Origin of the sequence: Sideroxydans lithotrophicus ES-1, from assembly GCF_000025705.1 — a bacterium.
Classification (GTDB): Bacteria; Pseudomonadota; Gammaproteobacteria; order Burkholderiales; family Gallionellaceae; genus Sideroxyarcus; species Sideroxyarcus lithotrophicus.
Map to the genome: position 1 here is coordinate 2,834,699 of NC_013959.1, position 168,958 is coordinate 3,003,656.

The 168,958-nt window shown below is 56.6% G+C and carries 184 protein-coding genes and 2 riboswitches (1 of these 186 only partly in view); of the genes, 76 read left to right on the forward strand and 108 right to left on the reverse strand.

Annotated features, from left to right (window positions below; all coding sequences use genetic code 11):
* Together SLIT_RS14045 and SLIT_RS14050 are read left to right on the forward strand one after the other, a co-directional pair.
* Positions 1-174, forward strand: the 3' portion of a protein-coding gene (locus SLIT_RS14045; RefSeq protein ID WP_013030933.1) for a hypothetical protein. It extends 30 nt beyond the left edge of the window; only the last 174 of its 204 coding nucleotides appear in the window; the start codon falls outside the window, past its left edge; the stop codon is at positions 172-174.
* Positions 175-297: 123 nt separating this feature from the next.
* The gene (locus tag SLIT_RS14050; protein WP_013030934.1) at positions 298-564 is read left to right on the forward strand and encodes a hypothetical protein; all 267 of its coding nucleotides are present in this window, start codon (positions 298-300) and stop codon (positions 562-564) included.
* Between the two features lie 12 nt (positions 565-576).
* Here the strand turns inward: SLIT_RS14050 and SLIT_RS14055 are convergent, their stop codons facing one another.
* The 8 genes from SLIT_RS14055 to SLIT_RS14090 all read right to left on the reverse strand — a co-directional run bounded on the left by SLIT_RS14055 (position 577) and on the right by SLIT_RS14090 (position 6,505).
* Positions 577-1,722, reverse strand: coding sequence for a THUMP domain-containing class I SAM-dependent RNA methyltransferase (locus tag SLIT_RS14055; RefSeq protein ID WP_013030935.1), 1,146 nt, complete (start codon positions 1,720-1,722; stop codon positions 577-579).
* A gap of 90 nt (positions 1,723-1,812) precedes the next feature.
* Positions 1,813-2,223: a CopD family protein gene (locus tag SLIT_RS14060; protein WP_013030936.1), complete on the reverse strand. Its 411-nt coding sequence runs from the start codon at positions 2,221-2,223 to the stop codon at positions 1,813-1,815.
* Between the two features lie 5 nt (positions 2,224-2,228).
* Complete coding sequence (locus SLIT_RS14065) at positions 2,229-3,014, reverse strand: ABC transporter permease (RefSeq protein ID WP_013030937.1); 786 nt, start codon at positions 3,012-3,014, stop codon at positions 2,229-2,231.
* Positions 3,011-3,478 (reverse strand): thioesterase family protein, encoded by a 468-nt coding sequence (locus tag SLIT_RS14070; protein ID WP_013030938.1) that lies wholly within the window; start codon positions 3,476-3,478, stop codon positions 3,011-3,013. The genes SLIT_RS14065 and SLIT_RS14070 overlap by 4 nt, the downstream gene beginning before the upstream one ends.
* The gene (locus SLIT_RS14075) at positions 3,475-4,389 is read right to left on the reverse strand and encodes an ATP-binding cassette domain-containing protein (RefSeq protein ID WP_013030939.1); all 915 of its coding nucleotides are present in this window, start codon (positions 4,387-4,389) and stop codon (positions 3,475-3,477) included. The genes SLIT_RS14070 and SLIT_RS14075 overlap by 4 nt, the downstream gene beginning before the upstream one ends.
* A 102-nt stretch (positions 4,390-4,491) precedes the next feature.
* Entirely contained in the window at positions 4,492-5,112 is a 621-nt protein-coding gene (locus SLIT_RS14080) for an alpha/beta hydrolase (protein ID WP_013030940.1), read from the reverse strand.
* Positions 5,112-5,423, reverse strand: coding sequence for a (2Fe-2S) ferredoxin domain-containing protein (locus tag SLIT_RS14085; protein WP_013030941.1), 312 nt, complete (start codon positions 5,421-5,423; stop codon positions 5,112-5,114). Before SLIT_RS14085 ends, SLIT_RS14080 begins: the two co-directional genes overlap by 1 nt.
* Complete coding sequence (locus SLIT_RS14090; RefSeq protein ID WP_013030942.1) at positions 5,420-6,505, reverse strand: VanZ family protein; 1,086 nt, start codon at positions 6,503-6,505, stop codon at positions 5,420-5,422. The genes SLIT_RS14085 and SLIT_RS14090 overlap by 4 nt, the downstream gene beginning before the upstream one ends.
* Positions 6,506-6,624: 119 nt before the next feature.
* On the opposite strand from SLIT_RS14090, the gene SLIT_RS14095 reads away from it, so the two are divergent.
* On the forward strand, positions 6,625-7,089 hold the full coding sequence (locus tag SLIT_RS14095; RefSeq protein ID WP_013030943.1) for a bacteriohemerythrin: 465 nt from the start codon (positions 6,625-6,627) through the stop codon (positions 7,087-7,089).
* On the opposite strand, the gene SLIT_RS14100 is transcribed toward SLIT_RS14095, so the two are convergent.
* Positions 7,090-7,398, reverse strand: a complete 309-nt coding sequence (locus SLIT_RS14100; protein ID WP_013030944.1) for a DUF167 domain-containing protein — start codon at positions 7,396-7,398, stop codon at positions 7,090-7,092.
* Positions 7,399-7,411: 13 nt separating this feature from the next.
* Positions 7,412-8,230, reverse strand: coding sequence for an rRNA pseudouridine synthase (locus SLIT_RS14105; protein WP_013030945.1), 819 nt, complete (start codon positions 8,228-8,230; stop codon positions 7,412-7,414).
* A gap of 73 nt (positions 8,231-8,303) precedes the next feature.
* Between SLIT_RS14105 and SLIT_RS14110 the strand changes: the two genes are divergently transcribed.
* Positions 8,304-8,534 (forward strand): VF530 family protein, encoded by a 231-nt coding sequence (locus SLIT_RS14110; protein ID WP_013030946.1) that lies wholly within the window; start codon positions 8,304-8,306, stop codon positions 8,532-8,534.
* 35 nt (positions 8,535-8,569) lie between these two features.
* Here SLIT_RS14110 and SLIT_RS15440 read toward each other — a convergent pair whose 3' ends face one another.
* The 5 genes from SLIT_RS15440 to SLIT_RS14135 form a co-directional block, all read right to left on the reverse strand.
* Positions 8,570-9,907 (reverse strand): PAS domain-containing response regulator, encoded by a 1,338-nt coding sequence (locus tag SLIT_RS15440; protein WP_013030947.1) that lies wholly within the window; start codon positions 9,905-9,907, stop codon positions 8,570-8,572.
* The gene (locus tag SLIT_RS14120) at positions 9,904-10,320 is read right to left on the reverse strand and encodes a response regulator (RefSeq protein ID WP_013030948.1); all 417 of its coding nucleotides are present in this window, start codon (positions 10,318-10,320) and stop codon (positions 9,904-9,906) included. The genes SLIT_RS15440 and SLIT_RS14120 overlap by 4 nt, the downstream gene beginning before the upstream one ends.
* On the reverse strand, positions 10,317-11,669 hold the full coding sequence (locus SLIT_RS15445; RefSeq protein ID WP_013030949.1) for a sensor histidine kinase: 1,353 nt from the start codon (positions 11,667-11,669) through the stop codon (positions 10,317-10,319). The genes SLIT_RS14120 and SLIT_RS15445 overlap by 4 nt, the downstream gene beginning before the upstream one ends.
* A gap of 302 nt (positions 11,670-11,971) precedes the next feature.
* Positions 11,972-12,172, reverse strand: a complete 201-nt coding sequence (locus SLIT_RS14130) for a hypothetical protein (RefSeq protein ID WP_013030950.1) — start codon at positions 12,170-12,172, stop codon at positions 11,972-11,974.
* A 193-nt stretch (positions 12,173-12,365) separates the two neighbouring features.
* A complete protein-coding gene (locus SLIT_RS14135; protein WP_013030951.1) occupies positions 12,366-12,821 on the reverse strand; it encodes a group I truncated hemoglobin in 456 nt (151 codons plus the stop codon).
* A 205-nt stretch (positions 12,822-13,026) separates the two neighbouring features.
* On the opposite strand from SLIT_RS14135, the gene SLIT_RS14140 reads away from it, so the two are divergent.
* Positions 13,027-13,341, forward strand: coding sequence for a TusE/DsrC/DsvC family sulfur relay protein (locus SLIT_RS14140; protein ID WP_013030952.1), 315 nt, complete (start codon positions 13,027-13,029; stop codon positions 13,339-13,341).
* A 359-nt stretch (positions 13,342-13,700) separates the two neighbouring features.
* On the opposite strand, the gene SLIT_RS14145 is transcribed toward SLIT_RS14140, so the two are convergent.
* Together SLIT_RS14145 and polA are read right to left on the reverse strand one after the other, a co-directional pair.
* Positions 13,701-14,189, reverse strand: coding sequence for a hypothetical protein (locus SLIT_RS14145; protein ID WP_013030953.1), 489 nt, complete (start codon positions 14,187-14,189; stop codon positions 13,701-13,703).
* Between the two features lie 523 nt (positions 14,190-14,712).
* Positions 14,713-17,502, reverse strand: coding sequence for a DNA polymerase I (gene polA, locus SLIT_RS14150; RefSeq protein WP_013030954.1), 2,790 nt, complete (start codon positions 17,500-17,502; stop codon positions 14,713-14,715).
* A 166-nt stretch (positions 17,503-17,668) separates the two neighbouring features.
* Between polA and SLIT_RS14155 the strand changes: the two genes are divergently transcribed.
* The 5 genes from SLIT_RS14155 to SLIT_RS14175 are packed head-to-tail and all read left to right on the forward strand — an operon-like array spanning position 17,669 to position 20,992.
* Entirely contained in the window at positions 17,669-18,385 is a 717-nt protein-coding gene (locus tag SLIT_RS14155) for an LOG family protein (protein ID WP_013030955.1), read from the forward strand.
* A gap of 37 nt (positions 18,386-18,422) precedes the next feature.
* Positions 18,423-18,752 (forward strand): DUF2782 domain-containing protein, encoded by a 330-nt coding sequence (locus tag SLIT_RS14160; protein ID WP_013030956.1) that lies wholly within the window; start codon positions 18,423-18,425, stop codon positions 18,750-18,752.
* 15 nt (positions 18,753-18,767) lie between these two features.
* Positions 18,768-19,709 (forward strand): homoserine kinase, encoded by a 942-nt coding sequence (locus SLIT_RS14165; RefSeq protein ID WP_013030957.1) that lies wholly within the window; start codon positions 18,768-18,770, stop codon positions 19,707-19,709.
* Between the two features lie 12 nt (positions 19,710-19,721).
* Positions 19,722-20,498 carry a BPSS1780 family membrane protein gene (locus SLIT_RS14170; protein ID WP_013030958.1) on the forward strand — a complete coding sequence of 259 codons (777 nt, stop codon included), beginning with the start codon at positions 19,722-19,724 and terminating at the stop codon, positions 20,496-20,498.
* A gap of 2 nt (positions 20,499-20,500) precedes the next feature.
* Positions 20,501-20,992, forward strand: coding sequence for a hypothetical protein (locus tag SLIT_RS14175; protein WP_013030959.1), 492 nt, complete (start codon positions 20,501-20,503; stop codon positions 20,990-20,992).
* A 227-nt stretch (positions 20,993-21,219) separates the two neighbouring features.
* Here SLIT_RS14175 and SLIT_RS16005 read toward each other — a convergent pair whose 3' ends face one another.
* The 8 genes from SLIT_RS16005 to SLIT_RS14210 all read right to left on the reverse strand — a co-directional run bounded on the left by SLIT_RS16005 (position 21,220) and on the right by SLIT_RS14210 (position 27,838).
* Complete coding sequence (locus SLIT_RS16005) at positions 21,220-21,762, reverse strand: CC0125/CC1285 family lipoprotein (RefSeq protein ID WP_013030960.1); 543 nt, start codon at positions 21,760-21,762, stop codon at positions 21,220-21,222.
* 125 nt (positions 21,763-21,887) lie between these two features.
* Positions 21,888-22,565 (reverse strand): hypothetical protein, encoded by a 678-nt coding sequence (locus tag SLIT_RS14180; protein ID WP_013030961.1) that lies wholly within the window; start codon positions 22,563-22,565, stop codon positions 21,888-21,890.
* A 137-nt stretch (positions 22,566-22,702) separates the two neighbouring features.
* Positions 22,703-23,122, reverse strand: a complete 420-nt coding sequence (locus SLIT_RS14185) for a rhodanese-like domain-containing protein (RefSeq protein ID WP_013030962.1) — start codon at positions 23,120-23,122, stop codon at positions 22,703-22,705.
* A 124-nt stretch (positions 23,123-23,246) separates the two neighbouring features.
* Positions 23,247-23,591 (reverse strand): carboxymuconolactone decarboxylase family protein, encoded by a 345-nt coding sequence (locus SLIT_RS14190; RefSeq protein WP_013030963.1) that lies wholly within the window; start codon positions 23,589-23,591, stop codon positions 23,247-23,249.
* Positions 23,592-23,627: 36 nt separating this feature from the next.
* Positions 23,628-24,092 (reverse strand): MEKHLA domain-containing protein, encoded by a 465-nt coding sequence (locus SLIT_RS14195; protein ID WP_013030964.1) that lies wholly within the window; start codon positions 24,090-24,092, stop codon positions 23,628-23,630.
* On the reverse strand, positions 24,070-26,238 hold the full coding sequence (locus SLIT_RS14200) for a UvrD-helicase domain-containing protein (protein WP_013030965.1): 2,169 nt from the start codon (positions 26,236-26,238) through the stop codon (positions 24,070-24,072). Before SLIT_RS14200 ends, SLIT_RS14195 begins: the two co-directional genes overlap by 23 nt.
* Positions 26,239-26,427: 189 nt before the next feature.
* Positions 26,428-26,790 (reverse strand): nucleotide pyrophosphohydrolase, encoded by a 363-nt coding sequence (locus tag SLIT_RS14205; RefSeq protein ID WP_013030966.1) that lies wholly within the window; start codon positions 26,788-26,790, stop codon positions 26,428-26,430.
* Between the two features lie 151 nt (positions 26,791-26,941).
* Positions 26,942-27,838, reverse strand: coding sequence for a phosphoribulokinase (locus tag SLIT_RS14210; protein ID WP_013030967.1), 897 nt, complete (start codon positions 27,836-27,838; stop codon positions 26,942-26,944).
* A 160-nt stretch (positions 27,839-27,998) separates the two neighbouring features.
* On the opposite strand from SLIT_RS14210, the gene leuS reads away from it, so the two are divergent.
* The 24 genes from leuS (at position 27,999) to infA (ending at position 52,323) form a co-directional block, all read left to right on the forward strand.
* Positions 27,999-30,605, forward strand: coding sequence for a leucine--tRNA ligase (gene leuS, locus SLIT_RS14215; protein ID WP_013030968.1), 2,607 nt, complete (start codon positions 27,999-28,001; stop codon positions 30,603-30,605).
* Complete coding sequence (locus tag SLIT_RS14220; protein ID WP_013030969.1) at positions 30,605-31,117, forward strand: LPS-assembly lipoprotein LptE; 513 nt, start codon at positions 30,605-30,607, stop codon at positions 31,115-31,117. Before leuS ends, SLIT_RS14220 begins: the two co-directional genes overlap by 1 nt.
* Positions 31,114-32,127, forward strand: coding sequence for a DNA polymerase III subunit delta (holA, locus tag SLIT_RS14225; protein ID WP_013030970.1), 1,014 nt, complete (start codon positions 31,114-31,116; stop codon positions 32,125-32,127). The genes SLIT_RS14220 and holA overlap by 4 nt, the downstream gene beginning before the upstream one ends.
* Entirely contained in the window at positions 32,124-32,462 is a 339-nt protein-coding gene (gene cutA / locus SLIT_RS14230; protein WP_013030971.1) for a divalent-cation tolerance protein CutA, read from the forward strand. The genes holA and cutA overlap by 4 nt, the downstream gene beginning before the upstream one ends.
* Positions 32,459-34,243, forward strand: coding sequence for a protein-disulfide reductase DsbD (gene dsbD, locus SLIT_RS14235; protein WP_013030972.1), 1,785 nt, complete (start codon positions 32,459-32,461; stop codon positions 34,241-34,243). The genes cutA and dsbD overlap by 4 nt, the downstream gene beginning before the upstream one ends.
* A gap of 27 nt (positions 34,244-34,270) precedes the next feature.
* The gene (locus tag SLIT_RS14240) at positions 34,271-34,639 is read left to right on the forward strand and encodes a YidH family protein (RefSeq protein WP_013030973.1); all 369 of its coding nucleotides are present in this window, start codon (positions 34,271-34,273) and stop codon (positions 34,637-34,639) included.
* An 81-nt stretch (positions 34,640-34,720) separates the two neighbouring features.
* A complete protein-coding gene (aroQ, locus tag SLIT_RS14245) occupies positions 34,721-35,164 on the forward strand; it encodes a type II 3-dehydroquinate dehydratase (RefSeq protein WP_013030974.1) in 444 nt (147 codons plus the stop codon).
* 2 nt (positions 35,165-35,166) lie between these two features.
* Complete coding sequence (gene accB / locus SLIT_RS14250; protein ID WP_013030975.1) at positions 35,167-35,610, forward strand: acetyl-CoA carboxylase biotin carboxyl carrier protein; 444 nt, start codon at positions 35,167-35,169, stop codon at positions 35,608-35,610.
* A 4-nt stretch (positions 35,611-35,614) separates the two neighbouring features.
* The gene (locus tag SLIT_RS16160) at positions 35,615-35,755 is read left to right on the forward strand and encodes a hypothetical protein (RefSeq protein ID WP_013030976.1); all 141 of its coding nucleotides are present in this window, start codon (positions 35,615-35,617) and stop codon (positions 35,753-35,755) included.
* Between the two features lie 60 nt (positions 35,756-35,815).
* On the forward strand, positions 35,816-37,171 hold the full coding sequence (gene accC, locus SLIT_RS14255) for an acetyl-CoA carboxylase biotin carboxylase subunit (RefSeq protein WP_013030977.1): 1,356 nt from the start codon (positions 35,816-35,818) through the stop codon (positions 37,169-37,171).
* A 2-nt stretch (positions 37,172-37,173) separates the two neighbouring features.
* Complete coding sequence (gene prmA / locus SLIT_RS14260) at positions 37,174-38,064, forward strand: 50S ribosomal protein L11 methyltransferase (protein WP_013030978.1); 891 nt, start codon at positions 37,174-37,176, stop codon at positions 38,062-38,064.
* On the forward strand, positions 38,061-38,849 hold the full coding sequence (locus SLIT_RS14265; RefSeq protein ID WP_013030979.1) for a DUF3426 domain-containing protein: 789 nt from the start codon (positions 38,061-38,063) through the stop codon (positions 38,847-38,849). Before prmA ends, SLIT_RS14265 begins: the two co-directional genes overlap by 4 nt.
* Positions 38,850-38,975: 126 nt before the next feature.
* Positions 38,976-39,070, forward strand: a riboswitch (glycine riboswitch).
* Between the two features lie 89 nt (positions 39,071-39,159).
* Complete coding sequence (gene gcvT / locus SLIT_RS14270) at positions 39,160-40,245, forward strand: glycine cleavage system aminomethyltransferase GcvT (RefSeq protein ID WP_013030980.1); 1,086 nt, start codon at positions 39,160-39,162, stop codon at positions 40,243-40,245.
* Between the two features lie 19 nt (positions 40,246-40,264).
* Positions 40,265-40,654: a glycine cleavage system protein GcvH gene (gcvH, locus tag SLIT_RS14275; protein WP_013030981.1), complete on the forward strand. Its 390-nt coding sequence runs from the start codon at positions 40,265-40,267 to the stop codon at positions 40,652-40,654.
* Between the two features lie 107 nt (positions 40,655-40,761).
* Positions 40,762-43,611 carry an aminomethyl-transferring glycine dehydrogenase gene (gene gcvP / locus SLIT_RS14280; RefSeq protein ID WP_013030982.1) on the forward strand — a complete coding sequence of 950 codons (2,850 nt, stop codon included), beginning with the start codon at positions 40,762-40,764 and terminating at the stop codon, positions 43,609-43,611.
* Positions 43,612-43,713: 102 nt separating this feature from the next.
* Entirely contained in the window at positions 43,714-44,259 is a 546-nt protein-coding gene (gene tpx / locus SLIT_RS14285) for a thiol peroxidase (protein WP_013030983.1), read from the forward strand.
* Between the two features lie 120 nt (positions 44,260-44,379).
* The gene (locus SLIT_RS14290) at positions 44,380-44,562 is read left to right on the forward strand and encodes a hypothetical protein (RefSeq protein WP_013030984.1); all 183 of its coding nucleotides are present in this window, start codon (positions 44,380-44,382) and stop codon (positions 44,560-44,562) included.
* Between the two features lie 65 nt (positions 44,563-44,627).
* Positions 44,628-47,336, forward strand: a complete 2,709-nt coding sequence (locus SLIT_RS14295; RefSeq protein ID WP_013030985.1) for a cation-transporting P-type ATPase — start codon at positions 44,628-44,630, stop codon at positions 47,334-47,336.
* A 367-nt stretch (positions 47,337-47,703) separates the two neighbouring features.
* A complete protein-coding gene (locus tag SLIT_RS14300; RefSeq protein ID WP_013030986.1) occupies positions 47,704-48,927 on the forward strand; it encodes a cation:proton antiporter in 1,224 nt (407 codons plus the stop codon).
* Positions 48,928-49,141: 214 nt separating this feature from the next.
* Positions 49,142-50,080: a carbohydrate kinase family protein gene (locus SLIT_RS14305; RefSeq protein WP_013030987.1), complete on the forward strand. Its 939-nt coding sequence runs from the start codon at positions 49,142-49,144 to the stop codon at positions 50,078-50,080.
* 54 nt (positions 50,081-50,134) lie between these two features.
* Positions 50,135-50,683: a VOC family protein gene (locus tag SLIT_RS14310; RefSeq protein ID WP_013030988.1), complete on the forward strand. Its 549-nt coding sequence runs from the start codon at positions 50,135-50,137 to the stop codon at positions 50,681-50,683.
* On the forward strand, positions 50,680-51,573 hold the full coding sequence (locus SLIT_RS14315) for a fructosamine kinase family protein (RefSeq protein WP_013030989.1): 894 nt from the start codon (positions 50,680-50,682) through the stop codon (positions 51,571-51,573). The genes SLIT_RS14310 and SLIT_RS14315 overlap by 4 nt, the downstream gene beginning before the upstream one ends.
* A gap of 183 nt (positions 51,574-51,756) precedes the next feature.
* Positions 51,757-51,963 carry a cold-shock protein gene (locus tag SLIT_RS14320; RefSeq protein ID WP_013030990.1) on the forward strand — a complete coding sequence of 69 codons (207 nt, stop codon included), beginning with the start codon at positions 51,757-51,759 and terminating at the stop codon, positions 51,961-51,963.
* A gap of 99 nt (positions 51,964-52,062) precedes the next feature.
* On the forward strand, positions 52,063-52,323 hold the full coding sequence (infA, locus tag SLIT_RS14325; RefSeq protein WP_013030991.1) for a translation initiation factor IF-1: 261 nt from the start codon (positions 52,063-52,065) through the stop codon (positions 52,321-52,323).
* A gap of 7 nt (positions 52,324-52,330) precedes the next feature.
* Here infA and SLIT_RS14330 read toward each other — a convergent pair whose 3' ends face one another.
* On the reverse strand, positions 52,331-53,152 hold the full coding sequence (locus tag SLIT_RS14330; RefSeq protein WP_013030992.1) for a symmetrical bis(5'-nucleosyl)-tetraphosphatase: 822 nt from the start codon (positions 53,150-53,152) through the stop codon (positions 52,331-52,333).
* A gap of 114 nt (positions 53,153-53,266) precedes the next feature.
* Between SLIT_RS14330 and SLIT_RS14335 the strand changes: the two genes are divergently transcribed.
* Together SLIT_RS14335 and SLIT_RS14340 are read left to right on the forward strand one after the other, a co-directional pair.
* Positions 53,267-54,754, forward strand: coding sequence for an MBOAT family O-acyltransferase (locus SLIT_RS14335; RefSeq protein WP_013030993.1), 1,488 nt, complete (start codon positions 53,267-53,269; stop codon positions 54,752-54,754).
* A 1-nt stretch (position 54,755) separates the two neighbouring features.
* On the forward strand, positions 54,756-55,766 hold the full coding sequence (locus tag SLIT_RS14340) for an alginate O-acetyltransferase AlgX-related protein (protein ID WP_013030994.1): 1,011 nt from the start codon (positions 54,756-54,758) through the stop codon (positions 55,764-55,766).
* On the opposite strand, the gene SLIT_RS14345 is transcribed toward SLIT_RS14340, so the two are convergent.
* From SLIT_RS14345 to SLIT_RS14355, 3 genes are read right to left on the reverse strand one after another with little or no spacing between them, the layout of a single operon-like run.
* Positions 55,763-56,677 carry a glycosyltransferase family 2 protein gene (locus SLIT_RS14345; RefSeq protein ID WP_013030995.1) on the reverse strand — a complete coding sequence of 305 codons (915 nt, stop codon included), beginning with the start codon at positions 56,675-56,677 and terminating at the stop codon, positions 55,763-55,765. The genes SLIT_RS14340 and SLIT_RS14345 overlap by 4 nt on opposite strands.
* A 10-nt stretch (positions 56,678-56,687) precedes the next feature.
* Positions 56,688-57,965 (reverse strand): O-antigen ligase family protein, encoded by a 1,278-nt coding sequence (locus SLIT_RS14350; protein ID WP_013030996.1) that lies wholly within the window; start codon positions 57,963-57,965, stop codon positions 56,688-56,690.
* Entirely contained in the window at positions 57,962-59,014 is a 1,053-nt protein-coding gene (locus tag SLIT_RS14355) for a glycosyltransferase family 4 protein (RefSeq protein ID WP_013030997.1), read from the reverse strand. Before SLIT_RS14355 ends, SLIT_RS14350 begins: the two co-directional genes overlap by 4 nt.
* Before the next feature lie 64 nt (positions 59,015-59,078).
* Between SLIT_RS14355 and SLIT_RS14360 the strand changes: the two genes are divergently transcribed.
* Both SLIT_RS14360 and SLIT_RS14365 read left to right on the forward strand, forming a co-directional pair.
* A complete protein-coding gene (locus SLIT_RS14360; RefSeq protein WP_013030998.1) occupies positions 59,079-60,065 on the forward strand; it encodes a class I SAM-dependent methyltransferase in 987 nt (328 codons plus the stop codon).
* 10 nt (positions 60,066-60,075) lie between these two features.
* On the forward strand, positions 60,076-60,915 hold the full coding sequence (locus SLIT_RS14365) for a glycosyltransferase family 2 protein (protein ID WP_013030999.1): 840 nt from the start codon (positions 60,076-60,078) through the stop codon (positions 60,913-60,915).
* Between the two features lie 143 nt (positions 60,916-61,058).
* On the opposite strand, the gene SLIT_RS14370 is transcribed toward SLIT_RS14365, so the two are convergent.
* Genes SLIT_RS14370 through SLIT_RS14495 form a run of 26 tightly spaced genes read right to left on the reverse strand, consistent with a single transcriptional unit; the run spans position 61,059 to position 87,061 of the window.
* The gene (locus SLIT_RS14370) at positions 61,059-61,817 is read right to left on the reverse strand and encodes a glycosyltransferase family 2 protein (protein ID WP_013031000.1); all 759 of its coding nucleotides are present in this window, start codon (positions 61,815-61,817) and stop codon (positions 61,059-61,061) included.
* A 2-nt stretch (positions 61,818-61,819) separates the two neighbouring features.
* Positions 61,820-63,655, reverse strand: coding sequence for a polysaccharide biosynthesis protein (locus SLIT_RS14375; RefSeq protein ID WP_013031001.1), 1,836 nt, complete (start codon positions 63,653-63,655; stop codon positions 61,820-61,822).
* A complete protein-coding gene (locus SLIT_RS14380; RefSeq protein WP_013031002.1) occupies positions 63,642-64,625 on the reverse strand; it encodes an MraY family glycosyltransferase in 984 nt (327 codons plus the stop codon). The genes SLIT_RS14375 and SLIT_RS14380 overlap by 14 nt, the downstream gene beginning before the upstream one ends.
* Positions 64,622-65,575 (reverse strand): UDP-glucose 4-epimerase family protein, encoded by a 954-nt coding sequence (locus SLIT_RS14385; protein WP_013031003.1) that lies wholly within the window; start codon positions 65,573-65,575, stop codon positions 64,622-64,624. Before SLIT_RS14385 ends, SLIT_RS14380 begins: the two co-directional genes overlap by 4 nt.
* Positions 65,576-65,581: 6 nt before the next feature.
* Positions 65,582-66,649 carry an acyltransferase family protein gene (locus tag SLIT_RS14390; protein ID WP_013031004.1) on the reverse strand — a complete coding sequence of 356 codons (1,068 nt, stop codon included), beginning with the start codon at positions 66,647-66,649 and terminating at the stop codon, positions 65,582-65,584.
* A gap of 2 nt (positions 66,650-66,651) precedes the next feature.
* A complete protein-coding gene (locus tag SLIT_RS14395; protein ID WP_013031005.1) occupies positions 66,652-67,632 on the reverse strand; it encodes a class I SAM-dependent methyltransferase in 981 nt (326 codons plus the stop codon).
* Between the two features lie 17 nt (positions 67,633-67,649).
* Entirely contained in the window at positions 67,650-68,423 is a 774-nt protein-coding gene (locus SLIT_RS14400; protein WP_013031006.1) for a glycosyltransferase family 2 protein, read from the reverse strand.
* The gene (locus tag SLIT_RS14405) at positions 68,411-69,253 is read right to left on the reverse strand and encodes a glycosyltransferase family 2 protein (protein WP_013031007.1); all 843 of its coding nucleotides are present in this window, start codon (positions 69,251-69,253) and stop codon (positions 68,411-68,413) included. The genes SLIT_RS14400 and SLIT_RS14405 overlap by 13 nt, the downstream gene beginning before the upstream one ends.
* A complete protein-coding gene (locus SLIT_RS15450; RefSeq protein WP_013031008.1) occupies positions 69,250-70,329 on the reverse strand; it encodes a glycosyltransferase family 2 protein in 1,080 nt (359 codons plus the stop codon). The genes SLIT_RS14405 and SLIT_RS15450 overlap by 4 nt, the downstream gene beginning before the upstream one ends.
* 2 nt (positions 70,330-70,331) lie before the next feature.
* On the reverse strand, positions 70,332-71,276 hold the full coding sequence (locus SLIT_RS14415; protein WP_013031009.1) for an NAD-dependent epimerase/dehydratase family protein: 945 nt from the start codon (positions 71,274-71,276) through the stop codon (positions 70,332-70,334).
* Entirely contained in the window at positions 71,273-72,151 is an 879-nt protein-coding gene (locus tag SLIT_RS14420; RefSeq protein ID WP_013031010.1) for an alpha-1,2-fucosyltransferase, read from the reverse strand. The genes SLIT_RS14415 and SLIT_RS14420 overlap by 4 nt, the downstream gene beginning before the upstream one ends.
* 17 nt (positions 72,152-72,168) lie before the next feature.
* Positions 72,169-73,230, reverse strand: a complete 1,062-nt coding sequence (locus SLIT_RS14425) for a glycosyltransferase family 10 domain-containing protein (RefSeq protein WP_013031011.1) — start codon at positions 73,228-73,230, stop codon at positions 72,169-72,171.
* 5 nt (positions 73,231-73,235) lie between these two features.
* The gene (locus tag SLIT_RS15455) at positions 73,236-74,150 is read right to left on the reverse strand and encodes a glycosyltransferase family 2 protein (protein WP_013031012.1); all 915 of its coding nucleotides are present in this window, start codon (positions 74,148-74,150) and stop codon (positions 73,236-73,238) included.
* A gap of 32 nt (positions 74,151-74,182) precedes the next feature.
* Positions 74,183-75,691, reverse strand: coding sequence for a lipopolysaccharide biosynthesis protein (locus tag SLIT_RS14435; protein ID WP_013031013.1), 1,509 nt, complete (start codon positions 75,689-75,691; stop codon positions 74,183-74,185).
* Between the two features lie 24 nt (positions 75,692-75,715).
* Positions 75,716-76,462: a cephalosporin hydroxylase family protein gene (locus tag SLIT_RS14440; protein ID WP_013031014.1), complete on the reverse strand. Its 747-nt coding sequence runs from the start codon at positions 76,460-76,462 to the stop codon at positions 75,716-75,718.
* Between the two features lie 30 nt (positions 76,463-76,492).
* A complete protein-coding gene (locus SLIT_RS14445) occupies positions 76,493-77,149 on the reverse strand; it encodes an acetyltransferase (protein ID WP_013031015.1) in 657 nt (218 codons plus the stop codon).
* The gene (locus SLIT_RS14450) at positions 77,149-78,258 is read right to left on the reverse strand and encodes a DegT/DnrJ/EryC1/StrS family aminotransferase (protein WP_013031016.1); all 1,110 of its coding nucleotides are present in this window, start codon (positions 78,256-78,258) and stop codon (positions 77,149-77,151) included. Before SLIT_RS14450 ends, SLIT_RS14445 begins: the two co-directional genes overlap by 1 nt.
* Positions 78,255-79,481: a class I SAM-dependent methyltransferase gene (locus tag SLIT_RS14455; RefSeq protein ID WP_013031017.1), complete on the reverse strand. Its 1,227-nt coding sequence runs from the start codon at positions 79,479-79,481 to the stop codon at positions 78,255-78,257. The genes SLIT_RS14450 and SLIT_RS14455 overlap by 4 nt, the downstream gene beginning before the upstream one ends.
* Positions 79,478-80,038: a dTDP-4-dehydrorhamnose 3,5-epimerase gene (gene rfbC / locus SLIT_RS14460; RefSeq protein WP_013031018.1), complete on the reverse strand. Its 561-nt coding sequence runs from the start codon at positions 80,036-80,038 to the stop codon at positions 79,478-79,480. Before rfbC (SLIT_RS14460) ends, SLIT_RS14455 begins: the two co-directional genes overlap by 4 nt.
* A gap of 2 nt (positions 80,039-80,040) precedes the next feature.
* Positions 80,041-81,141, reverse strand: coding sequence for a CDP-glucose 4,6-dehydratase (gene rfbG, locus SLIT_RS14465; RefSeq protein ID WP_223293805.1), 1,101 nt, complete (start codon positions 81,139-81,141; stop codon positions 80,041-80,043).
* Complete coding sequence (rfbF, locus tag SLIT_RS14470) at positions 81,102-81,875, reverse strand: glucose-1-phosphate cytidylyltransferase (protein WP_013031020.1); 774 nt, start codon at positions 81,873-81,875, stop codon at positions 81,102-81,104. The genes rfbG and rfbF overlap by 40 nt, the downstream gene beginning before the upstream one ends.
* A 9-nt stretch (positions 81,876-81,884) precedes the next feature.
* The gene (locus SLIT_RS14475; RefSeq protein WP_013031021.1) at positions 81,885-83,051 is read right to left on the reverse strand and encodes a DegT/DnrJ/EryC1/StrS family aminotransferase; all 1,167 of its coding nucleotides are present in this window, start codon (positions 83,049-83,051) and stop codon (positions 81,885-81,887) included.
* Entirely contained in the window at positions 83,048-83,980 is a 933-nt protein-coding gene (locus SLIT_RS14480) for a GDP-L-fucose synthase family protein (protein ID WP_013031022.1), read from the reverse strand. Before SLIT_RS14480 ends, SLIT_RS14475 begins: the two co-directional genes overlap by 4 nt.
* Before the next feature lie 14 nt (positions 83,981-83,994).
* Positions 83,995-85,116 (reverse strand): GDP-mannose 4,6-dehydratase, encoded by a 1,122-nt coding sequence (gene gmd / locus SLIT_RS14485; RefSeq protein WP_013031023.1) that lies wholly within the window; start codon positions 85,114-85,116, stop codon positions 83,995-83,997.
* A gap of 21 nt (positions 85,117-85,137) precedes the next feature.
* The gene (locus tag SLIT_RS14490) at positions 85,138-86,721 is read right to left on the reverse strand and encodes a mannose-1-phosphate guanylyltransferase/mannose-6-phosphate isomerase (RefSeq protein ID WP_013031024.1); all 1,584 of its coding nucleotides are present in this window, start codon (positions 86,719-86,721) and stop codon (positions 85,138-85,140) included.
* On the reverse strand, positions 86,714-87,061 hold the full coding sequence (locus SLIT_RS14495) for a MarR family EPS-associated transcriptional regulator (protein ID WP_013031025.1): 348 nt from the start codon (positions 87,059-87,061) through the stop codon (positions 86,714-86,716). The genes SLIT_RS14490 and SLIT_RS14495 overlap by 8 nt, the downstream gene beginning before the upstream one ends.
* Before the next feature lie 54 nt (positions 87,062-87,115).
* Between SLIT_RS14495 and SLIT_RS14500 the strand changes: the two genes are divergently transcribed.
* The 7 genes from SLIT_RS14500 (at position 87,116) to rfbD (ending at position 93,577) form a co-directional block, all read left to right on the forward strand.
* Positions 87,116-88,231, forward strand: coding sequence for a glycosyltransferase family 9 protein (locus SLIT_RS14500; RefSeq protein ID WP_150103022.1), 1,116 nt, complete (start codon positions 87,116-87,118; stop codon positions 88,229-88,231).
* Positions 88,232-88,339: 108 nt separating this feature from the next.
* Positions 88,340-89,659 (forward strand): lipid IV(A) 3-deoxy-D-manno-octulosonic acid transferase, encoded by a 1,320-nt coding sequence (waaA, locus tag SLIT_RS14505; RefSeq protein WP_013031027.1) that lies wholly within the window; start codon positions 88,340-88,342, stop codon positions 89,657-89,659.
* Entirely contained in the window at positions 89,652-90,719 is a 1,068-nt protein-coding gene (rfbB, locus tag SLIT_RS14510; RefSeq protein WP_013031028.1) for a dTDP-glucose 4,6-dehydratase, read from the forward strand. Before waaA ends, rfbB begins: the two co-directional genes overlap by 8 nt.
* 119 nt (positions 90,720-90,838) lie before the next feature.
* Positions 90,839-91,213, forward strand: a complete 375-nt coding sequence (locus SLIT_RS14515) for a four helix bundle protein (protein ID WP_013031029.1) — start codon at positions 90,839-90,841, stop codon at positions 91,211-91,213.
* A gap of 44 nt (positions 91,214-91,257) precedes the next feature.
* Positions 91,258-92,133 (forward strand): glucose-1-phosphate thymidylyltransferase RfbA, encoded by an 876-nt coding sequence (gene rfbA, locus SLIT_RS14520; RefSeq protein WP_041420907.1) that lies wholly within the window; start codon positions 91,258-91,260, stop codon positions 92,131-92,133.
* The gene (gene rfbC, locus SLIT_RS14525) at positions 92,133-92,681 is read left to right on the forward strand and encodes a dTDP-4-dehydrorhamnose 3,5-epimerase (RefSeq protein ID WP_013031031.1); all 549 of its coding nucleotides are present in this window, start codon (positions 92,133-92,135) and stop codon (positions 92,679-92,681) included. Before rfbA ends, rfbC (SLIT_RS14525) begins: the two co-directional genes overlap by 1 nt.
* A complete protein-coding gene (rfbD, locus tag SLIT_RS14530; protein WP_013031032.1) occupies positions 92,678-93,577 on the forward strand; it encodes a dTDP-4-dehydrorhamnose reductase in 900 nt (299 codons plus the stop codon). Before rfbC (SLIT_RS14525) ends, rfbD begins: the two co-directional genes overlap by 4 nt.
* Before the next feature lie 182 nt (positions 93,578-93,759).
* On the opposite strand, the gene SLIT_RS14535 is transcribed toward rfbD, so the two are convergent.
* On the reverse strand, positions 93,760-95,091 hold the full coding sequence (locus tag SLIT_RS14535; protein ID WP_013031034.1) for a TolC family outer membrane protein: 1,332 nt from the start codon (positions 95,089-95,091) through the stop codon (positions 93,760-93,762).
* 85 nt (positions 95,092-95,176) lie between these two features.
* Complete coding sequence (locus tag SLIT_RS14540) at positions 95,177-95,830, reverse strand: protein-L-isoaspartate O-methyltransferase family protein (protein WP_041420908.1); 654 nt, start codon at positions 95,828-95,830, stop codon at positions 95,177-95,179.
* A gap of 110 nt (positions 95,831-95,940) precedes the next feature.
* Positions 95,941-96,031: riboswitch (TPP riboswitch) on the forward strand.
* Positions 96,032-96,057: 26 nt separating this feature from the next.
* Here SLIT_RS14540 and thiC point away from each other — a divergent pair.
* On the forward strand, positions 96,058-97,929 hold the full coding sequence (gene thiC, locus SLIT_RS14545; protein ID WP_013031036.1) for a phosphomethylpyrimidine synthase ThiC: 1,872 nt from the start codon (positions 96,058-96,060) through the stop codon (positions 97,927-97,929).
* 28 nt (positions 97,930-97,957) lie between these two features.
* Here the strand turns inward: thiC and SLIT_RS14550 are convergent, their stop codons facing one another.
* Both SLIT_RS14550 and SLIT_RS14555 read right to left on the reverse strand, forming a co-directional pair.
* Positions 97,958-98,347, reverse strand: a complete 390-nt coding sequence (locus SLIT_RS14550; RefSeq protein ID WP_013031037.1) for a hypothetical protein — start codon at positions 98,345-98,347, stop codon at positions 97,958-97,960.
* A gap of 5 nt (positions 98,348-98,352) precedes the next feature.
* Positions 98,353-99,132 carry an HNH endonuclease gene (locus SLIT_RS14555; protein ID WP_190272140.1) on the reverse strand — a complete coding sequence of 260 codons (780 nt, stop codon included), beginning with the start codon at positions 99,130-99,132 and terminating at the stop codon, positions 98,353-98,355.
* A gap of 155 nt (positions 99,133-99,287) precedes the next feature.
* Between SLIT_RS14555 and SLIT_RS14560 the strand changes: the two genes are divergently transcribed.
* Genes SLIT_RS14560 through SLIT_RS14570 form a run of 3 tightly spaced genes read left to right on the forward strand, consistent with a single transcriptional unit; the run spans position 99,288 to position 100,591 of the window.
* Positions 99,288-99,548, forward strand: coding sequence for a YkgJ family cysteine cluster protein (locus tag SLIT_RS14560; protein WP_049871022.1), 261 nt, complete (start codon positions 99,288-99,290; stop codon positions 99,546-99,548).
* An 8-nt stretch (positions 99,549-99,556) separates the two neighbouring features.
* Positions 99,557-99,760, forward strand: a complete 204-nt coding sequence (locus SLIT_RS14565) for a DUF1289 domain-containing protein (protein ID WP_013031040.1) — start codon at positions 99,557-99,559, stop codon at positions 99,758-99,760.
* 6 nt (positions 99,761-99,766) lie between these two features.
* Entirely contained in the window at positions 99,767-100,591 is an 825-nt protein-coding gene (locus SLIT_RS14570; RefSeq protein ID WP_013031041.1) for an undecaprenyl-diphosphate phosphatase, read from the forward strand.
* A 47-nt stretch (positions 100,592-100,638) separates the two neighbouring features.
* Here the strand turns inward: SLIT_RS14570 and SLIT_RS14575 are convergent, their stop codons facing one another.
* Entirely contained in the window at positions 100,639-101,091 is a 453-nt protein-coding gene (locus SLIT_RS14575; RefSeq protein ID WP_013031042.1) for a rhodanese-like domain-containing protein, read from the reverse strand.
* A 75-nt stretch (positions 101,092-101,166) separates the two neighbouring features.
* On the opposite strand from SLIT_RS14575, the gene SLIT_RS14580 reads away from it, so the two are divergent.
* The 5 genes from SLIT_RS14580 to ntrC all read left to right on the forward strand — a co-directional run bounded on the left by SLIT_RS14580 (position 101,167) and on the right by ntrC (position 107,035).
* A complete protein-coding gene (locus tag SLIT_RS14580) occupies positions 101,167-102,342 on the forward strand; it encodes a cation diffusion facilitator family transporter (RefSeq protein WP_013031043.1) in 1,176 nt (391 codons plus the stop codon).
* Between the two features lie 190 nt (positions 102,343-102,532).
* On the forward strand, positions 102,533-103,948 hold the full coding sequence (gene glnA / locus SLIT_RS14585; RefSeq protein WP_013031044.1) for a type I glutamate--ammonia ligase: 1,416 nt from the start codon (positions 102,533-102,535) through the stop codon (positions 103,946-103,948).
* Between the two features lie 114 nt (positions 103,949-104,062).
* A complete protein-coding gene (locus tag SLIT_RS14590) occupies positions 104,063-104,539 on the forward strand; it encodes a DUF4124 domain-containing protein (protein ID WP_013031045.1) in 477 nt (158 codons plus the stop codon).
* Between the two features lie 37 nt (positions 104,540-104,576).
* On the forward strand, positions 104,577-105,638 hold the full coding sequence (gene glnL, locus SLIT_RS14595) for a nitrogen regulation protein NR(II) (RefSeq protein WP_013031046.1): 1,062 nt from the start codon (positions 104,577-104,579) through the stop codon (positions 105,636-105,638).
* Positions 105,635-107,035: a nitrogen regulation protein NR(I) gene (gene ntrC, locus SLIT_RS14600; protein ID WP_013031047.1), complete on the forward strand. Its 1,401-nt coding sequence runs from the start codon at positions 105,635-105,637 to the stop codon at positions 107,033-107,035. Before glnL ends, ntrC begins: the two co-directional genes overlap by 4 nt.
* Before the next feature lie 14 nt (positions 107,036-107,049).
* Here ntrC and SLIT_RS14605 read toward each other — a convergent pair whose 3' ends face one another.
* The 16 genes from SLIT_RS14605 to SLIT_RS14680 form a co-directional block, all read right to left on the reverse strand.
* Positions 107,050-107,856 carry an alkaline phosphatase family protein gene (locus SLIT_RS14605; RefSeq protein ID WP_013031048.1) on the reverse strand — a complete coding sequence of 269 codons (807 nt, stop codon included), beginning with the start codon at positions 107,854-107,856 and terminating at the stop codon, positions 107,050-107,052.
* Positions 107,853-108,611, reverse strand: coding sequence for an exodeoxyribonuclease III (gene xth, locus SLIT_RS14610; protein WP_013031049.1), 759 nt, complete (start codon positions 108,609-108,611; stop codon positions 107,853-107,855). Before xth ends, SLIT_RS14605 begins: the two co-directional genes overlap by 4 nt.
* A complete protein-coding gene (locus SLIT_RS14615) occupies positions 108,608-109,123 on the reverse strand; it encodes a glutaredoxin family protein (RefSeq protein ID WP_041421428.1) in 516 nt (171 codons plus the stop codon). The genes xth and SLIT_RS14615 overlap by 4 nt, the downstream gene beginning before the upstream one ends.
* 10 nt (positions 109,124-109,133) lie before the next feature.
* Entirely contained in the window at positions 109,134-111,176 is a 2,043-nt protein-coding gene (locus SLIT_RS14620) for a M3 family metallopeptidase (protein WP_013031051.1), read from the reverse strand.
* Positions 111,177-111,185: 9 nt separating this feature from the next.
* Complete coding sequence (locus SLIT_RS14625; protein ID WP_013031052.1) at positions 111,186-112,460, reverse strand: dihydroorotase; 1,275 nt, start codon at positions 112,458-112,460, stop codon at positions 111,186-111,188.
* A 191-nt stretch (positions 112,461-112,651) separates the two neighbouring features.
* Positions 112,652-113,605 (reverse strand): aspartate carbamoyltransferase catalytic subunit, encoded by a 954-nt coding sequence (locus tag SLIT_RS14630; protein WP_013031053.1) that lies wholly within the window; start codon positions 113,603-113,605, stop codon positions 112,652-112,654.
* Complete coding sequence (gene ruvX / locus SLIT_RS14635) at positions 113,602-114,048, reverse strand: Holliday junction resolvase RuvX (protein WP_013031054.1); 447 nt, start codon at positions 114,046-114,048, stop codon at positions 113,602-113,604. The genes SLIT_RS14630 and ruvX overlap by 4 nt, the downstream gene beginning before the upstream one ends.
* Positions 114,049-114,168: 120 nt before the next feature.
* The gene (locus SLIT_RS14640) at positions 114,169-114,729 is read right to left on the reverse strand and encodes a YqgE/AlgH family protein (RefSeq protein WP_013031056.1); all 561 of its coding nucleotides are present in this window, start codon (positions 114,727-114,729) and stop codon (positions 114,169-114,171) included.
* Between the two features lie 48 nt (positions 114,730-114,777).
* Entirely contained in the window at positions 114,778-119,997 is a 5,220-nt protein-coding gene (locus tag SLIT_RS14645; protein ID WP_013031057.1) for an Hpt domain-containing protein, read from the reverse strand.
* Between the two features lie 9 nt (positions 119,998-120,006).
* Positions 120,007-122,028: a methyl-accepting chemotaxis protein gene (locus SLIT_RS14650; RefSeq protein ID WP_013031058.1), complete on the reverse strand. Its 2,022-nt coding sequence runs from the start codon at positions 122,026-122,028 to the stop codon at positions 120,007-120,009.
* Positions 122,029-122,048: 20 nt separating this feature from the next.
* Complete coding sequence (locus SLIT_RS14655) at positions 122,049-122,543, reverse strand: chemotaxis protein CheW (RefSeq protein ID WP_013031059.1); 495 nt, start codon at positions 122,541-122,543, stop codon at positions 122,049-122,051.
* A 13-nt stretch (positions 122,544-122,556) separates the two neighbouring features.
* Entirely contained in the window at positions 122,557-122,922 is a 366-nt protein-coding gene (locus tag SLIT_RS14660) for a response regulator transcription factor (RefSeq protein WP_013031060.1), read from the reverse strand.
* Entirely contained in the window at positions 122,912-123,322 is a 411-nt protein-coding gene (locus SLIT_RS14665) for a response regulator (protein WP_013031061.1), read from the reverse strand. Before SLIT_RS14665 ends, SLIT_RS14660 begins: the two co-directional genes overlap by 11 nt.
* A 115-nt stretch (positions 123,323-123,437) precedes the next feature.
* Positions 123,438-124,895, reverse strand: a complete 1,458-nt coding sequence (locus tag SLIT_RS14670) for a TrkH family potassium uptake protein (protein WP_013031062.1) — start codon at positions 124,893-124,895, stop codon at positions 123,438-123,440.
* Positions 124,895-126,268: a Trk system potassium transporter TrkA gene (gene trkA, locus SLIT_RS14675; RefSeq protein WP_013031063.1), complete on the reverse strand. Its 1,374-nt coding sequence runs from the start codon at positions 126,266-126,268 to the stop codon at positions 124,895-124,897. Before trkA ends, SLIT_RS14670 begins: the two co-directional genes overlap by 1 nt.
* 45 nt (positions 126,269-126,313) lie before the next feature.
* A complete protein-coding gene (locus SLIT_RS14680; RefSeq protein WP_013031064.1) occupies positions 126,314-126,865 on the reverse strand; it encodes a thioredoxin family protein in 552 nt (183 codons plus the stop codon).
* Positions 126,866-126,943: 78 nt separating this feature from the next.
* On the opposite strand from SLIT_RS14680, the gene SLIT_RS14685 reads away from it, so the two are divergent.
* Positions 126,944-127,681 carry a 16S rRNA (uracil(1498)-N(3))-methyltransferase gene (locus SLIT_RS14685; RefSeq protein ID WP_013031065.1) on the forward strand — a complete coding sequence of 246 codons (738 nt, stop codon included), beginning with the start codon at positions 126,944-126,946 and terminating at the stop codon, positions 127,679-127,681.
* A gap of 7 nt (positions 127,682-127,688) precedes the next feature.
* Here the strand turns inward: SLIT_RS14685 and SLIT_RS14690 are convergent, their stop codons facing one another.
* Positions 127,689-128,303, reverse strand: coding sequence for an OmpA family protein (locus tag SLIT_RS14690; RefSeq protein WP_013031066.1), 615 nt, complete (start codon positions 128,301-128,303; stop codon positions 127,689-127,691).
* A 3-nt stretch (positions 128,304-128,306) separates the two neighbouring features.
* Positions 128,307-128,759 carry a FecR family protein gene (locus SLIT_RS14695; RefSeq protein WP_013031067.1) on the reverse strand — a complete coding sequence of 151 codons (453 nt, stop codon included), beginning with the start codon at positions 128,757-128,759 and terminating at the stop codon, positions 128,307-128,309.
* Between the two features lie 95 nt (positions 128,760-128,854).
* Between SLIT_RS14695 and SLIT_RS14700 the strand changes: the two genes are divergently transcribed.
* The 5 genes from SLIT_RS14700 (at position 128,855) to ppk1 (ending at position 133,267) form a co-directional block, all read left to right on the forward strand.
* Positions 128,855-129,040: a tautomerase family protein gene (locus SLIT_RS14700; RefSeq protein WP_013031068.1), complete on the forward strand. Its 186-nt coding sequence runs from the start codon at positions 128,855-128,857 to the stop codon at positions 129,038-129,040.
* A 1-nt stretch (position 129,041) separates the two neighbouring features.
* Positions 129,042-129,167 carry a tautomerase family protein gene (locus SLIT_RS16315; protein WP_263053159.1) on the forward strand — a complete coding sequence of 42 codons (126 nt, stop codon included), beginning with the start codon at positions 129,042-129,044 and terminating at the stop codon, positions 129,165-129,167.
* A 240-nt stretch (positions 129,168-129,407) separates the two neighbouring features.
* Complete coding sequence (argA, locus tag SLIT_RS14710) at positions 129,408-130,739, forward strand: amino-acid N-acetyltransferase (protein ID WP_013031069.1); 1,332 nt, start codon at positions 129,408-129,410, stop codon at positions 130,737-130,739.
* A gap of 126 nt (positions 130,740-130,865) precedes the next feature.
* Positions 130,866-131,138 (forward strand): oxidative damage protection protein, encoded by a 273-nt coding sequence (locus SLIT_RS14715; RefSeq protein WP_013031070.1) that lies wholly within the window; start codon positions 130,866-130,868, stop codon positions 131,136-131,138.
* A gap of 38 nt (positions 131,139-131,176) precedes the next feature.
* The gene (gene ppk1, locus SLIT_RS14720) at positions 131,177-133,267 is read left to right on the forward strand and encodes a polyphosphate kinase 1 (RefSeq protein WP_013031071.1); all 2,091 of its coding nucleotides are present in this window, start codon (positions 131,177-131,179) and stop codon (positions 133,265-133,267) included.
* Here the strand turns inward: ppk1 and SLIT_RS14725 are convergent.
* The gene (locus SLIT_RS14725; protein ID WP_013031072.1) at positions 133,264-133,599 is read right to left on the reverse strand and encodes a hypothetical protein; all 336 of its coding nucleotides are present in this window, start codon (positions 133,597-133,599) and stop codon (positions 133,264-133,266) included. The genes ppk1 and SLIT_RS14725 overlap by 4 nt on opposite strands.
* 87 nt (positions 133,600-133,686) lie before the next feature.
* Between SLIT_RS14725 and SLIT_RS14730 the strand changes: the two genes are divergently transcribed.
* Positions 133,687-134,139 carry a SixA phosphatase family protein gene (locus SLIT_RS14730; protein ID WP_013031073.1) on the forward strand — a complete coding sequence of 151 codons (453 nt, stop codon included), beginning with the start codon at positions 133,687-133,689 and terminating at the stop codon, positions 134,137-134,139.
* A 17-nt stretch (positions 134,140-134,156) separates the two neighbouring features.
* Entirely contained in the window at positions 134,157-135,650 is a 1,494-nt protein-coding gene (gene pap / locus SLIT_RS14735; protein WP_013031074.1) for a polyphosphate:AMP phosphotransferase, read from the forward strand.
* A 9-nt stretch (positions 135,651-135,659) separates the two neighbouring features.
* Here the strand turns inward: pap and SLIT_RS14740 are convergent, their stop codons facing one another.
* The 8 genes from SLIT_RS14740 to rsmI form a co-directional block, all read right to left on the reverse strand.
* Entirely contained in the window at positions 135,660-136,118 is a 459-nt protein-coding gene (locus SLIT_RS14740; protein ID WP_013031075.1) for a hypothetical protein, read from the reverse strand.
* A gap of 28 nt (positions 136,119-136,146) precedes the next feature.
* Positions 136,147-136,449: a DUF2288 domain-containing protein gene (locus tag SLIT_RS14745; RefSeq protein ID WP_013031076.1), complete on the reverse strand. Its 303-nt coding sequence runs from the start codon at positions 136,447-136,449 to the stop codon at positions 136,147-136,149.
* Positions 136,450-136,464: 15 nt separating this feature from the next.
* Complete coding sequence (locus SLIT_RS14750; RefSeq protein WP_013031077.1) at positions 136,465-137,004, reverse strand: gamma carbonic anhydrase family protein; 540 nt, start codon at positions 137,002-137,004, stop codon at positions 136,465-136,467.
* Between the two features lie 5 nt (positions 137,005-137,009).
* Complete coding sequence (locus SLIT_RS15715) at positions 137,010-137,294, reverse strand: type II toxin-antitoxin system RelE/ParE family toxin (protein ID WP_013031078.1); 285 nt, start codon at positions 137,292-137,294, stop codon at positions 137,010-137,012.
* Positions 137,291-137,530, reverse strand: coding sequence for a CopG family ribbon-helix-helix protein (locus SLIT_RS14760; protein WP_013031079.1), 240 nt, complete (start codon positions 137,528-137,530; stop codon positions 137,291-137,293). Before SLIT_RS14760 ends, SLIT_RS15715 begins: the two co-directional genes overlap by 4 nt.
* 604 nt (positions 137,531-138,134) lie before the next feature.
* On the reverse strand, positions 138,135-139,169 hold the full coding sequence (gene pyrC, locus SLIT_RS14765; RefSeq protein WP_041421435.1) for a dihydroorotase: 1,035 nt from the start codon (positions 139,167-139,169) through the stop codon (positions 138,135-138,137).
* 46 nt (positions 139,170-139,215) lie between these two features.
* Positions 139,216-139,779: a flavodoxin family protein gene (locus SLIT_RS14770; protein ID WP_013031082.1), complete on the reverse strand. Its 564-nt coding sequence runs from the start codon at positions 139,777-139,779 to the stop codon at positions 139,216-139,218.
* A 77-nt stretch (positions 139,780-139,856) separates the two neighbouring features.
* Complete coding sequence (gene rsmI, locus SLIT_RS14775) at positions 139,857-140,726, reverse strand: 16S rRNA (cytidine(1402)-2'-O)-methyltransferase (protein WP_013031083.1); 870 nt, start codon at positions 140,724-140,726, stop codon at positions 139,857-139,859.
* A gap of 54 nt (positions 140,727-140,780) precedes the next feature.
* Between rsmI and SLIT_RS14780 the strand changes: the two genes are divergently transcribed.
* From SLIT_RS14780 to ubiB, 14 genes are all read left to right on the forward strand, one after another.
* On the forward strand, positions 140,781-141,926 hold the full coding sequence (locus SLIT_RS14780) for a penicillin-binding protein activator (protein WP_190272141.1): 1,146 nt from the start codon (positions 140,781-140,783) through the stop codon (positions 141,924-141,926).
* Positions 141,926-142,261, forward strand: a complete 336-nt coding sequence (locus SLIT_RS14785; RefSeq protein ID WP_013031085.1) for a YraN family protein — start codon at positions 141,926-141,928, stop codon at positions 142,259-142,261. Before SLIT_RS14780 ends, SLIT_RS14785 begins: the two co-directional genes overlap by 1 nt.
* 39 nt (positions 142,262-142,300) lie before the next feature.
* Entirely contained in the window at positions 142,301-142,891 is a 591-nt protein-coding gene (locus tag SLIT_RS14790) for a phosphoheptose isomerase (protein WP_013031086.1), read from the forward strand.
* The gene (locus SLIT_RS14795) at positions 142,891-143,460 is read left to right on the forward strand and encodes a BON domain-containing protein (RefSeq protein WP_013031087.1); all 570 of its coding nucleotides are present in this window, start codon (positions 142,891-142,893) and stop codon (positions 143,458-143,460) included. Before SLIT_RS14790 ends, SLIT_RS14795 begins: the two co-directional genes overlap by 1 nt.
* The gene (rfaE2, locus tag SLIT_RS14800) at positions 143,460-143,948 is read left to right on the forward strand and encodes a D-glycero-beta-D-manno-heptose 1-phosphate adenylyltransferase (RefSeq protein ID WP_013031088.1); all 489 of its coding nucleotides are present in this window, start codon (positions 143,460-143,462) and stop codon (positions 143,946-143,948) included. The genes SLIT_RS14795 and rfaE2 overlap by 1 nt, the downstream gene beginning before the upstream one ends.
* Complete coding sequence (locus SLIT_RS14805; RefSeq protein WP_013031089.1) at positions 143,945-144,295, forward strand: gamma-butyrobetaine hydroxylase family protein; 351 nt, start codon at positions 143,945-143,947, stop codon at positions 144,293-144,295. Before rfaE2 ends, SLIT_RS14805 begins: the two co-directional genes overlap by 4 nt.
* A gap of 116 nt (positions 144,296-144,411) precedes the next feature.
* Positions 144,412-145,146, forward strand: coding sequence for a bifunctional demethylmenaquinone methyltransferase/2-methoxy-6-polyprenyl-1,4-benzoquinol methylase UbiE (gene ubiE / locus SLIT_RS14810; protein WP_150103023.1), 735 nt, complete (start codon positions 144,412-144,414; stop codon positions 145,144-145,146).
* 122 nt (positions 145,147-145,268) lie between these two features.
* On the forward strand, positions 145,269-145,541 hold the full coding sequence (locus SLIT_RS14815; RefSeq protein WP_013031091.1) for a YlcI/YnfO family protein: 273 nt from the start codon (positions 145,269-145,271) through the stop codon (positions 145,539-145,541).
* Positions 145,538-145,837 carry a type II toxin-antitoxin system RelE/ParE family toxin gene (locus SLIT_RS14820; RefSeq protein WP_013031092.1) on the forward strand — a complete coding sequence of 100 codons (300 nt, stop codon included), beginning with the start codon at positions 145,538-145,540 and terminating at the stop codon, positions 145,835-145,837. Before SLIT_RS14815 ends, SLIT_RS14820 begins: the two co-directional genes overlap by 4 nt.
* A gap of 18 nt (positions 145,838-145,855) precedes the next feature.
* The gene (locus SLIT_RS14825) at positions 145,856-146,197 is read left to right on the forward strand and encodes a zinc ribbon domain-containing protein YjdM (protein ID WP_013031093.1); all 342 of its coding nucleotides are present in this window, start codon (positions 145,856-145,858) and stop codon (positions 146,195-146,197) included.
* A gap of 63 nt (positions 146,198-146,260) precedes the next feature.
* Positions 146,261-146,455 (forward strand): hypothetical protein, encoded by a 195-nt coding sequence (locus SLIT_RS14830; protein ID WP_013031094.1) that lies wholly within the window; start codon positions 146,261-146,263, stop codon positions 146,453-146,455.
* Positions 146,442-147,068 carry an RluA family pseudouridine synthase gene (locus SLIT_RS14835; RefSeq protein WP_013031095.1) on the forward strand — a complete coding sequence of 209 codons (627 nt, stop codon included), beginning with the start codon at positions 146,442-146,444 and terminating at the stop codon, positions 147,066-147,068. Before SLIT_RS14830 ends, SLIT_RS14835 begins: the two co-directional genes overlap by 14 nt.
* Before the next feature lie 104 nt (positions 147,069-147,172).
* On the forward strand, positions 147,173-148,000 hold the full coding sequence (locus SLIT_RS14840) for a Tim44 domain-containing protein (protein ID WP_013031096.1): 828 nt from the start codon (positions 147,173-147,175) through the stop codon (positions 147,998-148,000).
* Positions 148,001-148,068: 68 nt separating this feature from the next.
* Positions 148,069-149,592: a ubiquinone biosynthesis regulatory protein kinase UbiB gene (gene ubiB, locus SLIT_RS14845; protein WP_013031097.1), complete on the forward strand. Its 1,524-nt coding sequence runs from the start codon at positions 148,069-148,071 to the stop codon at positions 149,590-149,592.
* Here the strand turns inward: ubiB and SLIT_RS14850 are convergent.
* The 21 genes from SLIT_RS14850 to rpmH all read right to left on the reverse strand — a co-directional run bounded on the left by SLIT_RS14850 (position 149,589) and on the right by rpmH (position 168,886).
* Positions 149,589-150,353: a ParA family protein gene (locus tag SLIT_RS14850; RefSeq protein WP_013031098.1), complete on the reverse strand. Its 765-nt coding sequence runs from the start codon at positions 150,351-150,353 to the stop codon at positions 149,589-149,591. The two genes, ubiB and SLIT_RS14850, sit on opposite strands and share 4 nt — an antisense overlap.
* Positions 150,354-150,500: 147 nt before the next feature.
* A complete protein-coding gene (gene glmS, locus SLIT_RS14855) occupies positions 150,501-152,324 on the reverse strand; it encodes a glutamine--fructose-6-phosphate transaminase (isomerizing) (protein ID WP_013031099.1) in 1,824 nt (607 codons plus the stop codon).
* 1 nt (position 152,325) lies between these two features.
* Positions 152,326-153,690, reverse strand: a complete 1,365-nt coding sequence (glmU, locus tag SLIT_RS14860; RefSeq protein WP_013031100.1) for a bifunctional UDP-N-acetylglucosamine diphosphorylase/glucosamine-1-phosphate N-acetyltransferase GlmU — start codon at positions 153,688-153,690, stop codon at positions 152,326-152,328.
* A 92-nt stretch (positions 153,691-153,782) separates the two neighbouring features.
* Entirely contained in the window at positions 153,783-154,208 is a 426-nt protein-coding gene (locus SLIT_RS14865; protein ID WP_013031101.1) for a F0F1 ATP synthase subunit epsilon, read from the reverse strand.
* Positions 154,209-154,223: 15 nt separating this feature from the next.
* Positions 154,224-155,645 carry a F0F1 ATP synthase subunit beta gene (gene atpD / locus SLIT_RS14870; RefSeq protein WP_013031102.1) on the reverse strand — a complete coding sequence of 474 codons (1,422 nt, stop codon included), beginning with the start codon at positions 155,643-155,645 and terminating at the stop codon, positions 154,224-154,226.
* 136 nt (positions 155,646-155,781) lie between these two features.
* On the reverse strand, positions 155,782-156,648 hold the full coding sequence (gene atpG / locus SLIT_RS14875) for a F0F1 ATP synthase subunit gamma (RefSeq protein ID WP_013031103.1): 867 nt from the start codon (positions 156,646-156,648) through the stop codon (positions 155,782-155,784).
* A gap of 13 nt (positions 156,649-156,661) precedes the next feature.
* Entirely contained in the window at positions 156,662-158,203 is a 1,542-nt protein-coding gene (gene atpA, locus SLIT_RS14880; RefSeq protein ID WP_013031104.1) for a F0F1 ATP synthase subunit alpha, read from the reverse strand.
* A gap of 30 nt (positions 158,204-158,233) precedes the next feature.
* Positions 158,234-158,767 carry a F0F1 ATP synthase subunit delta gene (locus SLIT_RS14885; RefSeq protein ID WP_013031105.1) on the reverse strand — a complete coding sequence of 178 codons (534 nt, stop codon included), beginning with the start codon at positions 158,765-158,767 and terminating at the stop codon, positions 158,234-158,236.
* 5 nt (positions 158,768-158,772) lie between these two features.
* Positions 158,773-159,243 carry a F0F1 ATP synthase subunit B gene (locus SLIT_RS14890; RefSeq protein WP_013031106.1) on the reverse strand — a complete coding sequence of 157 codons (471 nt, stop codon included), beginning with the start codon at positions 159,241-159,243 and terminating at the stop codon, positions 158,773-158,775.
* A gap of 42 nt (positions 159,244-159,285) precedes the next feature.
* The gene (gene atpE, locus SLIT_RS14895; RefSeq protein WP_013031107.1) at positions 159,286-159,525 is read right to left on the reverse strand and encodes a F0F1 ATP synthase subunit C; all 240 of its coding nucleotides are present in this window, start codon (positions 159,523-159,525) and stop codon (positions 159,286-159,288) included.
* A 57-nt stretch (positions 159,526-159,582) separates the two neighbouring features.
* Positions 159,583-160,446: a F0F1 ATP synthase subunit A gene (gene atpB, locus SLIT_RS14900; protein WP_013031108.1), complete on the reverse strand. Its 864-nt coding sequence runs from the start codon at positions 160,444-160,446 to the stop codon at positions 159,583-159,585.
* 3 nt (positions 160,447-160,449) lie between these two features.
* On the reverse strand, positions 160,450-160,977 hold the full coding sequence (locus SLIT_RS15465) for an ATP synthase subunit I (protein WP_049871026.1): 528 nt from the start codon (positions 160,975-160,977) through the stop codon (positions 160,450-160,452).
* Positions 160,931-161,797: a ParB/RepB/Spo0J family partition protein gene (locus tag SLIT_RS14910; protein WP_013031110.1), complete on the reverse strand. Its 867-nt coding sequence runs from the start codon at positions 161,795-161,797 to the stop codon at positions 160,931-160,933. The genes SLIT_RS15465 and SLIT_RS14910 overlap by 47 nt, the downstream gene beginning before the upstream one ends.
* A 23-nt stretch (positions 161,798-161,820) precedes the next feature.
* Positions 161,821-162,600 (reverse strand): ParA family protein, encoded by a 780-nt coding sequence (locus SLIT_RS14915; RefSeq protein ID WP_013031111.1) that lies wholly within the window; start codon positions 162,598-162,600, stop codon positions 161,821-161,823.
* Positions 162,597-163,220 carry a 16S rRNA (guanine(527)-N(7))-methyltransferase RsmG gene (gene rsmG, locus SLIT_RS14920; protein WP_013031112.1) on the reverse strand — a complete coding sequence of 208 codons (624 nt, stop codon included), beginning with the start codon at positions 163,218-163,220 and terminating at the stop codon, positions 162,597-162,599. The genes SLIT_RS14915 and rsmG overlap by 4 nt, the downstream gene beginning before the upstream one ends.
* Positions 163,217-165,103, reverse strand: coding sequence for a tRNA uridine-5-carboxymethylaminomethyl(34) synthesis enzyme MnmG (gene mnmG / locus SLIT_RS14925; protein WP_013031113.1), 1,887 nt, complete (start codon positions 165,101-165,103; stop codon positions 163,217-163,219). The genes rsmG and mnmG overlap by 4 nt, the downstream gene beginning before the upstream one ends.
* Before the next feature lie 98 nt (positions 165,104-165,201).
* A complete protein-coding gene (mnmE, locus tag SLIT_RS14930) occupies positions 165,202-166,545 on the reverse strand; it encodes a tRNA uridine-5-carboxymethylaminomethyl(34) synthesis GTPase MnmE (RefSeq protein ID WP_013031114.1) in 1,344 nt (447 codons plus the stop codon).
* Complete coding sequence (yidC, locus tag SLIT_RS14935; RefSeq protein WP_013031115.1) at positions 166,529-168,166, reverse strand: membrane protein insertase YidC; 1,638 nt, start codon at positions 168,164-168,166, stop codon at positions 166,529-166,531. The genes mnmE and yidC overlap by 17 nt, the downstream gene beginning before the upstream one ends.
* 24 nt (positions 168,167-168,190) lie before the next feature.
* Positions 168,191-168,400 carry a membrane protein insertion efficiency factor YidD gene (yidD, locus tag SLIT_RS15720; protein ID WP_013031116.1) on the reverse strand — a complete coding sequence of 70 codons (210 nt, stop codon included), beginning with the start codon at positions 168,398-168,400 and terminating at the stop codon, positions 168,191-168,193.
* Positions 168,397-168,771, reverse strand: a complete 375-nt coding sequence (gene rnpA / locus SLIT_RS16415; RefSeq protein ID WP_223293871.1) for a ribonuclease P protein component — start codon at positions 168,769-168,771, stop codon at positions 168,397-168,399. Before rnpA ends, yidD begins: the two co-directional genes overlap by 4 nt.
* A complete protein-coding gene (gene rpmH, locus SLIT_RS15730; protein WP_013031118.1) occupies positions 168,752-168,886 on the reverse strand; it encodes a 50S ribosomal protein L34 in 135 nt (44 codons plus the stop codon). Before rpmH ends, rnpA begins: the two co-directional genes overlap by 20 nt.
* Positions 168,887-168,958: the final 72 nt, after the last annotated feature.

Sequence of the window (168,958 nt, forward strand, 5' to 3'; positions counted from 1 at the left end):
TGCATTTCCGTTCCGGTATCGATCGTGTTCGGCCTCTATTTCTGGAGCAACCGCAACGACAGGCGGGACGGCACGCGTTTTCTGGGCACGCAGATGGACATCGCCATCCTTGTCTTCGGGATATTCATATTGCTGCTGATGGTCGGCTGGATACGCAAGGCATTCTTTGGATGAGACGGGCTGGTCAATAAGGGGTATTGACGCATCCAGCGGCTGGGTCTTACGCTGTGAACAGGAGCATGGCTGGGCTCTATGCAAGCACTGCCATGGAAGTGATCAGATAACAAAGGGGAAGCAATGATCAGCAGGGAAGTCGTTTTGCAAACGCTCAAATGCAGTCCGAAGGAATATCCGAAAACGCTCAGCGAGAAATTCCCGCACATCCTGGAAAAGATCGTCCAGCTGTGGAACTCGCCGGAAGCGGAACCCTACTTCGCCGACCTGTTGCAGCCCAACGGCCGCGGCGGCGGCAGGATGGATCGCGATGGCTTCCCGGAGCAGGCATGGCAGGAGATATTCGAATTGAAACTGCTCTATGCCAAACCGCGCGTCAAAGGCAGGTAGGCCGGGCAGCCGTCACTTCGGGCGGTTGCTTCCCGCCACGATCTTATACTCGAACAATCTGCATTCGATCGCGCCGTTGTAGAGCGGCGTGCGTCTGGATGGGGTCAGGCGCATCAGCTTGGCGATGCGCAGATCGGCAGTGAACAGGTAGGCGCTCCAGCCGCCGAATCTTTTCTTCAGCACATCGCCGAGTTGCGGATACAGCTCGGCCAATTCGTCTTCGTCGCCCATGCGTTCGCCATAGGGCAGGTTCGCCACGAGAACGCCTTCCTTTTCCGGCGGCGAGACTTCCAGCGCGTTGCATTGCTTCAGATCGACCGTTTCACGGATACCCGCCTCTTCCAGGTTCTGGTGCGCAGCCTTGAGTGCATCGCCATAGAGGTCGCTGCCGTAGATGGGCAGTTCGCTCACCGGCAGTTGCGCGGCGATGGCGCTTTCGCGCATCGCGTTCCACGTCCTGGCATCGAAGTTCTTCAGTTTCTCGAACGCGAAATTGCGCGCGATACCGGGCTGGATGTTGAGCGAGATCTGCGCCGCCTCGATGAGGAACGTACCGCTGCCGCACATCGGGTCGAGCAGCGGGATGCCGGGCTTCCAGCCGGTCATCTTGAGGATGCCCGCAGCCAGGTTCTCGCGCAGCGGTGCGATGTTGGTGTGGATGCGCACGCCGCGCTTATACAGCGCATCGCCGGAGGTATCCAGATACAGCGTGAACTTCTCGCCTTCGAAGAATGCATGGATGCGCATGTCCGGATCGAGCTTGGCCACGCTGGGACGCGCATCCTTCTCAGCGCGGAACTTGTCGCACACCGCGTCCTTGATCTTCAGCGTGATGAACTCCAGGCTCTTCAATGGACATTTGATCGCGGTGACCTTGACCAGGATGGTGCAGCTCACATCGAACCACTTCGTCCACGGCAGATCGTAAACAGCTTTATACACATCCTGCTCGTCGCGGAAATAAGTGGCGTCTTTTACACGCCAAAGGATGCGCGAAGCGAGTCGGCTTTGCAGGTTGACGCGGTAGCAAGTCGGCCAGTCGCCGGCGAAGGAGATACCGCCGGCGCTGATGCGCACATCGGTGGCACCGAAAGAAATCAGTTCGTCGGCGAGGAGTTTTTCCAGTCCGCGTGGGCAAGTAGCAAAAAAGTCAGGCATCTAATGAACCTTGAGAACTATTGCCACAGAGACCACAGAGTACACAGAGATGAACGGCGGTTTTCTCTGTGGTCTCTGTGTACTCTGTGGCTAAAATGGTTTTACAACAACCAGAATAACCACGGCCAGCAGCACCAGCACCGGCACTTCATTGAAGAAGCGGAACCAGACATGGCTGCGGGTGTTGCGGTCTGCGGCGAACACCTTCACCAGATGGCCGCAATACAGGTGGTAGGCGACCAGCCCGGCAACCAGCGTGGTCTTCGCATGCAACCAGCCGCCGCTGAAGCCGAAGCCGAACCACAGCCACAGTCCGGTGATGACGGCCAGCAGGCCGATGGGGGTGACGAACTTGTACAGTTTGCGTTCCATCAGCTTCAGTCGTTCGCGCACCGCCTGCTCTTCCGCCATCGCATGATTGACGAAGATGCGCGGCAGGTAGAACAGGCCGGCGAACCAGCTGACGACGAAAAAGATATGGAAAGCTTTCAGCCACAACATGATGATCACCTCGATAGACGACGACGGAACAACACCAGCGAAATATAAAAAGCGCTCAGGGTATACGCCAGCAACACCCCGATATGCAATCCCGCTTGCGGCGGCACGTTGCCGCTCATCAACGGCCTGGCCAGGTCGACCGCGTGCGTCAGCGGCAGCATGCCGGCGACCATTTGCATGCTTTCCGGCAGCTGGGTGACCGGAAAAAAGACGCCGCATAGTAGCATCATCGGCGTGATCACCAGCGTGAAGTAGTACATGAAGAAGTCATAGGCGGGTGCCAGCGCAGTCATGATCAACCCGATGGCGGCAAAGGCCAAACCGATCAGCAAGGCCAGCGGGATCATCCACAGCGACATCAGCGAATGCGACAGCCCCAGCAGCCAGATCACCGCCAGCACCGCCGCACCGGACATCAGGCTCTTGGTGGCCGCCCACAATATCTCGGACAGCACCACGTCATCCAGCGAGACCGGCGTGTTGAGGATGGCCTCCCAGGTACGCTGTTCGTGCATGCGCGCGAAGCCGGAATACAACGCCTCGAAGCTGGCGCTGTTCATGGTGCTGTAGCACACCGTGCCGGCGGCAAGGAACGCCATGTACGGCAAACCGCCCATGCTCGGCAGCAGGCTGCCCAGGCCGTAGCCGAGGCCCAGCATGTAGATCACCGGGTCGGCCAGATGGCCGAGGATGGAAGGTGCCGCGATCTTTTTCCATACCAGCCAATGACGCTGCCAGATGGGAAAGAAACGCAGGCTCAGGCGCGGCAATGCATAGTCGCTGTTGCTCATTTCGATCTGTCCTGTTCCACTGCGGCGATGGCGTCGGCCGGACTGACCACACCGATGCCGCGTGCATACACGCAACCCTTCGATGTGCCTTCCGCCGCGATGCGCTCGTCCTTGCTGAAGTTGTGTTTCATGTAGAAATATTTCTCGTCCCAGTGCGTCACTTCGGTCTTCACCCTGTAACGCTCGAAGATGCCCAGCGGTTTCTTGTAAGTCATGGTGTGCTCGGCGATGACCGGTATCCAGTTGCGCCTGAACATGGCTTTCAGCAAGCCGCTGCGCGCGAAGATGTCCACCCGGTTGAGATCGCAGATGGTCAGGTAGCGTCCGTTGTTCATGTGGAAATTGATGTCGATATCGTTGGGCAATACATGCAGGCTGAATTCGCTGACGAAACGGTTGTCTTCGATGCGCGCACAGAACAGCGAACGGATGAGCACCCACAGCATGCGGAAGATCAGGTTCATTCGCGCATCTCCCGGCCTGTTAGCTTGAGAAACACGTCTTCCAGGTTCGCCGGGCGATGCAGGTAGCGCAATTCGCTTTGCTTTTGCAGGTGTTCCACCAGCGGTTGCGCATCCTTCACGTAGCAGAACACCGACTCGCCACTGACCTCGAAGCGGTGCGAGAATCCGGCAGCACATTCGCCGGCCCATTGCGCGGCCGTTTCGCCGAACACCTCTACCACCTGCGGCTCGATATTGCCCTCGATCAGTTCGCGCGGCGTGCCCTGGCTGATGAGCCTGCCGTTATCCATCACCGCAAGGCGGTGGCACAGGCGCTCGGCCTCGTCCATGAAGTGCGTGGTGAGCAGCAGCGTCTTGCCCTGCTGCGTGAGTTCGCGCAGGCGCTGCCAGATCAGGTGGCGCGCCTGCGGATCGAGCCCGGTGGTCGGCTCGTCGAGGAAGATCACATCGGGATCGTTCACCAGCGCCCGCGCCAGCGTGAGGCGGCGCTTCATGCCACCGGACAGCGTCGGCACCTTGGCATCGCGCTTGTGGGTGAGGCTGGCGAATTCCAGCAGCGACGGGATGCGCGCCTCGATCTCGCTGTCGTGCAGACCAAAGTAGCGCCCGTACACCAGCAGGTTCTCGGCCACGCTGAAGTCGGGATCGAGGTTGTCCATCTGCGGCACCACACCGACGCGAATGCGCGCCTCGCGCGCCGCCTGCGGCACCGGCAGGTCGAGCAGCATGGCTTTGCCTGCATCAGGCGTGATCAGCCCCAGCAGCATGCGCAGCGTGGTGGTCTTGCCCGCGCCGTTCGGGCCGAGCAGGCCGAAGCATTCGCCCTTGTGGATGGACAGGTCGAGACCGTCCACCACGCGCTGCCCGCCGTAGGATTTTTGCAGCCCGATAGCTTTGATCACTGCATTCATTCTGCTAAACCTTTTCAGCCACAGAGAACACAGCGCTCACAGAGAAAATCCCGTTCTGCCCTCTCTGTGTTCTCTGTGGCTGATTGCTCTTGTGTTTTTGCTTCACAGTTCCACCCCGTTGAAATGCCGCTTCACGATGTCGCGCAACTGCGTCAGCCGCCCGTGGAAGAAATGCTCCGCCTGCGGCAGCACCACGATGGGCAGGTGTTGCGGGCGCGCCCATTCCAGTGCGTCGGCCAGCGGCACCACATCGTCATGCTCGCCGTGGATGACCAGCGTGTCGGGCGCGACCGCGGGCATGGCGAAGCGGCCCACCGCGGGAGCAGCCAGGATCAAGTGCTGCGGATGCACTTGCTGTGCGGTGCGTGCGGCGACATAACCGCCGAAGGAGAAACCGGACAGGATCAGCGACAGTTCCTGGCCGAACTGTTCCTGCGCATAGCGCACGACGGCGACCATGTCCTGCTCTTCGCCGTCGCCGCCGGTGAATTCGCCTGCGCTCGCGCCGACGCCGCGAAAATTGAATCGCAGTGCCACGCAGCCGAGTTCGGTGAACGTCTTGGCCAGCATGACGGCCACCTTGTTCTCCATGGTGCCGCCCATGGTCGGCAGCGGATGCGCCACCACGGCGATGCCGCAGGTGATCTCATCCGGCATGTGCACGATGCCCTCGATATCGCCTGCCGTGCCGCTGGTGGTGAATTTTTCCAGTACTGTCGCCATCAGATCTTCAAGCGCTCGACGACTCGCCCGTTCCTGATATGTTCCTCGATGATCTCGTCGAGGTCGCTGCGGTCGACGTAGGTGTACCAGACTGCATCGGGATAGACGACCAGTACCGGTCCCAGCTCGCAACGCCCCAGGCAGCCTGCCGAATTGATGCGAACCTGGTGCTTTTCGGTGGAGATACCGAGCTGCTTGACCTTGTCCTTGACATAATCGCGCGCCGCCTGCGCATCATGGTTGTTGCAGCAATCCTCTCCCGCCGGACGCTGGTTCACGCAAAAAAACACATGTTTGTCGTAATGACTCATTCTCGTTCCTGTTTGTATGATGCCCGCGCCCACCACAGGTAACCGCCCAACAGCAGCGGGAACACCAGCGACACGGTATGCGACAGGCCGTTGTAATTGCGCAGATGACCGAAATGCCAATGGTACAGTCTCATTGCGGCAGACGGGGTGCCGCTGTCCAGCACCCAGTTCGCCAGTATCACATAACTCAGCGCCGCCAGTGCAGTCGCCCAGATCAGCCGCGGCGGCGGCAACCATGCGGCACCGGTGATCAGCAGCAAGCCGATCACGATACCCAGTATCGCCTCGCTGTTCAGCCACAGCAGCAACGCCCACGATTTAAGCAGCAATGCCGCCGCGATGAACTTCACCAATGCCACGATGCCCAGCATGAGCATCAGGCCAACGGCCACATGCCGGCGGGTGCGCAGCAAGGTCAGCAGCAAGGTGCCCACCATCAGCAGGTTCAATGCGACGGCCAGGCTTTCCCACGGGCTGAACGGTTCCGGCGGGCTCGCAATGAACATGCGATAGGCCGGCTCGGTGATGAACACATTGCCCAGCATCGGCAATGACGGGTTGATCTGCGCGAACATCCATAGCATCACCAGTGCCAGGCCGAAGTCCACTCCATTGCCTTGCCGAAACAGCCCGATGCGCCACTGGGTCACCCGTACGAACCACGCGCGCCGCTTGATGGACACCGCCAGCAGCCCTCCGCACAAGGAGCCACAGGAGTTGCTCAATATGTCTGCATTGGAGCTGGTGCGCATGGGCAGGTACATCTGCAGGTACTCCATGGCCACCGACAGCGACACGGCGGCAAGGGTGGCCAGCAGCACGCTGGCCGCGTTGCCGAAATACGTGCGGAAAGTGAGTGCCAGCAGCAGACCGAAAGGGAAATAGGCCAACAGATTGCTCAGTGCGTCGAAACCGGTGTAAGTGAGGCCCAATGGCGAAGTGAGCACCGCCCAGAACTCCAGCCCCTGCTCCTCCCATCCGGTGAATGGCGTCAGGCTGGCGTATATGATGAACACGGCATAACCCGCCACCAGGTAGCGGCGCAACAGGCTGCGTGGCTTGTCAGGTAAGGAAGTGCTCATGCATGGAGCCCGGCAGGGCTTAATATACTGTTTATGATTGACGCCAAAGTGCGGGTGATAAACAATGCCCCCGCTTCAGAAATCAGACCAATATAAATTGGCTTTTACTAGGAGGAATTATGGCATACCTGCACTGGTCCAACGATTTGGATACCGGTATCGAGGTCATCGACAAGCAGCACCAGCGCATCGTCGATTACCTGAACGAGCTCAATAATGCCAATGACACCGGCGACCAAACCGCAACCAATCATGTTCTGAACGAACTGGTCGATTACACCTTGACTCATTTTGCCTTTGAAGAAGAACTGCAGGAAAAGGCCCAATATCCATTCCTGAAGGCGCACAAGCGCGTGCATGAGATCTTCACCAAGCGCGTCGCGGAATTCCAGCAACGCGCTGCCGCCGGCGAGAATGTCGCTCCCGAGCTGCTCTCGATGCTGAAGATCTGGCTGGTCAACCACATCAAGGGCGACGACGCGGACTACGTGGAAAGCGTCAAGAAGATGCTGGGGTTCGAAGGCACCGGCAACAAGGTGGACGGCGGCTGGCTGGGCACGGCACTGAAGAAGTTCTTCGGCTGATCATATTCGCGAAGCGGCGCCCTGCTGCTTCGCGATCGCCGCAGGCAACCGTTTCGGCGCAACGATGCGCAGTTGCTTGTTGACGTTGTACACGCCGAACACCACCGTGATCGAACTTTCAGTCACATCGAACTCCCCTGCCAGGAATTTGACCAGATGCGCCGTCGCGCGTCCGCGCACCGGGTTTTCGGCGACATGCACTTCCAGCTGATTTCCGATGACCTTGCCGATCTTCGTTTTCTTCGCGCGCGGGCGGCCAAGGATGTTCAGCACCAGCGTGTCGCCTTCCCACTGGCAGAACGAAGACATTTCCAGGCCTGACTTAGAACTTTTCATACGGCATCAAATAGCGCCATTGCCCGAGCGGCAATTTGCACATCGACATGCGCCCGATACGCAAGCGCTTCATCGCTTGCACCTGCAGCCCGACTGCCAGGCACATATGGGCGACCTGGCCTGGTTGCGCGCCTTTGAGGGCGAAACGCAAATGTGTTTCGTTCTGCCAGCTCACCTTGACCGGAGGCAACGGCTTGCCGTTGAAACTGAGCCCGTGGTTGAGCAGCTTGAACCCATCGGGCACCAGCTCGCCGGCAACCTCGACGACATACTCCTGTTCGATCGTGGCAGCATCCTCGGTCAACTTGCGGATGACACGATAATCCTGGGTAAATACGGTCAGGCCGCTCGCGTGCAATTGCAGCGGCAAGCATTGCGTCAGTCGCACAAAATGCTGCTTGAGCAAGCGGATACCGGAACGGTCGTCCGCTGCGCGCGTATCGGCACTGGGCAATTGCCTGATCGAGTCGGCAAGGATTAAAGATTGCCCTTCACGATCGCTCCCTCTCCCGCTGGGATAACCAGCGACTTGGTCGCCGTTTTTTGGCGGCCTAGTCGAATGGCTAGTAGTTCCATCAGAGGGTTGGGGTGAGGGTTGATGAAATAAAATGGTCACCGACTCAACCGGAACCAGCGTGGCATCGGGGTGCAGCTCGACCTTCTGCTGCGACACCATGAACTGCGGTTCTTCCACCACCTGTCCGTCCACGCTCACCCAGCCACCGGCAATATACAGCTCCGCCTCGCGGCGCGAGCAGTGAACCAGTTCGGCCAGACGCCTGGCGAGACGGACGGGGACGGTCATGTGAGGTATGTCCTGGAAGCGAAGGCTCGCATTGTAAACGCTCAGTTCCGGCGTTCACCTGTAAAATCCGGACATGAATTCCAATACGAAACCTCAAAGCCGCCCCAACCTCGACGGCATCACCCTGGAGATGATCGTCACGCAGCTTTCCGAAAGCATGGGATGGGCAGCGATGGGAGAGGCGGTACCGATCCGCTGCTTCACGCACGACCCCAGCATCAAATCCAGCCTGAAGTTCCTGCGCAGGACGCCGTGGGCGAGAAAGAGGGTGGAGGAGCTGTATCTGCAACGCGCACAAAGATAGGCGTCCTGCGGCGACCCATCTTTGGTTGCAGACAATTATTGCCCGGTGCGCTTGAAGCCGGTGATATCGAAGACCACCGACCGGCTCATCACGAAGCGGCCCTTATCCTTGACCGCATTGGCGTTCAGCAATACCGGCAACCTGGCGCCATCCTTGCGCACGATCTCCAGCTCGAGATTGCGCACCCAGCCGTGCTCCTTGAAGTGCCGGTAGCTGTCCTGGAATTTCTTCACGCTGGCTGGCGTCAATATATCGGTCAGCCTGATCTTCCCCACCACTTCCTCCCGGGCGAGGCCCAGCCATGCGAGTTCGGTGTCGTTGACCTGGACGAACACCCCGTCCAGGTCGAGCGAATGACAACCGCAGGGAGCGTTGTGATAGAGATCCGCAAACTGGTCGGCGCATTTCTTTTGCGCGCTCCCGGCCTGCGTGCACTCGCCCAGCTTGCTGACAAGGTTGGCGTTGGCCGACTCCAGGATCGCGATTCTTCTCTCGAACTGTACCGTGCGGCTTTCCACCAGCTCTTCGAGCCGTCGGCGATGCTGCTGCAGTTCCTCTTCGACTTCCTTGTCCTTGGTGATGTCGATCAGGATACCCTGCAGGAATAACGGCTCCTCCGATTCATGGCGTACCAGCACCGCTTCGTTCAGGAACCAGCGCACTTTGCCTTCGCGGGTGAGCAGACGGCATTCACATCGCAACGGCTCGCCGCTCTCGTAACAGTGCGAGATCTGGGTGTAGGCACCGGTCCGGTCTTCCGGATGCAGCAGCTTGAGAATACCTTCCGGGTCGGCCAGCAATTCTTCGGGAGCGTAACCGAGCTGGCGTATCTGCGGGCTTATATAGATCAGTTTGCCGGTCACATTCAGCGCGGTCGAGTAAGTGATCGCAGGGATCTGCTCTACCAGTGAACGGTACTTCGCCTCGGCCCGGGCCAGGGATGATTCCATCAGCTGCTTTTCTTTCAATGCCAGCTGCTCGCGAAGCACCCTCTCGATGACTGCGGGCAGCAGTTCCAGGTATTGAAGGTTGGGGTCCTTGACCACGTAGTCCTGGGCACCGAGCTTGATCGCTTCCACGGCTACCGCGGCATTGTCGGCGCCGGTCAGCATGATGACCGGCAGCGGGATCGCCCCAAGGTCGTCTTTCAGTTCGGCCAGGAATTCCAGGCCATTCAGGTCGGGCAGGTTGTAGTCGAGCAGCACGCAGTCCAGTTTCTCCGTATGCACCAGTTGCAGGCCGTCACGCGCGGTTTCAGCCTCGACCAGAACGAATTCGAAATCATGCGTGTCTTGCGCAAAAGAGCGGCGGCAGGCCATGCGGTCCACAACGTCGTCTTCGACTATGAGCACGTGTATCTGTGGTTTTGTCATTGTGGCACCTCGCTGATCGTCCAATAAGCGTCGAGAGTGCGCATGACTTCGACGAATTGACGGTAATCCACCGGTTTTGCCATATAGCCGGCCACGCCGAGGTCGAAACTCCTGATCTTGTCCTGTTGCTCCTCGGATGTGGTCAGCACGACCACCGGGATGCGCTTCAGATTTTCGTCCTGCTTCACGATCTGCAGGAACTCGATTCCGTTCATGATGGGCATGTTGAGATCGAGCAGGATGATGCACGGCCTCTCGCTGCCGGGATCGCGCAGGTACTTCAGGGCTTCCTCGCCATTTTCCCGATTCACTATCGGGTTGGTGACGCGAATCTCCCCCAGGGCGCGGATGACCGTCATGACATCCACCTGGTCGTCTTCCACCAGCAGTATCGGCTTGTCTGCAGTTCTCATGTTTTCTCCCCCTTGTCCTGATTCGGGGGCGCGGGCTTGCGCGGAAGCGTGAAGAAGAATGTGCTCCCTTCCCCGACGACAGATTCCACCCAGATGGTCCCGCCGTACATCTCGACGATCTTCTTCACCAGCGCCAGGCCGACACCCGAACTTTCCACGCGATCGCGCGGTGCCAGCGTCTGGAACAGCTGGAAGATCTTTTCGAAATGCTGCTGCTTGATGCCGGGGCCATTGTCCGAGACGCTGAATTTCCACTGCTTCCCTTCGGCGCAGCAGTTGATGCGTATCCTGCCCTCGGGTTTGTCCATGTACTTGATGGCGTTCGAGAGCAGGTTCTGGAACAGCTGCTGGATACGCGTGGGCTCTGCCATGACGGTCGGCAAGGGATCTTCGATGGTGACGGCGATGTTTGCCGGCGGGGCCAGCAAGTCGATCACCTCCGGCACCAGCCTGCCGATATCCACTGCTGTCATCGTCTCCTTGACCCTGCCCACGCGCGAATACAGCAGGATCCCGTCTATCAATCCATCCATGCGGTGCACCCGGTTGATCAGCAGACGCATCTGCTCCTTGCCGTCTTCGTCGAACTTGTCGGCATAGTCCGTGGACAGCCAATCTGCCAGGGAGCTGATGCCGCGCAGCGGGGCCTTGAGGTCATGCGAGACGACGTAGGCAAAATTGTTGAGCTCTTCGTTGGCGCTTCCCAGTTCCTGCAGCAACTGGGCACGATGTGCCTCGACCTGTTTGCGCTCGGTTATATCGCGCAGGAAACAATAGACTCGCCCGCCATGCAGATCGCTGTAATTCGAGCTTTCCTCGACGATCTGTATCTGTCCGTCTTTGCGGCGCAAGCGGGATTCGAATCGGTCGCTGCCCTTCTGCATCAGGGTGCCGATGTGCCGCACCACCCCATCCTCCGTTTCGGCCGCCTCCACATCGGCTATGTTCATGCCTATCAATTCTGCGCGGCTGTAGCCCAGCATATTGCAATAGGCATCGTTCACTTCCAGGATGCGGCCCTGCATATCCATGATCAAGAAGGCATCCAGCGAGGTCCTGATCATGACCTTGAATTGTTCTTCCTCGTTCTTGCGCAACATATCCTCGATCCGCTTGCGCTCGCGAATCTGGATGACCAGCGGTCGGAACAGGAAGAAATACAGGGACGGCGAGATCAGCGCGACCAGCAGCGATGCGTCGAGGATCGCTTCATCGATCAAGGATTCCCGCGGCAGGAAGTAGAGCAGCAGCATCACCGACGCTTCCGAGACAAAGACCGACACTGCGACTATCAGGAAGATTAAAGCCGGTGATTTCGTAAGACGCGATTGTTTTTGTGGGGTATCCATCTCTCACGACCGCCTATCTGTCTGATGCGTGTTACTAAAGCATCCCAACGGGGATATATCGGAGCGAGCGTCGTACCTTCTTTTGCAATCTGCCGGGACGTTCGAGAATGAACCATGTTCAGGCAGGCAACTGCCCTCGGTTTTGATTCTGCATCTTTGACAAGACGATGTCCACTCTTGCCTGAGAAACCCTGAGCCAGGCTTCCAGTGATCGTTGCGCTACCGTCCAATCTTGCGACATGACAGGCGTGTCATGAATCCATACGGGAGGAAACACCCCCGCTTACAACCTCGTTTCCTGGTCACTTGTCCGCGATTTTGTCCTGCTGCTGCGCAGGAGCCTGGTCTGATTTCAGCGCGTCGTCCGTAGCCCCTTCCTGGTCCGCGAATGAACCGGGACGCAGACCCGAGAATGCCGTGCTGAACACGCGTACGGCAATCACCGCCGGCACGACCAGAGTGAGAACCAGGAATACAGTTATCAATAGCCAATGATGTCCCATGATCATGTTCTCCTTGCAGATTGAAAATGTCGGTCCGGATCATATGCAGACATCCGGATATCTTTCTTGACTGGGGAATCCCGGTTAAGTTTCAAAACTGATCAATTCCCAATGGCCATGCTGCTGAAATATATTTGGGGCAAGGCAGAACAAAGGAAAAAGATCGGGGAGTTGTGCCTGCGACTAACCGCGGTCAACGATCAGCCGGGGTCTCGCGCTCGCTCTCTGCAGGCTTTGGGATGATGATCGGTTTTTTGTATTTCCAGTCATTGTCATACATCGACTCGACCGAATCCTTGACGATCTGCTTTCTGAACGCATTATCTATGCGTAGCCAGCGCACCCTCAAGGCTTCATCGAGGCCGGCTTCTTGCAGGGATTGTTCCAGCAGATCGTTGCGCAGATCGAACAGCTCAGGGGTGATATACATTGCTTCGTGGACCATTTTGATGTCCTTGCCGGTGTAAGCGGCAGGGCCGCCCATCTTCTCGGCCATGAAACTGGTTTGCCGGTCTTCTATCGCTTTCTGGTCGTGCCCGGCAAAGAACTGTTTCAACCATGCATGGGCATAGACCTTGTCATAGAAGATCTTGTGCACCCTCTGCAGGACAGGCAGTCCGCCCATGGTTTCAAATAACGTCTGGCTCATGAAATCTTCCCCCGGTTTGAAGCCCCTGATCACCCCTCCGCACTCGATCGAACGGCAACCAGTGTCAAGCGAACGTGAAATTTTGAAGCGAGATCTGAACAATCACGATAATAATGTATCGGAGATATATGTATTGTCCGGATTCTAATTTATTATTGAATCGCCGTTGATTGCATGCGTCCATGAAACTCATGAGGAGGAAGATATGCAGCTACCTGACATCGATGAAGAAGGATATCTGATCGACCCTTCGGCCTGGAATGAAGAGCTCGCCAGAAGGTTCGCCGATCAGGAGAACATCCAGCTTAACGAGGATCACTGGGATGCGATCCATTTCATGCGCCAATATTACGCGGAGCATCAGGTCGCTCCGGATGTCCGCCACGTGACCAAACACCTGGCACAGCGATTGGGCGCCGAATCGCGCAACAAGGTATTCGAGTTGTTCCCCTATGGTTATGTGAAACAGGCCTGCAAGATCGCCGGGATGAAACGGCCCAGGGCATGGAGTACCGGGTAACTGGTGCCGTTCGTGCTGAGCCTGTCGAAGCATGAACGTTCCACCAAAACCAACACCGTCGGGGGTTGCCCGACAGCAAGTTACTTTCTTTTGCTTCGCCAAAAAGAAAGTAACCAAAGAAAAGGCGCCCCCGGTTTGCCGCCCTTCGGGTTCCCTCGATATTTCGCCAACAAGCGGGGCTGCGCAACTCGCCCTAGCAGGGCACACAAAGCGTGCCCTGCCGCGGAGCTCAAACAGTGCTCGCCCAAACCTCCGCTTGTTGGTGAAATATCGAGGCGGCGCTCAGGGGAAAGAAAGTCAAAACCCGAAACCTCAGCGTGGGCACTTCGTGCCCACTCGGTTTGGATATTGATTAGAGATTACTTTCTAGTAATCTTTGAGTGAGTTGCGTAGCTGCTGATTTTTGCTGCAAACCATACGCACACCATAGATGTGAATAGACTAAGTTTTTCTTTAGGCGTATCAGGCAGGGGCTTATCATTCCCACAACATTTCTCTAAATACTGAGATATTGGAATCAAACCCTCATCGGTTATCTTGAATTCAATTTTGTGGCTTATCTTGTTCCTAAGGCCATTTAGATATTTTATGGCAGGAATGGAATTGTACTTTTCTGGGTATTTCTCTTTGGATAACAACGCGATCTTCTGAGCGAAAGTTTGCTTGGAATTTTCCCAGTCTAATGTTGGGTATCTGGTCTGCAGGTACTCATCCATGTAGTACTCAATAATGAGGTGACATGAAAGAAAATATCCCAGTAATTCATAGTCGATGCTTTCAATTTTTTTCCAAGTAACATCCCCGTCACGGATATTTGAAACTAGTGGTGGCAATCCTAACTTGTCCATATCTCAATGCACCTCATCACAATTCCCGCCTTCATCCAAACCAACTTCCAGCAAGACTGAATGTACTGGAGTTAAATTGTTTTGACTATGGAGGGCAGCTTGCTGCCCTCCATACGGTTTTGTTCTTCGCCTTACCTTCCCCTGTGCGCCGCCGAGTAGCGGAGACTGGTCAGGGGTAGTCGGCGAGGACTGTCTGAGCGCGTAGCGCGAGTTCCGCAGCCGCCTGACCAGTCGAGCAACACAGGGAACTGCGAAGCAGCGGCGTACCGGGGTCGCCTTCTTTTTGGTTACTTTTTCTTTGGCGAAGCAAGAAAAAGTGACTTGCCGCCGGGCAACCCCCGGCAAGCTATGCGCACCGCCATTCATGGTTCGACAGGCTCACCACGAAAGGCTTTAGCTGTCGGGCTAGCCCCGACGGTTTTTGTTTTGACTGGATTCCGGCCTGATGGAACTACTAGCCATTCGACTAAGCTGGCAAACAACGCCAGCAAAGTCGCTGGTTATACGCCGGAATGACGGAGCGCTAATGCGCCTCATCCCAATTCCCGCCCTCCCCCATCCCCACTTCCAGCGGCACCTTCAACTCCGCCACATTGCACATCAACTCCCGCACCTTATCTTTCACGCGAGCCAATTCCCCCTGCGGCACTTCCAGCACCAGTTCGTCATGCACCTGCATGATGAGTTTGGTTGCCAACTTCTCTGTTTCCAGCCAATCCTGCACCGCGATCATCGCCAGCTTGATCAGGTCGGCGGCGGTACCTTGCATCGGCGCGTTGATGGCAGCGCGTTCGGCAGCTTGTCTTCTCATTCCATTCGCACCGTTGATCTCGGGCAACCACAGCCTGCGCCCGAACCAGGTCTCGACGAAACCCTGCGCCTTGGCCTGCTCGCGCGTGCTGTCCATGTAGCGCTTCACGCCGGGGTAACGCGCGAAGTAGAGGTCGATGTATTGCTTGGCGGCGCTGGTCTCGATATTGAGTTGCGCAGCCAGGCCATAAGCGGACATGCCGTAGATCAATCCGAAATTGATGACCTTGGCATAGCGGCGCTGCTCGCTGCTCACGGCATCGAGTGCCACGCTGAACACTTCGGCGGCGGTGGCGCGGTGGATGTCTTCGCCGGCGGCGAAGGCCTTGAGCAGCCCTTCGTCGCCGGAGAGGTGCGCCATGATGCGCAGCTCGATCTGCGAATAGTCGGCGGAGACGATGCGAGAACCGGCGGGTGTGATGAACGCTTCGCGGATGCGGCGGCCTTCCGGCGTGCGGATCGGGATGTTCTGCAGGTTGGGGTCGCTGGAGGCCAGGCGCCCGGTCACCGCCACGGCCTGCGCGTAGCTGGTGTGCACACGCCCGGTTTTGGCGTTCACCATCTGCGGCAGCTTGTCGGTGTAGGTGGATTTGAGTTTTGCCATGCCGCGATATTCGAGCAGCAGTTTCGGCAGCGGGTAATCGAGCGCCAACTCCTGCAGCACTTCTTCGTCGGTGGAGGGTGTGCCGCTCGGCGTTTTTTTCTTCACCGGCAATTGCAGCTTGTCGAACAGGATCTCGCTGAGTTGCTTGGGCGAGTTGAGGTTGAACGGCTGTCCCGCCGCTTCGAACGCCTGTTTCTCGATCTCGTTCAGTTTCAGCCCCAGCTCGTGGCTCTGCCGCCCCAGCATGGCGCTGTCGATCAGCACGCCGTTGCGCTCCATCTTGAACAGCACCTCGCGCACGGGCAATTCGATTTGCCTGTAGACCGCATCCAGACGGCCTTGCAGCTGAGGCGACAATGTCTGGTGCAGCTGCAGCGTGATGTCGGCGTCTTCCGCCGCATAGCGAGTGGCAGTCTCGAGGTCGACCTGATCGAAGCCGATCTGCTTGGCGCCCTTGCCCACCACATCGGCATAGCTGACCGTCGACAGCCCCAGATGACGCAACGCCAGGTTGCCCATCTCGTGCGGCTTGTGCGATTCCAGCACATAGGATTGCAGCAGCGTGTCTTCGGCGATGCCGGCGAAAGCGATGCCGTGGTTGGCGAAGATGTGCTGGTCGTATTTGAGGTTCTGCCCCAGCTTCTTGTGGGCCGGGCTTTCCAGCCAGTGTTTGAGCTTCTGCAGCGCATGCTCGCGTCCAAGCTGGTCCGGCGCACCTGGATAATGGTGCGCCAGCGGCAGGTAGGCGGCCTGATGTGCTTCGATGCTGAACGAGATGCCGACCAGTTGCGCGGTCATCCCGTCGAGTCCGGTGGTCTCGGTGTCGAGGCTCACCAGCGGTGCCGCCATCAGCTTGTGCAGCCAGGCATCGAGCTGGGCATCGGTGAGGATGGTTTGGTAATTCGAGGTGTCGTTGGTGGTCGAAGGCAACGCCGGCTGTTCGAACTGGCGCTGCTCTTGCCCCCTCGCCCCCTGGGAGAGGGTTGGGGTGAGGGACGATGATGCGTCACCGGAACGACCCTCACCCCCAGCCCCTCTCCCGCTTGCGGGCGAGGGGTAAGAAACTTCACGCAGCCAGGATTTGAAGCCGAAGCGTTCGAACAACGCTTTCATCTTTTCGATGTCGGCCGCAGGTGCGGACAGTTCGTCGAACTTCCTGTCCAGCGCCACGTCGCATTTCACCGTGACCAGACGGCGCCCCTGCGGCAGCCAGTCTCTGGCCGCACGCAGGTTCTCGCCGACCGCACCGCCCACTTCATCCGCGTGCGCCAACAGGTTGTCCAGCGTGCCGTACTGGGTGAGCCATTTCACCGCGGTCTTGGGGCCGCACTTGGCCACACCGGGCACGTTGTCCACCGTGTCGCCGACCAGTGCCAGATAATCCACGATGCGTGCAGGCTCCACGCCGAACTTGGCCAGCACGCCCGCTTCGTCCAGCACTTCGTTGCTCATGGTGTTGACCAGCATGACATGCGGATTGACCAGCTGAGTGAGGTCCTTGTCGCCGGTGGAGACGATGCAGTGCGCGCCGTTGCTCGATGCCTGATGAGTCAGGGTGCCGATGACATCGTCGGCTTCCACGCCATCCACCATCAGGATGTTCCAGCCCGCCGCCGCGACGACTTCATGCAGGGGCTCGATCTGCGCGCGCAGATCGTCCGGCATCGGCGGACGATGCGCCTTGTATTCCGGATACCAGTCGTCGCGGAACGTTTTGCCCTTCGCATCGAACACGCAGGCGCTATAATCTGCCGGGTAGTCGGCACGCAAGCGGCGCAGCATGTTCAGAACGCCGTAGATCGCGCCAGTAGGTTCGCCCTGTGGGCTGCGCAGATCCGGCATGGCATGAAAAGCGCGATATAAATAGGACGAGCCATCCACCAACAACAGAGTCTTCATGCGTATGCCTTTATAAATTCGTTTTTTGGGCGCATCGCTGCGTTGCGCGGTACTCGCAACCTCGCCTATCTACATGATATGTTTCGGTTGCTGCGTTCCGTGCGCCTTGCGCTGCATCCCAAAAATTCAAATTTCTAAAAGCATCCATTGCTAACTGAGGTCCGAGATGAACAACGATATGAAACTTCCGCCCATGCAATCGCCCGAGCTGATGCAGTCGAAGGAATCCTGGCGTGTGTTCGGCATTATGTCAGAATTCGTGTCGGCGACCGAACGCCTGCGCGACATCCACCCGGCGGTCAGCATCTTCGGCAGTGCGCGCACGCCGCACGACCATCCCTATTACAAGCTCACCGAAGAGATCGCGCGACTGCTCTCCGACGCTGGATTCTCGGTCATCTCCGGCGGCGGCCCCGGCATCATGGAAGCAGCAAACAAGGGCGCGTTCTACGGCAAATCGTCCAGTGTCGGCCTCAACATCCAGTTGCCGCACGAACAGCACAACAACCCCTACCAGAACATCAGCCAGACATTTCACCATTTCTTCACACGCAAGGTGATGTTCGTCAAATTCGCCAGCGCCTATGTGGTGATGCCCGGCGGCTTCGGTACAATGGACGAGCTGATGGAAGCGCTGACACTGGTGCAGACCGGCAAGACGCGCAAGATGCCCATCATCCTGGTCGGCAGCAAGTTCTGGGGCGGCATGGTGGAATGGTTCAAGACCAGCCTGCTGGAAGAGCAGATGATCGCGCCCGGCGACATGGAGCTGATCAAGGTCATCGACGAACCGGAACAAGTGGTCGCCGCCATCTTCAAGCATTATGAGACACGCGGTTTCGAGCCTTCGATCGCCGAACTCGAGATGCAACTCAATCTTTAACGTAGAATCCGCCCATTCATTGCAACCGGAAAACATCATGCGTCCTATCTTATTCGCCACCCTAGCCTGCCTGAGCCTGAGCGCCTATGCAGCCCAGCCGGAAGCTCCCGCCAGGGCCGAACCGCCTCCGCCACCGCCGATGAGTGAAGATTCGCCTGCCGATGCGCCGCAGGTGACCATCATCAAGGAGACCGAACTCAGCGTCGAGGAATATCGCGCGAACGGCAAGCTGTACATGATCAAGATCACGCCCAAGCATGGCGCACCTTATTATCTGGTCGACGATCGGGGCGACGGCAAGTTCGCCCGCCAGGAAAGCCTGGATTCCGGTTTCCGCGTGCCGCGCTGGATCATCAAGAGATTCTGAGGCGAGATCCGACGTATGGCTGTTTTCACACGCGTTTCCGAAGCCGACATCGCTGCCTGGCTCAGTAATTATTCCCTGGGTACTCTGATCGAATTGCAGGGCATCCCTGCAGGCATCGAGAACACCAACTATTTCGTCACCACCAGCAACGGGCGTTTCGTTCTGACGCTGTTCGAAAAGCTCACCTCGGACGATCTGCCGTTCTTCCTCAACCTGATGGCCCACCTCGCGCGGCACGGCATCCCCTGCCCCTGCCCGGTCGCGGACAAACAGAACCATTTTCTCGGCAAACTGAACGACAAGCCCGCCTGCATCGTCAGCCGCCTTTCCGGCAAATCCGTGACGCAGCCCAACACTGCCCAATGTGCCGCCGTCGGCGCGATGCTGGGACAGATGCACAGCGCCGGCCAGAGCTTCGGCGACCAGATGCTGAACCCGCGCGGTTCCTCCTGGCGTGCCGAAGCTGCAAATAAGGTGAAAAGGTTCCTGCCTGCACAGGATGCGGCATTGCTGGAAAGCGAAGTCGCGCTGCATGCCGCAAATCCGCTGAACGGCCTGCCTCGCGGCATCATCCATGCCGACCTGTTCCGCGACAACGTGCTGATGGATGGAGAACATGTCGGCGGGTTGATCGATTTCTATTTTGCCTGCACCGGCAACCTGCTGTATGACGTCGCCATCACCGTCAACGACTGGTGCATGACGCCCGAAGGCAAGCTGGACGCGACCCACACGCGCGCAATGCTGAACGCCTATCATGCCGCGCGCCCGTTCACCGCCAGGGAAGCTGAAGCATGGCCGATGGCGTTGCGCGTGGCCGCCTTGCGCTTCTGGATATCGCGGCTGTATGACTTGTATCTGCCGCGGGAAGGCGAGATGGTACATCCGCACAACCCGGAACAGTTCAAGCGTATCCTGCAAAACCACATCGCCACGCCGCAACCCGCCTGGCTATGAACTGAGGTGCAAATGGAAATCAAGAAACTGAACGCCGCACGCGGCTGGACCTGGGTGAAACAGGGCTACCAGCTCATCATGCTCAGTCCGCTGATGGCGATCATCCTGGCGCTGATCGGCGCAACGGTCATGTTCCTCACGCTCAGGATCCCGGTGCTCGGGCCAATCTTCGCCATCGTACTGATGCCGATGATGGTGGCGGGATACGCGCGCGTCTGCCGCGCGCTGGAAGAAGAAGAGGAAGTCGAGCTGACCCACCTCTTCGCCGGATTCCGCAAGCATGCAGCCCAACTGGTCGCACTCGGCGGCTTCCTGATGCTGGGGGTGCTGGCCGCCTCGATGGTGATGGTGTTCCTCGGCGGCGAACCGTTGCGCACCCTGCTGGACAACGTGAATGCGGCCAGCGATCCGCAGATGTTGCTGGATTCGATGTGGGCGGCCGGAGCGGGAGTGGCGTTCAGCCTGGCGGTCGGATTCACGCTGATGTGCCTGTTGATGCTGGCATTCCAGTATGCGCCGATGCTGGTGTTCTTCAATGATGGCATCTCGCCGTTTGCGGCTTTGCGCGCCAGCCTGACCGGCTCGCTGCGCAACCTCATCCCTTACACCGTGTACAACGTCATCATGCAGGTCATCGCACTGGTGCTCAGCATGCTGCCGTACAGTATCGGCCTCATCGTGCTGCTGCCGCTCGGCCTGACCTCGCTCTATGTCAGCTACCGCAACATCTTCCCGTTCGCGCATGAACTTGCGGCGATCGGACCGGTTACCCACGATCCGGAGGTTTGACCATGCGATATGCCAATGCAACCGATACCGAAGTCAGGCAGGCACAGTTCCCGCACAATCTTTTCGTCGGCGGACTGTTCCTGTTCGACCTGCTGATGACCCCGGCGGTGCTCGCGCTCAAGGTGGGCATGGTGGGGCTGTTCATTCCGCTGGTATTTTCCGGCGCGCTGATCGCCTGGATCTATCTGCGCAGCAAAAAGACCACCACCTGGTTCGTCGATGCGCACTGGAAACTCGCCTTCACGCGCGCCCAATGGCTGATGATCGGTTATGCGATCTCGGCGGCGCTGATCCTGGTCGCATGGCTGATCAGTCTCGCATCGAGCGACCACAACATGCGGCATATCCTGTGGACTGCGCTTACGCGCATCGCGCTGATGCCCACGGTGATTCTGGTGCTGATCACCGCAGTGATGGAGGCCAGCGCGATCCCGATGGCCACCAGACGGGAAGTCCCCGACAAGCTGGCTGCGAGTTTCCCGCCACCGGCTTGATTTGAACTCGAAGTTGGGAGCCCGGTTTTTCAATTGATGTCCGCTCCACTCCCGAAAGCAGCCACTCATCTCTTGTGTTTCGAAGATGATTGGCCGTCGCTTCCTAACCCAAAGCGGTCATCTCCTACCGCCTAAGCACAGAGTTAACGCTTCTTTTCCTTGAGCACGATTAGAACTGCGCATCTACAAGCCTGCTTGTAGCACGGGGGCAGCCCGCCTACCGTTATCTAGCGGCACTGCCATCGCTTTAGTTTGCATTCCTTAGTGCGCATATCGATTCGTTGAGTTTCGCTTTCAATTTGATACTTTTTTTCAATAGAGTTAATTATGAAACTAGCGTTATAAACCATGCCTGATGTATTTTCCGGCTTGTCTTTGTAGCAAACAATTGTGTTTGTTGTTGACGGCTTGCTCGAAGTGGAAGATGAACTTGCATATGAGCCCAATGAAGTTGATCGTGAGGTTTGGAAGCCAGTACCGACGCCACTCCCATCTGATATGGTTCCATCAGAGCGAGAAGTACCGTTCGAAATAACAAAATACATAAATCCGTTATCTTGAGTCACCTCGGCACTTCGCAATAATGTCATGTCCTCCGCATAATCTGCACGCGTCGAAGCATTGGCATGAAACGACACTCTGAAAACATTGGTTTCGAGTTGTGTTTCAGTATAACCTTCGCCCCACTCGTTGAGTGGCACGTATGCCGATGGTGGACTAGCACAAGCAGATAAAAATAGCGCAAGAACGATCACATATATGGTTCTCATCCGAACATTCTCCCTTGTAATTTAACTTTAAAGACTATGTCTGCATTTGGCCGACTTCTGCCTGTTTTCATTCGCTAAAACCAATGGCAGCTTCCTTACCCATTTCAGTCACTCGTATTCATCAACTATGTCAAAGACTGCTCACGAGGCAGCATGAGCCGATTAACGTAACGCATGGCTTTCCCCAGCAGCAGGGGCTGGCTTGAAGCTTGAGCTTCAAAAGATTTAGCCCAGTGGCCATGTGTTTCAGCTGAAATGAACTTTCGACTGATAAAGCTAACGCAAATCAATCCAAGAATAATGCCCAATCCCAAACCACCGAAGAGCATCACAGGTTCGACTATTTTCCCAACTGAATCCCTTGGTGTGCAATTGGAAACACCAAGTACAAGCGGCGTTAAGTATGCTGCTGAAATTAACATGGTTCCGAACATACAAACGAACAGACAGGCAAACATGACCAAAAACCAAAACTTGTCAGCGATGGTTGCTAAGCCTGACCACTGGCTGGCTGGCGGATTATTATCCAATGATTCATCGTTAATTGAGTTTGGGTCACTATATGTTTTCCAACCCGCGTATGCCAGTGCTGGCAACATTGCGATGAAAACATAAATTGTTGCGTAATGGAAAAATGGTTGCACATGCTCATTAATGAATAGTGCACATGTCAAGGCAGAAAAACCCAAGATCAATAGCCAAAGAGAATTGCGCCTGGCTGGGTCAAGTGCTTTATATTGAATAAGCAACCCAATAAGCAATGCCAACACAAATATCGAAGAAGCAATTAGTTGTTTAGACATATATCAATTTCAAATTGAAAGTATTAGCGACCGTCTGGTTGTGGCCGAATCTTGTCTCATCACTATTGCTAGTACTAAAGGCGGCTTCTCTCCCTTTAGCGGACCCGGCCCAAGATTCCGTAGTCCCATCAATACCCTTATCCCCTCTGGATAGGCATGCCGGACTTGGCCCAGCCTTCAATCCCGGACTCCAGGTTGACTGCCTTCGCAAACCCGGCTTTCTGCAAGATCGCGGTTCCTTCAGGTCCATGCGAAAGACCTTCGTTGCAATAGATGACTATGGGCCTGCTTTTGAATGCCGCCAGGGAAAGAGGTATGCCAGCGCGCAGAACTTCGAGTGGAATCAGGATGGCACCGGGTATATGGCGGAAGTTGAATTTGTCTTGATCGCGTACGTCGATAACCAGCGCACCCGCTTTGATCAGTGAATCTGCCTCAGATATCGTTACGTTCTTGATGTCATAGTGGTGGCTGTTTACATTTGCCATCCAGATGCCGGCGAGAAAAATGACGCTTAGCGCTATCAAAGTTTGACGCAGATTGATCGAACCGTACATTTGAGCCCCCTTTTAAAGGCCCAAACGCTACCCTAGAGATGTTCGCAGGACAATATGCCAAACGGTCTAGATATCTAGATATATAAAGCGAATTGCTGCGCAACGAACTCCACTCACCATCGGATCACTGCTGCTGGAATTCCTCGAAGGCATGCAGTACTTCCGCCGCATACATCAGCGACGGGCCGCCGCCCATATACACCGCCACTGCCAGCATCTCGTTGACCTGTTCGCGCGTCGCACCCAGCTTTACCAGTCCACGCACGTGATAGCCGACGCAACCTTCGCAGCGCGTGGCCACTGCGATCGCCGTGGCGATCAGTTCCTTGTTTAATGCCGACAGCACGCCCTCTGCCATGGCGGATTTTGCCATCGCGTCGAATCCCGCCATGGGTACGGATACCTCTTTGCGAAACCGTGAAAGCTCCTTGCTGATCTCCTGCGTGAGTGCTTTGTATGATGTGCTCATGAATGGCTCCTGCTGAACGTTGAAAGAGTTTGAAAACTATCCCTGCGCAACAAACACGGCTGCCTGTCCCTGATGATTTCCCTGTTCATCGACAAGGTTCCACACCGTGGTGTCCGCGATCATGAAACGCCGGCCGCTCTTGGCGATGCGCATGCCGGAATAGCCATCCACATAACCTTGCAGTGAGACTTTCTCCAACAGCTTCACGCGCGCTTCCTGCGCCAGCGGCTCGGCAGAAAGGCGCGAGGGCAGGCGCGCGAATTCTTCGAAGCTCATCTCGAACAGTTGCAATGCCAGTCGGTTGCCATAGAAGAATATGGGGTCGTCCTCGGTACCGTGTGCAACGATGGCGCGCGGCACGTGCCACATAGCATCGCGCAATGCCGTCATATCCGCCGGCGCATCGGCAATCAGCGGCTTGCCGGTGAGCTGCCGGTAGCTCGAAACGATGAGACGCAAGCGCGCATCCAGCCCGGCATCAGATGGCGGTAAGCTTGGCATATTCGAGTGCGAGCCATTTGCTGCCCGCGCGTTTGAAGTTGACCTGCACGCGACCTTCGTTGCCGCCGCCTTCGCTGTCCGTTACCACGCCCTCGCCGAATTTCTGGTGGAACACGCGCTGGCCGATGCGCCACACCGAACTGGGCGCGGGCGGCGCTTTTTCCAACGCCGGAGTCGCGGCGAACGCGTTGACATAGCTGTTGGTCTCGAAACTGCTGGTATGGAAGGTCTTGCGCGCGCTCACCCGCGGCGTGATCCAGTGCAGCAGCTCTTCGGGCAACTCGCGCAGAAAACTCGATGCCATGCCATAGTGCGTCTGCCCGTGCAGCATGCGACTCTGCGCGAAGGTGAGGTAGAGGCGGCGGCGCGCACGGGTGATCGCCACGTACATCAGGCGACGTTCTTCGTCGAGGTCGCCGTTGTCGATGCTGTTCTGGTGCGGGAACAGGCTTTCCTCCAGCCCGGTGATGAACACGGTGTGGAACTCCAGGCCTTTCGCGGCATGCACCGTCATCAGGTGCAGCGCGTCCTCGCTGTCGCCGGCCTGGTGCTCGCCCGCTTCCAGCGAGGCATGGGTGAGGAAGGCAGTGAGGCTGTCATCCTCGTTCTCGTGCACGAACATGGTCGCCGCGGTGATCAGTTCGTTCAGGTTCTCCAGCCGTTCTTCTGCTTCGCGTTTCTTGGCACCGGTCTCGTTCTTGTAGTGATCCGCCAGCCCGCTGTGCTGCAGCACATGCTCGATGATCTCCGGCAGCGGCAGGTTCTGCGTGCCACTGCGCAGCGATTCGATGATGCCGACGAAGGCGGTGACCTTGCCGCCCGCCCGCGCCGCTGCATCCCACAGTGTGGTGTTGTATTGCTTGGCCGCTTCCTGCAACTGCTCGATGCTGCGCGCGCCGATGCCGCGGGTGGGGAAGTTGATGATGCGCAATAGAGCATTGTCGTCGTCGGTGTTCTCCATCAGCCGCAGGTAGGCCAGCGCGTGCTTGATCTCCTGCCGCTCGAAGAAGCGCAGGCCGCCATAGACGCGATATGACAAGCCCGCCGACACCAGCGCATGCTCCAGCACGCGCGACTGTGCGTTGGAGCGGTACAACAGCGCCATCTCCGACAAGCGCACACCTTCGCGATTGAGTTGCCGGATCTCCTCGACGAGGAAGGCGGCCTCATCCACGTCGGTCCCGGCCTCATACACGCGGATCTGTTCGCCTTTGTCGGCATCGGTCCACAGGTTCTTGCCGAGGCGGTTGCGGTTGTTTTGAATGAGCGCGTTGGCGGCATCGAGAATGTTGCCGTGCGAGCGGTAGTTCTGTTCCAGCTTGATCACGTTCTCGACTTGAAAGTCGCGCAGCAGCTCCTGCATGTTGCCGACGTTGGCGCCGCGGAAGGCGTAGATCGACTGGTCGTCGTCACCCACGGCGAACAAGGCATTGTTCTGCCCGGCCAACAACTTTAGCCAGCGATATTGCAGCGGGTTGGTGTCCTGGAACTCGTCCACCAGGATGTGCTTGAAACGCTCCTGGTAATGCTCGCGCAACGGTTGGTTGCGCGACAGCAGCTCGTAGCAGCGCAGCAGCAGTTCGGAAAAATCCACCACGCCTTCGCGCTGGCATTGCGCGTCGTACTCAGCGAACACCTCGACCTTGCGCCGCGTGTAGGGATCGTAGGCTTCCACCTCGTGCGCGCGCAAGCCCTGCTCCTTGCTGCCACTGATGAAATTCTGCATCTCGCGCGGTGGATACTTCTCATCGTCGACGTTCATCGCCTTCATCAGGCGCTTGATGGCGGAAAGCTGGTCACCGGAATCGAGGATCTGGAAGGTCTGCGGCAGGTTGGCCTCGCGGTGATGCGCGCGCAGCATGCGGTTGCACAAGCCGTGGAAGGTGCCTATCCACATGCCGCGCGTGTTGATTGGCAGCATGGCGGAGAGGCGCGTGACCATCTCCTTGGCCGCTTTGTTGGTGAAGGTCACCGCGAGGATACCGTGCGGCGAAACCTGCCCAGTGCTGATGAGCCAGGCGATGCGCGTGGTCAATACGCGCGTCTTGCCGCTGCCCGCGCCGGCCAGGATCAGCGCGGATCGGGCAGGAAGTTCGACGGCGGCACGTTGTTCGGGATTGAGACCGGAAAGCAGGGATGAATTCATGACGGGATTATCCCACACGATCACCGGCAAATAGACAGATCGGCTGGCCGATTTCTCGCCTGAACCTCATTAGCCACCGGGCGCACAGAGAAAGCAAGGAATACCTGCGAACTGCAATCAAAATTCAACGGGCGGCTCAGGGAACCGAGCCGGACATCTCTGTGAACTCTGTGTTCTCTGTGGCTGAATTCAGGTTTTCTTGTGTTCAGTATATTTTTTCGAATTCCCGCGCGCTTTTTCCACCGGGTATTTCTGCGCATTCAGCACCAGCTTCTTCTCGACGGCGGCGACGATATCCAGCTTCAGCTTCTCCGCAAGGCTGATGAGGTAGACCTGGATATCCGCCAGCTCCTGTTCGACCTCGGTGAGTTTTTCCGGCGACAGGTTGCAGCTCTGCTCCTCGGTCAGCCACTGGAAGTGCTCCACCAGTTCAGCGGCCTCGACGATGAGTGCCATGGACAGGTTCTTGGGCGAATGGAACTGATCCCAGTCGCGCTCGACGACGAACTGGCGCACCTGCTTCCTTATCCGGTCAAAATCAGATTCTGCCACCGCGATCTCTCCTGCAATGTGAACAATGGGTTCATTTTGGCGCAGCGGCAGGGCTAACGCAATTTGCGGAACTCCGCCGCAAACAAAACGGGGAAGCGTTGCCGCTTCCCCGTGCTGTTGCTGCCGGATCGAATCCGGCCTGCCGCATCGCTTACTTCTTCTTGTTCTGGATCATGTCGTGCATGATCGGAGCAAGGATGATCTCCATCGAATGGCTCATCTTGCCGCCGGGCACCACCAGGGTGTTGGCGCGGGACATGAACGAGTTCGGGATCATGTTGAGCATGTAAGGGAAATCCACGCCTTTGGGATCGCGGAAGCGGATGACCACGAAGCTTTCATCCGGCGTCGGGATGTCGCGGGCGATGAAAGGGTTGGAAGTGTCCACCGTGGCCACGCGCTGGAAGTTGATGTGGGTGCGCGAGAACTGCGGGGTGATGTACTTGATGTAGTCCGGCATGCGGCGCAGGATGGTATCCACGGTCGCTTCAGCGGAATAGCCGCGCTCGGCCTTGTCGCGATGGATCTTCTGGATCCACTCGAGGTTGACCACCGGCACAACGCCGATGCCCAGATCGACGTATCTGGCTGCATCAGTACCCTTGGCTTCGTCTTTGACCAGGCCGTGCAATCCTTCGTAGAACAGCAGGTCGGTGTCTTTTTCGATGTCTTCCCACGGCGTGAATACGCCGGGCTTGAGGTCGGTCAGCTTGAAATGCTTGTTGTGTTCGTCCGCTTCGACATCGCTATGCACGTAGTAGCGGCGTTTGCACATGCCGGTTTCGCCATAGGTCTTGAACATCTCTTCGATCTTGTCGAAGTGGTTGGCTTCCGGACCGAAATGGCTGAACGACGGATTGCCGTTCTTGCCCGCTTCGGCGGCGGCGGCGCGGAACGCCATGCGGTCCAGACTGTGCAGGCTGTCGCCTTCGACGACGGCAGCACTGATCTTTTCACGGCGGAAGATGTTCTCAAACGCGCGCTTGACGGTGGTCGTGCCTGCGCCGGACGAGCCGGTGACGGCAATAACTGGGTACTTGCTGGACATAATCCACTCTCCTGAACGATATGAATAAAATTTTTGGACGGCGATTCTAGCAGAACCCCCACGTTGCGGCTAACGCGCTGTTAACGGACCACTTCAAGGAGCGCCTTCCCGATATAATGTCGGCCTATTTTCGCTCAGCACCCATAAAACTACGTTCATCATGCAACAAAACTACTCGCCCAAAGACATCGAAGCCTCCGCCCAGCAACATTGGGACCAACAGCAGACCTTCCGCGCCGTGCAGGAATCCGGCAAGCCCAAGTATTACTGCCTGTCCATGTTCCCCTATCCTTCCGGCAAGCTGCACATGGGCCATGTGCGCAACTACACGATAGGCGACGTACTCACGCGCTGGCACAAGATGCGCGGCTACAGCGTGCTGCAACCCATGGGCTGGGACGCCTTCGGCCTGCCCGCCGAGAACGCAGCCATCCAGAACAAGGTGCCGCCTGCCAAGTGGACCTACGACAACATCGCCTACATGAAGAAGCAGCTGCAGTCGCTGGGGCTGGGCATAGACTGGACGCGCGAGATCGCCACCTGCCAGCCGGACTATTACAAATGGAACCAGTGGCTGTTCCTGCGCATGCTGGAAAAGGGCATCGCCTACAAGAAGACACAGGTGGTGAACTGGGATCCGGTGGACCAGACCGTGCTGGCCAACGAGCAGGTGATCGATGGCCGCGGCTGGCGCACCGGCGCGCTGGTGGAGAAGCGCGAGATCCCCGGCTACTACTTCGGCATCACCCAGTACGCGGAAGAGCTGCTGGCCGACCTCGACAAACTGCCGGGCTGGCCCGAGCGTGTGAAGACCATGCAGGCCAACTGGATAGGCAAGAGCCACGGCGTGCGCTTCGCCTTCCCGCATGACATTCGCGCACAAGGTGTTCCCATCAACGAAGGCAAACTGTGGGTCTATACCACGCGCGCTGACACCATCATGGGCGTCACCTTCGTCGCCGTCGCCGCCGAGCACCCGCTTGCCGCGCATGCCGCGAAGAGCAACAAGGACGTCGCCGCCTTCGTCGAGAAGTGCAAGCACACCTCGGTGATGGAGGCTGACATGGCCACCATGGAGAAGGAAGGTGTGGACACGGGCCTCAAGGTCACCCATCCGCTCACTGGTGAACAGGTAGCGGTCTGGGTCGGCAACTACGTGCTGATGGGATACGGCGAAGGTGCGGTGATGGCCGTGCCGGCGCATGATGAGCGCGATTTCGGGTTCGCAAAGAAGTACAAGCTGACTATCAAGCAAAGCATCAGCGTTGCAGGAAAGGCCTTCTCCACCGATGCATGGCAGGAGTGGTACGCCGACAAGGAACAGGGCGTGTGTGTCAATTCCGGCAAATATGATGGCATGAACTACCAGCAGGCCGTAGATGCCATCGCCGCCGACCTCAAAGCCAAGGACCTCGGCGACAAGCAAGTGCAATGGCGCCTGCGCGACTGGGGCGTGTCGCGCCAGCGTTACTGGGGCTGCCCAATCCCCATCATCCACTGCGATACCTGCGGTTCAGTACCGGTGCCGGACGACCAGTTGCCGGTGGTGCTGCCCGAGGATTGCGTGCCGGACGGTTCCGGCAATCCGCTGCTCAAGCGCGCCGACTTTTTGAATTGCACCTGCCCCAAATGCGGTAAACCCGCGAAGCGCGAGACCGATACCATGGACACCTTCGTGGACTCCTCCTGGTACTACGCACGTTACGCCAGCGGCTTCAAGAAAGACGCGATGGTCGACAGCGAGACCAACCAATGGATGCCAGTGGACCAGTACATCGGTGGCATCGAGCATGCGATCTTGCACCTGCTGTATTCGCGCTTCTGGAGCAAGGTGATGCGCGACCTCAAGCTGGTGAATTACGATGAGCCGTTCGCCAACCTGCTGACGCAGGGCATGGTGCTCAACCATATCTATTCACGCAAGACAGACAAGGGCGGCATCCGCTATTTCGCGCCCGACGAGGTGGAACCCATAAAGGACGAAACCGGACACATCACCGGGGCGAAATGCCTGTCAGACGGCGGTGCGGTGGACTATCAAGGCATAGGCACGATGTCCAAGTCCAAGCTCAATGGCGTCGACCCGCAGGCACTGATCGAACAGTACGGCGCGGACACTGCGCGTCTGTTCATGATGTTCGCCGCACCGCCGGAACAGACACTCGAATGGGCAGACTCGGGTGTGGAAGGTGCACACCGCTTTCTCAAGCGTTTGTGGGCGTTCGCTGCCGAGTTCGATGGCATCGGCAAACAGGTTGGCGATCTCGCGAATCTTTCCAATGACGCCAAGACCCTGCGCCGCGAAATCCATCTGGCTTTACGCCAGGCCAACTATGACCTCGCGCGTTTCCAGTTCAACACGGTGGTCTCAGCTGCGATGAAGATGCTCAACGCGCTGGAGAAATCCGGCAAGGAAGCTACCAACCGCACAGTAGTGGGCGAAGCGCTGTCCATCCTGCTGCGCCTGCTGTCGCCGATCACGCCGCACATCGCGCATGCCTTGTGGAAAGACCTCGACTACGGCGACGACATCCTGACTGCGCAATGGCCGGAACCGCTGGAAGTGGCGCTGGTGCAGGACGAGATCGAGCTGGTGATCCAGGTGAACGGCAAATTGCGCGGCAACCTGCGTGTGGCTGCGAATGCCGACAAGGCTGCCATCGAGCAGCTCGCGCTGGCGCACGAGGCCGTGCAAAAACAACTGGCAGGCGGAACGGCGAAGAAGGTCATCGTCGTGCCCGGCCGTCTGGTCAACGTGGTGATCTGATGATGAATGCGATGCGCCTGTTGCTGCTTGCCGCGATACTGTCGCTGACCGCTTGCGGCTTCCATCTGCGCGGCAGCAATATTCAGGACGTCACGTTCGCCTTCAAATCGCTGTATTTGAAAGTGCCGGCAGAAACTCCTTTCGTCACCGATCTGCGCCGCGCTTTGAAAACTAACAAGATCACGTTGGCGCAGACCGCCGATCAGGCAGACCTGGTACTTGAGATCGTCTCCGAGCAAAGTATCAAGCAGATCATGTCGCTATCCGGTACTGGCCGCGTACAGGAATATCAATTGTTCTACCGCATCTCTTTGCGGGCCTATGACAACAAACAGACAAACTGGCTGCCGGCAGACGATATTTCACTGTCGCGCATCTTCCCCTATGACGATACGCAAGTGCTAGCCAAACAGCAGGAAGAGGCCACGCTCTACAAAGACATGCGCAGCGATGCCGTGGGGCAGACCATACGACGCCTGCTAAGAGCCAAGCCGCAACTTGAGACGCAATGAGAATCTCGACCGAAGACCTGTCGCATCATCTTTCAAAAGGCCTGGGGTCGCTGTACGTCATCCACGGCGAGGCCCTGCTGCTTGCCATCGAAGCAGCCGATGCGATCCGCGCCGCCGCGCGCGAGGCGGGTTACAGTGAACGCGAAGTGCTGATCGCCGAGCAGGGCTTCAAGTGGGCGGAGTTGTGCAACAGCGCACAGAGCATGTCGCTGTTCTCCTCGCGCAAGGTGATCGACCTGCGCATTCCTTCCGGCAAGCCCGGAGTGGAAGGCGCCCAGGCGCTGCAGGAGCATTGCGAGGCCCTGGATCCGGACACGCTCACCCTGATCTCGCTGCCGCGCCTGGATGGCACAGCGATGAAAAGCAAATGGTTCACCGCGCTGGAACAGCACGGCACCGTCATCGGCGCCGACGAAGTTTTGCTCGCCGCTTTGCCTGCATGGATCGCCGCGAGGATGAAACGGCAGGGGCAGTCTGCCGATGCGGACACCCTGTCCTTCCTGGCGCAGCGTGTGGAAGGCAATCTGCTGGCGGCTTTCCAGGAGATACAGAAACTCGCATTATTGTTTCCGGTCGGACCGCTGTCCTTCGATCAGGTCAAGGATTCGGTCATGGATGTGGCGCGCTATGACGTGTTCAAGCTTTCCGAGGCGATGCTGGCAGGCGATGCGGAGCGCTACGTGCGCATCCTGGAAGGACTGCGCGCCGAAGGCACCGCGACGGTGCTGATCCTGTGGGCGGTGGCGGAAGACATCCGCACACTGGCAAAAGTGTCGCGCGCGGTGCAGCAGAACGGCAATCTCTCCGGCGCGCTGCGCGATGCGCGGGTATGGGGTATCCGGCAGAAACTGGTGGAACGCGCGGTGCGCCGTTTCACGCCGTTTTTCGCGGAGCGCGCCTTGCGCCAGGCCGCGCAGATCGACAAGCTGGTGAAAGGATTGCGCCAGGGCGACGTATGGGACGAGCTGTTGCAACTCGGCGTGCGCTGCGCGCGGGCGGGGACGCGATGAGTGCACCTGAAGTCGTCATGGTCATCACCAACCTGCCGGATCGCGCGACTGCGGAACGCATCGCCGATACGCTGGTCACAGACGGCGTCGCCGCTTGCGTGAACGTGCTGGCCGAATGCACCTCGGTCTATCGGTGGCAAGGCAAACTCGAACGCGCCAGCGAAGTGCCGATGCTGATCAAGACTACGCGGGAAAATTATCCTAAGCTGGAGGACGTGCTGCGTAAACTGCATCCTTATGAAGTGCCGGAGATCATCGCATTGCCTGTCAGTGCAGGATGGCCGGATTATTTGAACTGGGTCGTACAAGAAACCCAAACCAGGAAGCAAACATGATACGTCGCTTACTATTGATACTGTTGTTGTGCACCGCGACCATGGCGCACGCAAGCATCTTCTCGTTCGGCAGCAAGAAGCCGACCTTCCTGCCGGCAGACCAGGCCTTCTCGCTGGAGGTCCATTCCATCGACCAGCGTACGCTGATCGCCAGCTTCAATGTCACACCCAGTTATTATCTGTACCGCAACAAGATCACCTTCAGCACCCCCGACGGCAAAACCAGGATCGCCAGCGTAACCCTGCCCAAAGGCGAGACCAAGAACGATCCTAATTTCGGTACGCTCGAGGTCTATCACCAATCCTTCCAGACCGAGATTGTGCTGGAGAATGCCGACGCCGCGAAACCGCTGGTGTTGAATGCCAGCTATCAGGGCTGCAGCGACAACGGCTTGTGCTATCCGCCGATTGAAAAGACGTTCAATGTCGCGCTTGCGCAGACTGTCAGCGCGGCCGGCCCGGAATCGATTTCGCCGGCCGTTCCCGGCAACGAGAACACCCAGATCGCCAAGCTGTTCAAGAACGGCAGCTTCTGGCTGATCGTATCGTTCTTCTTCGGCGCCGGCCTGCTGCTCTCGCTCACGCCTTGCGTATTCCCGATGATCCCCATCCTGTCCGGCATCATCGTCGGGCGCGGCCACAAGATCACCCATATGCACGCCTTCTTCCTGTCACTTGCCTATGTGCTGGGCATGGCGATCACCTATGCGATCGCCGGCGTGGCGGCAGGCTATTCTGGCAACCTCATCTCCAATGCGCTGCAAACGCCATGGGTATTGGGCAGCTTCGCCGCCGTATTCGTCGTGTTGTCGCTGGCCATGTTCGGACTCTATGAACTGCAACTGCCCACTGCCTTGCAAAGCAGGCTGTCCGACACCAGCAACAAACTGCATGGCGGACATATTTCCGGCGTGTTCGCCATGGGCGCATTGTCTGCCATCATCATGGGACCCTGTGTCGCCGCACCGCTGGCGGGCGCACTGTTATATATAAGTCAGACCCACGATGCGGTGCTGGGCGGCGTCGCGCTGTTCGTGCTAGCGCTGGGCATGGGCGCACCGCTGCTGCTGATCGGCACCTCAGCCGGCGCATTGTTGCCCAAGGCGGGCGCCTGGATGGAAGCGGTCAAGCGTTTCTTCGGCGTGCTGATGCTGGCAATGGCGATCTGGATCGTCTCGCCGGTGATCGCCGTGAGTGTACAGATGATGTTATGGGCGGCTTTGCTGATCTTCTCGGCCATCTACCTGCATGCGCTCGACCCGCTGCCGCACAATGCGCATGGATTGAACAAGCTGGGGAAAGGCATGGGCATACTCGCCCTCCTGCTCGGCGTGGCTTACCTCATTGGTGCGCTGTCAGGCGCGCGCGACATGCTGCGTCCGCTTGGCAACATCGTTCACGCCAGTGCTGAAACGCCTGCCACTTTGCGCTTCGAGCGGGTCAAAGGCATCACAGGGCTGGATGCGCGCATCACCCGGGCCAAGGGACAGACCGTGATGCTGGATTTCTATGCCGACTGGTGTGTCTCGTGCAAGGAGATGGAACGCTTCACCTTCAGCGATTCGACCGTGCAGGCGAAATTGAAGAACGCGGTGCTGTTGCAAGCCGATGTCACCGCCAACGACGCAGACGACAAGGCCCTACTGCAACGATTCCAGATCTTCGGCCCGCCTGCCACCCTGTTCTTCGATGCGGCTGGCAAGGAACTGTCCGACTTCCGCGTGACCGGCTATCAGGATGCACCCCAATTCCTGCAGTCTCTGAAAAATACCGGCCTTTAAATATCCCCATATAAATAAGGGAGCGCGATGTCCGATTTGAACGACCCAAGGGTGCTTTTTGCTGCCGAGCGCACATTGCTCGCCTGGAACCGCACCAGCCTCTCCTTGATGGCATTCGGTTTCGTCATCGAGCGTTTTGGACTGTTCGTCTCCATTCTGATGCCGCAACACAACGTGCCGTTGCAAAGGAGCATATCCTTCTGGACCGGGATCGCCTTTGTTCTGCTCGGCGTGTTCGTCGCCGTCAGCTCTACCCTGCAACATCGGAAAGTGCTTCGCACCCTCAAGCCCGCCGAGATTCCGGAAGGCTACCAAACAGATCTCGGCGTCATCAGCAACGTGCTGGTCGCAGCCTTGGGCATCGTCCTGGTGGTTTATTTCTTTCGCGGCATCTAACTCGCTGCAAACAGGGTGTTTTTTCGTAATTCCATCGAAACGGTGGACAATCTCACCTATTTTCGGCAAACTTCGCTCCCCATGAAGAACATCCTGGTACTACACGGCCCCAATCTGAACCTGCTCGGCACACGCGAGCCGGGAGTGTATGGTCATGTCACATTGGACGAAATTAACGCCAAGTTGTCGGCACAAGCCGAAACGAAAGGCGCAAAACTGGCGCACCTCCAAAGCAATGCCGAAGCGGCGCTGGTAGACCGGATCCAGCAGGCACGAACTGACGGCACGGATTTCATCATCATCAATCCGGCAGCGTTCACCCATACCAGCGTCGCGATCCGCGATGCATTGGCGGCGGTAGCCATCCCTTTCGTTGAAGTGCACCTTTCCAATGTCCACGCCCGCGAGGCGTTCCGCAAGGAATCCTATTTCTCCGACATCGCTGTCGGGGTCATCAGCGGCCTGGGCGCAACAGGTTATGAACTCGCATTGCAATTCGCATTACAACATTCTGTAAGGAGCTAAAAATGGACCTACGCAAACTGAAAACACTGATCGAACTGGTTGAAAGCTCGGGCATCGCCGAACTGGAACTGACCGAGGGCGAAGAGCATGTGCGCATCTCCCGCTCCAGTTCGGTTGCCGCTCCCATGCAGCAATTCTATGCCGCCGCCCCGCAGGCAACCGCCCCGGCTGCTGCTGTGAGCGCCGCTCCGGCTGCGCCCGCCGCCCCGGAAGGCCATGTGGTCAAGTCCCCCATGGTCGGCAGTTTCTACCGTTCCCCGTCCCCCGGCGCCAAAGCGTTCGTGGATATCGGTCAATCGGTCAACGCAGGCGACACCCTGTGCATCATCGAAGCGATGAAGCTGCTGAACGAGATCGAATCCGACAAGGCCGGCGTGATCAAGGCCATCCTCGTGGAAAACGGCCAGCCGGTTGAGTTTGGTCAACCATTGTTCATCATAGGGTGAAATCATGATTAAAACTTACACCAATACCATGACCGTTTCGGCGGAGACTAACGTGAACGAAGGGAACGTTAAGGCGCAAAGCGCCGGCCGTAACCAAAACGGCCAGCCGGTCGGGTTCGGTCAACCCCTGTTCATCATTGGCTAAATCATCATGGCCGTATTTACGCGCAAGCCCAGAACAGCCGCACCGCCGGAGACACCCGTTATGTTTGAAAAGATCCTTATAGCCAATCGAGGCGAGATCGCGCTGCGTATCCAGCGCGCCTGCCGCGAAATGGGCATCAAGACCGTCGCGGTGCATTCCGAAGCGGATGCCGAAGCCAAGTATGTGAAGCTGGCGGACGAGTCCGTCTGTATCGGCCCGGCCCCCTCCAGCCAGAGTTACCTGCATGTCCCGGCCATCATCAGCGCCGCGGAAGTGACCGATGCCCAGGCCATCCATCCCGGTTACGGCTTCCTGTCCGAAAATGCCGATTTTTCCGAGCGCTGTGAAAAATCAGGTTTCGTGTTCATCGGTCCGCGCGCCGAGACCATCCGCCTGATGGGCGACAAGGTTTCCGCCAAGAACGCCATGAAGAAGGCCGGTGTACCCGTGGTACCCGGCGTGGACGGTGCCCTGCCGGACGATCCGGCCGAGATCATGCGTATCGCCAAATTCATCGGCTACCCGGTCATCATCAAGGCGTCGGGCGGCGGCGGCGGACGCGGCATGCGCGTGGTGCACACCGAAGCCGCTCTGCTCAACGCGGTGACCATGACCAAGACCGAAGCGCAGGCCGCATTCAACAACCCCATGGTGTACATGGAGAAGTTCCTCGAGAACCCTCGCCACATCGAGATCCAGGTGCTGGCCGACCAGCACGGCAACGCGGTGTTCCTGGGCGAGCGCGATTGCTCCATGCAGCGCCGCCACCAGAAAGTCATCGAGGAAGCGCCGGCTCCGCATCTGAACACCAAACTGCGCGACAAGATCGGCGAACGTTGTGCGGAAGCCTGCCGCAAGATCGGCTACCGCGGCGCCGGCACCTTCGAGTTCCTGTACGAGAACGACGAGTTCTACTTCATCGAGATGAACACACGCGTGCAGGTCGAACATCCGGTCACCGAGATGATCACCGGCATCGACATCGTACAGCAGCAGATCCGCATCGCCGCCGGCGAGAAGCTGCCGTTCCGCCAGAAGGACATCCAGTTCCGCGGCCATGCCGTCGAGTGCCGCGTCAACGCCGAGCATCCTTACACCTTCGTGCCCTCGCCCGGACGCATCACCAACTGGCATGTACCCGGCGGCCCCGGCATCCGCGTCGATTCGCATGTGTACAACAACTATTTCATTCCGCCGCATTACGATTCCATGATCGGCAAGATCATCGCTTATGGCGACACGCGCGACCAGGCCATCGCCCGCATGCGTACTGCGCTGTCGGAGATGGTGGTCGAAGGCATCAACACCAACATCCCGCTGCATCAGGAGTTGATGAACGATGCAGCATTCGTTCGCGGCGGCACCAGCATCCATTATCTGGAACACAAGCTGGCAGAGAAGTCGAAAGGCAAGTAAGCGTGCCCTGGCTTACGCTGTCCGTGCGCGCCGAGGCAAACTATGCTGAAGCGCTGAGCGAGGCGCTACTGGCGCACGGCGCGCTCTCCGTGGACATGCTGGATGCGGATGCGGACACGCCCGATGAACAGGCCATCTTCGGCGAACCCGGCGAACCCACTTCCGCTGTATGGCAGCACAACCTGGTCAACGCACTGTTCGAAAACGATGCCGACGTTGCAGGCATCCTGCAAGCCAGTTGCGATGACATCGGCCTCGCCGCCCTTCCCGAGCATCGCGTCGAAACGCTGGAAGAAAACGACTGGGTGCGCCTGACGCAGGCTCAGTTCGACCCCATCCGCATCTCGCAACGCCTGTGGATCGTGCCTACCTGGCACACTCCCGCCGATCCTGCCGCCATCAACATCGCGCTCGACCCCGGCCTCGCCTTCGGCACCGGCAGCCATCCGACCACACGGCTGTGCCTGCGCTGGCTGGACGAAAACATCAAGGGCGGCGAGACCGTGCTCGATTACGGTTGCGGCTCCGGCATTCTCGCCATCGCCGCCATGAAGCTGGGCGCGGGCAGCGCTGTCGGTGTGGATGTCGATGCGCAGGCGGTAAAATCCAGCCGCGATAATGCTGCGGCAAACCAGGTAAGCGCAGACTTCTTCCTGCCGGAAGGCAAAGTGCTCGACCAGCACGACGTGGTCGTCGCCAACATCCTCACCAATCCGCTGCGCGCATTGGCTCCGTTATTGGCCAGCGCCACCAGGAGCGGCGGACGCATCGTGCTGTCCGGCATCCTGGCCGAACAGGCCGATGACGTGATGCGCATCTATGCACAATGGTTTGACCTTGCGCCTGCCGTATTGGAAGATGGCTGGTGTTGCTTGTCCGGAATGAAAAGATGACTGCGATCACGCAATGTCCCGAATGTGGCACACGCTTCAAGGTAACCGACGCGCAGCTGGAAGCGCATGAGGGCCTGGTGCGTTGCGGACATTGCCATGAAGTGTTCGACGCAGACAAGCACCTGCACAACAGCGAACCCAGCCCCCAGCTCAGCCTGCCCATCGAGCCCGAGTTGGCAGCACACGAGGTCGATCTCAGCCCCATTCCCAACGTGCCCGAGCTCGAGCCGGAACCGACCACCCTGGCACAGCAAGTGCAGTTCGTCGAAGAACTTACCGACGAAGTGCTGGAGATGCCGCCGCGCAAGATCAACTGGCTGGGAATGCTGGCATCTTTGCTGTTGACGCTGACCTTGCTCGCGCAATTCGCCTATTTTTACCGCATCGATATCGGCACACAGTTGCCGGGCCTCAAGCCACTGCTCGAGGATTACTGCGAATTGCTCCAATGCACCGTCACACTGCCGCAGAATGCCGACCTGATCGTCATCGAGTCGTCCGAGCTGGAATCCGACCCCGATCATGCCAACATCGTCACCCTGCACGTCCTGGTCCACAACAAGGCATCCTACCCCCAGGCCTATCCCAGCCTCGAACTCACGCTCACCAGCATCCAGGACCAATCCATCGCGCGGCGCGTGTTCCTGCCTGCGGATTACCTGAAAGCGGGAGAAGACGAGAAACAGGGTTTCCCGGCCAAACGGGACCTGGACATCAAGCTGCATCTGGACACCACCGATCTCAAACCGGCCGGTTATCGCTTGTTCCTTTTCTACCCGCAGTGAAACTTCCGGTATAATCCGTCCGCCGTTCAAACCGACCGGGAGAGCGTGCCCACCAGGCCGATAATTGCCCGGGGCACCGCCGAAGGCGCAACACCCGTAACCGCTCAGGCACAAGAACCAGTCGGAACAGGCAAATCTGGAGAGCGCCGGCTAGACCGGCCACCGAAGGGGCACGCGACGCAAGTTGCAATCTCTCAGGTATCGAGGACAGATGGGGCGAAGCAGCATTGGCTGCTTCGCCTTTTTTATTTTTTAGTTACGACTAACCTGAAGGTCAGTCTCCACTGAAACTTCGTTTGGAAAGCAAATCATGACAGCGCTCAAGCAGACCCCTTTAAATGCAGCACACCGCGCCATGGGCGCAAAGATGGTGGATTTCGGCGGCTGGGACATGCCGGTGAATTACGGTTCGCAGATCGACGAGCACCATCAGGTGCGCAACGATTGCGGCATGTTCGACGTCTCGCACATGCGCGTGGTCGACATGAAGGGGGCCGGCGTGCGCCAGTTCCTGCGTTACCTGCTGGCTAACAACGTGGATAAATTGACCATGCCGGGCAAGGCGCTGTATTCGGCCATGTTGCGTCCGGATGGCCACGTGATCGACGACCTGATCGTCTACTTCATGACCGAGGAGTGGTTCCGCATCGTGGTGAACGCCGGCACCGCCGACAAGGACATCGCCTGGATGAAGGCGCAGGCCGCAGCTCATGCTCCCGGTCTGGACATCGCCGACCATCCCGAACTGGCGATGATCGCCGTGCAAGGCCCTCATGCCCGGCAAAAAGTCTGGGAAGCGCTGCCCGGCAGCGAGGAATTGAGTGCAGGCCTGGTTCCTTTCAGCGCAGTGGAGATGGGCGCGATGTTCATCGCGCGCACCGGCTACACCGGCGAAGACGGTTTCGAGATCATGCTTCCGGCCAAGGCCGCGACATTCTTCTGGAACACACTCGCGGAAAAAGGCGTGAAGCCCATCGGCCTCGGTGCGCGCGACACGCTGCGTCTGGAAGCCGGCATGAACCTGTACGGTCAGGACATGGACGAGACGGTCGGTCCGCTGGAGTCTGGCTTGGCCTGGACCGTGGACCTGAAGAGCGAACGCGATTTCATCGGCAAGGCCGCGTTGCTGGCCAATCCGCCCACCAAGAAACTGGTCGGCCTGGTGCTGCTGGATCGCGGCGTGCTGCGCGGCCATCAGCACGTCAAGACCGCGCATGGCGATGGCGAGATCACCAGCGGCAGCTTCTCCCCCACGCTGGAGAAATCCATCGCGCTGGCGCGCGTGCCGAACGGCGTGCAGATCGGCGACACGGTGCACGTCGAGATCCGCGACAAATTGTTGAACGCAAAAGTAGTGAAGTACCCGTTTGCCCGCAACGGCAAGGGCCTGATTTAATTTTCTAGAGGACATGACCATGAGCAACCCCAGCAACCTGAAATACACCGCCTCCCACGAATGGGTCAAAACCGAAGCCGACGGCAGCATTACCGTCGGCATCACCCAGCATGCACAGGAACTGCTGGGCGACATGGTGTTCGTCGAAGCGCCCGCCGCGGGGCGCAAGCTGAAAGCCAAGGAGGAGTGCGCCGTGGTGGAATCGGTGAAAGCCGCCGCCGACGTGTATGCCCCCGTGTCCGGCACGGTGACCGCTGCCAACGGCGAGCTGGATTCCGCACCGGAAGCCATCAACGGCGATCCCTATGGTGCCTGGATCTTCAAGATGAAGCCGGAAAATGCGGCCGATGTCGCCGCGCTGCTGGATGCGACCGCTTATCAAGCCGTTGTCGATAGCGAAGCACATTAGGGCAGGATTTAGGAACTGGGATTTTGGATTTGGAAAACCAATTCTTCGATCCTCGTTCCGAATCCTCGCCATCCTTGCCAAATCCTAAATCCCAGATCCTAAATCCTATGTCAGATCAATTCGTAAATCGCCACAACGGCCCCAGCGCGCAAGACGTTCAAGCCATGCTGAAGAAGATCGACGCGCCCTCGCTCGACGCACTGATCGACCAGACCGTGCCTGCCGCCATCCGCCTGAGGAAACCGCTGAACCTGCCGGACGGCATGAGCGAACACGCTTTCCTGCAACACTTGCGCGGCATCGCGGCGAAGAACAAGTTGTACAAGAGTTACATCGGCCTGGGCTATTACGACACCGTGGTGCCGCCGGCGATCCAGCGCAACGTGCTGGAGAATCCCGGTTGGTACACCGCCTACACGCCTTACCAGGCGGAGATCGCACAAGGCCGCCTGGAAGCGCTGCTGAATTTTCAGACCATGATCATGGACCTGACCGGCATGGAGATCGCCAACGCTTCACTGCTGGATGAAGCGACTGCGGCAGCCGAGGCAATGCACATGCTGCACGGGCTGCGTTCGCGCGAGGATGCAGCGGCCGGCAAGAACAGTTTCTTCGTGTCGAACGAGTGTTTTCCGCAGACCATCGAATTGCTGAAGACACGCGCCAAACCGCTCGGCATCGAGCTGGTGATCGGCGACTTCAAGAGCGTCACACTGAACGACAAACTGTACGGCGCCTTGCTGCAATACCCGACCGCCGACGGCACCGTGCATGACTATGCCGACTTCGTGAAACGCGCCAAGACACATGGCATGACCATCGCGGTCGCGGCCGACATTCTGAGTCTGGTGTTGCTCACGCCGCCCGGCGAATGGGGTGCGGACGTGGTGCTAGGCTCGACACAGCGCTTCGGGGTGCCGATGGGCTATGGTGGCCCGCACGCCGCCTACTTTGCCTGTCGCGATGCGCACAAGCGCTCGATGCCGGGCCGCATCATCGGTGTATCGGTCGACGCCGACGGCAACCCTGCCCTGCGCATGGCACTGCAGACACGCGAACAGCACATCCGCCGCGAGAAGGCCACCTCCAACATCTGCACCGCGCAGGCATTGCTGGCGATCATGGCCAGCATGTATGCGGTTTATCACGGTGCCGAGGGACTGCGCGCCATCGCATCGCAAGTTCACCGTTCTGCAGCATCGCTGGCAGATGAATTGAAGAAGCTGGGCTATACCGTGGCCGACGGCGTGTTCTTCGATACGCTGAAACTGATGCACACCGACAACGTGAAAATCCACGCACTGGCCGATGCTGCCCGGATCAACTTCCGCTACGCCGGCGATGGACTCAGCATCGCGCTCGACCAGACCACTTCGGTCGACGATCTCAACGCCATCCTCGCCGTGTTCGCACAGGCTGCAGGCAAGGCCGCACCCGCGCTCACCGCCACGCAGATCTCTGCCCAGACGCTGCTCGCGAAGCCGCGGTCATCGGCCATCCTGAGTCATCCCGTATTCAACAGCTACCACTCCGAAACCGAGATGATGCGCTACATCAAGCGGCTGGAGAACAAGGACCTGTCGCTGACGCACTCGATGATCTCGCTGGGTTCCTGCACCATGAAGCTCAATGCGGCTTCCGAGATGCTGGCGCTGACCTGGCCTGAATTCGCCAACCTGCATCCGTTCGTGCCGCTGGAACAGGCCGAGGGCTACCAGGAAGTCATCGCAGGACTCAATGCAGCGCTGACCGAGATCACCGGCTTCGCCCAGATGAGTTTCCAGCCCAACAGCGGCGCGTCCGGCGAATATGCCGGCCTGCTGGTGATCCAGGCCTACCATCGTTCGCGCGGCGAAGACCAGCGCAACGTGGTGCTGATCCCCTCCTCTGCACACGGCACCAACCCGGCCAGCGCAGCGATGGCGGGACTCGATATCGTGGTGGTGAAGTGCGACAGCAAGGGCAACATCGACGTTGACGACCTGCGCGCCAAAGCCGAAGAACACAAAGCCGACCTGTCCTGCCTGATGGTGACCTATCCCAGCACGCACGGCGTGTATGAAGAGTCGATCCGCGACATCACCGCGATCATCCATGCCAACGGCGGCCAGGTGTACATGGACGGCGCCAACATGAACGCACAGGTGGGACTCACCAGCCCCGGCAACATCGGCGCGGACGTGTGCCACCTCAACCTGCACAAGACCTTCGCCATTCCGCACGGCGGTGGCGGACCGGGCGCCGGCCCCATCGGTGTGGCGGAGCACCTGACGCCGTTCCTGCCATCGCACCCGGTGGTCAAGGTTGGCGGTGCGCAAGGCATCCACGCGGTGTCTGCCGCACCCTACGGCAGCGCGCTGATCCTGCTGATCTCCTACGGCTACATCAAGATGATGGGCGGCAAGGGACTGACCGAGGCGACCAAGATGGCGATCTTGAATGCCAACTACATCAAGGAATCGTTGAAGGACAGTTATGCCACCCTGTACAGCGGCAGCAACGGCCGCTGCGCGCACGAGATGATCCTCGACTGCCGCGATTGGAAGAAGGACGGCGTGGAAGTGGCCGACATCGCCAAGCGCCTGATGGACTTCGGCTTCCATGCGCCGACCACCTCCTTCCCGGTGGTAGATACGCTGATGGTGGAACCGACCGAAAGCGAATCGAAGGCCGAGCTGGATCGTTTCTGCGATGCCATGATCGCCATCCGCAAGGAGATCGACGAAGTCATCGCCGGCCGCTCCGACAAGAAGGACAACATCCTCAAGCATGCGCCGCATACCGCGAAATCGGTCTGCGCCAACGAGTGGCAGCGTCCCTACTCGCGCGAACAGGCTGCCTTCCCGTTGCCCTGGGTGCGCGAGAATAAATTTTGGCCCAGCGTGGCACGGGTGGATAATGTGTACGGCGACAAGAACCTGGTTTGTGCTTGTCCGCCTGTTTCGTCATACGCCTGAGCAACGGGCAACCCGGATGCCGCCAGAACGGGATCCGGGTCTTTCAAAATCTCCCGGATTGCATTGCATTCCGTCCGGGCGACAAGCTGAGGAGAATCCAACATGACCAAAGATACAGCCAAAAAACCTGCCACCACACTCGGTGGTGCACCCGTCACCCTGTTCGGCACATTTCCCGGCGCGGGCCAACAGGCCCCGGATTTCACGCTGGTGGACAAGGATCTGAAGGACGTTTCGCTGCAGAACTTCGCCGGCAAGCGCAAGGTGCTCAACATCGTGCCCAGCCTCGACACTGCCGTATGCGCCACTTCGACGCGCAAGTTCAACGAAGCTGCCGGCAAACTGAACAACACAGTGGTGCTGGTGATCTCCGCCGACCTGCCCTTCGCGATGAACCGCTTCTGCGTGGCGGAAGGCTTGCAGAATGTCGTCACGCTGTCGCTGATGCGCGGCCGCGATTTCATGCGCAACTACGGCGTGAAGATCGCCGACACCGCATTGGCCGGTTTGACTGCGCGGGCCGTGCTGGTGCTGGATGACAAGGACAAGATCATCCATGCCGAGCTGGTGGACGACATCAAACACGAACCGAACTACGACGCGGCACTGGCCGCGCTCGACAAGAGCGAGCAAGTGGCAGCCCCTTGATCTTGTCGGAACCGGCGTTTCTCCTTGGCTTTTCCATCCTTCCTTTTGGTGTGCCATTTCGGCGAAACGATGTGCGCCAGCACATCGTTTCGCCGCTGAGAAATCCGGGATCTCCGCATCATGGATCTGGCTCATCCTGTTGACCACCACCTCGTAGCCGGATTTTTGCTGATAGCGAATCTGCACAAATCATGGCGGATATGCCTGCCCGCTGCGGTACTGTCGCTGCTCACCTTTCCGGTCGGCACCCTGATCGGCATCTATTACCTCTGGTACTACTTCAAGCACGAGCAAGTCCGTTGATTGCAAGGCCCTGCGATTAGCCTCCCCGTTCGTTGTACCATGCTGTTTCAATCTGCGGAGATGGCATGAGCACACAAAACCCGGCCAAAAATCCAACACACGCTCCCGTCTGGCACAGCCTGCCTGCACAGGATGCGCTGGCAGCCCTTGAAGCATCACATGACGGCCTGTCTTCTGCCGAGGCGGCAAAACGCCTGCAACAATACGGCCCGAACCGGCTGACGCCGCCACCGCGGCGCGGGCCGCTGATGCGTTTCCTGCTGCAATTCCACAATGTGCTGATCTATGTGCTGCTGGCAGCGGCATTCGTCACAGCCTTGCTGGCGCACTGGGTGGATACCAGTGTGATCGTCGGCGTGGTGGCAATCAACGCTGTCATCGGCTTCATCCAGGAAGGCAAGGCGGAGCAGGCCATGGAAGCCATCCGCCGCATGCTGTCGCCCGAGGCCACCGTGTTGCGCGGTGGCAAACGCGTCGTGGTCGCAGCAGAGACGCTGGTGCCCGGCGACATCGTGCTGCTGCAATCCGGCGACAAGGTACCCGCCGACCTGCGTCTGCTGAACACCAAGAATCTGTGTATCGAAGAGGCCTCACTGACGGGCGAATCCGCCGCCATTGAAAAAGAGGTTGCCGCCACGGACGTGCATGCCGTGCTGGGCGACCGCTACTGCATGGCCTATTCCAGCACGCTGGTGGTGTACGGGCAGGGTGTGGGCGTGGTGGTGGCTACCGCCGACGCCACCGAGATCGGGCGCATCAGCACCATGCTGGAAGAGGTGAAGACCATGACCACGCCATTGCTGCGGCAGATGGAGGCGTTCAGCCGCTGGCTGACTTTCGCCATCATGGCGCTGGCCGCGGTCACGTTCCTGTTCGGCTGGTTGGTGCATCACTTCGACCTCGGCGACATGTTCCTTGCCGCCGTGAGCATGGCGGTGGCGGCGATCCCCGAGGGTTTGCCTGCCGTGCTCACCATCACGCTGGCGCTCGGTGTGCAGCGCATGGCCAGACACAGCGCCATCGTGCGCCGCCTGCCTGCGGTGGAGGCGCTAGGCTCGGTCACCACCATCTGCACCGACAAGACCGGCACTCTGACCAGAAATGAAATGACCGTACAGCGTGTGATCACGTCAACACAGGTGTTCGGGGTGAGCGGTAGCGGCTATGCCCCGCACGGTGGCTTCGCCATCGGCGACAAGGAGACAGACCTGAGCGGATATACGCATGTACTGGATCTGATGCGCACCGGCCTGCTTTGCAACGATGCACAGCTGCACGAAGACGCCGGGCAGTGGCATATCACGGGCGATCCGACCGAGGGGGCGCTGATCCCGCTGGCACTGAAAGCCGGGCTGGATGCCCGGTTCGAGCATGGTGCGTTGCCGCGCACCGACCACATCCCGTTCGAATCGGAACATCGCTTCATGGCGACGCTGCACCACGACCACAACGGGCATGCCTTCATCTTCGTGAAAGGAGCCGTGGAACAGGTGCTGGCGATGTGCCACCGCCAGCGCGGCGGCGGCGATGACGAACCGCTCGATCTGCCGTACTGGCACACGCAGATGGCCGCGACCGGCGCGGTCGGACAGCGGGTGCTGGCGCTGGCGATGAAGGCGGTCGACGAAGGGCAGCGAGTGCTGAATTTCGCCGACATGCAAGGCGGTTTCACCTTGCTCGGCATGGTCGGCATCAGCGACCCGCCGCGCGACGAAGCCATCGCTGCCGTGCGCGAATGCCGCACTGCGGGCATCCGAGTCAAGATGATCACCGGCGACCATGCCGACACCGCACGCGCCATCGCCGCGCAGATCGGTATCGGTAACGGTCGCGTGCTGACCGGTAGCAAACTGGATGATCTCGATGACGAGGCACTGCGCAAGGCGGTAAACGAAGTGGATGTGTTCGCGCGTGCCAGCCCGGAACACAAGTTGCGCCTGGTGACGGCGCTGCAAGCCAACGGCGAGATCGTGGCAATGACCGGTGACGGGGTGAACGACGCCCCCGCGCTGAAGCGCGCCGATATCGGCGTGGCGATGGGGATGAAAGGCACGGAGGTAGCCAAGGAAGCAGCGGAGATGGTGCTGGCCGACGACAACTTCGCCACCATCGCGCACGCGGTACGGGAAGGCCGTACCGTGTACGACAATATCAAAAAAGCCATCGTTTTCATCATGCCGACCAACGGCGGCGAAGCAGGCATCGTGCTGGTTGCGATCCTGTTCGGCATGGCGCTGCCGCTGACGCCGGTGCAGATACTGTGGGTGAACATGGTGACCGCCGTGACGCTGGCGCTGGCGCTGTCGTTCGAAAAGGCCGAACCGGAAGTGATGCGCCGTGCACCGCGCGCTGCCGACGAGTCCATTCTGTCCGGCTTCATGATCTGGCGCATCAGCTTCGTCTCCGCATTGCTGGCACTGGGCACGATAGCCCTGTTCCTGTGGGAACTGGCGCGCGGTGCCAGTCTGGAAGCGGCTCGCACGTTAGCAATCAACGCGCTGGTGATGGGCGAGATCGCCTACCTGTTCAATTGCCGCTACCTGCTGGCACCGGTGCGCAGCTGGCAGGACCTGGTCGGCAACCGCTATGTACTGCTCAGCATCACCGTACTGCTTGTGGCCCAGCTGGCCTTTACCTATCTGCCTTTCATGCAGAAGCTGTTCGGCGTGGTCGCGATCGATGCGATAGCCTGGGCATCGATCGCGGGCTTTGGCGTGCTGCTGTTTTGCGTGGTCGAGATCGAGAAAATGTGGCTCAAGCGTCAGAGTCGCTGACGCAGAACGCGGGGGCTTTGCCAGTCCTGCCATATCCCACCAGATCCGATGCGGATATGCCTCGACACGATATCCCCCTTGCATGGCTCTATATTAACGGTGAACTAATTCGCTTCTTCAATATGAATTAACATCCCGCACATATGCTCCCATTATCCGGGATAGGATCGCATCACCGCCAGCAACAGGGCAACAAGAACGCATGTCAGATCTCCGGAAAGATGCAGGCAATCGAACGCCGATGTGTCAGTCATGGCGCCACCGTTGAATACTGGACTGCCGATTGCAACGCATTGCTATCCATGCAACTAAAACGTCGTGGACCCTGTGCGGTACAATCCGCACCGCTAACAAGAGGAGAGACTGCATGTCCACGACGATACTGGTCATAGGGTTGATGGTGTTCTTAGCCCATTTTCTGTCGCTGCAGTTCCGCAGGACCAACATTCCGGATGTGCTGGTGCTGATGATGCTCGGCATCCTGATCGGTCCGCTGCTGGGCGTGGTATCGCCCGAGGATTTCGGACGCGTCGGCTCGCTGATCGCAACTATCGCGCTGGTGGTGATCCTGTTCGAAGGCGGCACTTCGCTGAACCTGGACATCCTGGGCAAATCACTGGGTACCATCGGGCTGTTGTCCTTCACCTGTTTTTTTCTCACCGTTGCCATCGTCACACTGATCGGACTATTCGCACTCCAGTTGACGCTGCTGCCCGCCATGCTGCTTGGCGTCACCCTGGGTGGATCGGCCCCGGCGGTGGTGATACCGATGGTTGCGGCGCTGCAGTTGTCCGAGAAAAGCTCCACCGTGCTGATCCTGGAATCGGCCCTGACAGACGTGCTATGCATCGTCGGCGTATTCGCGTTGCTGCAGATTCACACGCAAGGCGGGGTCGAGCCCGGCAAGCTGGTCGGCAGCGTGCTGGCTTCACTGGTCTTTGCCGCCGTCATCGGTGTGCTGGGTGGCATCGGCTGGCTGCTGGTGCTGGGCAAGGTGCGCGATTTCCCCAACACCATTTCGTCCACATTGGCCTATGCATTTATCGTCTACGGCCTGACCGAGTTGCTGGGATTCTCGGGTGCGGTCGCATCGCTGACGCTGGGCATCACGTTGACCAATTTCGAAAAATTCGGCCTGCACCGCATCTCGAACGTCGAACAGAAGCTGGTGCCGCTAAATGAAGTCGACCTGGTTTTTTATCGCGAGGCAGTATTCCTGCTCAAGACCTACTTCTTCGTCTACCTCGGCATCTCCATCCGATTCGTCGATTTGCGCCTCGCGGTCGCCTCCGTGTCCATGGTGGTACTGGTCTATGCGATGCGCCTGGCGCTGACCCGCCACGTGTTCCGCGATTCCGGCTATTCCCTGCGTGACACCGCGCTGACCTCGATGATGGCGCCAAAAGGTCTGGCTGCCGCCGTACTCGCCACGCTACCGCTCAAATACGGCATCGAGGGTGGTGAAGTGATCCGTGATGTGACCTACATGGTCGTGCTGGTCAGCATCGCTGTCACTGCCCTGCTGGTGATGCTGTATCCGCTGAACCGCACCCAGCGTCTTTATGCCCGCACGTTGGGGAAGCCGTTGTAGTCGACCGCGCCGGAATCGTGAAATGGTGTCGCATGCGACCTTCCTCATGGTCATCGCGCTCACCGCCATATCACCCTTCCTGCCGAGGTGATTCTGTGGCAGGCCGTGAACCTGCCGTGGCCGCTTGAACGTGTGCGGAGCGCAAGTTGATGAAGCTCGCACGTGGCACGGTTATAATCCGCTCTCCTGTCAATTCATACATCCTGGCGACGAAATGAAAACACTGATCTGCGGTTCCATGGCTTACGACACCATCATGGTGTTCAAGGATCAATTCAAGAAACACATCCTCCCTGAGCAGATCCACATCCTCAACGTCGCTTTTCTGGTGCCGGAGATGCGCCGCGAATACGGCGGCTGTGCCGGCAACATCGCCTATAACCTGCAGTTGCTGGGCGGCCATCCGCTGATCATGGCGACGGTGGGCGACGACTTCGCGCATTACACGCAGCGGCTGGAGAAGCTCGGCCTGCCGCAAACGCATATTCGCCATGTACCGGGAAACTTCACCGGCCAGGCGTTCATCACCACCGACCTCGACGACAACCAGATCACCGCGTTCCACCCGGGCGCGATGAGCATGTCGCACCTCAACCATGTCAGCGATGCCAAGGAAGTCACCTTGGGCATCGTCTCGCCGGATGGACGCGACGGCATGATCAACCATGCGCGCGAATTCGCCGAGGCCGGCATCCCCTTCGTGTTCGATCCGGGCCAGGGCATGCCGATGTTCACCGGCAACGAATTGCTGGACTTCATCGATCAGGCCAACTTCGTCACCGTGAACGATTACGAAGCCAGGATGCTGCAGGACAAGACCGGCAAGACCCTCACCGACATCGCGCAGCGCGTCACCGCGCTGATCGTCACGCTCGGCGCCGATGGCTCGCTCATCTATGCCGACGGCAAGCAGATCGCCATCCCTACGCCGAAGCCCAAGGCCATCGTCGACCCGACCGGCTGCGGCGATGCCTATCGCGCCGGCTTGCTGCATGGCATCCAGCAAGGGTGGGACTGGGAAACCACGGGCCGCCTGGCTTCGCTGATGGGCTCGCTCAAGATCGCCAGCCGCGGCGGACAGAACCACAAATACACCCGCGCAGAACTTTCCGACCTGTACAAGCACCACTTCGGTTCCCGCATCAAATTGTAAAAGCGCAGAGACCGTCATGCCGGTTGCTGCGGCATGACGAGCAAAGGAGGCAACATGAAGATCCCGCGCATGACCGTGATCACCCTGGGTGTGTCCGACCTCGCCAATTCCACCGCCTTCTACCGCGAGATCTTTTCCACTCAACCTGTCACGCAATATGAAGGCGTCACCTTCTTCCCGCTGCCCGGTGTGTGGCTCTCGCTCTACCCGCTGGATAAACTCGCCGAGGACATCGGCATCGAGACAACAGAACCGAAGCATCATGCAGACTCCTTGCCGGCACCGCTGGTGCAAGGTGCACGCAGCGAAGCGACCGGATCATATGTTGCAGGTCGGCGCGGCAGCGCGCACGCGCCTGCACATTCCGGTCATCCGGACTTTCGCGGTGTCACTCTTGCCTACAACGCGCGCAGCAAGGAAGAGATCACCCATATCTTCGCCCGTGCCGCCGAGGCGGGCGCGCACATCGCCAAAGCGCCGCAGGACACTTTCTGGGGCGGCTACAGTGGCTATTTCTCCGACCCGGACGGGCATTACTGGGAAGTGGCGTGGGGGCCGATGTTCGACTTCTCCGAACATGGTGATCTGCGTTTCAAGGCGTGAAACAACAACTGTCTTCACAACTCTCCGCTGCCGTCCAAGCTGCGACGCAGCGTCCGTTCGCAGTGAGCAACGCGACCCCGGTTGGCGGCGGCGACATCAACGCAGCGTTCAGCCTGCAAGGCACTGACGGCTCGCGCTATTTCCTCAAACTCAACGATGCACAACATCACGCCATGTTCGCGGCCGAAGCAGCCGGGCTCGACGCCATCGCGGCGACCGACACCATTCGGGTACCGCGCCCTGTCGCACACGGGATCGCAGGCGAACAAAGCTTCCTGGTACTGGAACATCTGGAATTGAGGTCACGCGGAAATGCCGGATTGCTCGGGCAACAGCTCGCCGCCCTGCACCGTTGTACAGCGACGCGATTCGGGTTCGCGCAGGACAACTTCATCGGCACGACCCCGCAACCGAACGCCTGGAAGGACGACTGGATGGTTTTCTGGCGCGAACGGCGCCTGGGTTTCCAGTTGCAGATTGCACGGGAGAATGGCTACGGCGGCCAATTGCAAACTCTGGGCGCAGAATTGCTGGATGCCCTGCCTGCTTTTTTCAAAGGCTATGCCCCGCAGCCTTCGTTGCTGCACGGCGACTTGTGGGGCGGCAATCATGCGTTCACCGCCGACGGCACGCCTACCATCTTCGATCCCGCCGTATATTACGGCGACCGCGAGTGCGACATCGCCATGACCGAGCTTTTCGGCGGCTACCCGGCAGACTTCCACGCCGCCTACAGCGCCGCGTGGCCGCTGGATGCTGGCTATGCCAGGCGACGCGACCTCTACAACCTGTATCACATCCTCAACCACGCCAACCTGTTTGGCGGCGGATATGCGCGGCAGGCAGAACAGATGGTAAAGAGGTTATTGCTATTAATCGAGGCTGGTTGAAGATTTAGTTTGCTATTCTCGGCAATACAGTCCATAGTGCGCGCCAGCGAGTCTCAAGTGCTGTTGTTGCTGTCTGGTTAGTCTCCGTTATCTGCGGTAATCCTTCCTTCATCTTCTTGCCGTCTTGAACTTCGCCCTAGTGTGGGGCTTCGTCCCCTTTAAATGTTATTAAGGAGTTTCATCATGGCAACAGGTACAGTCAAGTGGTTCAACGATTCCAAGGGCTTCGGCTTCATCACCCCATCCAATGGCGGCGATGATCTTTTCGCCCACTTCTCTGCGATCCAGAGTTCGGGTTTCAAGACCCTGACCGAAGGTCAGCAAGTCAGCTTCGACATCACTGCCGGCCCCAAGGGTCAGCAAGCATCGAACATCCGCGCAGCGGAATAAATGGCCAGGCAAGCATGGCACTTTGCCATGCTGTCAGTCCTGACTATGAGCCCGGCATCTGCCGGGCTTTTTCTTTCTTGATTCCCGGGAGAACTGGCCATGGCCAAAGAAGAACTGCTTGAAATGAACGGCGTGGTAGACGAGATCCTGCCGGACTCGCGTTTTCGCGTGACGCTGGACAACGGTCACAAGCTCATCGCTTACAGCGCCGGCAAGATGCAAAAGCACCATATCCGTATCGTGGCCGGCGACAAGGTATCGCTGGAGCTTTCGCCCTACGACCTGAGCAAGGGACGCATCACGTTTCGCCATATCGAAGGACGCGGCCCGGCTGTCCCGCAGCAAAAACGCAGGTTCTGATCCGGTCCTACCAGTGTTTTGCCACCGGGCTGTTGCAACTCACCTGAAATAGCTGGCGATCGTCGAGCCGGATTGCCGTCATGGGGCCGCCCCACAGGCATCCGGTATCCAGCGCGATGACATTGGGCGTGACCTTCAGTCCCAGTGCGGACCAGTGGCCGAAGATGACGGTGGCTTTGCGACTCTTGCGCTCGGGCACATCGAACCAGGGCAGGAACCCGGCCGGGATGTGCTCCACCTCTCCCTTGAATTTGAACTCCATCTCGCCTTGCGGGGTGCAGATGCGCATGCGAGTGAACGCATTGACGATCACGCGCAGACGTTTGTAGCCGGCAAGACCGTCGTCCCAGGTGTGCGGTGCATTGCCATACATGCGCGCGAGAAAAGTAGCGTAATCGTCGCTGCGCAGGGCGCTTTCGACCTCCCGTGCAAGACTGGCCGCTTGTTTGACACCCCATTGCGGCAGCAAGCCGGCATGCACCAGCACGTAGTCTCCCTCTGCATACAACAGGCGTTGCTGGCGCAACCAGGCAAGCAACTCGCCACGGTCCGGGGCGCTCAATATGCCGTCCAGTGTGTCGGTGCGGTGCAGCTCGGCGGCGCCTTCGGCCACCGCCAGCAGATGCAGGTCGTGATTGCCGAGGACGGTGATGGCGCTGTCGCCCAGCGATTTGACCAGACGCAGCACTTCGAGCGAACCGGGACCGCGATTGACCAGATCACCCACCAGCCACAATCTGTCCTGCGCAGGATCGAAACGCATCTGCGCCAGCAGTAGCTGAAGTTCGGCGTAACACCCTTGGATATCGCCTACGGCATAGATCGCCATTTCTTGTTCCCGTCCGTTTATCTGTAAAATAGGGTAACAGAAAATCCTGACGCTTCGATGAAACCGATTCCAACCCGTCCGCCAGTCTTTGGCCGCATCGCCGAATATTGACCGATGCTGTTCAATTCCTACAGCTTCATCTTCCTGTTTCTGCCCATCGTGTTGTTGGGCTTCTATCAATTGGCGCGCATCCATCATGCGTATGCCGCCGCCTGGCTGGCGATCTCGTCGCTGGTCTTCTACGGTTACTGGAATCCGGCTTATGTCGGCTTGCTGCTCGGTTCGATCGTCTGCAACTACGCCTTCGGCACCTGGATCGCCAAGGCTGGCGTGCAGCACGCTGCCGCGCGCAAGAAACGGGTGCTGGTCTTTGCCATCGCCGCCAACCTGCTGTTGCTGGGCTACTACAAATATGCGAACTTTTTCCTTTCCAGCGCGAATAGCCTGACCGGCTCGCATCTGCCGCTGGGTGACATCATCCTGCCGCTCGGTATCTCGTTCTTCACCTTCACGCAGATCGCCTTTCTGGTGGATACCTACCAAGGCAAGGTCAAGGAATACAACTTCATCCATTACGTGTTGTTTGTGACTTACTTTCCGCACCTGATCGCGGGGCCGGTGCTGCACCACAAGGACATGATGCCGCAGTTCGCGCACAACGCAACCTACCGCATCGATTGGGACAATGTCGCCACCGGGTTGCTGCTGTTCACGCTGGGGCTGTGCAAGAAAGTGCTGTGGGCGGATTCGATCGCACCCTACGCCACTGCCATTTTCGACGGCGCCCAGCACGGCATGGCGACCGGCACACTGCCGACGATCTACGAGGCCTGGTCGGGCGCGCTGGCCTACACGCTGCAGATCTATTTTGATTTTTCCGGCTACACCGACATGGCACTGGGCATCGCGCTTATGTTCAATATCCGCCTGCCGATCAACTTCAATTCGCCGTACAAATCCACTAGCATCATCGAGTTCTGGCGGCGCTGGCACATCACGCTCTCCACTTTCCTGCGCGACTACCTGTACATCCCGCTGGGCGGCAACCGCCACGGCAAGCTGCGCCGCTATACCAACCTGATGACCACCATGCTGCTGGGCGGTCTGTGGCATGGCGCCGGATGGACCTTCGTGCTCTGGGGTGCGTTGCACGGCGCCTATCTCGTCATCAACAACCTGTGGCGCGAGATGGTGTCGGAACGGTTCCTGCGCTGGGTACCCAATTGGCTGGGCGCGCTGGCTGGCGGTGTGCTCACGTTCATCGCAGTCGTGGCAGCCTGGGTGATGTTCCGCGCGGGCAACCTGGCGCAGGCACTGGTCATGTTGAAAGCAATGTTCGGCATCGCCGCTCGTCCGATCTCGTTTGATGCAGTCATGCATGGCAACCTGCTTTTGCTCACCGACATGTCGGGACGCGAACTGCTGCGTTTGCTGGTTCCCGGATTGCTGTGGGTATGGCTGTTGCCAAATTCGACGCGCATCCGGTTCATCAGGGGTAGCACGCCGCTGGCCGTGCTGCAGGCCATCGTGGTGCTTGGCATGTTGTATCTGGTATTAGACCAGTTCGGCAGCTACAGTCCCTTCCTCTATTTCCAGTTCTGACATGAGACACGCCAAGTACTTTTCCATCTTCGTATTCATCGCCGTAATGGGCTATGGGGCAGTGGCCTTCTATTTCTTGCCGCTGGCGACTTTCCAGGGCGAACTGACGCGCATGGGTCTCGTGCCCGAAACACTGTTCGGCTGGACCAAACCGCAACCGTCGATCGACCCGAAGTGGATGCAGCAGTCCTCGATGAAAGAAGCCGATGTGCTGGTCATCGGCGACAGCTTTTCCGATGGCCGGGTATGGCAGACCGTGTTGACGCAACATGGCTTGAAGGCGCGCACCGAATCATGGGACAGCATGCGCGGCGTATGCGCCGATTTCATGCCTTGGCTGCGTGCCCAAGGTTTTGCAGGTAAGTATGTAGTGCTGGAATCCATCGAGCGCAACCTGGTGGATGACCTGAGCAAATCGGTTACCTGCCAAGAAATGCAATATCATCCAAACCGGATGACGGATGCTCCACGCTTCCCGCCTCCTGTTTCGTTCAATGTGAATCAGGGTAACTACGCTGGTAAGCTGTCGACTGGCATAGAAACCTGGTTGAATGTCCTGAAATATGAGCGACTGAGCCGCTCACCCGACTTCAAGACCTGGCTGCTGCCCAACGATGTGAAGATGGCACGCATACCGAACGGCTGTGAATTATTCAGTCACGCACGCTGTAATGATGCGTTATTTCTGAGCTATGACAAGCCGGGAGAAATTGGTGAAGGTGTACTGGCAGATATTGAAAAGCTGAATGCACGCTTAAGCGGCGTTAAGGCAATCTGGGTCTTCGTGCCCAACAAGAGCACAGCCTACCTGTACCCGGACAAGCAGTTCTGGAACAAAGCCGAGCAACGCTTCCGTGCCCCCAACTTGCTGCGTATGACACAGCAGGCTATCCAGAATAAGACCGTAGATCTTTATCTCGGAAACAACACACATTTCTCTACCACGGGATATTTGCTGATGGGTACAGAGATATTCAAGTCGATTCAGCAGGAACGGCCACCGTCGCGCTAGTTTCCTTCATGCCATTCTCCGCGACCGGGCATCGGGTCCCACGCCTCGATATCTTCCAGCGGATAGTTATAGCGCAAGGCATAGCCCAGACGACGCAGCTTGCCCAGCCAGGATGAGCGCACGCAATTGTACGGATTGCCCGCGGTCTTGCCGCCGTCCGGATTTCTGAGTGACGGCAGGTATAAACGATGAAACTCGATCTGGGTGACGCCCCACTTCATCACGAAGATGCGGCCGCCCAGATTGTGCTTGATGCGCCCGGTACTCTTGCAGCCGAAATGATAGAAGCGGCTGGCGCCAACGATGCGGAAATTGCGGCAGCCCGCCACCCAGTACTTCATCATCAGGTCGTCGTCGCTGCTCATCCCTGGCGAATATTCCAGGCTGTAGCCGCCGACCATGTTCCACCATTTCTTGTGAAACAGCGTCGGCTGCGAGGCCGCGCCTTCCTTGTCATCGCGCCCGTCCGCCATGTATCCCTGCAGAAACTTCGCTTCATCGAAGGTGTCCGGTGACGCGCCGAAGTCCTGCTTGATGATGACCTCGCTGCTGCCGATCTCGGGCTGGATGAGCGTACCGAAGAACAAGGCCAAATCGGAATCTACGGACTCGATCGCCGCAACAAAGGCCGTGTCCCAGCCCGGTGCGGCCACCATGTCGTCGTTCATGAACAACACCCAGTCATGCCTTGCTTGCGCCACCACGTGATTCACCGCCAGACAGACGCCGACGTTCTTGGCACTCTGTGTGTATTTGATGCCCTCCGATTTGACCCATTCCAGCGAACCATCCGTGCCTTCGTTCAGATGCACCAGTATCTCGTGTTCAAATTTGGAGTGCCGTCTCAGACTCTCTACGCAGAGCTTCAGATAAGCTAAGTTGTTCCAGCTGGGGATGACGATGCTAAACATGAAAATGCCCTTATTCCGGTTTGTGCACGACGATCTGCACGCCGTAGTGAACGTTGTAACAAGCCGCAAGCAGCACGGCAACGGTAAAACCATAGAATGCCGTAGCCATGGTCAGATTTAAAAACTCGACAGTCACTCCAAATACCAGGATTCCGCTCACGAATGCGATGCCTAATATTCCGGCACGCCTGACCTCTCTCAATGTCGACTTGGTCGCCCGCCAGAATAGACCAAACGGTACGAAATAACTGGCCAGCAAAGCAGCCAAGCCGAATATGCCCATCCCGGCAGCCTTGGACAAAATGTCATTATGGACTTCACCGCGCCCCAGTTCTGCTGCAAGTGGTGTGATCTTGCCTGCATCCAGCATGGGCTGCATTTCCAGGGCGAAGCCCTCCGGCCCAACACCAAAAATTGGATGATGTGCAAATATGTCCGCAGCCGCTTTGTATAACTGCCAGCGCACACCCGTCGATGTATCGCGGTTACCTTGTTCGAAGGTCGCAATATCATTGATCAGTTCATTCACACGATGCTGAAATGTACCGCTGGCAAGATATACGAATGCAATGACAAACGATGTGGCGATCAAACTGGCAGCTGCCATTTTCAGCGAGACTCTGGATGTCCTGAAATAAAAATAGATCAAAATGAACACTGGAATTGCAAACCAGCCTCCTCGCGAGCCGGATTCGAATGATGCCAATAATCCAAGCATGAAGCCCGTCACTTTCAAAAGGCGCAATAGTTTGTTGTCTCGCCCGAGCCAGTTGATGCTGAACAATGAAAGTACGCCAAAGATCAATTCAAGATCGCCGAAATGGATCAAATCCAGTGTACCTATTCCGGATCTGTTCTCGGAGCCTGCTCCCAGATCATTCGACATCATAAAACCGATGATGGCAGCCAGTGGAAATGCAACTTGCAGTACTACGAAAACGGCAGGGCGAAGGCGCTGCAACAGCAAGAACACCGGGATAGCCAGCCAGTAACGCGATGCCGCATCATATGGATGCGCTGTATAGTTTTGAAGATATGTCTGGCTGATGAGTATCGCCACCGACATCGCACACATGGAAACAGTGTAGATGGTGAACTCGCTGCGCCACATTACAGCCTCAATGCCATTCGGTCTTGCCAGCCAAACTGCAAGGGCGAGCAACAACATCAACAGAAACACGCCGTTCATGCCGCCTTTCACCGCGATCATGGCCGTGGGATAGGCCAATAGCAGCACCGTTGCCGACAGCTCTACAATGGACAAGTAACGTTGTTGCACTGACTTCATCTTGCGCCTTCCTTCTGGACATCATCGTAGATCGCCACGAATTCGCGTGCGACGACATCCCAGCCACGAACAAAGGGAACAGGGGCCTGAACCCGGTCCAATTGTCTGGAGACTGCGTTCACCCACTGCTGCACCGGCATATCCAGTTTTACCACCTCGCCGGCTTCGGCATCCACTTGTTCCGCTGCACCGCAGGCATCCGACACCACCACCGGCACCCTTGCCGCCATCGCCTCCGTGATGACCATGCCATAGGGTTCGGCTTTCGCCGGATGCAACAACACGTCGATCTCCTGAAAGTGCGCATTGTCAGTACGCCATCCCAGCAGGCGATAGCCGACTTGCCAGCCAGCGAACAGGTGCTGCACTTCGCGTTCGTTCGGTCCTACCACCCAAAACTCGAGGCTTGGCCGAATGCGCCGCAGTTGCGCAGCGATCTCGACCGCCAACGGCAGGCCCTTGCGCTGCCACTCCCTGCCGACGAAACCGATGATGCCGCCATCTGCAGGTACAACATGAGGCGTCCTCGTCGCGCCCGGCAGTACACCCGGCACGATGGGCTGGGTGATCTTTCCGGCGTACTCCGGATAGTAATGCGCCAGTTGGCGCGCAATGATCGCCGAATTCGGCACGATGCTCCGTGCCACTCGTAACTCGCGCCGCTCCATATACAGCTGCATCGCCACACGCAATGAGACCTTCTTCCACCAGGGTTTGTCGCGTACCGAAGCGAACGGCGGGCCATGGAAGGTAGTGATGTCATGCACGCCGACGCGTTCGTGGCTATGGATGATCCAGCCGGGTTGCGGATGCGCGCGCAGCCATTTTTCCACACGCCTGCCGAAACGCCAGTAATAGAGCCAGCGCGGACGGTATCTCATCTTGCCAAGCTCGTGAACCGCAATCCCTGCGGGTTTTTCGGCTACACAGGTCTCGCACAGCACCTGGATCTCATGGCCGAGTTTCGCAAGCTCAAGGATGGTCTCCCAGACATAGCGCTCCATCCCCCCTACCGGCCCGTAGCGCCTTACAATGTGAATTATCTTCATCCTGCCTCTAAATATTGGGTCGTCGTTATAGAATGTGCACGTTGACCCATTCGAACCGCGAAACATGGATAGTATAACAAGCGAACCCCGTCCTTCATGCGACCTGTGTGGCTCAGAAGGCGGGCTCGTTCAATCCGGCATCACAGATCCGGACGGCAACCTGGAAGGGACATGGAGTTTCCGCTGTTGTGCCAATCCCGAGTGCGGAGTGTGCTGGCTGGATCCGGCACCGCCCCCGAGCGAACTCTGGAAAGCCTACGCCACCTACCACACCCATACGCGCAAATCCGGCCAGCGCTTTGGCAAAGCCATGCTAAGCCTGGCGCATCGGCTCATCAGGCTGTCCCTGCTGCCATTCTGGCTGGCCAACGGACTCAAGCGCGAAGCCGGCTATCTGCGTTTCATGACCTTGTCCGGCGAACCTGCTGGCAGACTGCTGGATGTGGGCTGCGGCGGCGGACGCTTCCTCAACCGCATGAAGAAGCGCGGCTGGCAGGTCGAGGGCACTGATTTCGACGAACAGGCCACCCAAAAGGTCTCGGCACGTTACGGCATCAAGACCCACATCGGCGACCTGACCCAGTGTACCTTGCCCGCAAACAGCTTCGACGTGGTCACCATGAGCCAGACCATCGAACATCTGTACGATCCGCTGGCCACACTGCACGAATGCCTGCGCATCCTGAAACCGGGCGGCCTGCTGGTGATGACCACTCCCAATGCACTTAGCATCGGCGCTGCCGAATTCGCCGCTTTCTGGCGCGGCTGGGAAGCCCCCCGCCATCTGCACCTGTTCTCGGTCGAATCGCTGCAGCGACTTACCCGGCGCGCCGGTTTCGAAGTGACCGATGCGAGCACCTACTCTGCCGGCGCCGCCGTTGTCTACCGCGTCAGCCGCACAAATCAGCAGGCAGCCCGACTATCCTGGCTGGACGAACTGGGTCTGCTGCTCTGGAGCTACCGCAAGGAATTGCAGGAATATCACGCTCAGGCGGCCAGTCCGCATAGCGGGCAGAACGTATTGATCCGCGCGCGCAAACCCATCATTTGAACGGAAAAGCATGTTCTCCATCATCATCCCCACCTGGAACAACCTTGCACTGCTGCAGCTGTGCATACGCAGCATCCGGCAGAATTCCGCCTACCCGCACCAGATCATCGTGCACGTCAACGACGGCAGCGATGGCTCGCTGGAATGGGTGCGCCAGCAAGGTATCGCGCATACCGCCTCGCCCGAGAATATCGGCATCTGCCTTGCCGTGAACGAAGCGGCCATGCATGCCACGCAGGACTACATCCTGTACCTGAACGACGACATGTATTGCTGTCCCGGCTGGGACACGGCGCTGGTCGACAAACTCAAGCAACTGGACACCGACCTGTTCATGCTTTCCGGCACCATGATCGAGCCGCGCGAGACCAACAACCCCTGCGTGATCGTGCGCGATTACGGCAGCGATGCCGCGAATTTCGATGAGGCGCGCTTGCTGGCCGAATTGCCGCAGCATCGCAAACAGGACTGGTATGGTGCGACCTGGCCGCCCACGCTGGTGAGCAAGCGCTGGTGGTTCAAGGTGGGCGGCTACAGCAGCGAGTTCTCACCCGGCATGAGCAGCGACAACGACTTTTCGATGAAACTGTGGCACGCCGACTGCCGCGTGTTTCTCGGCGTAGGCAATTCCTTTGTTTATCACTTCCAGTGCAAATCGACCGGCAAGGTGAAGAAGAACGACGGCGGCCGACAGTTCCTCAACAAGTGGGGCATGCGTCAGTCGGTGTTCGACCGCTATTACTTGCGGCGCGGCTTGCCGGCACAGGGATTGACGTTAGCAGAGCCGGAAGATACACGCGAGTTGCGCTGGCAGTTATTGCGCAGCAGGCTGAAACGAGCGTTGGGATAGCAGTTGTCATTCCGGCGAAGGCCGGAATCCAGGTAATTCGTCATTTCCTGAACAATACCCCGCGCAGATAGGACGGCTTCATTGCTTTGTCCGCGCCGCCAAGTATCTTTTGACTGGATTCCGGCCTTCGCCGGAATGACGGCCTAATGACTTATCCGGGTTGAATTCAGGACAGCCAACTTGCGATATTTCAAGTAGGTCGTGCGCGCATTCATCAATGCGATGCTCCACCCGGCAGCGCCATCCAGTATGCCGAGCCTGATTATGTATGTGCGCACGAACGCCCACCCTCCGCTCAGCATCGCGCCAACCCAACTGGAGCGTTTGCCTGCCTGCAGCATCTGCTGCGCGGCCGCATTGGAGTAATGCTCCACCTTGCGCTCCACATCAGCTGTCGTGAGATAGCTGTAATGCAATAACGGGCTCTTCAGTTTCGCTGCAGCCCCATCCATCAGCACGCTCTCATGCACCAGGCTGTCCGAGAACCTGCCGGTGCCGCGCTTGAACAGGCGCAACACATAATCCGGGTACCAGCCGGAATGATGGACGAATTTCCCGCAGAATTGCGACAGGCGCGGGCAGTAGTAGCCTTCCGCATTCCCCGTACGCATGGCCTGTTCCAGTTCGGCGCGCAGTTCGGGAGTCACCCGTTCGTCCGCATCGATGGAGAACACCCAGTCTTTGCTGGCATAACCCAGCGCGCGATTCTTTTGCGGCCCGAAACCGGGCCAGTCCGCATGCACATATACCTGGGCACCCATTGCGCGGGCGATGTCCGCAGTATCGTCGCTGCTGGCGGAATCCACGACGATGATCTCGTCCGCCCATGCCACCGACTGCAGGCAGTCGCGGATGTTGGCGGCTTCGTTCTTGGTGATGAGAATGACGGACAACGAGGGCATGGTCAATGCCCGTTCGGTGTCGGCGTGTATTCTGGCACCCAGTGCTTCAAACGTTCGCGCACAATATCGTCGGTGTTTGCCATATCCACACTCACCCAGTCCAGCATCGCCTGCAATTCGACTGCAGCAACTTGGCGCGCCTGGGCGATACGCAATTTGGGATGTGGTGTCGGCAACGTATGCTCATTATCGGCCAGTACTTCCTCATACAACTTTTCACCTGGACGCAGACCGGTGAATTCGATCTTGATGTCGTCCTCACCCAAACCGGAAAGACGGATCATGTCCTTCGCCAGATCGACGATCTTCACCGGTTCGCCCATGTCGAGCACGAAGATCTCTCCACCCCTGCCCATATAGCCGGCTTGCATCACCAGTTGCGCTGCTTCGGGGATGGACATGAAGAAGCGTGTGATCTCGGGATGCGTGACAGTGATCGGCCCGCCTTTGGCAATTTGCTCGCGGAACTTGGGGATCACGCTGCCGTTGCTGCCGAGCACATTGCCGAAGCGCACGATGACGAAACGCGTTCCTTCCGGTCGCTGCAGTCCCTGACAGACGATCTCGGCCATGCGCTTGGTCGTGCCCATCACGTTGGTCGGATTGACTGCCTTGTCGGTGGAGATCAACACGAATTTCTCCACACCATGCTTCTGTGCACAGCTTGCCACCCGCCAGGTACCAAAGACATTGTTGCGCACTGCCTGCCAAGTGTTGTGGCGCTCCATCAACGGCACATGCTTGTAGGCTGCCGCATGGAAAACTGTGCCCGGCTTGTACTCGTCGAACACCTGCTCCAGGCGCACATCGTCGCGCACATCGCCAGCCAGATAGATGATATTCAGCTGCGGAAACCTTTTATTCAACTCCTGCTCGATGTTGTACAGCGCAAATTCGCCAGCATCGTACAGCACCAGTGTTTTTGGTGAGAAGCGCGCGATCTGGCGACACAACTCGGAACCGATGGAGCCCCCCGCGCCAGTGACCAGCACTACCTTTCCTGTCAGTTGCGCATGCAAGCCCGCATCATCCAGTTGTATCGGATCGCGCCCAAGCAGGTCATCCAGTTCCACCGCCCGCAATTGCGATACAGACACACGCCCGCTCAACAGATCGTCGAAAGCTGGGACCGTCAGCGCCTTGATACCATTGTTGTTCGCCAGATCGATGGCATGCTTGCGTACCTGATGCGTGGCCGACGGCATGGCGATGATGACCTGGGAAACTCCCAGTCGTGCTGCCCAATTTGGGAGGCTGTCCAGTTTGCCCAGAACCTTGACACCATTAAGGAGGCGTCCCTGTTTGTCTTCGTCGTCATCAAGAAACCCAACTTGGTGCCATTCGCGGCTGCGCGCCAAGTCCTTGGAGAGGCCGACGCCTGCCTCGCCCGCCCCTAGTACCAGTACCGGTTCGCCTTGCAACTTGATATCGCCGAACAGTCCCTGCTCTTTCCACAAGCGATAGAACAGGCGGCCGCCGCCCATCCCCAATAACAGCAGAATGGGATCGATGATCAACACCGACCGCGGAACGACTGCGTGAACACGGAACATCCACAGCACCACAGGGATAAGCATGGCGGCCAACAACACTGCCATGAAGATACGGCGCAGATCGGCCATGCTGGCATAGCGCCAGATGCCCCGGTAAAGACTCATATACCAGAAGATCACGGATTGCAGCGGCACTATCCAGAGCAATGTACGCAACATCTCGTTCTGGAAATTCTGCGGCAGTTCAAAATTGAAACGTAATAAATAAGCGCCAACCCATGCAATCGCCGCCACCAGCAGGTCATGGGATACAGCAAATACGGTATATCGATTAGCCTTGAGCATGTTGTGAACGCTCGAATCTTCTCCATGCGGCATCGAGCAGCAGCATCAACGCTGCATAGATGCCGCCCCATACTGAAAATACCAGCCATGGAAATTCATCCTGCAAGGCGTAAAGAGCCGATATGCCAACACCCAGCATGAGTGCGTATTCAGTCAAAGCAACTTTGCGATGGCTCCAACCCATTTGCACCAGACGCTGATAATAATGCTCGCGATGCGCTTCCGTGACCCTCGCTCCGCGCAATTTTCGCTTCACCAATGTGACGCTGGCATCCACGATGAAAGGGGAAAACACCAGCAGCGGAAACCATGCAGCCCAGTGGCCTTGTTGCCATCCCCACAACCCCATACCTGCCGCAAGAAAACCTAGCGGGATAGATCCTGCATCGCCCATGAACACCTTGGCAGGATGAAAATTATTGTAGAGAAAACCCAGCGCAGCTGCGCCGATGGTGAAGTTCAACATCGCTTGCGTGTCGTCATGCGACATAAGTGCAGCAAAACCATACATGCTGAAGCCGAATAGTGCCATGCCACCTGCCAAACCATCAGATCCATCCATGAAATTGTAAAGATTGGTCATCCACACCGTGAACAGCAGAATAATCAACGCAACGATCACGCCATGTTGAGCGAACAACCCGGAACCAAAGACCAGGATCGCTGCCGCCGTCAGATGAGCCAATAAACGCTGTTTCACTGGCAGATTATGCATATCGTCCATCAGTGAAACGACGAACAAGCCAATCAATGGGACGACTATCCACCACATCAGCGATGTCAGCACCAACGCCCAGCCAGCCAGCAATCCGGCCATCATCGCCACACCGCCGATGCGAGGTACTGGTGCATCATGTAAAGAGCGCTCGTTTGGAATGTCCTCGATGACTTTACCGAACTTGCTGATAAGAATGAGAGTGGTCAGCAGCATGGTGACCAGTGCTGCAACGATGGGTGAGTAATGGCTCATAGATGTGTCGTTCGATACCACTCGGCTGTCGCCTGCAGCCCCTGCTGCAAACTATATGGCGGGGTCCAGTTAAGTTCGCGGCGGATTTTACCACTATCGACCTGCAACGAGCCCAGCAGGCGTTCCACCTGGTCTGTCTTGCCGCTCAGTTGCCCTGCCAGCCTCAGCAATGCTGCAGGACAGGGGAACAACCTCGCCGGGCGTCCCATTGCCGCACCCAATCGGCGTAGCAGATCTAGTGTCGAGATATCTTCGCCATCGCTGACCAGATAGGTCTGTCCGGCAGCGGCAGGATGCATAGCGCAGGCAATCAATGCATCGACGAGGTTTTCAACATAAACCAGGCTGCGCTGATTTTGTGCAGAGGCCAACGGTAATGGGACCCCCTTGGCCAAGACTTTGAGCATCTGAGCAAAGTTACCTTTTACGCCTGCGCCGTAAACCAGAGGCGGGCGGACGATCACGACCTCCAAATTGGTTCTTGAGGCTATCAGATGCAAGGCTTGTTCCGCCTCGCTTTTGGATACGCCATAAGGGTCTTGTGGATTGATCTGGTTCGTTTCAGTGAACTTATAATCTATCTTTGTACCCTCGCCATTGACCTTGACCGAACTGACATAAACGAAACGTTTCACCCCTGCCAATGCAGCCTGCTCGGCAAGGTTTATCGTTCCGTACAAATTGACCCTGCGGTACTCCGAAATTGGATCATCCGAGTTTTCATGCATCACGTGCGCACGTGCTGCAAGGTGGATCACAACGTCAATGCCGAGCAGTGCATCAGACCAGTTTGTCTGCCCATCGATCACGCCAGTTTTTACAAATTCAACATTCTCGATTGGAGGATTTGCAGAACGTACTGCTGCACGGCAAGGCTCTCCGCGTCTGGCTAATTCCTTGCAAAGTGGCCTGCCGACAAAGCCGTTAGCTCCTACTACCAAGAATCTCATATCGAACTATTCCTGATTGACGGCCACATAATGAGAAGATTTGCGCAAGAACCGTTTTTCAACGAAATGCCAAAGAAAATATGCCGTCGTTACTACCATGAAACCAGCCGAAAGCAACATCAACCAAGGATGAGTATTGAATAACCCGAATGAGATCAATAACTGCAATATTGGAAAGTGAACGATGTATACCCCATAGGAAAAGTCGCCATATTTACCGAAGTTTCCGACATAGCTAAAGATGCAGGCAAAATAGATGACCAGCACCCCCAACGCGATCGGTTGCACGGCAATCCAAGGCAACCATGATTTCAGCGCAAAAGCCGTCACTGCAAGCAGAGCGAGCCACGGCGCATACTTGGCAAAGTGTTGAAAATAATAGTAGCTAGTTGCGCCCGCAATAAAGTAAACCAGCTGGCCTGGTAATTGGCGCTGTAATTCCAGATAAAAACCTGCGCCAGTTTTATTTGCCATGTACTCCATATAGATGGAATAAATCACTGAACACGCATAGAGCAAAAATATCACCTTCATGCGTCCATACTTGCGGAACGCCCTGACAACAACCGGTACCAGCAGATAGAACATCACCTCTATCTTCAAAGTCCATAAAGCGCCATTTATCGCTTGTAGAGAATTGTGCTCAAATACTCCGGGCAAACTCGGGTGCATGAAGTTGAGGAACACCAGGTTTGCCAAGATATATTTGGCAAGCTCCAATGAGATGTATTCATGCCATGAATACTTGCTGAAAATCATCCCCAGCACAGCGCAGGCAACAACGACAAATATATATGCCGGATAAATTCGGCGAGCTCTTTTTGAGAAGTAGTTGCCAACATCCTTGGAGTTTTCATAGCTCATGAAAATCAGAAAACCGCTGACAACAAAAAACGACTTCACTGCAATCTCTGAAGAAAATATTTCGCTTAAGATTGAAAGGCTATCAGCTCCAGATAGCACATAGGCATGCACCAAAAACACTATGAAAGCGAATACAAAGCGGAGCAGATCGAAATTGTTTACCCGCAAACGCCGATCGACCGACACTTTATTCTGAGGAGACTCCTGCACCTTCAATCCACTTTCCGTATCCAGAACGACCTCGGTTCCAAATGTGCGGGATTAAGCCGTAGCATAGGAAATTTATTCTTCATTTCATCCGAATGATGCCGGCTGAGAAAATTCAGGGCCGCAATGATCTCAAAGTGAGGATTGCACGACAAAAATGCCTCCAACAGATACTGCTCGTTCCATAGCTTGACCTCGTCAATCAGCCAGTGGTCGAGATAGTCGCAGGGCGTAAAGATATCGTGAATATGAATTAGCACGCCCGCATTCAGAATTGGCAATATCTCCAGGCATTCTGTCAGCACATCACTCTGTGGGCGAATCACATGGGAAGAATCTATGAACAGAATGTCATTTGCCACCAATTGCCTGAATATTGATTGATCAACGTTCTCGACCTTTTGACGAACAACTTCAATCCCTTCAACTTTATCCAGCCATTGCATTTCATAAGGCTCGATACATTGATGCAGGCATTGGTATCCGGAGTCTTCATTCCGATTCTGCTCGATTGCCGCCCTGGCCATCAGGGTCGAGAAACCGCTGCCGATCTCAATGATACGTTTAGGCTTGCATAGACGGATCAAACTATAAAGATATTCCGCATCTCCCTCGGCGAAATTGGGATTGTTGTAGTAGTACGACCTGTCTACAGTCGGGGCGCTCGGCAGGCGTTGCAGCTCATCAGCATAATCAAATTTCTTTAGCCAGCTTATCTGTCCCGCTTCGTTATGATCGATACCCGGCAGATTCCTCTCATCGCGCAACGAGTGCTGCAGATATTTCTTGTAGTTATACATCGGTTCATAATAGTGATCACGAATCGGATAAACCCCGATCCTGTTGAAAATGCGCCTAGCCACCGGCATGCGCCAAATACCAAGCCTTCTAACCAGCTTCATTAAAATGGCTGCCATGGCCACAAGCGGCGCAAGAATCAGATCGGCAATTGGCACACCCACGTCAGCCACAAATCGTTTCAACATTTTCAACTCCACAGTACTTATCTTCGAACATGTAAACGCCAATAAACCGGCGAAAGAAAAAATCGCAGCATACTTGTCAAATGCCACCTGAAGTACTTCATTTTTCTGTGGCTGTCTCGTCGCGCATCGTGCATCACCTTGGCGGCAGGACATAAAGCCACTTCATACCCCTGCAGACGTATTCTGGCGCACAGATCCACGTCCTCATAATAAAGAAAGAATCCGGGATCAAACCCTTTCATTTGCGCAAATACATCGTACCGGAACAACATGAACATCCCGCCGATCCAGTCTGGATAGATAACCCTTTCACTGACTGCATAGTCGCTTCCCTTGCATTTGCCAAACGCCTTGCAGAGTATCTTGAACGGACTCGGAAATCGCCGTGCACTATCTTCGATCTCGCCACTTGCATTAACCACCAGCGGGCCCGCGACTCCCACGGAGGGAGCTTGCAGGCAGGACGTCAGTGCCTGGAAAGGGTCATCTTTGAGCCTTATGTCCGGATTAATCACGCAAAAGTATTTGCCTTTTGCATGATTGAATGCTTGATTGTGATTGGCCGCAAACCCCTGCGGCACTGAGTTACGAATCACTATTATCGGGAATGGGAAATCCCCCAGTCTGAAAGGTAGCGATTCTTCCAGATTCAACGTAAGAAGAACCTCAAACGACGACGATCGACATTGCTTATCAAGGTCTCGCAACAGATTATCAATCAGGCGAATCTGCTTGTGACTGACAACTGATATGGAAATTCCTGCTTCACCCTTATTGGCTATTTCGCCCATCGCATATAGCCCCAGTACAAAATCAATCTACGCACGAATTTTAATACCGAATATATGCAGAGTCCTAACCATTGAATGAAATTGATGCATCCAGACTGATAGAGTTGACCATAATTGTCCAAATCTCCGCGCTCCATTGACCATAACTGTGCGCTCAGTCCTGCTGCGCCATAAGCAGGCTTGTATATTGCTGCCAAATCAGCACTGAGTTTTATAACTGCCATTTGCGCGCATACAATCTCCAGCCATAGCAAATGATCTTCCATGTGTCGCTTCCCCTCGGCGAAGCGGAATGGAATCTCGCGTTTGAGCATGACTGAAGGCGTTATGAAACGATTGGATAACAGCAGACTATTTTTCGATATGGGCATCGCCATACATTCTCTTATTTCCCAGTCTGCCACCTTCGTATGACTGCCCGATTTTCGATGCATATGTCCACTCAATGCGATCTCTGAGTGGGTCGCCATATAGTTATATTGAATCTCGATCTTTTTTGGATGCCATGCATCATCGGCATCCAGAAACGCAACATAAGGCTGGCAGGCCGCGTTCCAACCTGCATTTCGTGCGCTTGCCGCTCCCTGATTCTCATTAAGAGCTATAACCTTCACCCAATCCGGGTACTCCAGCCTAAACTTGCACAACAATTCCAATGTCTCATCGCCACTCGCATCGTCAACCAAAATGACCTCGGCCGGCTTCTGAGTTTGTTGAACTATGGAATCGAATGCGCGGCCTATTGTTCTTGTGCACTTAAAGCAAGGTATTACCACGCTTACCGGTGCATCGACTAATACTTCGGCGCGGGGGGCTGAAATTTCCTTCATGAAAAGCGAGTTATTCTAAAATACAGGTTCTTTAATCGAAAGAACATCGCGCTATCAGCTCGAATGCGGAAAATGCTTAGCATGAGCAATTTGAATTTCGTTACAAGCGCAAAGCCAACGCCGAATCTCTTGTTTAATCTACCCCATCTTGTGACCACGTCTAGACAATCAGCTGCAGCCCTGAAGTAAAGCCGCGTTGCATGATCAAAAGCGATGGCTCGCGCCTCACCGGTGTTTTGCTCAAGCAACACTGTAATGATGGCGTCAATTTTATCCATATCAAACTTTGGGGGGGAGGGTTCGCGCAATTTCAGTACCTCGTCAATCCAGTCCTGATTCACGCCCATCGGAGCAAAAATGAACGTCCAATATCGTCGTCTGATTTGCTGCCCCAACGCTTGCTGTTTATTCGACGTACTAGTTGAAATCTGTGTCTCATGTTGCCTATATAGGAGCAACACCTCCGGAACATTGGTCATATTCCAACCTGCCTGCGCCGCCCTTTCCCATAGGTCGTAGTCTTCGCACTTTTCCCATGCTTTGTCGTACCGCAACCCTTTTACCAAATCCGCTTTCATCATCACCGATGGGTGTGCAAATGGCGAACCAAAGAGCAACTCCGCCTTGACAGCACTATCACTCTGAGCATGCTTTAGTACACGAGTGTCCGCTGTGCCAAACAATCTGGCCCAGCTGCCGCAAATATCGGCATCAGTTTCCTGCAACCAGCGCAGTTGACGTTCAAAACGCTGTGGCAGTGCCACATCATCCTGATCCATACGTGCAATCCATTGACCCTTTGCAAGATCGATTATGTCATTCAGAGTTGTTGCCAGATTCCTGTTCTCGCGAGAAATGAGACGAATTCTGGTATCTCGTTCTTGATACTTTTTCAGCACTTGAAGTGAATTATCTGTAGATCCATCGTCAATTATGATGAATTCAAAATCTGAAAATGTTTGTTTCAAAATCGAATCAATGGCTTCTGCCAAATATTTTTCGCCGTTGTACACCGGCATCGCAACTGAAATTACCGGTGCAATATTTTCATCAGTTCTGGCTCTCAAGACAGTCATATTCACTTTTCCATCGCCTTAAGCCAGTCATAAGTGCGAGCAAGGCCCTCCTCGAATTCGACCTTGGGTCTCCAACCTGTGTGTGTTTCCAATTTTGTCGAATCCAACACATTTGTCTTAACATCAAAAGCCCGCGCAGGGAGATTCTCTACCTTCACACTGCATCCGACCTCTTTAAGCAAGACCTTGATCGCCTCAATCACATCCAAGTTGCTTAAACCAACGCCCGAGCCAATGTTGTATGTCTCCGTTAATTGCCCATGTTGTAATGCGCTCACGATTCCGGACGCCAAGTCACTGACATACAAATAATCGCGTATTGTTCCTTGTTGCCCAAAGATTCTGATTGGCTTTCCCGTCATGGCTGATGCCAGAGCTGTGGAAATGAATCCCTGGCCCACAAATGGCCGCTGCCCCGCTCCGTAAGCATTGCCGGGGCGAATGCAGACAAACTTCAATCCATGCGTTACAGCATATAGATATGCATAATTTTCCAAAGTCAGCTTAGTCACGCCATATGGAGAAATGGGCTTGGTTGGGTGGGTCTCTAGTATTGGCAATTCATTCGCTTCACCATAAACCGTCCCCCCGGACGACATCAGGATCAATTTCGTTCCCCTTTCTGCCGCTTCCGAGAACAACTGTACCGTAGGTGGCAAATTTTCAAGCAAATCGGCCAGAGGGTTATCGAATGAGGTATTCGGAACTGTGGCATATGCCAGGTGAATACCCTCCTGGTGGTTCGCAAGCAAACTGCCAATCAAGTCTCGTTGGCCAAAATCACCGGAAATATAGGTGGCCTCATTTGGTAATTCATATCGAGGAGTGAGGCTTCGACCCAACACCGTAACATGCCTTCCAGTGGCTATGAGTTGCGGCACAAGGTGTGCGCCAATATAGCCCGCACCGCCGATGACCAAGGTTTTTATTGTTGCAGTTGATTTCACAGTTTTACCCAGCCCGGCGGCAGTAAGTCTTGCACATCTGTTCGGTTAGCAAACCAGCGCTCTGGAGCAATCACGACCTTTTCCGGATTCGGATTGAGCCACGCACCCCACCAACTGAACGAACTATTTGCGATGATGTGATGTTTGCACAAACTCATCAATCGCATGTCGTTAAAGCTCATTGAGCCGTGATTGTAGTCAACATACTGGCTTGGAAATTCTATTTCCAGATTGTCTTTTACCCAGGCGATGTCATCCGAAAAGACAAAAAAATATGGATTCCGCACTTGCCCCGCAATATGTTTGATCGATTTGCGGTAATAATCCAAAGAACACAGTCCATGTGTTGCTGCTGTCAGTGGATTATTTGCGTAATCGCCCCGTCGGATATGCAAACTCACCGCATTCTCTTGATCGATCTTTTCAGCCAATTCTGCGTTATGACTATCCAGCGGCAACTTGAAAGAAAAATCTTTACGAATTTCAACAGCGGCATCCAAAAAATATTTCTCGCTTTGCCAGTAGCCCGCAAGGTAACAATCGCCTGTTATTTTTCTTATTCCATTCCAGTAGGAAAAATGTGGTTCTACAACAAACCCTTTTCTACGGAAAATCGACATGCCGGGCCGGGACACAACCCGCCGAATACCTGATGCAGATTGCCATCCCAGAATTTCATGCACGTCAGCTTCACTCGCTATTTCAATCTTGCATCCGAATATCCGATCAAGTTCAAAACCCTGGTGTAATGCATAATTCGTGAATCCTGAAATATCCAGTTTCAAGGGAACCTCAAGTTTGAGAGATAGCGCTCGAGCCGCTGCGTATTGAAACATTTGGTTGCCAAGACCGCCAATGATGTTAGATATGACCATGTCCGGTGTTCCGTCGGTCAGAGACGCGCTGGATCGCAAATCGAATCATCTAGTGCAGAAACAATGGTGCACGTTATCTGTTCTGCAAAATCCTCAGCCATGAATGGCTTGGCCGCGGCACTATCCAGAAAGTCACGGACCGCAATTTGGTAGGCTTGATAGTTGGCTTCAGTCATATGCGTAAGATACCAATACAAGTCATCATGGCTACTGAATTCGCGTCGATCAATGAAACAAGCCCGGGGAATGTAATCCGATACATTGGGTGCGCCCCAATATATGGGGACACAGCCAGCAAAAAAACAATCAAATATTTTCTCGGTGATGTAGCCAGGCAAGTCTTTTACATTCTCATAACACACCGCAAATCGATATTTTTTGAGTGTTTCAAGTTTGCTTGGAACTTTCCCACGGTAAGAAGAAAAGGCCTTGTACCCAGTTAGCCGTGCCCAGCGCAATGCCATTCGATGCCACAGCCTCCCTATCTTCCCGAATCGAGGGGGCGATACTTCCCAGCCACTTCCATATAAATCGAATGCCTCAGGAGCATTGTGCTCAAACCATCGTATGGTTCTCACTCGTTCAGCGTACAGATCCAGTGAGCTTTGCTGGTTCGGGCATCTGTTACCGGCAATCAGACAACACAACCGGTCGCGGCCTTGCCAACCGATCTGGTCAAGGCGATGAATTTTATTCGGGAAATTTATCTTGATATATCGCCTATGGTCGACCAAGTCATCTCGCCAGGTAAAGATTCTCTGATAGTGTGCAAGTAAGGACTGAGAGGCATTCGAGGGGCATATCTGGGCCGTTTCCATCAACAAAACGAATGCCGGTACATCCAGCTCTCTTTGCATGGCATTCATGTGCAATTCAAAGACCACGCTGCGCCCCGCATTCATATCGGGCGTATTCAGCTCGATGCCGCACGACAGCAGACGCTCACGCAACATCCAGTAGGGATAATTGCTGTCGTCCCGATTTATTGCATGTGTGAGATCAAAGCGTGCATTTTCGGAAACACCCTGCTCGATGTAGTTTGCATACCGGATTTTCCAATCTGCGCGCATATTGGCCATCTTGATTAACGCTCGCCACGGGCTCGTATCGCCCGGCGTATCGGTTCGCGAACCGTCATGGAAAAAAACATTTCGGCCAGTTTTAGCGGAAACGCAAACAGCAATGCCAGCCGAGTCCAACCTTTGGCTATTCTGATGAACGATATCAGATAGCCCATTCTTTGCCGGGCAGTACGAATTTTCTTGGCTATTGAGCTTTTTTGCGCGGAAACGTAGTGCTTTTGATTATTCACAGTACAGCCGAACAGTCTTTTTTCAGCCAGTGCTAGCCGCCCTTGGCCTAACAGCCAAAATACGAATAATGTATCTGCACCGTATTCACCGTAACGCTGGACATGCTCCGGCCAAGAAAAGCTCTTCATATTCCTCATAGGTAACAACCCATAAATAGCATGTGGAATTGCTCCACCTTCTGGCAACATGAAAAATCGAAGCTGCCTTATTAGCGAATTGTTACAAGTCATTGTTACTAAGGCCGCATGCGAATCGGGATAATCCAAAACAGTGCGGCCATCCTCTTCTCTAATGTCAAAATCACAAAATGAAATTGTCGCCGCGTCATCATTTAATTTTGCTGCAAGTAAATATTCGACAAATTCAGGCGAGTGCCAATCATCATCCGCAGACCAAATAAAAAATTCGCCCTTAGCTTTTTCCAATACAAACTGAAAATTGAGATTGATTCCTAAATTTGCTGATTGCTTGAAGTATCTTATTCGTTCGTCGTTACGCATAAATTCGCACATTATATTTTCCGTTTCATCCCCTTGCGATGCGTTATCGGAAACTATAATGTCCAGATTAGTGTACGTTTGTTTCGTAATCTCTGTAAGAGTGCGTCGCAAATCCACTGGTCGATTGTATGTTCGAATGCCGATACTTATGAGCGGCTTATTTTTCGAGCTTTCGATTTTTTCCATTTTCTTTTCTGCTTCTGTGCAAAAGTGCTTTATCAGAACCTGGCCAATTTGTACTTTGCGAAGTTCAACAACATAGGTCGCATTTTGTCAGCCAGTAGAATTGTAGTTGCTAGTGACACCGCCCCCGCTATTACTAAAAAGAAGAATTCGGTCCAGCGGTCCAGCATCATCTCAGGCCTAAATTGTTTAGCTAGCAGCATGATGCCAGCCGCACCGATAGTTGGTAGTAGAACGTCTGCAAAATACCATCGCCATTTTTCGCGAGTGAAAATTCTGCGATGCATAATTTGCACCGCAATCAGAACATAGCCTGCGTTTAGAATCACCCATATCCAGGCTGCACCAATAACACCGTAGCGAGGAACGGTCCAGAATATTGCTGGAACAAGAACTACAACCGCCACAATGTTTGTCTTAATACCAAGGCTAACCCAACCATATGCAAGCTGTAATTGCACAGGCATGTGCATTAAACAATTCAAGAACACTCCGACTACAAATATTGACAGAATGGATCCTGTCTTTTCAGCAAGGTTGACATCGCCAGACCACATGAACAACACATCCTTGGAGAAGAAACACAGAAGCATTAGGGCAGGGACGATCAGTACCGTGACTAATTGTGATCCCTGATGGTAGAGGGCTGCAAGCGCGGCTTGGTCGTCCTTCGTCGAAAGTTCTACCATTCGCGGATAAAAAGCTGTTGTAATTGGACTGATGACAATATATAACACCCCTGCAACTGTCGAGGCCAATGTGTAGTAACCAAACAACTCAAGTGGAAGTAGTCGAGATAGCAACACCTTATCTATCTGAGTAAGAAGTATTGCAAGAAAAGTTACGAGCATCATCCCACTAGCAAATTTCCATACGTCTGCTATAGCAACGAACGTAAACTTTGGTGCAAAAGGTGGTTCTGGTAATGCTCGATGCACACCCGCTGCCAAGGTAACTACAGATACCATTGAAATAGCCGCTTGCCAAAGAAAAAAAGCCTGTACTGTGGGTGATAACCAGGCCAATACAACGACTGCACCTACATTGCGTAGTGTAGCGATAGCTGCATTTACAACGTTGTACCAGACTTGCTTTTGCAATCCGATTAAGGAGCTGCGGTAAATGCTTTCTATAAAACGTAGCGCAACAACTATTCCCATGACTGCAAGGGCTTGCCCAACCACTGAAATAGGCAGCTTTTCTGCCTTAAGCCAATCTGTTGCCAAGTAGCTAGATGCGATCCAAGTAGAAATCACTATAACTGCTGCGATACAAATAGTGATAATTTCCAGTGACCGCAATAGATTATTTATCGACTGAGGGCTGTGCGCACCCGCTGTAAACCGGGCCATTTCACGATTAAGCGTTGGTGTCATGCCCATATCGAGCAGAGTCAACCAAGCTTGCATCACAGCAAAAAGCCCTATTAGGCCGTAGGACTCCATTCCAAGATACCGAATGTATAAGGGAATAAAGGCCAGCCCCATAACTGCGGACCAGCCTTGGCCGAAATAGTTGGCAATAATGTTGCGCTTCAGCGCCATATTGTTTGCACGCAACAATCTAATTTACTTAACACGCTTCAAATAGCCATCCGGTGCAACCGTAATCATTATCTTATTTTGGATTGCCAAATCAATCTCAAACTCCGAGTGGCTCTTTAAATATTCCCACACGGATGTTTTCGGATTATTACCCTTACCCCATGGACGGTCCGGGAACATCTCATTGGGCATGTCTTCAATGACGGTATCCATGACAACGCAATAACTTCCAACAGTCGTCAACGGCGCGTACGCCTCCAATTCGGCCAAAACATGTTCATGGGTGTGATTGGAATCAAGACATACGAGTACGCGCTTTTTTCCTTTGGCCTTTTCGTTGACCCTCGCAATTATTTCCGGGGCGATGCTCGATCCCTGGATCATGCTGATACGTTTGTACATCGGGTGTTCTTCGATTGCTTTGCGATTGTGCGGGCGGATATCGATGTCAACCCCCAGAACCTCGCCTTCAACTCCCGTGCAGGATGCGATCAGCTCGAGCATCGACGCGGAAAATATCAGCGAGCCTCCGTGTGCAATCCCAGTTTCAATGATCAGATCGGGTTTGACTTCCCAAATTATCTGCTGCATTGCCAGAATATCTTGAGGATATTGGATTATTGGGCGGCCCATCCATTCGAAGTGGTAGGAGTATTTTCCGCTGTTCGCAGTGTCCATCCATGAGCGTGTTAATTTTTGCAATTGTACGTTATCGCCCTGGGCCTTGATTTCGTTCGTGCATTCTTGTTTGAATTGCTCAGCTGGATTCATTTTCAATTCCTTAATGGTTATTAATTTGTTTTACAAAATCGTCTTGACTATCTTTGCGGGATTCCCAAAAGCCACTACGCGGTCGGGAATGTCTCGCGTAACTACGGAACCTGCCCCAACAATTACATTGGCACCAATTCTTATTCTTGGCAGAACCACGCTTCCGGCACCGATCAGTGTGTTCTCGCCGACCTGCACGCACCCGCACAACGTAGCCCCGGGTGCGATATGAACTCCTGCGCCAAGTATGCATTCGTGATCCACACTGGCTTTCGTGTTGATGATACAAGCTTCACCAAGCTCTGCCATCGGAGATATAACGGATCCTGCAAGGACGTGGCAGTTCTCACCAACGCGGGCAGAAGTTGAGACAATGGCATTTTCGTGAACTAACGTTGGGGTTCTGAATCCTGATTTGCGAAATAGCTCAAGAAAGTTTCGTCTATCACTCCCGCTTGCCCCACCAATCGCGGCGATCGCGTTTATGTCCTTTCTTCCTTTGAGTTTCTGGCTCCAGGCTTCATATGCCTCGAGCCCGATGTGAATTTCAATGCCCATCAAACTGGAGTTCGCGTCGGGAGAGTTGTCAAATAGAGCAATCACTTCGCCGCCCTGCGCCCGTACAATCTCTTCAAGCACTAGAGCATGTCCCTTGGCACCCCAAATGATGTATTTCTTCGGCGCCATTATTTCGTGTATATGGACTTAACCGCGTCGACCACCCGGTCCTGATCGGCCTTCGACAAGTCATGGTAGCTGGGCAAGTTAATTGCCCTGCCGGGGATGTCGTAGCTGTTTTTGTTCTCAGGTTGCGGCTGAAACATCGGCAAGGAGCTTAGCGGGTGAAAAAAGACTCGCCCATCAATGTTTTCCGCCTTGAATTTTTCCAACAGTCGCTCACGCGTAACCCCAGTTTCATGCGCAAACACCGCGGTCGGCATCCAATAGCCATTGGTAGTACCCTCATTTTCGGGATTCATGCTGACCCCATACATGCCGCTCAGCTGCTCCTGATAATAGGAAAATATTTCTCTCTTCCGGCCCACCAACTCCACGATTCGGTCCATTTGGCCGCAGCCAATTGCAGCCTGTATGTTGGACATCTTGTATTTGAACCCAACTATGTCCGGCCAGAATTGTTTGGTTTGTCCGACCGCACGCCCATGGTTGCTCAAGGTCAGCACTTTTTCATATAAGGCGCGGTCTTGTGTGATGAACATACCGCCTTCACCCGTTGTCAGAGTCTTCGTACCGTGAAAAGAAAATGCACCAAATGCGCCAAGCGTCCCGGCGTGATGCCCCTTCCAGTATGAACCTATGGCTTCTGCTGAATCTTCTACGACCGGAATGCCATGCATTGCGCCTATTTCAAGCAGTCGATCCATTTCGCAAAGATTGCCGTACAAGTGAACAGCAATAATCGCTTTTGTCTTTGGAGTGATCGCCGCCTCAATCCGGGCGGGATCGACGCACCATGTATCAGGCAGAACATCTACAAATACCGGCTTCGCTCCCAAATACGTTATGGGTGCTGCCGAAGCGATCCAGTTCGTATCGGCAAGTATGACCTCGTCGTCGTGGCCTACGCCCAATGCGGCCAGGCCCATGTGCAGAGCACCGGTACAACTGGATGTTGCTATTGCATAGTGTGATCCGGTGAATTCACGAAACTTCTTTTCAAATTGGGTTATGTATTCATAGCAACGTTCACCCCAGCCATTTGTGGCTGCGTCAGTAGCATATTCAACTTCCTTTTCAGTGATCGATGGTTTCGTATAGAAGATGCGCGGTTTCATTTGATCTCCAAAGCAGGCACTGAAGTTACAAACTGGCCACCCCATTCACGAATGTAGTTCAGTTGATGAGACACTTCTGTGCGCAGATTCCATGGCAGGATAAGTACAAAATCCGGTTTGGTTTGCTTGATACGTTCTTCACTGACAATCGGAATGCGACAACCGGGCAGGAACTTGTCCTGTTTGGCAGGATTGCGGTCCACCACATAGGGCAGCATATCAGGACGGACTCCAGCGTAATTCAATAAGGTGTTTCCTTTCGCTGCCGCACCATAGCCGGCCACTGTTTTGCCGGCACGCTGGGCTTCGATCAAGAAAACCAATAGGTCGTTTTTGACTTTATCTGCTTTGGCCTGGAAACCCGCATAAAACGCCTTGCTGTTTATGCCTGCCCCGGTTTCATGTTGCAGCAATTTCACTACGTTTTGGCTTGTCTGACGGGTACCGGAGTCTTTTCGTTGAGCATAGACGCGCAAACTTCCGCCATGGGTGGGCAATTCTTCTACATCGAACACAATCAATCCGTTCGCTTCAAAAATCGTTTTGACTGCGGTGAGGGAAAGGTAGGAGTAATGCTCGTGATAGATGGTATCGAACTGGTTTTGCTCGATCAGGTTCAACAAATGGGGAAATTCGAAAGTCGCCACGCCCGCGGATTTAAGCAATACGGCAAAACCGGACACAAAGTCGTTGATGTCAGGCACATGTGCCAACACGTTATTGGCGGCTGTAAGGTCGGCCTGTTTGCCTTGTGCAACCAACTGTTGAGCCAGTTTTACGCCGAAGAATTCTTCGACGATTTCGATGCCTTTGGCGCGCGCTGCATCTGCGGTGCTCGTCGTTGGTTCGATACCCAGGCAGGGGATTCCGCGTGCTTTCGCGTATTGCAGCAGGTAGCCGTCATTGGCGGCAACTTCGACGATATGCGACGTTGCATCCAGCGCAAAGCGCTGCGCCATATCCGCCACATATTGTTCCGCATGCTTCAGCCAGGTAGTCGAGAAAGAGCTGAAATATGCGTAATCGGCGGAGAATAATTCGTCTGCACCCGCGTAGTCCTCGGTTTGTACCAGCCAGCATTGGGTGCATACCAGCACGCGCAGCGGAAAGTATTTTTCGGGCGCATGTAATGTTTGCCGGGTGAGATAGGCGTTGGACGGTGGAGCCGAGCCCAAGTCGACCAGTGGCAAAGCTAGTTCTGTGTGGCAATGACGGCACTTCATAAGGATATTCCCTGAAAATCTTGTTCAATCAATTTGTGGTTCATATCTCTGTCTGAGATTTCTGTAGTTGCCAAAGGCCAGACGATGCCCAATTTTGGATCAGCAAAATTCAACGCTCCCTCCGCTTCCGGGTGATAGCTTTCTGTATGCAGATAGATCAATTCACAGTCTTCAGTCAGTGTTTGAAACCCATGCGCAAACCCTTCCGGAATGAGCAGACTTTGGCGATTTTGCGCCGAAAGTATTGCCCCATGCCAATGCAAAAAGGTGGGCGAATTGCTACGCAGATCGACTGCAACATCAAATATTTCTCCGTGCAAACAACTCACCAACTTGGCTTCAACGTAGGGGGGATATTGGAAGTGCATTCCTCGAACGGCGCCTTTTTTTCGGGTCAATGTTTGATTGATCTGCTTAATGGCCTTGGTCAGGCCAGCCTCTCGAAATTCATCGGCGCAGTAAAAACGCGATAGAAAACCACGTTGGTCTTCGATTGCTTTGCGCTGAACTAAGGTTAATCCTGACAAAGGAGTGGAGACGAAATCGAATCGGGCCATGCTTATTCGGCTCCCCTGCCACGCTGGTATTGGGCGATTTGATCAAGGGTTATGGAGCGCATGTCATCCTGCATTTGCCATGCCTTATGCCACTCCAGCGTTTTCTGCAGTGCGGTTTGTAAATGCCAGCGTGGTTCCCAACTCAGTCTATTTTTTGCTTTGCTGCTGTCCAATTTGAGGTAGTGCGCTTCATGCGGTTGCGGTGTTTCATCGCATTTCCATTTCACGTCACTTCGCATTTCAGCCAAACGCTCAACTATCCAACGTACTGGACGAGCATCTTCATCGTCAGGTCCGAAATTCCAGGCTTCCGCAAAACCCAAGCCATCAACATAAAGTTGCTCCGCCAGCATCAAATAACCTGATAAAGGCTCCAGCACATGTTGCCAAGGTCTGGTAGATTGGGGCGAGCGTATATTCAATGTTTCATTCGCGTCCAGCGCCCGCAAAAAATCCGGGATCAGTCGATCTGCTGCCCAGTCTCCTCCGCCGATCACGTTTCCAGCTCTTGCGCTTGCCAGTGCGATGCCGGCTGGCTCCAGAAATGATTGCCGATAGGCAGACGTAACCAATTCTGCACAACCTTTGCTGCTTGAGTATGGATCGAAGCCGCCCATCGCTTCGTTTTCACGGTATCCCCATACCCATTCCTTGTTCTCATAGCATTTGTCAGTGGTGACATTCACCACTGCTTTCACGCCGGGTGTGCCACGAACGGCTTCGAGCAAATGTACTGTTCCCATCACATTGACAGCATAGGTTTCGGCTGGTTGTGCATACGAGTAACGTACCAGTGGCTGTGCGGCAAGATGAAAAACTATTTCGGGTTTAGCTACCTGCATTGCCTGGCTCAGCTTTTCCGCTTCCCGAATGTCGGCGATGGTGCTACTTGCCATGCCTTTGCACACATCCGCCGCCTCAAACAGGTTGATCTTTGTAGGCGGGTTTAGAGCGTATCCATGCACCACTGCACCCATGGATTGAAGCCACAGCGATAGCCATCCGCCTTTAAAGCCGGTATGTCCAGTCAGAAAAACGCGTTTGCCGCGCCAGAATTCCGGGCTCACTTCCACACCTTCCACGGCGCTTTTCCGCTTTGCCAAAGTTCTTCCAAATGATTCTTGTCGCGAAGTGTGTCCATCGGCTGCCAGAATCCACTGTGTTCGTAAGCCATCAGTTCACCCTGCGCGGCCAATTGGCTGAGAGGCTTACCTTCCCATGATGAACTGTCATCTTCGATCAGCTGTATGCAACTTGGCGATAAAACAAAGAATCCACCGTTGATCCAACCGCCGTCGCCTTGAGGCTTTTCAATGAAACCACGCACTGACTTCCCATCCATATTTAGCGCGCCATAGCGCCCTGGCGGTTGAACGGCGGTAACCGTCGCCTTTTTCCCATGCCGTCTGTGAAATTCGATCTGTGCCCCGATATCGACATTGGATACGCCGTCGCCATACGTGAAGCAGAACTCAGGCTCGTTTTTTACATAGTCAGCTACACGCTTCAGGCGCCCCCCGGTCAGCGTGTCTTCACCAGTATCTACTAGCGTCACCTTCCATGGCTCTGCATTGTGTTGATGAACTTCCATTTTATTGTTTTGCATGTCAAAGGTTACATCGGACATGTGCAAGAAATAGTTGGCGAAATATTCCTTGATGACGTAGCCCTTATATCCGCAGCAAACCACGAAGTCGTTAATTCCGTGAGCTGAGTAAACCTTCATGATGTGCCAGAGAATCGGGCGTCCGCCGATCTCGATCATCGGCTTCGGACGCGTCGATGTCTCTTCGCTGATTCGTGTTCCAAGACCACCTGCAAGAATGACTGCTTTCATCGTTTCTCCCTACAACTTGGCAAGTGCTTCAAACGCTTCAGGAATTGGGTAATGGTGATTGCCGACGAACAAACCGTTCCGGTCGATGTGATCGGCATTCTTCAATGTACCGTGCACTTCAGAATCAAAGTATTTCACCACTTCATTCTTGGCAAAATTGCCTGCAACGATCGGTCGACATTCAAAGCCCAGTTCATTCAATCTCACTACCAGCGCTTTACGCGTGAGCTTGCTACCGGGACGAATCACCAGGCTGAAACCGAACCAGCTGCTCTCACCGATCTCCTGCTGGATGATGACGTCAGGATGACTTGCCAACGCCGCTTGTAGCAGTTTTCCGTTCTTGCGGCGTTCTTCCACCATCTTGGGCAGTCGTTTGACTTGTTCGATGCCCAGAGCACCTTCCATTTCGAGGGGGCGGACGTTGTAGCCCGGCAGCACAAAGCGGAACGACTCCTCGAACGGATCATCGCTTTTTTCACCGCACACCAGGTTTTGCTTGGGTAGATTGCGTGTCCAGCCATGGGCCCGAAGAGATAATAGTATTTGATAGAGCTCTTCATCGTCCGTAACGATCATTCCGCCTTCCATGGTGGAGATGTGGTGGCTAAAGAAAGAACTGAACGTGCCCATTACGCCGAAGGTTCCTGCTTGTTTGTCCTGGAATTTTGCACCCATTGACTCGCAATTATCTTCGATCAACACGATTTCGCGTTTGCCGATGATCTGCCGAATGCGCCCGAAATCGTTCGGGTTTCCCAGCAGATTGACCGCCATGATGGCGCGAGTCTTGTTTGTAACGGCTTGTTCCAGTTGCTCGAGATCGTAGTTGAGTGTTTGCAAGTCGATATCGACGAATTTGATCTTCAATCCGTATTGATACAGCGGGTAGTACGTCGTGCTCCACGACACGGCCGGCACGATGACCTCATCGCCCCGCTTCAGTTTCAATTTGGAATTCTTGGTATAGAACAACGCAGCAACCATAAGCAGATTCGCGGAAGAGCCTGAGTTCACCATCACACAGTGTTTGCTGCCGACGTACTTGGCAAAATCACCCTCAAAGGCTTGCACGTTTGCGCCCATAGTGTACATGCCGGAGGCGATGACGCGTTGCATCGCATCTTGCTCTTCCTGCCCCCAGGAGGCAGTGGCTAAGGGAAACTTGAAACTCATTGCTGGTGCTCCTTCAAATAGTAGCTATATGTTTTTTCGATTCCTTCGCGCAATCCATTCTGCGCTTTCCAACCCCAAGCGAGTTGTCGCTCGACACTCACCAGTTTGCGTGCCATGCCGACAGGTTTGCCAAGGTCGTGAACAAAAGAGCCGGTGTACCCCATCACATCCGCCGCTGCTTGATAATATTCGTTGATGGTGTAGTCATGCCCCAGGCCGACGTTCATATAGGTAGGCAGTGTTTCGAAATCCTTTATCGCCCGCAGAACTGCATCAGCCAAGTCACCCGCATACATGAATTCACGGCGCGCAGTTCCGTCGCCCCATATCTCAACGGAGGTCTGTCCCGCTAGCTTGGCCAAATGGACTTTGTGGATTATCGCGGGGATCAGGTGCGAATGCGCCGGATCGAATTTGTCGTGGCGCCCGTAGATATTGCATGGAATTAGCGTCTTGTATTGGTAGTTCGCATCCTCGCGCATGAGGTAATCGCAAAGTCGCGCTGTCACTACCTTAGCTAGAGCATAGCCTTCATTGGTCGGCTCAAGTTCACCCTTGAGTACCATCTCTTCTTTCAACGGCTCGTTGTGGTTGCGCGGATACATGCAGGAGCTGCCAAGATTGATCAAGCGTTTGATACCTGCCTGATGCGCAGCCCAGACGATGTTACGCCCCATGTCGAGATTATCCATCAGGAAATGAACTGGTTCGCGCATGTTGGCCTGGATACCACCGACTTTGCCGGCCGCGTGGATCACCATATCCGGGCGGTGCTTTTGCAAATAAGCCTGCACGGCACTGAAGTTGCACAAATCCAGTTCGCTACTACGGGGCGCGATGACATCAAATTCCTCAATGCCTGGATATTCGAGCAGGTTGCGCCCGACCATGCCACCACCACCAGTCAATAAGATTCGAAGCTTGCTCATAGGTCAACCAGTAATTATTCGTGCGGATTGAAGGCGGTATAACCGTGCTTCTTTACCAATTCATCACGCTCCGCACCCTTAAGGTCTTCGCGCACCATCTCGCTGACCAGTTCATCGAAGGTGATCTTGGGGGTCCAGCCAAGTTTGTTTTTGGCTTTGCTGGCATCACCCAAAAGTGTTTCGACTTCGGTGGGGCGGAAGTAGCGCGGATCAACGCGCACTATCGCGCGCGAGGACTGAGTACCGGGTACTGAGGACTGAGTGACCAGGTAGCCGACTTCGTCGGCATCTTTTCCTTCCCAGCGGATTTCCATGCCCAGTTCCTTGGCTGCTGCATTCACAAAATCGCGCACGCTGTATTGCACGCCGGTTGCAATTACAAAGTCTTCCGGCTTGTCTTGCTGCAGCATTAGCCATTGCATTTCCACGTAATCCTTGGCATGGCCCCAATCGCGCAGTGAATTCATATTGCCCAGGTACAGGCATTCTTGCAGGCCGAGTTTGATGCGTGCCAGTGCGCGGGTAATCTTGCGCGTGACAAAGGTTTCGCCGCGTATTGGCGATTCGTGGTTGAACAAGATGCCGTTGCAAGCATAAATGCCATAAGCTTCGCGGTAATTGACTGTGATCCAGTAGGCATAAAGTTTGGCTACAGCATAAGGGCTGCGCGGATAGAACGGCGTAGTCTCTTTTTGCGGTGTCTCTTGCACCAGACCGTATAGCTCGGAAGTGGATGCCTGATAGAAACGTGTCTTCTTGGTCAAGCCGAGCATGCGAATTGCTTCCAGAATTCGCAAAGAGCCCAGTGCATCGGAATTGGCTGTGTATTCCGGCTCTTCAAACGATACTGCAACGTGGCTTTGAGCTGCAAGGTTGTAAATTTCGTCCGGCTGAACTTTCTGGATGATGTGGGTCAGGCTGGAGGAGTCGGTCATGTCGCCATGATGCAGAAAAAAAGGCCTTCCCGTTTCATGCAAATCGTGGAAAAGATGATCGATACGGGCAGTGTTGAACAGTGAACTGCGACGTTTGATGCCATGCACCTCGTACCCTTTGTCCAACAGCAATTCTGAGAGATAGGCGCCGTCTTGTCCGGTAACGCCGGTGATTAATGCAACCTTCCTGGTTTTGCTCATTTGCTTTTCCCTGTTGTTTGGCTATCTGCCGTAATTATCTTCATAGCGCTGTATATCGTCTTCGCCCAAATAATCGCCGACCTGAATCTCGACGATGTGCAGCGGTTCTTTGCCGAGATTTTCCAGACGATGTTTTGCGCCTATCGGAATATAGGTACTTTGATTTTTCTGAACGGTAATGACTTTTTCTCCGTTGGTGACAGTGGCGGTACCGGACACAACTACCCAATGTTCGGAGCGCTGCCGATGGCTTTGCAAACTCAGGCGCGCGCCCGGTGCAACTTCGATACGCTTGAGCTTAAAGCCCTCCGGATCTTCTTCCAGCACGGTGTAGCTGCCCCATGGACGGTTCACTTTGGCATGAAAGATATGTTCGGTGGCGCCCTGATCGTGTAGTTTATCCACGACCTCGCGCACACGCTGCGTCTGATCGCTCTTCGAGATCAGCACCGCATCGGCGGTCTCGATCACGCACAGGTCTTCCACTCCGATAACCGCGACAAGTCGCTTTTCGGCGCGGATCAAGCTGTCTTTACAATCCACTGCGATGACATTGCCTTGCAGTGCATTCCCATTCGCATCTTTGGGCGATATCTCATGCACCGCTTGCCAACTGCCAACGTCGTTCCAGCCGATGTCGCAGGGGATGAGCGAGACTCGATCCGATTTTTCCAATACACCGTAGTCAATTGAGATAGAGGGCATTTCGGCGAAGTGTTTTTCCACTGCTTGCTGGAAGGTTGAACCGGTTTGGCGTTCTGCAAGGATCGTTTGTACGACTTTGTCCACTTCTGGCAAGTAGCGTTGTATTTCGGCAAGGATCGTTGAAGCCCGCCATACGAACATGCCGGAATTCCAGTAGTAATCGCCTTCTTTAAGAAAATGCTCGGCGGTTTCTTGATCCGGCTTTTCGGTGAAACGTTCAACTTCCAAAACACTGTTCTGAGTGCCAGAAAGGCTGTTCTGGGTACTGAGTGCTGAGTGCTGAGAAACATTGTTCTGAGTGCTGTGTGCTGAGTGCTGAGAAACTTTGTTCTGAGTTGTGAGTGCTGAGTGCTGAGGAGAGCTGCTCTCTGCCTTTTCACTCGGCACTCGGCACTCAGTACTCAGTACTCTCTTCTCTTCACTCGTTGCTCGTGTTTTGATATAGCCAAAGCCTGTATCGGGACGGGTTGGCTGAATTCCGAAAGTTATCAATTTGCCGGTTTGAGCCGCCTCAATTGCCGTGCCCAGATGTTCGCGGAATCTTGCTTCGTCTTTGATGACATGATCGGCAGGCAGCACAACCATGACAGGGTCTGCGCCTTTTGCCATAAGGTAGGCTGCGGCCAATGCGATGGCTGGTGCTGTGTTGCGGCCAATGGGTTCATATATGGCTTGGTAGGGCAAAAGAGCGTGATACGCCTCTCCTTTTGCATGCGATTCCTGCGTGACAATCAACACATCCTTTGCCTCTATTGTTGGAGACAGGCGATTGATCGTGGTCTGCAGCAACGAGTCATCGCCATCCAGCGCCAGAAATTGTTTCGGACGATGCTGTCTCGACATAGGCCACAGCCTGCTGCCGCTACCACCCGCCAATATGACGGCGTTGACCTTACTCATGCGCTTTCTCCAGCAGGTTCTTTTGCTCGGCCTCGCGCTGCAATTCTTCGATCTCGGTACGTAGACGCTCGTATTCGCGAATCTTGATTTTCAAAAATTCAACTGTCATGCGCGCCTTTTGCTCAACACCACTAGGCGTAAGCAAATAGGCATAGGCCAGCTTATTGTCGCTGTTGCGGAAGTTATTGATCTTGAGGCTGCCCTTTTGAACCAGCGCGTTGAGGCAGAAGTTGATTTTGCCAAGGCTGACGCCAAGACGCTTTGCCAGATCCCTTTGCGAGAGTCCGGGGTTCTCTTCCAGCGTCTTGAGAAGACTGTAATGTGTGGTTTCGTCTAACATTCAGGGTGCGTTCAGTCGTTGAACGGGGCGCATTACAGCAGGCTTGGGTTGATTGTGTCAAGCATTCAACAGGCTGATTTCGTTACAATGGTGCACCTTTCTACCCGCCTACCCTTAGTGAACGACCACTCTCAAGCCAATTTGCGCATCGCTATCGTTCGTTTTTCCGCGCTTGGCGACGTAGTGATGGTGTCGGCCGCCGTGCTGGCTTTGCAGCTCAGCTTTCCGGCTGCAACGATCACCTGGATCACCAGTCCTTTCGCTTACGCGTTGCTCAAAGGAATGGATGGGGTCAACTTTGAAGTGTTTGATAAGCCGCGTACTTTTGCGGACTACCGCGCGTTTTATCGTGCTTTCCGGCATCGACAGTTTGATGTAGTACTCGCGATGCAGGCCAATTTGCGCATCAACCTGCTTTATCCCGCGCTGCACGCCCCGGTCAAGATCGGCTTCGACCGCACGCGGGCACGCGAAGGGCAGTGGTTGTTTTGCAATCGCCAAATTCCTTTCAGCGACTCTCACCTTACCGATAGTTTCCTGTCTTTTGTCGAGACCTTGTCCGGTTCGCCTGCGATGGCTACCTGGAAATTGCCTCTCGACGCGAGCGATGAGGGATGGGCTCGAGAGCAGTTTCAGTCGCTACCCAAACCCTGGGTAGCGATCCATCCTCATTCAAGCAAGGCTGAACGTAACTGGTTGCCGGAACGCTACGAAGAAATCGTGACCCAAGCCATTAGTCGCTGGAAAAGCGGTGTGGTGCTAACCGGCGGCAACTCTGCTACGGAAATGGCTTTGTGTGAACGCCTGTCGCATCTATTCCCCGACCACACCTTAAATCTCTGCGGCAAGTCTAGTCCCAAGCAACTTGCCGCAGTACTCGGTCTTGCGGATGTTCTGATTGCGCCCGATACCGGTGCAGTGCACATTGCCAGAGCCATGGGCACGCCTGTGGTCGGGCTCTATGCCGTTGCGTCGCCCAAGCTGACCGGGCCCTATCGGCAATTGGAGTATTGTGTGGATCGCTATCCCCAAGCGGTCAAAAAATATCTGGGTAAAGACGCCGACGAGGTTCCCTGGAATACACGCGTGCATCATCCCGATGCAATGGCTTTGATTGAGGTTTCCGACGTTATATTTCAGCTGGAAAAACTATTGGGACCGCTAATATGAGGCGAAAATTTCTATTTGCCCGTCATTCCGGCGAAGGCCGGAATCCAGTGTTTCTATTCAACTGGACACCGGCCTTCGCCGGTGTGACAAGTGATTAAAGGCGCACTTATGAGGAAGCTTATTGACTCAAGATTTGCTTACACCGCGCTGATCTGGCTGCTGCTGCCCTATGTCTTTTTCCATTTGTGGTGGCGCTCGCGCAAGCAACCTGAATATCTCGATCATATCGGCGAACGCTTTGGCCGTTATAAGGTGAGTTGCGACAAACCCGTTATCTGGATACACACTGTTTCAGTCGGCGAAACCCGGGCCACGGTCACGCTGGTGCAGAGTTTGCGCGCGAACTATCCCGATCACCAAATCCTTCTCACCCATACTACGCCCACCGGGCGGGCTGCCAGTGAACAGCTATACGGCGACGATGTAATCCGGGTGTATTTGCCCTATGACTATCCGTTCGCAGTAAAACGTTTCCTGAAGCACTTTCGGCCGCGTGTAGGAGTTCTGCTGGAAACCGAGATCTGGTTCAACCTTATTCATGCATGCCATGCAGAATCAGTTCCGCTGTTATTGCTTAATGCCCGGCTTTCGGAAAAGTCGGCCAAACGTTATGCCAGTTTCCCCAAGCTTGCCCGTGCCAGCCTGCACACGCTGTTCCTGATCTCGGCGCAGACTGAAGACGATGCATTGCGCCTTGCCGGTTTGGCTAATCGCGCCGTTCCCGTGATGGGCAATCTGAAATTCGACATTGCACCACCCGCCGCGATGCTGGAATTGGGCAAGCATCTGCGTTCCCTGTTTGGCGAGCACCGGCCTGTTTTCGTTGCGGCCAGCACGCGAGAGGGGGAGGAGGCGCTTTTGCTGGACGCCTTGCGCAATGCGGATGTGGATAAATTGCTTGTTGTGATTGTGCCGCGCCATCCGCAGCGTTTTGATGAAGTTGCCGCAATGATCGAACAACGCGGATTGCGCATGCAGCGTCGCAGCGACGACGATCCCATTTCCGATCACACCCAGATCGTGCTGGGGGACAGTATGGGGGAGATGTTCGCCTACTATGCAGCGTGCGACCTGGCTTTTATTGGCGGAAGTTTGTTGCCATTTGGCGGCCAGAATCTGATCGAGGCCTGCGCGGTCGGCACACCCTTACTGATTGGTCCGCATACCTACAACTTCGCGCAGGCAACGGAGCTCGCCGTTGCCAAAGGCGCAGCGATTCAGGCCCATCATGCTGACGACCTCGTTCATCAGATCAATATCCTGCTGCACAATCCTGAGCAATTAAATCAAATGAGCCAAGCCGGAAAATCCTTTGTAAATAGTAATCGCGGCGCAACCAAACATGCCGTTTCGCACATAGCGCTGGCGCTCAATCAGGTGCTCTACAACGAAATAGTTTCAAGTCAGGTAAAATTTCGCCATGAATAAAACTCTCGTCACCGGCGGAGCCGGCTTCATAGGGTCGGCAGTCATACGCCAATTTATTAACGATACGGCTTGCAGCGTTGTTAATGTGGACAAGCTGACCTACGCGGGAAACTTGCAATCTCTGGCTTCGGTGTCGGACAACCCACGTTATCGTTTCGAGCAAGTAGACATTTGCGATGCTGCCGAAGTGGCACGGGTATTCCGTGAGCACCAGCCGGATGCTGTGATGCACCTTGCGGCCGAGTCGCACGTTGATCGTTCTATCAGCGGCCCGGCAGACTTTATCCAGACCAATATCATCGGCACCTATACTTTGCTCGAAGCCGCACGCGGCTACTGGAACAGCCTGGATGGGGAGCGCAAAGCTGGTTTCCGCTTCCACCATATTTCCACCGATGAAGTCTACGGCAGCCTAGGCGACACCGGCTTTTTCACTGAAGAAACGGCCTATGAACCCAATTCACCTTATTCCGCCAGCAAGGCATCGTCGGATCATCTGGTGCGCGCATGGCACCATACTTACGGCTTTCCCGTGGTCACCACCAACTGCTCCAACAACTATGGGCCTTACCATTTTCCGGAAAAACTCATTCCGCTGGTGATCCTGAATGCCGTAAATGGCAAGCCGCTTCCCATTTACGGCAAGGGCGACAACATTCGCGACTGGCTGTATGTAGACGACCATGCGCGCGCGTTGCGTCTGGTGCTGGAGCGCGGCAAGCTCGGCGAGACCTACAATATCGGTGGTTGGAACGAGAAGACCAATCTCGAAGTGGTGCTTGCCATCTGTGCCGCGCTGGATGAACTACGCCCGCAAGGCGCTCCGCACAACAAACTTATAACCTACGTCGCAGACCGTCCCGGTCACGACAAACGCTATGCCATCGACGCCACCAAGCTTGCACGCGACCTCGGCTGGAAGCCACAGGAGACGTTCGAGACCGGCCTGCGCAAGACCGTCGAATGGTATCTGCAGAATACGGACTGGGTAAAAGGCGTAACCAGCGGCGAGTATCAGCATTGGGTTGAAAAACAGTACGGGGGAAACAGTGCTGAGTAGTGAGTGCCGAGTGCTGAGTAGAAGCAGTTCGGGGCAGTGCGTGCTTGACGCTCAGCACTCGGCACTCAAGACTCAGTACTTGGTTTTGTACTCCGTACTCGTTACTCGGTACTGAACTTATGGGGATTTCGCGGTTTGAGGAGTTGATTGCTTGGCAAAAAGCGCGTGTACTCGCCGCTTCAATTTATCAAATCACTGCGCAAGGTGCTTTTTCTAAAGATTTTGGCTTTAAAGATCAGATTCAGAGAGCCGGAGTATCTGTGATGTCTAATGTCGCTGAGGGTTTTGAGCGCGGTAGTTCGGCAGAATTTCACCAATATCTGGTTATTGCCAAAGCTTCCTGCGCAGAGTTGCGGGCCCAGCTTTATCTCGCGCATGATGTCGGCTACATTGACCAGAAATTATTCAATGAAACAATGGAACTAGCGGAAGAAGTGGCCCGGTTGGTTGGCGGACTTAGGGCATCAGTAAAACGACAAGGTATAACTAAATGACTCAACACTCCACTCCGAACTCAGCACATGGTACTCAGCACTCTATGAAAGGAATTATTTTAGCCGGCGGTTCCGGCACGCGGCTTTACCCGGTAACGCAGACGATTTCCAAGCAGTTGCTGCCGGTGTACGACAAGCCGATGATCTACCATCCGCTCACGACCTTGATGCTCGCCGGCATACGTGATGTACTGGTTATCTCCACCCCGCAGGACACTCCGCGCTTTGAACAACTGCTCGGCGACGGCTCACAATGGGGCATGAATTTTTCGTATGCGGTGCAACCTTCACCCGATGGTCTGGCGCAGGCTTTCATCATCGGTGAATCCTTTATCGGCAACGACGCATGTTCGCTGGTGCTGGGCGACAACATCTTCTATGGCCACGCTTTCGATACCCTGCTGACCCCGGCGGCAAACAAGACCGATGGCGGCACGGTGTTCGCCTACCACGTACATGATCCGGAACGTTACGGGGTGGTCGATTTCGATGCATCGGGCCGCGCGCTCAGCATCGAAGAAAAACCCCTGAAGCCGAAATCCAACTATGCCGTGACTGGCCTGTATTTCTACGACAACGATGTGGTCGAGATCGCCAAGTCGATCAAACCCTCGGCCCGCGGCGAGCTGGAGATCACCACCGTCAACCAGATCTACCTGGATCGAGGCAAGCTTGAAGTGCAGCTGATGGGGCGCGGCTATGCGTGGCTCGACACCGGCACGCACGAATCGCTGCTGGAAGCCTCCATGTTCATCCAGACGCTGGAGAAGCGGCAGGGCCTGAAGATCGCCTGCCCTGAAGAGATCGCCTATCGCAAAGGCTACATCTCGGCCGAGCAATTGCAAAGACTCATCGCTCCGCTGGCCAAGAACGGTTACGGCCAGTACCTGCAACGCCTGCTGCAGGAAGAGAGGCGTTGATGCAAGTCGTTGCTACTGCCATTCCCGACCTATTCATCGTCGAGCCAAAAGTGTTCGGCGATGACCGCGGTTTCTTCTATGAGAGTTTCAATCAGCGTCGCTTCACCGAATTGACCGGGGTGACCGACCCTTTCGTGCAGGACAACCATTCCAAATCCGCCCGCAACGTATTGCGCGGCCTGCATTACCAGATCCGCCAGCCGCAGGGAAAACTGGTGCGCGTCATCGCCGGGGAAGTGCTGGATATCGCCGTTGATATTCGCCGCAGTTCGGCCACTTTCGGTCAGTGGGTAGGCGTGAATCTGTCTGCCGAGAACAAGAAGATGCTATGGGTACCCAAAGGCTTCGCCCACGGGTTCGTGGTGCTGAGCGAGTCCGCCGAGTTCCTGTACAAAACGACCGACTACTGGGCGCCCGAACACGAGCGCTGCATCGCTTGGAACGACCCCGATCTGGCCATCGACTGGCAATTGGCTGGCGCGACACCGCTGCTCTCCGCCAAGGACCAGGCCGGCAAGCTCCTGCGCGATGCCGAGACGTTCGCATGAAAAGAATATTGGTCACGGGCAAGAACGGCCAGGTCGGCTGGGAGCTGCAGCGTTCTCTCGCCGCTTTCGGTGAGATCATTGCGCTCGATTCGGACTCAATGGATCTTGCCGATCCGGATGCGATCCGGCGCACTATTCGCGAAGTTCGCCCCGACATCATCGTCAATCCCGCCGCTTATACCGCCGTCGACAAGGCCGAAAGCGAAATGGAACTGGCCAATGCAGTAAACGGCATCGCGCCCGGCGTCCTGGCCGAGGAAGCGAAACTGCTCGGCGCAATACTGGTGCACTACTCGACAGACTATGTGTTCGATGGCAGCAAGCCTGCGCCTTATGTCGAAAGCGACGTACCCAACCCGCAAAGTGTCTATGGCAGAACAAAGCTGGCCGGAGAACAGGCTGTGCGCGCTTCCGGGTGCAAGCACCTGATCTTTCGTACCAGCTGGGTGTATGGCGTGCACGGCGGGAATTTCGTCAAGACAATGTTGCGCCTGGCCAGGGAACGCAACGAGTTGCGCATCGTTGCCGATCAGTTCGGTGCGCCAACCTGGGCCAAAGATATCGCCAACTCGACCGCCACCGCGCTGCACAACTGGCAGCAACTGGCATGGGATGACCGCCTGAGCGGGCTATATCACCTCACCGCCGCCGGTCGCACCAACTGGCATCAGTTCGCTGAAACGATCATCCGCGAAGCGCGCAAGTACGACACCGCGCTTGCCGCCAAGACCATTGCGGTCAACCCCATCGCAACGCACGAATACCCGCTGCCCGCCAAGCGCCCGGTCAACTCGGTGCTGGCGAACGACAAGGTGCGCAATGCGTTCGGAATTGCGATGCCGGAATGGCAGGATAGTCTCGTCGAATGCGTACGGCTGCTCTACGCGCAGCCGTAGCGATCTTGGAACCCAGTTTGTTATTGGCCGTCATTCCGGCGCAGGCCGGAATCCAGTCATAAATATCATTCTGCGCAGCAGGCAACATGATGTTGGCTCGCTTGCGCGAGAAATATATAGTCATCTGGATTCCGGCCTGCGCCGGAATGACATGGCTGTCTTATGGACAATCTGGTGTGAACTCAGTGCAGCGCCAGATTGACCCTGCCCAAGTCGTCTTCCGCCAGCCCGCCCACCGCCGCCTTCAGGCTTAACTGGCTGACCAGATAGTTGTATTGCGCCTGGTACAGGTCGCGCCGGGTCGAGAACAGCTGCTGTTGCGCATTGAGCACGTCCAGGTTGGTGCGCACGCCCACTTGCTGTCCCAGTTTGCTCGCTTCCAGCAGGCTTTCGCTGGATTTCAATGCCTGCTGCAGGGCCTGTACCTGCGAGATGCCGCTGACTACGCCCAGATACGCCTGGCGCGTCTGCAGTTCGACGTTGCGGCGGGCGTTCTCCAGGTCCTGTCTGGCCTTCTCGCGGTTGGCTTCGGCTTCGCGCCATTTGGACTGGATGGCGCCGCCCTGGAACAGCGGCATATTGAGCTGGACGCCGATGGCGGTGCTGCGCGTGTCGGTGGCGCCGAAGGTGCCGCCGCCGGTGGTGTTCTTGTTGTAGTTGGCCACCAGGTCGACGGTGGGCAGGTGGCCGCCGCGGTTGCGGTCGACTTCGCGGTCGGCGATCTCGGCCGCGGCCTGGGCCATGGCGATCTGGTAGTTGCCGTGCCGGGCGTCGTCTACCCATTTCTGTATGTCGGCCGGTACCGGGGCTTCCAGCTTGAAGCCGGGGCCGAGGTCGTTGAGTGTACCGACGTTGCCATTGACCAGTTGCTGCAGGCTGCGGCGCTTGATCTCGAGGTTGTTGGCGGCGTTCAGCTCCTGGGCGACGATGAGGTCGTAGCGGGCCTGGGCTTCATAGGTGTCGGTGACGGTGGCGGTGCCGACTTCGAAGTTGCGCTTGGCCTGTTCCAGTTGTTCGGAGATGGCGGTCTTCTGGGCGGCGGTCAGCTGGACGTTGTCCTGGGCGATGAGGACGTCGAAGTAGGCCTGGGCGCTGCGCAGGATGAGGTCCTGTTCGGCCAGTTTGAACTGGGCTTCCGAAATCGCCACTTGCAGTTCGGATTCGTTGTACAGGGCCCAGTTCTGTTCGCGGAACAGGGGTTGCACGAGGGTGGCGCCGTAGCCGTGGCTGTTGTATTGCTGGTTGCCGCCGTAGGGGGCGAGGAAGGAGCCGGGGGCGTAGGTGGTGGTGACGTTGTTCTTGGTGGTGTTGGCGTTGAGGCTGACGCTGGGCAGCAGCAGGGAGCGGCCCTGGGTGAGTTTCTCCTCACCTGCCTGCTGGCTGGCCCGGGCGGCGGCGAACACGGCGTCCTGGCTCTGCGCCGCGTGGTAGATGTCGAGCAGGTCGGTCGCGCCTGCCAGCGGGGTGATGCCCAGCGACAGGAATACGCATAGTGCTGTTTTGGAGAGTTTCATCGCCCGTTCCTAATATTAGAGTTTGCTAATATTACATGTTGCGACCAAGCATTTCAAGCTTGGGGCGAACCTCGCCCCGGCGGGATCAGAATACGAAGCGTTGCGGCTGGGGAGCGTTCACGAGCGGCGCGACGCTGGTCTCGAACAGGGTGGTGGTCTCGAAAACGCCGGGCGCCACGCAGGTGACCCTCATGGCGTGCATCGCGGGAGCATCTCCGACGATGGCAAACAGGCGGCCGCCAACGTTCAACATCTCATAGAAGGATTCCGGCGGCAGCGGCACCGAACCGGTCAGCACGATGGCATCATATTTCTCAGTCCCCCAGCCTTTGGAGGCATCGCCGATTTCCAGCGTGACGTTATCGTAATGATGTGCAGCCAGGGTGCGTGCCGCGCGAGCGCTCAATTCCTGCACCAGCTCCACGCTGGTGACGTGTGCCGCCATGCGCGACAACAGCGCTGTCAGATAGCCGCTGCCCGTGCCCACTTCCAGCACTCGGTCGCTGAGCTTGAGCTCAAGCGCCTGCAAGGCGCGCGCTTCCAGCTTGGGCGACCACATCGAAGCGCCATGACCCAGGGGGATCTCGATATCCATGAAGGCCAGCGATTGTTTGTCCACGGGTACGAAATGTTCGCGCTTGACCTTCTTGATGAGGTCGAGAACCTCGATATCCAGCACATCCCAAGGACGTATCTGCTGTTCCACCATGTTGAAGCGCGCAAGTTCCATGTTGTTCATCCCCCTGTCCCCTAGCTACGTAGTTTCAAATCGAAGCGCAGTATAACAAGCACACCCTGCCCGCTCAACGCTTTATCAGCTTGCCATAGGGACCGGTTTCCAGTACCTTCATCGCTCGCTAGGGGTCTTCGTAACGAAGTGAGAAACACCCTTTGAACCTGTACGGGTAATGCCGTCGTAGGGAAGCATCCCCCGATGCTCCCCCGTTAATTTTGGAGCACCATCAAATGAACGCCAATCCCCAATTCCTGGCTGCTGCTGCACATGTCGACGAAGCGGCAGTCAAACCCTTGCCGAATTCGCGCAAGATCTATGTCGAAGGCAGCAGGCCTGACATCCGCGTGCCGATGCGCGAGATCACGCTGACCGATACCCACCTGAACAACGGCGTCGAGAAGAACCCACCGATCTACGTCTACGACTGCTCCGGCCCTTATACCGACCCCGCCGTCAAGATCGACATCCGTTCCGGCCTGGACGAGATGCGCGCGCCGTGGATCGCCGAGCGCAACGACACCGAGCCGTTGCCGCGCCTGACCTCCGAATACGGCCAGCAGCGTCTGAACGACCCGACACTGGCCGACATGCGCTTCAACCTCAAGCACACGCCGCGCAAGGCCAAGCCCGGCAAGAACGTGACGCAGATGCACTATGCCCGCCAAGGCATCATCACGCCGGAGATGGAATACATCGCCATCCGCGAGAACCAGAGGATCGACGGACTTTCCGAAATGTTGCTGACCCAGCACAAGGGCGAGAACTTCGGCAAAGCCATGCCGAAGAAGATCACGCCGGAATTCGTGCGCGACGAAGTCGCTGCCGGACGCGCCGTGATCACCACCAACATCAACCACCCCGAAGTCGAACCGATGATCATCGGGCGCAACTTCCTGGTAAAGATCAACGCCAACATCGGCAACTCCGCGCTCGGTTCCAGTATCCAGGAAGAAGTCGAGAAGATGACCTGGGCCATCCGCTGGGGTGGCGACACGGTGATGGATCTCTCCACCGGCAAGAACATCCACGAGACGCGCGAATGGATCATCCGCAATTCGCCCGTGCCCATCGGCACCGTGCCCATCTACCAGGCGTTGGAGAAAGTGAACGGTAAGGCCGAAGACCTGACCTGGGAGATATTCAAGGACACCTTGATCGAGCAGGCCGAACAAGGCGTGGACTACTTCACCATCCACGCCGGTGTACTGCTGCGCTACATCCCGATGACCGCAAACCGCATGACCGGCATCGTATCGCGCGGCGGTTCTATCATGGCCAAGTGGTGTCTGGCACACCACAAGGAGAATTTCCTCTATACGCATTTCGAGGATATCTGCGAGATCATGAAGACCTACGACGTGACCTTCAGCCTAGGCGATGGATTGCGCCCCGGCTCGATCTACGACGCCAACGACGAGGCGCAACTAGGCGAACTGAAGACGCTGGGCGAGCTGACGCAGATCGCGTGGAAACACGACGTGCAGGTGATGATCGAAGGCCCCGGCCATGTGCCCATGCACATGATCAAGGAGAACATGGACCTGCAACTGAAGTGGTGCCACGAAGCGCCGTTCTACACGCTGGGCCCGCTGACGCAGGACATCGCCCCCGGCTACGATCACATCACCAGCGCCATCGGTGCTGCGATGATCGGCTGGTTCGGCACCGCCATGCTGTGCTACGTCACGCCCAAGGAACACCTCGGCCTGCCCAACAAGGCCGACGTGAAGGAAGGCATCATCACCTACAAGATCGCCGCCCACGCCGCCGACCTCGCCAAGGGCCACCCCGGCGCGCAGATCCGCGACAACGCCATGAGCAAGGCGCGCTTCGAATTCCGCTGGGAGGACCAGTTCAACATCGGCCTCGACCCCGACCGCGCGCGCGAGTACCACGACGAAACTCTGCCCAAAGAATCGGCCAAGGTCGCGCACTTCTGCTCCATGTGCGGCCCGCATTTCTGCTCAATGAAGATATCGCAGGATGTGCGCGACTTCGCAGCGAAGGAAGGCCTTTCCGAGCAGGAAGCGCTTAAGAAGGGGATGGAAGTGAAGTCGGTGGAGTTTGTGAAGCAGGGGGCAGAGGTTTATCACAAGGCTTGAGGAATCATATAAGGCGACGCCGTTATCCTTACCGCCAGAAGCAAGTTTCAAAATTTGGGGACAGTGAATAATCCCATTTATTGACCGCTTGAAAAGTCTTGAGCAAATACGACAGCTCGCCAAATAGCGGCATGGATCTTCGCTCTTCCTCGGTTGCCGCACGAAGCGCTACAAATTCATGCAGCGCATGATCGTCGTCGGTGGGGCCTCCTGATAAATCCCACAATTCTTTGTACACGGGCGGTATGCCAACTTGCTCTGCGACAAAGTACTCGCCTGATTCCAAACATTCCTTTAGTGCAGTAATGTCTTCTTGCGTAGGCTCTCCAGATAAAAGAAGTGAATCCCACGCTTTATAGTTCGACCCATCGCGGTACATATACTCGAAAATGCAATAAGTAATATCGCTGGTCATCATAGTGGCTATCTCCTACTATCTATGAAAAGCTCGTTCCGATGCCACGCAATAAATTCCGTTTGTGGCGCAAAGCGTTCAGGCAACTCTATCGCCTTTCCCTCCAGCGGCAGAAGAACTTCGACCACAAACGCCTCTTTGTTTCGCTTCAATTCCGCCGAGACGACGACCCTCATGTCATCGGAAATCGTTATAAGCCCTTTATCAAATGCCCGGTCATGAATGGCCGACAAACAAAGGCCATTGCTTGGATTGAGGCGATTCGCTTTATCTTTGCTCCAAGGCACAATATGACTGGCTACCAGCAACCTAGGCTCAGACAATCCCGACATGCAACAGCGCCCTCGATAGCTACTCAACACTGCGCGTCGAAAGAAGCTTTGCTTGATGCGTTGCTCAGTAACAACCTTGCGCGTCTCTCCGGCGAAATCCTCTGGAACGAGTTGCTCGTCAGCGTCATCCACGGTAACGGCTTTTGTATCAAGGCTACGCCGCAGCAATTCAGTCTCGACAGCAAGCTTCTCCCAATCGGAGTGGAATTCTTCCCAAATTTCTCGGTCGAGTTTAGATGCACCTTCCAGTCCCTTGCGCCCTGTGCTCGTGATGGCCGGATCTAGACTGGCAAAGTTGACCAGCTTCATCGCCACTGCATCGGCTGTCCGCCCTATCAACTGAGCAAGGTGCTTGATCTCTGGATTACGACTATGCAGTTTGCCGAAAGGCAACTGACAATAAAGATGAAATGCCAGCTCGAGTTGTTCCTTCGTCCAACGGGTTGAGGCCATCATGCTCTCCGCTATTCGTCCAAGATTTCTAGAAGTTTATCCTGGCATCCAATCAGTTACACAAATATCTGAGTGTAATAAGCCCCGAATATTGGTTATTTGAGGGCCATGTTATTTAATGCAGTAAACTGCCAACCCCCTTGTAACTTCTCTTTTCCATGAACTGCCGCCCCTCCTGCGCCGCCTGCTGCATTGCGCCTTCCATCACCTCGCCCCTGCCCGGCATGCCGCATGGCAAGCCTGCCGGTGTACCGTGCGTGCAGCTCGATGAAGACCTGCGCTGCAAGGTATTCGGTTCGCCGGATCGTCCGGCCTTCTGTGCTGGATTGCAGCCCTCCGCGGAGATGTGCGGTGCTTCGCGTGAACATGCACTGGAATGGCTTGGGTTGATGGAGTCGGCAACCAAGCCGCATGTATAATCCGCGCCATGCAATTTCGCCCGCCTGCCCTTCCCTCTTTGGAGATCACCTCGGCTTCTCCGTGCATCGGCCATTGCACCACCGTGCTGGGGGATGATGTGTGCCGCAGTTGCCATCGCACTTTTGAGGAGATCACTCGCTGGCTGGAAATGAGTGACGACGAACGCCAGGCAGTCAATCAACGTATCGCAACCGAACATTTACTGGATTAATTCCGCATGGACACATTGCTGCTTATCAAAGCCGCCATTCTTGGCGTTGTCGAAGGCCTCACCGAATTCCTCCCCATCTCCAGCACCGGCCACCTGATTTTGGCCGGCGACCTGCTGAACTTCAACGATGAAAAGGGTAAGGTGTTCGAGATCGTGATCCAGTTCGCGGCCATCCTGGCAGTGTGCTGGGAATACCGCGCGAAAATATTCACGGTGGTCGGCGGCCTGTCGAGCGAGCAAGCCGCACAACGCTTTGCAACCAACCTCGTCATCGCCTTCTTGCCTGCGGCTGTATTGGGGGTGCTGTTCGCCAGCAAGATCAAGCAGTACTTGTTTGCACCGGTGCCCGTGGCGCTGGCATTCATCATCGGGGGCGTGATCATCCTGTGGGCGGAGAAGCGCAAGCACAAGATCGCATTTGAGACCGTGGGCGATATGACCTGGCAGGAGGCGCTGAAGGTAGGCTGTGCGCAGACGCTGGCGCTGATTCCCGGTACCTCGCGTTCGGGCGCGACCATCATCGGTGGTTTGTTCTTCGGCTTGTCGCGCAAGGCGGCGACAGAATTTTCGTTCTTCCTCGCTATCCCTACGCTGTTTGGCGCAACGGTCTACGAGGTGGTGAAATACCGCCATCTGTTCCACTCGGACGATCTCGGCATGTTTGTGATGGGTAGCGTCTTTTCGTTCATCAGCGCCTTCCTCTGCGTGCGCTGGCTGCTGCGCTATATCAGCAGGCACGACTTCACGGTGTTCGCCTGGTATCGCATCGCCTTTGGCCTGATCGTGATCGCGACCCACTACAGCGGGATGGTGAACTGGTCGGCAGCCTGAAAATAAAAGGCCCGCATTTGCGGGCCTGATTCAAACAAGGACGGGCCTCAGCTTTGTTCCCAGGGTAATCCGGCCATGCGCCATCCATTCAGCGAATTGCGCTGGTTGCGCGGGCTCTTGTCTCCTTCGAAACCTTCCAGAACGTTGTAGCAATCGGTATAACCTGCCTGAGTGGCAACCATGGCCGCGTTATGCGAGCGGTGCCCGCTGCGGCACAGGAACATGACTAGTGACTCCTTATTGACTTGCTGCTCCAACGCGGCAAGAAAGTTCGTGTTTTGCTTCATGCCGGGGTAGGTCGCCCATTCGATCTCCACTGCGCCCGGGACGCGCCCGACCCAATCGATCTCTGCACGGGTACGCACGTCGACCAGTTTCGCACCGGGTGCCGACCGCATCAATTCGTTTGCCTCTGCGGGTGTCAGGGCACCTTCATAAGGCAGGTTCAGTTCCTTCGCACGCTGCTGCGCGACATTCAGGATCTCGGTGATCTTTCCCATAACTTTTACCCGTGTTTAACCTTTAACATGCAAGTGATATGCTGCACATCACGGTTGCATACTATCCCAACAGTAATGAAAAATCACACTCACGGCCACACTCACGATAAATCTGCCGCCTTTGAACCCGCGCATCCGGTGCGCTTCGCTGCTGCGCGCAAAAGTACCTGGGTAAGCATCTTCATCAACCTCGGTTTGACGATCATTCAAGTGCTGGCGGGTTTCTTCGGCAAGTCGCAATCGTTGATGGCCGATGGTCTGCACTCCCTTGCCGACCTGCTGTCGGATGTGCTGGTGCTGTTCGCCAACCGCCATGGCAACAAGCATGCCGATGCCAATCATCCCTATGGTCACGCACGCATCGAGACTGCCGCTTCGCTGATCCTGGGAACCAGCTTGGCCGCTTTGGGTATCGGACTGCTGATCGCGGCCGGAATGCGCCTGCAGCATCCCGAACAGGTTCAGGCCGTTCACCCCCTTACACTATGGGTTGCGATCATCGCGCTGGCCGCGAAGGAAGGCATGTTTCGCTACATGCTGGCCGTCGCGCAGCGCGTGCGTTCGCAGATGCTGGTGGCAAACGCCTGGCACGCGCGTTCCGATGCCGCCTCTTCACTGGTGGTGATCATCGGCATCGTCGGCAATCTGCTCGGCTACACTTTCCTCGACCTGGTTGCTGCCGCGGTGGTGGGGGTGATGATCGCCTATATGGGCATCCAGTTCGCGCGGGATGCCTTATCTGAATTGATCGACACGGGCCTGGACGAGGAGACGGTGCGGGCCATTCGCAATACCCTGAAAGCCGTACCCGGCGTGATCGGTCTGCATGAGCTGCGCACGCGCAAGATGGCCGACAATGCGCTGGTGGATGCGCACATCATCGTGGAACCCAAGATCAGCGTGTCGGAAGGGCATTACATCGCCGAAGCAGCGCGCATCGCCGTTTTGAAAGGCCACCAGGTGATGGATGTGATGGTTCATATCGATTCGGAGGATGATGCGAAGGCGCGTCCCAATGTCCACCTGCCGCAGCGGCATCTGCTGCTTGCGCATCTTGGCAGCCGGCTGGGCGCACCCCTGCCACCCTCAGCACGCGTCGTGCTGCATTATTTGGGCGGCAAGGTGGAAGCCGAACTTCTGTTCGATAGCCAGATCGATCTTGAGGCGCTGCGCGATAAATGCCGCACCATCACCGCCAGCGACCCCTATTTCTCCAGCATCCAGCTTTATCAGGGGTGCGCACCAAAGTAGTGCGTTTTGGCTCCGCAACGCCCCACTCGGGGGCGTGCATTGCATTCCCACCCATTTGGAGAATATGGCACAATGCGCCCCCTACAGGGTTTCACGTGCTGGCACATTTTCTGCTGCGCCACGCTTGTTTCACTAATTAAGTTTCGTTTCAAAAATCGCAGCGTCTTAAATTTTCTTGGGAGATTCGAGTATGTCTAAAACAGCCGCCGACGTTCTGAAGTTAGTCAAGGAACAAGGCATTAAATTCGTGGATTTCCGTTTCACCGACACCAAGGGCAAGGAACAGCACGTAGGCGTGCCCGTTTCCGCCTTTAACGCAGACAAGTTTACCGAAGGCCACGCATTCGACGGCTCTTCCATCGCCGGCTGGAAAGGCATTCAGGCTTCCGACATGCTGTTGATGCCGGATCCAGATTCCTGCTACATCGACCCGTTCTTCGACGAACCCACCATTGTGTTGACCTGCGACGTGATCGAGCCGACCGACGGCAAGGGCTATGACCGCGACCCGCGTTCCATCGCCAAGCGCGCTGAAGCCTACCTGAAATCCTCCGGCATTGGCGACACCGCTTACTTCGGTCCAGAACCCGAATTCTTCATTTTCGATTCCGTGCACTGGAACATCGACATGTCCGGCTGCTCCGTCAAGATCGGCTCCGAAGAAGGTGCCTGGGCAACCGGCCACGAGTTCGAAGGCGGCAACACCGGCCATCGTCCTTCCGTCAAGGGCGGTTATTTCCCCGTCCCGCCCGTAGACAGCCTGAACGACATCCGCGCAGCCATGGTGCTGGCGCTGGAAGAGATCGGCATCCCCGTCGAAGTGCATCACCACGAAGTGGCAACCGCCGGCCAGTGCGAAATCGGCACCGTGTTCAACACGCTGACCAAGCGCGCTGACTGGACACAAGCCCTGAAATACGTGGTGCAGAACGTTGCACACCAGTACGGCAAGACCGCGACCTTCATGCCCAAGCCCATCGTTGGCGACAACGGTTCCGGCATGCACGTGCACCAGTCCATCTGGAAAGGCGGCAAGAACCTGTTCGCAGGCAACGGCTATGCCGGTCTGTCCGAGACCGCGCTGTTCTACATTGGCGGTATCATCAAGCACGCCAAGGCATTGAACGCGATCACCAACCCCGGCACCAACTCCTATAAGCGTCTGGTTCCGCACTACGAAGCACCAGTCAAACTGGCTTATTCCGCCAAGAACCGTTCCGCCTCGATCCGTATCCCCCACGTGCAAAGCGACAAGGCCCGCCGGATCGAGACTCGCTTCCCGGACCCTTCCGCCAACCCGTACATGTGCTTCGCTGCGCTGATGATGGCCGGTCTGGACGGCATCCAGAACAAGATCCACCCTGGAGATCCCGCAGACAAGAACCTGTACGACCTGCCGCCGGAAGAAGATGCAAAGATCCCAACCGTGTGTGCTTCGCTGGATGAAGCCTTGGCCGCTCTGGACAAGGACCGCGAGTTCCTGACCCGCGGTGGCGTGTTCTCCAACGACTTCATCGACGCTTACATTGAGCTGAAGATGGGCGAAGTGAACCGCATCCGCATGACGACCCACCCGGTCGAGTTCGACATGTACTACAGCCTGTAAGCGTTACATGGCTTAACGAACGGGGCCTTTCAGGCCCCGTTTCTATTTCGGTGCCGGTCTTCTCATCGCACCTGCCTTGACCTATACTGCCCGCATCGTTATCTGGATACGATCATGAAATCACGTTCCCTGCTCGTTCTGTGTTGTTCGATGCTCTTCTGTGCCGGTGCCTACGCCGATATCTACAAGCGCGTTGACGAAAACGGTCACGTCACTTATTCCAGCATTCCCCTCAAGGGCGCCAGGAAACTTCACCTTGAACCGCTGCCAACGATGGTCCCTCCCGGAAGATCGAGCAACGCAGAAAATTCATCCGACTTCCGGGTGAATCCCGAAACACAGGGCCGCCGGGACAATGCAAGACGCAAGATCCTGGAAGACGAGTTGGCGACCGAGCAAAAGGCGCTGGAAGATGCCCGCATCAAACTGAAGGAAGGACAAGACGCTCCCGAGGTTTACAGGACCGCAAGCGGGCAGACTTTCCGCAACGTTGCAAAATACGATGAGAAAGTGAAGGCATTGCAGGAGGATGTGGACTCTCACGAGAAGAACATCGAAGCGCTCAAGACCGAGTTGTCCAACCTGAAATAGCGACTTCACATGGCATGTTTTCTGCTAGTAGACTGACATGTCAACCATTCCACTTCCTTCGCTGGAACATCTTTCCACCGCAGTCATCCTTCTGGACGAACAATCCCGCTTTGCTTATCTGAATCCGGCAGCAGAGCATCTGTTCGGCCTGAGCAACACCAACCTGATCGGCCATCCGCTGCAGTATGCTTTCATGCATACCGATCAGCTGTTCGCCACCATCCAGTCGGCTTTATCAAGCAACGCCAGTCACATCGAGCATGAACTGACACTCATTACCCATGGCATCGGCAACAAGCTGCACCTGAGTTGCACCGCAACGCCCCTGCAACTTGGCCCTTATTCGTTGCTGCTGGAATTCCATACCATGGACAGGCCGTTAAAGATGGCACGCGAGGAGCAGATGCTGGATCAGACGCAAGCGAACCGTTTGCTGCTGCGCAACCTGGCGCATGAGATCAAGAATCCGCTCGGGGGCATACGGGGCGCGGCGCAGCTGCTGGAGCAGGAACTTGAAAAACCGGCTTTGCGCGAATACACCCAAGTGGTCATCCAGGAAGCCGACCGGCTGCGCTCTCTGATGGAAAAGCTGCTCACTCCGCAGCACGTGCCCCATTTTAGTGCGCTCAACATCCACGAGGTTCTGGAGCGCGTGCGCAGCGTGGTGCTGGCGGAACTGCCGGAAGGCCTCCAGATCCAGCGCGATTATGACCTTAGCCTGCCTGAGCTGCACGGCGACAAGGAACAACTCATCCAGGTCGTGCTCAACATCGTGCGCAATGCTGCCCAAGCCATGCAGGGCAAGGGACATATACTGATGCGCACGCGTATCACCCGGCAAGTCACGCTGATGAAAAAACTGCATCGCCTGGCCGTGATGGTACAGATCATCGACAACGGCCCGGGCATTCCCACCCACTTGCGCGACAAGATCTTCTACCCGCTGGTCTCCGGACGCGCCGACGGGCACGGGCTGGGGCTTACCCTGGCACAGGATTTTGTCAGCCAGCACCAGGGCAGTATCGAATTTGACAGCGAACCGGGACGTACCTGCTTTACCGTCATGCTCCCGCTCAATTACTCAGGAAAACAACCATGACCAAACCTGTCTGGATCATCGACGATGACCGCTCCATCCGCTGGGTACTGGAAAAAGCCCTCGCGCGCGAAGAGATCGAATATAAGAGCTTCGCTTCCGCGGACGAGGCGCTGGAAGAGCTCCCCGGCAACCTCCCGCAGATGGTGATCAGCGACATCCGCATGCCGGGCAGCTCAGGCCTTGAATTGCTGCAGAAACTGCGCAACGATTATCCCAACCTGCCGGTCATCATCATGACCGCCTACTCCGACCTGGAAAGCGCTGTGTCGGCATTCCAGGGCGGTGCATTCGAGTACCTACCCAAGCCGTTCGACGTGAACCACGCGGTGGAACTGATCCGCCGCGCGCTGGAACAGAGCCAACGCAAGAACACGCACGCCGAAGATGCGCAAGCCGCACCTGACATCCTCGGGCACGCACCCGCCATGCAGGAAGTGTTCCGCGCCATCGGCCGCCTCGCGCAATCCAATGCCACCGTGCTGATCAACGGCGAATCTGGCACCGGCAAGGAGCTGGTCGCGCAGGCGCTGCACCGGCACAGTCCGCGCGCCGACAAACCCTTTGTCGCCATCAATACCGCTGCGATCCCGAAAGATCTGCTGGAATCCGAATTGTTCGGCCACGAGCGCGGCGCCTTCACCGGCGCCACCACTACGCGCCACGGCCGTTTCGAGCAGGCCGAGGGCGGCACGCTGTTCCTCGACGAGATCGGCGACATGCCGGCAGAGTTGCAGACGCGTCTGTTGCGCGTATTGTCGGACGGAAATTTCTATCGCGTCGGCGGCCACCAGCCGATCAAGGCCAACGTGCGCATCATCGCCGCCACCCACCAGAATCTGGACGAGCGCGTGAAACAGGGATTGTTCCGCGAAGACCTGTTCCACCGCCTCAACGTCATCCGCTTGCGCCTGCCGCCGCTGCGCGAACGCCGCGAGGACATCCCGCTGCTGGCGAAATACTTCCTGCAGAAGAGTGCCAAGGAGCTGGGAGTGGAACAAAAGACGCTCAGCGAGGCCGCGCTCAACTACCTCTCTGCCCAGGATATCCCCGGCAATGTGCGCCAACTGGAGAACCTGTGCCACTGGCTCACAGTGATGACACCCACCCGTGTGGTGGAGATCGCCGACCTGCCTTCCGAATGGCGCGACACCCATGCCAGCAGCACGCTGAATCAGGATTGGCGTGCTGCGCTGGCGCAACAGGTCGCGCTTGCCTTGCAACGCAACGAACCGAATATCCTCGATAACCTTACCAAGCAATTCGAGAGCACGCTCATCACCCAGGCGTTGCAGCACACCGGCGGGCGGCGCATCGAGGCTTCCACCTTACTCGGTATGGGACGCAACACCTTGACGCGAAAGATCCAGGAACTGGGGCTCGATGGGGAAAACGATTAATACCGGTATTCCCGCTATTTTTTCCATACCCCGTTGATTGCCGCCGCATCGGCGCTCTCTTTCAAAGAGGGCAATCCGTACATCTCTGCAAGCGTGCGCAGGACATTGTAGTGGCTGATGCGCTGTGCGCTGCTCCCATGCTCCACCATCGCGCCTACGAATAACGTGGCGATGTGGTTATAGCTTGAGCCATCGTCTTCATCCCAGGTCAGGATAAGCAGGCTGTTGTGGGTCAGCGCCCAGCGCGCATATGGTTCGATGTTGTGTTTCAACCATGCATCGCCCTGTGCAATGCTACCGTCGTGCATGTCATTGCGCTGGTCGGGCACGATGAGGGAGACGGTGGGCAATTGCGCATAGTCTGCGGGGAAGGCGCTGAGCGGCTGGTTGTACGCGGCAAGTTCTTTCCAGTTCGCCACCGGGTTGTGCTTGCGCCTGTAGGCACCGTAGATACAGCCGTCATATCCGGCTTGCGGCATGGATTCGGAGTAACTGATAAAGCTCAGTCCCTTAGCCTGCAACAGGCTGGCGAGGTTGTCGCCGCCAAGGTCGAGCGGGCAGGCATCGCTGCTGATACCGCGCGTGCTGCCGGAAAACAGCGCGAGATAATTCGGCTGACTGGGATGGGAAACCCCGTAGGATTCTGTGAAAAGCGCTCCGCGTTTCACCAGCTTGTTGATGTAGGCAGCATCGCGGTTGCCGACGATCTGGCTGAAGGATTTATTCTCCTCGATCACGATCACGACATGATCCGGCCGAGGCAACTCGCCACCTATCGCCTGCCGAACAACGATCAGCAACAGAACTCCGAGGATCTTCATGCCACCTCGGCCACCACCGGCGTGTGATCGGATGGCCGCTCCAGTTTGCGCGGCGCTTTGTCGATATGGCATGCGCTGCACTGCAACGCCGGACTGATGAGAATATGGTCGATGCGCAAACCCATGTTGCGGCGGAATGCCATCATGCGGTAATCCCACCATGAATAGCTTTTTTCAGCCTGTTCGAATAACCGGAAGGCATCGCGCAGCCCCAGTTGCAGCAAGGCTTTGAAGGCGTCCCGCTCCGGTGCGCTGACCAGCACGTTGCCCTGCCATGCCACCGGATCGTGAACGTCCCGGTCTTCCGGGGCGATGTTGTAATCGCCCAGCAACGCCAGCCTGGGATGTTTCGCCAGTTCTTCTTTCAGCCACGCAGTGATCGCGGCCAGCCATTTGAGTTTGTATTGATACTTATCGGAGCCGACTTCCTGGCCATTGGGAACATACACGCACACGACACGTACGCCGTCTATGGTCGCCGCGATAACGCGCTTCTGTTCATCCTCGAAACCCGGTATGCCGCATTGCACGTCGCCGATCGGCTGGCGACTGAGGATCGCCACGCCGTTATAGGTCTTCTGTCCGCTGAAAGCGACCTGGTATCCGGCCTGCTGCAACTCGGCCAATGGAAAGTTCTTGTCCTCGCTCTTGGTCTCTTGCAGACACACTACATCCACAGGGTTCGCCGCCAGCCATTCAAGCAGATGCGGCAGACGCACCTTGAGCGAATTGACGTTCCATGTCGCCAGCTTCATTGCGCAGGCTGGGCAGCTGCCGGAGTAGCCGGACGAGGAGGACGATAAGTGAGCACTTTCTTGGGGTATCCGGCGATATCCAGTTCGTTGTTCCATTGTTCGGCCAGAAAGCCCTTGACCCACGTATTGCCGATAGATACTGCAGGTATCTGGCTATCGCCGGAGGCTTTGCGGAAAGCCTCGATGTCTTCCTGCTGTACCAGGCTCTTTTCCGTGAAAGGGACTCCGCGCTTGCTCAGCAAATCCCTTGCCTGATCACAGCCGGAACCGCAACCTGGAAATGTATACAATGTAACGGGAAAGTTCTGCTTGGCACGTTGCGTTTCGTAAGGAAGAGGCTCGTCTGGTGTTGGCTCTTTGCCCACTTTCAGTTCTTCCACATCTTCGGAGTCTTGCAGCGGGCTATCGCCGTAATGAACCTTGCCACTGCTATCGATGGAACGATACAGCTCGCCAGCATGTGCGTTTGTGAACATCAACAGACTCAGCAGCAATAAGCATTTCTTCATCATCAGCCCCCTTTCAATCTGTCACCAACCCGTTATGCCGCAAAAGCGCGTCGATCTTTGGCTCGCGCCCGCGGAACGCAATGAAGGAATCCATCGCATCGCGGCTGCCGCCCACCGCCAGGATCTCCTGGCGGAAGTGGCTGCCGGTGGCGGCATCCAGCACGCCGTTCTCTTCGAACAAACTGTATGCATCTGCCGAAAGCACCTCGGCCCACTTGTAACTATAATATCCGGCCGCATAACCGCCGGCAAAGATGTGCGAGAAGCTGTTCTGGAAACGGTTGAACGAAGGCGGGATCAATACCGCAACTTCCTTGCGCACTGCGTCGAGCAATTGCTGTACTGACTGCTTTCCATTTGCATCGTAGTCGCTGTGCAAGCGCAGATCGAACAGGGAGAACTCGATCTGGCGCAACATCTGCAGGCCGCTCTGGAAGTTCTTGGCCGCGATTATCTTGTCGAACAATGCCCTGGGCAACTTTTCCCCGGTTTCGCTGTGGCGCGTCATGCCCTGCAGCACATCCCATTCCCAGCAGAAATTTTCCATGAACTGGCTGGGCAGCTCGACCGCATCCCATTCCACACCGCTGATGCCGGACACGCCCAGCTCTTCCACTTGGGTGAGCAAGTGATGCAGACCGTGACCGAATTCATGGAACAGGGTATTCACTTCATCGTGAGTGAACAGTGCGGGTTTGCCGCCGAGCGGGGAAGCAAAGTTGCAGTTGAGATAGGCGACCGGCGTCTGGATGCCCTTGGCTGTACGCCGCCGCGTGATGGCGTCGTCCATCCATGCACCGCCGCGCTTGCTGGCACGGGCATACAGGTCAAGATAGAACTGGCCGATCAGCTGCCCATTGTCGTCGCGGATGTCGAAAAAGCGCACGGTATCGTGCCACACCGGCGCAGTGGAAGGCTCGATCCTGAGGCCGAACAGCGTCTCCACCAACCCGAACAGCCCCGCACGCACCGCGTCTTCCGGGAAATATTGCTTCACTTCCTGTTCGGAGAACGCATAGCGCTGCTGACGCAATTTTTCGCTCGCATAACCGATGTCCCACGCCTGCAGATCCTGCATGTTCAATTGCGCTGCCGCGAATGCGCGTAGTTCATCCAGATCCTTTTCGGCAAATGGCCTGGCACGTTGCGCCAATTCCAGCAGGAAACCCGCCACTTGCCGGGGGGTTTCAGCCATCTTGCTTGCCAGCGACAGCTCGGCATAGTTGGGGAAGCCCAGCATTTGCGCTTCTTCCGCGCGCAGCTTCAGTATCCGTGACATCAGCGGCGTGTTGTTCCAGTCCATCTTGCTGCCGTCTGCCAGCAGCTCGCTGGCACGCGTGGTAAAAGCGCGGTACATGCGTTCGCGCAGATCCCGGCTGTCGGCATACTGCATGACCGGGCCATAGGATGGCGCTTTCAGCGTAAACAGCCAGCCCTTCTTGCCGGCTTCAGTCGCCGCTTCTGCAGCAACCTGGCGTTCATCGGCGGGAATGCCGGAGATGTCTTGCTCGTCCTCGACCACGCAGCTGTAAGCATTCGTCGCATCCAGCAGGTTATCGGAAAACTTCGAGCACAGGGCGGAGAGATCTTCCTGCACCTGCATGAAGCGCGCCTTTTTCTCTTCCGGCAGTTCTGCGCCGCCGAGACGGAAATCGCGCAGCTCATTCTCGATGACTTTCTTCTGCGCAGCATTCAACTCCGCATAGCCATTGCCATTGCGGATAGCCTTGTACTTCTGGTAGAGCGCCAGATTCTGCGCAAGCTCCGCGTAATATTGCGTGACCTTGGGCAGATTGGCGTTGTATACCTCGCGCAATTCCGGCGAATTCATCACCATGTTGAGATGCCCGACCTGCCCCCAGGCTCGCGACAGCTGTTCATTCGCGTCCTCGAACGGTTGCACGAAATTTCCCCAGCCTGGTTCAACCGTATCTTGCAGCAACCTGGCCGTCAGCGCGCGATTGCGCGTCAACAGCTCATCGATGGCCGGGGTCACATGTTCGGGTTTGATCTCCGCAAAACGCGGCAGACCACTGAAATCTAATAATGGATTCATTGTCTTTTACTATAAGGAATAGGCGACTTTGCCCTCAACGATGGTGTGCCTTGCCTTGCCTTGCATGGTATAGCCGTTGAACGGCGTATTCTTGCCCTGGCTCTTGAGTGCGGCTGGCTCGACTTTCCAGGTGATCGCCGGATCGAACACGCACACGTCGGCATGTGCGCCCACGCTCAGATGACCGGTCTTGACGCCTAGCAGTTGCGCAGGGTTGATGGTCACCCGCGCCAGTGCATCCAACAACGGCACTTTTTCCTGCTCGGCCCATTTCAGTACCAGCGGCAGCAGCAATTCCATGCCGGTTGCGCCTGCTTCGGCCTCGGCGAATGGCAGCTGCTTGGCATCTTCGTCGACCGGAGAGTGGTTGGAACAGATCGCATCGATGGTGCCATCCAGCAGGCCGGCTCGCAGCGCAGCTTTGTCGCGCAAGTTGCGCAATGGCGGCATCAGGCGGCAGTTGGCATCGAAAAAGCCGATGTCCATCTCGGACAGGTGCACGTGGTTCATCGATACATCGCAGGTCACTGCCAGTCCCTGGCGTTTTGCGGCACGCACCATATCCACTCCCTCCGCGCTGGAGATACGGCAAACATGCAGCTTCACGCCAGTCTCCCTTGCCAGCTGCAGCATGGTTGCAAGCGCTATGGTTTCCGCCACCACCGGTATCGCGGGCAGGCCGAGGCGTGTTGCCACTTCGCCGTCATGCGCAACGCCATCCTTGGCGAGGAATGCATCTTGCGGACGCAGCCACACTCGATAGCCGAAGGTCGCCGCGTATTGCATGGCGCGCATCAGCACACGCGTGTCGGTAAGCAGCGCATCGGCCTGGCTGAAAGCTTTGCAACCGGCCTCGGCGAGCTCGATCATCTCGGTCAGTTCGGCACCCTTCAATCCGTATGTCAGCGCGCCCACGGGAAACACCCGTGCCTGATTGAGCAAACGCGCACGGTGTTTCAGCATCTCCACCAGCCCCGGCTCATCCAGCGGCGGATCGGTATCGGGAGGGCAGGACAAGGAGGTCACCCCACCCGCCATCGCCGCATCCATTTCCGATTCCAGCGTGGCCTTGTACTCGTAACCCGGCTCGCGCAAGCGCGCTGCGACATCCACCAGTCCCGGCATGACGATCAGCCCGCCGGCATCGATCACCTGCTCGGCGGCAAATCCCTGCGGTGCTTTGCCGATTGCAGCGATGCGCTTGTCCGCGATGAACACATCCTGCGTGGCATCGATCTTGTTGTGTGGGTCGATCAGGCGACCGTTCTTGATATGGATATTCATTGATACCTCTCTAACCTGCTGCGCGATTCAATTGCTGTGTTGCGCGGTATTGGTTCCGGCATAACGCGCTTCGCGCATTAGCCTCCACCGAAACTGCGTTTTCACGTCCTCGTCTATCTACCAGATATGCCTCGTTGTCCGCTCCGTGCGCCTTGCACTCGAATCGCTCGTTACGGTTAATGGGGCATCGACTATTTATTCCCCGCCAGCGTGCTCATAACCGCCATGCGCACCGCGATGCCGAAGGTGACTTGCGGCAGGATGACCGATTGCATACCGTCAGCTACGCTGGAGTCGATCTCCACGCCGCGATTCATCGGTCCAGGGTGCATCACGATGGCATCGCTTTTCGCCAGCGCCAGCCGCTCCTGGGTCAGGCCGTAATATTTGAAATATTCCTGCGCCGAAGGCAACAAGGCACCCTGCATGCGTTCGTTCTGCAAGCGCAGCATCATCACCACATCGACATCCTTCAAACCTTGGGCCATGTCGTGGTAGACCTGCACGCCGAGCTTCTCGACATGGCTGGGCAGCAGCGTCTTGGGCGCAACTACGCGCACCTCCGGCACACCCAGGGTGGTCAACGCATGGATCTGCGAACGTGCCACGCGCGAGTGCAGGACATCGCCGACGATGGCGACACGCAGGTTATGGAATTCCTTCTTGTAATGGCGGATGGTATACATGTCGAGCAGCGCCTGGGTAGGGTGCGCATGGCGGCCGTCGCCGGCGTTGATCACGTGGATCTCCGGCGCCACATGCCGGGCGATCAGGTGCGCCGCGCCACTCGTGGAATGACGCACCACGAACATGTCGGCATGCATCGCGCACAGGTTGTCCACTGTATCCAGCAGCGTCTCGCCCTTGCTGGTGCTGGAAGATCCGATGTTGAGGTTTACCACATCCGCTGACAGGCGCTTGGCGGCGATCTCGAACGTGGTGCGCGTGCGCGTGCTGTTTTCGAAGAAAATGTTGAACACCGATTTGCCGTGCAAAAGCGGGATCTTCTTGATTTCGCGCCCGTCGGCCAGGTTCACAAAGCCGGAGGCCTTGTCGAGGATGTCGCGCAGGATGCGGACCGGCAATCCCTCAGTGGTCAGCAGATGCTGAAGCTCGCCGTGCTTGTTTAACTGGGGATTATTCATGCGTTGGTTCCTGCGCTGGGTTCGTCAAAATACGCCTGCAGTATCTGCTGCGCCGCATACTGATCGATGAGGTTCTTTTGTTTCCTGCCATGTATCCCTTCCTTATCCAGCGCCGAGCTCGCGGCGGCGGAAGTATAACGCTCATCAATCAACAAGGTAGGCAAATTGAAGCGTCCTTTCAGCCGGTTGGCGAAACGGCGGGACAGCGCCGTCATTTCGTGCGGCGTGCCGTCGTCGTTGCACGGCAATCCGACGACCAGTGCTGCAGGTTGCCACTCCTTGAGCAGCTCGGCGATGGCGGCAAAACGCAGGTCGTTCTTCTCTGCACCGATAGTGGTGAGTGGCCGGGCTGTAGCGGAGACGGTATTGCCGACTGCGACGCCGATGCGTTTGGTGCCAAAGTCGAATGCGAGTAAGGTGCCTGAAAACCTGTGAGCAGCCATGCCGGAATTCAAGAATTGCCTTTCTCGTTCGCCTCCTCGCCCGCGCACTGCGGGAGAGGATTGAGGAGAGGGAGGCGGGTATAAGGAGTTACTTCATCAAACATGACTCCATTTTGCCCGCTAGGCATGTCCGGCCTCGTCCGACAATGAAGCGAAATCGATCCCGAGCAGCGCCATCGCGGCAGGCAGCCGCTCTTCGGATGGCAGGTCGAACAGGATATGTGCGGATGCAGGTACGCTCAGCCAGGCATTGTCTGCAAGCTCCTGTTCCAGCTGTCCTTCCGACCATCCTGCATAACCCAGTGTCACCAGCATATGCTCGGGACCCTGGCCTTCTCCTACCGCCTGGAGTATGTCCTTGGAAGTGGTCAGGCCGATCCGGTCGTTGACTTGCAGTGTCGATTGCCATTGGCCGATCGTGTCATGCAGCACGAAACCGCGGTCGGTCTGCACCGGCCCGCCGAAGTGCACCAACACATCTTCCAGCTCGGCAGGCTTGAGCGGCATGTTGATCTGCGCGAACAGTTCGCTCAGCGTCAGGCTGATGGGGCGGTTCACCACGATGCCCATCGCACCCTGCTCGTTGTGTTCACACACATAAGTGAGGGATTTGGCAAAAAAGGGATCGGTCATCGCCGGCATGGCGATCAGAAAATGATTGGTAAGATTCAGCTCGGACATGGGGCCATTGTAATCTGTCGGCGCCCTAATCTCAATTTCGCGCGCCGGTCAGGTCTTGACGAACCGGGAAATGTTATCAAGCAGTTCCTCTTCCTGATAAGGTTTTCCCATATATTCGTTCACACCCAGTTCGAGCGCATAGCGGCGGTGTTTGTCGGCGGTGCGCGAAGTGATCATGATGATCGGCAGATCCTGGGTGCGAGCGTCCTGGCGCAGTCGTTTGGTCAGTTCGAAACCATCCATGCGCGGCATCTCCACATCCAGCAGCATCACGTCCGGCAATACATCGACGAGCTGCTCCAGCGCATCCACGCCGTCCTTGGCAGTAACAACCTGGTAGCCGGAACGCGCCAGCAACCGGCTGGTGATCTTGCGCACCGTGAGCGAATCGTCCACCACCATCACTACCGGCGCCTTGTGCACCGCTTCCGCCGCCGCTTTTGCGATCTTGCGCGTCACCACGATGCGCTGGGTGAAGGCGATGGGGTTGAGGATGAGGATCACGGTACCGTTGGCAGACACCGTCGCGCCAGCGATCCCGGGCAAGCGCGCCAGTTGCGGGCCGATGTTCTTGACCACGACTTCCTGGTTGCCCAGCAATTCATCGACATGCAGCGCCACGCGTTTGTCGCCGGCGCGCAACAACAAGACCGGGTTATGGGGCTGGTTCTCGATTTCAGCTTCGTCGTCTCCCAGCATGCGAGCAAGGGAATACAAGGGATAACGAGAACCCTGCCAGTCCACATATTGCTGGCTGTAGACCGCATCCAATGCAGCCGGCTTGAGCTGCTGCACGTTCTCGATCATGGTCGAGGGCAATGCATATGTCTGGCTTCCCGCCCGCACCAGCAAGGTCTTCGTCACTGCCAGGGTCAGCGGCAGATGGATGGTGAAGCGCAGCCCATGCCCAAGCTCCGAAGCGACATCGATGCGTCCGCCCAGGGCAGTGATCTCGCTGCGCACCACATCCAGCCCGACACCGCGCCCCGATATCTCAGTCACTTCCTGCGCGGTTGAAAGGCCGGGCGTGAAAATGAGCTGCATCGCCGACTCGTCGCTGATCTCCTCGCCTTCATGCACAACGCCGGTCTCGACCGCCTTTTGCCGCACGCGGGCAAGATCCAGTCCGGCACCGTCATCGCTGAACTCGAACACCACTTCATTGCTTTCCTGGCGCAGGGACAGGCGAATCTCGCCGATCGCTTCCTTGCCCGCCAGTTCGCGCTGTTCCGGCGTTTCCAACCCGTGTGCGACGGCATTGCGCAGCAAGTGCTCGAACGGGGCAGTCATCTTTTCCAGCACGCTGCGATCCAGCTCGACCTCGGTACCGGACAATTCGAGGTTGGCGCGCTTGCCCAATTCCTTGCCTGTCTGGCGCACGATGCGATACAGGCGTTCGCTGATGCTGGCGAACGGCACCATGCGGATGGCCATCAGGCCTTGCTGCAGGTCGCGATTGAGGTGCGCTTGCGCGGTGAGGGCCGCCTCGGTCTCGGCAAGGTTCTTCAGCAGCGCCTGCTGCACGGTCTGCACGTCGTGCACGCTCTCGTTCATGAAGCGTGTCACTTCCTGGAAGCGGGTGAAGCGGTCGAACTCCAGCGGATCGAATTTCTCGGCACTCTCGCCGCTGACCGAGATACGCGCCTGCATCTGGCCTTCCGCCTGAATCTCGATCTCGCGCAGCTGTTTGCGCAGCCGGTTCACGCTGTCGGTCAGATCCAGCACACTGTTCTTGAGTGCGCTCAATTCCATCTCGGCGCGCGAACGCGCCACACTGACCTCGCCCGCCTCGTTGACCAAGCGGTCGACCGTATCGGAACGGACACGCAACAATGCTGCCTGCATGGCGCGTTCGGCGCCGACCTCTAGGGCCTGCACCGGAGCAGTCCGGGCCGCTTCGGGGTGCTGTTGCTGAACTTCACTCGCGACGACCGGTTGTTCCGGAGCTGCCTGAGGCTGTTGCGGTTGCTGCAACTGTTCGATGGCGTTGCCGATACGATCCAGATAGTTGTCGAGCTCGTTCCACAGCTCGGCATTGAGCTCGCCCGACGCTATCGCTTTGTCCACGCGGTCTTCGACGCGGTGGGTCAATTCGCCCAAGCGCATCGCACCCGCCATGCGCGCGCTGCCTTTGAGGGTGTGCAGGCTGCGCTGCAGGTTGCGCCCCGACTGGACATCGCCCGGCTGCTCGCGCCATGCGCGCAAGGTACGGCCGATCTGGGGATACAGCTCATGCGCCTCTTCCAGGAAGATCGGCAGCAGTTGTTCATCCACTTCGTCATGCACTTCCCGCTCTCGCTGGGGCAACGGCAGTACCGGTTCTTCCTCGTCCGTAGTCGCTACAGGACTTTCCTGCGCGGCTTCCGGACCGCGCGCTTCCGCTACCTCGGGCAAACCTGGAATGGACGGAATTTCCAGCCCTGTCTCCGATATGCCTTCGGCGGTGACAGATTCCGGTTCGGCTGCAGGAACAGGTAGTTCCAAAGTCTGCGGCGCCTCTGCCGCCTCCGGTACAGCTTCCTCAGGGATCGCAAAATCCAGTGCAGCCTCTGGCAAGACTGGCTCGATGACTTCTTCGGGTTCCGGGAGCGCAAGTGGGGCTTCGAACTCCAGTGCCGGGACAGCCTCCAATTCGGGGGGTGCCGCTTCAGTCGCTACGATGGCCTTGTCTTCCTGCAACAGGGCGATCAATTCCGGCTGGGGTTGCGGTTCCTGCCGCTGGTCGCGCACCACGGCACACATCTCTTCCAGCCGTTGCACGACCTGATCGATGAGCGCGATCTGCTGCTCGTTCACCACATACGGTTTGTCGATGCGTTCTTCCAGCCAGAGTTCCAGCGCATACGCCAGCTCGGCGATCTGCACGAGACCCATAGTGCGATTGACGCCCGCCAGGGTGTGCGCCGCCCGCATGAAGTCATAGGTGACGATATGCGATTCGGTTTCGTGCAGGACCGCAAGCTGCTCATGCAGTGCATGCACGTGACCCGCCGCTTCCTCGGTGGCGATATTGAACAATGCCGGCGACAGGCTGACGGAACCGATCTCGACCGGGCGCTCTTCCTCGCTTTCGGCCTCCTCAGGCTGCTGTGTCTCGATGACCGCCTCTTGCATCGCCGGCTCGGTCCTGGTCTGTGGAACCTCCTTGCCGTTCTCGATGCAATCGGCCACCAAGAGCAGGTATGATGTATCGATCGTCGCATTGGTGCTGCCGCTGCTCAGCATATCCACCCAGTGCTGGAACAGCACTTCGGCATCGCCGATCATGTCGAGCAGCACGGGCGTGGCCGGTTTGTTCTCCTGCAGCCATTTGTTCATGGCACGCTCGACCGCCCAGGCCACTTCGCCCAGTTCGGTGAGGCCGACCATGCGACCGCTGCCTTTGAGTGTGTGGAACCCGCGCCGCATGGTCACCAGCGGTTCGCGGCTATCCATATGCAAGCGGCTGATCTCCAGGTTGCTGCGCAAGGTCTCCATGACTTCGCGCGCCTCTTCCAGAAAGACTTCCAGCAGTTCTTCGTCCTCTCCGCCCGTGCGGATCGAAACACCTGCCGGTACCGCTTCTTCCTTCGCCGGGGCCTCTTCATAACCGGGTTCGGCGCGCATCTCGGTGAGTTCCTGCAGGACGCCGTTCAATGCCGCCGCGTCGGATCTCTGGCCGAGTACAAGCCCGTGCACATACTCTTCCAGCGCGCTGACGGCGGCGGCCACTGTACGCATTTCGGAAGCCGGCGGAATGGCGCCCTGCACGTAACGCTCGGTCGCCTGGCGCAGCAATCCCACCAGTTTCACTGCGACATCCAGCGAGAGGATGTGCAAACCGCCCTGTACCTGGCTCAGCAGCAGGCCGATCTGCGACAGTTCGTCGCGCTTTGCCGCGTTGTTGAAAAAAGCATTCAGGCTCTGCTCGATATGCTGCAGGTTGCCTTGCATCTCGGTAGCCAGCGGCACCATCACTTCCTGCTGTTCCATCTGGCAATAGAGCGAGATCAGGCTGGAAAGCTTGTTTTCGTCTTCCGGCATGCGCATCATCGCAGCCTGCAGGCGCGTGCTCAGGATGCGCGCCTGTTCCTGGAAACCACTGCCCAAGTGCTGGTAGTGCTCGATGCCGCCATCAAGCAACAGCAACGCCATCGCCATATCCATGGTGATGCGTTGTGCGCGCTCCGCATCTTCCAGTTGCACCGCCGTGGTGTGGATCAGCTTGCTCAGGAACTGCAGGGTGTTGCGGTCGAGCTGTTCGGAAAGCGCATGCACTCTTTCCATGTCTGCAGCAAACTTCTGGCATGCTCCGGCAGTCTCGGTGACGCAAAGCTCCCAGGATTCCTGTGCCACCTGGAGTTCGGCGCGCATGTTTTCGAGCAGGGCAGCCGTCTCGCTGGGGGGCATCGGCTGCTCTTCCGGCAGGTAGACATCCAGCGCATAGACTCTCTTGATCTCGTCGACCGTATCGCTCACCGAATGGCTGCGTGCGATGAGATAGAGCGTTTCACTGATGGAGACCTCTTCGTCGAAGGGGCTTCCATCCGTCAGCGATTTCATCTTGAGGTCGATACGGCTGAGGGACTTCTTGACGTTCAGTTCCGGCGGGATGCCTTCATAGGCCAGGCAATCCAGCAGGCCTGACGCCACCCACCAAAACGCACGTTGCTGATTCTGCGGTACGCAGGTAACGACGCTGTTCACTGCCGCTGTCATCACATGCAGAGCTTCGGCCTTGTCATCCTGGCGCAGCCATTTCAGCAATGCCTGCTGATATTGCGAGCGGGCAGCCTTGATGCGTGCGGGTGCATCCTGCTGCTGCGGCTGCCGCAGCAGCGCTTCCGGCAACTCGACTTGCAGTGACGGGAAAAAAAGATCCACATCGAAAGCCATTTCCATTCCGCGAGCCTGGAGCAGCTCCTGGTACTCATGAAACAGGCGCAGCGTGGCATTGCTGGCCCCGTCTGCCAGGGCATCCAGATAATGGGTCAAGCCGAACAGTGCGCGACGGATGGCATCGCGCTGTGAAGCGCCGACCTCCTGCGCCTGTTCCAGTTCCAGCATGAGCTTTTCCAACTCTCCGCAGAACACGACCAGACCTGTCAGCGACAGCATCCGCAGTACGCCGCCGATGCGATGCAGCTCTTCGCGCGCATGCCTGAGTGCCTGCTGGTCAGCTCCGGAGGACGAGAAGAAATTCTCCAGTTCGCGGCTGATATTTGCCAGTGAACTGTCCAGCCCGGATTTGACCGACAACAACGGCAGCGGATTGAATTGCGCCTGCACAGTCGTCCTTTACAGTTTGAAGCCCGATACCGAACTGTTCAGTTCGGATGCCAGACTTTCCAGTTGGACCACAGATGTGTTGGTGCGTTGTGTGCTCTGCGAAGTCTGCTCGGTGATCTTCAGGATGTCGCCCATGACGTTGGCCACCTCGCCCGCCATGTCGGTCTGCACTTGCGTGGACACCGAGATACTGTTCACCAGGTCGGTCAGTTCCCTGGTGGCTTTTTCAATCTCGTTCAGCGCCTGGCCGGCTGCGTCTGACAGCCTGGCTCCATCGACCACACCCTGCGTGCTCTTTTCCATCGCCACCACCGCATCATGCGTGTCGGTCTGAATGGTCTTCACCAGCAGGCCGATCTGCTTGGTCGCCTCGGCGGAACGTTCCGCGAGGCGCTGAACTTCTTCCGCCACCACCGCGAAGCCCCGTCCTGCCTCACCCGCCGATGCCGCCTGGATCGCCGCGTTCAACGCCAGCACGTTGGTCTGTTCGGTGATGTCCGAGATCAGGTCCACGATCTCGCCGATCTCCTGCGAACTTTCACCCAGCCGCTTGATCCGTTTGGCGGTGTCCTGGATCTGTTCGCGGATGCTGTCCATACTGGAAACGGAGTTCTGCACCGCCCGTGTACCCTGCTCGGTCACCTCAAGCGTCCGCCGGGCCACTGCGGAAGATTGCGCCGCACTGCTGTCGACCTCCTGGATCGACTTGGTCATCAGTTCGACCGCCCCGCCCGCGCTGCGGATCTCGCTCGCCTGTTTCTGCGTGGCGCTCAGCAGTTCCTTGGTCACGGTACCCGCTTCGTTGGTCGCGCGCGCCACTTGCTGCGAGACGGTCGTCACGCGCGCAACCAGTTTGCGCAGTTCATCCGTGGTGTAGTTGACCGAGTCGGCGATCGCACCGGTGATGTCCTCCGATACCGTCGCGCGTATGGTCAGGTCGCCGTCCGCCAGGTCCGACAATTCGTTCATCAGACGCAAAATCGCCTGCTGGTTGTTGCGGTTGGTCTGCCCGGCTTCGAGCTCACGGCGCTTCGATTCATCCAGATAGATCTTGGAGAGCAACAGCAACAACAGCAACAGCATGCCGCCGGAGAAGAACACCACGAAGCTGGTGATGCGGCCGGATGTCGAACTCTCATAGTTATTGACCAGTGTCTGTGCTGCCGACAGCAATTGGTCGCCCTGCTCCTGGACTCGCTGTCCGGCCAGACGCGAGGTCAGCACGTCGCGCGCGTTGGCGGCAATGAAGCCCACTACCGACTGGTAGCCCTCGAAGTCGTCATTGAGCAGCATCACGGTCGCATCGTTCTGCGGCATCTGGCTGATCAGGCTTTGCGCTTCGGTGATCTTCGATTCCAGTCCCGGCAGGTCTTCCGTCGATGCCGAGGTCAACACCATCTGCACTGCCATGGTGATCTGTTCGATCAGCCGGTTCAGACGGTCGGCTTTCTGTGCATAAGCGGGAGCGGCGTTCGCTGCGATCTGGTTGGACAGGTTCAGCATATCGCGTTGGCCTGCGGCGCCACGCTGCAGCGTCACCAGCAAAGGCCGTCCTTTTTCCAGGTCGTCCATCAACGAACCCATGCGCTTCCACTCCGCCAGCAGTACATTCAGAGGAACTCGCGCTGGGCCGGCAGTGGGAGGCACTTTGTCATTGCCCTTGTCCAGCACATCGAGAATGGCGGAGAACTCGGTGCGTGCGTCGTCCAGTTCATCGAATGCTGCCGAGTCGCCGGAAAAGCTGGCAGCAGCGGCCTTCGCCAAGCGCTGCGACAACATCAGCAATTTGGAGGATTGCGCTACATAGTGGGAGCCGTAGGTGGTGTCGCGCGAGTCGATATAAGTGAACGTTGCGGCGATAAACAGGAACAGCAACAGCAGGCCGCCGAGAACGCGCAACTGCCTGTCGAAGGATTGTTTGCTGAACCAGGGAATGCGGATCGCCTGGACATCTGCCGCCCTGACTTCTCCTTTTTTGACAAAACCCTGCGACGATTTGCCCGGCCACTTGAACGCTAACTTAAATGCCATTTTCTCTCCTCCTGCGCAACTTACGCCCCGATTTGTAGGAATTCCGGTTGTTGCAATAACTGCGCCAGTTCCAGTTTGTGCCACATCTGTCCTTTGTCGTCGCGCAGGAGAACCTGTCCGTCCTGCTCGCTGCGCTCCCATTCTGTTGCATTGCGCAAGCCCAATACGCGAGACACCAGCAATCCGGCGTTGAATGCATACTTTTGTCCCGCCAGCAGGACGCGGCTCTGTCCTTCGCGGGGAGTCGGCGCGCCACCTCTGTAAACACTGAAATCGACGACGCTGTACAGATTGCCGCGCACATTTGCCACGCCGCAATACCATGGTTTGGTGAGCGGCACTGCAGTCAATGAGGGTAGCGACAATACTTCGTTGATGTCCGACATATCGACCAGCCAGAACTCACCGCCCACCTGCACACCCAGAGTAGACACGCGTTTGCTGCCTGCCGCCTGGGCTTGCATACGGTCCAGCACGCCTTGCTGGAACTCGCGCAGGTTGAAGCGCTTCGACATATCGAACTGACGCCTAGCCTAGTGCAGCGATCTTACCGAGCAGTTCGTCTGCAGCGATGGGCTTGGTGATGTAGTCCTTGGCTCCCTGGCGCATGCCCCAGATCTTGTCGGTCTCCTGTCCCTTGGTGGTGCAGATGATGACCGGGATATGTTGCGTCGCCGGGTCTTGCGTGATCGCGCGGGTGGCCTGGAATCCGTTCAGTCCGGGCATGACCACGTCCATCAGAATGAGATCCGGCAATTCGGTCCTGGAATTTTCCACCGCTTTTTCGCCGCTCTCGGCATACACCACCAGAAAGCCTTTCTTGCCCAGGATGTCACCCAGTACATGACGCTCGGTTGCGGAATCATCCACGACCATAATTTTTTTAATTGCCATAATCCATCCCCCCGCTTTGCTTGTTTGTATGCATGGTCACTGCTTCTATTAAACTTTTCTTGCTGAACGGTTTGGTCAAATACTGGTCGGCCCCGACCAGCTTGCCGCGCGCACGGTCGAACAGACTGTCCTTGCTGGTCAGCATGACCACCGGCGTATCCTTGAATTCAGCATGGTTCTTGATCAGCGCGCAAGTCTGATATCCATCCAGACGCGGCATCATGACATCGACGAAGATGATATCGGGTTTGTTGTCGACCACCTTGGACAGACCGTCAAAGCCGTCTTCGGCCAGTACGACCTTGCAGCCCGCCTGCGACAGGAATATTTCGCCGCTGCGGCGTATGGTGTTGCTGTCGTCGATGAGCACCACACGGATACCAGCCAGACCCTCGCCCACGTTGTCGCCCTTTCCCTGATTGACCCGTGCCCGCGCTAGCGCACGGACACCCCCTGACCCTAGATGCTACCGCATTTGTCCTCGGGCGTTCAATTTTTCCGCGCCTTGCGGCGCTTCAACGCCGCCAGAAAGCCGGCGTGAACAGGATCAGGATGGTGAAAATCTCCAGTCGCCCGATCAGCATGGCCAGCGTACACACCCAAAGTTGAAAATTCGTTAAAACCGCATAGGTGCTGGCCGGACCAACGATGCCCAGCCCCGGGCCCGCGTTGTTGATGCAGGCGATCACGGCTGAAAAAGAAGAAACGAAGTCCAGACCGCTGATCAGCAACGCGAATGTCAGGGTCGCTATGCTGACAAAATAAAGGAAGATGAAACCCAGCACCGCAAACACGATGTGGTTGGCCACGACATGGCCGCCTATCTTCATCGGGTTGACCGCTGCGGGGTGCAATAGCAAAAGAAACTCGCGCCCCGCCTGTTTCACCAGCACCAGCGTGCGGATCATCTTGATGCCGCCGCCGGTTGAACCTGAGCTCACCGCGACGCAACTCAGAAACAGCATCCACATCGGCGCAAAGGTCGGCCATTTGTTGAAATCGGCATTGGCGAAACCGCAGTCGGTCGCCATCGAGACCAGGTTGAAACTGGCATAGCGCAGTGCCGTCCAGAAATTCGGATAAGTGCCTTGCCACCACAGAAACAGCCCTACCCCAAGACAGCTGCCGAGGATCAGACTGACCGTCGCTACCGCTTCTGCATCGTGCAGGTAGATTTTGAGACTCCTCCCACGCCAGGCAAGGAAGTGTGTTGCGAAATTCATGGCGGCCAGCAGCATGAATATGATCAGTACAAATTCGATCGCCGGAGAATTGAAGTAGCCAACGCTGGCATCGTGTGTGGAAAAACCGCCCAGACCCATCGCAGCAAATGCGTGACAGATTGCATCCAGCCAATTCATCCCCGCCAATTTGAGCGACAGGATGCAGGCCAGGGTGATTCCCGCATACACCAGCCACAAATTGCGCGCCGTTTCGGTAATACGCGGAGTAAGTGCGGAGTCTTTCATCGGGCCGGGCGTCTCGGCCTTGAACAGTTGGCGCCCGCCGATGCCCAGCAATGGCAACACCGCCACCGCCAGCACGATGATCCCCATGCCGCCCAGCCAGTTCAGCTCGTGCCTCCACAGATTGATGGCAGGTGGCATGTTATCCAGGCCGGAAAGGACCGTGGCACCGGTGGTGGTGATTCCGGACATGGTCTCGAAATACGCCTGGGTGAATGGCAGCCCGTTGATCACCAGCAGCAACGGAAAGGTTGCCACCGCCGGCATCGCCGTCCACATCGCCACCACCAGCAGGTAGCCGTGACGGATGGAAAGCTCGCCTTTATAACGTCGGGTGAGCAACCACAGCAACACCCCCGTTCCCGCCGTCCATAGCATTGCCAGCAAAAAATCGATCTCGGTTCCGTCGTCATAGGCGAGCGAGGTCAGGATAGGCAACACATAACTGAAGCTGAACACCACCAGCATCAGCCCCAGCGCATTCAGAACTGTAAGCGCGCGCCCCATCAGAAGAAGCCGAGGCTAACCTGGAACAGTTTTTCGACCTTCTTCACCATCCGCTTGTCGACCACGAAGACGATCACATGGTCTTCCGCCTCGATCACGGTGTCGTGGTGTCCCATGATGACCGTGTCCTCCCGCACCAATGCGCCGATGGTTGCACCTTTGGGCAGGTCGATCTCGTCGATGCGGCGACCGACCACACGCGAGGATTCGCGATCGCCGTGCGCAACCAGCTCCAGCGCTTCCGCCGCGCCGCGCCTCAATGAATGTACGGCCGCCACATCGCCCTGCCGCACATATGCCAGCAACGAGCCGATAGTCACCTGCGCCGGTGATAGTGCGATGTCGATCTTGCCACCCTGTACCAGGTCGACATAAGCACTGCGGTTGATCAGCGCAAGCACCTTGCGCGCTCCCCCCTGCTTGGCCAACAGGGCCGACATGATGTTGTTCTCGTCGTCGTTGGTAAGCGCGCAGAACACGTCGACTTCTTTGACGTTCTCTTGCTGCATCAACTTTTCATCGGTACCGTCGCCATTCAACACCAACGTGTTGGCCAGCTCTCCGGCCAGCTTCTGGCATGCCTTCTTGTTGAACTCGATGATCTTGACCTGATAATCCCGCTCCAGTGCCTTTGCCAGACGACGGCCGATGTTGCCGCCGCCGACGATCATCACCCGCTTGGCAGGCTTGTCCATACGGCGCATCTCTTTCAGTACACGGCGGATATTGTCGGACGCGGCGATGAAGAATATCTCGTCGCCGTCCTGCACCACCGTGCCGCCCTCGGGAATGATCGCGCGATCCTGGCGGAAGATCGCCGCGACGCGCGTCTGCACCTGTGGCATATGGGTGCGCAAATAGCTCAGCGGCTTGCCCACCAGCAGTCCGCCTTCAAAGGCGCGCACCGCAACCAGCGAGACTTTGCCGTCTGCGAATTCCAGCACCTGCAAAGCCTCCGGGAATTCGATCAGCTTGGTGATGTACTCGGTCAGGATCTGCTCAGGGCAGATGGAAAAGTCCACGCAAAAGTTTTCCTTGCTGAACACCGTCTCGCGATTGAGGTAGTCGGTGGTACGGATGCGGGCGATACGCGTCGGCGTGTTGTAAAGGCTCGATGCCAGCTTGCAGGCGACCAGGTTGACCTCGTCGCTTTGCGTCACTGCCAGCAGCATGTCGGTATCCGCAATGCCGGCTTGTTCCAGCGTGGAGGGATGGGCGGCATTGCCCGCTAGCGTGCGCAAATCCAGCCTATCCTGCAGTTGGCGCAACTTTTCGCCATCCGAGTCGACCACCGTGATGTCGTTCGCTTCGCCAACCAAGTTCTCCGCCACCGTCGACCCGACTTGCCCCGCTCCAAGAATAAGGATCTTCACGCCCCGCCCTTCCGCTTGCCGCTCATGCCTGTGCTTGTCATTCGTCTATTCCCGCCATTTGATGGAACAGCCCATGCTGGCGATCTGCTCGCGCGGCCCCTGTCCTGTCTTTGCAACTTGCAGCATGGCGTTGAACAGATCGCGCTGGGCATCCGGCACCGCCTCTTTGCGCGAGGCGTCCAGGCGTCCACGGTATTGCAGTTCAAGTGCTGCGTTGAAACCGAAGAAATCAGGCGTGCACACCGCTCCGTAATCCCTGGCGACCTGTTGCGTCTCGTCCCAGACGTAAGGGAAAGGATAGTCATACTGTTGCGCGACCAACTTCATGTTGTCGAACGAATCTTCCGCATAGTCGGCCGGATCGTTGGACATGATCGCGATGCTGTTGATGCCGTGCTGCTGCAACTCGCGCACATCGCGCATGATGCGATCGCGGATGGATTTGACATAGGGGCAATGGTTGCAGATGAACATCACCAGCAGACCGTTCTTGCCTCGCGCACTCTCCAGCGTATGGCGCTTGCCATCCACGCCCGGCAGGTCGAACGGGCGGGCCTTCCAGCCAAAATCACACAGGGGGGGTTGCAGACTGACCATGATTATTCACTCCTAAACAGCAGCGTTATTGTTCTGGGCATTATATTATCACGCCCGTCCCGAAGCCCTTTATCCGTCATGTCAGCGCCAAGATTCTACTGCCCACCGCCGTTACCGCTCGCCACCAACTTCGAGCTGCCGCCGGAGGCCGCCCATCATGCCAGCCGCGTGTTGCGATTGCGCGTGGGCGATGCGGTGCAGATATTCGACGGCCTCGGCAACGCACTCGACGCTACCATCAACGCCATCAACGGCAAGCACGTGCTGCTCGGCAACCTGCAGACTTTCATGGGACAGCAGGAATCCGGTTTGCATATCGCGCTGGCGCAGGCGATGTGCACTAGCGAAAAAATGGACTGGGTGGTGCAGAAAGCCACCGAGCTCGGCGCAGCCGAGATCATTCCAGTACAGACACTGCGCAGCGTGGCAAGACTCAGCAGCCCGCGCGCCGAGAAGCGTGCCGAACATTGGCGCAACGTCGCCGTTTCCGCCTGCGAACAATGCGGCCGCAACACCCTGCCTCAATTGCAGACACCTCAGGAACTGGGGACGTGGCTGGAGGATGTACGCCACACTGCGGGGGGGAAATTCATTTTGTTGCCGGGCGGCGCAATCAACCTTCAATCACAACCCAGACCGCAAGGTCGCGCCACCCTGCTGATCGGTCCGGAAGGCGGTTTCACGGCAGATGAGGCCAACATCGCACAGCAGGCGGGCTTCATCCCCATACTACTGGGGCCGCGTGTACTGCGAACGGAAACTGCTGCGCTGGCAGGTATCGCTGCCCTGCAAACACTGTGGGGAGATTTCAACTGACGTGAAGTCAGCGTACGGTGATCTCGACCCGGCGGCTGGGTGGCCCGGCTACTCCATCCTGCGTCGTTGCCGCCGGATCAAACTCGCCCCGGCCGACCACCTGGATGATCTGTGCTGGCACGCCTCCTGCAACAAGGACATCGCGCACAACCTTGGCCCTCTGCATTGACAGGCTAAGATTCGTTTCGTCCATACCCGCACGGCTGGCATGGCCGGTCACGACGACTTCCGGTGCGGCACGCCTGGTGATCTCCTGCCGGATATCCGCGATCATATTGATCGACTCGGCCGTGAGTTTCGCGCCATCCTCTTCGAATCTCAATGTGAATGAGCGCGGCCTTTTGGGAAGTGTTTGCATCACGTCCGGATACAACTTCTGGATTTCATCCGGGGTGTAGGTCTTCTGCTCAGCATTGCCGCCCTCCAGCTCGACACCATGCAAGGACTGGTTCACAACGAACTCTTTTCCCCCCGACAAGATAACGACACCGGAATTCTTTACTTCAGTATCGGGCAACAATACGACCGTTTCCCTGATGTCCGACAACGGAGCCCCTGCGGGTTTATCCGATAGCAGGTAAAAAAGGTAGACCGTAACAAACCATGCGGAAAATGCATCCATTTGTCACTCCTTCCCTACCGACACGATGAAATCGGTTCCGTAGACGGCTATCGTTGACGTTGGGGTACGTATACTCACAGCGGAAGGATTCCGCTTGCCGAGCAACCCGGTCACAAAACGCATGGATCCCTTGGACAGGGTGACAAGCATGTTGCCGTTTTGCCGGGCAGGGTCGTAGCGAAACCTGTTCAATTGCGAGACACTCTTTGAACCGAACGACATCAAAGTGCCATCCTGGAGCGTGACTCCTACCGCGCTATCCGGCCCGGTGATGATCTTGTCTATCTCCATCAACTGCATTCCGGATATACCCATGATGTAGGCATTGCTGCGCACGATGCTTACTTCGCCTTTCACCGACTTCACCGTTCCAATGACCTCGTCGGCAAACGCCGTAGTCGCAGACAAAAAGATCGCCGCAACGGTCCACGATAATCTGCTTTTCCATGCGTTCATGTGCTCTCCTGAATTGCGTCCCGCCTTGCGACTTGTTATGTTATCGGAAAGTTCGACGCAACCCTATTTTTTTCATTCCGCCAGCAGGAGCTGCCATGCCTTATGTCAACATACGCATCGCCGGAACATTGAGCCGCGAGCAAAAAGCCAGGATCGCCGAAGAGATCACTGACACCCTCGAGCGCATCGCGCTCAAACCCAGGTCGTACACCTACATCGCCTTTGACGAACTACCCGACGAGAACTGGGCGATCGCCGGCAAGCTGCTGGACGAAGATTAATGTGTACGCGGCTGCTCCCGCACCATGGGCTTCGCCCCACCGTGTCGCAGCCGCTACCTACATCGCCTTTGACGAACTACCCGACGAGAACTGGGCGATCGCCGGCAAGCTGCTGGACGAAGATTAATGTGTACGCGGCTGCTCCCGCACCACGGGCTTCGCCCCACCGTGTCGCAGCCGCTACCTGCATCGCCTTTGACGAATTGCCCGGCGAGAAGCGGGTGATCGCGGCCAACCTGCCGGATGAAGATTATCACAACGTCTTTTTCGGCACTGCATGCCACCCCGCCCATCTCCATGATTTGAAATATAATGCGCTGGCTTCTTTATTGAATTTCTCCACCGAGCCAGGAGTCGACCGAACACCATGCCAGCCGCCCCAGCCAGTTCAACACCCGAATTCGTCGCGTGGTTCCGTTCCGTTGCGCCCTATATCAACGCTTTTCGCGGCAAGACTTTTGTCGTCGCATTCGGCGGCGAAGTGGTCGCGGACGGCAAGTTCATCGAACTGACGCATGACTTCAATCTGCTGGCGGCACTCGGCATCCGTCTGGTGCTGGTGCATGGCGCACGCCCGCAGATCGAGCAGCGGCTGGTGCAGAACAACATCGAAGGCAGTTACCACCGCGGCATCCGGCTCACCGATGCCGAGACCATGCAATGCGTCAAGGAAGCGGTCGGCCGCGTGCGCGTGGAGATCGAGGCGCTGTTATCGCTCGGACTGGCGAATTCGCCGATGGCCAACGCGGATATCCGCGTTGCGGGCGGCAACTTCATCACGGCGCAACCCATGGGGGTGATCAACGGTGTCGACCTGATGCATACCGGTTGCGTGCGCAAGGTGGATGTCGCCGCACTCAGGGATCGCATGGAATTCGGGGAAGTGGTGCTGCTTTCGCCGCTGGGCTATTCCCCCACCGGCGAAGTGTTCAACCTGACGCTTGAGGATGTCGCGACTGCGACGGCTATCGCTCTGGACGCGGACAAGTTGATCTTCCTGACAGACACCGATGGGGTGCACAACAAGGATGGTGAGCTGCTGAAAGAGCTGACCATCGTCGAAGCCAGCAAGCTCCTGTCCGGCAAACGCAAGCTGCCGGACGATGTGGGGTTGTTCCTGCCTTGTGCCGTGCGCGCCTGCGAAGCGGGCGTGGCGAGGACACACCTGGTCAGCCGCCATACCGACGGCGCATTGTTGCAGGAACTGTTCAGCGACGAAGGCATCGGCACCATGGTGGTGGAAAGCACGCTCAACACGCTGCGCGAAGCGACCATCAAGGACGTCGGCGGTATCCTGCAACTGCTCCAGCCGCTTGAAGCCGAGGGCATCCTGGTGCGGAGGTCGAGGGAATTGCTGGAGCGGGAGATCGCCCGTTTCGTGGTGCTGGAACATGGCCACCGCATCATTGGCTGCGCAGCCTTGTATCCCTTTGCCGACGAAAAAGCCGGGGAACTCGCCTGCCTTGCGGTGCAGCCCGCCTACCGCGATCACGGCTATGGCGACATCCTGCTCAAGCACATCGCAAAACGGGCGCAGGAGATGAAGCTGCAAAAACTGTTCGTACTGACCACGCGCACGGCACACTGGTTCATCGAGCGCGGTTTCAAGGAGGTCGACGTGGAGCAGCTGCCGGCGCAAAAGAAGACGCTTTACAACTATCAGCGCCGCTCCAAGGTGTTCGTCCGGAACCTGCGGTAAGGCTTCGTCCGGGAAATCCCTGTTCCCACACCGAGTAATTCAGCGCGCGAGCGTTGCCGCTGGATTTGGATGGGGATTCACGGTAATGTCACATTCCTCAAGCATAATCACGGAGTGAACTCAATCATGGCAAGAACAGTGCAGTGCGTAAAACTGGGCCGCGAATCGGAAGGGCTGGATCGTCCACCTTATCCCGGTGCGCTGGGCCAGCGTATCTATGAAAGCGTTTCAAAAGAAGCCTGGCAAGGCTGGATCAAGTTCCAGACCATGCTGGTAAACGAGAACCGCCTCAACCTCGCCGATGCCAAGGCGCGCAAATACCTCGCCGAACAGATGGAGAACTATTTCTTCGGTGCAGGTACCCAGATGCCCACGGGATACGTTCCGCCGAAAAACTGAACCGCCGCTAAACCGCCAGTACGCTGGCAATCCCGCTCATGGCAAAAACCTTCCCGTCGCAGAATTTCCTCAATCGCGAGCTCGGCCTGCTCGAATTCAACCGGCGCGTCCTCGCGCAAGCGGAGGACGCGTCGGTTCCGTTGCTGGAAAGGCTCAAATACCTGTGCATCGTCAGCAGCAACCTCGACGAATTCTTCGAGATCCGCGTTGCCGGACTGAAGGAGCAGGCCAAGCTGGGCGGCCTTGCGGCCGGGCCTGACGGGCTGGAGGCCACGCAGATACTCAAGCGCCTGTACGCGCCGACACACCAGCTCATCGCGCGGCAATACCAGCTGTTCAATGAAGAACTCGTGCCGGCCCTTGCGCAGCAAGGCATCAAGTTCCTGCGCCGCACTCACTGGAACGAGGCCCAAAAGAACTGGGTCAGGGATTTCTTCATGCGCGAGGTGATGCCGGTGCTGACACCGATCGGGCTCGACCCGGCGCACCCGTTCCCGCGCGTGCTCAACAAGAGCCTCAATTTCGCCGTCGAGCTGCAAGGCAAGGACGCGTTCGGCCGCAACTCGGCCAAGGCCATCGTGCAGGCCCCGCGCGTGTTGCCGCGAGCCATCCTGATACCGCCGGAGATCTCCGGCTGCCCCTACGGTTTCGTGTTCCTCTCTTCCATCCTGCACGCGCATGTCGGCGAGCTGTTTGCCGGCATGGAAGTGCAAGGCTGCTACCAGTTCCGCGTGACCCGCAATAGCGACCTGTTCGTGGACGAGGAAGAAGTCAAGAACCTGCGCATCAGCCTGCAGGGCGAATTGCCGCAGCGCCACTTTGGCGATGCCGTGCGGCTGGAAGTGGCCGACAATTGCCCCCCTGCCATGTCCGAATTCCTGCTGCAGCAATTCGAACTGAAGCCGGAAGACCTGTATAGCGTGAAAGGGCCGGTCAACCTGGTGCGCCTGATGCGCATCCCGGACCAGGTGGCACGCGACGATCTCAAGTTCGCACCTTTTGCGCCCGGCATGCCCACCTTGCTGCAAAAAAAGGGCGCGGACATGTTCAAGGTGCTGCGCAAGAACGACGTGTTGCTGCACCACCCATACCAGTCGTTCAAACCGGTGATCGACTTCATCCAGCAGGCCGCCGCCGACCCGAACGTGGTCGCCATCAAGCAGACGGTGTACCGCACGGGCGTCGATTCGGAACTGATGGAAGCGCTCATTGCAGCGGCGATGCGCGGCAAAGAGGTCACCGTAGTGGTGGAGCTGCTCGCCCGCTTCGATGAGGAAGCCAACATCAATTGGGCCAGCCGTCTGGAAGAAGTTGGCGCACATGTGGTGTATGGTGTGGTGGGACACAAGACTCACGCCAAGATGTTGATGGTCGTGCGGCGCGAGGACAACGGCCTGCGCCGCTATGTGCACCTTGGCACCGGCAACTACCACCCGCGCACGGCACGGCTGTATACCGATTTCGGCATGTTCACCAGCAACGAGGAGGTGTGTTCCGACGTGAACGAAGTGTTCATGCAGCTCACCGGGCTGGGCAAGGCGAGCAAACTGCGCCATCTGTGGCAATCGCCGTTCACCTTGCACACCAATATATTGGCGGCCATCCGCAACGAAACCAGGCTGGCCAAGGAAGGTAAGCGCGCACATATCATCGCCAAGATGAATTCGCTGCTGGAACCGGAAACCATCACCGCGCTGTATGAGGCGTCGCAGGCGGGAGTGAAGATCGACCTCATCGTGCGCGGCGTGTGTGCCCTGCGTCCGGGTGTCGCGGGGTTATCCGAAAACATCCATGTCATTTCCATCATCGGGCGCTTCCTTGAGCACACCCGGATCTTCTATTTCCGCAACGACCTGGCCCATGACGTCTATCTGGCCAGCGCAGACTGGATGGACCGCAATTTCTTCCGCCGTATCGAGGTATGCTTCCCCGTGCTCGACGAAAAACTCAAGAAGCGCGTACTGGATGAAGGATTGAAGAGCTACCTGAAGGATAACGCCCAGGCCTGGGAGATGGACTGCAATGGCTTCTGGCACCGCAAGGCTTCTGCACGCGCTGCAACCACATGCGCCCAGACCGCCTTGCTGCAGGAATTGGGACAGCCGCTGGCGGCTGCCGACGCTGATTAAGCCTTCTTCGGACGCCCGGTCTTGATCTTTTCGAGGCTGGAGATGGCACGCTTCAATTGCGCCGCGTTCAGCTTTGACAGGTTTTGCAGGCTGGCACGCAACAGTTCGCTCTTCTTTACATGCAAACCCGCTTTGAGCGCCTTCAGCTTGAGCTCGGCAATCAATTCGTAATCGGTTTGCGGCATGGTAAAGCTGTCGCGCACCACTTTGACTTTGCTGTCGGCCTTCTTTTCCTTTTTCGGTTTTTTCTCGGGTTTTGGCGCGGTCATCGCAACAGCAGGCTTGCGTACTGCAGGTTTTTTGGCGGCGGGCTTACGGGTAGCGGCGGTCATATCGATCTCCCTGGGTGAGTGTGGCAAAAACAGTATATACGGTATATTCTGGCATCCGATAGTGTAATAAATCAGGAGACGCTGGCAATGGAGTTGATTCTATGGCGACATGCCGAGGCTGCACAAGGTGTGCCGGATGATGCGCGACCTCTGACCGACAGGGGCAGGCACCAGGCCGAACATATGGCCCATTTCCTTTCCGCCCGGCTACCGCAGAACACGCGCATCCTGGTAAGCCCGGCGCTGCGGGCACAGCAGACGGCCGCTGCGCTCAACAAGGGTTTCATCACCGCACCCAACCTCGGCGTGCATGCGACGCCGGAAACCGCGATCGCCACTGCGGGCTGGCCGCTGGCCGGCGGCGCCGTGCTGCTGGTCGGACATCAGCCATGGATGGGCGAGCTGGCTTCATTGCTGATGACCGGGCGCGCGGATTATTGGAGCATCAAGAAAGGCGCAGTATGGTGGTTCAGCCGGCGCGAACGCGAAGGCGATTTCCAGACCACCTTGCGTCTTGTCATCACACCGGATCAACTGTAACTCTGAAAGGGGATGCCATGTTCGAATCTGCCGAGCTCGGTCACAAGATAGACAAAGCGACCTACGACAAGGAAGTGCCGAAATTGCGCGAAGCGCTGCTGGACGCACAGTTCGATCTGGCGGAAAAGGCAAAATTCCCGGTCATCATCCTGGTCGGCGGTGTCGATGGCGCAGGACGCGGCGAGACCGTGAACCTGCTCAACGAATGGATGGACCCCCGCTTCATCCAGGCGCACGGCATGGGCGAACCTTCCGACGAGGAGATGGAGCGCCCGATGATGTGGCGCTTCTGGCGCGCCCTGCCACCCAAGGGGAAGATCGGGGTGTTCCTGGGCTCATGGTACACATGGCCGATCCTGAACCGGGCCATGGGATACACCAAGGCCGCCGAGCTAGACCAGAGCCTGGAGCGCGCCAAACGCCTGGAAAAGATGCTGACCGACGAAGGTGCGCTCATCATCAAGTTCTGGCTGCACCTTTCCAGGGAAAAGCAGGAAGCCCGCCTCAAGATGCTGGAAAAGAATCCCAAGACCCGCTGGCGCGTCACCAAGCGCGACTGGCAGCGCTTCAAGCGCTATGACAAATTCCTCACCATCCACGAAAGCGTCATCCGCCATACCAGCACCGCCGAATCGCCGTGGATCGTCGTAGAGGGCTCGGATGCGCGCTATCGCGGCCTGACCATCGGCAAGGTCATTCTCGAGGCGCTGCGCAAAAGATTGTCCGAATCCGACAAGAAGAAGGAAACCGCGATCCGTGCAGCACCTTTGCTGCCGCCGATCGACAAGCTGAACATCCTGGCGACGCTCGACCTCACCCAGAAGCTGGAAAAGAAAAGATTCGAGACCGAGCTGGAAAAATACCAGGGCAAACTGGCCTTGCTCACGCGCGATCCGCGCTTCAAGGACATCACCGTGATCGCGGTGTTCGAAGGCAACGATGCTGCAGGCAAGGGCGGCGCCATCCGCCGCATCACCGGTGCGCTTGAGGCACGCCAGTACCAGGTCGTGCCCATCGCCGCGCCGACGGAAGAAGAACGCGCACAACCCTATCTGTGGCGTTTCTGGCGGCACATCCCGCGCAGGGGGCGCGTCACCATCTTCGATCGTTCCTGGTACGGTCGCGTGCTGGTCGAGCGCGTGGAAAAATTCTGTTCCGAAGCCGACTGGATGCGCGCCTACGGCGAGATCAACGACTTCGAGGCACAGCTGGTGCGTCACCAGACCGTGGTGGTGAAGTTCTGGCTGACCATCAGCAAAGAGGAACAATTACGGCGCTTCAAGGAACGCGAGAAGATCGGCTTCAAACGCTTCAAGATCACTGCAGAGGATTGGCGCAACCGCGATAAGTGGGATGCCTATGAACAGGCCATCAGCGACATGGTCGACCGTACCAGCACCGAGGTCGCGCCGTGGACGCTGGTGGAGGCCAACGACAAGTATTTTGCACGCATCAAGATCCTGAAGACCTTGTGCCAGCGCATCGAGGCGGAGATGAAGAAGATAAAATAGCCGCTGCGGTCAGTTGCAGCGCTCGCCTTCCTTCGGGTCGAACAGCCGCGCGAATTCGGTCGGGTGTCCTGACAGCACTTTGACGCAATCGCCCACCTTGTAATGCTTGTAGCTCATCACCTCGATGCGCTCGCTGCTGTTCAGCGGCTGCACCGTGAAGCGGTTCGCACCAGTGGCCACTTGCGGCGGTTCCTTGCGTTTGTCGTGCACGCCGCTCAGGCCCGTGTTTGCGCCGATCATCATGCCACTGTAGCCGCCCGTACCCACGCCGATACCGATACCAAAGCTGACACCGCTGTCGTTCGAGCGTGGCGCTGTCTTGGCCGCCTCCTTGCGTTCCGCATCGGTGAACACATGCACATCCACCACTTTTGCCAGTTTCACGTAACGCGTATCGTCTTCCAGCCTGGGCGTACTCTGGCACGCCACCAGCAAGAGCAGCAGCCCCGGGATCAAGGTCTTCTTCATCGTCTCTGCTCCTTCGAACTCGCGAACATCAGGCCTGCTGTACCAGCACATAAGGCCTGACCACCACCGCCCATACGTCGGCATCCGCTTCATACCAGGCCAGCGCCTGCGCATCGGGGACACGGGCGATCTGTCCGGTCTGCATCCATTCGAGTACCTGCGCCTTGTTGTCCTCGGAGATCTGGAACGCCACCTCGACCAGGTCGAGTTCGGCGCTGACCAGGATCGCCGACCCGCTGGCAAAGAAGCGCTGCAATTCCTTCCAGGCGATGCGCGCAGTCTCCAGATTCACGCTGGCACGTTTGAAGTCTTCGGGGTTCATGGTACTCATGCAAATAACTTTCGATTACGGATTCGTGTTGTTCAGGTAATTGTCCTTCACCCGCATATAGTGCTCGGCCGAGTAACGCAGATAGGCGAGTTCTTCTTGCGTCAATGCACGCACGGCCTTGGCCGGGCGCCCCATGTAGAGCATGCCACCCTCCAGTATCTTGCCCGGCGAGATCAGGCTGCCGGCGCCGACCATCACTCGGTCGGGGATCACCACATCGTCCATGATGATGGAGCCCATGCCGATCAGGCACTCGTTGCCGATGCTGCAACCGTGCACGATCACCGAATGGCCCACCGTCACATAGTCGCCGATGATGAGCGGCGACCCGTTTGGTTTTTCCGGTGTCTTGTGCGACACATGGCCCATGCTCAAGTCCTGCACGTTCGTCCCGCGCCCGATCACGATGCGGTTCACGTCCCCGCGCAACACCGTGTTGCACCAGACGGAGGCATCGTCGCCTATCGTCACGTCGCCGATGACCTGGCAGGAAGGGTGCAGGTAGACGCGTTCGCCGAGGATGGGGGTGGTGTCGAGATAGTTGAAGACAGGCATATCGTTTAAAAGCTTTCCGGCCACGCTCTGGCCGTATGGATCACAGACAAGATTTGTACTTCATCCGAGCTGACGCGATAGGCAAGTACAAAGGGGAAGCGCCCGATGGCAAGTTCGCGTGTTCCGGGGACTCGGCCTGGCCGCCCCACCAATGGATTGTCAGGCAACGCCTTGGCCGAATCGCGAACGAGCTGGACGACTCGACGCGCTGCAGCCGGATTTTCCTGGGCTATGTAATCGTGAATCTCCGCAAGGTCTGATCTGGCCTGCGGGGTATAACGCAGGTTCATGCCTGTGGCTGAGTGTAGCGGGCGAAGAACGCCTCCATCTCCTCGTCCGTCACGAACTCACCGCGTTGCGCCTGCGCAAGCCCTTCCTGGATTCTTGCAGTGATACGGCGCTGTTGCACCAGATACAGCGACAAGGCTTCATTCGCCAAATCGCTTTCGCTGCGATGACTCGCTTCTGCCAGTTGGTCGAGCTGGTCTTTCAGGTCGGTGCGAATCTCAAGGGTGGCTGTATTCATGTTGATTCTCCGAAATCTGACGAGGCGATATTACGCCAAGAAATTGTGGTCCCAGATTACCACTTAAGCATAGCGTATTGCACCGGATGTTTTCATTTCATACAGCGCAATGCCCGTTGACTATCGCGCCCGACTGCACTGGGCTTTAATTCTTCTCGAATTTGTTTCTGTATCGAACGAACTCGCGTAGCTGCTGTGTATATTGATATGGTCGTTTATGGGCGAGCAGCGCCTCTTCATATTTCAAATAGGTTTTCGAGCTCCTCCCTAGTGCCAATAGCGTTACTAAAGCCGCACATTGAGTAAGCCAATATATATCCGCTGAAAGTTCGTGCGCTTTTGAATATCCCAAATCTAGCGCCTTCGAATACAGCCTGTCTGCAAGTATCTCTGCTTCAGATCGCAAGACATCTCGCTCTTCCGAAGAATGTGAGCAATCCCATCTATTCAGAAAATCCTGATATTGTTGGCGCAAAGCCTTACCTGCAACGCTAAATTCAGGACAGCGTGGTCGCCCCAGCAATAAATTCCCAAATTTTCGGCTAATTGTCTGAAGTGATTTATACACATCTATTTCGATTCTATTGTTAACCCCTGTAAGGAGTTAGCTTGATAACTTCCACCCCATCTTCTCCCCCGCCCGTAGCGGCACGAGTCGATGCTCCCCAAACCCCACCGACGCAGGCATCTGCCACTCTTCTTTGCGCAGCGTGACCTTCTCGGTGTTGCGCGGCAGACCGTAATAGTCTGCACCGTAGAAACTGGCGAAAGCTTCCAGTTTGTCCAGCGCGCCCGCTGCTTCGAACGCTTCGGCATACAGCTCGATGGCGCTGTGCGCGGTGTAGCAACCGGCGCAGCCGCAGGCGTTCTCTTTGGTGTGCTGGGCGTGCGGGGCGCTGTCGGTGCCGAGGAAGAATTTCTTGTTGCCGCTGGTGGCGGCTTTGACCAGTGCTTCGCGGTGCGTCTCGCGTTTCAGGATGGGCAGGCAGTAGAAGTGCGGGCGGATGCCGCCCACCAGCATGGCATTGCGGTTGTACAGCAGGTGCTGCGGCGTGAGCGTGGCGGCGATGGTGTCCGGTGTGCTGGCGACGAACTGCGCGGCATCTTTGGTGGTGATGTGCTCGAACACCACGCGCAAGCCGGGCAGGTCTTTCAGCAGCGGTTGCATGACGCGCTCGATGAACACGGCTTCGCGGTCGAAGATGTCGATGTCGGTGCTGGTGACTTCGCCGTGCACCAGCAGCGGCATGCCGCAGCGTTGCATCTCTTCCAGTGCGGCATAGGTCTTGCGCAGGTCGGTGACGCCCGCATCGGAATTCGTGGTGGCGCCCGCCGGGTAGAGCTTCACTGCATGCACCACGCCGCTGGCTTTGGCTTTTTTGATCTCTTCGGCGCTGGTGATGTCGGTGAGGTACAGCGTCATCAGCGGTTCGAACTTCATGCCTTTTGGCAGCGCTTTCAGAATGCGCTCGCGGTAGGCCACGGCCTGCACGGTGGTGGTGACGGGCGGGCGCAGGTTGGGCATGACGATGGCGCGGGCGAATTGTCGTGCAGTATCGGGCAGGACGGACCGCATCAGCGCTTCGTCGCGCAGGTGCAGGTGCCAGTCGTCTGGGCGGGTAAAGGTCAGTGTCTTCATGCCCGGCATTCTAACAGTTGGCAGGGCATGTGATTGAAGCGGGAAACTAATTGCGGCCCGCGACCCACTGTGCCGCAGCTTCCGCCACGCGCTTGCCGAACTGCCTGGCCGTCTCCAGATCGCCGGGCAGCATCTCGTCCGGCGAAGCGTCGGAAGGAGAGACCGACATCGCGCCGCAGAACGAACCGACATAGTTCACGTCATTGCGCTGTGCGGTCTTGCTGTTGGAGGGCAGCATGCCGGTGCCGACCCAGATCATGCCGTGCTGCATGGCGAGAGTGAAGATGTAATGCAGGGTGGAAAGCTTGTCGCCGTTCATGGTGGCGGAATTGGTGAAGCCGGCGGCGATCTTGTTCTTCCATTTCTGCGAGGACCACGGCTTGGACGAGGCATCGGCGAATTTCTTGAACTGCCAGCTGACCATGCCCATGTAGGTCGGCGAGCCCATGATGATGGCATCCGCCGCATCCAGCGTGGCCCATTCGGCCTCGCTCAGGTTGCCTTCGGAGCTGATCGCCATGAGTATCGCGTTGGCCCCCGTTGCCACGGCTTGCGCCTGTCTTGCTGTATGTCCATATCCGCTGTGATAGATCACGACCACTTTCGCCATGAAATTCCCTCTCTAGATTATTGGAACATTCAGCGTAACCACTCAGGCCACGAATGGCAACCTCGCCAACAGGTCGATTATTCTGCGCCGGACTTGAGCTGCAATGCCCGCTGGTACAGCTCGTTCTTGTTTGCGCCCGTGACCTTCACTGCCAGTTGCACCGCCTGTTTCAGCGGCAGCTCTTCCAGCAATATGGCCAGTGTGCGTTCGGTGGCCGCATCCAGACCGGCTGCCCTTTCCGGTGCGCCGGAAACCAGCAACACGAATTCGCCGCGCTGGTTGTTCGGGTCGCTGTTCAGCCACTCCATCGCATCGGCGAGTTTGCAGCGATGGATGCTCTCGAACAACTTGGTGATCTCGCGGGCAAACACGATCTCGCGTTCATCGCCGAACACTGCATGCAGGTCTTCGGTACACTCCAGGATGCGATGCGGCGCTTCGTAGAACACCAGCGTGTATGGATGCCCGGCCAGCCCCTGCAGCACGCCGCACCGGGCGGCGGATTTGTTCGGCAAAAAACCGTAAAACAGAAAATGCGGCGCACTCAGGCCGGATGCGGACAGCGCAGTGACTGCGGCACTCGCTCCCGGAACAGGGATCACGCGGAAGCCCGCTTCGCGCACGAGCCCTACCAGCACCGCACCGGGATCGCTCACTGCCGGCGTGCCGGCATCCGTCACCAGCGCCACGCTTTGTCCCTGTTGCAACAGGCTGATCACCTTTTCCGCAGCGCCGCGTTCGTTGTGCTGGTGCAACGCCAGCAACCGGGCATCGCCAATCCCATGATGTTGCAGCAAATGTTTGGTATTGCGGGTATCTTCTGCGGCGATGGTATCGGCCGCTCCCAGCGTTTCCAGCGCGCGCAGGGTGATGTCACTTAGATTTCCAATCGGGGTGGCGACTACATATAATGCGCACTCTAATTTTTGTTTGGGCTTGATATGCAAACTGTCGCCTCTAGGTCTGGTTGGTTACGCTGGTTGTTTGTCGCCGCACTATACGTGAGCATATTTGGCTGCGCCACTCCGCCGACTGCGCCCAGCGCACCAGCGCCCGCGCCTGCCCAGGCTCCTGTCACCCAGGCACCCGTGACGCCTCCGCCTGCTGCACAACCGCCCGTGGTCACGGAAGCGGTTCCCGCACCTGCACCGCTGCAGTCGACAGTCCTGCCTGCAGTGATCCCGGGGCCACCGCATATCGCCCTGTTGCTGCCCTTGAATTCTCCGATCTTTGCCAAGGCTGCCGATGCCGTACAGCAAGGTTTCCTCGCGGCTGCCAACAAGGAAGCGAACGGCCTTCCCGTGCGCGTCTATCCCTATAGCGATACTAACTCCGAGATCGTTGGCCTGTATCAGCAGGCGATACGCGCTGGCGCGGTCGCCGTAGCCGGCCCGCTCACCCGCAACGGTGTCGCCGCACTGGCAGCGACTGGCCCATTGACCACACCGACACTGGCGATGAATCTGGCGGATAACGATGCTCGCACCGACAATCTGTATTTCTTCGGCCTGCCCGGTGAAGCCGAAGCGCGCCAGGCAGCCCAGCGCGCCACGGCCGCCGGATTGCTCAGCGCCACCGTCGTGAGGACCGACACTGCGTTCTCCAAGCGCCTGGCACAGGCATTCTCCGACGAATGGCAACGCGAGGGCGGCATCCTCAAGCCTGAGATCGTCTATACCGGCGACCCGACCGCATTGAAAGAGCTGCCGCAGGATCCGGGCGATTCAGTGTTCATCGCCGCCGAAGCCAGCCAGGCGCGCCTGTTGCGCCCATACATCACTGCCGAATTGCCTGTCTATTCGACCTCGCAGATATTCTCGGGTAACAACCGCACGCTGACCAACTACGACCTGTCCGATGTGCGCTTTTTCGACATGCCGTGGATGCTGCAGCCCGACCATCCCGCCGTGATGATCTATCCGCATGTCACTCCGCCGTTGCCACCGGAACTGGAGCGCCTGTATGCCCTCGGCATCGACTCCTACCGCCTGCTGCAGCTGCTCATGGACCACAAAGAGACGACAGCGCTCCCTCTGGACGGCGTCACCGGCAAGATCACGCTGACCGGTCATACCTTCCAGCGCGAGGCCATCTTTGCCATCATGAGACAAGGACTGGGCGTTCCGCTGGACAGCAAGTCGCACTGATGAAACCGGGCGCCAGGGCCGAACTGATCGCCGCCGAACATTTGCGGCGTCACGGTTTGGCGCTGGTGCAGTCGAATTATCGCTGCCGCTTCGGCGAGATCGACCTGATCCTGCGCGATGGAGAGACCCTGGTCTTCGCCGAGGTGCGCCAGCGCAGCCGCAACGATTTCGGCGGTGCGGCGGCCAGCATAGACCGGCACAAACAGCAGCGCCTCATCCTGGCCGCCCAGCATTACCTGGCCTCAATGCCGCGCCTGCCGCCCTGCCGTTTCGATGCTGTGCTGCTGGATGCCGCGGACAACATCGAGTGGGTCAAAAATGCTTTTGAGCTTTAGGGTAATATTCACATCTGTCATCCACTTCATTTCCGCTCTATGACTCTGACTACACGCATCGGCAAGCATTTCGAAGACAGCGCGCAGCTCAAGCTGCAAAGCAAGAAGGTGCTTGCCCAGCCCATCGCCGACGCCGCACAGGCCATGGTCACCTGCCTGATGAACGACGGCAAGATACTGGTCTGCGGCAACGGCGGCTCGGCCGCCGATTCGCAGCACTTCGCCGCCGAACTCATCAACCGCTTCGAGGTCGAGCGCCCCGGACTGGCCGCCATCGCGCTGACCACCGACAGCTCGGTACTGACTTCGATCGCCAACGATTACGATTACGTGCAGATCTTTTCCAAACAGGTTCGCGCGCTGGGTATGGACGGCGACGTGCTGCTCGCCATCTCCACCAGCGGCAATTCGCCCAGTGTCGTGGAAGCCGTGCAGGCTGCGCATGAGCGCAACATGCCGGTGGTGGCGCTGACCGGGCGCGAAGGCGGCGTGATGGCCTCCATTTTGAAACCGACGGACTTCCACATCTGCGTTCCGGCCAAGAGCACGGCGCGTATCCAGGAAGTGCACCTGCTTGCGTTGCACTGCCTGTGCGATGCCATCGACCATCTGATTCTGGGAGGAGAGTGATGCGTTATCCGATTTTGATCCTGGTTGCTGCACTGCTTTCGCTGCAAGGTTGCGTCGCACCGGTCGTCGCTGCCGGTGCGGGTGTAGGGGCGATAATGACAACCACCGACCGCCGCAGCACAGGCGCAATGGTCGAGGACGACACCATCGAGAGCAAGGCGCAGAAACGCATCGAGGAAAAATACAAGGACACCGCACATGTGAGTGTAACCTCCTATAACCGCTTCGCCCTCGTCACCGGCACCGCGGCGACCGAAGAAGCCAAGATGGATATCGAGCGCATCATCGGCAGCATCCCCAATGTCAAAGGCATCGCCAACGAACTGGATATCGGCAACGTTTCCGCCAACAGTTCCAACAGCAGCGATTCGCGCATCACCGGCAGCGTGAAGATGCGCTTCGTCAAAAGCCCTGTGCTCAAGGCCGACCAGGTCAAGGTCGTCACCGAGAACAGCGTGGTCTATCTGATGGGCCTGGTGACACGCGCCGAAGCAGACGCCGCCTCCGACATCGCCAGCACCACGCGCGGCGTACAAAAAGTCGTCCGCGTCTTCGAATACATCGACTAGTGAAATACCCTGCTCCCAGCTTCGAAGACAAGATCTGCACGGCTGACCTGCTCGCCGCGAAAGTCGCGCTGCTGCCGCGGCCGCTGGTGTTCACCAACGGCTGTTTCGATGTGCTGCATCGCGGCCACGTCACTTACCTGGCCCAGGCCCGCGCGCTCGGCTTCTCGCTCATTGTCGGCGTCAACAGCGATGCCTCGGTGAAGCGCCAAGGCAAGGGCGACGACCGCCCGATCAATGCCGAACAGGATCGCATGGCGGTGCTGGCCGCGCTGGAATCGGTGAGCCTGGTAGTCAAGTTCGACGAAGACACGCCGCTCAACCTCATTCTCGCCTGCAAGCCGGACGTGCTGGTGAAGGGCGGCGACTGGAAGCCGGAGAACATCGTCGGCAGCAAGGAAGTGAAGATCTGGGGTGGCACCGTGCACAGCATCACCTTCCTGCATGAACGTTCCACCACCGCATTACTGAAAAAGATAAGATCGCTATGACACCTACCGAAATCACCCTGCATCAACAATCCAAAGTGCTGGAGATCGCCTTCGACGACGGCACACGCTACAAGCTGCCGTTCGAGTTCCTGCGCGTGTACTCGCCTTCCGCCGAAGTGCGCGGCCACGGCCCGGGACAGGAGACATTGCAGGTCGGCAAGCGCAACGTGATGCTTACTGAAATCGAACCTGCCGGCAGCTATGCCATCAAACTGGTGTTCGACGACGGCCACGACAGCGGGCTCTACACCTGGGAATACCTGCACGAGCTGGGCAAATATCACGATGCCATGTGGCACGATTACCTGACCAAGCTGGAAGCAGCTGGTGAGAGCCGCGATAAATAAACACCCGCAGTTCCCTCTCCCCCTGGGAGAGGGGTAGGGTGAGGGGGAATCTGCAACGGGCCGCCCTCACCCCGGCCCTCTCCCGGTGGGAGAGGGAGTAAAAATACAGGAGCATCATCATGGCAAACACCCATTTCGGTTTTCAGACCGTAGACGAGAACGAAAAGGCCAGGAAGGTCGCCGGCGTGTTCACCTCCGTCGCCAGCAAATACGACATCATGAACGACCTGATGTCGGTTGGCCTGCACCGCATCTGGAAGCCTTTCGCGGTCGGTCTTGCGAACGTGCACGAAGGCCAGCGCGTGCTGGATGTGGCCGGCGGCTCGGGCGACCTGACCAGGCTGTTCCTGAAGAAGGTCGGCAGCAGCGGCCAGGTGGTGCTCACCGACATCAACAACGCCATGCTGCGCGTTGGGCGCGACCGCTTGCTGGACGAAGGCAAGACCACGCCCACCGCACAGTGCGACGCCGAGCGCCTGCCTTTCCCCGACAACTATTTCGACTGCGTGAGCATCGCCTTCGGCCTGCGCAACGTCACCCACAAGGATGCCGCGCTGCGCGAGATGAAGCGTGTGCTCAAGCCCGGCGGACGCGTGATCGTGCTGGAATTCTCCAAGGTGGCCAAACCGCTGGAAAAGGCCTACGACCTCTACTCCTTCAAGCTGCTACCCAAGATGGGTGAGATCATCGCCAACGACGCCGACAGCTACCGCTACCTCGCCGAATCCATCCGCATGCATCCGGGGCAGGAAGAACTGAAGAAGATGATGGAAGAAGCTGGGCTGGAGCGCGTCGAATATTTCAACATGACGGGCGGGGTGGTGGCGGTGCATCGGGGGTATAAGCTGTAGACACGCTTAGCCATCTACTTCTCGGTTGAACCTTTCTCCTTCCACCCTGCAAACCCCGCTCTTGCATCTCCTTCTGACTTCAGCGATGATGTGCATCACATTTGTAATGCACGAGGTGTTCCATGAAGACCGCCACCATGCCCGCTCTGCGCGTTGCGCCGGAGCTGAGACAGGCCGCCGAAGAGATGTTGCGTCCGGGCGAGACGCTTTCCGCCTTTGTCGAAGATTCGTTGCGCCGCAACGTGACGATGCGCCGTAATCAGCAGGAATTCATTGCGCGCGGCTTGGCCTCCGGCGATGCGGCCAGGAAGAGCGGCGTGTACATCTCGCCGGATGAAGTATTGCAGGAACTGGATGACATGCTTGCCAAGGCAAAGGCGAAAGCGGGCAAGTGAGCTACAAGGTTCGCTACACCGAGGCGGCAAGAGAAGACCTGAGACGACTTTTTACCTTTCTGGCCGAGCGTGACCTGCGGCCCGCGCAGCAGGCACGCAAAGCCATCGCCGAAAGCATCAAGCTATTGCAGCAGTTTCCGTTCACGTGTCGCAAGGCGATTCCCGATAACCCGCTGTTGCGCGAAATGGTGATTTCCTTCGGGTCTGCGGGATACGTTGCGCTGTTTGAGATCGAGGGCAATGAGATCGTGACCATCCTTGCCGTGCGCCACCAGCGCGAAGACGATTACTATTAACCAACCACAGGAAATACCATGAGCAGTCTGCCCAAATGCCCCAAATGCAGTTCTGAATACACCTATGAAGACGGTGCCAACTATGTCTGCCCGGAGTGCGCGCATGAATGGCCGAAGGACGCACCGGCCGAAACTGGCGAGCAGGCCAAGGTGTTCAAGGATGCCTTCGGCAACGTGTTGCAGGACGGCGATTCAGTCACGGTGATCAAGGACCTGAAGGTCAAGGGTTCATCTTCGGTGGTGAAGGTGGGCACCAAGGTGAAGAACATCCGCCTGGTGGATGGCGACCATGACATCGATTGCAAGATCGACGGCATCGGGCCGATGCAGTTGAAGACCGAGTTTGTGAAGAAGGCTTGATTCGTTCACCCTTCGACAAGCTCAGGGCGAACGGTACTTTAGTGTATTGGTGGGGTTAAAAATATGGGTGGCTGGGGTTGTCCGCACGAGGTCGATGGCAAATGCCAGCGCGTGAACGATATCCCGTGCGACATGGGCATGAAGGGCTGTGTGCTGTTCGGACGTTTCCGCTTTGCCGATCCCAGCAAGAACCGGCCAAAGAAGACTCCGCTCAATCAACCCGCCGGTATGCCTGCTACAGGCGATGAGCAGCAATAACGCTATCGAGCTGATCTATCAGGATGACTATCTGCTGCTGGTGAACAAACCCGCCGGTTTGCTGGCCGTGCCCGGTCGTGGCGCGGACAAGCAGGATTGCCTTTCCGCGCGCCTGCAACTGCAATTCCCCGATGCGCTGGTGGTTCATCGCCTGGATATGGCTACTTCCGGCCTGATGGTTTTCGCGCGCGGCGCCAGGATGCAAAGCCGCCTGTCGAACATGTTCCGTGACCGCGAGGTGGGAAAGCGCTATGTCGCGGTGGTTGCTGGCAGGCTAGAGCCAGAAACTGGCGAGGTCGACCTGCCAATTGCCGCCGATTGGCCGAAGCGGCCGCTGCGCAAGATCGACTCCGAGTTGGGCAAGCCCTCGCTTACACGCTATCGCCTGCTGGAACTCGATGTTTCTGCCAGTCGCGTCGAACTGGAACCCTTTACCGGCCGTACCCATCAACTACGCGTACACATGGCAGCCATCGGCCATCCTATCCTTGGTGACGCGCTGTATGGCGATGAATCCAGTGCGCCGCGTTTGCTGTTGCATGCCAGTTGGCTGAGCTTTGCCCACCCTTTTAGCAGTGAACCATTGAACTTTGTTTCTGCGGCCCCATTCTAATCGGTGCCTCATTCAGGACAGTCCTCCGCAAGTCATGGAGGGGCAATCCGGTCTCAACTGCTATACTCTCTGGTCGTTGTTTTGAACACACTTGAAGGAATCAAATGAAACGTTTCACCATCTTGCTGACTATCGTTTTGACCTGTCTTTCCCTGCTTGCCACCAGTGCTGAAGCCCGTCGTTTCGGCGGTGGCGGCAGCTTCGGCAAACAGCGCACGATGAGCGCCCCGGTGCAAAGAACTCCCGCCGCTGCACCTGCACCCGCCACACCGGGCCAGCAGGCTGCCCCCCAGCCTGCCGGAAACAGGTGGCTGGGCCCCTTGGCCGGTCTGGCCATCGGCGCTGGCCTGGGTGCCTTGTTCGCGCACTTCGGCATGGGGGAAGGCATGGGTTCCTTCCTGATGATCATGCTGGGCGTATTTGCCGTGATGATGCTGATCTCGATGTTCCGCCGCAAACAGGAACCGGCGATGCAATATGCCGGGGCCGCTGCACCGTATGGCGGCACACAGGAGCCAGCCCAGGCTTACGGCGGCTATGCGCCCGTTGCCGCGGCCGGCATACCGACCGATTTCCCGGTGGAGAGTTTCCTGCGCAGCGCCAAGACCTCGTTCATCCGCCTGCAGGCGGCGAACGACCGCAAGGACCTGGACGATATCCGCGAATACACCACACCCGAGATGTTCGCCGAGGTTTCCATGCAGATCCGCGAGCGCGGCGACGCACCGCAGAAGACCGATGTTGATGTCGTCAACGCTGACCTGCTGGAAGTCGTGACCGAGAACGACTATGCCATCGCCAGCGTGCGCATGAGCGGCCAGTTGCGCGAGAACAACGGCACACCGGAATCCTTCGACGAGATCTGGCATGTGCAGAAGAATCTGAAGGACGACAAATCCGTTTGGCTGTTAGCCGGAATCCAGCAGGTTTGACTGTAAAGTACAGTAAACTAGCGGGCATGGCGTGATTCGCCATGCCCTTTTAATTTGAATTTTCGTAAATGCGTTTTTTCCGTTTACTCAAGATCATCTTCGTCGTTCTGCGATTCGGCCTGGACGAATTTCTGCTGGCGCATGAACGCACGAGCTGGATGCTGCGCCCGCTCAACTGGCTGTTGTTCTTCCGTGATGTTTCGCGACCGCGCGCCGAGCGTTTGCGTCTGGCGCTGGAGACGCTGGGGCCGATCTTCGTCAAGTTCGGTCAGATGCTTTCCACGCGCCGCGATCTGATCCCTACCGATATCGCCGACGAACTGGCCAAGTTGCAGGACCAGGTCCCGCCCTTCCCTTCCGCAACGGCGGTCGCCTTGCTGGAAGAGGCTTTTGGCAAACCGTTAAATGATGTTTTTGCCGAGTTCGATGAAACACCCGTCGCAAGCGCCTCGGTTGCGCAAGTGCATTTCGCCGAGCTGCCGGATGGGCGCGATGTGGCTGTGAAGATCCTGCGCCCCGGCATCGCCCGTGTCATCGACCATGATGTGGCGTTGCTGCAGATCTGTGCCGGGTTGATCGAGCGCTGGTGGGAGGATGGCAAGCGCCTGAAGCCTAAACTGGTGGTCGCCGAGTTCGAGAAATACCTGCATGACGAACTCGACATGATGCGCGAGTCGGCCAATGCCAGCCAACTGCGGCGCAATTTTGCCGATGCCAGGTTGTTGCTGGTGCCCGAGGTCTATTGGGATTGGTGTTCCGAGAAGGTGATGGTGATGGAGCGCATGCACGGCATCCCCATCAGCCAGATCGCTGCCTTGCGCGAAGCCGGCATCAACCTTTCCAAACTGGCTGCAGACGGGGTCGAGATCTTCTATACGCAGGTCTTCCGCGACGGTTTTTTCCACGCCGACATGCATCCTGGCAATATCCTGGTGGCACACGATGGGCGTTACGTGGCGCTGGATTTCGGCATCATGGGCACGCTCACCGATACCGACAAGAACTATTTGGCACAGAATTTCATCGCCTTCTTCAACCGCGATTACAAACGTGTCGCCGAGTTGCATATCGAATCAGGCTGGGCGCCCGCCGATACCCGTGTGGATGAATTCGAAGCTGCGATCCGCTCGGTGTGCGAGCCTATCTTCGACAAGCCGTTGCGCGAAGTCTCTTTCGGCAAGGTGTTGCTGCGCCTGTTCCAGACCTCGCGCCGTTTCGGCATCGAGATCCAGCCGCAACTGGTGCTGCTGCAAAAGACCCTGCTCAATATCGAGGGTCTGGGTCTGCAACTCGACCCCGAGCTCGACCTGTGGAAGACGGCCAAGCCCTGGCTGGAACGCTGGATGAGCGAACAAGTCGGCTGGCGTGGCTTCATCAAGGCGTTGCGTACCGAGATGCCGCGTTATGCGACCTTGCTGCCGCAATTGCCGCGTTTGTTGCACCAGCGCCTGAGCGTTGATGTTGCTGCCCAAGTCTCACCGGTGTTGCGCGAATTGCTGGTGCAACAAAAAAAACGCAATGCCTGGTTGTCGGCCATTGCGCTTTTGTTGGGAACAGCGCTGCTGTTCGCCGTCTATACCTACTTCGCCTAGACGAACCCGCTTTCCATCAGCTCCATCGTCAGCAACTTGTAATCTGCAGCACCGGGACTTTGCGGGGCGAATGCGAACACATCCAGTCCATGCATCGGACTGGTCGCCAAGGCGACTGTCTCGCCGATGCGTGTCTTGCACACCAGATCACCATATCGTTGTTTGAGTTTGTCGTAGATATCGTAAGAAAGCTTGCGGCGCGAATCGAAGCGTGTGACCACAATGCGGCGCTCGAATTTGCGCTGCAATTTTCTTTCCAGCACGTTGAGCGCGGAATCCAGCCGATTTACGCCGTGCTGCGACAGGAAATCCGCCGACACGGGAATCAGTACCCTGTCACAGGCCAGCAAAGCATTCAAGGTGAGCACACCCAGCATCGGGCAGCAATCGATGATGATGGGAGCTCCCGTGAGCGCCAGCTCTTCTGCCAGGCCTTGTTTCAGCATCTTGGCGGCTTGCGGATCGCTGCCATACAGTGCGTCGATCTTGGATAGTTCCAGCGTGGCAGGGATGATCTGCCAACCTGCGGGAGTGTCATGGAGCAATTGGGCGAGCGGAACTTTGTCCTTGAAAAAGGCCGCCATGCTTTTGGATTGCACTGTGCCGTTCTTCAGTCCGGAAGCGAGGCTCAGGTGACCCTGCGGATCCATGTCCAGAGCGATGGGGTGCCTTTGCGCGATCGATAGCGCGGCGACAAGGTTCAAGCAGGTGGTGGTTTTACCCACTCCGCCCTTTTGATTGAACACGGCGATGACCGCCATTTTCTCTCCTAGATGGTGGGATAGATGTTTTGCTCGCCTTTAACTTTCGGGGCTTGTGGCTCCGGCTGTCTTTTCGGGACTTGAACCTGCAGAGCAAGCTCGCCCTCCCGGTACAAGAGCCTTTACCGCAAGCCGCGCGGGAATCCGTCACTCAACCGTGACGGATTTGGCAAGATTGCGTGGCTTATCTACATCCGTTCCCTTTTGCAATGCTACGTAATATGCCAACAGTTGCAGCGGGATGGTATGCAGAATAGGGCTTAGAAACCCTGCGTGTTCGGGCATTTGCAGGATGTGGACGCCATCGGCTTCCTTGATATGGGTGTTTGCGTCGGCAAAAACGTACAGTTCGCCGCCGCGCGCACGGACTTCCTGCAGATTCGATTTCAATTTTTCCAGCAATGCATCGTTCGGCGCAACCGAGACCACCGGCATATCCTTGTCCACCAATGCCAGCGGTCCATGTTTCAACTCACCTGCGGGATAAGCTTCGGCATGGATATAGGATATTTCCTTGAGCTTGAGGGCACCCTCCAGTGCGATGGGGTAATGCAGTCCGCGCCCGAGAAACAGCGCGTTGTGCTTGTCGGCGAAGTGTCTGGACAGTTCCGCGATCTGCGGCTCCAGTGTCAGCACTTTTTGCACGGCGCTGGGCAAATGGCGCAGTTCATGCAGGAATTGTTGCTCGCGTTCAGCAGCCAGCCTTCCGCGCAATTTGGCCAGCACCAGGGTCAGCAGGAACAAGGCGGCGAGTTGCGTGGTGAATGCCTTGGTCGAGGCGACGCCGATCTCGGGACCGGCACGGGTCATCATGCGCAATTTGGATTGGCGCACGATCGCGCTTTCCGGCACGTTGCAGATAGCCAGCGTGAACATGTGACCGGTCACTTTGGCATGGTTCAGCGCAGCGAGCGTGTCTGCCGTTTCCCCCGATTGCGATATGGTGACGATCAGGGTCTTGGGATTGGCGACACTGGTACGGTAGCGGTATTCGCTGGCCACTTCGACGCTACAGGGAATGCCCGCGATCTCTTCCAGCCAGTAACGTGCCACCTGTCCCGCATGGTTGCTGGTGCCGCAGGCGAGGATGAGGATGTTTTCCACTTGCGGGAAGATGGCGTTCGCTTCCGCACCGAAGATCCCCGGAATCAACGATTGGCTGTTGCATACTGATTCGAGTGTATCTGCCAGGGCTTGCGGCTGTTCGTGGATCTCTTTTTGCATGTAGTGCTGGTATTCACCCAGCTCCACGCTATCGTTGTTGAGTTCGCTGACATGCACCTGGCGCTGCACTGCTGTTCCTTGTGCATCGAAGATGCGGTAGTTGGCAAGATCGACTTCGACTACATCGCCCTCTTCCAGGTACACCACATTCCTGGTGACTTGCAGCAACGCTGACATGTCGGAGGCAACGTAATGTTCGCCGTCCCCCACACCCAGCAGCAACGGACTGCCTTTGCGAGCCGCGATGAACTGGTGCGGATTGTCTGCCGCCACGACAGCGATGGCGTAAGCCCCGATCAATTGGGCCAGCGCCATTTGCGTGGCGACCAGCAGGCTGCCTTGCGCATAATGGCTGTGGATCAGGTGCGCGATGACTTCGGTGTCGGTGTCCGAAGTGAATTCGTAGCCATGCGCTGTCAGATCGGCACGCAGTTCTTCGTAGTTCTCGATGATGCCGTTGTGTACTACCGATATGAGATTGCGGCTGATATGCGGATGGGCGTTGCGTTCGCTCGGCACGCCGTGCGTGGCCCAGCGCGTATGTGCGATGCCAAGCTCCCCTGTCGTTTCTGCACTCTTTACTGCCAACTCCGCCACACGCCCGGTACTGCGCACGCGATCGAGCTTTCCATTCCGTACCACCACCAGGCCGGCGGAGTCATAGCCGCGATATTCCAACCGCGACAAGCCGTTCAGCAGGATCGGCACTACATTGCGCCTGGCGACTGCACCAACGATTCCACACATGTTATTTTTTTCCTTTTTGCGGCCGTTTCCAGCCTGCGATGGTCATCTGTTTGCTGCGCGAAAGAGTCAGCTCTCCTGCTGGCGCATCTCTGGTTATGGTCGAGCCCGCGCCGATGGTCGCACCTTTGCCCACCTTTACCGGGGCGACAAGTTGCGTGTCCGAGCCGATGAACGCGTCGTCTTCGATGACGGTGCGAAACTTGTTGGCACCGTCATAGTTGCAGGTGATGGTGCCTGCGCCGATATTGACGCGGCTGCCCACTGTGCTGTCGCCGATGTAGCTCAGATGATTGGCCTTGCTGCCCTGGCCGATCTCGCTGTTCTTGATCTCGACGAAATTTCCCACGTGGGCATCGTCATGCAATTTTGTACCGGGACGCAGGCGGGCATAGGGGCCGATGCGGCAATTGGCGCCAATTTCACTGTCATCGATATGGCTGTGTGGAGCGATATGTGTATCCCGGGCAACCATTGCATTACGGATGATGCTGTATGCACCTACGCGCACGCGATCGCCCAGCTTCACCTCGCCCTCGAAGATGCACCCCACGTCGATCTCCACGTCACGGCCGCAGACCAGAGTGCCGCGAACGTCTATGCGTGCCGGATCGGCCAGCGTCACACCCTGTGTCATCAGCTTGCCTGCCAACGTCTGTTGCCAGATCCTCTCCAGCCCGGCGAGTTGCACCTTGTTGTTGATGCCCTCGACTTCCCAGTGATGCGCAGCTTGCACGGTATGCACCGCTATCCCTTGCTGCACAGCCATCGCGACGATATCGGTGAGGTAATACTCGCCTTGTGCATTGTTGTTGCCCAGGTTCGCCAGCCATGCACGCAATTTTTCAGTCGGTGCCAGCAGGATGCCGGTGTTCACTTCGCGTATCTCGCGCTGTTCTGTCGTCGCATCCTTTTCCTCGACGATACGCAACACATCGCCTTGCGCATCGCGCACGATGCGCCCATAACCAGTTGGATTGTCGAGGTTTACAGTGAGCAGCACCAGGCCTTCACCCGCTTGCTGCATCTGATGCAAAGTGTTGTGCTGGATCAACGGTACATCGCCATATAGCACCAGCGTACGACTGCTGTCATGCAGGTAGGGCATCGCTTGTTGTACCGCGTGTCCGGTTCCGAGTTGCGGTTCCTGGATCACGAACTTTGCCGAATACTGCTGCAACGCCTCCAGCACGGCTTCGCCGCCATGTCCGTACACCAGGCAGACCTGTTGCGGATTCAACGATGTCGCGCAATCCAGTACATGCTGCACCAGCGGTTTGCCTGCCAGTTGGTGCAGTACCTTGGGCTTGTCGGAATACATGCGCGTGCCTTTGCCGGCAGCGAGGATGACGATGTTCAAAAGGCTCATATTCAGGGCTTTTCAAAGATGGCGCAGTATATCGTTCGTGCAACAAAAAAGCAGCCGAAGCTGCTTTTTGTTTGATACCGAGCTTTATTTGCCTAGTGCGTGTGTTTGCGCAGTTGCTGGATCGCACGCAGTTGGGCGATCGCTTCTGCCAGTTCGGCCTGCGCTTGCGCGTAGTCGATATCGGAAGTGCGGTTCTTGATCGCCTCCTCCGCCGCCTGCTTGGCCTCCAGTGCACGAGCCTCGTCCAGATCGTGCCCGCGAATTGCTGTATCCGCCAGCACGGTCACGACGCTGGGCTGCACTTCCAGCATGCCGCCGGAAACGTAGATCAGTTCTTCCTGCTCCTGGTCCGGACGCTTGATGCGCACAGCACCAGGTTTGATGCGAGTCATCAGGGCGGTGTGACCCGGGTAGATACCCAGTTCACCCATTTCGCCCGGAACCACGACGACTTCAGCGACGCCGGAGAATATCTGCTCCTCGGCGCTCACCACGTCCACATGTACGGTCATTGCCATGGTTGTTCCTTTTGGTTATTGCAGCGTCTTGGCCTTTTCGACCGCTTCTTCGATGCCGCCCACCATGTAGAACGCTTGCTCCGGCAGGTGATCGTACTCGCCGTTGACGATACCTTTGAAGCCCTTGATGGTGTCCTTCAGGGTCACGTACTTGCCAGGGGCGCCGGTGAACACTTCGGCAACGTGGAATGGTTGCGACAGGAAGCGCTGGATCTTGCGAGCACGTGCCACGGCCAATTTGTCTTCCGGTGCCAGTTCGTCCATACCCAGAATCGCGATGATGTCGCGCAATTCCTTGTAGCGCTGCAGAGTCTGCTGCACGCTGCGGGCCACGCTGTAATGCTCTTCGCCCACGACCAGCGGGTCGAGCTGGCGGGAAGTGGAGTCCAGCGGATCAACGGCGGGGTAGATACCCAGCGAAGCAATGTCACGGCTCAACACAACAGTGGAGTCCAGGTGCAAGAAGGTGGTCGCGGGAGACGGGTCGGTCAAGTCATCCGCAGGAACGTAAACGGCCTGGATGGAAGTGATGGAACCCACCTTGGTGGAGGTAATACGCTCTTGCAGACGGCCCATTTCTTCAGCCAGTGTCGGTTGGTAACCCACGGCGGATGGCATACGACCCAGCAGCGCAGACACTTCGGTACCGGCCAGCGTATAGCGGTAGATGTTGTCCACGAAGAACAGGATGTCGCGGCCTTCGTCGCGGAATTTTTCCGCCATGGTCAGACCGGAAAGCGCTACGCGCAGACGGTTGCCGGGCGGCTCGTTCATCTGGCCGAACACCATCGCAACTTTGGACTTGGTGAAGTCTTCCTTGTCGATAACGCCTGCGTCAGACATTTCGTGGTAGAAGTCGTTACCTTCGCGGGTACGCTCACCCACGCCGGCGAACACGGACAGACCGGAGTGCTGCTTGGCGATGTTGTTGATCAGTTCCAGCATGTTCACGGTCTTGCCCACACCGGCGCCACCGAACAGACCGACTTTACCGCCCTTGGCGAACGGACAAACCAAGTCGATCACCTTGATGCCGGTTTCGAGCAGGTCAACGGAGGGAGACAGTTCGTCGAACTTCGGCGCAGCCTGGTGAATCGAGCGCTTCTCGTCGCTCTTGATCGGGCCCACTTCGTCGATCGGGCGACCCAGCACGTCCATGATGCGGCCCAGTGTGCCTGTACCAACTGGCACCTGGATCGGATTTCCGGTGGCATTGACTGCCATGCCGCGACGCAGGCCGTCGGACGAACCCATCGCAATGGTACGCACAACGCCGTCGCCCAGTTGCTGCTCGACCTCGAAGGTCAAACCTGCTTCAGCTGTGGAGTTGCCCGCATCGGCCAATGTCAAGGCTTCATACACCTTGGGCATTTTGTCGCGCGGAAATTCGATGTCGACCACGGCACCGATACACTGAACAATCTTTCCTTGACTCATTTTAAGATTCCCCGTCTAAATTAATTCTGAATTCTTTGCCGCAGATCGTTAGCCGATTGCCGCCGCACCTTGAAGATTTGGTCTCGTCATAACGTTCGCTACGCTCACATTAGCCTCGCCCGATCTTCAAACTGCGCTAACCAATTGCTGCTGCACCGCCCACGATCTCGGAAATTTCCTTGGTGATCGCTGCCTGACGCGCCTTGTTGTAAACCAGTTTAAGCTCGCCGATGACGCTCTTCGCGTTGTCGGAAGCGGCTTTCATCGCCACCATGCGCGAGCTTTGCTCGGATGCCATGTTTTCGACCACGGCCTGATACACCAGGGATTCGATGTAGCGCAGCAGCAATTCATCGATGACTTTCTTCGCGTCAGGCTCGTAGATGTAATCCCAGTTGCCTTCCGCTGTACCCATCTGTTCGCCACTCAGCGGCAGCAATTGCTCCATGCGCGGTTCCTGCTTCATCGTGTTGACGAAGTGGTTGTAGCTCAGGTAGATCGCATCGATCTCGCCGGCAACATAGGCATCCAGCATGGCTTTGACTGCGCCGATCAATTTCTCGATATGCGGTGTGTCGCCCAGGCCAGTCAGGTGCGACTTGATCTTGGCGCCGATGCGATTCATGAAGCCGAAGCCCTTGTTGCCGATCGGGCAAACCACAAGGCCTTTGCCCTGGCTTTCCCAGGTTTTCATTTCCTGTATCGCCAGGCGCAACACGTTGGTGTTCAACCCTCCGCACAAGCCTTTGTCCGAAGTGACGACGATCAATCCTACGTTCTTGACGCTGTCTCGCTTGGCCAGAAATGCATGCCTGTATTCCGGATTGGCGCGCGACAAGTGTGCGGCAACATTGCGGATTTTTTCGGCGTAGGGGCGAGCGGCACGCATGCGATCCTGCGCTTTGCGCATTTTCGCTGCCGCCACCATTTCCATCGCACGCGTGATCTTGCGCGTATTTTCTACGCTCTTGATCTTGGTGCGGATCTCTTTACTGCCCGCCATAACTCACCTCGACTTAGTAGACTGCAGTTGCCTTGAAGGCTTCGATCGCAGCTGCCAGCAATTTTTCGTTGTCTGCGGACAGGTCTTTGCTCGACTCGATCGTGTCCATCAGCTCCTTGTTCTTGGAGCCCAGATGCGCATGCATGCCGGATTCGAAAGCCAGCGCCTTTGCAACTGGAACGTCGTCGAAGTAGCCTTTGTTCACGGCAAACAGTGTGGAAGCCATCTTGGAAACGGACAGAGGCGAATACTGCAATTGCTTCATCAGTTCAGTCACCAGACGGCCGCGCTCCAGTTGCTTGCGGGTCGATTCATCGAGATCGGAAGCAAACTGCGCGAAAGCTGCCAGTTCGCGGTACTGGGCCAGTGCCAGACGCACACCGCCACCGAGCTTCTTGATGACTTTGGTCTGTGCTGCACCACCCACGCGGGACACCGATACACCGGCGTTGATCGCGGGACGGATACCGGCGTTGAACAGGTCGGCTTCCAGGAATATCTGACCGTCGGTAATGGAGATCACGTTGGTCGGCACGAATGCGGACACGTCACCAGCCTGTGTTTCGATGATCGGCAATGCGGTCAGCGAACCGGTCTTGCCTTTGACGGCACCTTTGGTGAAGGCTTCGACGTACTCGGCGTTCACGCGAGCTGCACGTTCCAGCAGACGAGAGTGCAGGTAGAACACGTCGCCAGGGTAAGCTTCACGGCCCGGTGGACGGCGCAGCAGCAGGGATATCTGACGATACGCCCAAGCCTGTTTGGTCAGGTCGTCGTAAACGATCAGTGCATCTTCGCCGCGATCGCGGAAGTATTCGCCCATGGTGCAGCCGGCGTATGGTGCCAGGAATTGCATAGCGGCGGAATCGGAAGCGGTCGCTGCAACGACGATGGTGTATTCCAGCGCGCCGTGCTCTTCCAGTTTGCGCACCACGTTGGCAACGGTCGAAGCCTTTTGGCCGACAGCAACGTAGATACAGGTCATGTTCTGACCCTTCTGGTTGATGATGGCGTCAACGGCAACGGCAGTCTTGCCGGTCTGGCGGTCGCCGATGATCAGTTCGCGTTGGCCGCGACCGACCGGAACCATGGAGTCGATGGACTTCAAGCCGGTTTGCACGGGTTGGTCAACAGACTTACGTGCAATAACGCCTGGAGCGACTTTCTCGATCTTGTCGGTCATCTTGGCATTGACCGGACCCTTGCCGTCGATGGGTTGTCCCAAAGCGTTGACTACTCGACCGCGCAGTTCTGGGCCGACCGGCACTTCGAGAATGCGACCTGTACATTTGACGGTGTCGCCCTCGGTGATGTGTTCATATTCACCCAGAATCACGGCGCCTACGGAATCACGCTCCAGGTTGAGCGCCAAACCAAAGGTGTTGCGCGGGAATTCCAACATTTCGCCTTGCATCACGTCGGACAGACCGTGAATTCGGACGATACCGTCGGTTACGCTGACCACCGTACCTTCAGTGCGCGCTTGGGTCAGTGCTTCGAAATTCTCGATGCGACTGCGAATCAGATTGCTAATTTCGGAAGGGTTGAGCTTCATCTGGATTTCCTCATTCTTGATAATTCTTTATCAGGCCAGGGCGTTAGCCATTTCATTGAGCCGTGCGCGCGCGGAGCCGTCGATAACCTGGTCTCCGGCGCGAATCACGACGCCCCCCAGTAATTCCTTATTGACCTTGCAGGTCAACTTGATCTCGCGACCCATGCGTTTTTTCAGCGAACTGACGATCTTGTCTTGTTGTGCGCTGGACAATTCAAAAGCTGCATCAACAACCACATTGACGGTTTTTTCGGCTTCCGCTTTCAGCGCTTCAAACAGGGCTGCGATCTCGGTCAATTCCAGCAAACGCTGGTTGTCAGCCAGAATACGCACGAAGTTGCGCTGTTGCTGGCTGGCACCGCTGCCAATCAGCGCTTCCACCAGGCCCTCTATCTGCTTCTTGGCTACGCGGGGATTGGTGATGACAGCGTGGACTTCCGGATTTTCAACCGCTTCGGCCAGAGACAGCAGCATCTCCGACCACGACTTCAGAGCATTCAATTTTTGCGCTTCATCGAATGCCGCTTGGGCATAAGGACGTGCAGTGGTGATGGCTTCAGACATGGCGATCAGATTTCCGCAACGAGTTTATCGAGCAGATCGTTGTGTGCCTTGGCATCGATCTCGCGACCGAGTATCTTGCCAGCGCCAGCCAGTGCGATCGCAGATACCTGCGTACGCAATTGCTCTTTGGCGCGGAACACTTCCTGATCGATCTCGGCCTTGGCCCCCGCGATGATGCGGTCGCCTTCCAGCTTGGCCTGTCCTTTGGCTTCTTCAACGATCTCGCTTGCGCGTTTTTCGCCGTTAGCCACGATCTCGCCAGCTTTTTCCTTGGCTTCACGCAGGATCTCTGCGGAACGCTTGGAGGCCAATTCGAGATCCTGCTTTGCGCGTTCGGCATCGGCCAGACCATCGGCAATCTGCTTCTTGCGCGCATCGAGCGCGGCGACGATCGGTGTCCAGACGAACTTCATGCAGAACCACACGAACAGCACGAACATGATGGTCTGGGCGAGAAGAGTTGCATTGATATTCATGCAAGCTTCCTTTCTAAATTATGCGTTGTCGCTGATGGCGAATTAGTGTGCCACCGCAAACAGAACGTACATCGCGATACCGACAGCGATCATCGGAACGGCGTCGACCAGGCCCATCACCACGAAGAACTGGGTACGCAGCATCGGGATCAGCTCGGGTTGACGGGCTGCGCCTTCCAGGAAGCGGCCACCCAGGATACCGATACCAACCGCTGCGCCAAGTGCGCCCAGACCCATCATCAATGCGCCGGCGATGTACAGCAGTGCGTTTGCTAATTCCATTTGTATTTCTCCTATTTGATAAAAGTGAAGTTAATGAATGAAGCCGAAAATTTAGGTTTAGTGGTGTTCCTGATGCGCCATGTCCAGATAGACCACGGTCAGCGTCATGAAGATGAACGCCTGCAAGGTCACGATCAGGATGTGAAATATCGCCCAGCCCAGGGACAACAGCACTTGCGAACCGTAAAGCGTGGCGTGGCCGACCGAGAATCCAGCCCATGCACCGCCCATCAAGGCGATCAGGATGAAAATCATTTCGCCGGCATACATGTTGCCGAACAGACGCAGTGCGAGGGATATCGGCTTGGCAATGAGGTTAACGCCTTCAAGCAGCAGGTTGACCGGCAAACCCCACTTGCCGAATGGCTGCAGTGTCAGTTCGCCAAGGAAGCCGCCGATACCCTTCATCTTGATGCTGTAGTACAGCACCAGCAGAAACACGCCGATCGCCATGCCGAATGTTGCGTTGGGGTCGGTGGAGGGCACGACTTTGAAGAAAGGCACGCCTAGTGCGCCCATCAGGTGCGGCACATAGTCAACTGGGATCAGGTCCATCAGGTTCATGGAGAACACCCAGAAGAAGATGGTCAGTGCCAGCGGGGCAACCAGATTGTTCTTTGCGCTGAATGAACCGCGCACGCTTGTATCGACGAATTCAATGGCCCATTCGCAGAAATTCTGCAATCCGCTGGGCGCACCTGTAGCTATACTTTTTGCAGCCATGCGGAACATCAGCAGAAATGCCATGCCGAGCAGCAGCGACATGAAGAAAGTATCCAGGTTGAGCGCCCAGAATCCCATCGCCTTGGCTTCTTCCGACGTATGCGCCACACCCCATGAGCCGTCCGGCAAATGGCCATAGGTCAGGTTTTGCAGGTGGTGATGTATGTATTCCGCAGATGTTTGCACTTCGGTAGACATGATTTAATCGCTATCTTCAAACTTGATCTTCATTAACAACCGGGCTGCCAGCAGCACCGTTTGACCCAATACAAAGCCGCCCAATACCGCGAGTGGCGATAATTTCAGCACTACCAGGCATATTCCCAGCAATGCCACGACTGCCAAAAAACGCTCAGCAGCGTAAAAATACATAAGCCGTAATTGTTGATGTGCGTCATGGGCGGAATGCAGCGCTGCTCTGGACATCCTCCAAGCCAGCAATGCACCATTGAGAACAGATATTCCTCCACCACCTAAAGCCGCTATCGCATATTGCGGCGAACTTTTCCAGCAAACTGCTGTCAAGCCCGTAGCGACTAGTGTAGCCAAGGTTTGTAGAGCAATAACCTTGCGCGCAAACCGTTTTTCTTGGACTTCGGCTCTGAAAAGCGCGGCGATGATAGCGGCGTTTAACGGGGGTGTCAAACGTTGTTCAGCGTCTTTTTTCCCGCTGCCATGGTTTTTAACGGCCGCTCCTGAGTCCACCGAGAAGCTCTTCCAGATGATCATTGCTTGTGAACTCTATTACGAGCTTGCCGCCGCCCTTGCTGTTTGACTTTATTTCCACCCGGGTGCCCAAATGGGCACTGATATCTTCCTGTAGTTGTTGCGTATCACGATTTGTTTTTTTCGGTTTCTGGCTGTCAATCTTGGCTGGTGCCTGCTCTCCTTGCTGTTGCACCAGTTTTTCAGCCTCGCGTACCGAGAGCCCCTCCAGAATGATCTTGTTTGCCAACAGCACCTGCTGGGAGCCTTCCAATGACAGTAGTGCCCTGGCATGTCCCATGTCCAGTGAACCTTCCATCAACATGTCCTGCACCGGATGTGGCAACTTGAGCAAGCGTAACAGGTTGCTGGCCGCACTGCGCGACCGGCCTACCGCATCTGCAGCCGCCTGATGCGTCATCTGGAATTCGTCGATCAGACGCTGGATGCCGATGGCTTCTTCCAACGGATTCAGATCTTCGCGCTGGATGTTCTCGATCAGTGCCATCGCAAGCGCAGCATTGTCTGGCACCTTGCGCACTATGACCGGCACGATTTTCAAATCAGCCAGTTGGGCGGCGCGCCAACGACGCTCTCCGGCGATGATCTCATATCCACCCTCTACTAACTCGCGCGCAAGTATCGGCTGCATTACACCCTGTACTCTGATTGATGCCGCCAGTTCATTCAGCGATGCTTCGTCCATGCGGCTGCGCGGCTGGTATTTCCCCGGCTTCAGTTGCTCGACTTTCAGTTCGCGCAATACGTCGTTCTGCTTTGATGTGCTATTGCCGGAAAGCAGCGCGTCCAGACCGCGCCCCAATCCCTTGATCGGTTTTGCCATGATTTTCCCTTTGTTGAAGCTTGTTATGCCGCCACTTGTGCAGTTGCGTTGTTGAGCATCTCGCCGGCCAATGCCAGATAAGCCAGCGTCCCCTTGGATTGGCTGTCGTGATACAGGGCCGGAATACCAAAGCTGGGAGCTTCTGCCAAGCGCACGTTGCGCGGAATGACTGTGCGATAGACCTTGTCGCCGAAGTGTTGTTGCAATTGATCCGAGACTTGTTGCGCCAAGGCATTGCGCGGATCGAACATGGTGCGGAGCAAGCCTTCGATCTCCAGATCCGGATTCAGATTTTCTCGCACCTTGCGGATGGTGTTGACCAAGTCGCTCAGGCCCTCCAGTGCGTAATACTCGCACTGCATCGGAATCATCACCGATTTCGCCGCACACAATCCGTTCAGTGTAAGCAAGTTCAACGCGGGCGGACAATCAACCAGGATGTAATCGTATTCATGCAATACTGGCTGCAATTCCTCTTTCAGTCGCATCTCGCGGCCTTCCACATCGACCAGTTCAATTTCGGCACCCGCCAGTTCGCGGTTCGCAGGCAGTACATCGTATTTGCAGGAATCCGACTTGATACGAACTTCATCAACGGTTTTTTCACCTAGTAGCACATCGTAGATAGTCGATTGCAGGCTCGCCTTGTCTATTCCGCTCCCCATGGTGGCGTTGCCCTGCGGGTCAAGATCAATCAATAGAACCCGCTGTTTCGCAGCTCCCAGACTTGCGGCCAGATTGACACTGGTGGTGGTTTTACCCACACCCCCTTTTTGATTGGTAATTGCCAATATTTTGCTCATTTTTCTACCCCCAACACGACCAGACTGCGAGCCGCTTTTAATTTAGGAACTTGCAATGTAATTACTTTTTCGACTTTGATTCCATCGGGAAGCCTTGCCAATTCCTGTTCCGGCGCTCCCTTCATCGCCGCCCAACGACCATCATCTTTTAACAGATGACGGCTCAATCTGACAAAATCAGCCACTTCGGCAAAAGCACGGGAAATAATCCCATCAAACTTTTGTTGTACTTGCCACTGCTCTACCCGCTCACAACGGACTTCCACGTTCTGCAGATCCAGCTCTATCGCCGCCTGTTGTATAAAGCCGATTTTTTTGCTGTTGCTATCCAGCAACGTAAACGACCATTCCGGTCGCATCACTGCCAGTACGATTCCTGGCAAGCCGCCGCCGCACCCTACATCCAGCCAACGTCGTGGCCACAAGTATGGCAGCACAGCAAGACTGTCGAGCAAGTGATTGCTTACCATTTGCTCAGGCTGGCGGATCGCAGTAAGGTTGTAGACTCCATTCCATTTCTGCAATAGTGCCAGATAATCAAGCAGTTTCACTTGTTGCTCCGGCGTAACCTCCAAACCCATCTGCGCAATGCCTGCTGCTAATTCTTTCTCCAGACTCATGCTGCTTTTTCTTGTTTGAAGCCCCGCTTCAAATGCACCAGCAACAATGAGATTGCCGCTGGAGTCACTCCGGAAATGCGCGCAGCTTGACCAAGTGTCTGCGGTTTGTGCTGATTCAATTTTTGCCGGACTTCAATCGACAGACCGCGCACTGTCGAATAATCCATGTCGAGCGGCAGCTGTGTTGTTTCGTATCCCTCTTGGCGCGCTATCTCGTCATGCTGACGTTCAATATATCCATGATATTTGGCCAGTATTTCAACCTGCTCAGAAATGCCGGAAGCCTCAGGGTTATGCATTCCAGGCAAAGTCATCAGCGATTGGTAACTTACTTCGGGACGGCGCAACAGATCGTATAGCGAATATTCGCGCTCGATCTCTTTGCCAAGCACGCGTTCGGCGTCGATTTTGTCCAGCATGCGGGGATTTACCCAAGTCGATTTCAAGCGCTCCAATTCTCGCGCGATTTTTTCGCGCTTCCCCTCGAAGGCCTGCCAGCGTGCATCTTCTACCAGGCCCAGCTTGCGTCCGGTCTCGGTCAGGCGCATGTCGGCGTTGTCTTCGCGCAGTTGCAGGCGATACTCTGCGCGGCTGGTGAACATGCGATACGGTTCGGAAACTCCGCGCGTGATCAGGTCGTCCACCAATACTCCCAGATAAGCTTCGTCGCGGCGCGGACACCAGGTTTCCAGTTCCTTGGCTTGCAATGCTGCGTTTACTCCGGCCAGCAATCCCTGTGCTGCAGCCTCTTCGTAACCGGTAGTGCCATTGATCTGTCCAGCCAGGAACAAACCTGAAATAGTCTTGCTTTCCAGTGAAGTTTTCAGTCCGCGCGGATCGAAATAGTCGTATTCGATTGCATAACCAGGCCGTGTAATATGCGCGTTCTCCAACCCCTTGATTGAGCGCACAAGTTCCAGCTGTGTATCGTAAGAAAGACTTGTAGAGATCCCGTTCGGATAGATCTCGTGGGTACTCAGCCCTTCGGGCTCGAGGAATATCTGGTGCGAGGTTTTCCCAGCAAAGCGGGTGATCTTATCTTCGATGGATGGACAATAGCGAGGACCCACTCCCTCAATAACGCCTGTGAACAAAGGTGATTCTCCCAAGCCGTTGCGGATGATCTCGTGCGTTTGCTCGTTGGTCTGGGTGATCCAGCAAGGCAGTTGGCGCGGATGCTGTTCCGCACGTCCCATGAATGAGAACACAGGAACCGGGATATCTCCGTGTTGTTCCTGCATTGCGGAATAATCAATGCTGCGTCCGTCAATGCGCGGTGGCGTTCCCGTTTTCAAACGTCCGGTCGGCATGCCCAATTCGCGCAAGTTGTGCGCCAAGCCGATAGAGGGTGGATCGCCTGCACGTCCTGCTGGATAGTTAGTTAGTCCAACATGGACTAGGCCTGATAAAAACGTTCCCGTCGTCAACACCACAGTCTTGGCACGGTAGCTCAAACCAAGCTGGGTCTGTACGCCAACCACATGTCCTTGTTCCAGAATAAGTTTTTCTGCTGGCTGCTGAAATATCCAGAGATTGGGCTGGTTCTCGAGGCGCTTGCGGATTGCTTGTTTGTAAAGCGCTCGATCAGCCTGGGCGCGTGTAGCACGAACCGCAGGACCTTTTGATGCGTTCAGGATGCGGAACTGGATGCCCCCTTCGTCCGTTGCGGCGGCCATTGCACCACCGAGTGCGTCCACTTCTTTAACCAAGTGCCCTTTTCCGATACCCCCGATTGATGGATTGCAGGACATTACACCGAGTGTTTCAATATTGTGGGTCAGCAGTAATGTGGTACAACCCGCACGTGCGCTGGCCAATGCGGCTTCTGTTCCAGCATGGCCACCACCAATCACGATGACATCGAATTTTTTTTGGTCGCGCATTCGTCACTCACCAAAACGAGGACGCGCATCATACCCCAAAAGATTATCGCAGCAAAAAAATTGCTGCCGATTATTGTTTCACGTGAAACACTTTTTGGCTATTTCCCAATACAAAAGCGGCTGAAAATTTCTCCCAGCAGATCGTCTGCCGAAAATTCACCCGTAATACTGCTTAATGCCTCCTGTGCATGGCGCAATTCTTCGGCAAAAATCTCTGGTCGATCAATTTGTTGGCGGGCTCCTTCTAGGTGCAGTCCAGCGGTGGCAAGCGCTTCCAAATGACGTGTACGCGCCATGAAGACACCAGTTTCCTGATGCCAGCCGATGCTTTCCAGCAATTTTTCTTCCAACACCTCCATGCCGGCTCCCGTCTTGGCTGAAAGATAGATGTGTATCTTGTCAGCATCTATCTCCACACCTGGCATATGCCCGCTCAGATCGACCTTGTTATGCAGATAGAGACATGGCGTTTTGGCTGGCAATTGTGCAAGTACTGCAAAGTCTTCTGGCTCCGTGCGTCGCCTGGATTCATCGAGCAGTACCAACACCACGTCGGCACGAGTCAGCGCCAGTTTGGTGCGAGCAATACCCATTTGCTCGACTGCGTCGTTAGTTTCGCGCAGTCCTGCAGTATCGATCAGGTGCAGTGGCACGCCGCGTACTTGCAGTGCCTGACGTATCGAGTCCCGGGTCGTGCCCGGAATTTCACTTACTAACGCAATTTCTTCGCCCGCAAACCGATTGAGCAGACTGGATTTCCCGGCATTAGGCGCACCAACCAGAACGACCTGTGCACCTTCACGTAGGATGCTACCCTGCTTGGCCAAACCTGCGATTCGCGCCAGTCCATCCATTAATATGTTTAATTTACTGGCACACAACAGGCGGTCGGCCGTTTCGATCTCTTCCTCAGGAAAATCCAGCGTTGCCTCAACCAACATGCGCAAATCAATGAGCTGTGACACCGCATGGTGAATCGCAGCCGAGAACTCCCCCTGCAAGGAACGCATAGCACTGCGTGCGGCCTGTTCAGTGGTTGCGTCAATAAGATCGGCCACGCTTTCCGCCTGAGCCAAGTCCATCTTGTCATTAAGAAAGGCGCGCTGAGTGAATTCGCCGGGCTGAGCCAAACGCGCGCCCAACTCCAAGCAGCGATGAAGCAGGGATTGGAGCACGGCCGGACCGCCATGGCCCTGAAGCTCCAGCACCTCTTCTCCTGTATACGAATGGGGTGCAGGGAAGAACAAGCAGATACCTTGATCGAGCGTGCTACCGTCGGCAGCCAGGAATGAGGTGTATGTTGCCAGTCTGGGGGTAAGGCGATTTCCGGTCAGTATGATAGCCATTGCGGCCAACCCACTCCCTGAAACCCGCACCACGCCAATGCCACCGCGTCCTGGGGCGGTGGCGATCGCTGCGATGTTATCAGGCTTTAGAGACACCTTTGGTTGCGGCCTTTGTTCCGCGCGTGATGTACCACTGCTGTGCGATTGAAAGAATATTATTTACGACAGAGTACAACACCAGACCAGCCGGGAAGAAAAAGAACACTACGCTGAACACGATTGGCATGATTTGCATGAGTTTGGCCTGCATTGGATCCGGAGGTACCGGATTCAGCTTGCTTTGGACCAACATGCTGAGCCCCATGATCAGCGGCAATACATAGTAAGGATCAGCTGCCGACAAGTCGGTGATCCATCCAAAAAATGGGGCATGGCGCAATTCAACGCTGGACAAAATTGCCCAATAAAGCGCGATGAATACCGGTATCTGGATTATCATGGGCAGGCAGCCACCCAAAGGATTGATCTTTTCTGTCTTGTACAGATCCATCATGGCGTGATTCAGCTTCTCGCGATCATCACTATATTGCTGTTTGATTTTCTCCAGCTTGGGTGCGACCAGACGCATTTTAGCCATGGATCGATAGCTTGCTGCCGAAAGCGGGAAAAATGCTAATTTAATCAGCACTGTCAGAAGGATAATTGATACTCCCCAGTTGTGTATCCATTCATCGATATGAGATAGCAGCCAAAATAGTGGTGTAGCAATGATTGTCAGCCAACCATAATCCACCGTTAAACCCAGGCCAGGCGCAATTTTATCCAGTTTGGATTGTGCGGGTCCGGCATAAAGCTCGGCTGAGATTTTTCCCGTCTGTCCCGGTTCTATCTTGGCAACAGGCAATATTACACCTGCAGAAAATTCGTTCCCGTCCAGTTTTTTGGCATAAAACTCACGCTTCCCTTTGGCTTCCGGCAACCAGGCCGAGACAAAATAATGCTGAAGCATCCCGATCCAGCCATTGTCGGGATTGAGCGGCAACTTGGCTTTATTTTTTTCGATATCGGAAAACTGGATCTTTCTAAATTTTTCCTGTTCCGTATAAATAGCTGGCCCCGTAAAAGTTGGGACGAATCTGGACGCTCCGGCAACAGGGGTTGAATCGCGTACCAGCTGGAAATAAGCAGAAGGCAGCAATGCCGATTGGCTCTTATTTTCTATTTCATACGTAACGTCAATTAAATAACTTCCTCGGTGGAAGGTATATACCTTCGTAACACGAGCTTCGTCGCTATCCAGGGCGGTTAGCCTTACCTCAAGGTCATCTTTGCCTTCTGAGAGATGAAACTGATCTCCAGTTACCGAAAATTCAGCATTATGAGTTGGCAATCCTTTTCCCAGCAATCCTGACTGGGCAATGTAAATACGGTCGCCCTGTTGTTGCATCAATGTCAGCGGTTTGCTTTTATCGATTGCATCTTTGTGTTTCAACAAGTCCAGATGTTGGATATTCCCGCCGGTCGTATTGATTACAACCTTGAATATGTCTGTTGTTACATCAATTTTTTTCCCGGCTGAAGTTTTTTGCGCTTCGAGAGATGAAGACATTACCTGCTGTTCAGAGACTCTTGCTGGCTCCAAAGGCACGGAAGGATCTTTTTGTATTACCGCACTTTCTGCTTGCGCACTTGGCTCGTTTTGACGCGTCCATGCGCTCCATAGCAGGACCAGGGAAAAAGAAAAAGTCAGAAATAAGAATAATCGCCGCAAGTCCATCAATGTTTCACCTGTATTCTAGATTTATGGGACAGGATCATATCCGCCCGGATTCCAAGGATTACAACGAACTACGCGCCTTATTGTCAGCCAAAATCCTTTGAGAGCACCATATTTAGTGATTGCTTCCAGAGAATACTGTGAACAAGAGGGGCAGAATCGGCACGACTGAGGAAGCACAGGACTTATCAATAGCTGGTAGGCTCGAACCAGGAGCAAAAGTACTGATTTCATTTCGTCGCCAATACGCTTATCAATGACTCATTTAATGCAACTCTGGCTATCGCGATATCTTTTTTGTCTACTAGCGGCTTGCGTAGACGAATAACTACATCATTTGTTAAGCCACATCTTGCATTTCTACGAAAGCATTCTCGTATCAAGCGCTTAACTTTATTTCGCTGTGTAGCAGCAGGTAGTACTCGCTTACTTACAGATATGCCGAGACGTGCATGACCAGAAACATTTGCTTTGGTATGAACTGCAAACCAGGAATTGGTTCTGGCCTTAACCTGTAATATTCGGGTAAATCCCTGCTGGCGCGATAAGCGAAAGGACCGAGGAAGTGTAGCAACCTTGTTTGGTTCAGACCCCAAGTCGCACACGACCGCGCGCGCGACGTGCAGCAATAACAGCTCGTCCGCCTTTTGTCTTCATTCTGACCAAGAAGCCGTGAGTACGCTTTCTTTTGGTAACTGACGGTTGGTATGTACGTTTCATGCATAACTCCTGATTAAATTACTGTTGAAAAGCGCGCGATTACAATCGTTAGCGAGATTCCTGTCAAGTCTT

What these genes read in the sequence shown, in the direction of transcription:
- SLIT_RS14295 (WP_013030985.1), top strand. Translation starts at nt 44,628, where the DNA reads ATGAGCACACAAAACCCGGCCAAAAATCCAACACACGCTCCCGTCTGG.
- SLIT_RS14380 (WP_013031002.1), bottom strand. Translation starts at nt 64,625, where the DNA reads ATGAGCCATTACTCACCCATCGTTGCAGCACTGGTCACCATGCTGCTG.
- aroQ (WP_013030974.1), top strand. Translation starts at nt 34,721, where the DNA reads ATGAAGAACATCCTGGTACTACACGGCCCCAATCTGAACCTGCTCGGC.
- glmS (WP_013031099.1), bottom strand. Translation starts at nt 152,324, where the DNA reads ATGTGTGGAATCGTTGGTGCAGTCGCCAGGCGCAATGTAGTGCCGATC.
- SLIT_RS14575 (WP_013031042.1), bottom strand. Translation starts at nt 101,091, where the DNA reads ATGGGAAAGATCACCGAGATCCTGAATGTCGCGCAGCAGCGTGCGAAG.
- SLIT_RS14160 (WP_013030956.1), top strand. Translation starts at nt 18,423, where the DNA reads ATGCGTCCTATCTTATTCGCCACCCTAGCCTGCCTGAGCCTGAGCGCC.
- SLIT_RS14200 (WP_013030965.1), bottom strand. Translation starts at nt 26,238, where the DNA reads ATGAATTCATCCCTGCTTTCCGGTCTCAATCCCGAACAACGTGCCGCC.
- leuS (WP_013030968.1), top strand. Translation starts at nt 27,999, where the DNA reads ATGCAACAAAACTACTCGCCCAAAGACATCGAAGCCTCCGCCCAGCAA.
- SLIT_RS14805 (WP_013031089.1), top strand. Translation starts at nt 143,945, where the DNA reads ATGACACCTACCGAAATCACCCTGCATCAACAATCCAAAGTGCTGGAG.
- SLIT_RS14795 (WP_013031087.1), top strand. Translation starts at nt 142,891, where the DNA reads ATGCGTTATCCGATTTTGATCCTGGTTGCTGCACTGCTTTCGCTGCAA.
- SLIT_RS14655 (WP_013031059.1), bottom strand. Translation starts at nt 122,543, where the DNA reads ATGTCGAAGCGCTTCAACCTGCGCGAGTTCCAGCAAGGCGTGCTGGAC.
- rpmH (WP_013031118.1), bottom strand. Translation starts at nt 168,886, where the DNA reads ATGAAACGTACATACCAACCGTCAGTTACCAAAAGAAAGCGTACTCAC.
- SLIT_RS14650 (WP_013031058.1), bottom strand. Translation starts at nt 122,028, where the DNA reads ATGGCATTTAAGTTAGCGTTCAAGTGGCCGGGCAAATCGTCGCAGGGT.
- SLIT_RS14100 (WP_013030944.1), bottom strand. Translation starts at nt 7,398, where the DNA reads ATGTCTTCGTTCTGCCAGTGGGAAGGCGACACGCTGGTGCTGAACATC.
- accB (WP_013030975.1), top strand. Translation starts at nt 35,167, where the DNA reads ATGGACCTACGCAAACTGAAAACACTGATCGAACTGGTTGAAAGCTCG.
- SLIT_RS14550 (WP_013031037.1), bottom strand. Translation starts at nt 98,347, where the DNA reads ATGATGACCAGCGATATTACTTATTGCATTTTCGAGTATATGTACCGC.
- SLIT_RS14740 (WP_013031075.1), bottom strand. Translation starts at nt 136,118, where the DNA reads ATGAAGAAGACCTTGATCCCGGGGCTGCTGCTCTTGCTGGTGGCGTGC.
- SLIT_RS14495 (WP_013031025.1), bottom strand. Translation starts at nt 87,061, where the DNA reads ATGTTAGACGAAACCACACATTACAGTCTTCTCAAGACGCTGGAAGAG.
- argA (WP_013031069.1), top strand. Translation starts at nt 129,408, where the DNA reads ATGCCAGCCGCCCCAGCCAGTTCAACACCCGAATTCGTCGCGTGGTTC.
- SLIT_RS14265 (WP_013030979.1), top strand. Translation starts at nt 38,061, where the DNA reads ATGACTGCGATCACGCAATGTCCCGAATGTGGCACACGCTTCAAGGTA.
- SLIT_RS14835 (WP_013031095.1), top strand. Translation starts at nt 146,442, where the DNA reads ATGAGCAGCAATAACGCTATCGAGCTGATCTATCAGGATGACTATCTG.
- SLIT_RS14480 (WP_013031022.1), bottom strand. Translation starts at nt 83,980, where the DNA reads ATGAGCAAGCTTCGAATCTTATTGACTGGTGGTGGTGGCATGGTCGGG.
- SLIT_RS14105 (WP_013030945.1), bottom strand. Translation starts at nt 8,230, where the DNA reads ATGACCGTCCCCGTCCGTCTCGCCAGGCGTCTGGCCGAACTGGTTCAC.
- thiC (WP_013031036.1), top strand. Translation starts at nt 96,058, where the DNA reads ATGAACGCCAATCCCCAATTCCTGGCTGCTGCTGCACATGTCGACGAA.
- SLIT_RS14540 (WP_041420908.1), bottom strand. Translation starts at nt 95,830, where the DNA reads ATGAACAACATGGAACTTGCGCGCTTCAACATGGTGGAACAGCAGATA.
- SLIT_RS15445 (WP_013030949.1), bottom strand. Translation starts at nt 11,669, where the DNA reads ATGGATACCCCACAAAAACAATCGCGTCTTACGAAATCACCGGCTTTA.
- SLIT_RS14615 (WP_041421428.1), bottom strand. Translation starts at nt 109,123, where the DNA reads ATGATGAAGAAATGCTTATTGCTGCTGAGTCTGTTGATGTTCACAAAC.
- SLIT_RS14885 (WP_013031105.1), bottom strand. Translation starts at nt 158,767, where the DNA reads ATGTCTGAAGCCATCACCACTGCACGTCCTTATGCCCAAGCGGCATTC.
- yidC (WP_013031115.1), bottom strand. Translation starts at nt 168,166, where the DNA reads ATGGACTTGCGGCGATTATTCTTATTTCTGACTTTTTCTTTTTCCCTG.
- SLIT_RS14565 (WP_013031040.1), top strand. Translation starts at nt 99,557, where the DNA reads ATGCAATTTCGCCCGCCTGCCCTTCCCTCTTTGGAGATCACCTCGGCT.
- rfbC (WP_013031018.1), bottom strand. Translation starts at nt 80,038, where the DNA reads ATGGCCCGATTCGATTTCGTCTCCACTCCTTTGTCAGGATTAACCTTA.
- SLIT_RS14770 (WP_013031082.1), bottom strand. Translation starts at nt 139,779, where the DNA reads ATGGCGAAAGTGGTCGTGATCTATCACAGCGGATATGGACATACAGCA.
- SLIT_RS14345 (WP_013030995.1), bottom strand. Translation starts at nt 56,677, where the DNA reads ATGTTTAGCATCGTCATCCCCAGCTGGAACAACTTAGCTTATCTGAAG.
- SLIT_RS14355 (WP_013030997.1), bottom strand. Translation starts at nt 59,014, where the DNA reads ATGAAGATAATTCACATTGTAAGGCGCTACGGGCCGGTAGGGGGGATG.
- SLIT_RS14050 (WP_013030934.1), top strand. Translation starts at nt 298, where the DNA reads ATGATCAGCAGGGAAGTCGTTTTGCAAACGCTCAAATGCAGTCCGAAG.
- ruvX (WP_013031054.1), bottom strand. Translation starts at nt 114,048, where the DNA reads ATGGCTGCTCACAGGTTTTCAGGCACCTTACTCGCATTCGACTTTGGC.
- SLIT_RS14590 (WP_013031045.1), top strand. Translation starts at nt 104,063, where the DNA reads ATGAAATCACGTTCCCTGCTCGTTCTGTGTTGTTCGATGCTCTTCTGT.
- SLIT_RS14445 (WP_013031015.1), bottom strand. Translation starts at nt 77,149, where the DNA reads ATGGCGCCGAAGAAATACATCATTTGGGGTGCCAAGGGACATGCTCTA.
- ppk1 (WP_013031071.1), top strand. Translation starts at nt 131,177, where the DNA reads ATGGCAAAAACCTTCCCGTCGCAGAATTTCCTCAATCGCGAGCTCGGC.
- accC (WP_013030977.1), top strand. Translation starts at nt 35,816, where the DNA reads ATGTTTGAAAAGATCCTTATAGCCAATCGAGGCGAGATCGCGCTGCGT.
- SLIT_RS14090 (WP_013030942.1), bottom strand. Translation starts at nt 6,505, where the DNA reads ATGAGCACTTCCTTACCTGACAAGCCACGCAGCCTGTTGCGCCGCTAC.
- SLIT_RS14220 (WP_013030969.1), top strand. Translation starts at nt 30,605, where the DNA reads ATGATGAATGCGATGCGCCTGTTGCTGCTTGCCGCGATACTGTCGCTG.
- SLIT_RS15440 (WP_013030947.1), bottom strand. Translation starts at nt 9,907, where the DNA reads ATGACAAAACCACAGATACACGTGCTCATAGTCGAAGACGACGTTGTG.
- SLIT_RS14385 (WP_013031003.1), bottom strand. Translation starts at nt 65,575, where the DNA reads ATGAGATTCTTGGTAGTAGGAGCTAACGGCTTTGTCGGCAGGCCACTT.
- gcvH (WP_013030981.1), top strand. Translation starts at nt 40,265, where the DNA reads ATGAGCAACCCCAGCAACCTGAAATACACCGCCTCCCACGAATGGGTC.
- SLIT_RS14680 (WP_013031064.1), bottom strand. Translation starts at nt 126,865, where the DNA reads ATGGTCAGTCTGCAACCCCCCCTGTGTGATTTTGGCTGGAAGGCCCGC.
- SLIT_RS14915 (WP_013031111.1), bottom strand. Translation starts at nt 162,600, where the DNA reads ATGAGCAAAATATTGGCAATTACCAATCAAAAAGGGGGTGTGGGTAAA.
- SLIT_RS14625 (WP_013031052.1), bottom strand. Translation starts at nt 112,460, where the DNA reads ATGAATATCCATATCAAGAACGGTCGCCTGATCGACCCACACAACAAG.
- mnmG (WP_013031113.1), bottom strand. Translation starts at nt 165,103, where the DNA reads ATGCGCGACCAAAAAAAATTCGATGTCATCGTGATTGGTGGTGGCCAT.
- SLIT_RS14175 (WP_013030959.1), top strand. Translation starts at nt 20,501, where the DNA reads ATGCGATATGCCAATGCAACCGATACCGAAGTCAGGCAGGCACAGTTC.
- SLIT_RS14350 (WP_013030996.1), bottom strand. Translation starts at nt 57,965, where the DNA reads ATGAAGTCAGTGCAACAACGTTACTTGTCCATTGTAGAGCTGTCGGCA.
- SLIT_RS14075 (WP_013030939.1), bottom strand. Translation starts at nt 4,389, where the DNA reads ATGAATGCAGTGATCAAAGCTATCGGGCTGCAAAAATCCTACGGCGGG.
- SLIT_RS14070 (WP_013030938.1), bottom strand. Translation starts at nt 3,478, where the DNA reads ATGAACCTGATCTTCCGCATGCTGTGGGTGCTCATCCGTTCGCTGTTC.
- SLIT_RS14180 (WP_013030961.1), bottom strand. Translation starts at nt 22,565, where the DNA reads ATGTCTAAACAACTAATTGCTTCTTCGATATTTGTGTTGGCATTGCTT.
- rfbB (WP_013031028.1), top strand. Translation starts at nt 89,652, where the DNA reads ATGAATAAAACTCTCGTCACCGGCGGAGCCGGCTTCATAGGGTCGGCA.
- rsmG (WP_013031112.1), bottom strand. Translation starts at nt 163,220, where the DNA reads ATGAGTCTGGAGAAAGAATTAGCAGCAGGCATTGCGCAGATGGGTTTG.
- SLIT_RS14365 (WP_013030999.1), top strand. Translation starts at nt 60,076, where the DNA reads ATGTTCTCCATCATCATCCCCACCTGGAACAACCTTGCACTGCTGCAG.
- SLIT_RS14055 (WP_013030935.1), bottom strand. Translation starts at nt 1,722, where the DNA reads ATGCCTGACTTTTTTGCTACTTGCCCACGCGGACTGGAAAAACTCCTC.
- SLIT_RS14340 (WP_013030994.1), top strand. Translation starts at nt 54,756, where the DNA reads ATGAGACACGCCAAGTACTTTTCCATCTTCGTATTCATCGCCGTAATG.
- gcvP (WP_013030982.1), top strand. Translation starts at nt 40,762, where the DNA reads ATGTCAGATCAATTCGTAAATCGCCACAACGGCCCCAGCGCGCAAGAC.
- SLIT_RS14435 (WP_013031013.1), bottom strand. Translation starts at nt 75,691, where the DNA reads ATGGCGCTGAAGCGCAACATTATTGCCAACTATTTCGGCCAAGGCTGG.
- infA (WP_013030991.1), top strand. Translation starts at nt 52,063, where the DNA reads ATGGCCAAAGAAGAACTGCTTGAAATGAACGGCGTGGTAGACGAGATC.
- SLIT_RS14455 (WP_013031017.1), bottom strand. Translation starts at nt 79,481, where the DNA reads ATGAAGTGCCGTCATTGCCACACAGAACTAGCTTTGCCACTGGTCGAC.
- SLIT_RS14840 (WP_013031096.1), top strand. Translation starts at nt 147,173, where the DNA reads ATGAAACGTTTCACCATCTTGCTGACTATCGTTTTGACCTGTCTTTCC.
- rfbA (WP_041420907.1), top strand. Translation starts at nt 91,258, where the DNA reads ATGAAAGGAATTATTTTAGCCGGCGGTTCCGGCACGCGGCTTTACCCG.
- glnL (WP_013031046.1), top strand. Translation starts at nt 104,577, where the DNA reads ATGTCAACCATTCCACTTCCTTCGCTGGAACATCTTTCCACCGCAGTC.
- SLIT_RS14290 (WP_013030984.1), top strand. Translation starts at nt 44,380, where the DNA reads ATGGATCTGGCTCATCCTGTTGACCACCACCTCGTAGCCGGATTTTTG.
- SLIT_RS14685 (WP_013031065.1), top strand. Translation starts at nt 126,944, where the DNA reads ATGTCAGCGCCAAGATTCTACTGCCCACCGCCGTTACCGCTCGCCACC.
- SLIT_RS14370 (WP_013031000.1), bottom strand. Translation starts at nt 61,817, where the DNA reads ATGCCCTCGTTGTCCGTCATTCTCATCACCAAGAACGAAGCCGCCAAC.
- SLIT_RS14700 (WP_013031068.1), top strand. Translation starts at nt 128,855, where the DNA reads ATGCCTTATGTCAACATACGCATCGCCGGAACATTGAGCCGCGAGCAA.
- SLIT_RS14210 (WP_013030967.1), bottom strand. Translation starts at nt 27,838, where the DNA reads ATGTCCAGCAAGTACCCAGTTATTGCCGTCACCGGCTCGTCCGGCGCA.
- SLIT_RS14375 (WP_013031001.1), bottom strand. Translation starts at nt 63,655, where the DNA reads ATGCTCAAGGCTAATCGATATACCGTATTTGCTGTATCCCATGACCTG.
- SLIT_RS14110 (WP_013030946.1), top strand. Translation starts at nt 8,304, where the DNA reads ATGAATTCCAATACGAAACCTCAAAGCCGCCCCAACCTCGACGGCATC.
- SLIT_RS14080 (WP_013030940.1), bottom strand. Translation starts at nt 5,112, where the DNA reads ATGGCGACAGTACTGGAAAAATTCACCACCAGCGGCACGGCAGGCGAT.
- SLIT_RS14335 (WP_013030993.1), top strand. Translation starts at nt 53,267, where the DNA reads ATGCTGTTCAATTCCTACAGCTTCATCTTCCTGTTTCTGCCCATCGTG.
- atpD (WP_013031102.1), bottom strand. Translation starts at nt 155,645, where the DNA reads ATGAGTCAAGGAAAGATTGTTCAGTGTATCGGTGCCGTGGTCGACATC.
- atpG (WP_013031103.1), bottom strand. Translation starts at nt 156,648, where the DNA reads ATGGCGGGCAGTAAAGAGATCCGCACCAAGATCAAGAGCGTAGAAAAT.
- atpA (WP_013031104.1), bottom strand. Translation starts at nt 158,203, where the DNA reads ATGAAGCTCAACCCTTCCGAAATTAGCAATCTGATTCGCAGTCGCATC.
- holA (WP_013030970.1), top strand. Translation starts at nt 31,114, where the DNA reads ATGAGAATCTCGACCGAAGACCTGTCGCATCATCTTTCAAAAGGCCTG.
- xth (WP_013031049.1), bottom strand. Translation starts at nt 108,611, where the DNA reads ATGAAGCTGGCGACATGGAACGTCAATTCGCTCAAGGTGCGTCTGCCG.
- SLIT_RS14695 (WP_013031067.1), bottom strand. Translation starts at nt 128,759, where the DNA reads ATGAACGCATGGAAAAGCAGATTATCGTGGACCGTTGCGGCGATCTTT.
- SLIT_RS14330 (WP_013030992.1), bottom strand. Translation starts at nt 53,152, where the DNA reads ATGGCGATCTATGCCGTAGGCGATATCCAAGGGTGTTACGCCGAACTT.
- SLIT_RS14095 (WP_013030943.1), top strand. Translation starts at nt 6,625, where the DNA reads ATGGCATACCTGCACTGGTCCAACGATTTGGATACCGGTATCGAGGTC.
- SLIT_RS14310 (WP_013030988.1), top strand. Translation starts at nt 50,135, where the DNA reads ATGAAGATCCCGCGCATGACCGTGATCACCCTGGGTGTGTCCGACCTC.
- SLIT_RS14560 (WP_049871022.1), top strand. Translation starts at nt 99,288, where the DNA reads ATGAACTGCCGCCCCTCCTGCGCCGCCTGCTGCATTGCGCCTTCCATC.
- SLIT_RS14865 (WP_013031101.1), bottom strand. Translation starts at nt 154,208, where the DNA reads ATGGCAATGACCGTACATGTGGACGTGGTGAGCGCCGAGGAGCAGATA.
- SLIT_RS14130 (WP_013030950.1), bottom strand. Translation starts at nt 12,172, where the DNA reads ATGGGACATCATTGGCTATTGATAACTGTATTCCTGGTTCTCACTCTG.
- SLIT_RS14420 (WP_013031010.1), bottom strand. Translation starts at nt 72,151, where the DNA reads ATGGTCATATCTAACATCATTGGCGGTCTTGGCAACCAAATGTTTCAA.
- polA (WP_013030954.1), bottom strand. Translation starts at nt 17,502, where the DNA reads ATGAAGACTCTGTTGTTGGTGGATGGCTCGTCCTATTTATATCGCGCT.
- SLIT_RS14085 (WP_013030941.1), bottom strand. Translation starts at nt 5,423, where the DNA reads ATGAGTCATTACGACAAACATGTGTTTTTTTGCGTGAACCAGCGTCCG.
- SLIT_RS14400 (WP_013031006.1), bottom strand. Translation starts at nt 68,423, where the DNA reads ATGGGCGAAATAGCCAATAAGGGTGAAGCAGGAATTTCCATATCAGTT.
- SLIT_RS14535 (WP_013031034.1), bottom strand. Translation starts at nt 95,091, where the DNA reads ATGAAACTCTCCAAAACAGCACTATGCGTATTCCTGTCGCTGGGCATC.
- SLIT_RS14580 (WP_013031043.1), top strand. Translation starts at nt 101,167, where the DNA reads ATGAAAAATCACACTCACGGCCACACTCACGATAAATCTGCCGCCTTT.
- pap (WP_013031074.1), top strand. Translation starts at nt 134,157, where the DNA reads ATGTTCGAATCTGCCGAGCTCGGTCACAAGATAGACAAAGCGACCTAC.
- pyrC (WP_041421435.1), bottom strand. Translation starts at nt 139,169, where the DNA reads ATGAAGACACTGACCTTTACCCGCCCAGACGACTGGCACCTGCACCTG.
- SLIT_RS14620 (WP_013031051.1), bottom strand. Translation starts at nt 111,176, where the DNA reads ATGAATCCATTATTAGATTTCAGTGGTCTGCCGCGTTTTGCGGAGATC.
- atpE (WP_013031107.1), bottom strand. Translation starts at nt 159,525, where the DNA reads ATGGAATTAGCAAACGCACTGCTGTACATCGCCGGCGCATTGATGATG.
- SLIT_RS15455 (WP_013031012.1), bottom strand. Translation starts at nt 74,150, where the DNA reads ATGGAAAAAATCGAAAGCTCGAAAAATAAGCCGCTCATAAGTATCGGC.
- SLIT_RS14120 (WP_013030948.1), bottom strand. Translation starts at nt 10,320, where the DNA reads ATGAGAACTGCAGACAAGCCGATACTGCTGGTGGAAGACGACCAGGTG.
- SLIT_RS14910 (WP_013031110.1), bottom strand. Translation starts at nt 161,797, where the DNA reads ATGGCAAAACCGATCAAGGGATTGGGGCGCGGTCTGGACGCGCTGCTT.
- SLIT_RS14670 (WP_013031062.1), bottom strand. Translation starts at nt 124,895, where the DNA reads ATGGGGCGCGCGCTTACAGTTCTGAATGCGCTGGGGCTGATGCTGGTG.
- SLIT_RS14640 (WP_013031056.1), bottom strand. Translation starts at nt 114,729, where the DNA reads ATGTCCGAGCTGAATCTTACCAATCATTTTCTGATCGCCATGCCGGCG.
- SLIT_RS14475 (WP_013031021.1), bottom strand. Translation starts at nt 83,051, where the DNA reads ATGAGTTTCAAGTTTCCCTTAGCCACTGCCTCCTGGGGGCAGGAAGAG.
- rfbF (WP_013031020.1), bottom strand. Translation starts at nt 81,875, where the DNA reads ATGAAAGCAGTCATTCTTGCAGGTGGTCTTGGAACACGAATCAGCGAA.
- SLIT_RS14195 (WP_013030964.1), bottom strand. Translation starts at nt 24,092, where the DNA reads ATGCCAAGCTTACCGCCATCTGATGCCGGGCTGGATGCGCGCTTGCGT.
- SLIT_RS14515 (WP_013031029.1), top strand. Translation starts at nt 90,839, where the DNA reads ATGGGGATTTCGCGGTTTGAGGAGTTGATTGCTTGGCAAAAAGCGCGT.
- SLIT_RS14185 (WP_013030962.1), bottom strand. Translation starts at nt 23,122, where the DNA reads ATGTACGGTTCGATCAATCTGCGTCAAACTTTGATAGCGCTAAGCGTC.
- cutA (WP_013030971.1), top strand. Translation starts at nt 32,124, where the DNA reads ATGAGTGCACCTGAAGTCGTCATGGTCATCACCAACCTGCCGGATCGC.
- SLIT_RS14760 (WP_013031079.1), bottom strand. Translation starts at nt 137,530, where the DNA reads ATGAATACAGCCACCCTTGAGATTCGCACCGACCTGAAAGACCAGCTC.
- SLIT_RS14570 (WP_013031041.1), top strand. Translation starts at nt 99,767, where the DNA reads ATGGACACATTGCTGCTTATCAAAGCCGCCATTCTTGGCGTTGTCGAA.
- SLIT_RS14140 (WP_013030952.1), top strand. Translation starts at nt 13,027, where the DNA reads ATGCAGCTACCTGACATCGATGAAGAAGGATATCTGATCGACCCTTCG.
- SLIT_RS14850 (WP_013031098.1), bottom strand. Translation starts at nt 150,353, where the DNA reads ATGGCGGTCATCGCCGTGTTCAATCAAAAGGGCGGAGTGGGTAAAACC.
- SLIT_RS14750 (WP_013031077.1), bottom strand. Translation starts at nt 137,004, where the DNA reads ATGCCTGTCTTCAACTATCTCGACACCACCCCCATCCTCGGCGAACGC.
- tpx (WP_013030983.1), top strand. Translation starts at nt 43,714, where the DNA reads ATGACCAAAGATACAGCCAAAAAACCTGCCACCACACTCGGTGGTGCA.
- SLIT_RS14825 (WP_013031093.1), top strand. Translation starts at nt 145,856, where the DNA reads ATGAGCAGTCTGCCCAAATGCCCCAAATGCAGTTCTGAATACACCTAT.
- SLIT_RS14065 (WP_013030937.1), bottom strand. Translation starts at nt 3,014, where the DNA reads ATGAGCAACAGCGACTATGCATTGCCGCGCCTGAGCCTGCGTTTCTTT.
- SLIT_RS14490 (WP_013031024.1), bottom strand. Translation starts at nt 86,721, where the DNA reads ATGAGTAAGGTCAACGCCGTCATATTGGCGGGTGGTAGCGGCAGCAGG.
- SLIT_RS14660 (WP_013031060.1), bottom strand. Translation starts at nt 122,922, where the DNA reads ATGGCAATTAAAAAAATTATGGTCGTGGATGATTCCGCAACCGAGCGT.
- SLIT_RS14715 (WP_013031070.1), top strand. Translation starts at nt 130,866, where the DNA reads ATGGCAAGAACAGTGCAGTGCGTAAAACTGGGCCGCGAATCGGAAGGG.
- SLIT_RS14135 (WP_013030951.1), bottom strand. Translation starts at nt 12,821, where the DNA reads ATGAGCCAGACGTTATTTGAAACCATGGGCGGACTGCCTGTCCTGCAG.
- SLIT_RS14785 (WP_013031085.1), top strand. Translation starts at nt 141,926, where the DNA reads ATGAAACCGGGCGCCAGGGCCGAACTGATCGCCGCCGAACATTTGCGG.
- SLIT_RS15450 (WP_013031008.1), bottom strand. Translation starts at nt 70,329, where the DNA reads ATGACTGTCTTGAGAGCCAGAACTGATGAAAATATTGCACCGGTAATT.
- SLIT_RS14155 (WP_013030955.1), top strand. Translation starts at nt 17,669, where the DNA reads ATGAACAACGATATGAAACTTCCGCCCATGCAATCGCCCGAGCTGATG.
- ubiB (WP_013031097.1), top strand. Translation starts at nt 148,069, where the DNA reads ATGCGTTTTTTCCGTTTACTCAAGATCATCTTCGTCGTTCTGCGATTC.
- SLIT_RS14440 (WP_013031014.1), bottom strand. Translation starts at nt 76,462, where the DNA reads ATGAATCCAGCTGAGCAATTCAAACAAGAATGCACGAACGAAATCAAG.
- SLIT_RS16160 (WP_013030976.1), top strand. Translation starts at nt 35,615, where the DNA reads ATGATTAAAACTTACACCAATACCATGACCGTTTCGGCGGAGACTAAC.
- gmd (WP_013031023.1), bottom strand. Translation starts at nt 85,116, where the DNA reads ATGAGCAAAACCAGGAAGGTTGCATTAATCACCGGCGTTACCGGACAA.
- SLIT_RS14145 (WP_013030953.1), bottom strand. Translation starts at nt 14,189, where the DNA reads ATGGACAAGTTAGGATTGCCACCACTAGTTTCAAATATCCGTGACGGG.
- SLIT_RS14830 (WP_013031094.1), top strand. Translation starts at nt 146,261, where the DNA reads ATGGGTGGCTGGGGTTGTCCGCACGAGGTCGATGGCAAATGCCAGCGC.
- SLIT_RS14605 (WP_013031048.1), bottom strand. Translation starts at nt 107,856, where the DNA reads ATGAAGATCCTCGGAGTTCTGTTGCTGATCGTTGTTCGGCAGGCGATA.
- SLIT_RS14745 (WP_013031076.1), bottom strand. Translation starts at nt 136,449, where the DNA reads ATGAGTACCATGAACCCCGAAGACTTCAAACGTGCCAGCGTGAATCTG.
- SLIT_RS14395 (WP_013031005.1), bottom strand. Translation starts at nt 67,632, where the DNA reads ATGTTGAAACGATTTGTGGCTGACGTGGGTGTGCCAATTGCCGATCTG.
- SLIT_RS14815 (WP_013031091.1), top strand. Translation starts at nt 145,269, where the DNA reads ATGAAGACCGCCACCATGCCCGCTCTGCGCGTTGCGCCGGAGCTGAGA.
- SLIT_RS14790 (WP_013031086.1), top strand. Translation starts at nt 142,301, where the DNA reads ATGACTCTGACTACACGCATCGGCAAGCATTTCGAAGACAGCGCGCAG.
- SLIT_RS14450 (WP_013031016.1), bottom strand. Translation starts at nt 78,258, where the DNA reads ATGAAACCGCGCATCTTCTATACGAAACCATCGATCACTGAAAAGGAA.
- gcvT (WP_013030980.1), top strand. Translation starts at nt 39,160, where the DNA reads ATGACAGCGCTCAAGCAGACCCCTTTAAATGCAGCACACCGCGCCATG.
- SLIT_RS14425 (WP_013031011.1), bottom strand. Translation starts at nt 73,230, where the DNA reads ATGGCCAATATGCGCGCAGATTGGAAAATCCGGTATGCAAACTACATC.
- glmU (WP_013031100.1), bottom strand. Translation starts at nt 153,690, where the DNA reads ATGAGCCTTTTGAACATCGTCATCCTCGCTGCCGGCAAAGGCACGCGC.
- waaA (WP_013031027.1), top strand. Translation starts at nt 88,340, where the DNA reads ATGAGGAAGCTTATTGACTCAAGATTTGCTTACACCGCGCTGATCTGG.
- rfbD (WP_013031032.1), top strand. Translation starts at nt 92,678, where the DNA reads ATGAAAAGAATATTGGTCACGGGCAAGAACGGCCAGGTCGGCTGGGAG.
- dsbD (WP_013030972.1), top strand. Translation starts at nt 32,459, where the DNA reads ATGATACGTCGCTTACTATTGATACTGTTGTTGTGCACCGCGACCATG.
- SLIT_RS14170 (WP_013030958.1), top strand. Translation starts at nt 19,722, where the DNA reads ATGGAAATCAAGAAACTGAACGCCGCACGCGGCTGGACCTGGGTGAAA.
- SLIT_RS15465 (WP_049871026.1), bottom strand. Translation starts at nt 160,977, where the DNA reads ATGATCATCTGGAAGAGCTTCTCGGTGGACTCAGGAGCGGCCGTTAAA.
- SLIT_RS14305 (WP_013030987.1), top strand. Translation starts at nt 49,142, where the DNA reads ATGAAAACACTGATCTGCGGTTCCATGGCTTACGACACCATCATGGTG.
- SLIT_RS14690 (WP_013031066.1), bottom strand. Translation starts at nt 128,303, where the DNA reads ATGGATGCATTTTCCGCATGGTTTGTTACGGTCTACCTTTTTTACCTG.
- SLIT_RS14165 (WP_013030957.1), top strand. Translation starts at nt 18,768, where the DNA reads ATGGCTGTTTTCACACGCGTTTCCGAAGCCGACATCGCTGCCTGGCTC.
- SLIT_RS14240 (WP_013030973.1), top strand. Translation starts at nt 34,271, where the DNA reads ATGTCCGATTTGAACGACCCAAGGGTGCTTTTTGCTGCCGAGCGCACA.
- atpB (WP_013031108.1), bottom strand. Translation starts at nt 160,446, where the DNA reads ATGTCTACCGAAGTGCAAACATCTGCGGAATACATACATCACCACCTG.
- SLIT_RS14300 (WP_013030986.1), top strand. Translation starts at nt 47,704, where the DNA reads ATGTCCACGACGATACTGGTCATAGGGTTGATGGTGTTCTTAGCCCAT.
- SLIT_RS14190 (WP_013030963.1), bottom strand. Translation starts at nt 23,591, where the DNA reads ATGAGCACATCATACAAAGCACTCACGCAGGAGATCAGCAAGGAGCTT.
- SLIT_RS14630 (WP_013031053.1), bottom strand. Translation starts at nt 113,605, where the DNA reads ATGAATAATCCCCAGTTAAACAAGCACGGCGAGCTTCAGCATCTGCTG.
- SLIT_RS14725 (WP_013031072.1), bottom strand. Translation starts at nt 133,599, where the DNA reads ATGACCGCCGCTACCCGTAAGCCCGCCGCCAAAAAACCTGCAGTACGC.
- SLIT_RS16005 (WP_013030960.1), bottom strand. Translation starts at nt 21,762, where the DNA reads ATGAGAACCATATATGTGATCGTTCTTGCGCTATTTTTATCTGCTTGT.
- SLIT_RS14320 (WP_013030990.1), top strand. Translation starts at nt 51,757, where the DNA reads ATGGCAACAGGTACAGTCAAGTGGTTCAACGATTCCAAGGGCTTCGGC.
- SLIT_RS14405 (WP_013031007.1), bottom strand. Translation starts at nt 69,253, where the DNA reads ATGAAGGAAATTTCAGCCCCCCGCGCCGAAGTATTAGTCGATGCACCG.
- SLIT_RS15715 (WP_013031078.1), bottom strand. Translation starts at nt 137,294, where the DNA reads ATGAACCTGCGTTATACCCCGCAGGCCAGATCAGACCTTGCGGAGATT.
- SLIT_RS14730 (WP_013031073.1), top strand. Translation starts at nt 133,687, where the DNA reads ATGGAGTTGATTCTATGGCGACATGCCGAGGCTGCACAAGGTGTGCCG.
- rfbC (WP_013031031.1), top strand. Translation starts at nt 92,133, where the DNA reads ATGCAAGTCGTTGCTACTGCCATTCCCGACCTATTCATCGTCGAGCCA.
- SLIT_RS14060 (WP_013030936.1), bottom strand. Translation starts at nt 2,223, where the DNA reads ATGTTGTGGCTGAAAGCTTTCCATATCTTTTTCGTCGTCAGCTGGTTC.
- SLIT_RS14555 (WP_190272140.1), bottom strand. Translation starts at nt 99,132, where the DNA reads ATGATGGCCTCAACCCGTTGGACGAAGGAACAACTCGAGCTGGCATTT.
- SLIT_RS14360 (WP_013030998.1), top strand. Translation starts at nt 59,079, where the DNA reads ATGGATAGTATAACAAGCGAACCCCGTCCTTCATGCGACCTGTGTGGC.
- yidD (WP_013031116.1), bottom strand. Translation starts at nt 168,400, where the DNA reads ATGAAATCAGTACTTTTGCTCCTGGTTCGAGCCTACCAGCTATTGATA.
- SLIT_RS14890 (WP_013031106.1), bottom strand. Translation starts at nt 159,243, where the DNA reads ATGAATATCAATGCAACTCTTCTCGCCCAGACCATCATGTTCGTGCTG.
- ntrC (WP_013031047.1), top strand. Translation starts at nt 105,635, where the DNA reads ATGACCAAACCTGTCTGGATCATCGACGATGACCGCTCCATCCGCTGG.
- glnA (WP_013031044.1), top strand. Translation starts at nt 102,533, where the DNA reads ATGTCTAAAACAGCCGCCGACGTTCTGAAGTTAGTCAAGGAACAAGGC.